Raw genomic sequence first — 230,686 nt, forward strand, 5'->3', positions numbered from 1 at the left:
ACTGTAGCGGAGTGCAACACCACTGGCACTTGGTTTAAGGTGGCCGTGATTCCTCACACCTACGCTGAAACCAATCTGCATTATTTACAGCCAGACAGTTGGGTAAACCTGGAGGGCGATGTTCTGGGCAAGTATGTAGAAAAGTTTCTCCGTTTCGGCTCTGGGCAGGCGCTAGAACACACCCTCAACTCAGCCAGCTATAACGAGCTATCCAATGATTCTGAGCCAGTCCACTCAAACTCTGAGGTGATTACTCCCACCTTCTTGACCGAACACGGCTATTTATAAGTGCCTAAAACTGTTAAGGGAGAGTTGTGATTACTCTCCCTTACCTTAGCGATCGCTGTGTAGCTGTGTGGTTCCTAACCTTGAGGTTGAGGAACTGACTTAGTGGCTGTCTGGGCAGTTTGTAGGGACTTAATGAGGTCAGCGGCGGCTAGTTCTAGCTGTGCACCAGGATCTAGCGTCACCCAACCATTCGCCGTTTGCTGGCGCAACTCAAAGTGCAAGTGGGGGCCAGTGGAGTTACCTGTGCTGCCAACCCGACCAATTACAGCGCCTTGCTTCACCACCTCGCCTGGTTTGACGAAGATTTCCGAAAGGTGAGCATATAAGGTTTCTTGCTTGCCTTTGTTGTGATCGATTGTCACGGTTAGGCCATAGCCACCCAGGAAGTCTGCGATCGCGACTTTACCTGCATAAGCTGCCACAACTGGCGTTCCCATTGGGGCACCCAGGTCGGTACCAGAATGAAAACGGCTATCTCCGCTAATCGGGTGAATGCGCCAACCAAAAATGGAAGTAATGGGAGCAGGAAGTGACAGAGGAAAGATCAATCTGAGGTTGCCATTCCCCAAGCGGCCTGTGGGTCGAGCGGTCTGGTAGTAAAACGAGCGTCCAGAAGCCGTCGTTTGACCAATGCCAATCCCTCTAGCACTGATGTTGATCGGGCCTAACTGCACTGCTGGTGAGTTTGAGGCGGCAACCCATTGACTGTCGCCTTGACTGCCACCTGATGTGCTCGCCCAAGTATTCTCTACAGAGCCAGGACGCCAAGGTGCAGATTGAGCCGAAGCAGGCTCTGAGGCAGTGCCACAAATGCCACCGGATAAGCCTTGGCCTCCCGATAGAACCGCTTGACACCCTGTTGAGCGTTCCGATAAGACTACCGAGCTAGGCTGCTCGTAAGGGTCGGTGGCTCCAAGGTTGTAACGGGTTGGGTCAATATAGGCGTTATTGTAGTTCGGCGGTTCAGACCCTGCTGCTACCGCGTCTGGTGAGTTGGCTGCTGGCGGGGCCGCAATCGGCTCCTCTTGAGTTGGGACAGCCAAACTAGGAACAGGCTCTTCCTGCGCTGCGATCGCGGGCTCTGGAGCGAGTTCTGGCGCAAATTCTGCTGATGCTTCTGGCGCAAATTGTTCTGGCTCAGCGACTACAGCAGGAGCATCAACGGGAGCGGCTTCTATAGGAGTGGCTTCCAGCGCTGATTGAGGCTCAGAAATTGCAGGTACTACAACAGAATCCACCGGAGCGGTTTGGGCTCCTAGCGTCCCTGCACTCAAAAGTCCAATTCCACCCAGACAGGCAAGGCTTTGCATCCAAAGCGGACGCTGACGGGAGGTTTTGAGCGTAGGTTGGGCAGAACGAGTCTGCTGGTTCATTTCAGTCCCCTTATTACGCATTTAAGTCGCTCAAGCTAGCAGTATCAGTCGTTTTATTTACTTAATTTGTTCCTCGGCTGTCATCCCACGGGGGGATGAGCTTCAGATTAAGGGCGCTTTTTTGATTGTTTTTGGAACTAGACGTCATAACCCAGACTGATTGTACCGGGCTTTAGCAGAATTTCCCTAGAAGACGGGTCATTGGATGCTGAACGGATCTGTAATTCACCATTTGCCGAGACTCCTACAATAGTCCCCTCGACACCGTCAAGCACAATCGAGCGGCCTAAACTCGTCAACAAGCTTAGGTAAGCAGGCAAGAGGTTTTCTATCCCTTCTTGTCGCCAAGCTGCATATCCGGACGCAATTCCTTGTAGGGCGATCGCAGCCAACATTTCTAAGGAATCAATCGCAGGTTGCGTCTGTTCTGCTAAGGCCGTTGCCAAGTTAATCCCTGTAGTCGGAGCTGGATTCGTCCAGTTAATACCGACACCCACTACGGCTTTGGTCACTTGACCTTGACGAATCCGAGTTTCAGTCAAAATGCCTCCCAACTTGCGCCCGTTGAGCACTAAATCGTTTGGCCACTTCAACTGCACAGGTAAGTTATAGCTGCGTAGCGCTGTCGCGATTCCCCAAGCACTACACAAAGTCAGTTGAGCACTATTGGCAACTGGTAAAGCGGGACTGAGCGCGACCGAAAGGTACAAGCCCCCTAAAGGAGACTGCCACTGGCGGCCCCACTGCCCGCGCCCTGACTCTTGCTGCAAAGCTAAAACAGCAGTACCCGCGATCGCGCCCTGACTGACCAACTCCCACAGGGTTTGATTCGTAGAAGCTAAAGCCTCGAATACCTGCAACGACAGGGGCAAGACATTGGAGACATGGGGTGGTTGAAAGATGGTAGATAGATGTTGTCGTACTTGCTGTAGCGCTAGCTCAAACCGTTGATGCTCAAATCCCACGGGCAAAAGTCTGGAGAGATCGTCGCTTAGGCTAGCATGGACTCATTGCCTTTTGACTGATTTCGTTTTGTAAAGCTCTGAACCTTCTTCATGCACACTTGGCATTGGCAAACTTGGGACGGACGGCCTTATCTTACCTGTAGCCTTTTAGAGAGATGGTCTCATGGCTTCTTTACGCAACACTTTTGGCCCCAAACGCCAAGTCATCTAGTTAGCGCCTTACAGTCAGAGGCTCAGGTTTATAGAGTCAGGCAGGTACACGGCAACGTCGTTTTGGCTCCCTCAGAAATTGAACTCAGCTTAACTTCTGGCAATGACACAAGTGCTTCTGAACCAGATTTGCCACCTGCTGATGGTTTACTAACCGAACAAGCGGAGCAAGCAGTTTGGGTCTGTAGTGCTGACTGCACACCCGTACTAATTGCGGATGCGACAACAGGTCAGGTTGCGGCTGTGCATGCGGGATGGCGTGGAACTGCTGCTAAAATTGTGCCGCAAGCGATCGCTCGTCTACAAGCTCAAGGCAGCCAACTGCACAATCTCCGAGTGGCGATGGGACCCGCGATCGCCGGAGATGTATATCAAGTCTCGCTGGATGTAGCGGCAGTTCTGGGCGTAACCATCACTCCAGCGGCTGATACTGACACCAAGGCTGTCATTGAGCAACTTCACGCACTGCCTGAGCCACCTGTGCTTGCTGATGCAGAACCCGATCGCATCCGAGTTGATGTGCGGCGAGTCAATGCTTTGCAGTTAGAACAGCTTGGCCTTAGTCCGGAACAAGTCGCGATCGCCCCCCACTGCACCTATCAACAGCCAGAACACTTTTTCTCCTACCGTCGTGATGGCTTAAAACGAGTGCAATGGTCTGGTATTGTCAGCCAAGCAGTTGCTTGATTGATGCAAGCGATCGCCGTTGGGTCACACCTTAGAAACTTTGTAGATGAATCTTGAATAAAAATCGCCCCAGGAATTAACCTAGGGCGATTGCCTCACAACTTTTTAGAACTTTCCTAGTCTGTCCTTAGTTACACGGCTAACCAAGGTCATAAACTGGGGAGTTGCCAACTATGGGTTGGTGCTGGGAGCAGGAGTGAACTGAACCGTTCCAGTACCCGCTGGGCTAGAGAAGTTGATGGTTGTGGAGTCATCACTCGTGCCAGTGGTAGGGCTGGTCGTTGGAGTGGTAGAGCCAGACTCAGTCGGGGTAGCCTCGGTTGTGGTATCAGTCGTACTTGGGCTGGATTCAGTCGTGGTAGCCTCCGTTACACCGGATTCAGTCGTGGTAGCCTCAGTTGCACCAGACTCAGTCGTAGTGGTGGATTCAGTTACACCGGACTCAGTTGTGGTGGTGGATTCAGTTGCACCGGACTCAGTCGTGGTGGTCGACTCTTCGGTAGTACCAGTGGTGGACTCAGTTGTTGGAGTAGTCGAGTCAGTGGTACCAGTGGTGGACTCAGTGGTAGTCGATTCTTCAGTGGTACTGGTAGAGGTGCTGGATGCGGGTGGTAGTTGTCTCAAACCAACCAAACCGGGGAAGACACGGCTGGAAGGACCAACGAGGACATAAGTTGTCTGTCCTTGGCGACCACGCGCTACCCGACGACCACGACCACGGCCTTCATTACGTTCACTACGGCGTACCTCAAGCTCGTTATCATCATCGTCATCATCACCGTCGTCATCACTGTTAGACGGAGAGACAACGTATGCAACTTGGCTAGTTGAGAGCGAGTCAACGGTGAAGAGTTGAATGTAAGTGGTTTGGGCTGTGAAGCTGCCGCTAGCTGTACCGCTGGATGCACCACCCGTTGTTGTAGTTGTGCTGCCAGTCGTACTGCCTGTGGTTGTACCACCTGTAGCACCACCCGTTGTACCGCCTGTGGTTGTACCACCCGTTGTGCCACCAGTGGTTGTGGTGCTACCAGTAGAACTGATGCCAATACCACCTACATTGATTTCTGCTTCACCAACACTGCTGCCTTCTAACTTGTTGGCACCTACTTCAATCTTGAACTTGGTGTTGCTGTTGGTGCTCTTGTAACCAACTTCACCTGTTGCAGTATCAAGCTGAGTATTACCAATCCCCTGACCTTCAATCTTGAACTGGGTATCACCCTTGAAAGCAATGTTGCCAGTTACGCCGGTGCTAGTGATACCACCAAGTTTGAAATCTGTGGGACCATCACTCCGACCATCGATCTTGAAGTTTGTGCCCTCAATTTTGAAGTCTGTCTTGCTGCTAGCACTATCGAAGTCAACAGTGCTGTTGGTGCCAGTAGTGCTTACAAAAGTAGTTGTACCGTTGCCTTTACCTTCAAATTTAAATTTGGTGTCGCCACTGCCAATGGGATTGCTAGGAGGCAAATTTGGCTGAGTACTAGCGGTAGTGAAGCGATAGTCAGAGGGTAGAGCGATCGCGCCACCAGGGAGATTGGCCTCAAACTGACCCACGTAGAGCTGACCATCTTGCGCTTGGAACGAACTAGCGGACTCTTGAGACAGAGTTACCCCAGTGATAGGCAAGAAGATTGGGGGTGCAGAACTGTCTGTTGAGCTATTGCTGGAGGTGTTGGTCGAAGTATTGGTCGAAGTATTAGTTGAGGTATTGGTCGAAGTATTGGTTGAAGTGTTGTTAGAGGTATTACTGGAGGTATTACTAGAGGTATTGCTAGAGCCACCCGCACTTGTTAGTGGGGTAATCAATGTACCGCCGATCAAACTGTCAGGTGCAAAAGAGTTGAGTTTGAAATCCAGAGTTGTTTTTACATTCTGGAAGAATACTGGGTTGCCTGTGGCTGTAAAAGCACGACCAGAGAGCAAACCTTGAAGTTGTCCAGTTTCACCGCCCTTGGGCACACCCGTAGTGGCATCTAGACGACCAGCAGTGGGGGTAAAGCGAGAGTTAACCGTTACACCCGCTGACGTTTCTAATCTCAGTTGACGAGTTCTAGCATCGAATAGAACCGTGTCGCCACCAGGAGCGGGAGTAGAGGTAGCGGAAGTAGTGCTGGTCTGGTCACAACCACAGCCGCTTGTTGTGGTTGTAGTTGTGGTTGTAGTTGCAGCATCAGGCACAAAGAACGCTGCATCGCCACTTGTCCGACCGCCAGTTACTGAAATTTCAGCCCGAGCGGTCGTTGAGATCGCCAAGCTTCCAGCTAAAAGACCCAAACAAACAACATACCGGGTTGATTGATTAATCACAGAAGAATCCTCACTGAACGGTGAACAAACAATGGACAGAAAACGCGACTCCAGCAGCAGGGAATTCAACCAAGTCCAAAAATTTTTAGTCCAGTCATCCTGAGCTGAGTCTTGCTAGGGAGTAAGTAATAGAATCAGTAGATGTCTAAAAAGAAACAAGGTTTAGAGGGTATTAGCAACCGTGGTTTTCTAAAAACGCTTCGCTCAAGCTGATTACAAAAGTTAAGCGCCTTTAGCTTTACTGGTCTAACTGGATACCCGTATACATTTAGAACGCTACTTGAGAGTAGAAGTTCCCGACTGGGCTGTTTTATTTTTGAGTAACAAAATTGTATTAGATGAAGAGAGTACAGACCTAGCTCCGCAATCATCAACAGCCCTGTCAATGTTTGCCATTAACTCCACAGTCGTGGTAGATGCCTGACCTTAAAAGCGCGATCGCTTGTACCTTTGCTACCTCGAACTAAGAGTAACGCTAGAGAATTGGTTCTACCACTCATCTTTGCGACATACAAGGCTTAACTTCCAGTTCTAGACTACTCATAGACTAGACGGGTGCAATCATAGTTTTTAGATCTTTACTAAAACTTTGCACCTAGCAAGAGTTTTTAAGTTGACCATTTACCCATCTGAGCTGACTTAGAAAAATTGCTCTAATCGTTAGCTGGTGTACTGTCAGTATTAACTGCTGGATAAATTCAAATATTGCTGCATTGCTGATTGAGCAACATTTTGAAACAAAATACTGCAATCAGATTATGCAGGCTACTAACCAATTTTCTATCGATTCAGGTTGCTAGAAGTGGCTTGAAGATCATCTATCTTGATGCAGCAAAAGCAAGAAATTTAATAGTAAATACGGTACTGACTTATGCTCTCAGTAGTGGTGTAACCCATGAGTACCAGTGTTAAGAAAATACGTAAGTAGCGATCGCTCAAATTTATGTTTTTAATCAATGCAATCAACTAATTTATTGAGCGTTTCAGTACAGGTACTTAATTTTTAAGGATTCTAGCTACCAAAATCCTCCGAGAAATCCGCGCTCGCTAGTGAGCTTTAGAAAGCACACCCATGCGTAGGTAAATCGGTCGAACTAATTTTCGTAACGCGGGTAGCTGTCTGGTAAACAACAAAGACCCCAAAATACAGAACAACCCACCAATTACTAATGTATTGGCAGCTCCAATCTGACTGGCCAAGCTACCTGCTGCTAAGTTGCCAAACGTCACCATACTAATGAAGGCAACGGTATAGAAACTCATCACACGACCTCGCTTATCTTCATCCACAATCGTTTGCAGAATCGTATTGCTAGAGGTCGCTTGTAAAATTAAGCTTGCGCCTACAAACAGCAGCGCCAGTAAGGACAACCACAGGACGTGAGACAGAGCAAAAACAATCAGCGCTAAGCCAAACACAGCAGGGGCAGTAGCAATGATTTTGCCCAGACCAATGATGGTTCGCCGCGAACTTAGATAAATAGCCCCCATCAACGCCCCCAATCCAGAAGCGGCCATGAGAAATCCCAACGTTTGAGGGCCACCCTGTAGAATTTCAGTTGCAAAAATAGGGGCTAGAACAGTGTAGGGCATACCCATGAAGCTGACTAAGGCAATAAGCAACAACAGGGAGCGGATAGGTGGAAATCCAAAGGCGTAGGTGAAGCCCTCGGTTAGCTTTTGCCAGATAGGTTCTTTGCTTGCATTCAGCTTGACTGACCTAGCTGGTAATCGCATCGCCAACAATCCCGTGATTACAGCGATATAGCTAATGCCATCAATTAGAAAGCAAGCCCCAGTGCCTACGGCGGCAATCACAAAGCCAGCGATCGCAGGGCCAATCAACCGCGCCCCACTAAACACAGAAGAATTCAAGGCGATCGCATTACCCAGGTTTCCTTTTTTCTCGACAATCTCTACTACAAACGCTTGGCGAGTTGGCATATCAAAGGCATTGATAAACCCTTGAAATACACTCAAGGCAATAATCTGCCAAATTTGAATGGTGCCAGTCAGGGCTAAAGTTGCTAACGCCAGCGACTGGATCATTGCCAAAACTTGAGTAATCAACAGCGTGCGATGCCGATTCCAGCGATCGACAAATACACCAGCAAAAGGAGTCAGCAGAAAGTTAGGAATTTGTTGAGCAAAACCCACGACCCCCAACAGCAGAGCAGAATTAGTTAGGTCATACACCAGCCAAATTGTAGCGGTCTGGGTCATCCAGGTGCCGATTAATGACAAACCCTGCCCTGCAAAAAATAGACGGTAGTTTCTTGACTCTAAAGCTCGAAAGATCGAGTTGAGTCTTCTGGTGTCCAGCCTCATGCTTGATTGTCCTAGTCTCTAACGCTGACTGCTTTACTCAAGCTACTAACTGGTTGTTCGCCAGAACTCTACCTACAGCACAGTTCACAGCAAACTCTAGTGGAAATCAACCGTCGCTTCAGCAGACTCCCAAACGCAATACAAAACTCATATCCTAAAATGCTGCGTGGATTGAATCTAACTTTGGCCAGAATCTGTTGGACCCATTTGGTAGAGGTCCTGGTACTCAGTCAATTGTTTCTATCTAAAAAATATTTTTTACCTAGGAAATATTAGTAATCATCTGGTCTAGTAAGTTTGAGAACTGCTGCCGCTCTGATGACGAAATTCCAACTAAGGCACTGTCGCGAATTTCCACTGCGATCGGAGGCAACACTTCATGCAACTGTTTGCCTGCATCTGTCAACCAAATTCGCCAGATTCGCCGATCCTGAGAGTCTCGTTCTCGCCGGATTAGCCCTCGCTCTTCCATGCGGTCTAGAACGCCAGTTAAAGTTCCACCCACTTGTTGCAGTTTCTCGCTGATGCTGGAAGTTGCCAAGCCATCTTCTTCCCAAAGACAACACAGCACCACCCAGTGAAAGGGAGTCAGTCCCAGAGGTTCTAGGCGTTCTTGAAACTTACGGCTCAAGAGCTGAGAGAGTAGCTTGATGCGATAGCCCAAGCCGTGGGGAGCCAATACTTCCTGCCATTCCTTAGGTAACTTTTGCTTGGCAGGGGAAGAGGTCATTGCAGCTCCAAGTGGCATTACTTAGCACGCTTACTATTTTAATGGAGTGAGTTCTATTTTGAGTATTCAGCAGCACATATCTCTAAAAAAATAGCCCCCAGAGGTCGTTGGGGGCCAGCTCCTAAAGGAGTGATGAGGTAACACTTAGTACAAATGTATTGATAATCTAGTATTTTGTCAACTGCCTCATCGAATTCCTGGATTTATAGTTTTGGCCTAAGTGAAACAAGCAGGCGGAATCAGCGCGATCGCCTGTTAGAGAGCTTAACTGCAAAATTAACCACCCCAAAAGGTGAACCAAATACGAAATTGTTACATCGGATACAGAACGAACTGCCCTGAAATTGGTGCAATCATTTTTACTTCCTAACCAAGATCTTTAAGTTTTTCTAGTTAGGCGTCCGGCTCTTGGAGCGGCGCAATTGTCGATTCTTTCTCGCAGTCTGCTCGTAGCAAAGTTGAGGGTGGCTTTGCTCGCAGTCAGGCTGTACTTTCCTGTGCGAGTTCACTGCCTTAGTTCACAAAGGAATCATTCACTGGCAATGTCAAAACTAATGCTCACCAAGAAGTCGCGGGGCAGACATAGACAGCTGTCCTTACCGAAAGCGGCCAAGTGGTTTTCTCCTAACTGGTACGCCAAAATGCTCTCGCCGAGCTGGCAAGCCTGCATTCCTTTAGCCCTCGTCATTGTGCTGGCTTGGGGCTACGCGGGTGTCGCTCAAACCGCTCCTAACTTGACAGATGTAGCTAAGGCGACGTCTGACCTAAAAGTGGGCTTAGACACAATGTGGGTAATGGTAGCTGCAATGCTGGTTTTCTTTATGAATGCTGGCTTCTGCATGCTAGAAACTGGCTTCTGTCGCCAGAAAAATGCGGTTAACGTTTTGGCTAAAAACTTAATCGTCTTTGCCATGTCTACCATTGCTTTTTGGGTCGCGGGCTTCGGCTTGATGTTTGGCGGTGGTAGCGAGTTTATTGGTACCGATGGCGTCTTTTTCCTCTCTGGTGTTGACAATAGCCCAGCCACCCTGGATGCCTACCAAGGAGCCTATGGTTCGCTGAACTGGGCAGGTGTCCCGCTGTTGGCAAAATTCTTCTTCCAACTTGCCTTTGCTGGCACTGCTGCTACCATCGTTTCCGGTGCGGTGGCAGAACGAATTAAGTTCATTGACTTTTTAATCTTTAGCTTGTTGCTAGTTGGAGTTGCGTATCCCCTAACAGGACACTGGATTTGGGGTGGTGGCTGGCTCGCCGACCTGGGTTTCTGGGACTTCGCAGGCTCAACCGTAGTTCATGCTGTGGGTGGTTGGGCTGCACTGCTGGGTGCGGCAATCTTGGGACCCCGCATTGGCAAGTACAACGAAGATGGCAGTTCCAATGCCATGCCAGGACATAACATTGCGATCGCCACTCTGGGTTGTTTAATTCTCTGGCTAGGTTGGTTTGGCTTTAACCCAGGCTCCACCATGAGCATCACCTGGCAAATCGGCCACATTGCCATGACCACCAATCTTGCTGCTGCTTTTGGTGGTTTGGCTGCGACCATCACCGCCTGGTTCGTCTTAGGCAAGCCTGATCTCTCAATGGTGATCAACGGCATCCTGGCAGGATTAGTGGCAGTCACAGCTTCTTGCGCCTTTATTCCAGTTTGGGCATCTGCCATCATCGGCACGATCGGTGGAGTGATGGTTGTATTTGCCGTTCTCTGGATCGACCGTCTAAAAATTGATGACCCTGTAGGCGCGATCTCGGTTCACTTAGTCAACGGTGTTTGGGGCACGATCGCCGTGGGTCTGTTTGCCGTGGGTCCCAATGTCAAAGTGGGTCAAGATATCCTCTATACCGCTGGTCCTAGCACAGGCTTCCTACTAGGCGGCGGGCTGAATCAACTAGGCCTGCAACTCTTAGGCACCGCTGCTATTGCCTTGACCATCGGAATTCTCTCCGCTATCTTCTGGTTCGCTCTCAAGGCAACCTTGGGCATCCGCGTCTCGCCAGAAGAAGAACTCAAGGGTCTGGATATTGGTGAGCACGGTATGGAAGCGTACAGTGGGTTCCTCAAAGATGCGGGCGGCATGACTGGTAGCACCATTCGCTGAGATTGAGCTTTCTAAATTTAGCTAACTTAATTGATTGCTAAATCAGCTTAGTTATACCTTCTGTCAAGAGCTTAGAGCTGCTAAAGGTGAGCCTTAGCAGCTCTTTTCTATGGAGTTCTCTTGACGAAAAATACCGCGATCGCGATCTTCAAGAAACAGAGGTAGGCAGCTTTTAGCTGTCAGGAGTAAATCGTCACCACGATATAAATTTCTACTGAATCTTCACTAATTATTTGCTACAGAAGATTTTTGTATACCTTGATACAGAACTGACTCATCAAAAATTGGTGCAATCAAATTCATTTCTCTTGACGTGGAAGGGCTAACACAAGTGTTGAAGAAAGGTTTGATGATTGGAGCGATCGCTCTGTGGCTTCTGAGTGGTCCCTTAATGGGAACGGCTCTAGCCCAGGAAGCGGACGCAAATCCTATTGATACAGGCGACACAGCCTTCGTGCTTGTTTCGTCAGCATTAGTATTATTGATGACTCCAGGCTTAGCCTTCTTCTACGGAGGATTGGTGCGATCGCGCAACGTGCTCAATACCATGATGATGAGCTTGATCCTCATGGGCGTTGTCGGCGTCACCTGGGTCCTTTGGGGCTACAGCCTTGCCTTTGCTCCTACCTCCATTACCCCTGGAGCTGAGCCTGCATTTACAGCAAATCCCATCATTGGTAGCCTGAATTGGCTATTTTTGAATGGCGTCGGCACAGACCCCGACCCTGTGGGCTATGCCACCACCATTCCGCACCAACTCTTCATGGCCTATCAGATGATGTTTGCCATCATCACGCCCGCTTTAATTTCTGGTGCGATCGTGGAGCGGATGAGCTTCAAAGCTTACTTCTGGTTCGTGGCGCTGTGGTCTACCCTGATCTACTCGCCCCTCGCTCACTGGGTTTGGGGTAAGGGTTGGATTGGTGCGATGGGAGCACTTGACTTCGCTGGTGGCACGGTCGTTCACATCAGCTCTGGTGTCTCTGCGCTTGTTGCGGTTTGGGTGCTCGGTCCTCGGAAAACTTACCCTGTGCAGCCTGCCGCTCCTCACAACGTGCCCTACGTGCTACTCGGCATTGGTTTGCTTTGGTTTGGTTGGTTTGGTTTCAACGCGGGTAGCGCCCTAGGTGCTGGTGCTTTAGCAACGGTTGCTTTTGTGGCAACGATGGTGTCTAGCGCCGCTGGTGGACTGACTTGGGTGATTGTAGAATGGCTACTCCGTGGCAAACCGACTGCCATTGGTATCGCTAGTGGTTTCTTGGCAGGTTTAGTCGGTGTAACTCCAGCAGCAGGGTTCGTTACACCCATTGGTGCACTTCTGATTGGTTCCATTACTGCTGTTTGCTGCTTCTTCGCGGTTAGCCTCCGCGCCAAACTTCAGTTTGACGATTCTTTAGACACTTTCCCCATCCACGGTTTAGGTGGCACCATTGGAGCAATTCTGACAGGCTTCTTTGCCACTAAAGCCGTTAACGAACTGGGTGACAATGGCTTGTTCTTCGGCAATCCTGTTCAGTTATGGGAGCAGATTGTGGGAGTGGTCGTCACCTACATCTTTGCGGGGGTTGGTACCTTTGTGATCTTGAAACTCCTCAGCTTGGTCATGGATCTACGGGTTAAGCCTGTAGTGGAAGACCAAGGTTTGGACGTCAACGAACATGGGGAAGAAGGCTACGGCCAAGAATTTGCCTCTGGACTCAGCTACAACAGGGAGTAGTCCCAATTTTTTGGACGAATACCAGATTGCGACTACAATCTGATTCAAAACGACGTTGAGTTTGCTTCAGTGCCTACTCGCTCTCGAAAAATCGTTCCTGCTTGGGCCTTGCTGTCACTCGCAGCGAATAGCCTTCTGCTATTGACTGTGCTGCTGCTGCTTCGAGGCCACCGCTTGCCGTCACTGGCGAAAGCTAGTGCTGCTGCAACCCAAAGCCAGCCACCGCGTCCCACGGCTTCTGCACCACCAGAGTTAGGAGCGCGTCATCAACTCACCTATGAGCAATGGCTGGCTCTCTTGCAACAAGAAGCTAATGCGGCAGCAGCAGACCATCCCAAGCACCTGAATATTCTGGCTGGAGATTCTTTGAGCCTCTGGTTTCCACCCGATTTGCTACCAACTCAGCAAAACTGGCTCAATCAAGGTATTTCTGGAGAGACTTCCGCCGGGCTACTCCGCCGTCTAGAGTTATTTGATGAAGCCCAGCCAGAAACTATTTTTGTTCTCATTGGTATTAATGACCTGATTCGAGGGGTTGGCGATGCCGAATTACTCGAAAATCAGCGGCAGATTATTTACGACTTACAACAGGTGCATCCCCAAGCCCAAGTTGTCTTGCAGTCTATATTGCCGCACGCAGGCGATCACGCGACTTGGCAAGGCAAAGAACGACTCAAAGCCATTTCCAACGATCGCATTCGGGAGCTAAATCAGGAGCTAAAGGCGATCGCTGAGGAGTCAGGGGTGCATTTTCTCGACTTACATCCGCTGTTTACAGATGCCCAAGGCAATTTACGGTCTGAATTCACGACCGATGGTTTGCACTTAAGTTCTCAAGGTTACTTAGTCTGGCGATCGGCGCTACAACTCTTCCGCCAAATGGAACTAGAACCCCTAGCCGCCCAACCCTAACTCTATATTCTGACTCCCGGCTCTCCTTTTCATCCTTCCTCCCTCCTCCTTCCGAAGAACTTCCCCTCAACACCCCTGCATCCTTCCCACCGCGTTCTATGATCAAGGGGAATTAAAAACGGTGTAGCGCCATCACTTCAGGGATAAAGCTGAATGGATACTAAAGCCTTCAAACGATCACTCAACAGTTCTGAAAACTACCATCGCAAGGGGTTCGGGCATGAAGCCGAAGTTGCCAGCCTTTTGGAGTCGGAATATCAGAGCAGTTTGATTCAGCAAATCCGAGACAACAACTATACGCTACAGCGGGGTGACGTAAAGATTCGGCTGGCAGAGGCATTTGGCTTTTGTTGGGGAGTAGAGAGAGCGGTGGCAATGGCTTACGAAACCCGCCAGCACTTCCCCACCGAGCGGATTTGGATTACGAATGAAATTATTCATAACCCTTCAGTAAACCAACGTCTGCGGGAAATGCAGGTCGAGTTTATTGAAGTCAACCAGGGGCAAAAAGATTTTTCTGGGGTAGCGCAAGGCGATGTGGTAATTCTGCCTGCGTTTGGGGCCAGTGTGCAGGAAATGCAATTGCTGAATGAGCGAAGCTGCACCATTGTTGACACGACTTGTCCTTGGGTGTCGAAGGTGTGGAACACGGTAGAGAAGCACAAGAAAGGCACCTACACCTCGATTATTCATGGCAAATACAACCATGAGGAAACGATCGCGACGAGTTCGTTTGCAGGAATTTACTTGGTCGTGCTGAATTTGGCTGAGGCTGAGTATGTCTGCAATTACATCTTGCAGGGTGGCGATCGCGAGGAGTTCTTAACCAAGTTCCGCAAGGCTTGCTCGCAGGGCTTTGACCCCGACAAAGATTTGGAGCGAATTGGGATTGCTAACCAAACCACGATGCTGAAGGGCGAAACTGAGCAGATCGGCAAGATGTTTGAGCATACGATGCTGAAGAAGTATGGCCCTGCGGAGTTAAATCAGCATTTCCTCAGCTTCAATACCATCTGTGACGCAACTCAGGAGCGTCAAGATGCCATGTTTAAGCTGGTGGATGAGCAGGTAAACCTGATGATGGTTATCGGTGGCTACAACTCATCGAATACTACTCACTTACAAGAAATTGCGGTGGAGCGGGGCATTCCTTCTTATCACATTGATTGTGTGGAGCGGATTTTGTCGCGCGATCGCATTGAGCACAAGCCTTTACACCGGGAGATTGAGGTGGCGGAGAGTTGGCTACCCGAGGGGCCGTTGGTGATTGGGGTTACTTCGGGAGCTTCTACGCCGGATAAGGTGGTGGAGGATGTGATTGAGCGGATTTTCTCGCTAAAGGCATCTGTTGCGGTTGGTTAGTTATTGCAAAACCAAGACTTGAGGGCACCTGCCCTCAAACTCCCGCTGAGGGACGGCTGCGTCCCCCAGACCCCCTCCAGAGGTAACTCTGGGGTCTCTGGTGGCTCACTTTTGTCTTCTGTTTTCTAATTTCTGGCTTCTGTCTCCTGCTTCCTCATTTTTCATCCTTCCTCTTTTCACTCTCCTCGTCCCATTCGGCTCAAGAAGGCTCTCAGGCGATCGCTCTGTGGTTGAGTTAGCACCTCTCGGGCAGCGCCGGTTTCTTCGATTTGGCCTTGGTGGAGGAAGAGGACGCGGTGAGCAACTTCGCGGGCGAATTGCATTTCGTGGGTGACAACGATCATGGTCATGCCGTCTTCGGCGAGTTGTTGCATGACTTGGAGGACTTCGCCGACGAGTTCGGGGTCGAGGGCGCTAGTGGGTTCGTCGAAGAGGATGATTCTGGGGTTCATGCAGAGGCTACGGGCGATCGCGACTCGCTGTTTTTGGCCGCCGGAGAGTTGGTCTGGGTAGGCGGTGGCTTTGTGGGCTAAACCAACTTTGGCTAAGTAGGTCTGGGCGAGTTCTATGCTTTCTGAGCGAGGTTTGCCGAGGGCTTTTTGGGGAGCAAGGGTGAGGTTTTCGAGGACGCTGAGGTGAGGGAACAGGTTGAACTGTTGGAAGACCATGCCGACTTGCGATCGCAGGTGGCGTAACTGGTTCATCTTCAGTCGAGGTGCTGATAGATCCATGCCGTTGACGAGTAAGCGCCCACTATTGATGGTTTCGAGGCGGTTGAAACAGCGGAGTAGGGTGCTTTTGCCACATCCAGAGGGGCCAATCACGGCAACGACTTCTCCTGGCTGGACGGCACCGCTGACTCCCTGTAAAACTTTTAAGTCACCAAAGCTTTTTTCTACCTGCTCAAACAAGATAGCTGGGGTTGTGCTGTCCATAGGGCCAGAAGAAGGAACGGATCATTTAATAATGCTGATTCTAGCGACACTCTGCGGTTCAGCTTGTAAGATTGACGCAATCTCTTGATTGGCGCAGCTTAGCGATCGCCATCATCCTGCTTTTTAACTGCGGCGGAGGGGAGTGGAAGCTCTAAACATATGCCGAATTTTTTAAGGTCACGTTGGCTGCAACGGTGGGTTTTGGGTTGCAGTTGTTTGCTGCTGATTCTGCTGGGTCACTCAGCTTCTATTGCTCAGAGTCAGAACGTTCTGAGAGTTGGCACCGAACCTGCTTTTCCACCGTTTGAGTTTCAAGCGCCTGGGGGTGGGCTGCAAGGGTTTGATATTGATTTGATGCAGGCGATCGCGCAGGCGGAAGGGTTGCGGGTGGAGTTCCAGAGTTTGCCGTTTGATGGCTTGATTCCTGCCTTGCAAGCCAGAACCGTCGATGCGGCGATTAGTTCGATGACGATCACGGCAGAGCGGCAGCAAACGGTAGATTTCTCGCAGCCTTATTTCAAGGCAGGTTTGGCGATTGCGGTTCGGGCCAACAACACCAACACGACTGACCTGGCTAGTTTGCAGAACCAGACCATCGGTGTCCAGATTGGCACTACAGGCGCAGAAACCGCCCGCAAAATTCCAGGTGCAACCATTCGCACGTTTGATTCGGCTCCCTTAGCGTTGCAAGCATTACTCAACGGCAACGTGAGTGCGGTGATTAATGATGCGCCTGTGACGTTGTATGCGATCAAAGCCAACAACCTCACCGGGATTAAGGTCACGAGCCAATTGCTAACGGAGGAGTTCTACGGCATTGCCACGCCCAAAAATTCGCCAAACTTAGACAGAATCAACGCTGGCCTGACTCGCATCCTTAGCAAGGGCACCTATGACCAGATCTACCGCAAATGGTTTAACGCGCAGGCTCCTTCTCTTGCCACAGCTACGGTTCCTGGTTCAACCTCTCAATCTGAAACCGCTCCCCTCGCTACTTCCGGTGCGGTTATTACGCGAGCCCTACCCATCCTGCTACAAGGCGCTTTAATTACGCTGCAATTGACTGCGCTTTCAGTTTTGTTAGGGTTAATCGGTGGCACGTTGATGGGGTTAGCGCGTCTTTCTGCTTCTCGGCCTTTACGTTGGTTCGCGAGAGCCTACATTGACTTTTTTCGCGGTACGCCGTTGTTGGTGCAGATCTTGATGATCTACTTTGGCATTCCAGCTTTGGTTCAGGGGCTAGGTTTTACCTTTACATTTAACCGTTTGGGTGCAGCGGTGTTGGCTCTTAGCCTGAATAGCACAGCGTATCTAGCTGAAATCGTGCGGGCGGGGATTCAATCCATTGAGGTAGGGCAAGTAGAAGCGGCGCAATCCCTCGGTTTAGGGCCAGGACAAACACTGCGTTATGTGGTTTTTCCGCAGGCGTTTCGGCGCATGTTGCCACCTTTAGGCAACGAGTTCATCACTCTGCTAAAAGATACGAGTTTGGTTTCTGTGATTGGGTTTGAGGAACTCCTCCGCCGCGGGCAATTGATTGTGGCCGACAACTACCGCGCCTTTGAAATTTATGCCGCTGTAGCCCTGGTCTACTTAGTGCTAAATCTACTTTCCTCTCAAGCCTTTAGCTTCCTAGAAGCCCAGATGAACCCAAACAAGCGATCGCGACAATCCAGCAGTGCCGACTAAATTTCTATCTAGTTAGCTGCGCCGAGCATCGCTGCGTTTAGCCTCTATCGCTGAGTTGGGTAAGCCATCGACTGACGCTGCTTTAGACTGCTGCTGATTGTAAAAGTAAACGGTACGAATTGGATAAGGAATGGAGATACCGTCGCGATCGCAAGCTGCTTTCAATGCGATCATCACATTGGTTTGAATCCGACGAACTGTGGCTTTCGGTGGCAGCGTCCAATAACGCACCATTAAGTCAATGGAACTTTCACCAAAGCCCACAATATCTACTTCTGCCGCTGGCTTGACTAATACTCCGTCTATTTGATTCACCGTCTGTAGCAAAGTTTGAATCGTTTGGGGCAGAGGTGTATTGTAATCAACCCCAATGGCCAAATCGGTGCGGCGGTGGGGCATTGCAGTCAGAACTTGGATCGGGCTGGTAAAGACAATTGAGTTGGGAATTACGACCCGCTCGCCTTGATAGGTGCGAATTTGAGTGGAGCGAATGGTGATTTCCTCCACCGTGCCTTCAAAGTCGTTCACGATAATCTGGTCATTAAGGCGGAAGGGTTCATTTAGCAACAGCAAGACGCCCGCCAGAAAATTCTTAAAGATATCTTGAAAGGCAAAACCGATCGCAACTGAGCTTAACCCCAACAAGCCAATAATGTCGCCCACGCCTAAATCGGGGAACGCCATCACACTGGCGACCACTACTCCCACCACCCAAGTGGCGACGTAGCTCATTTGCATCAGCAGCGATCGCAGAGATGGACTTCGGACCATGCGCCCCATTGTGGCAGCTGTGAGGTTTTGCAACACGTTGGCAGCATAGCGAGTTAACAACAGCACGATCAGAGCCAGAACCAGCCCTGGAAATGCCTCCACTGCCTGACCAATGAGATTCAATAAACTGGAGCGAACTTCTTGAACTAGCGCACTCATAAACAAGGCTGACTTACATTTCTCCGCTAGCACCCTCCCACACTCAGCGATCGCTCAACAACTACGAAAAGATAGAAAGTATGGGCCTCAACTAACACGATTGAGTTAGTGCAACCGCTCATCTATGTGACAAACTTGTTCTAACTTCTTCTCCCACCTTCCTATGATTGGACTGGAAAAGATCGCCCTTCAAGCAGCCAGTATGGGTTTGGCTAGCATTTTCAGCCGTGTGGTTTGGGAGGGAGGCGGCAAGCTGCTCGGTTGGATGGGCAAGAAAAGCCTAGACGAAAAAACCAAACAGGCGATCGCGGAAGCTTCCGTTCAGTACATCCAAAACTATGGCGAGCGTCACGGCATCCTCAAGGTTTTGGGCATGCGTGAACCTGCGCCTTTAGAGTCGGTCTATACGACGGTGCAATTGCTAGACAAGTGGGATTTGCGGCGGTTTGAATCGATTGAAACGCTAGAAAAAGCCTATCGCCAAACGCGATCGCGCAGCTTTCAACCCCGCGAATCTAGCCGTCAAGATGGCCTGAGAGTCGCCAATGAAAAACAATATTTGATGGTACTGGGTGGTCCGGGGGCAGGTAAATCCACATTTCTCCGCAAGTTGGGGTTGGAAGCACTCAAGGGAACCCAAGGTGGCTATGAGCATGAATGTATCCCGGTTCTGATTGAGCTCAAGAGCTTTACTAGCAGCAAAATCAACATCGAGAAAGCGATCGCCCAAGAATTCAAAATTTGTGGCTTTCCCCACTCCGAAGAAGCCACGACTCAACTGTTAGAGCAAGGCAAACTCTTAATTTTATTAGATGGTTTGGATGAAGTTCCTGGCAAAAACCTGAATGAAGCGATTTGCCAAATTCAAAACTTTGTCGATCAGTACGACCAAAACCGTTTTATCGCCTCTTGCCGTCTCGCCGCCTATCGCCATAACTTCCGGCGCTTTACGGATGTGGCAATGGCTGACTTTGATGCTTCTCAGATTAAGCAGTTCATTCACAACTGGTTTCGCTCCGACGCAGACCAACAGGCAGGCACTGGGCAGAAGTGTTGGGAGTTGCTGTTAAAACCAGAAAATGCTGCTGCCAAGGAACTAGCTCACTCGCCACTACTGCTAACGTTGCTTTGCTTGGTCTACGATCGCTCTCAAAATTTCCCCAACAATCGCAGCGTACTTTATCGCAAAGCGCTTCGAGTTCTGCTAGAAGAATGGGCTTCAGAAAAGCGCATTTTACGCGATGAAATCTATCAAGGTTTAAGCACCGAATTAGAAGAAATTTTGTTGTCAGAAATTGCTTATAGCGCGTTCAAATCAGACCGACTTTTCTTCTCTCAAGCTGAAATTGTCAGCCAAATTAAGACTTTTTTAACCGACAACTTAAACGCGCCTAAACATTTGAATGGAGAGGCCGTGTTGGATGCGATCGCGATTCAGCAAGGAATTTTAGTCGAACGAGCCGAAGATGTATTTTCCTTCTCCCATTTGACACTGCAAGAATATCTCGCTGCCCAGTACATTGCCGATAATCATCAAGTTGCTCGCTTGGTTGCCGATCACCTCACCGACCCGCGCTGGCAAGAAGTGTTTTTGCTGGTAGCTGGCTTGATGCGGCATGGTGCTGATGAGTTGCTCATTCGCATGGCCCGCAAAACTCGCCGCTACATCACCACTCCTAAGCTCCAAGCCTTATTGCAATGGGCGCACCAGATTACGGAGGGGCCAGGGACTACTGTAAAACCAGTGGTGAAACGGGCTTCAGCGTTGTTTCTCGCTTTAGCTCGCGATCGCGCCTTGGAGCTCGTCCGGGTACTCCATCCCAACACCGCTCGCGTTTTGGATCTGGTGCGAACTCTGGATCTGGTTTGTGCCCCCACTCCGGTGCAGGCGATCGATTTAGCTCGTGCGATGGAATTAGCCCGCAACTTGGATCTAGATTGTGTCCCCGCTCGTGCCCGTGCTCGTACTCGCAGCCTCAACCGAATTCCTGCCCGAACTTTAGCTCGCGCTGTTACCAACTCTTTGGCTCAAGAGTTCAGCAAGAGCCAATTGTTTAACAGCGTCAACTTTCACCCATTAATTGCCCGTCTGGATGCCCTCAAAACCAAAGCCCCTGATACCAGCCAACCCTACGAAGTGCAGCAAGCATTCCGCGATCGCCTTTCCCAAGTGTGGCTCCACGCCCTGAAACTGGATGCTGCTTTGGTGGATTTGTCTGCCGCTGAGTTACAGGCACTAGAACACTATCTCTACGCCAACTGTCTACTCGTCCGTTGCAAGCAAGCAGCCGTGAGGGTTTCGGCCAAAACTTGGGAAGAAATTGAAACGCAAATGCTATTTGTGACAGGTTGCTGAGCCTCCCTAACTAGCCTTCGCTTGTTTCACTATCAACGCGCTACAAGCTCCCTTCGTATCAATCGTACGCAGTTGGTATTGCGCCACCAGTTGGGTTTTGATCGCCGGAATACAAGTCACAACCACTTGATTGTTCGGTACAGGTTGCTCAGGAGTCACCAATGCGATCGCATATTTAGGATCTAAATCAGCCGCTTTCACATAAAAAAGCGTATGGGCTCTGCGTCCTCCCACCGTTCCTTTAGCCACATCCACCACCTGAAATGTAGTTAATTCTGGCTGAGTTTTTTGTAGGCGACGCAAGTAATATCCCAACTGTACTTCTGGTGGGTCGTGAGGGCGAGAATGAACATAGGTGCCACTCACTTTACGAGCCATTCTCAGAGAAGGTAAAAACAGCAAAGCGCATACAAACAAACCTGCAATTAGCTGTTGTTTAGAACGTGGGTTTACCCGTAAATATTTGATTAACCAGTGACAAGCTTCAGCAACTCCTAGCCCAATTAGCAATGCCGCGATCGGATATTGTGGGGCGTTGTACCAAGCCAATTTAGTTTGAGAACTAGAAACAACTAGAAAGTGACAAATCAAGTAAAAACCACAGAAGGCTCCCAAAGCTTTAATCAATCGCTTTTGACTGATTTGAGCGACGACCAAACTAGGCAAAAGCAGATACAGCCAAGGGATAAATGTACGCTGCATCTGTTGCAGATAAAACCAAAAGTTACCTGTATGTCCCTCTACCGACTCTGAGTATCGTCCCACCTCATTACTTAACATTGCTTCTAGGTAGCCTGGGTTGTAATACTCCCGCAGCAAGTAGTAGCTTAAGCCAGCTCCAATCACGAAAATTGCCGAGCCATAGAATGATGGCGATCGCAGTAATTTACCCAACCGTTTTTGATAGATTGTGTAAACAAAAAGACCCAGTAAAGGAATCAAGGCAGCAATTCCTTTTGTCCACATTGCCAATACAATCGCGATCGCTGTCAACCAAAGACACCAAGGCTTTCTGGAGCTACTAGCATGGATATAGGCAAAATAAGCGAGGGAATAAACTGTAATCCATAAAGTTAATAAAGCATCGTAATCTCCTGTTCGTGCCACATGCTCTGCCACATACCCATAGCTAGTCATTAAGACAAAGGCACTAGTAATTCCGACCACCAAGCTTTGCAAGTAAAAGGTAGAAAATAGAAACAAAATTAGGACAGTTGTGGTGGCGGCGATCGCAGAAGGCAGACGCACCGCAAATTCGTTGTAGCCAAACACTTTCATGCAGGCAACAATCAACCAAAGCAACAACGGTGGTTTGGTTCCCCACAAATCGGGTTGCCCATCAAAATAGCTGACAATGAAATTGCCATTGAGTGACATCTCTAAAGCATTCACTGCCCGCCTAGCCTCGTCATAGGTGCGCAGAGAGAGAGCATCAAGATGCCAAAAAAATACGAAGTAGCAAGCACAAAAAAGCACAAAAAAACTACCAGCAACCCGGTAGTTCAACAACAGCTCAAACGTGGTTGATAAACTTTGCCAAGATCGAACTTGACTCTTTCCTTTTTTTAGAGAGGTAGCAGTATGGCTTGAAGCAGCTTCCCGGATAGGCATGGGGGCAACCTATTCCTCTAAAGAGATAATTCTGAAGCAACTTCTAGCAGATTAATTAGTAAACCTATAGATCACAGTATCTACAATTACTTAAATACCTTTAAATGCGAGGATTTCATCACAGAGTCTCCAACCAAAATTACATCTCAAGCATTTTCAGCTGTGTCATTTTTTACAATTAATCAGACACAAAATCCTTGACTTCTTCAAGCTTAAAGTTGTTTTTCTGCAAACCATGATTACAAAGATGCACTGCTCCGATTCTCCTCAAACAGCCAAAACTCAGGAACTATCAGCAAGGTTATGGTCTCGAACCCAGGGCCATTTCCTTGAATCACTAGTGGGTAAGTTTAGATGAGTAGAAATGCTGAGAGTTACCTAGCGATCGCACCGAATTAATTTCTATCTCCAGGCAGAGTGCCGACAAAAATTTATAATGAAGGTTTGACACTTGTTCTACTTGGCCTGTAGCTCACCATGACCACTTCTTCTCGCCGCTATCACATCACCACTTTTGGCTGTCAGATGAACAAAGCTGACTCCGAACGCATGGCTGGCATTCTAGAAGACATGGGTTTTCAATGGTCAGAAGACCCGAATGAGGCCAACGTCATTCTCTACAACACCTGCACCATTCGGGATAATGCAGAGCAAAAAGTTTATTCCTACCTTGGTCGGCAAGCCAAGCGGAAGCACGAAGAACCGGACCTAACTTTGGTAGTGGCAGGCTGTGTAGCTCAGCAAGAAGGCGAAGCTCTGTTACGGCGAGTGCCAGAACTGGATCTGGTGATGGGACCGCAGCATGCCAATCGCCTTCAGGATCTCCTAGAGCAAGTCTTCAGCGGCAACCAAGTGGTGGCGACTGAAGCAGTCCACATTTTTGAAGACATCACCAAGCCGCGTCGGGATAGCAAAGTCACCGCTTGGGTCAACGTCATCTACGGCTGCAACGAGCGCTGCACTTACTGCGTGGTTCCCGGAGTCCGTGGAGTGGAGCAGTCGCGCACCCCAGAGGCGATTCGGGCTGAAATTGAGGAACTGGGACGGCAAGGCTACAAAGAAATTACGTTGTTGGGCCAAAACATTGACGCTTACGGGCGCGATCTCCCAGGCGCGACTCCCGAAGGTCGGCACCAGCACACCCTCACCGATCTCCTCTACTATGTGCATGATGTCCCTGGCATTGAGCGAATTCGCTTTGCCACGAGCCACCCCCGCTACTTCACCGAGCGCTTAATTAAAGCTTGTGCTGAGTTGCCAAGGGTTTGTGAGCACTTCCATATTCCCTTCCAATCTGGCGATAACGAAGTTCTCAAGGCCATGTCTCGCGGTTACACCCAAGAAAAATACCGCCGCATCATCGACACGATTCGCAGCTATATGCCCGACGCCTCGATCAGTGCGGATGCGATCGTTGGCTTTCCTGGTGAAACCGAAGCTCAATTTGAGAGCACCCTGAAGCTTGTCGATGAAATTGGTTTTGACTTACTTAATACAGCCGCTTACTCCCCACGTCCTGGCACTCCTGCTGCCCTATGGGACAACCAACTCAGTGAGGAAGTGAAGAGCGATCGCCTGCAACGCCTCAATCATCTGGTTAATACCAAAGCCGCCGAGCGGTCGCAGCGTTATTTAGGCCGCATCGAGGAAGTCTTGGTGGAAGACCAAAACAGCAAAGACCCCACCCAAGTCATGGGTCGCACTCGTGGCAACCGCCTTACCTTCTTTCCCGGCGACATCAACGAACTTAAAGGCCAAGTGGTTCAGGTCAAGATTACGGAAGTGCGAGCCTTTAGCTTGACAGGTCAACCCGTCGTTCCAGCGATTTGCGTTTAGGGATTTCCCTACCAGTGCCTTAGCACAGTTGGTTATCTAGCTAGCGATCGCTGATCTAAACAATTCCAGAAATTACAATCCCAGAAATTGTTCTAGATTGGCTCTGGCAAGATCAGGTGGGTGTGATACGCTAGCTGCGATAGATTGTGCCAGAAGGATCAGTCATGACGAAGCTGCGGGTGGGGTTGCTGTTCGGCGGTTGCTCGGGGGAGCATGAAGTTTCGATTCGTTCGGCCAGGGCGATCGCCAACGCCTTAAACACAGACCCAAATCCTAGCAAGTACGAAGTGCTGCCTTTCTACATCCAAAAAGATGGCCGTTGGCAAGCTCCAGAAGTTGCTCAGTCAGTTCTAGAGTCTGGCGTGCCGCTGCCCTCTGAAGAAACATCCTCAACAGCTAGTAGCCGCACTCATCTTTGGCAGTTTCCACCCCTAACCGCCGAAATCGATGTTTGGTTTCCTATTCTGCATGGACCTAATGGAGAAGATGGCACCATTCAAGGTTTGTTGCAGTTGATGCAAGTGCCTTATGTCGGGTCAGGCGTACTGGCTTCCTCAGTAGGCATGGACAAGATCGCCATGAAGAGCGCTTTTGCTCAGGCAGGTTTGGCACAAGTCAAATATATGACGGTCAACCGCTCCCAAGTTTGGTCTAACCCCTGCGTGTATCCCAAACTCTGTGACGAAATCGAAGCGACCTTGGGCTATCCCTGCTTTGTTAAGCCTGCTAACTTAGGTTCTTCAGTCGGTATTGCCAAGGTGCGATCGCGCGCTCAACTAGAAGCAGCATTAGACAGTGCCGCGAGTTACGATCGCCGCTTAATTGTCGAAGCTGGAGTCGTGGCTAGAGAAGTGGAATGCGCAATTTTAGGGAATGACCAAGCGCAAGCCTCTATCGTAGGAGAGATCACTTATAACAGTGATTTCTACGACTATGAAACAAAGTACACGGAAGGGCGAGCCGATTTACATATTCCTGCTCCTCTACCAGAAGCGATCGCCGCTCAAGTGCAAACACTGGCCTTGCAGGCATTTGCTGCGGTCGATGCAGCGGGATTAGCGCGAATTGACTTCTTTTATGTGGAGTCTACGGGGGAAGTGTTGATTAACGAAATCAATACATTACCTGGCTTTACCGCGACTAGCATGTATCCTCAACTGTGGGCCGCTAGTGGGGTTGCCTTCCCAACCTTGGTTGATCAACTCATTCAGTTTGCTCTGGAGCGACATTCCTAAAACCAAATCACAATTTTTGGCGAGAAGGCGATCGCTTCAGTACAATCTAGAGACAACAGGGAATTCTAGCTAAAATCCCCATTTCTAAACCCTTTGGACTCCCTAGCCAAGATGAAAGTAGCTATGGTTAACCAGACTCATCCCCATCGGCAGCCACAGCTTTTGGGTACGACTTCACAACTGATACAAAAGCATCCTTTTATCCTTTGGGGAGCGTCTTTAGTCTTGGTCCTACTGCTGGGAGGATTTGCCCTCAAAGGGTTAATTTATCCTGGTCCTGTTGAGCCAGAAGTAGCTACAGCGCCCGCTAAAGTTCCTTCTCCAGCGCCCGCTAAAGTTCCTTCTCCTGAGCTTCAGGAGCAAAACCTCAATTTATGGTTATTTAGTGCTGTTGCCTTAGGATGTGCAGCCGGTTCTATTTTCATTTCTCGACGAATTGAACGAATGGAGCCGAAGCCCCAGCAAGCACAGCCAAAGTCAAAGCAACGAGCCATGCCCTTCCAAATGAAAGCGGCTCAAAAACGTCAGCCTGCAACAGCGACTCGCCGGCCCAGCTCACCTATGCGCCGCAAAAAAGCAGCAGCGGTTTCAGTCAAACGAGCCAATGCTCCAGCGACCACTGTTCTCCACGCTGAGCCTGTGCGCATGAGTCAAAGGGGCTACCCACCAAATTCTGTGATCATAGAACCAGTCGTCACTGTGGTTCCAGAGAACGAAAGCCATCCTTTAGACTGGGGCGAGGCGAGCCTAGCAGAGATGATGGACCTGCGCAAACAGAAACCCCTTTCCTCTTTGCTTTAGCTCTACGGCCAGAAACTTGCCATTGAGCTGAGTGCAGTCCAAGAAAAATTGCATCTTAGGTTTGCGGCTGGAGTTTAGCGATCCCTCCCCAGTCCTTGATCGTAGATTCAGTCCACATCCAGTTTTTGCTTAAGGCATCGGGCTGGAAGGCCACTGGATTCTCAGTCATCACTTTTTGATAAAGCTTGAGCGCTTCATTTTGCAGGTTAGCGCGCTGTTCGGCAGGTTGATTTTGGGCGGACTTGGCTAGCACTAGGGCTAGGCCAGCATAAGCCATCAGATTCTCTTGGTTTCCTGGCCTTGCAGTTGCGGCTGGCGCGGTTGCTGCCGTTGGAGTGGTAGCAATGACACCTGGCTCAGATGGCGTAGTCGTTTGCGCTTCTTCTTGCAAGTAGAGTGCTTGGAACCAAGCCCGATTAGCTCGGTCCCAATTCTGTTCAGCGTAGTAAGCGAAGCCTAAGGCATTTTGATACAGAGCTAGCGATGCTGCATCAGTCTGTTCAGCTTCAGCTTGTTGGCGAACCGCAGTTTCCCAGTAACGACGGGCATCATCAACGCTATAGTCTTGGTTGCCTGTTTGCATCGACTGCCAAGCCAAGCGACCGCGTAGAAAACTCACGGCTGGATCATCAATCACAGTATTAGGAACGGCAGCCAAGGCGGCACTGGCTTGAGGCAAGGCTCCACGATCCAGCAGTTCTGCGATCGCTTGTTGCCCTGCGACCAGTTGTTTCCGACTCAGGTAGTCAATGGCCGCAGCTGTGACTGTAGCCGTATTAGTTGCTTTCAGGTCTAATGTAGTTTGGTTGGTTTGCGGATCAATGGCAAAAGAATTGTTGGAGTTGTTAGAGATAGATTCGGGCAAGGCTGGAATCGAAACTTGAGGACTTCGGTTTCGCTGGAACCACCAGAAACCGAACAAGGCGATCGCCGTGACTCCTGCTGCCGCCAAGATCAGCCACAACTTAGAGCGTCTGCGAGGCTGCTGCAACCAAGCACCCCAGCCATTAGAACTTCGACGAGGATATTCAGGCTGTAACGCTGAGTTTCTACCTGCGGTTGAGTTCGTGCCGCCAGGCAGTGCCGCTAGGCTCACCGCTTGTTGATACGCTGTTTTAGCTTCTGCAACCTTGCCTTGCTTGTATAGCGCTAAAGCCAAGTTACTATACACCTCAGCCAAGCTGGGGTTAATTTTTAGGGCTGCTTGGTAAGCAGCGATCGCATCCGCAAAGTTACCTTGTTGATAGAGGGCTAATCCTAGCTGGTTGTAGGCATCAACATCATTGGGATTTGCTTGAATTGCTCTTCGAGCCGTGGCGATCGCGGTACTAGCATTGGTAGGGGCAGCTAAGCCTTGCTCCAAATCCGAGAAGACTTGACTTAAGCGCGGATCGATCGCTGAGTTGGTAGACGGCTGCGTTTGAGGTGGCGGGTTGCGAGGAGGCGTGGACTTAGGCGAGGTAGGTTGGGGTTTGGGTGAGCCTGGCAAATCCAGATAAGGGGGGCGCTGAGACTCTGATCGGAGATTTTCAGCCGCAGGAGCAGACAAAAACGGTTCTTCTGCGGTCAGTTGGGGATCGGTAGGATTTTTTGACAACTGCTCAATCAACTCAGCCACTAAAGCCGAGTCGGCTTCGGACCCGAACTCATCATCAAACTCCAGATCATCTAACTCACCTAGGTCTTCGTCACCGTAGTCGTAGGGATCGTCCTCTAAATCTGCTGCTATGCCATTTAAAGACTGAGCGGAGGCTAGGAAGGCTTCCTCGTCAGTCAAACCAGAATGATGAACCTCTCCTAAGGGAGTTAAGTGATTGGTAGGGCGATCGCTAGGACTCCGCCAACGTGCAGTCGCCATTTCTTGAGCCGCACTGTAAAGGTCTGGTACGTTCCCAGTGATCAACTGCCCATCAAATTCGGGATGCAGATAGAGAATGGGCAAAGCCCAGTACAACTGGTGAGAGCCATAGGCCGAGATCAACCCCTGACGTGCCCGACTCAAGCTGAGATCCACTGGATACCCTTGCTTCAGATTGCGATAAAACAAGCGGGTTAAGGTCAGTGCCACATCATCTGGAATCCGCTCAGCCATTGCCAATACGCCAGGAATGCCCCGCTGCACCAAAGCTTCAGCGAGATTCTGTTCGCCAATCTCATGCTCCAAATCTGAAGTGGCGGTATAGGCACTACGGCAGGAGTTAAACACTACCATGCGGATGCCATTGTTGACCAAAAGCCCAGCCAAGTCATCTCCACTCAGCACCTCAGTTAGCCCAGTTTTGCCGTTCACCAAGTAGAGGTTGCCTCCTGCGGCCCCTAAGTTGCTGTGGCCCGCATAGTGCAAAACTTGAAACTGGCCTTGCTCTAGAGCTTGAGTCAACTGCTCGCGATCGGGTTGGTCTAAGATCGTCAACTGAATTTCTGCTGTGCTGCCCCCTGCTTCTGAGGCAGTTCCATGACGGCTACGCAATTCTTCTTGCAGGTGTAGTGCTTCACGTTTCAGCTCCAGTTGCTCTTGATCCGTTGGAGCTGCGATCGCCATCAAAATCTTGAGCGGTTGTTGCGACTCACGCATCAACTCTCTCAGAGCGGTTGTTGCCCCGACTAAACCTGGGCTGGGTTGATAGCGAGAAAATAAAACATCTGTGCCCGTCGCTAAGGGCCGAGAAGCACCACCTACGCGATGCCGCTCTCCGGTGTGCAATACCTCCCACGGTAAGCGAACTAAGCGGGCTCCCTTCAAACCTAAACGTAAACGCAAAACTTCTCGCCGATGCTGGGCAATCCCTTGTGCGGTCATCCAGCTATCGCGGATCGTACCCTGGAACAAAGCATTATAGAGCTGCTGTCCTAACGCTACCAAATGCCGTGGCGGTAGATTTTGGTTCGGCTCGCTGCCTCCGAGCACCAATTCCAGTTCGCGATTGCCTGGGTTATGCAGTTTATCTATCCCAGGATCAAAAACATCTTCCTGCAACAATCCCAGCAGCGGGTCGTTCATCAACTGACGCGCCTGATTTAGCCACTCTTCAACGGGCCAAACCACTTGTTCTTCGGCTAGAGGTACCCCTGGGGCAACTCGCTCCGTCCGTATTAAATACTCATCTTCCCCAACTGGGGTAACAGAAAGATGAAATTCCTGCGTCACAGCTACACTCCGCAAGACCATTAACCTACAAATGCACTCCTGCTCTCAAGCTCTTTTTTGAGAGCTTCCATCCACCACTGATGCCAAATCGGCTCTCACTCTACTCTAATGACAATCCTGCCCAAAAAGCTTGAAATGAGCTAGATCGAGCGGAGTAGTTACAGAGAGCACAACATCCTTCGCTCTTCAGGGAATGACGGTAAAGTTAGGCAAAAAGTTACCAGTCATTTGCCACTTAATCAGAGAAATTGTCCATTTGTACAGACAAACTTCCGGATCTCAAGGCAGGGCGCTAGAAAAGTAGTTTGGTAGATGCACCCTGATTTTAATCCCCTGGCTCCTTCGGGCAGTCGGGGGGTTTTCTTTTGTGGGCTGGCTCAAGGCCTGGATCTTCACTAGAGCTTGATGCGATCGCTCAACTGCCTTGATTGCGGCTTCATAAGCTCGATGCTATGGTCGGAAAGCAGCTAGCCCCCGGGTTCGCAGATGGCATCCGCTTTATCCACGATTACGAAGAATATTCGTCAACAGCTTTTGGGCAATCGTTCTGTGCTGTGGATCAATGGCTTAACCTTGGTACTTTTCCTGGTTTTGCTCACGCATGCCAAAGTTTGGGGCAGTCCCCAGGAAATTGAGTTCTTATTTCATAAAGCAGACCCCACCAAACAGCCTCACCTAGGCTTTCTCACCCTGATCTCCAATGTGCTGTGGGGCTTACCAGTGGCCTATTGTGCCTTTAGCTTAGGGTTGATGAAGCAGATTCACCCTCAGGGTAGGTTGGACCGTTTTCTCCTGCTCTCTGCCACTGGAATTTCGGTCATTTTGATTGATGAGGTCTACCGGATTACGATTAGTTTGGTAACTTGGTTTGGCGTTTCTAAAGTGTTAATTGCCAGCCTTTATGGCGTAGCTGCCTTGGGCTATATCTTCAGCTTTCGGAAACGGATTCACTCCACACCCTACGCCTTGCTCTTAGCAGCGATTAGTCTAGTTGTCATTTCCAGGGTGGTCGATTTGCTCAGAATTGCGGCTCCAGGGGCACCTGCCAGAATGCTGCTAGAAGATGGCACAAAGCTTTTGGGACTGGTGAATTTGACTTTGTACTGGTGGCTGGTCTGTCAGCAGGAAGTTTTGCGATCGCTTCAGCGATATCGTCAACCCACCTCTGTAAACGCGCATCAGCACCTATGATCGAAATTAAACCCTAGCGTCAGCTTGTGAGCCGCGATCGCAGGGTTGCTGAATGTTTCGCTAACCAGTTTCGCTGGCCAAAGGCAAGGAAATTTTATGGATCGAGCTGTTATCAAGTTTTCTTCAGAAGACTGTGGGACTTGCCACAAAATGTCTTTCTACGACCAAAAGGTGGCTGAAGAACTCGGTCTCCGCTTCATCAATTGCATGATGCAAGATACGGCCACTTACCGTCAGTATCGCAAGATTTTGTTGGCCCAATATCCTGACAAAGAAGGGATGGGGTGGCCCACCTATATTGTTTGTGACTCTCCTGATGCAGAATTTAAGATTCTTGGAGAAGTCAAAGGCGGCCACCCCAAAGGTGAGTTTAGAAGTCGGTTACAGGCGGTTCTAGAAACAGTTCCGGCTGGCGAAGGTTAATCTTTCACTTCAAATTTAGTGACTTCTAAAACGGGGCCAATCATAGCGAATGTCATCACATCCTCCCGGACTTGGCCTTCCACTGTGACTTGGATGCCAGACCTTTTCAAGTCATCGGGAGCTTTGTGCAGTTCGTAAGATTGGCCGTCTTCGCCAACTAACGCCCAGGTACCAGGTCCGATGCCTTTGCGCTCGATTTTGCCCGTGACTTTCACACTCATGCGGCTTCTCCTTCTCCTCTCGTTACCAGATAGGCTAACCCGAAACACAACAGGGCGTTTACGGCTAAGTAAGCTTGGGCGATCGCGCCTGTACCGAGCCAAAGCAGGTGTGGAGACATAAACGCACTAATGGCTAAGCAAGAGGCGACTCCCAAAGTTGTGCCAACGGCAAACCACTTCCATTCCGCATGGCCGAGAAACAAGGCCAGCAAGAGGAAGGGAATCAAAACGCTGGCAAAGACAGGATTCAGTGCATTTGTCCCTTGAAGGGCCGTGCCTAATTCGGGAATTGAACTACCCATCACCCGGAAGGGCCACTGGGGCAAATCCATAATATAAAAGCCGCGAAAGACAAATAGCCCCGCGCTTCCAGCAACTAACCCACTAGTGAGCGGCCAACTCCAGAAAGGTAAGTAGTTGCGGAGGAACCAAGCCAGCAAGTAAGACCCCAGCACCATTGCGACCTTAGGTAGTATGGCCACGGCACCGCCATCAATCCAAAAACGGGGGTTGAGATAGCCATTATCCCGCAGCCAGCGGAAGAAATCGCGGAAGGTGATTTGCCCTCGCATTGCCAGTTTCACAGCATTGGCGGCATCTAAGTGACCTGCCCCATAGTAGTTGAGACCGTCATCTGTGACGGCGCGGGCCGACTCCAAAAGTACATTCCGAATCGCATCGGGTTCTTGTACCCCAGACGCTTTGATCAGCGCTGCTACACCAGCCACATGAGGAGCAGCCATGCTAGTGCCTTGGAAAGCCGCAAAGATCGGTTCGCCCGTTTCTGCATCAATGGTATTTTGCAGAATGCCGCCTGTGCTGTCTTCACCTTGGGTTTGGCCACCGGGGGCTGCGATATCTACACCTGCCCCATAGTTGGAGTAGATGGCTTTTTCACCTGTCGGGCCTAAAGCGGAAACTCCAATCACATGTGGGTAGCGAGCGGGGTAAGAAGCTGAGTTTTGATTGGCGTTGCCTGCGGCAGCGATGATCACCACGCCTTTGTCATGCGCATAGGCGATCGCTTCTTGCATGACTTCACTTTCACCGCCGCCCCCCAAGCTCATGTTGATCACGTCAGCATCATGGTCTGCAGCGAACTTAATCGCTTCGGCAATATCGGCCACTGTGCCGCCACCCGCCGCACTCAAAACCTTCAAAGGCATCAGGTTTGCTTCATAAGCAACTCCTGCCACGCCATAACCGTTGTTGGTAGATTGAGCGATCGTGCCTGCGACGTGAGTACCATGACCGTTGTCATCACTAGCATCACTGCGATCGCTGACAAAGTCGTAGCCTTCCACAAACTGAGTGTTTTTGAGGTCAGGTACCCGGCTAACTCCCGTATCGATTACGGCGACGGTAACCCCACTGCCCTTAGTTTCATCCCAAGCAGCTTCCGCATTAATGCTTCTGAGGTTCCATTGCTTGCTGTATTCGGGGTCGTCAGGGGTGAAAAAGGCTCGATAAATATAGTTCGGCTCGATCGCTTCGGTAGACTTAGCCAGTTTAGATTTTTGTAGCGCTTGTAGAAGTCGAGAATTTCCTTCCACAATGTAAAGATGATCGCCCTCGGAGAACTCGCTATTTAACCGAGGCTTCACTTGGTACTGCTGCGCGATCGCATCCAACTGTTGTTGAATTTGCACTGCTGGAATATCCTCGCGAAAATCCAGCACAATCGATTCGTAGGTTCCGTTTGCTGCCAATCCTTTAAAGCTGGCGATCGCTAACATTAGCCCCGCCAGAAACAAGCCCACCAGCCCCAGCCTTCTCATAGAAACTCATCACTACAGCTCGTTGCCTTCAACCATAGCTCACGCACTAGGGGGTAGCGGTAATATTGCAGGATAGTTACGGACTGATAATTTTTCTAGATTATCTCTAAATTCGATTATGGAAAGAGGTCTTTTGTGGCTACCCTTGCTAGGCGTTTTTATTTGGCTCGCTTGGGCAGGTTGGAACGAGTATCAAAAAGTAGAAGCTTACCGCCGCTGGGCAGAGCAATTTGAGCGAGCCAAATACGATATTTACGCCGTTCTGGGGCAGCAGGGCAGTGACCTTACTTGGGGGCAACCCACCCGTCGCGGCCCGATTAATTTAGCTGCTTTTTCACTCAAGGAAGTTCAAGCCATTCGCCTACTAGTGGACGACCAAGCAGTAGACTTAAACGCATTGCCACAAAAAGGTCGTAGTATTTTTCTAGAATTTTCTTTACCTAACCCAGCCCAGCCCATTCGCATCCCTTTCACGGATGTCACATTAGCAGCGAATTGGGGTAGACATCTGCAACAAGAACTTGCTAGCTACTCCTAGCTGTTTAGCGCCTCGCGACTCCGGCGATCGCCCCAACGTATTTTATAAAAGCTAGTAAAATTCTTGGAATTTGCCACGTTGCATGCTAAATCTGGCAACCTAGGGCAACGAGCGGCCAATTCCTCCTCTACTAGGAGCGATCCCCTCTTAGATTTGGCTCTAGCGATCGCAAATTAAGCCAGTAGCGATTAAACTTCTACAGGGTTGGTTGCAACCACAGTCAATTCCTCGTCAATTCAGTTGATGGTTTGGTAACCAGTCCGCTCTTCACCCAATTGCCCAATTGCCCATTCCTCGCTGCACTCGCAAACTTATGCATCTTCCCCCGTCCCTCCATACTCTTCCTTTTTCGAATTGAGAGGTGCCGATGACTAGTATTTCATCAGTCTCTCAAAACGAACTCGCGCAAAGACGCCAGAAGCTCCGCCAAGAACGACGCTTGAAAGCCTTACAGACCAGTTGGCGCACCATAGCAGTCAGCGGTCTAGCGGGAGGGCTCGCTTGGGTGATCACCTTGCCAGGTTGGGTGATTCGCCAACCGGACCAAGTGGCGATCGCAGGTAATCGGTTTCTCTCCGCCCAAGCCATTCAGTCTTTATTGCCAATGGCTTATCCTCAATCGTTGCTGCAACTCGAACCTCAAGCGATCGCAGCCCAGCTAGAATCAAAAGCGCCGATCGAGGACGCCACTGTAGCACGTCAGCTATTCCCCCCCAGACTGATTGTGCAGGTCAAAGAACGCTATCCCGTCGCCATGATCTCCGATCTCCCTAACGCTGAAGCTGTTAAAGACAAAGAGACAAAACCAGCAACAGGTCTCTCAAATGTGGGATTTCTGGATGCGAATGGTGTCTGGATTCCCATTGAGAGCTATACTTCCTTTGATCAATCGTTCCAGTTGCCAACTCTCAAAATTGTTGGCTATCAAGAACAGAAGCGATCGCAGTGGGCTGAGCTGTATCAAGCAGTTAGCCAAAGCCCTGTTAAAGTCACAGAAATTGACTGGCGTGACCCAAGCAATATAGTCCTTAAAACTGAGTTAGGAATCTTTCATTTCGGCTCTTATAGTTCTAGATTTGCTCAGCAAATCCAAGCGATGGATCAGCTACGAAAACTCTCAGACAAGCTGAATCCCAAGCAAGTTGCTTATGTCGATCTACAAAATCCAGATGCTCCCTCAATTCAAATGCAGAAGGCCAATAACTCGGTAAAATCTAATACGGATAGCACTGATTGAGCTTGCCACCTGTAGGTAATAAGTCAGCGATAACTATCTTTAGGAATGCTGCTGATCAGTCAGATCAAATCAGATTAAAGATGGGTGGGAGCCTAATGCTATCATTGGTTTTTCAATCGACTTACCCTATAGTTAACTAGAGTTGCCCAGCGCTGCCCAGAATTAAAAAGTTGTTTATAAGCCATCCCCGATCCAATGACATCTAATAGTACATCTAATAGTAAATTGGGCTCTATCACCGAAGGCTCCCACGCAGAAGAGCAATCCTCTTTCTCAGTGGCAGATACTGCCAAAAACCCGTTTAGCAACTCTACAGTTCGGTTTAATCAATCTCGCGACGCAAAAGTTGTGCTAGAAGAATCTCGGATGGATGGGATTGTCCCCAGTAGTGTTGCCAAAATCAAAGTAATTGGCGTTGGTGGAGGGGGTGGCAACGCAGTCAATCGCATGATTGCCAGCGACGTATCAGGAGTTGAGTTTTGGTCCGTTAATACGGATGCTCAAGCCTTAGCTCAAGCGATGGCCCCTAAGCATTTACAAGTTGGCCAAAAATTGACTCGTGGTTTAGGTGCAGGTGGTAATCCGGCGATCGGGCAGAAAGCAGCGGAAGAGTCGCGCGATGAAATTGCGGCGGCCCTAGAAAACTCTGACTTAGTGTTCATCACCGCTGGCATGGGCGGTGGCACTGGGACTGGTGCAGCTCCGATTGTGGCCGAGATTGCTAAGGAAGTTGGCGCTTTAACGGTGGGAGTCGTGACTCGCCCATTTACCTTTGAAGGCCGACGACGCACCAGCCAAGCCGATGAGGGCATTGCAGCCCTACAGAGCCGAGTAGACACCCTGATCGTTATTCCCAATGACAAATTATTGTCAGTGATCTCCGAGCAGACTCCGGTTCAAGAGGCCTTTAGAGTCGCCGATGATATTTTGCGTCAAGGGGTGCAGGGAATTTCGGACATCATTACCATCCCTGGTTTGGTTAACGTGGACTTTGCAGACGTACGAGCCGTGATGGCTGATGCAGGCTCTGCATTGATGGGAATCGGCATTGGTTCTGGCAAGTCACGGGCGAGAGAAGCTGCGATGGCAGCTATTTCATCACCGCTTCTGGAATCCTCCATTGATGGTGCTAAAGGGGTGGTCTTCAATATCACGGGCGGCACTGATTTAACGCTGCATGAGGTTAATGCGGCTGCCGAAATCATATATGAAGTCGTTGATCCCAATGCCAATATCATCTTTGGGGCAGTCATCGACGAGCGTATGCAGGGAGAAATTCGGATCACGGTCATTGCCACAGGCTTTACGGGTGAGGCTCAACCCGCAGCTCAACCCGCTAGAGTCGCGCCACTGCGCCGAGGTGTCACCCCTCCGATTACGCCTCAGGCTCCTCAAACCCCAGTCAACGAGCCGAGAAATAGACCTGGTGAACCAGACATTCCTGAGTTTCTTCAAAGAAGAAGAGAGAGACCCCCAACCCGTTAAAGACTCGCTCAAGAGTTGAGTGCCCTTAGGCAGTGATATTTCAGTTCGTCACTTTGGATTGATTTAATATGACCCTGACAGGGAATGCTCGGATTCCTGTAGCACTGACGATCGCGGGTTCTGATAGCGGTGGTGGGGCAGGAATTCAGGCTGACTTACGCACTTTTGCCTTTCATCAAGTGCATGGCACTAGTGCGCTCACTTGTATCACGGCCCAAAATACTTTAGGAGTCAATCGCGTTGATGCGTTGTCTGCTGCGGCTGTCGTGGCTCAGATAGAAGCGGTGGTGCAAGACATTGGGGTGCAAGCGGCTAAGACGGGGATGCTGCTGAACCAAGAAATTATCGCAGCGGTGGCACAGCAGGTACAGCTTTTGCGATTGCAGAATTTGGTGGTCGATCCAGTCATGGTGTCTCGGACTGGAGCACAGTTGATCGATGACTCGGCGATCGCCACCTTAAGAGATGCCTTAATTCCCCAAGCTGCGATCGTCACCCCCAATCGTTACGAGGCTCAACTTTTAAGCGGTCTGACAATCGACACACTCGATGACATGCAAGCAGCGGCTCAACGGATTTATCAGCTAGGAGCTAAAGCAGTATTGGTCAAAGGCGGGGGCATGGCTGGCGAACTGCGAGGGGTTGATGTCTGGTTTGATGGCCAGCATCTAGAAACTTTGACCACTTCTAATGTTGACACAAAAAACACCCACGGCACTGGCTGCACTCTCTCAGCCGCGATCGCCGCCAATCTAGCAGACGGCAAAGATTTACTGTCTGCTACCAAGATGGCTAAAGATTACGTGACTACAGCCTTAACTCATTCCCTAAATATTGGGCAAGGGCAAGGCCCTGTAGGGCACTTTTTCCCTTTACTATCCCGCTAAGAGTTTAGCTGTAGGTATAGTGAACCCCTAGAACGATTCCCAGTCAGAGCACTTCTCTGTCTCTACTCCGTAGGGGTGCATGCCACAGACTAGGGGATTACCACCATAGATTTGCCCATGATAGTGGCTACATCCCATGCAAGCAGGATGTTTAGTGACAATTGGCTCTACGTTGTAGAACAAAGGTTCCATCGATTCTATGTCGGAACTCTCCAACCCAAAATATAGCTCGAGGAACGAGCTGGTCAGCTCATCAAGTCGCTGGTCAACCTCAGTAAAAATCGTGCCTTGTACTTGTTCTACGATTTCCTCTGAGAGCTTGGCAAAGATATCGATCGCATCATCAATATCTCGCTTTACCTCTAAAAAGAACAGCTCTACTTCATCAGCTACTAATTCGAAACCAGTAAAGAAATCTTTTGACCAATCTTCCATAGGTTTGTTGCTTGTCTGCAAGCGAGATCTGGGACTGCGCCGAGTTTGTCTCTAGTCAGCGCCAACACACTGGATGAAACCCCCATCTACCAACTTCAGCTTTAGCAATTGGTGAGGGAGACTGATCAAAAATCATAACTTAGATAGATGACTCCGTAGCATTCTGTTTACACACAGCAACTACTCTCGCTCTAGCCGCCGTAGTTCCTCTTGCAAATCCATCACTTGCTGGCGCAAATTGTCTACATTTTGCGTTTCAGCCTTAGTTGGCTCTTCATCATCTGAGAGAATTTCGATCCGTCGCGGTTCGGAGCTTGTTGGCTCTGGAGCGGGAGTTGCCCCAGGTTGCTGGGCTCGATTCACCATATCGTCAACAAATCGACGGGCTTCTTCTGTGCTCATCTCGCCCTTAGCCACGAGTTCATCTGCTAGTTTTTGGGCTTGTACCCGTAGTTCCCCTAGCTTGCCGCCTGCTTTCTCGCCTGCATAGGAGGCCAGTCCGACTCCTAGGTAAAACGCTTTTTGGACAAGATCTCCAAATCCAGCCATATCAACCACAGCTCCTTAGCAGCTTAAAAGTTTAATTGTAGTGAGCCATGCTGGAAGTTTTGCCATATTTGCACTTCTAGCATCCAGACTCTTGAAGCAGATGCTTCTAGGATAAGCAGAAATCGAAATCACTGCCCATAGCTATAATGCTTGGCTTGCTAGCTTAGCTTGTTAAATGAAAAACTCTATAAGCTCAGGTAAGCGTAATATGTAGCGATCGCCCCTGGCAGTCTGTAAGTACCCTTTAAAACAAAGGAGACCCGGAGACCACGCCTGCTATAAGCATCCCGTATTGCTGCTACCTTCCGGTCCTGACAAGATTTGGGCGTTATGGCCGCGTGGGTCCGAGTCGATCCTTATTATAGCTCGAGTTACGTCAATTTTTCTATCTAGCAACTCAAATTATTAACTCGATTTGCCATTTGGGCGTTGAACTACCGTTTCCATCATGCGGCGCTTGGCTTTGGGATCAATGCCCACCACCCGAACGTAGTCATTACTATGCTCTGCTAAGCAGGCCTCTAACGCTGCGATCGCTTCTGACTCATGGCCTTGAATCGCAGCGTAGGATTGCCAGGAGTTAGTACGGAAGCGACGCTCATCCACAAATTCAATGCCCAAGCGGTAGCCTTGAGCCAAAATTTGCTGGACTTGGTCCGCCGCCTCAACATTTAACTTGGTGCTAGTAGAGTGGGTCTGCTGAGCTGTAGGCTGGGGACGCTGGTTAGATTCCTGGTTCACGCTTTTGGAACGGTTGCCATTGACAGGCTGAGGAGGAGCGATTGGCTGTTCAGGTCGAGGTTGGGGAGCCGGGCGAGATTCCTCTTCATTGGTCCGATGGAATCCTAGCCGCAAGTTGCGATTGTATTCTTCTGACAAGCGCATTTGCTGCACCCGTTGCTGTTCTTGCACCATAAATTCACCGACTTCAATTAGATGCGGCAAGCTAAAGTCAGGTCTGTGGAATTCGGGGGGGCGATCGCCACTATTAACCACCCTGAGGGAGACGCGATCGTACCCGACATCTTTAATGAAGTTCAGCACCTGTTCATCGTAGAGCCGAGCCCGGAGCGCTCCAAAGAAATCGACAGACTGATTGATAAAGTGATCGACAAGCTGTTCAATGTTTTGCTGCTGAATCGCATCCGCTTCAAAAATGCCACCAACAATGCCAATTTTGTCGTCCCGATTCGGCTCCCAATAGAACTTATCCATCCGCCCGTCCCGGATCAGGGGGGCGTATAAAGTTGACAAGTCATTTCCTGTGATAATGATCGGCACGCGGTGCAATGGGGTCGAGTCGTAACTGCCAGGGAGTTGGACGTTGGTAGGGTTGTCGGCAATATTCATTAAGGTGCCGTTCACCAACTGGGTGTTTACGGTGTACTGCGTCCCTTGATCAAGTCGCCCAGCTCCAGCGTCTAAGTCGTTGATCATCAGCACGGTCATTTTGCCTCGCGTCCGCACCAACTCGGCAGCTTCTCGGTATCTCAGGCGGATTAGGCGAGCCGGATCTCCCGCATCTGGACTCTCTAACTCGCCCGCCGACATATGGACAACTTCGACCCCCAGGCGCTCGAAAACTAACTCGCACTGAAAAGATTTCCCCTCACCTTTACGACCGTGGATGCCTAAAAGCAAAGGAACTCGGACGTTGGGTAAATCGAGAAAGTTTTTTGTGATATGAACAGCTAGCTTATCCAGGAAGCGAGGCGAGATGTAGTAGCTCATGACGTTGGGGGAAGTAAACTGCTGGGCCTAAAACTAATGTTAAGTTTTTCTGACAAACACGATCGCTAAATGGCGCAAAGAGTCTTAAATAATCCAAAAAATAAGGAGAGGTAGAGTCTTCTACCCCTCCAGACTTTCACCTAGGAGAGTGATTGCACTAGGTTGATATTAAGCACAGGTCGGCAAATGTCCTGGCTTACTTGGTAGATACAAGCTTAGTAGCGGTTGGTGTTGGGCTTGTGAACGATAAAGCTCAACACTTGGCACTGCTTGATGTTGTCGAAACCCACAACACGGATGTAGGAACCAGAGTACTCAGAGCGGCAAGCGCGTACTTCACTGAGAACTTCTTGAGTGCTAGATGCACCAAACAGAGGCAACTTCCACAAAGTCCAGTAGTGCTGCTCAGGATCAGAATCTTCGCTGAACTCTACAGCAGGAATGTAGCCTTGGTCGAGGATGTACTGGAGTTGTCTGGTGATTTGAGCGTCAGACAGAGGGGGAAGATAGGATAAGGTTTCGTAACGACGCTCTTTGGGTAGAGTTCTCATGGGTCCTGTTGCTATTTCTTACGTTTACGTGGACTAAATCTCACTGCTAACCCGGTAGGTTATCCAGATTAGATTCAGAATCTTGGACAGGTTCAGGCTGGGGGGGAGCATCAGTCGTGGTGAGCTGGCTCATTCGCTCCAGCTGTTGACGCCGGTGCTCAACGTTGGCCTGCTTAATGTCAGCACGCGCCATTTCGGGTAGAAATTCGGTTACTGACTCCGCTAGATGCTCTCTTACGGTCATGATGCGAAATGCCAGTTCCTGATTTTCTTTCAGGAGCGCTTTGAGGTATAGTTCTCCGTCTTGGATGGTGCCTTGACCAGAGAAGCGATGCAACCAAAGGGCTAATGGCGGATTCGTTTCACTTAATTGAGCTAGGACTGTTCGCATTGCCTGGTAAGTCAGGTAGCTAACTAGCACCTTCGTTGTATCTTTGGCAATTCTTTTGATATCCATGCAACGACCCCAGCCAATGGAAACAGATGAAGGATGAGGGATGAAGGATGAAGTTTGCCTTCATCCTTTGTATTTCCTTCAGCCTTAGAGAGTGTCCATTGCCTCGAATTCGAACTTGATTTCTTTCCAGAGTTCGCAGGCGGTCGCCAATTCAGGGCTCCACTTGCAAGCTTCACGGATGACGTCGCCGCCTTCACGCATCAAGTTGCGACCTTCGTTACGAGCTTGGATACAAGCTTCCAAGGCGACGCGGTTAGCGGTTGCACCAGGTGCGTTACCCCAGGGGTGACCGAGGGTACCACCACCGAACTGCAAGCAGGAGTCATCACCAAAGATTTCTACCAGCGCTGGCATGTGCCAAATATGGATACCACCAGAAGCCACAGGCATTACACCAGGCATGGAAGCCCAGTCTTGGGTGAAGAAAATACCACGAGAGCGGTCTTGCTCCACGTAGTTCTCACGCATCAGGTCAACGAAGCCCATGGTGATCGCTTTTTCACCTTCGAGCTTACCTACAACGGTACCGGAATGCAGGTGGTCACCACCGGACATCCGTAAGCACTTCGCCAAAACGCGGAAGTGAATACCGTGGTTCTTCTGACGGTCGATAACCGCGTGCATAGCCCGGTGAATATGGAGCAGGACTCCATTATCACGGCACCAACGAGCCAGGGTGGTGTTTGCAGTGAAACCACCGGTGAGGTAGTCGTGCATGATGATGGGGGTGCCGATTTCTTTGGCGAATTCAGCCCGCTGCATCATTTGCTCACAGGTAGGAGCAGTCACGTTGAGGTAGTGACCCTTGATCTCGCCAGTTTCAGCTTGAGCTTTTTCAATTGCTTCTTGAACGAACAGGAAGCGATCGCGCCAGCGCATGAAAGGCTGAGAGTTGATGTTTTCGTCGTCTTTGGTGAAGTCGAGACCACCCCGTAGACATTCGTAAACGGCACGACCATAGTTCTTAGCAGACAAACCAAGCTTAGGCTTGATGGTGCAACCCAACAGAGGACGACCGTACTTGTTCAGTTTGTCGCGCTCAACTTGAATCCCGTGGGGAGGACCTTGGAAGGTCTTCAAGTAAGCAACAGGAATCCGCATGTCTTCAAGACGCAGAGCCCGGAGTGCTTTGAAACCAAACACGTTACCTACAATCGAGGTCAACATGTTGGTCACAGAACCTTCTTCGAACAGGTCGAGAGGGTAAGCGACGTAGCAGAAGTACTGGTTGTCTTCACCAGGAACGGGCTCGATATCGTAGCAACGACCCTTGTAGCGATCGAGGTCGGTCAGCAAGTCGGTCCATACAGTGGTCCAAGTACCTGTGGAAGACTCAGCAGCTACAGCAGCGCCAGCTTCTTCGGGAGGAACGCCAGGCTGAGGAGTTACCCGGAAAGCAGCCAACACGTCTGTATCTTTGGGTGTGTAGTCTGGGGTGTAATAGGTCAGGCGATAATCTTTAACACCAGCCTGATACCCAGTTTTTGTCTGAGTCTTACTTTGCGAATATGACATACTTTCCCTTCCTAGGAATCACTCAACTTACATCGATTAACTGAGTGCATCCAGACCAAATTGAGACTATAAAGATACTTCTCTAACCGAGTCTGAATACTGTGCGTAGGTACCTTTGCCTATGAACTTGACATTGCCAAAGCTTCACTAAGCTGGTGCGACCCCACCTTTTACCTGGTTCACTCTGTGCCCATCGGTAAGCTCAAACAAAATATATCAGGAATTCAATAAGCTAAACCTTAAACATTCTTTACTCACTTATATTTTTTACTTATAGAAAGATCTTAAAAGTAAAAGTTACATATTTTTCTTGATGGATCTCAATTCAAACAGGAGTAGAACCGCATTAATTCGTCGTTTTCTTAAATTAAGTTCATTTGAAAACTTGCCATTTTATGCATGTAGAGTTCAATTGAAAATAAATTGGGGATCAAGAATCTCAGGGAAATATTATATAAATTCATCAAGTCGTATTCAAAGTAGGGGGCCTTACGATCGCCCACTGATCAAGCCTATGTTTTTTTCACGGCCAAGCAATTTTTAACGCTTAATTTATTTGCATCTATTTGCATCTAGTAGCTGGCGATCGCTCTAAATTCGGAACATTTTTTGCCGAATTCCTGACTGATTCAGGAACTAGCAGGGTATGCTGATGCACAAGATGCTATTCAGCCCCGACTGTTCTAGCTCTAGGGACTCAACTCGGCTGTCCCTAAGGCTTATAGTAGGGTGGGTCGAAATTCTCTATTCCTAGATAATTAAGGGCGATCGCGCTCTGAAATTCATACACTTACTGGGTTGAGAGCCTCTCATTTGACGTCTATTATTTCACTGCTTACTTCCCACGGTAGGAGCTTTGTCATGGCAGCTTTGCGAACTCATCTTGGTGTGATTTTTGGTGCCACATTGCTATGGCTAGGTTTGCCGGGGGTAATTAGTCAATTTAACGGGCTAGCTAGCCGTACCTTGGCTCAATCAGCAGTTGGAGGTAGCGCGCCCGTTTACCCTAGAGAAGCGCCACCCCTACGCGTGAGGCCGCTACCTAGCGATCGTCAATCACAAGAAACTGAAACCCTGGGAGCAGATTTCCGGGTGACTGCCTTACAGCCAGGGTCTACAGGCAGTTTGTGGGTGGGGTCTTGGCAGGGTTTAGCCCGGATTAACCCCAATACAGGCAACATTTTGGCGCGAATTAAACTGCCAAACTACACCATTGGAGCCTTGGCGCAAGACAAAGTGGGGCGGATTTGGGTAGGAACTTATACAGGTCTGTTGCGCGTTGACCCCCGGAGCAATGAAACGACCGCCCAAAATTTCTCCCTACCTTCTAACCGGGTCTTGTCGCTGCTAACCGATCGTCGGGGTTATCTGTGGGTAGGCACCGATCGCGGTTTGGCACTGATTAGCCCCGACCAAGGGCTGCTAATGACCACCGTGAAAGATTTGCCAGGGGTGAGTGCCAATGCTTTAAGCCTCGACCCGCAAGGGCAACTGTGGGTGGGCACTTTAGAGGGATTGGTGCAGATCAATACTGCCAATGGCTTTATCCTAAGACAACAGCCGGATGTGCCCGGAACTACAGTTCAAGCTTTGACGCTGGGTCCTAGAGGGACTTTGTGGGCTGGCACTCCCAATGCACTGCTCGAAGTTGACCCTAGGACTGGCCAAGTACTGCGATCGGTGACTCAGCTCCGGGGTCGCAATGTCATATCGGTACAGTTCGACAAAGTGGGGAGTCTTTGGGTTGGCACCACTAAGGGCTTGGTGCGGGTCAATCCTTACAACGGAGCGATCGCGGGTCAAATCCCTAACTTGCCTTCTGATGAAATTTTGGCCCTCTCTCCTGACACGGGAAATAAAGTGTGGGTAGGCACCAGTGAAGGATTGGGTTGGGTCAGCTTGACAACTGGCGAATCTAAATCGCACTTAGCTTTTACTCGTCAAGATGCTGAATCTCAAAATCAAGCTCAACAGCCCTAACCGGAATTGAGAACTGTGAAGGATTAGTTATTTTCAGGCGTTAAGTCAAGTCCGAAGTTTAGAATTTGCCAATTCACTCGGATTTATTGACCTCCGACCTGTTTACTGATCCTCAGTTTGAAGTTGCTTATGGTTACTCGGCGCTTTTTCGACAGTCTACCGTTCTCGTGGGAAGGAAAATCTGCTGAAACCATTCAGAATGATTGTCGTTGGCTAGAATCCATTACGCGCAATGCGGCCCCATTTTCTGACTGGTGGACTAAAGCGCGGATTGTTCAGCTGGCTTATCCCACGCCTCCCCATCCGCTAGTCACGACAGCAGAGCCCTTACCAACTTATGCGGGGTTAGGCTCGGAAGCAGCGATCGCCGAAGTTTTGCAGAGTTTGTGCAGCCCAGAGAAGTATCCTGACTTTCATCGCAAAGTGAATGTTGAGTTTGTGACGGAAACGCTCAACTGTTGGAAGTTGCGCCAGTTTTCTCAAGCAATTAGCCGCAACTTTGAGGTTTACGCCGATCTTGAGCATCCCAATACTTTTTTGGTGACGAGTACCGCTCCAGTTTCGCTAGAGGTCGATCGCCAACTGCCTCCTTCACACCGATTTCGGCCTCTATTCAACGTCGATGAATTCGCTCGGATCGTTCAGGAGCGTGACGCTAAGCGGCTTAGCCTTAGAACTCATGGCTATTCCAGCCCTGCTTCAGGTTTTTACGAATCGTTTACCAATGAAGCCGACGAGCTAAACCGTCCTGACCCCGCGACCCACGCCCGAACGCTACAGGACGACCACTTTTACATCGGCTACCAATGGCCGAGCGAACAGCCTGTGACTAGTCCTGGTTTGTGGGCTGACTACCGCAGCCATCTCGGCATTGTTTTCAAGTTTTTATTCGTGGTGAGCGGGATAGCGGGAATTTTCGGTACGTTGCTCTACATTTTTCTGAAGCTGTTTGGCATTCCAGTACTGAAGTTGTTGGGGCTACTTCCTGGCGTTGCTCAAGTCTGGGAGTGGAGCGATTTTGTGGACACCGTCGATTTGGCGGTGCAGTGGTACTGGATTGTGCCCACCATATTTCTGCTGTGGACAATTGTGTTTTTGCTGCTGCGGGTTGTGGTCTATCTGCGCGATCGCTACCGAGCGATTCACTATGGCGCTCCAGATTTAGCCGAGTTTTTCTGGCGGTTGGATCGAGCCTTGAGCAATCTTGCCAAGAGTGCATCTAATTCGTCTCAGGCAATAGAGACAAATGCACCAACCACAAGCGATCGCCAGCTCAGCCTCAATCTCATCGGCCACAGCATGGGTGGGCTTTTGGTGGTCACTGTGCTGCGAATTTTGTCCGATCGCTTTGGTAAGGATGACCAAGGTAGCTTACTGCCTGACCCCAGCAGCCCAGTGGGAGAAGAAGCTGACAGCATTGGCGAGCATCTGCGCTTAGACACATTGATTTTGGCCTCACCAGATATTCCCTTGGAATTTATGCGGGAGGGACGCAACAACTATGTGCGATCGGCGATGCGGCGCTGTCGGCGAATTTATTTGATGTCGAGCGATCGCGATATTGTGCTGCGTTATCTGTCTACGGTGAGCAACTGGTTTAGTGAGCCAAGTATTCAAATGGCGGGGATGCGGCTGGGTAATCTTTATCTCAAGCCGATTCGGGTCAGTGGTAGTATCCAGTACCGTCCTTACATCCGCATCATGGTGCATTCGGAGCGAGCGGTGCAGGCAACTTCGTCTTATGAGCTGTTCCGCAAGTTCAACTATTTAGATTGCTCGGAGATGCGGGGTGATCAAGAAACAGGTGGCGTGAATGCGGTAGCTTTTCCGCTCAATCGTTTTAATGGTTTGCTGATTGACCTGATCAACACAACGCTATTTTTGTTTGGCATCAAAAAGCTGGATGTGCATGGCGGTTATTTTCAAACCAACACGCGATCGTTTCAAATTCTCAAGTTCTTACTCACGGCCAACTTTTTGGCGGATGAGGTGATTAAGGGTGAAATCGAGGCGATGATTGCGGGGACTCCGATTAAGTTTTTGCCGAGTGAGTCTTGGGTGATGCCAACGTCAACTGCTGACTCAACCGCAACTGGAACTTGAGTTGGGCGATCGTTAAATTCGGCCTGTGGTGATTAATTTAGAACCCCCACCTAAACAGAGCAAGCATAAAAATAGTGTCCACAGGCTGGTAGGCCGCAACACTACTCCGCCGCTCATAAATACTAGGAGAATTCCTAGACCCACGAACAACCATCCTGTCTGGCGAATACTGCGACTTCCCAAAACTAATATGCCGATACCGCTGGCTATGGAAATTACTGAACCTGCGGCTGGAATATCTCGCCACCAGTAAGGTGATATCCGGGTGGTGAAAATGATGTTTTGACCGAGGAAGTAGACTCCAACTAAAACTAGAGCCAGACCAATCAGTTTATTCAGGAGGCGCATGAGTCAATTGCACAGCTAGGTCGTCCAGTCAGTTCTAGCATGTCTGTTGGCGATCGCTTGGATTTTGAGTAAAGCTCAATTTGGAAAATCCGATCCCTTGATGGCACCTGCCCTCAAACTCCCGCTGAGGGACGGTTGCGTCCCCCAGACCCCCTCCAAACGAAGCTGACGGTAAGTGTTTCGAGTCTTTTTCTCTGACTCCTCACTCCTCACCTTTCATCCTTAAATTCACAACCGCACTAAGCCACCATCGATCGCTAGGGTTTGTCCGGTGATCAAGGCGGCATCCTGGCAGGCGAGAAATGAGACAGCACCAACGATCTCGTCGGGGACAGCAGTTCGTTTGATGGCTTGCATCTGGGCGATCGGGTCAAACATATGCAGTTGTGGTCCTGCTTCTGTGGTGCCTGTGCGGACTAAGCCTGGAGCAACTGCGTTGACGGTAATGCCAAATTCTCCCATTTCGGTGGCTAAGGCTCTGGTTAAGCCGATCACACCCATTTTGGCGGCGTTGTAGTGAGCCAGGTTGGGAATCACTAGCCAATTAGCGGTGGAAGTGAGGTTAATAATGCGGCCAAACTGACGCTCTTTCATGCCTGGAATAAAGGCTTTGCACATGAGGAATGTGCCATCCAAGCTTACAGCTAGGACTTTGCGCCAATCTTCAAAGCTCATCTCATCAAAAGCATGAAAGGGATAAATGCCTGCGTTGTTGACCAGAATGTCACATTTTCCCAGTTGCGCTTGCACTACCGCTGCAAACTCAGCGACAGATTCAGGATCAGTAACGTCACAAATTTGCGCGATCGCCCGTTGTCCTGTTGCTTTAACTATTTCTTCGGTCTCGGTGGCTAGTGAGGTGGCGGCGATCGCGACATCAGCTCCATCTTCCGCCAGTCGCTTGGCAAAGGCTTGCCCCAAACCTTTGGATCCACCTGTCACTACAGCCACTTTACCTGCCAATCTTTTACTCATAACAGCGTCCCTATTCCTTAAGCTGGCGTTATTTTAGGGACTTGGCTTTCTGGAAGTAAAGCAGCAGTAAATTTTAAGTCGGAGTTGAGGAGCTTAAGCGTTGGCGCAGAATGAACTCTGCGATCGCCAAATCTACCGGAGTTGTCACCTTCAAATTGGTTTCTTCTCCAGGCACGATCCGCACAGGCAGGTTGCACTTCTCAAACAAGGCGGCATCATCCGTGACTTCCCAACCTTGCGATCGCCCTGTTTCGTGACATTGCTTCAGTTGCGCTACGTCAAAGCCTTGGGGCGTTTGAGCAGCCCACAAAAATTGACGATCGGGGGTGCTGTTGATCCAAGGGGTTTCTGGCTCTACAACTTTGATTGTGTCTTTGACGGGGATGGCGGCAATCAGCCCGGAACACTCGAACAAGGCTTCAGCACAGCGATCGAGTAGTTCTGGAGTTGCTAAACAGCGGGCACCATCATGAATCAGCACGCGATCGGCTTCTGGTGGGAGTGCATGCAGACCGTTGTAAACCGATTCCTGACGAGTCGATCCACCTTGAATCAGCTCTACAGGCTTGGTGAGGGAGACGCTAGCAATAATTTCTTTGAAGTCAGGCCAATCTTCTGGCTGGCCCATAATGCCAATCCATTGGATGTGATGAGACGCTTCCGCCGCCCGCAAGGTCCAAGCGAGCAAAGGTTTTTCTAAGAGGGTCAGAAGCAATTTATTGCGATCGCTACCCATGCGACGACCCATTCCGGCGGCTGGAATTAATAAGTACACAAGACTGACTAGTTAGGAATGATTGTTTTGCTAGGTATATCTTCACCTAAAATAGGGAGCGTCAGTCAACTTAAACTCTTCTAATAATGCGAGTACTGGCCCTTGTCCCTGGCGGGATCGGCGATCAACTTCTGTTCTTCCCGACCCTTGATGACCTAAAACGGGCATACCCCGATGCCCAGATTGATATTGTCGTGGAACCCCGCGCCAAAGATGCTTACAGAGTCTGTAAGTCTGTTCACGACATCATTCCTTTCGACTTCAAACAAAACAATAGTTTGGCAGACTGGGGCAATCTGCTCGGTATTATTCGCGATCGCGAGTACGATATTGCCTTGTCACTCGGTCAGCGTTGGGCGATCGGGCTGTTACTTTGGCTTACTGGCATTCCCACGCGGGTTGGTTACGCAGCGGTTGGGGCTCGTTTCTTAACGAATCCAGTGCCGCTGAAGCAAGAGCAGTATGCCGCTCAGATGTACCATGACCTCTTGCAAGGTCTTAACATCTCTGGGGCATCTTCCGAAATCACCATTAATGTTCCTAAAAAAGATATTGAGTGGGCCGAAGCGGAGCAAAAGCGCTTAGGTATTCAAGAAAGTGGTTATGTCCTGATTCACGGTGGATCGAGCAAACTGTCTAAAGCTAAAGGTATTGATAAAATTTACCCGGTGCAAAACTGGCAAAAAATTATTCAAGATTTCCGCAAGCGGCAACCAAATCTCCCTGTTGTGGTGGTGCAAGGGCCAGATGATGCGGAGTTTGTCACTGAACTACAGGCAGCAACCTCAGATGTAAAAGTGACCAAACCGAGCGATATTGGCAAACTGGCAGCCATGATTGCGGCGGCTAACTTGATGCTCTGCACCGACAGCGCCCCGATGCATCTCGCGGTTGCGGTCAAAACCTTTACGCTAGCGTTGTTTGGGCCTACCAATCCTGACAAACTCCTCCCTCAAACTAACGGGTCGGGAGAAACTCGCTTCGTGAGCATCAAATCTCCTACTGGCAAGATGGCAGACATCACCCCGGAAACGGTCCTCAAAAAAGTTTGGGGCAGTTAAAGGCAGGATGTACGCCTTTGGCGTTCCCGCAGGGTGGGATGAAGGGGCAGGAGGTAGAGTTGCGGTTTTTTTGGACCGTGACGGGGTTCTGAATATTGAGGCTGGCTACATTCACAACGTTGAAGATTTGCATTTGGTCCCAGGTGCAGCTGAAGCAGTGCGGCGGTTAAATGACCAAGGCTTGTTTTGCTGCTTGGTATCCAATCAATCGGGGCCAGCCCGCAACTACTACCCAATCAGCCATGTCGAGGCTTTACATCAGCGACTTTGCGCTCTCTTGCACCAAGAGTCAGGGGCTCGTTTAGATGCGCTGTATTTTTGCCCCAGCTTAAGCCCTCCAGAAGGTGGGACACATCCCGATTTGGCGAGCTGGAGTACCTGGCGAAAACCCAACACAGGCATGCTGATTGCAGCGGCATGGGAGCATGACTTGGACATCAGCCGCAGCTTTATGGTCGGGGATAAGGCGACAGACATTGATATGGCTCACAATGCAGGCTGTACGGGCATTCTAGTCCAGACTGGTTTTGGCGATCGCGTCTTAATTGGCGAGTACCAACATCACACCCGCCCCGATTACATTGCCGCCGATCTTCCTGCTGCTGCTGAATGGATTCTCAAACAGCTAGCTACACAGCCACTAAATTAAAAAATTCGTCATCCAGCTCATAACCAAACATCTGAGCCATTGACTTGACGCGGGCTTTGCTGGGGATGCCATACTGCTTCAGCCAATCCGCCAAGGTAAATACCTTTTTCATCACAAACAACTCCAAAGCCTCTGGGTTGTACTGGATGCCCTCGACGCGATGAAACTGGTGGGGCACTAGCATGGCAGTGTAACGAGCCAGTTCTCCCGCCTTCCAATCGAGCAAAAAAGGTAACCAAGGATAAGCGGCATCAAGCCGCACAAACCACAGCCGAATCTCAGGGATTTCGGGCAATTCTCTAGGGTCTTCAGGCTCACGCGGATATTCAATTTCAAAGGTGATTTGCTGTTCTGTAGCCGCGATCGCCCCCTCTCGAATGAGCTTCTCAATCACAGTTTGCACGGGCGATACATCTAGGCTATTGAAATGTTCAAGCTTGAGCGAAATTGTGATTGTCATTGACCTTCCAAGCTGAAAAAATTGTTGCGGCAGCGAGTCTACCAGGAATGATTCAATTTTCGCTGAATTCAACCGCAATATTGCATTCTTGCCAACTTCTTGGCGCAATTAAGAGGCGATAAGGAAGTCAGAAAAGCAGTATGATCAGTTCCCGTGATTTTTAGAGATGGGCGGACATGCAGAGATTCCAGGTTGAAGTCCTGAGGGCAACCTCAAATCCTCAACAGGCGATTTATTTAGCCATGCACCAGGACTACAGCGAAGCCTGGGTCTACGGAGAGCGCGATCGCTGGCCTGATGAAGCCAAATGTGGCGAGTTAATCACCAAAAACTTACTAGCCGGAAATCGGGGCCACTACGGCCCGCTAGAACATCCCCAGATTATTCTCAACTGCGGCTGGTTCCCCCACTCCACCATGCAGCAAATTCGTACTCATCGCGTGGGCGTCTCTTTTGATGTTCAATCCTTCCGTTATACAGGCCAGCGCATTATTGATGTCGTGGAGGGAAAGCGAGATGTTGAAGATGTTTTCTATCTACGTCCCCTAGGCTTTTACACCGATCGCCAAGGTAAGCGCTACGAATACACCGAAGAACTCAGAAAGCAAGACTTGGAGTGGTGCTTTGCAGGTTGCGAACGCTACAAACTCCGCATTGACCAAGGTTTCTCTGAGGAACATGCCCGCAGCCTAATTCCCTTTGATGTGCGGCAGCATTGGGTGATGTCGGCCAACGTGCGATCGCTGATGCATTTGATCGACCTCCGTTGGAAAGCAGATGCTCAACTGGAAGCTCAAAAGCTCTGTGAGCTCATTTGGCCACATTTCCAGGCTTGGGTTCCGGCGATCGCGGAGTGGTACGAAACCAACCGATTGAAGAAAGCTCGCTTAGCGCCATAGCTCTTTGTGAGTGCCAGAGTCAAGCGGTAAAAGAATTTTTTACCGTTAAAACATATTTCTCGAGTTTAGGAACCTCCGAATTTGCTCAGCAGTCAAGTGGGTGGAAATACGAGCGACTTTTAAGAGTCAAGCGTAAAACTTTACGAGTCCGTGCTCTTTCACCTACTTTCATCGACCTATGAAGAATACTGTGCATGGTACTTCCAAGCCGAGTCGTCCACTCTGGCAGCGAGCTTCAGTTGTAGCGATCGCTTCAACGATGATTTTGGGCAACTATAGCGCTCAACAAGCCACCGCTTTTACCCAAACCAGCACTGACAACACAGAAACGGCTGTAGCATCTGATATGCAGCTTAGCCAAACCGTGCAGATTGCCAAGAAGTTGGATGCTCACCGGGGTCACTTTGGTTTAACGATTTTGCAACCGCAAGGTACGCTTTCCTACGTCACTGCTCGCGTCTCGCTCAAGGCCAAGCGTTCTAATACCTACTTAGCAGAGCGCTTGATCGGAGATTTTCGCTACAAGTTGAAAGGCAAGATTAAGGAAAAAGACGGCAAGTACAAGCTGAAGTCGAAGGCGAAGTTTATTAGAGGCTTGAACGAAGGCGATCGCGTCGTGATCCGCCTGTTCAACCAACAAAATCAGCTTATCGGTTACACCGAGTGCGATCTGCTGTCGGATAACGCTGCCATCACCCTGATTCTGCCCGACCAACCCAGCCAATATGGTGTAGTGCGGACTATTTACGGAATTGATGCCAACCAGGATGGTCTGATTGACGCTAGAACCAACACCTACGATTATTTTACGCAAGTCACAGGCTCTAGCTATAGTGCGCAGCGAGTGACTTTCCTCAGCAGTTCTCAGACGATCAACACCAGCAGTTTCCAGATTGCGGGTCTACCCACCCCACCCCAAAACTGCGCTTACACCAACTCTTTTACGAATGGCAGCTTTGCGGTCGTCAACCGTACTGTACAGGTCTTCAGTTCCAACTTAGCTTCTGCAATTACTGCACCTCCGGGTCAAGTCGTACAAGTAATCGATGTGAGCGATACTAATGTCTCAACATATGAAGCTAGCAATCTGATCCTGAACTACAAGGCGGTAGGGGTCAGCGAAGGCAGCGTTACCAGCACCAGCGATTATGAATACAAGTCAAGCACCAAAGTGAAGGAGAAAAAAGGCAAAAAGGACAAAAAATAGCCTATATTCACTATTCACTTAGCCTCTGAATTGCAATCTAGTAGGGAGTTGACTTCAGCTCGCTACTTTTTTTGTCGCTACTGAAGTTTGTCGCTACCGAGGTTCTGCCTTGGTAACCGATCGCTCATCTACCCCCAAAGTCAGCTCTAGAGGTGTGTTGTTTGGTAATGCCTTGACGACGGTTCGGTACACGTCATAGTTAGTTAAGGCGGTGGTTGCGCGATCGCCACTCTGATAAGTAATTTCATACTCCACAGTTTTGAGGATCTGGGGAGTACTAATTTTTTCATAGGTGCGTTGCCGCTGCTCCATTGCATCTACAGTTGGCCGAGGCGGTAAAGCAGGCCACCATAGTCCCCGATCGTCTGGTCCTGTAACCGCACCTTCAGGCCGATTGCCGTTGCGATTCAGTAGAGAAGTCGTCGCAAAGGCTTCGGTACGAGTGGCTTGATCACGGCCTGGATTAGTGGAGTATTCTACCCGCCACGTATAGGTGGTGCGGGCAGTCGCTTCATATTGACTGGTGGTTAGAGTTTCACACCCTGCCAGCACGATCGCCAAACTAGCTCCCATGCAAAGCCTCAAAAGCCTCACAAAAGCACCCACCCTGTAAGTCATAAAACCTCCCCATCAAATTCTAATTTTTTGCCTATTCCTTAACAAAAAGCTAGTTTCTTAGAGAACAAATATAGAAATAATTAATTTTTAAGCCGATCGCTAATTTAGCTTTGCTCTTAAGCAGAGTAACAAAAGACGAATCGACATTTCTCAACAAAATCTTTACTTTTTAGCCAAGATTTTTCTTACACCAAAGTTAAAAGCTTATAAATCCATATCTACATTTCCATATTAAAACTATTTCTTAATGATTTAACAACAACAGAAACAACTAACACTTCGTCGCAACAACCGTTCAAAACAACTCTTACCTTCTCCCAAAGTCTTGAACCTTATTACTTTCGCCTGGGATACCCCTTCTTTAACTTGAACCTTAATTTGAAGCCAGCATCTGTAAAGGGTTTCACCAATCATAAAGACAAGCCTGAAGAAGCTTTGAGGTACAGCAGACATATTAAGAATTGGGTCGAAGTGAACCTTAATATCCTTTACTTAAACTGATTTTCATCAATGATCATGCTGCAAAAAACATATTTATTTAAGCAGACCTTAATCTTTAGCAATATGAATAGCTCCAGTTTGACACTTCAAAGCTAAAGAAAGTAAAAAGCCAGATTTAGCTTCTACACAACCAGGAGATAATTAAGGCAAGAGATTTCAGCAGTTTAAAGACCATACAAGGAACAGTTTTTTATAGACATATTGTTTTGTAGCGTGCTGGGTTATTTATGCAATCAATTTCGAGTTATGTGTTGGTTCTGAGCCAACAATCAGATGATTTAGATGTCTTAAAGTCGCTACTAGACCGACTGTGTTGTGCTGTCAGTGTGGCTAGCTCAGAAGCACAGGCCGTAGCTCAAGCCAATCGAGAACCACCTTATCTAGTAATTTTGTCAGGCGATCGCCACAGATGGTCACGAGGCTTAGTTCATCATTTGCGTAGCATGACTCGGACTTGTAACACGACAATTGTGGCCCTTACCGATTGTCATGCTCCTAGCTGGCTACCACAGGAAGAAAATCCAGGATTTGATGGCTTCTTAGTCAAACCGATCAGTGGCGATATCCTTTCCTCGTTAGTGCAATCGGCTAAAGTTCGACGCAGTTGTTTGGTAAAGAGTTGAACTTCGTTAGGATCGAGGCAATTTGCTTCTAACTTAAGCCACATTACTCATGCAGCTTGCTCCTCTCTATCCAGTCTTATATCAGCTCCTCAAGCCTGCTTTTCCGGGTTGTCTCTGGAGTGGTCATTGTAGCTCACCCGCGATCGCCCTTACGTTTGATGATGGACCTCACCCGGAGTACACCCCTCAGCTTTTAGAAGTCCTCAATACCTACAATATTCCAGCGAGTTTTTTTTGGCTCGGTGCTTGTGTCGATCAAGCGCCCGCTGTAGCTCAAACTGTTTATGAACAAGGCTACTGGATTGGCTTACACGGTTACAATCATCGAGCTTTTCCCAAACTGACACCAGCAGCCTTAAAGCAAAGCTTGGAGCAAACTCAAAACGCGATCGCCCAAGCTTGTCATTTGGATCTAGCTTATGTACAGCAGCATGTGACCGATGTGCGGCCACCTAATGGCTTTTTTACCCCTCAAACCTTAAACCTGCTAAAAAATTGGGGTTATCGCCCTGTGATGTGGAGTGTAGTTCCAGAAGATTGGGAACGACCTGGCATTTCCATCGTGACGCAGCGAGTACTTAAACAAGTGCAACAGGGTTCGCTGATTGTTCTGCACGATGGCTATTTTGGGGGAGTTGACGTGGCAGCCACAGTAGCTGAGCTGATTCCTCTACTTCTACAACTCGGTTATCACTTTGTTACGGTCGATCAACTTTGGCAGATGCAAAGCCAACACTACAATAAATAATCATCAGGGTTGCATGATTTGACTGGTTGTAAACCTTTTGGGTTTAATTTTCATTCCTAGGCTAGGTTCTAGGGTGCAATAGTAAGCTGCACAATTTCAATTCAGCTCAAAATCAAATAACTTAACAATCTACTGATTTTTCACCCTCTCCGTTGAGAGGCTGGGGAGCAAGACTCTTATGCAGTCCTAGCAATTCCCTCATTTATAACGGAAGGCTACTGAATCTAAAATCAAGCAACTCTCTGGCAGGTACATCAAGTGTTACCTTTTGTTGTAGATGAGAGAAAAATTCTTATTTTTAAGTTTTGGTTTGGTGATAGCGTTCAAGACGGCTTGTCCTATCAAGGAGAATTATTTTGCCGACTGCAAACTTTAGAGCTACAGTACCGTCCTCAGCTCTATCACTTCGGTTGCAAGCTTGCCCAACAAGGCACCTCAGTCGTCATTAGTTCCAGCCTCAACACTTGCAGTCTCTGGATTAGCTTGCGCGATCCTGCGCTTAAAACGATGTTGGCGGATTCAGGAACTTTAGACTTACCTAAGGTGCCGCCGTTCTCCTTAGTAGAAGCTTCTGACCCGCCTCAAGCTGAAGAAACCAGCTATTAGCTGCCTAGGCTTTAATGGAAAAACTTAATTATCCGAGTGGAGCAATTTAGATCTCTTAATCTCTTCTCCAAAATAATCATGCTTTAACTGTAAGTTCACGGAGCTAGGGTGGGTAAGTTGAATCAACCGCTGGCGACTTGTGAGCTAACCTACGGCAAGGGCGATCGCCTTTTCAACTAAACTCAATGATGCCGTTGGCGGTCCTAAAGCCGCACGCTTTAAGGCTCTCCGAAAATTGCCCAGTTTTGTGACTTCCCTTGATGAAAACCTCATCGTTCTAGTTTAGAAAGCTAAATTAACCTGTCAAAATTACTGACTTTTACAGCTTTACTGGACTGGAAATCACATTCTTAGCTTGCTACGGTTATTGGCAACCCGTTATTGCATGAAATGTTTGCCTGAGTTCCACTTCTTCGTGATGTTTACGCTATCATCAGAAGCTCACGGATTTCTCACGAGTGTAGTTGATGAAAATCAAACTCCCTCTTGGCTGCATCATGCTGAGTGTGCATATCCTGTCAACTTTCCTTTGGAAGTTACTGCAGGCAAAAGGATGCAACTTTTGTGAGAAAAGCTACAATCGGAGAGACATTCAAAATTTCAGTATTCACCTATACCTTGGCAAAGCCTCAACCAAGCGTTGTATGTTTGGGAATGTGGTCGATTTTTGCGTTGCTAACAATTAGCGGTTGGAGTATTTCGCAAAGTTTATGACCAAATTCTCTAACTTCAGGGGGTTATCTTCTGAAAAAGCATGCTACCAATGATGGATAGGGATCTTTAAATCTCTGTTAGCTTGTTGAGGTGAATGCTGTTGTAGGGATAGCGATACTAAAGCTAGATGAGCGTCGCGTGCTCGACGGCATGATCACCTAAACAACTTGTTTGAGATTTCGCCAAACAAGTTTTTCAATTTAGATCTTTATGGTCTTAACTTTTTTGACTCTCTACATATAAGGAGCATGAGGAACGCGGCATGACCCAGGCCCATAACGTACTCGAAACCATCGAATCGCTTCGCGACGCTTCTGACGAACAGCCGGATGGTGAGCTGGATGACTTCTTAGTTGAAGAAGAAGATGATGACTCTCTAGATGTGCAGCCGGATGAAGAAGATGGTAAGCCTGGCAAGGGTCGCACTACCCGACGACGGGCTCAAGCTAAAAAGAAGCATTACACCGAAGACTCAATTCGGCTTTATCTTCAAGAAATTGGCCGAATTCGTCTCCTCCGGGCAGATGAAGAAATTGAGCTAGCGCGAAAGATTGCTGACCTGTTGGAGCTAGAGCGAATTCGCGAAAGGCTCTCCGATAAGCTAGAGCGTGAACCCCATGACGGTGAGTGGGCAAGCGAAGTTAATATGGGGCTGCAAGCTTTCCGCTCTCGCCTCCACCTCGGTCGGCGGGCTAAAGAGAAAATGGTGCAGTCTAACCTGCGTCTAGTTGTCTCCATCGCCAAAAAATACATGAATCGGGGTCTATCGTTCCAAGACTTGATTCAGGAAGGTAGCCTTGGTTTGATTCGGGCTGCTGAAAAGTTTGACCACGAAAAGGGTTACAAGTTCTCTACCTACGCAACTTGGTGGATTCGTCAGGCCATTACGCGAGCGATCGCAGATCAATCTCGGACGATTCGTCTGCCAGTCCACTTGTACGAAACCATTTCTCGGATCAAGAAAACTACAAAGCTGCTCTCTCAAGAAATGGGCCGCAAACCCACAGAAGAGGAGATTGCGACTCGCATGGAAATGACCATCGAGAAGCTGCGGTTTATTGCCAAGTCTGCTCAATTACCAATTTCTCTGGAAACTCCCATTGGTAAGGAAGAAGACTCCCGCTTGGGCGACTTTATAGAATCCGATGGCGAAACACCTGAAGATCAAGTCTCTAAGAACTTGCTGCGGGAAGATTTGGAAAGTGTTTTGGGTACCCTCAGCCCCCGTGAGCGCGATGTGCTCCGGTTGCGCTACGGCCTAGACGATGGACGGATGAAGACTCTGGAAGAAATTGGCCAAATCTTCAACGTCACCCGCGAACGGATTCGTCAGATTGAAGCGAAAGCGTTGCGTAAACTGCGTCACCCCAACCGCAACAGCGTACTTAAAGAGTATATTCGCTAAGCGATTTTTGATTTAGTACAGTTTTCAGAAGAGGCTCGTAGCATACTGCTATTGAGCCTTTTTTGTTATTTAGAAAAGCAGAAATGAAAAACTGGAAGCTTATTATGAAACTTCCAGTGTCTTAGTAATTTGAGGTTGACAAGACGTTTTAACTAGAGCGATTACACTAAGCCCCAAAAGTGCAAAAACCCTTCATTGGAAAAGAGCTCAATTAAAGTAGCGGCTAGGAAGCCTAACATTGCCAGGCGACCATTCCAGATCTCGGCTTGGGGAGTAAAACCAAAACGCCAAGCGTTGCGATCGTCCATGACAGGAGTGTTGGTCTTGTTGATGTCTTGCATCATTTTCTCTCCGAAGGTGTGAGATAAATAGAGAGCACTCAGCGAACAACTTAGGTTTGGCTAAGCAAGAAGGTTGGTACGAAGTTTTTATTAAACTTATATGAACTAATGTAACCAATAATCTTGCTACATGCAATGTGAGTTTTCGCGATCGCTCTACCTATTGTCAGGGGAATTTATGATAGCCTCGTTCAGGCTACATCAAGCCCCAGAAATGTAGAAATCCTTGCCCTGAGGCCAATTCAATTAAAGCGGCTGCCACAAATCCCAACATGGCAAGACGACCATTCCAAATCTCAGCTTGAGGCGTAAAACCGACCCGCCAAGCATTGCGATCGTCCATTGTGGGAGGAGTTACTTTCGTAGAGTTTTGCATCAGTTGCTCTTCCTGGGGTCGTTAGTTTTTTAGGCAGCCTGTTAAGCTTTGCAAATAAACGTAAATTTAACTGAGATTAGAGCGCCTCTCTCATAAGGATGAAATAGTAGAGTTTCACAAAAGGCAGAGAGTATATAACTCTCCTAACTTCGGACCCTTGGCTCCAACTTACTCTGTATACATTTCTAACTAGAAAAAACAGCGTGACCCGTTTCAGGTTCAAACAGGTGAATTTTGTCAGTGGCGATCGCGAGCCACATCTCCTCACACAACTGCACCGCTTGGTCAGGGCTGATCCGGGCTTGTAGGGTTAACTCTGAGGTTTCAGCGCCCACTAGACGCACAAGCACTTGGGTTTCGTTGCCCAGTGCTTCGACTCGCTCTACCCGAACGGGTAAATTCTTGGGTGCTGGTACGCTGACGCTTACATGTTCTGGCCGAATTCCGAGCAGGAGCGATCGTCCATCATATTTTTGCAAGGTTGCAGCCCAGACTTCAGGTAAGGTAAGCCGAAATTGGGGATGGGTAATTAGTAGGGGGGCTTTGACCTGAACTGGCAAGAAGTTCATGGTAGGGGATCCGATGAACTCTGCCACAAAGCGGTTTACGGGTCGGTTATACAGCTCTAACGGTGAGGCAATCTGTTGAATCTGGCCCGCATTCATTACGGCAATGCGATCGCCCATCGTCATCGCTTCCACTTGGTCGTGGGTGACATAGATGGTAGTGGTGCCCAGTTGTTGTTGTAATTTCACAATTTGGGCACGAGTTTCGGTGCGGAGCTTGGCATCCAGGTTGGACAAGGGCTCATCCATCAAGAAAACTTGAGGATTGCGAGCCATCGCCCGTCCCAATGCGACTCGCTGCTTTTGCCCACCGGAAAGTTGTTTGGGTAAGCGGTGCAAGAGTGGCTCAATCTGGAGCATTTGGGCCACGGTTCGCACTCGTTCATCCACGGCGCGTTCTCGATCCGACCAGTAACGCAGCCCTTTGGGTAGCGATCGCGTGGAACTAACCAACAAATTCTCAGCCCAAACGGGTAATCCTTGCTGTCTGCTATTTCTCCGGGTCCTGGTTGATTCTGGATTGCCTAATTCTGGGTTGCCTAGTTTAGTGCGCCTGAGGCCAAAGGCAAGATTATCGTAGACGCTCATGTGCGGGTAGAGCGCATAGCTCTGAAACACCATCGCGATATCTCGCGCTTTGGGAGGTAACTCGTTGACTAAGCGATCGCCCACCCAAATATTGCCTCCAGTTAACTCCTCTAGCCCAGCAATCAACCGAAGTAAGGTGCTTTTTCCGCAACCCGATGGCCCCACCAGTACCATAAACTCGCCGTCATTCACGGTCAGGTTGATGCGCCGCAACACGCTCACATTAGGCGTTGGCGATGGTGTAGGCTCGGTTGGCGTCGCTTCCACCTCACCCACAGGCGCAATGCCCTTAGCGAGTAAAGGCTCCGCTGGAGCAGGAACACTCGTCCCTTCCCCGCGCCGACTGGCAAAGCTTTTATAGATATTTTCTAGAACAACCTGCGCCACGATAATTGCGATCCAAAGCGTTGAAATTTAGCTTACTGGACTTTATCGCCAGATTGCACTGTCGCTAGCCCTCGTAGCTGGATGAATCTGTCGTCAATCCGTCTCCAAGGAACTAGTTGAAGTTTCTAGCACTGTAATCGTGGCAATTTTCTCCCCGGAATTGAGCGGGAAGAGGCGGTCGCCTGGACTATCTTTACCCCGAATCGCCACTGTCTCAACTCCCAAGCGAGCTAAACGGTTTTGATTGGTCCACAACAGCACTTCAGTCTTAGGCAGAGCGGCGCTCATAGCTGCCAAGTTATCGGTTTTGGCAGTAAATTGAATCGCTTGGATACCAATTTCACCCCGGTTAGTCAGCCGCAAAGCTGTGACAGGCATCCGTTTCGCATAGCCTCGTTCTGATACCAGCAATAGATGGTTGTCTGCTTCCAAGACGGCACAACCCACCAGTCGTTCTTGCTTGCGGAGACGTAAAGCTTGGTTGCCTTGGGCGGCGCGTCCCATCAACGGGAGTTGGTCTTCGTCTACCTCAAAGCGTAGCAATCGCCCGCCTGAAGTTGCTAGGACAATTTGCTGACCAATAAAGGCTGGGCAAGCATACACTAGTTCATCATCATCTTTCAGCTTGAGAGCGGTCAACCCGCGACTCGTGAGGTTGGTAAATTCTGAGAGTGGTACGCGCTTGGCTCGGCCTTGTTGGGTCAGCATGACCAAACTCAACTCTTCAACATGTTCTGGAATTAAAAGTTGAGCACTAATCGTTTCTGGATCACCTTGAGCCGCGTTGGGCAATAGCGTGACGAGAGGAGTTCCCTTGGCATTGCGCCCTGCACTAATCGGAATATCTCCGACCTTAATCGTGTACGCTTTGCCGCTCCGAGTAACAACAAGCAGTTCTTGGGCGGTGTTGGTCCAGAGGGTCTGGTTAACGGCATCGCTGCTTTCCTCCGGTTTCGTAGATACCGATGAATCAGGTTTGCCGCGATTCTGCCGCTGAAAAGCTTTCACTGATAGTCGCCGGACATAACCGCGTTGCGTCAGCTCTAGCACTGTTTCCTCTTCGGCGCTGGGTGCCTCAGCTAGCAGTTCTTCTTCCGGGGCGGTTGCCACTGAGCTATTGCCAGCAATGCGGGTCCGGCGAACATCTCCATGCTTTTTCTTCAAAGCCCGAAAATCTTTTTTCAAAGCTTTCAGGAGTTCATGGCGATCGCCCAACAACCGTTGCAAGTTTTGCATCCGGCTGGTCAGTTCGTCATACTCTGTCTGCAAGTTTTGTCGCTCTAGCCCCGTTAAACGCCGCATCGGCATGGACAAAATAGCATCGGCTTGGCGATCGCTCAGGTTCAACTCGTTTTGCAGGCTGATTTTGGCAGTAGTGCCATCTGGAGCGTGACGCAAAATCTCGATTACAGGGTCTAGGTGAGATAAGGCGGTTAATAGCCCTTCTACCAAGTGGGCGCGACTCTGGGCTTGACTCAGCTCATTGGTATATTGCCGCGTCAAAGTGACTTCGCGGAAGTCGAGAAAATGTTGTAGCAGTTGCTTGAGGGTGAGCTGACGAGGTTGACCATCAACTAAGGCCAGTAAAATGGCTCCAAAGTTGGTCTGCAATGGAGTTTGCTTGTAAAGGTGGTGCAACACCAGTTGCGGATTGACATCTCGTTTCAGCTCGATCACGATCCGCATGCCATCGCGATCGCTCTCGTCCCGGATGTCAGCGATTCCTTCAATGCGGCCTTGGTTGACCAAGTCAGCCATCTTCTCAATCAAGCCCGCTTTGTTGACCTGATAGGGCAACTCCGTAATCACAATTGCCGTGCGGCGCTGCCGTCCCTTGCCCACAGGCACTTCTTCTACTTGGGCAATTCCTCGCATGGGAATGCTGCCTCGCCCTGTGGTGTAGGCATCCCGAATTCCCTCTTTGCCCACGATCTCTCCTCCGGTCGGGAAATCGGGGCCAGGAATAATTTCTAGCAGTTGCTCATCAGATAGTTGCGGGCGATCGATTAAAGCGATCAAGCCATCGACAACTTCGCCTAAATTGTGCGGAGGAATATTAGTCGCCATCCCCACAGCAATGCCAGAACTGCCGTTGAGGATCAAGAATGGCAATTGAGCAGGTAGAACGGTAGGTTCTTGCTGCGAGTTGTCAAAGTTACCAATAAAGTTAACTGTGGCTTCGCCAATCTCGCTCAGCAAGCCTTCATTGCCAATCTGCGCTAGCCGAGTTTCGGTGTAACGCATGGCGGCGGGAGGGTCGTCATCCACCGAGCCAAAGTTGCCATGCCCTGCCAAGAGCGGATAGCGACTGGAAAAGTCTTGCACCAGCCTGACTAAAGCGTCGTAAACCGCTTGGTCGCCGTGGGGATGATATTTACCCAACACATCTCCCACCACACGGGCACATTTCCGGTAGGGACGATCGGGGGTGAGACCGAGTTCATGCATGGCATACACAATGCGCCGATGCACTGGCTTGAGGCCATCCCGGACATCTGGCAACGCCCGCCCCACAATCACACTCATGGCGTATTCCAGGTAGGACTGTTGCATCTCTGTGTGCAGGGCAGTGGGGATGACCTGTCCGTTTTGGATCAGGTTCAACTGTTTCGCCATGAGCTTTATTCCTTAATTCCTGACTTCAAACCAATCTCTTGATAACTTGCAAACAGTGAGGCACAGCATACCTCAAATGACCCTGTTTACAGCATTCCTCACAGTAGGATCAAACGGGAGGGATGTGGCATAGGCATACCGAAGGGTAAACTACTGCATTGTGGGGCCATGAGTAAGGAAATCAAGATGAAAACCGTTTTAATTGTGGAGGATGATTTGGTAAACGCTCGCGTTTTTGGCAAAATTCTGACAAAACGTGGGGGTCTAGCCGTGAAGCACACAGAAAATGTCGAAGAGGTGATACAGATTGCCCGCTCTGGTGAAGCCGATATTATTCTGATGGATGTTTCTTTGGCTCGAAGTGTTTATCAAGGCAAGTCGGTTGATGGCATCAAAATTACGCAAATGCTGAAAGCAGATCCGCAGACAGCTCAACTTCCCATCATCCTAGTTACAGCCCATGCCATGCAGGGCGATCGCGAGACTTTTCTGAAGCAGAGTGGAGCCGACGGCTATATTTCCAAGCCTGTCGTTGATCATCAGCAGTTTGTTGATCAAATTACCGCTCTATTGCCTCAAGACTAGATCCAATTCAAGTATCCTTCCAGATTTCTGAATTGATGGAAGCTGTTTAGCTTGGACCATACAGCAGGTTTTTCTAGTCTTATACAAATGTACTACTAGAGAAATTGTAGCAAGTCTTACTGACAATAGGTTTAGGCTGGCTGGGAGTCTCTACTTGGCTGATCGATTCCTGATTTATGTGTTTATAGCAAGGTAAGCCTAACTTAGGTAAGCAACGAATGAGACCAAGGAGCTATCTGAAGCTGAGTTCTCCTAGCTCCTATTGATAGCGGCACCCTAGGCTTTGCTCCTGCTTGTAGCTACTGGGGAGGTTGCTGAGGGGTTGGTTGCGGCTGGCTCCGAGCTAGGGTCGCTTGGATTCTCGGTGTATTTAGCAGCTTCTTGGCATCTGTGAGTAAGCGATCGCCCCAGAGATTCTCCTTGAGGAACTTCAGATCGCCATATCGACTATCTAACTCAACCGCTTTTTCGCCCAAGACTAATCCTTGGTTGCGATCACCTTTGTTATAAAGTGCCACCGCCAGCGCTAATTGAGGCTCAGCTGCTTTGGCATCCATTGAGACCGCAGTCCGCCATTGCTTAATCGCTGCATCTACCGAGCCTTGCTCATATCGAATCAAGCCAATGTTGTTGACCGCAGGCCAAAACTTGGGGTCTTGTTTTACCGCAGTTTCGTACTGGGCGATCGCTTCTTGATAGCGCTCCAGCATGTAGTAGGCATTGCCCAGATCAAATAAAGCTCCAGCTGTATCTGGCTTGAGCTTCAAGCCTGCTTGCAGATAATCAGCCGCTTTGGCGTACTGGGCTTTTTGAAAATGCGCTGAACCCAAGGCAAATAGAATGGCAGTATTTTTGGAGTCTAGCGATCGCGCCCGCTCCAAAGCCCTAATGCCCTTATCTAGCTCAGTCTCTTGCAAATATAAGCTGCCCAGCAATGACCAAACTTGGGAATTATTAGGAGCCAACTGAGACGCTAATTGCGCTCTGGACAGTGCTAATTCGTACTGCTGGAACTGGGCCAGCTGAGCTGCTTCCTGTGCTAAACTGAGGCCCTGCTGCTCTAATTGATTCGAGTTCAATTGCAAAGTGTGGGGAATCATTGCTTGCGCCGAGGCGGGTTGAGCCACACTCCACAAACCAAGGGCGATTAGGAGAGGAAGCAGAGGAGAGCGGTTAGGCACAGTACAGTCCTAAAGATAAAGAACACGAGTTTTCAGTTAGCTTAGACCATCTCACCCCAATCATGGCAACACCCTGAAGCAAAAGTCAGCCGAGATAAAGATAGCTGATTTATGAGGGAGATTGGCATCTGTAGCCCTTCCAGTGTAATTCATCGTCTATGCTGTAAAGTTTCTCGCCTTTGTCTGTTATTAGCCTCTACCTTGCTTGCCAGAGAGCAGTTGTTCACTTTCTAGGTTGAATTTGTCTTGAGCGCTCAGTTTACTTTTCAATGTCAGGCACAGTGTTGTCGTACTCAAGCTAGAGCAGGTCTGTTTACAACACCGCATGGTGTGGTCGAAACGCCTCGATTCATGCCAGTGGGCACTTTGGCGAATGTTAAGACCGTTACACCAGACCAACTTCAAGCCACTGGTGCCCAAATGGTACTCGCCAATACCTATCATCTACACCTCCAACCAGGCGAGGAGATTGTGGCCCAGGCAGGCGGCCTGCATCAATTTATGGGTTGGTCTGGCCCAATGCTGACTGATTCAGGCGGCTTTCAAGTGTTTAGCCTGAGTGAAATGCGCCAAATCGACGAGACAGGCGTGAAGTTTCGCTCTCCCAAAGACGGTCAAATCATTCACCTGACCCCCGAGCGATCGATTCAGATTCAAAATCAACTGGGTGCAGACGTGATTATGGCGTTTGACGAATGTCCTCCCTACCCCGCTACCAGGGAAGCGATCGCCGAAGCCACAGCCCGGACCTATCGCTGGCTAGAGCGCTGCATTACGGCCCACCAGCGACCTGATCAAGCTTTGTTTGGCATTGTGCAAGGTGGAGTGCATCTGGATTTACGGGCCGAAGCCGCTCGCTCTCTAGCAGCCCTAGATCTCCCTGGATACGCGATCGGCGGTGTGAGTGTGGGCGAGCCACCCGAGCTGATCGAACAAATTGTTAAAGCTACTACGCCTTTGCTGCCTGTAGACAAACCCCGCTATCTCATGGGTGTGGGCACTTACCGCGAAATGGCTCAAGCGATCGCGGCTGGCATGGATTTGTTTGATTGTGTCATTCCCACTCGGCTGGCACGGCATGGCAACGCTTTAGTTCGAGGCGATCGCTGGAACCTTAAGAATGCGCGGTTTCGGGAAGACTTTACGCCACTGGATGCCACTTGCCCTTGCTATACCTGCCAAAAGTTTACTCGCGCCTATCTCAGCCATTTATTGCGATCGCGGGAAATTCTGGCTTACACCCTGCTATCCATTCACAACATCACTGAGTTAGTTCGCTTTACTCAAGAGATTCGAGCCTCGATCTTACAAGGCTCCTTTGCAGAGGATTTTGCTCACTGGTTAACACCTACTTCACCCCCTGCCTCCGTCCCCTAGAAGCGCCAGTCAAAATCGTTGTAACCTCAGCGCCGCCCAGCAAAGCGTGTTAAGATACGTACCAATTCTGAAATCTGTGTTGGAGAGGTAGAGTCATTCATGGAAGCAGCACTGCTGTTGGCAAAACTGCCTGAAGCTTACGCAATCTTCGATCCCCTAGTGGACGTTTTACCCATCATTCCAGTCTTTTTCTTGCTGCTCGCCTTTGTTTGGCAAGCTGCTGTGGGCTTTAGATAAGCTGATAAACCTGTCTAAATCACCGATAAGATACCTGATTAAAAAAGGATAGCTATTCTGTTTATGAGTAGCTATCCTTTTTTAATTTGTTTTTGGATCTTAATGAGAACAGCTTGGGTCGCAAGTAGTCTCAGCAGAGATTAGGTTGCACGGGCAGACATTACCTTTTGATAGGCTGGCCGTTCTGTGACTCGCTGCAAGTAAGCTACGATGCCAGGATAAGCACTAAAATCTAATTTCAGCATCAAGGGCATATAGGCTAGCATTGACCCCACTGCCACATCTGCAACACTAAATTCAGGGCCAAGCAAATAAGGTTGTTGCTCAAAAATTTGGTTCAGCGCAGGAAATAGGCGGGCGGATTCCCGTTCTCGACTCGCCTCAACAAAAATTCCTGGCCCCAGCGTTGCATTAGCAAACAAAACCCACTGAGCAATCTCACCTCGCTGCTCAGGTGAAGTAGGGGTCTGGCTGTATTTCTCAGCCAAGTACAGCAAGATCGCGCCCGATTCCCAAAGATGATAGTTTCCATCCGCGATCGCAGGCACTTTCCCCATTGGGTTGATTGCCAAAAACTCAGGCTGTAAGTGCGCCCCCACCTGCATATCTAGCAAGACAAACTCGTAGGGAAGGCCAATTTCTTCTAGATACCACTGCACAATAGATGCTCGACTACGGGCTCCACCATAGAGCTTGAGCATGAATGGACTCCTCGGCTAAATAACTTACCAAAGTCCTTTTTTACCACCCGGACGCACCGTTGCCCAGTTGGTGCGAGCCGCAGACAACTGCTCGTCGGTTACTTTAGCACCTGTCAAATTAGCGCCACAGAGATTCGCACCCCGCAAGTTGGCATTCGCGAGGTAAGCATGGCTCAGATCCGCGCCGCGTAAGTCAGCCCCTTCCAAGTCCGCATGGCTTAAATAAGCTCTAGACAAGTTGGCATCTCGAAGATTAATGCCGTTTAAGCTGGCTCGCCCAAAATCAGCATTGAAGAGATTCGCACCTTGGAGGTTGGCATTGTTCAGTTTGGATTGGTGAAAAATTGCTCCGGACAGACTAGCGCGTTGCAAACTCAAGAGACTCAAGTCATAGGCTGCAAAATCACGTCGGCCTTTAGAGTAAGCCAGTTGTAAAGCTTGGGCATCAATTTTTGGTGGTACTTTTGGCTGCCCAGTAGTAGACCCTTTACTGCGTAGGGCAGTCAGTGAGGAGGGTTTCGCAGCTAACACTCGATTACGAGACATGCCTGACTGCAAACTCGTGGAGTCTGATTTTGCCTGTCGAGCTCGAATTGCCATTGCTACCCGTGCGGCGGGAGAAGCGGTGACAGGGCTACCGGTCTCATCTGTGCGATCGCCTGACTGACGACGAGTCGGGTTCTGAGGATTACCCTGGTTCTGAGTTGACATACTCTTAGCCAGACTGTCTAGATAAGGCTCTAGATCTAAGGCTCGGAGAATTTCAGCCGCAGACTGAAAGCGGTGACGTACCGAAACTTCTAGCATTTTCCGCAGCACAGTCGCAAAGTGCTCCGTAACATGCACATGCTTCTCCCACATGAGTTCCCCTGTGGCTGGGTCGTAGTCTAAATCTTTAGGAGATTTTCCGGTTAGGAGATAAATGCAAGTCACACCGACGGCATAAATATCACTGGCATATACAGGACGCATCGCCATCTGCTCTGGTGGCGCATAGCCAGGTGTCCCAATCGCGTAGGCAGTTAATGCCGTTTGCTCCGACACGCTCATGGAGGTTTGGCTGACCTGATCTTTCACGGCACCGAAGTCAATCAGTACCAGCTTGGCATCTTGAGTCCGGCGAATAATGTTGGCAGGCTTAATGTCGCGGTGAATGACTTGTTGGCTGTGGACGTATTGCAAAACAGGCAGAATTTCGCTGAGAAATTGCTTAATTCCTGCTTCGCTTAAGGGGCCACCTCGCTTGATCTCTTGCTGTAGAGTGGCACCGCCAACGTATTCCTGAACTAGATAGAATTCTTGGTTCGCTTCAAAATAATCAAGCAAGCGCGGCACTTGGGGATGGCTACCAATTTTGCCCAAAGTTTTTGCTTCTCGACGAAACAAATCCCGTGCCATTTGCAGGACGTGGGGCGCGGTTGAGGTAGGCCGCAACTGCTTGAGGACACAGTTGGGTTCTCCTGGCAACGATTCATCAATTGCCAGAAAGGTGGCTCCAAATCCACCTTGTCCTAGCGCTTGGCTAATTCGATAGCGATCGCGAAGCAATAGCTTAGAGCCACAGGCCTGACATAATTCAGTGTGGGTTATGTTCTCAGGATTAGGACAGGCTGGATTTATGCAGTAGCTCATTCAGCATCACCCACTACAACTTCGCTCACTTGGGAATATTCCTATTCCACCTTAATTATCTGGCTAGAAACGACGAAGCGTAGTGTAGGTCATGCGGGAAAACCCTTGAAGACTTGCTAAAGTTACGTGGAGATTCCTTAAAGCATCTGTAAATCCCCAAGTATCTACGGTCATCGTCGTTACTTCAACCATACATTCTGTAGAAAGAATGCCCTGAATTCGTCTGCAAACCACTAATAACTCACGCAATTAGCTGATTTTGCAGTGGTTTAACCTTTTGGTGTTAGTTATCTGGCGCAGCTCTGCCTAGAAAGTGCGATCGCTTCTAGCCGTATCAGCCAATGAATAACTTAATTTTGACCGAACTCTTCAGGCTTGAGTCAGTTCTAACAGATTTTGTCACGATTTCTTCTAAACTGACAATCGCAACTCCAGGCATTGGGATCCTTGAGCGCTACAATAATTTGGCTGACATCGGTTGACATAAGTATTTAAGCAGGGCAATGCGTATTTCTCTGAACTGGCTGCGGGAACTGGTGGACATTACAATGACCCCAGAGGAACTGGCTGAAGCCCTGACGATGGCTGGGTTTGAGGTTGAAGATATTGAAGACCGCCGGACTTGGGCGAATGGGGTGGTGGTCGGAAAAGTTTTAGAGTGCCAACCTCACCCCAACGCTGACAAGTTGCGGGTTTGCCAAGTCGATATTGGTGCAGAAGAACCTGCCAATATTGTCTGCGGGGCGGCGAATGTCCGAGCCGACGCTTATGTACCCGTAGCAACCTTAGGCACCTATCTACCAAACATTGACCTAAAAATTCGTCCAGCCAAATTGCGAGGCGTGCCCTCAGCAGGCATGATTTGTTCGCTGACGGAATTAGGTTTAGCCAAAGAATCGGAAGGCATTCACATCTTTACCCAAGCAGACTTAAAGCCTGGTAGTGATGTGCGGCCCCTCCTAGGTTTAGAAGATGTGATTTTGGATGTCACTTCCACGGCCAATCGAGCCGATGCCCTCAGCCTGGTTGGAATTGCGCGGGAAGTTGCCGCTTTTACGGGAGCCACACTGCGCTTACCTGAGCCTGCCGATGTTGCAGTTCAGACGAGTTCCGCTAGCTTGACCTTAAAAATCTCTGAACCACAAGCTTGTCCGACCTACATTGGTACGGTGATTGAGCAGGTCAAGATTGCTCCATCTCCAGTTTGGTTGCAGCAGCGACTCCAATCGTCTGGTGTGCGACCGATTAACAATGTGGTCGATATCACAAACTACGTCTTGTTGGAATGGGGCCAACCTCTGCATGCCTTCGATCGCGATCGCCTACAAGCTGTAGCTGAAGGTTCTAACCTCACCCTTGGGGTTCGATTCGCGCAAACAGGAGAATCGCTTAAGACCCTAGATGGTCAGCCCCGCACGCTTCAGGAACAAACACTGTTAATTACAGCCAACGATCGCCCCGTTGCTTTAGCAGGGGTAATGGGCGGAGAAGAAACTGAAGTCCATGAAGGCACCCAAAACTTAGTGCTAGAAGCAGCGCTATTTGATCCAGGGGCTATCCGGCGATCGGCTCGTAGCCAGGGTTTACGTACCGAAGCTTCGGCTCGTTATGAGCGAGGAGTCAACCAAGCCGAGCTAACGGTTGCTTGCCGTCGCGCCTTGCAATTACTCACAGAGTTAGCCCAAGGTACAGTCGTTGCTCAAGAGACAGAAACCCGCGCAGATCAATCTTGGACCCGTTCGATTGAATTGCGTTTGGATCGCGTCAACCAAATCTTAGGTCCGATTGAGGTCGGGGATGATGTGGGTGACTTGCCTGCTGCTGAGGTAGAGCGGACTTTAACGAGCTTGGGATGCAGCTTGGCCCCCACTTCTCAGCCAGGGGTTTGGACGGTTACGGTGCCACCCTATCGCTACCGCGACTTAGAGCGAGAAATTGACCTGATTGAAGAAATTGCGCGGCTCTACGGCTACAACAAGTTCTGCGATACGCTACCTAACAAAACGGAACCTGGATATCTCTCGGTTGACCAAGTTTTGACTCGCAGAATCCGCGAATGTTTACGGGCTGCTGGTTTAACTGAACTTATTCAATATTCTCTGGTAAAGCCTGGCGAGGAACGGCAGGTTGCGATCGCCAACCCTTTGTTTGTGGAGTATTCAGCTCTCCGCACCGATCTGATCGCTGGTTTAATTGATGCGTTCCAGTACAATTTGGAGCAAGGTAACGGTCCCCTGAATGGTTTTGAAATTGGCCGCATCTTCTGGAAAGAGGAGGATGGGTTAGCAGAGGCCGATGCGCTGGGCGGTATCCTGGGCGGCGATTCTAAAGAAGGCAAGTGGCTCCAAAGTGGTCGGGATGTTCCGCTGTCCTGGTTTGAAGCCAAAGGAATTCTGGACAGCGTTTTTCAGCGCCTAGATATTGCGGTGGAATATCAGCCAGATCGTCGGGACTCTCGTCTCCACCCTGGCCGTACTGCCTCCCTGTGGATCAAGGGCAACCGTTTAGGAACATTTGGTCAACTGCATCCCCAGCTGCGGCAAGAACGAGGCTTGCCTGAGTCTGTGTATGTGTTTGAGTTGGTGCTGGATGTACTCTTAAATGAGTTAGACCAAGACGAAAATATTACACCTACCTTCCGTCCTTTCTCAACTTATCCACCGTCTGATCGCGATATTGCTTTCTTTGCTTCCGTACAAGTCTCTGTGGCTGAATTGCAACGCACGATTATTAAGGCGGCGGGAGATCTCCTGGATCGGGTTGAGTTATTCGATGAGTACCGGGGTGAGAGTGTACCGACTGGACAACGCAGCTTGGCTTTTCGTTTGGTGTATCGAGCTAGCGATCGCACTTTGACGGATGCAGATATTGAGCCTGTACACCAGAAGGTGCGCGAGGCTTTAGTAGAAAAGTTCCGTGTTGAGCTGAGAAGTTAATCGTTTATGCCTAAATATGTGATGCAGGGACGTTACTGTGAGAATGTCCTAGAGAAACGCGCTCCTTTTCGCCAAGCTCATTTAGATGGTCTTACGGCTCAAAAGGCGGCTGGAACTTTGATGACAATTGGGCCAACGAAGGATTTGACTCAGTGCTTCGGCATTTATGAGGCGGAGGATGAGCAAACGGTTCGGGAGTTGGTTGAGGCTGATCCTTACTGGCAAAATGGGGTTTGGACGGAGTACAACGTTTATGAGTGGATTCAGGCGGTTTAACGCTTGTCGCCGACTACTTGGAGTAGTGGTCACGGTGTTGCTCTTGGAATCCGAGCCTTGGGGGATGTCCCCCAAACCCTCTTGTTGGAGGACGGTTGCGTCCTCCAAGCCTCCTCCAAAAGGGCGCTGGGGTCTAAAATTCGCTCTTTTCAAAGATTTAAGAGCTACAACTAAGGTACTGATGACAGAATTTCAGGGCTGCGGTTAGGTCGCTTGTTTGTTGCGGGTAGGTGATGGGGGGACGGGCGATCGCGACTAAGGGTATCCCTAATTCAGCAGCAACTTGTCGCTTTACGTCTTCTCCACCAGCAATGCCAGAGGATTTGGTCACGACTAAGGAGATTTGCCAATGTTGCCACAACGCTTTCTCTAGGTCGGGGGAGATGGGAGGACGCATGGCGAACAGGCGATCGGGAGTAAAGCCTGCGGCGATCGCGGCTTCAATAGCAGTAACGGAGGGTAAGAGCCGAGCAAATAAGGTGGCACGATCTTGCCAAGGGTGAAAGAGGACCAGAGGTCGATACCCCACAATCAACAACACCCGCTGCCCCTGAAGAATATCCGTCGCCACAAGTTCAGCAAAACTCTGAAAAACTAATCCCTTCTCCTGTCCCTTTTCATCCTTCATCCCTCCTCCTTCATCCTTCCAATCTGGTCGCTCAAACCGGAGATAGGGAATGCCAAGTTGGGTTGTGATGGCGATCGCGAGTTGTGAAATTTCTACCGCATAGGGATGGGAGGCATCCAACACTGCCACAATTTGTTGCTGTTGCAGGAAAGATGCGGCTGTCTCTACGGTTAATCGTTCGACCCTAAGAGTTTGGGTCGAACGATTAACCGCCTTCTCGACAGAAGAAACATAGAGCTGTTTGGCGGTTTCTGTTGTGACTGAGACGATACAAGATAATTGAGCTTCAGCGATCGCAGCAGCTAACTGAGCACTTTCTTGGGTGCCGCCAATTAACCAAATGCGTCCTTTTGTTTTCACTCAACTTGCTTATCTTTTTGAATTAAATTGAGGGTTCAAAACTGCACTTTATAGAGTTGAAATAACTCGCCAGTTTGGGTTTTGATAATTTTCCCGCCTGCCGCTTGAATTGTTTTTTTCCAATCCTCTAACGATTCTAAAAACACTTCTGCACCCAAGTAAGTTTCTAGAATGGCCCAGTTTTCTGCCAGGGGTGTGTCTGGATTCAATACGTCAAAGACAAAGGATGCTCCTGGTTTGAGGACTCGCTTCACTGCGGTCATTACTGCTTGCCAGTACTCCAATGGGTAGTAGCAACTAAAACCAGTGGCGATCGCCAGGTCAAAGAAAGCAGGCTCGTATTTGAGTTGATGAGCAGGAGCCAGTTCTACCCCTTTGAACAGCTTGGAGTTTAGTTGGGGGCCACGGGCAATCAACGTATCACGGGCAAAGGTGCTCATCTCTTGCCCATAAAATAAAGCGCCCCAGTCACGCCAGGGATAAATCAAAAAGCTCACACCACAGCCCAAATCTAAGCAGCGCTGATTTTTTTGGGGTTGAGCCATCTTCCAAAACGGAGAGGCAGTTTTCGTTTGCAGGGTTCCTGCGGTCCATTCTTGAAAAATAGGCATCGCTTCTACAGCTTCTGGCAGCTCAAAGGCTTCTCGGCGATATTCGCGATCGAAACGCTGGGCAACTCCAGCAATCTGGGCTTGCCAGTTGCCGCTAGAGGGACTTAACACATTAGAGAGCAGATCGCCTGATGAAAACGCTTTCGAGGAACGGCTACTACGTTTCTCAGACATCGCCTAATTCCTCTAACGAAGCTAAATTTCTGTAAAACACTACGCTTGTTTTTAACCCTTTAGGGCTTTGGTAAAGTTTTGGCGATAGGACTTATTGACGATCAGCACTGGCCAAAGCAGCCCTAAGTAGATTCGTCCTTGGCTAAAGTTCGTCCGCCGAAAACCGCTCCAGAACTTCCAGGCTCCACCTGCATAAGCACCTAGTAACAACAGGCTAAGCAGTGTAGTCATGTATCTATCTCTCCCATTCACACATCAACTTTAGCTGAGCGCCTACTCTACACTCAATGTAGCTTCGATTTGCTGGAAACGTATGCTTGGTCCTGACCTGACTTGGCGATCGCCAGAAAACTTAATGAATTAAGAACTTTATGCAGCAAATCGGAGATTTCAGTATTCTGTAAGAGCATGGATACGGTCTAAAAATTTCACTTCAATCGTAAGCAGAATCTAGATTACTTTTCTCTCTGCTATTCGTTAGTTTCTAGCGCTTGAGATAGTCACCCATTGCAATCTACAAGATGGTTGACCAGAGGGAGTGACTCCGCGATCCGGTTGGTTTGCTTTGTCAAGGAAGATGGCGCTAACCCCCATGAAGCTTACCTTCTGGAGGATACCCACAGTCTTACTGCCATAGGAGACTAGAGAAAACGAGTCATTTGACGACTGAGTACAGCACGCAAATAAAAACTAGGAAGGAGGATTTATGCGAGCAGTGCTGATGGCCGGAGGCTCAGGGACGCGGCTCAGACCGCTAACCTGTGATCTTCCTAAACCCATGGTCCCGATTCTAAATCGACCGATCGCTGAGCACATTGTTAATTTATTAAAGCGGCATCGTATTACTGAGATTATTGCGACGCTGCATTATTTACCTGATGTAATGCGGGATTACTTCCAGGATGGGAGTGATTTTGGCGTACAAATGACCTATGCCGTAGAGGAAGATCAGCCTCTAGGAACGGCAGGTTGTGTTAAAAATATTTCTGAATTACTTGATCAAACATTTTTAGTAATTAGTGGTGATAGTATCACCGACTTTGATTTAACTGCTGCCATTGAATTTCATAAACAAAAGCGATCAAAAGCAACTTTAGTATTGACCCGTGTGCCCAACCCAATTGAGTTTGGAGTTGTCATTACCGATGAAAAAGATCGCATTCGACGCTTTTTAGAAAAACCTTCAACTAGCGAAATTTTCTCGGACACTGTTAATACTGGCATCTACATTTTGGAGCCAGAAGTTTTAGGCTACCTACCCAACAATCAGGAGTCTGACTTCTCTAAAGATCTCTTTCCTTTGCTCCTCGAAAAAGACGAGCCAATGTATGGCTATATCGCTGAGGGATATTGGTGCGATGTAGGCCATTTGGAAGCTTATCGAGACGCTCAATACGATGGGTTGCAACAACGGGTCAAGCTGGATTACGCCTATGAAGAGCGATCGCCCGGTATCTGGATTGGTCAAAATACCCACGTTGACTCCACTGCCAAAATTGAAGCGCCTGTTCTAATTGGGCATAACTGCCGAATTGGGTCGAGAGTTCAGATCAGTGCTGGCTCTGTCATTGGTGACAATGTCACGGTAGGGGCCGACGCTGACTTGAAGCGACCCATTATCTGGAACGGGGCGATCGTCGGAGAAGAAGCTCATTTGCGGGCTTGCTGTATCGGCCGTGGCACCAGAGTAGATCGTCGCGCCCATGTGCTGGAAGGAGCTGTGATTGGGTCACTTTCCATCATTGGGGAAGAGGCTCAAGTTAGCCCCAACGTCCGCATTTGGCCGAGTAAGAAGGTTGAGTCTGGGGCGACGCTCAACATCAACTTGATTTGGGGCCATGCCGCTCAGCGCAATTTGTTTGGGCAGCGGGGAGTTTCCGGATTAGCCAACGTCGATATTACGCCAGAGTTTGCAGTGAAGCTGGGTGCAGCTTATGGTTCGACCTTGAAACCAGGCGCACAAGTCACGGTTTCTCGCGACCAGCGCAGCATTTCTCGGATGGTGTCGCGATCGCTCATTGCTGGCTTGATGTCAGTCGGGGTCAATGTCCAGAACTTAGAAGCCACGGCGATTCCCGTAGCTCGGACGGCAGTACCCACGTTATCGGTGCGGGGTGGCATTCATGTACGAGTGCATCCAGAGCGGGCCGACCACATCTTGATTGAGTTCTTTGATCAAAAAGGCATCAACATTTCTAAGGCACAAGAGAAAAAAATCGAAGGTGCTTATTTCAAAGAAGATTTTCGGCGTGCCTTAATTCACGAAATTGGCAATGTCGTCTACCCCAGCCAAATTATTGACATTTACAGCACTGCCTTTGAGAAGCACATTAACATTGAGGCCGTGCGGCACAGCAGCTCCAAAGTCGTGATCGACTACGTATACGCGGTTTCTGGCGCAGTCCTACCACAGTTGTTGGGCAAGTTTGGTTGCGATGCCGTCGTGTTAAATGCCAGCCTCAGCCAGAACTCACCAACCACAGCCGATCGCGAGGGCTTATTAAACCAGTTAGGCCACGTAGTGGAAGCGTTACGGGCCACCTTTGGCGTCCAAGTTTCTGCCAATGGCGAGCAGATGATTTTGGTGGATGAAGCAGGCATTCCGATTCGCGGAGAAATGCTGACTGCCTTGATGGTAGACATGATGCTGACCAGCCATCCACGCAGCACCGTGGTAGTGCCAGTCCATGCCTCTAGCGCTGTTGAGCAAATTGCGCGTCGTCATGATGGCAAGGTCATTCGCACAAAAGCTAACCCGACCGCTCTCATGGAAGCCTGCCATACCAACTCTCATGTCATCCTGGGTGGCAGTGGCGAGATGGGCTTTATTTTCCCGCAACTGCATCCTGGTTTCGATGCCATGTTCTGCATTGCCAAGATGATTGAGCTGCTAACCTTACAGGAGCGCTCCATTAGTCAAATTCGGGCCGACTTACCACGGGTTTGCCATCGCACTTATACCGTTCGTTGCCCCTGGACGGCAAAGGGGGCGCTGATGCGGCATTTGGTAGAAATTCATTCAGCCGAAAACTTAGAACTGGTCGATGGCGTGAAAATCTTTAACAATCAGCACGAAAGCTGGGTTCTGATTTTACCGGATGCAGGAGAACCGTTAGTCCATATTTTTGCCAACAGCGATGACCGTGGTTGGGTAGACGAAATTCTGCGCGAATATCGTGGACGAGTCCAAGACTTTGTCGATCGCGAGGAAGGGAGGGAAGATTCCAAAACTGAATCTTACAGCCTTTTGCAGATGTAGCGGGTAAACGTTATCAGATGGCAAAGACTTTGTCTAGCCTGAGTTTGCTGCCTGTTGGGACGCTAACTTACCTCAAGACCTGCGATCGCCGTCCTAACGGGTCCTGCAATTTCCTAATTCAACATCCAATCCAAGTACGAATGTACTAAAATTAAGATCAGAGAACTGATAGCTGAGATTGAGGAAAAGCTGTTTTCAAGCCCCAAAAAATCACTTAACTCTTAGGATGTGATCTATTAGGGTAAAGCATGAGTCACGATTGATATAACAGTTCCTGTCGCCCTAAACTGAACTCCCTGGGATTAGGAGAATTTTGATCTATGAATAGCTGTATCTTGATGGCAGAGATTATCCAAGACCCGCAGCTGCGCTACACATCTGATACTCAAACTCCGATCACGGAAATGATAGTGCAGTTTTCCGGGTTGCGGGCAGATGACCCCCCAGCCACCCTTAAAGTCGTGGGATGGGGCAACCTGGCTCAGGAAATTCAAGAGCGTTATCACCAAGGCGATCGCGTGGTGATTGAGGGTCGGTTGAACATGAATACAATCGAGCGGCCCGAGGGCTTCAAGGAAAAACGTGCTGAGTTAACGGTGCAACGCATCCACAGCTTAGATGGCACTTCCAGTAGTGCTGCTGTTCCTGCCACAACAACAACCGCTAGAGTCGCACCTGCACCCGCCGCTGCTCGCACCCCCGCTGCCACTACGGCTAACCGAGCTGCGTCCGCCGTGAGTACTCCTGACGCTGCCCCTAGAGCGGCAACAAAATCTAAGCCTCCAGCTCCTCCAGTTGCGGAACCAGACTACGACGACATCCCTTTCTAGCTCCAAGCGCTAGCACCATCTAGGTCATCTCTGTCAGAGCATCAGTTGTACTTCTGGTGCTTATTTTGCTTTGCCTATTTTGTTTGCTCAGAGAAAGTCTTGTAGAAACTCAAACGGATCATCATCCCAGCAGGGTTCTGGCCAACGGGTGAGCAGATTGCGGATGATATCTGTCTCAACATCGTGAATATCTTCTCGCTCAAATAGACCACCTAGAGCCGTTAAATCTCGTTCTCGCATGGGGGCTAGAGGAGCAGCGTAGCTATCGAGCAGGCTAGAAAACCCCTCGTATTCTGCTTCAGGCTGAGGCGGTCGCCAACTCCCTGCGTCAGAGGTTTGGGTAGGGACAATTCCTAGCGGCCCCATTCGCTCTGGGGTCAAAGATGGAGCTGACAGGTTGGCTCCGTATCTTGATTTAACTGCGTTTAGTCGTCGAGCGGGGGTAGAACGGGCCGCTTGAGTGCGTAAGAGATTCAACTCTGCCGGAAACGAGGTGGCATCGTCCGTGGAGGAAGGATTAAACATGGAGTGCACCAAATAACCGCCTCAATGCAGTCGCGCAGTCGAGCGGAGGAAAATTCACTGAAGCATGGCTTACAAGGTCTAGGCACCAGACTTAGAAGTAGGTGCAGCCATGTTGCGTTTTTTCAGTAGATGCAAAGCCTGATTAGCTCTTACAGCGGCTTGATGAATCTCACACCCAAAATTTGCTCAAGCAGTTCAAGCAGTTATACAGGTTTAGCGCTGTGATGACCTGATTGATTTTGTACTTTCCCTGTCCTCAACCTTACATCCCCCCACCAGGGAATGAGCAACCAAAAGTTACGTTTTTTCACGTATTCTCATTGCTCATATTGTTACTAAACGTGTAGTAATCCTACTGGATGAATTTGCTGAGGCTACGGCAAAAGCATCAAGACTAAAGCTTAATAGAGAACCGAGGGCTGCGAACTCTGTCTAAGGTAGAGCTACCGCTGGGGCGATCGCTTAGCTGCTGCCACTTCTGCCACCAATCGGTCTAGCTCAGCCTGCATTTGAGCGCAGACTTGCTGATAGCAGACTTCTACGTAAGCGCGATCGCTAGCAGCCGCTCGACCAGAGCGCTCGAAGACAATCGGAGTACAAACACGAGTATGAATTTGTACCGGAAGCGGAATATTTGGTACAGGCCCAATGCCGAGTCCCCAAGGCAATCCCAAGTACAGGGGAAACACCACCGGGTCGATCCCTAGTAACCAAGGCATGCCCCACTCGTGTAATTGCCGCGCTTGCTCATAAAAATCTCCTAGGACGAAGAAGGTATCGTGGGCTCCCTCCGAGATCACGGGGACAATCGGCACACCTTCCCGCAACGCTAACTTGATAAAGCCTCGTCGTCCTGCAAATTCTATTTTGTGCCGCTGATTGTGAGGCCGAAACACATCTTCTGGACCTCCGGGATAAACCAATACTGCTGCGTTGCGACGGAAGGCAGCGATCGCCATTTGTGGATGGGCAATCACGGCCCCAATCTGAGCCGCAGCGGGCGCGACTAAAGGAACAGGTGCCTGCCAAACACTCGGATGCATCAAGCCATAAGCTAAACGCTCTGGGCCAAAGCGCTGCACCCAGTCATACAAAAACATAAACATGTCAGGAGCAGCCAACCCGCCGTTGTGGGAGCCGACAATCAGCATCGGGCCTTGCTGGGACAGGTGGTGCCAACCATCTGTCTGCACTCGAAAATAATGGTGATACAGCCAACCCCAAATTGGCATCCAGGCTTGGATGGCTTGAGGATCGCGGTCTTCTAAAGACCAACCATCAAAGCGATGAGTAGCATCAGGGCGATCGCTAGCGGAACGGTAAAGAAAGGGGTTTAGATCGGGAAACAATGGCTTCTAACTGCTTTATTCAATCAAATTGCGTTCTTTAGCCTAGTCTAGAGCTTCACCTGTTGCCAAATCCCAAGGGGTGAGGTCATGGGTCACAGATTGCACTAGCTTGACCCCAAACACCTGAGCAAAGGCGATCGCCACTTGTTGTTGCACCTGCTCCAGATTTACGTCAGGCACAAACTCAGCCAAGCTGCCCACAGGCTTACCCGCAATGCCACAAGGCACGATATTTTGAAACCCTGTTAGATCTGGGCAAACGTTGAGCGCGAAGCCATGCATCGTAATCCAACGGCTGACTTTAATCCCGATCGCTGCTACCTTGCATCCTTCTACCCAAACCCCTGTTAAACCTGGGTAGCGCTCTCCCGGCAATCCATATGCTGCCAACACTTGAATCAATACTTCTTCTAGCTGCCGTAAATACCAATGCAGGTCTTTGCGATAGCGGTTCAGGTTCAAAATGGGATAACCCACGACCTGTCCTGGACAGTGATAAGTGACTTCTCCCCCCCGCTCCACTCGGCACAACTGCAAGTCAGTTTGAGCGGGATCGAACTTAAGAAAATCTAAGCTGGCACCTTGGCCAAGGGTATAAACGGGGGGATGTTGTAACAGGAGCAACACATCGCTGAGTTCTGGATCTTCACGCCGTTGGGCGACTAGCGATCGCTGCCAAGCCCAAGCCACCTCATAGGGCACCAAACCGGGTGTGTAAAGCCAGCAATCTTGGTAACGCAAGCTTGGTACGGAGACGCTGGATGGGGATGTACTTAATTCCATTAGCAAAAGCAAGCGAAATTTAACGCAATTTTAGAGTTTGTGTAAAGCGGCGAAATCAAGAATTATCAACAGATGCAAAAGATTTTAAAGGCCCCTGTTCTCCAGAATACAAAGTGCTAGGGTGAGACTAACACCCAAATTCCAAGGGGAGGAAGCTCTATGAAGCTTGTTATCCAGGGCAAAAATATCGAAATCACCGATGCGATTCATGAGTATGTGCATCAGAAGATTGAAAAGGCGGTTAACCACTTTCAGAATCTAATGACCGAAGTTGACGTGCATCTGTCTGTGGCCCGCAACCCCCGGATAAACCCCACTAAGCAAACCGCAGAAGTTACGATTTACGCCAACGGTACAGTCATTCGCGCCGAAGAGAGCAGTGAGAACCTCTATGCGAGCATTGACTTAGTTGCCGACAAAATTGCTCGCCAACTCCGCAAGTTCAAAGAGAAGCGGCAAGACAAAAACCACACGCAAATTCGTACAGGTGTAGTGGTCGATCAACTGCCAGTGGAGACTTTGATTGGCGATCGCACCCCAGAGCTACCTGAAGATGTAGTTCGGACCAAGTATTTCGCCATGCCGCCGATGACCATCCATGAAGCTTTGGAGCAGCTAGAGCTGGTCGATCACGACTTCTATATGTTCCGGAATGCTGAGACGGGTGAAATCAACGTGGTTTACGAACGAAATCACGGGGGCTACGGTGTGCTTCAGCCTCGCAATACGAACGGCCAGATCTCCACGAATGGCAAAAATGGCAAGACCGCCCATAGTAATCAGGCTGTGACAGAAAAACTCGATTCTGCGAAGCTATAACCAGCTTCTAGCCAACCAGTTCCAGACCAGAACCTAGGAGGAAGGATGAAACTACTATCTTTCCTCCTTTCTCGTTTTTATACTTTTTGGGTTGCCGGTGATTGAAGCCAAGACGCACAAGATGCACAAGGGGCGATCGCAATCACTTTAGTAAGATAACTTAACAATTTATAAAACATTTTGTTAGGCGATCGCGACTTAGTCACAGATAGCTAACCCGAGCCGCGCAATAGCCCCTTCAACTCCCGCCATAACAATGGTTCGCCTCGTTGAGCTGCGGGATATGTAAAAACTCCTTGCGTCGGGCTAAACAAAAGCGCTAACAAAAATAGCCCCGACACCACCAAAACAATGGCAGGGCCAGAAGGCACGTTGTAGAAATAACTGAGATACATGCCGCTGACACTCGCCACAACGCCAATGCCTGCCCCTAACCACATGACGTTGTGTAGCCGCTGCACCAGCAAGTAAGCCGTAGCGCCTGGGGTAATTAAGAGCGCCAGCACTAAAATGACGCCGACGGTTTTCATACTGGCTACGATCGTCAGGGCAATCAGCACCATCAAGCCGAAGTTCAACAGGTTCACGGGTAAGCCTGCGGCTTGTGCCCCTAAAGGGTCGAATGTGTAAAAGAGTAATTCTTTATAAAGCAGGACAACTACCAGCAAGACAAAAGCCGAGATCAAGGCTGTATCTAAGACTTCCTGCTGCGTCACACCCAAAATATTGCCAAACAGAAAGTGATTCAGGTCAATCTTGTTGTCTTTTTGAATCAGCGTAATCAGCGTCACGCCAAGGGCAAAAAAAGCTGAGAACACAATCCCCATCGCGGCATCTTCCTTAATGGGCGATCGCGCCCGAATCCAGGCGATCGCCATTGTGCTGAGCACGCCCGCAATGAATGCCCCGACAAAAATATTGGCTCCTACCATGAACGCGATCGCTAAACCGGGCAGTACTGAATGGCTAATCGCGTCTCCTAGTAAAGCTAAGCGCTGCACCATCAAGTAACTGCCCACGACCGCACAAATCAGCCCCACCAAGACCGCAATCACCAGCGATCGCTGCATAAACTCGTACTGCAACGGCTCTAGCAGTGCCTGCAACATTAGGCCGCTTCTCCCGCATGAAATACCACTTTGCCACCGTAGGCGCGATAGAGGTTTTCAGTGCTGAGCACTTGTTCGCGCGGACCACTCGCAATTAATTCTGTGTTGAGCAAAATCAAGTCATCAAAGTGCGTAATCGACTCGCCCAAATCGTGATTAATCACCACCACCACTTTGCCTGCGGCGGCCAGCTCATGAAAAATCTGGAAAATCACATCCTGGGTTTTTTGATCAATACCAACGAAGGGTTCATCGAAGCAATAAATATCCGCTTCCTGGGCGAGCGATCGCGCCAGAAATACCCGCTGCTGCTGTCCTCCCGACAATTGCCCAATGGGACGATGCCGATAAGCACTCATGCCTACACGATCCAAAGCGGCTGCGGCTAAATGCCGACTGGTGGTAGAAAAGCGACGAAACCACCCTGTCTTACGCACTCGCCCCAGCATTACTACATCCCAAACGGTGGCAGGGTAAGTCCAGTCAATCTGCGATCGCTGCGGCACATAAGCTACTCGCGCTAGTTGCTCGGCTAGCGGCTGCTCACCGAGTAAAACCGTACCGTGATTGGCTGGCACCAAGCCCAACATGGCTTGTAGCAGCGTACTTTTACCCGCACCATTCGGGCCAATAATCCCAACTACCCGCCCAGGGTGAATTACGAAATTAATATCTCTGAGAGCCTGTACCGCTCGGTACTGCACCGCCAACTGGCGCACCGAAATCTTGTGACTGCCATTCATATAGACTATTTGTGCATCTGGACACTGGGTTGAACCTGTATCAAAAGGCGGGGGTTGAGTCTTCATGGCAGCGTCTCCACTCAGCCTAAGCAAAAAATGAAAGGAATATGAAAATAGGGTAACTTAAAAAATGAAAGGAATATGAAAATAAATATTGACTTCTCATATGATTACTGCTCCACATCGCCCCCAAAGCGGTTACCCCCAAAGCGGCTATAGGATTCATAGTTACGGACAGGCGATCGCGGGCCTCTTGCTCAGTGTCTGGTTGAGTAGCTGCAATATCGGTTCCCAGCCTGCCCCTAATCAATCGGCTGCCAACGGGGCGGCTAAGCCCAGCGTAGTTTCTACCAGCACTATCCTGGCCGACTTAACCGCTCAGATTGCCGCAGATGAAGTGCAACTAATCGGCATCCTCGAACCTGGAACCGATCCACATGTTTATGAACCAGTGCCCGCAGACAGCCGAGACTTAGAAAAAGCAGATTTAATTTTTTACAACGGCTACAACCTGGAGCCAGGTTTGATTAAGCTGATGAATGCCGCTGGGGGGCAGGCCCAAAAAGTTGCCGTAGGCGAAGTTGTGCCACCGTTGCAGCTTCAGAAAGGCCAGAGAGAAACTGTCCCCGATCCCCACGTTTGGGGCAATGTCAAAAATGTCATGCAGATGGTCACGGCCATTCGCGATGCCTTAATTGAACTTTCACCCGACGATCGCGATCGCTTTACCCAGAATGCCGCTCAGCTCACCGCGCAGCTAGAAGAGCTGGACCAATGGATTACTCAACAAATCCAAACCATTCCCCCAGAAAAACGGCGCTTAGTCACCACTCATGACGCCTTTCAGTACTATGCTCGCGCCTACAATCTCGACATTATTGGCACCCTAATTGGCATTAGCACCGAAGAACAACCTAGCGCCCAAACTGTGCAACGCCTAGTTGAATCAGTGAAGTCGGCTCAAGTACCAGCCATTTTTGCCGAAACCACGATTAATCCAGCTTTGATCAAAACCGTAGCTCAAGAGGCAGGCGTACAACTCGCCCCGCGATCGCTTTACTCAGACTCTATTGGTGCTGCGGGGAGTGATGGCGACTCCTACATCAAAATGATGGTGGTTAATACTCAGACTATTGTTGAAGCGTTAGGTGGCAAGGTCACCCCCTTTCAACCAAGCCGCAGGCCACAAAGTACTAATCAAAAGCCGTAACCTGCAATTGTACTTATGGGCGATCGCCAAACTTTTTACAATTAGGCGTTAAACCTGAGCGAATGTCTTAACTTTCTGATACAAGTGGAAGATAAGCTTCTAGTGAAGAACCAGTAATGGCTGCATCTGAGATAGATATTGACCTTGCGCCGTTTATTGACCATACCCTGCTCAGTCCAATCGCTACACCAGAACAGGTCGAGCAGTGGTGTGATGAGGCAATACGCTTTAATTTTGCAGCAGTTTGCGTTTACCCCATCTTTGTGCGCCAAGCCACCCATCTCTTGCACAACAAGCGACCAAGAGTTTGCACAGTGATTGGTTTTCCTACAGGTGCTACCACCTCTGCCGTCAAGCTTTACGAAGCTCAAGAGGCTGTAGATAACGGAGCCACTGAATTAGATGTGGTGCTGAATTTAGGTTGGCTCAAAACTGGCAAAACCAACGAACTGTTTCAAGAAATTGCCGCCATCCGTGAAGCGACCGACCAAACAATTAAAGCCATCTTAGAAACCACCCTCCTCACGCCTCCCGAAAAGCAGACGGCAACTGAGATTTGTATGGATGCTGGAGTAGCCTTTCTCAAGACCAGTACGGGATGGCATGGGGGAGCAACTGTTGAGGATGTCCGCCAATTAAAGGAACTAACTCGCGACCGAGTGGGAATTAAGGCATCGGGTGGTATCCGCACCGCCCAGCAAGCTTTGGATTTAATTGTGGCAGGGGCAACTCGCTTAGGTACGTCTCGCAGCATCGATCTCCTGCGTCAGCGCGATACCCTAGAGGGAGTAGGAGGTAAGGGGCAGGAAGCTGATGGTTAGCGACCCTGACTTTTTGTTGCCGCTCTCTTGCTTGTAACCCTTGCCTTGACTTCTGTATGAGTCGAACTTATAAAGCCACTGGAATTAATCTCAAGGGTGCTCCTCTCGGCGAGTCCGATCGCTTGCTCACTGTCTTGACGCGGGAACATGGGTTGATTCGGGTTGTGGCACCTGGGGCACGCAAGCACCACTCCAAACTGGGGGGGCGTAGCGGCTTGTTTGTCGTGAATGAATTACTGATTTCAAAGGGGCGATCGCTCGATAAAATTACACAAGCAGAAACCTTGGAATCCTATCCAGGTTTAAGCCAAGACCTAGCTAAGTTAACTGCCAGCCAGTACTTAGCAGAACTGGTCCTCTGTCAGGCGTTGAGCGATCAACCTCAAGAAGAGTTATTTTGCCTATTCAACGAACACCTTTGTCGCTTAGAAAGTTTATCCAGTAGCAGTGCAGGCAACGGTTTAGCATCGTTTGGTGTATTGGCCCATCTAGCTCAAGCGGTCTTTCACTTACTCGCTTTGGCAGGGGTCGCACCCCAGGTACAAACCTGCTGCGTGACTCAACGTCCTCTCACTCCAGACCTAAATGACGATAACTGGCGGATTGGCTTCAACATGGCTGCGGGTGGCGCAATTGATTTGGCAGAACTAGAGCATTTAGGCGAAGGTGCTAGAGTACCGTCTCGCACTAAAAACGCTGGATTTCAGACTGCCAAAGGCACTCAGGGCAACACCTCAAAACCAATCCTGCGCGATCGCCACTCGTCTACTGTGACTGCGATGGCTCCATCTACAGGTCAGGCGATCGCTGCTGCCCCTGCCAACTACCACGTTGTCAATCATCAGCAAAAATCTTCCGTTCCCAGTCTCCAACTCAACGCAGTTGAACTATCTCTCCTGCAACACCTGGCTCAACCTGAACTCCTTCAGTTAGATGCATTCTCTCTAGAGTTAGAGCAAAATGCCTTTAACACCTCGGCTTATCAAGCTGCCTGGCTGAAGGTTGAGCGGATTTTACGCCAGTGCGCTCAGTATCATTTCGATCGCCCGATTCGTTCCGCTGCCTTGATTGATACCTGTTTCCTGTCTGTGCCAACTGCTCCCTAACTGCCTCAATTATGATGCGATTGTCGGATTCTGATTTGCAACTGCTGGCTTTGCCATCCCTCAGCCATGCCAATTCTGGGATGGCCCATTCTGAAATGGAAGCTAGTAACCGCTATCATTCTCAGCAAAATGGCGATCGCGATGCCGATCCGGAAATGGGTCCCGCGAAATACCATTCAGCTCACAATCGCCTCTCTCAAGAGGAGCTGGCAGAAATCACCAAGACAGAGCAGTGCAAAGATGTTGAACTTGACCAAGGCGTTGAACCAAACACATCTGCTGGCGGTCTTGAGGGGCCTAGTACGCTCGCAGGATTAGCGCCTCTTCCAGGGGTCAGCTCCTTGCCCACTAGTAATGGCTCAACTGGCAATGGCACTTGTCCCAGCGTTGAATCTTCTACCGAGCTATCAGAGGATTTTGAGCAGGGATTTTTACCAGTGCTCAAAAATCGTAGTTTTCTAGCGTTGTGGAGTGGCCAGGTTTTTTCGCAATTAGCTGACAAAGTCTACTTAGTCCTGATGATTGCGCTGATTGCTAGCCGCTTTCAAGCTGAAGATCAAACCATCAGTGGTTGGGTGTCTTCGATCATGATTGCCTTTACCATCCCAGCCGTCTTGTTTGGGTCTGTTGCCGGAGCCTTAGTCGATCGCTGGCCTAAGAAGCCTGTGCTGGTAATCACCAATTTGCTTCGGGGAGGATTGGTCTTAACGTTGCCCCCGCTCCTATGGATTTCTCAAGGTTGGGCACCCCTTGGAGGCTTTCCTATCGGTTTTGGCATTTTATTAGGGGTCACCTTTCTCGTTTCCACCTTGACCCAGTTTTTTGCTCCGGCTGAGCAGTCAGTGATTCCCTTGATGGTGGAGCGGCGACATTTGTTATCCGCCAATTCCCTCTATACCACCACCATGATGGCCTCTGTGATTATTGGCTTTGCTGTGGGAGAGCCGCTGTTGGCGATCGCGGATCATCTTACGGCTCAAATTAGCGGGGGCCTAAATATTGGCAAAGAACTTGTCGTCGGTGGCGGCTATGCGATCGCCGGGATCATTTTGCTGATGCTGCGAACAGGTGAAAAAATTACTGTCCCAGAGCAAGCACCCCCCCACATTTGGCAAGACGTGCGTGAGGGACTGGATTACTTAAGGCAGCAAACCCGTGTCCGCAGCGCTCTCATTCAACTGGTCATTCTATTCTCAATCTTTGCAGCTCTAGCCGTGTTGGCCGTCCGTTTAGCAGAAGTGATTCCAGGGATTAAATCTTCTCAGTTTGGTTTCCTACTCGCTGCTGGCGGTGTCGGCATGGCGGGTGGAGCCACAATTTTAGGGCAATTTGGGCAACGCTTCTCTCACAATCAGTTGAGTTTGATTGGCTCGATTGGCATGGCAGCTTCCCTGCTCGGCTTAGCTCTATTTACCCATCAGCTTTGGCCAGTCTTGGTACTACTTACCTCACTAGGTGGTTTTGCGGCCATTGTAGGGGTGCCGATGCAAACCACGATTCAAGAAGAAACGCCTGAAGAAATGCGTGGCAAGATTTTTGGCTTGCAAAATAATGCTATTAATATTGCCTTGACTTTACCGCTTGCCTTAGCGGGGGTGGCAGAGACATTCTTGGGTCTGCGGGCTGTATTTGTCAGCTTGGCACTGTTGGCGATCGCAGGAGGGCTCCTGACCTGGTATATTTCCCGTACAGGATCAAATCCGTTAGCCAACACTGACAAATCATAGGTTGACACTCATCTGAATGCACATTGCTTGGCTTGGAAAAAAATCGCCCTTCTGCGGCAACGTTACTTATAGTCGGGAAGTTACCAATAATCTGCTAGATCGGGGATACCAGGTTAGCTTTCTGCACTTTGCACAGGAAGAAGACACTCCAGCAGCTTGGTCAGACTATCAGGAAGTCTCTATTCCCTTTCTTTATAAGTCTCAGGTTTACACCATTCCCACCCTCAAATCCAGCAAAGTTCTGGCGCAGGCGCTCCGGGAACTCAAGCCTGACCTAGTCCATGCTTCCTTAACGCTATCGCCTCTCGATTTTTTGCTGCCAGAGATTTGTGCTGAGCTAGATTTGCCGTTGGTGGCTACCTTTCATCCTGCGTTCGATCGCAGGCGTAGACTAACTTCCAGTACTCAGCACTTGACCTACCAGCTCTACGCGCCTTTCCTAGCTAACTACGATAGCGTCATTGTCTTCTCTGATATTCAACGAGATTTGTTGGTGCGCTTGGGCGTTTCTCCCGACAGAGTGGCAGTGATTCCGAATGGAGTTGACGTTCAAAAATACTCCCCCGGTCCTTCCCGTCTGAAAGCAGAGCTAAAGGCCCAGCAAATTTACGTTTATCAAGGCCGCATTGCTCTAGAGAAGAACGTCGAGTCTTTATTGCGCGGCTGGAAGCAGGCGAATATGGGGCCTGAGTGCAAGCTAGTCATTGTGGGAGACGGACCTCTGAGACCCTCACTAGAACCATTCTACGGTCCAGATGCAGGCATCATATGGTTGGGGTTTGAAGCCGATGAGCAACGCCGCATCGAGATTTTGCGCGGTTCAGATGTATTTATTTTGCCTTCTTTTGTAGAAGGGTTGTCGCTGTCCCTGCTAGAGGCAATGGCCTGTGGCGTTGCTTGTATCGCTACTGATGCTGGGGCAGACGGGGAGGTTTTAGCGGGAAATGGAGTGAGTGGGGATGCGGGTGTCATTTTGAAGCCTCAAGGCGTGCATGGACAATTACGCCACATTTTGCCCATGTTCCGTAACTTACCGGAACTGGCGGCTTTGCTAGGCCAAAAAGCTCGCCAACGCGTGCTAGAACGCTACACCCTCAATGGCAATATCACGCAAATAGAAGAGCTTTACGCCCAGGTATTACAACGAGGGCGGGTCCAAGTTGGTAGCCGAGTTTAGTCAGCATATTAGAGGGATTGGCGCTCAGCTAAGGGGTGCTGCGGCAGCAGGTAGACGCCAACCTAGCCGGGTGGGCTGCTGGTAAACTCGCTTCAAGGTGCTGATATCTCTAGGAGAAATAGCTGCTGGCTGACGCACCTGCGAAAAATAAAGGGCATCGGTTTGCAACGGGCTATGTCCCCACAACCCCAAAGCATGGCCTAGTTCGTGACGGGCTGCTGCCTGAATATATTGGGCTGTTTGGCTCGGACGCAACCAAATCTTGCAACGATGAGACAGCACAGGTGAAGTGGTACCAGTTTGCTGGGCATAAAGTTCGTAGCGGGTTTCGGCGGAGCGGACTCGGTAATTGCGATCGCTCGGTTTCGGCCCCCCTTTGGTTAAAGGAGGTGGCGATCGCCAAATAGTAATATCAGCTTGCTCTGGGCGATCGATTAGCTGCAACGGTAGATAGGTCTGCCATTCCGTGACTGCTTGGGTCACTGCCCGCGTCCAGGATTGAGCTGGAGATTCTGGTTTTGCGGTTGCCCCAGTTGATGTGGTAGTTACTGGCGACTCAACGTAAACCTTGATCGGAAACTGAGACCAAATTAAAGCGCCGATGGGTAGCCGCTGAATTTGGTCAAAATAGTCACCCTGGTTGGAGCGATCGCGCCAACTCGCCAATGTGCTTGGTAAGGAATGCACCTGTAGCGGCGGCAGCGGCTGAGGAGACGGAGTTGTTGATTGAGCTAGCAGAGGCCCAGACGGAATTATCTGCACTAGTGGTGGCTGAGCTGACTCAAAGGCGGCAATGGGACCAAGCCAGGAAGCACTAAGTACGATAAGCACAACGGTTCCTAAGGCCAACCAGAAGCCTTGGCTAAATTGCTTTAGTTGGCGATCGCCCGAATGCGCAGAGCTCCTCTGCAAAAAAAGCGATCGGCCTCTGCGTAACAGTAGAACCAATCGCTTTTGCAACCCATACATAACGCTCAATGTACTCTCAAATTATGCTACCGATTAAACCATCCTGCACTGAGACCGACCGTTAAAGCCATAAAGACCACGACTAAGGTCCAGGTAACCCGGTTCAAGGTAGTTTCAGCACTTTTAGTACTGGTAAAAAGTTGGGCTTGTCCACCAATACCTCCCAACCCATCCCCTTTAGGGCTATGGAGGAGAACCAAAATAATAAGACCAAGCGCCGACAAGGCCCAGATTGCCTGAATGATGTAAGTTAGTGTCATCGCAGCCAGCTCAATTGCAATAAGTTTAACGAAACAGAAATTCTATAAGGACACTCGCACAGGAGTTCGGTTCGCTCGCACATCAATCGTGGCTGGCTGAATCATTGAACGACCTGTCATTTCGGGTGGCTGTGGCAGCTTCAAAATATCCAAAATGGTTGGGGCAATGTCCGCTAAGCGACCATCCGATCGCAGGGAAACTTCTGTCCCATGACCTGGAATTTTCAGTCCTTCCCCTTCTACCACAATAAAGGGAACTGGATTTGTTGTGTGAGCGGTCCAAGCGCTGCCCTGCTCATCTCGCATATACTCAGCGTTGCCGTGGTCAGCCGTAATCAGCGCGGTGCCTCCCGCTTGGCCGATACTCTCTAGCAAACGGCCCAAACATCGGTCCACCGTTTGCAACGCCTGGACTGTCGCTTCAATCTGGCCTGTGTGACCCACCATGTCAGGGTTAGCATAATTGATCACTACTAGCGAATAAATCCGCTTTTCAATCGCGGCGATCGCTACATTAGTGACTTCTTCAGCAGACATGGCGGGGGCGCGATCATAAGTTGGCACCATTGGGCTGGGCACCAATTCTCGGTCTTCGCCAGTAAATGGCTCCTCAATGCCCCCATTGAAGAAGTAGGTGACGTGAGCATACTTTTCAGTTTCAGCAGTGCGGAACTGATGCAAGCCATGACTAGCAATCACTTCGCCCAAGATATTGCTAAGGTTCTGCGGCTCAAACGCTACGAGCACTTGCAGACTTGAGTCGTATTGAGTAAAGGTAGCAAAGGTGAGCGGTTGAATTTGCTCCCGCTCGAATCCTTTGAAGTTGGGATCAACAAAAGCTTGGGTGAGTTGACGTGCCCGATCAGGACGGAAGTTGAAGAAGATCACTCCATCTCCCGGCGCGATCGCCCCTGGCGCAATCCGAGTGGGCAATAAAAACTCGTCCGTTGTGCCTTCTGCGTAAGCAGCTAGTAGCACTTCTAGTGCCGAACGCCCGTCTCCAGGACCATCATTCGTCATCACGTCATAAACGCGCTGGACTCGATCCCAACGATGATCGCGATCCATGCTGTAGTAGCGACCGCTGATCGTAACAATGCGACCCGTACCCGTACGCTGGATGTAGGCCTGGAGACTTTGAATTGCCCCTTTCCCATCCATCGGCTGTGTATCGCGACCATCAGTAATAGCATGGATACAGACATCAGCGATGCCTTGCTCCTTGGCTAGGTCTAACAAGCCAAACAGATGGTTGAGATGAGAGTGCACTCCCCCTTCGGAGCACAGCCCTACCAGATGCAGCTTGCTGCCCCGTTGCTTCACGGCTTGGCAAGCCTTCAATAAAGCTGGGTTGCTGAGTAGAGTGCCATCTTCAACCGCATCTGAGATCCGCACCAACTCCTGAGGGACAATTCGACCCGCACCAATATTGAGATGACCAACCTCGGAGTTGCCCATTTGGCCTTCCGGCAGGCCGACATCTTTCCCAGACGTACGAATCAAAGTTCTGGGGTAAGCAGCCCACAAGCTGTTCATCACGGGTGTTTTGGCAGCGGCAATGGCATTGCCATCAGTTTCTTCCCGGTATCCCCAACCGTCTAAGATGACTAGCACCACCGGAGAAACAGGTGCTTGCGCCATACTAAGTTGCCCTTTCATTCAGTGATTTCTCCGCAATCATACCATCGAGTTTTGAATCTAAAATTGCTGATGCCACAAGAATCTGATGTAGTTCTGGATTAAGCTTGAGCCTGCGTTTTTTTAGCCTTCTCTTTCTCTTTTTGCTTTTCCCGTTTTGCTGCTACTTTGGCCGCTTTTTCAGCTTCAATGGCAGCGAGCTGATCCTTTTCTTTCTCTTCAGCAACCTTATCTAAATAGTAGTGATAATCTCCTAAATAAACTCGAAATTCTCCGTCTCGAATTTCCACAATTTTGTTAGCGACTTGGGAGATGAAATAGCGATCGTGCGAAACAATAATTGCGGTCCCATCATAGTTTTGCAGCGCCTCTTCTAGCATTTCTTTAGCTGGAATATCGAGGTGATTGGTAGGCTCATCTAAGATCAGCAGATTAGCAGGACGCAAAAGCATCTTAGCCAGAGCTAGACGGGCTTTCTCGCCTCCGCTCAATGCTTCCACTCGTTTATAAACGGTGTCTCCACTAAATAGAAATCGCCCTAATAATGTCCGAACTTCCTCATTTTTCCAGTCAGGAACCTCGTCATGAATGGTTTCCATGACAGTCTTATTAAGGTCCAGTGCTTCAGCTTGATTTTGCTCAAAGTAGCTGGGAATAACGTTATGATCCCCTAACTTAACGCTACCCTCAGTCGCCTGCTCCATGCCCATAATTATGCGGAGAACTGTCGATTTGCCAGCTCCATTTGGCCCCAGGAAAGCTACGCGATCGCCCCGTTCGATCAGCAGTTCTGCCCCTAGAAAGAGGATCTTCTCGTCATAGGTATGGACTAAATCTTCAATCATCACTACTTCTCGACCACTGCGGGGAGCAGGGGGGAACCGGAAATGGAGGGTTCGCACATCCCCAGTGGGAGCTTCGATCCGCTCTATTTTTTCTAATTGCTTTTCACGGCTCTTAGCCTGAGTGCTACGAGTTGCACTGGCACGGAAACGATCCACAAAAGTTTGCTGCTTATCAAGCTCTTTTTGCTGACGCTCGTAAGCACTGAGTTGAGCATCGCGCAGCTCAGATTTCTGCTGTAAATAAGCGGAATAGTTCCCCAAGTAGGTGGTAGAAACTCCGCGCTCCGTTTCTACAATTTGAGTGCAGAGGCGATCTAAGAACTCTCGGTCATGCGAAACAATCACCAGCGGCGTGCTCAGTCCCTTAAGGTAAGTTTCCAACCACTCAATCGTTTCTAGATCGAGGTGGTTCGTCGGCTCGTCTAGTAGCAAGAGATCAGGAGATTGGAGCAAAATTTTGCCCAAACTCATCCGCATCTGCCACCCCCCACTAAAGGCGCTGACTAAACGATCGCCATCTTCGGGTTCAAAACCGATCTCTGGTAAAATTTTCTCGATTTGCGCTTCCAAACCGTAACCATCCAAAGCCTCAAACTGCCGTTGGAACCGATCCATCTTGCGGATCAGCACGTCTAGTTCTTCTGGAGTGGCAGTTTCCATTTGCCGATGGATTTCTGACAATGCCGTATGAGCTTGGTTCGCCTCTTCAAAAGCTTGCCACATCTCTTCTCGGACAGTCCGAGATGGATTCACATCAAACTCTTGGGTGAGATGAGCAATCCGCAAGCTAGAAGGTCGGATAATCTCACCCGTCGTCGGCTCCATCTCCCCTGCAATAATCTTTAACTGGGTCGATTTTCCTGCCCCGTTTACCCCGACTAAACCAATGCGATCGCCCGGTTTGACCTCCCAGCTGACATCCTTGAGAACTTCGCCAGTGGGGTAAATTTTGCTAATACGCTCTAACCGTAGCATTCAGAGCCTCCAAGGCAGGTAGGGTGGGGAGATTGGGTATGAGGCAGGAGTGCAGTTTTTCCCAGCGATCGCTCAGGCTAAATCTGCAACAAAATTTAATTATAGTTGGCGGTCAACGATCCTTTACATCCGTAAGTCCGATCCCTATAAAACTAAATCATCAGAATTTAACAGTCACGCTCTATTCAATTTCTCTAACAACTAAAAAAACTAAACGCCTGTACCGTTTCATTACTAACAGTACAGGCGTGACTGAGCCACTCGTGCTTTTCTCAACTCTAACCAACTTAGGCAGATGTAGAAGTTGAAGCTGCCAACTCTTCTAAACGTTCCTGCTGATCCTGACCAATACAGGTCTGAATTAACAACTCTAAATCCCCTTCTAGGAGCGGCGATAAGGTAAAGTTTTGACCAAGACGATGGTCTGTAACTCGGTTGTCTTTGTAGTTGTAAGTGCGAATTTTTTCAGACCGAGAGCCAGTTCCTACTTGAGAGCGTCGCATAGAGGTTACTGCCTCTTGCTGTTCTCGCAACTTCATCTCATACAACTTCGCTCGCAGAATTTGCATGGCTCGTTCACGGTTTTGTAGCTGCGATCGCTCCTCAGTACAAAAAATGCGAATTCCCGTCGGTTTGTGAAACAAGTCAACCGCTGTCTCTACCTTGTTGACGTTCTGTCCACCTGCTCCACCCGATCGCGCTGTCGTCAGCTCAATCTCTTTGGGATCAATGTGAACTTCCACTTCATCAACTTCTGGCATAATTGCCACCGTTGCAGTTGAGGTATGCACACGGCCCGAAGCTTCTGTCAAAGGCACCCGCTGAACTCGGTGCACTCCTGCTTCAAACTTTAGCTTGCTGTAAACTTGTTCACCTTGGATCTCCAGAACAGCTTCCTTGAAGCCTCCCATATCTGCCGTAGACTCACTCACTAGCTTGACTCGCCAGTTTTGGCCTTCAGCATAGCGTGAGTACATCCGCACCAAATCGCCTGCCCAGATGCTGGCCTCGTCTCCACCAGTTCCGGCTCGGATCTCCAGCATAATGTTCTTGTCATCATTGGGATCGCGAGGTAGCAACAAAATCTTGAGGCGGCGCTCTAGCTGTTCGGTTTTTGCTTCTAGTTCTTCCACCTCCAAAGCCGCCATTTCTTGCAGCTCTGGATCACTCGCCGTTTCCTTCCAAACCTGACGAGCTCCTACCAGTTCTTCTTGAGTTGCCTTCCAATCATCATAGGTGTTGACCACTTCTTCCATGGATGAACGTGCTTTTGCTACCCGTTGAAACTCATTCGGGTCAGTTGCAACATCCGGGTCAGCCAGCCGACGAGTTAACTCATTGAAGGTTTGCTCAACGGATCTTAATTTATCTAACAGGTAGGTTTCGGCCATAGAACAGCTTCCGCTTCACACAAAAGAGAGGTGTTTAGAAAAAAGTTAAACGCCCTAGCAGCTCATCCAGGGCGATACCAACTAAGCACCTATCTACTTTTTCTTCGTTTGAGCTGTGTCTTGCTCTGCTTGGCCATCCATCATGCCGTACTTACGTAGGAAGCGCTCTACACGACCCTCAGTATCAATAATCTTTTGAGTACCGGTGTAGAACGGGTGGTTACCAGACCAAACATCAACATGTAACTCTGGCTTAGTAGATCCCACGGTCATCACTACTTCCCCATTGCAGTACACTTTAGCCTCTGGGTACCACTCAGGATGAATCTCTGACTTAGGCATGACTCTTTCTCTCTAACTTGGCTATGCTCTATACAAATTTTAGCTTTTAGCTTCTCGCTGGTAGAGGCTGAAGCTAGGGATGAAAAACATTCCCGGACCAGGAATGCTGAGAAAATGGTTAACGCTTGGAGAACTGAGGTGCTTTCCGAGCTTTGCGCAGACCGTATTTCTTCCGCTCTTTAGCCCGGGGATCACGGGTGAGGTACCCTTCAATCTTCAGAGGTTTCCGATTCTCTGGATCGAGCTGGCACAAAGCACGCGCTACGCCTAAGCGAATAGAGTCGGCTTGACCTGTCAAACCACCACCTTCAGCGTTGACAAGAATGTCATATTCGTTTTCCAAACCCAATGTCTCCAAGGGAGCCTTGGCAACAGACAAGTAGGCTGGATTGAATTGCAGGTACAAGTCTCCAGGCTTACCGTTGATCACTAGCTGGCCATTACCTGGAACCAAACGGACTCGCGCCACGGCAGACTTACGACGGCCTGTGCCCCAGTAAACAACGCGATCGCTCTGTTCAATTGCTTGCATTACTTCTCTCCTCCAGGAATGGTTTGAATATTTAATACTTCAGGCTGCTGAGCTGCATGGGGGTGCTCCGGTCCTGCATAGACTTTGAGCTTTGTAAATAGCTGACGACCCAAAGTATTCTTTGGCAACATGCCCCGCACAGCCTGCTCAACAATTCTCTCTGGTACACGAGCTTGCAACTTAGCAAAAGTTTCAGTCTTCATGCCCCCCGGACGGCCAGAATGGCGGCGATATAGCTTTTGGCTTCGCTTTTTACCAGTCACAGCAACTTTGTCTGCATTCACCACAATTACAAAGTCGCCCGTGTCCATGGATGGGGTGTAAGTTGGTTTGTTCTTACCCCGTAACACCATCGCAATTTCGCTAGCAAGGCGGCCTAGACGCTTATCAGCAGCATCTACAACGTACCATTTGCGGTCTAAAGTATCCTGAGGAGGAAGATAGGTTTTGTTCATAAAGGTCTTTGTATCCTTGACAAAGGGATGAGTCTACAGAAAGCCTTCAACGGTGCTCAGATTAAGCAGTGTTCTGAAACAGCGGTTGTTGGCAGAACCAACTTTGGTTGAGTATCAAACCAAATATCGGGTGAAAAAGGAGATTGGGGATATCCCACTCTCAAAAGGCAAAGCCCTTGAGGAGGGGCAGCATACTTGACCTGGTCTCGACGCTCAGCCTGCCAAAGCTCTGTAAATTCCTCTGGCGATCGCGTCCCCCTACCGACTTCTACTAACAAGCCCATCAATAAGCGCACCATGCCATACAAGAAACCACTTGCTTGAATCTCCATATGAACCATTGGTCCTTGGCGCTGACAAGTCACATCTTGAACTTCAACCCAAGAGTGAGCCCGCTTAGATCCAGCACGGTGAAAAGCAGCTAAGTGATGTCGGCCTAGCAGAGGATTGAGGGCTTCCTGCATCAGCAAGTCATCCAGGGGAGCATAGTAATAATGCCAGGCAAATGACTGCACAAACAGGTTAGGCACCGAATCGGTATACAGGGTGTAACGATAGCGTCGCCAGGAAGCTGAAAATCGAGCGTGCCAGTCTGCATCCACTGCTACCGAGGCCCGAATCAAGATGTCTTTTGGCAGACGCGAGTTGAGAATAGAAGCCCAACGGCAGGCTGGGATCGCTGAATCATGGACGTCGAAATGAGCCACTTGAGCAGCAGCATGAACTCCAGAATCAGTCCTACCTGCTCCAAAGAGGACAACTGGGCGCTCTAACACCGACTCCAGAGCCATTTCAATCTCTTCTTGCACCGTCCGATGCTGAGCCTGACGCTGCCATCCATGAAAATGAGTGCCCAGGTATTGAATTACCAGGGCAACTCGCTGGAATCTGTTTGGCTTTCGCTCAGCGACCGAATCCAGAGCGTTGGGTGACAGAGGCAGTGCAGAGGACATGAGATCTCAAAGAGTCTTGATCAAGTCAGCTCGATAATAGCCATATCAGCATTATCTCCTCGGCGCGAAACGGTACGCAAAATCCGGGTATAGCCACCCTGGCGATTGCCATACCGAGTACTCGCTTGCTCAAACAGGGCATGAACCAACTGCTTGTCATAGAGATAACCTAGAGCTCGGCGACGAGCTGCTAGGGAACCATCTTTAGCCAAAGTAATCATATGCTCCACTTCAGATCGAACTGCTTTAGCTCGAGTTTTAGTGGTTGTGATCCGACCATTGCGGATAACTTCAGTTGCAAGCGCTCTTAATAGCGCTCGACGTTGATCGGCAGGCTTGCCAAGTTGATGAACACGACAACGGTGACGCATGACATTCTGTAGGAAGTAAACAGCCTAATTAATTTCAGACTTCAGTTTTGTGAGCACCAAAGTCTGAATTGCGAGGATAGGTCAAATTGACCGCGAAAGACCAGACTAGCCTCTTAACTAGTCTTCGCAGACTTTTCTTGCGGCAGGGTAATACCCATCCGTTGTTGCAGCGCTTCAATCACTTCTTCAGCAGATTTTTGGCCAAAGTTCTTGATTTCCAGCAAATCTTCCTGGCTGTAATCCAGCAGGTCTGCAACAGTGTTAATCTGAGCCCGCTTCAGACAGTTGTAAGCCCGTACTGAAAGCTGTAATTCTTCAATGGCAACCTGACCAATCGGATCCTCATCCGGGAACTCATCTTTGTCCATTGGTTCAAAGGTGATGTCCTTGAGAGGATTGAACAGGTCAACCAAAATATTTGCAGCTTGGCTCAGCGCTTCCTGCGGCGTTAAGCTTCCGTCTGTCCAGACCTCCATAATCAGTCGGTCTTTTTCGAGTGAACCACCTACGCGAGCGTCTTCAACGCTATAGTTCACCTTCCGAACAGGCATGAAAACTGCATCAATGTGGAGGAAATCTAGCGCAGCCGCCTCATCACGTCCACGATCAACAGCTCGGTACCCTTTGCCACGGTCAGCTCTAAACTCCATTTCCAGGGTTGCCCCTGTAGAAAGCGTAGCAACATACTGATCGGGGTTTACCAACTCTACTTCAGACGGTAGATCAAACTGAGCAGCTGTAACGGTTGCAGGACCATGCACCAACAATCTACCCAGTTGAGGCTGAGAAGAATAGCTTTTAAGAACAATCTGCTTCATATTGAGCAGAATATCCAAGACATCTTCCCGAACACCTGGAATAGTTGCGAATTCGTGATTTACGCCTGCAATCCGAACAGATGTAACTGCTGATCCTTCTAAGTTAGATAGCAAAACTCGTCTAAGAGCATTCCCAACCGTAGTTCCTTGACCACGCTCAAGGGGTTCCAGAACGAACCTACTGTACTGACTCTGATCGTTTTCAGTATTAGACTCTACACATTCAACCTGAAACTGCGCCACGGAGCGACCTCCCTTCTCCATATCCCCAGAAGGCATAGCCTTCCTAATCCAAAACCCTGCACAAATGCTCAGTCATCAGTACGGAGCCAAAACGTTTCAGCTTAACTGAGAGCTGAAGTTCCTTAGCGACTCAAATCAAAATTAAACACGGCGACGTTTAGGCGGACGGCAACCGTTATGAGGAATTGGAGTTACATCTCGAATTAGAGTAATTTCCAATCCAACAGCTTGAAGGGCTCGGATGGCGGTTTCGCGGCCAGCTCCAGGACCACTAACCATGACCTCAATTTGGCGCATGCCTTGATCGGCAGCTCGTCGAGCTGCACTTTCTGCCGCAGTCTGGGCTGCGAAGGGTGTTCCTTTCTTAGCTCCTTTGAAGCCACTTGAGCCTGAAGATGCCCAAGAAATTACCTCACCGATTGTGTCAGTGATGGTAACAATGGTGTTGTTGAACGTTGATTGGATATGAGCCACACCACTGGGTACATTCCGCTTTTGTTTACGGGGTCCAGATTTTTTGGTCGGTTGTCGCGCCATATGAGTTTCTTAGATTGAAGTGTTGACTTGCTTAATGAATTACGACAATGCCAGAAGTGCGTAGCTACGCACTTCATGGGGTAATTATTTCTTGCTAGGAGCCTTCTTTTTACCGGCAACGGTGCGACGACCACCACGACGAGTACGAGCATTCGTACGAGTTCTTTGGCCACGCACTGGTAGGCCCATGCGGTGGCGACGCCCTCTGTAAGTACCGATGTCCATCAACCGCTTGATGTTCATCGCCTCCAGGCGTCTTAGGTCACCCTCAATCTCGTAGTTGGTTTCTACGGTCTCTCTGAGGGCAGCAACATCAGCGTCGCTTAAATCCTTGACTCGCGTATCAGGGTTCACACCTGTTGCAGCCAAGACTTCCTTGGATCGCGTTAGTCCAATCCCATAAATGTAAGTCAGACCAATCTCAACGCGTTTATCGCGAGGAAGGTCTACCCCGGCAATCCGTGCCACGTCTTCTACTCCCTAGTTTTGCTTTCCTGCTGTGGTCTTCAACAACGATGCTGGTTAGCATCTACATAAGATGGGTGAGTTAACCTTGGCGCTGCTTGTGTTTTGGATTGGAGCAGATCACCATCACCCGACCGCGACGGCGAATCACGCGGCATTTCTCACAAATTTTCCGGACAGATGCTCGAACTTTCATGCCTTGTCTCGGCAGCACTACAAAAGTGATATTATATCAAATTCTTATAATTTGCGTCAAACAATTTTCTTGACAATAACTTTTGCTAAAGTTATGCCCCTTATTTCTTATTGCGCAAACGGTAAGTGATGCGACCTTTGGTGAGGTCATAGGGAGTCAATTCTACTTTGACGCGATCGCCGGGCAATATCTTAATGTAATTGCGACGAATCTTCCCAGAGATATGGGCGAGAACGTTAAATCCATTGTCTAAGTCAACGCGAAACATAGCATTAGGCAAAGACTCTGTAACGGTCCCTTCCATTTCGATCAGATCTTGTTTAGACAATTCACTTCTCCTCAAAATTGGGTTGTTTAGGTTCAAAGACACAAAGACAGGTTAATTGTCTATCTCAGAATCAAGACATTCTGAGTATAGATAATTAACCCTTCATTAACAGGCTATCAAATCTAGAACGCGGCTGTTGGTACTTACGAAGCTCACTCATTCTAGTTACAGCGATTGATATCTATTGCAATCACTATAGTTATTCGGCAGTTATTGAGTGAACCGAAAACGTAAAAATCACACTTTTACGGCTGCTTGTAAGGCATCAGTAACTGCTTCCATAGGTTGATTACCGTTGACGGACACGATTTGCTGGCGATCGCGGTAGAAGCTAATTAGTGGAGCTGTTTGCGCGTGGTAAACGGCTAAGCGATGCCGAATCACTTCTTCCGTATCATCTTTGCGTAACCGCTTCAGCAAGCGCTCCACTAGAACTTCATCTGGAACTTCTAGGCTAATTACACGATCGTAGGAAGAATTAATCTTCGTAAGCAGCTCATCTAGAAATCCAGCCTGTGCAACATTACGAGGAAAGCCATCAAGAATCCAGCCAGTCGCTGTATCTTCTTGGCTCAATCTTGCCTGGATCATATCCAGAATTAACTGGTCGGGAACCAGCTCCCCTTGGTCCATATAGGACTGGGCTTTAAGCCCTAGATCACTCTGGCGAGCGACATTAGCTCGTAGGATATCACCCGTGGAAATATGGGGAATATTTAAGAGATTTGCCAAGACTTCTGCTTGAGTTCCCTTACCCGCTCCCGGTGGCCCCAGGAAGATCAATCGCGTCACTATTGCTTCACCATTCCTTCGTATCGCTGAGAGATCACATAAGTTTGAATCTGTTTCGCTGTGTCAATCGCTACTCCTACTAAAATCAGGAGAGAAGTTGCTCCTAATCCACGGAATGTAGGAACTCGAGTCGCACTTTCGACAGCAGTTGGAATCGTGGCTACTAAGCCCAAGAAGATAGCGCCCAGAAAAGTCAATCTGTTGATGACTCGCTCCACATATTCGCTAGTAGCTCTACCAGGACGAATACCGGGAATACTAGCTCCCATCTTCTTCAGGTTTTGAGCCATATCTACAGGATTCACAATTAAGGAAGAATAGAAATAGCTGAAGAATACGATCAGTACGAGATACAACACCACATGCAGCCAAGAAGTAGGACTGAGATAGGTGCTGATAAACTGACTAAACGCTTGATTCTTAATAACCTGTGTCAAGAAAGCTGGCAAAGTTAGCACAGCAGACGCAAAAATGATCGGCATAACGCCGCCTTGATTGAGCCGCAAAGGCAGATAGCTGCTCTTCTCTAAGTACATGCGCCGTCCCACTTGACGACGAGCTGAAATGATGGGAATGCGGCGTGTGCCTTCTTGGACAAACACAATTCCCACAATCATTGCCAGGAAAACTAGGAGCAGAATAATGACACCGCCCACAATGTTGCGATCGCCACCTTGAGCCAGCTCGATCGTCTGCCCTAGAGATCTAGGCAAGCCAGAAACAATGTTTAGAAAAATCAGGAGAGAAGCACCATTACCAATGCCCCGTTCGGTGATTACTTCGCCCGCCCACATGACAAACATTGAGCCTGCGGTCAAAGCCAGAACTGTCTGAACCACAAAGAAGGGACCCCAGTTTTCGGCAAACGGTTTAATCAGACCGACTGTAATTCCAACACTTTGAATAATGGCCCAACCCAAAGCAACGTAACGGGTAACCTGGGAGATTTTGCGTCGCCCAGCCTCTCCTTCATTTTTCTGTAAATCTTCTAGCGCAGGAATTGCTGCGGTCAGCAATTGCAGAATAATAGAAGCATTAATGAAAGGTAGAATACCTAACGCAAAGATACCAAGCGCCATTAGCCCGCCTCCGGCAAATAAATCCAGGAAGCCTAACGCTTGGTTATTCTGAATATTTTGAGCAAATGCGACTCGGTCAATTCCTGGTACAGGAATAAAAATGCCCAAGCGAACTAAGATTAACAAGCCAATAGTTAAAAGCAACCGGCTTCTAAGACCAGCAGCTTGAGCCATTTGGGCGAAAGTTTCTTGGGCGCTTGGAGTTTTGTCCCGGCTAACAACCATGAAGGGCTCCCTTTACAAAGCTAAATGCAGTGTTGCAGAAGCAATCCTAATCAAGATCACTCCTGCATTCATGCTAAACCTTATTCAGCCTCTGATGCTTCGCAGCTACCGCCTGCAGCCTCAATCTTTGCTCTAGCAGATTTAGTAAAGGCTGCCGCCTGAACTTTCAGAGAAACATTCAGTTCACCATCCCCTAGTACTTTTAGGGGACCATCATCAGACGTCAGTAAACCTAGTTCTAATAAGGAAGCCAAAGTAACTTCAGTATTTGCTGGTAAAGAGGCTAGTTTACTGACATTAATCGTGGTGTATTGTTCACGATTGATTACAGTAAAGTGCTTTAACTTGGGCAAGCGACGGTAGAGAGGAATTTGTCCCCCTTCAAAGCCAGGACGTGTGCCACTTCCTGATCTTGATTTTTGACCACGCATACCAAAGCCGCAGCTAGCGCCTTGTCCAGCAGCAATTCCTCTCCCAACACGACGACCGCGCTTCTTAGAGCCCGGCTGGGGATGAGCATCTTCTAGTCTCATGATTCTAAATCCGTTAACAACTTGTACAGACGCGATCGCGCCGTGTGCTTTACAGCAGCCAAACCGTCAGTTGAAAACGGTTTAAGCGTAGAGATTTTCGATAGGAATGCCGCGTTCTTCAGCTACTTCTGAGAAGGTTCGTAAAGTTCCCAAAGCTTCAACCGCAGCTCTAGCATTGCTTAGCGGATTACCGGAGCCGAGTTGTTTGGCTAAGATGTTACGAACGCCTGCCAATTCTAGAACTGTACGTACAGCACCCCCGGCAATTACCCCTGTACCAGGTGCAGCAGGGCGCATCATCACTTTAGCTCCACCACCACCACCCGTTGCAGGGTGAGGGATAGAATTGGCTTTGGTTAGCGGCACATCAACAATATGCTTCTTACCATCAGCGACACCCTTCTTTACTGCGCCGATCACGTCACTGGCTTTACCGACACCAACACCAACTTGGCCTCGTTCGTTACCAACAACAACGATCGCACGAAAACTGAGCTTTTTACCGCCTTTGACCACCTTGGTCACGCGGCGAATTTGCACAACTCGCTCTTGCCAGTCGGCCTCTTTTTCACGAGTGCGGTTGCTTTTACGACGATTCGCCATGTTTCTATCCTGAGTTTTGATAACCTGAAGCGATATCTAATTCTGAGCTTTTTGCTCGTAACTCAGCAAACTCTTGCTGAACTCTAAAGAGCAGTGACAATGACAGGATGCCTAGAAATCTAGCCCACCTTCGCGAGCTGCATCTGCCAGAGCTTTAACCCGACCGTGGTAGAGATTGCCACCTCGATCAAAGACAACCTGCTTAATGCCCTGCTCCAGCGATCGCTGAGCAATTAACCTACCGACTTCAACCGAGGCATCACAGGTAGAGCCAGACGCTGACTTTGACTTTAAGTCTGATTCCAAGGTTGAAGCAGATGCTAAGGTACGTTGCTTAGTATCATCAATAACCTGAGCATAGATATGTTGATGTGAGCGAAAAACGGATAGCCGAGGACGTTCTGCTGTACCCACTACATCCCGTCGAATCCGACGATGCCGACGACGGGTTGATTCTTTACGACTAAGTTTCATATCTATTTCTTCCCTGCTTTGCCAGCCTTGCGTCTGACGAACTCACCTGCGTAGCGAATACCTTTGCCCTTGTAGGGTTCTGGTGGACGAACAGCTCGAATGCGGGCTGCGATGTTGCCAACGATTTCTTTGTCAATGCCACTAACAAGGACGTTGGTGTTATTTTCGACAGCCATCTGCACACCTTCAGGGGGCTCAATTTGTACTGGGTGGCTATAACCGACACTGAGTACTAAATTACGTCCTTGAACTTGAGCCCGGTAACCAACTCCTTGGATTTCTAGGCGACGCTGGAATCCTTGAGAAACACCTTCTACCATGTTGGAAACTAAGGTGCGGCACAAACCATGCCGTTGGCGAGCCGCACGAGACTCGTCCCGGCGCTTCACCAGCAGCGTTTCACCTTCCTGCTCTACAATTACTTCATTCGGTAGAATCCTAGAAAGTTCACCTTTAGGTCCTTTAACCGCGACCTGCTGCCCCTCAATTGTGACAGTCACTTTCTGAGGAATACTAATGGGACGCTTACCAATGCGAGACATGACTGAATACTCCTGGTTGATGTAGATGAACAGGATCTAGGATTTCCTGTGCATCTCGACAAGATTCTGCTTGGTAAATTGGCTTACCAAACATAGCAAAGCACTTCACCGCCAACACCAGTACGACGTGCCTCACGATCCGTCATAATGCCGCTTGAAGTAGAAATGATCGCAATGCCAATGCCGCCTAATACGCGCGGTAGTTCTCTGCGATTGGAGTAAACACGCAAACCTGGCTTACTAACCCGTCTTAAGTTTGTAATAATAGGTCGACGATTTTTTCCTTTATATTTCAGGGCAATGACCAAATGTCGCTTCACCCCGTCACCAACCTCCTCAAAGTCAGAGATAAAACCTTCGTCTTTGAGGACTTTGGCAATACTTTGAGTCATTCTAGTTGCTGGTACTTCTGTAGTCTGATGCCGCGCTAGATTTGCATTACGAATACGCGTCAGCATGTCTGCAATTGTGTCGTTAGCCGCCATAGTTCCCTCTTTATGAAACCGTCTGCCTTAATTACTCCCGAAAGGGCATACCCATCTCTTTCAGTAAGGCGCGGCCCTCCTCGTCATTGTTTGCAGTTGTAATGATTGAGATGTCCATCCCACGGATTTGGTCGATGCTGTCGTAACTAATTTCTGGGAAAATGAGTTGCTCTCGCACACCCAAAGTGTAGTTACCACGGCCATCAAAGCTTTTGGGACTAATACCACGAAAGTCACGAATTCGGGGCAGCGACAAGTTGATTAGTCGCTCTAGGAAGGAATACATGCGATCGCCCCGCAGGGTGACCATGACACCGACAGGCATTCCTTGACGGATCTTGAAGCCAGCGATCGCCTTCTTTGCTCTAGTCACAACCGGCTTTTGACCTGTGATGACTGCGACTTCATTCACAGAAGCCTCAAGAGCTTTTGCATTCTGAGAAGCTTCTCCCAGACCACGGTTGATGGTGACTTTGACCAGTTTTGGCACTTGATGGATGTTGGTGTAGCCAAACTGATCCATCAGCTTCGGTACGATTTGTTCTTGATAAGTTGTTTTCAGCTTTCCCGCCATAATTTCGTCCTTTTACCCTGGGCTTTGTCAGGGAAATGAAGCCTAGTGATTTACCTGGAGTTAGATTTGACTTTGTCTAGTCAATAATCTCGCCAGTTTTCTTGAGCATCCGCACCTTGCGACCACTGTCATCAAAGGTGTAGCAAATGCGGCTAGCCACTTTTTGCTTGGTCGAATACAGCATGACGTTGGAGCTGTGAACTGGCGCTTCAGTCGTCACAATGCGGCCTGATTCGCCTTCTTGTTGGGGTTTAACGTGTTTGGTCTTAACGTTAACCCCTTGAACCACTACTTTGCTGAGCTTAGGATAGGTCTTCAAGACCTCACCGATCGTCCCTTTGTCTTTGCCAGCAATGATTTGAACTGTGTCGCCTTTCTTCACATGCATTCTGTGACGAACTGGCGTCGTTGCTTGATTTTTGCCTGCCATTACAGCACCTCCGGAGCCAGAGAAACAATTTTGGTGAAGTTTTTGTCGCGTAGTTCACGGGCTACAGGGCCAAATACGCGGGTTCCCCTGGGGTTGCCATCGGCGTTGATGATGACAGCAGCATTATCATCAAAGCGAATGCTCATGCCGCTATCACGTCTCAAGCCTTTTTTGGTACGAACGATCACAGCGCGGACCACATCAGACTTTTTGACTGCCATGTTAGGAATTGCATCCTTAACGACAGCAATAATGACATCGCCAACACCACCGTAACGGCGGTTTCCCCCTAAAACGCGGATACACATCAGTTTGCGCGCACCGCTATTGTCAGCCACATTGAGGTAAGACTCTTGTTGAATCACGTCTGGTCTCCCTGGTTCTAGACTTGTGAAGCACTGTTAAGGATGTCACTGACAATCCAGCGCTTGGTGCGGCTGAGAGGTCGAGTTTCACGAATGCGGACGCGATCGCCCACATGACACTTATTTTCTTCATCATGGGCTTTGTAACGCTTGGTGCGTACCATGATTTTGCCGTACTTGGGGTGAGGCGCTCTGTTCTCTACCGCCACAACTACTGTCTTGTCCATTTTGTCGCTGACAACCAAGCCAACTCTTTCTTTAACTGCCATGATCGCCTACTCCTGTTCTGTAGCTGACTGCGTGGTTGAGGATGCAGCTATCTGGCGCGCTCTTTCCACTGTCATGAGTTGAGCCAGCTGGTGCCGAGCATGCTTAAACTGATGTGACTTTTCTAGCTGTCGAGTTGCTTTCTGCATTCGCAATTCAAACAACTGACGCTTTACAGCCAAAATTCTTTCGTTAAGTTCTTCATCACTGAGGTTTTTTACCTCATCAATCTTGGGAAGAGACATGTTCTACGACTCCTCAGCAGACGCTTCTGCTTCTACTGCCGCTTCTACTTGACGGACAACTACTTTAGTTTTGATGGGTAGTTTGAAGGCAGCTAAACGCATTGCCTCACGAGCCGTCTCTTCAGTTACCCCACCAATCTCAAACATGATGCGACCGGGCTTGACGACTGCCACCCAAAACTCAGGATTTCCTTTACCAGAACCCATCCGGGTTTCAGCAGGACGCATCGTTACAGGCTTATCTGGGAAAATTCGAATCCAGATTTTGCCGCCCCGACGAATGTAGCGAGTCATAGCTCGACGGCTAGCCTCAATTTGGCGGGAAGTAATCCAGGCTGGCTCTAATGCCTGCAACCCAAAATCACCGAAATTCAGCGCACTCCCTTTAGTCGCCAAACCGCGCATCCGACCGCGCTGTTGCTTTCTAAACTTAGTTCTTCTTGGACTTAACATGGTTCGATTCCAATCTGTAGGCGATCACTCAAAGCTGATGTTTAGTCATCCTATGTCTATGTCAGACTTAGCAAATCAGCCTTCGTTAGAGCGGTCTTCAAATTGCTGACGGCGGCGTTGCTGGCGACGACGAGGCTGAGTATTGCCTGCGGGTGCTGGTTCTTCCTGACCAGGAATAATCTCACCCTTGAACACCCAAACTTTGATTCCTAAAACACCATAAATGGTCTGAGCAGTGCGATAGGAGTAATCAATATCAGCACGCAAAGTATGGAGAGGGACTCTACCTTCACGAGTCCATTCTGGTCGAGCGATTTCTGCTCCGTTCAAGCGACCACTCACTTGAATTCTGATGCCCTCGATCCCAGCTCGTTGGGCTCTTTGAATCGCTTGACGCACCACTCGACGGAAGGAAACTCGGCGCTCTAGTTGCTGACCAATGTATTCAGCAATCAAGGCTGCATCTGCATCCACCCGAGCAACTTCTACGACGTTGATGCGGATTTGGCGATCGCTGCTACCCAATTCAGCTTGCAGTCCAGCGCGTAGAGATTCGATTCCTGTACCACCGCGTCCCACGACTACGCCAGGGCGAGCGGTACGAATTTCTAGATCGATTTGATCAGCTTTGCGTTCAACTCTAATTTCAGAGATACCAGCATTGCTCAGGTTTTTCTGAACAAACTGACGGATTTTGTAGTCTTCCTGCAAAAGCTCTGGATAGCGGCTAGGTTCAGCGAACCAGCGGGAGCGGTGTTCTTGGGTTGTACCCAAACGAAAACCAACTGGATGAATTTTCTGTCCCACGAATACGTCCTCGATAAAAGCAGTAAAGGGCTAGCTAAGTTAAGGGGATAGAGATACCAAGAAGCGTCCTATCTATGCATCCCCTTGAGGCGCAACCGCTACAGTAATGTGGCAGGTAGGTTTACGAATTTGATAGGCGCGACCTTGAGCCCGAGGTCTAAAGCGCTTTAAGGTAGCACCTTGGTCAGCAAAGGCTTGGCTAACCACCAAGGTGGCTGGATCAAGTCCAGCGTTGTGCTCAGCATTAGCAACAGCAGAGCGTAAAACTTTAAGTACAGGCTCACAAGCCCGATAGGGCATAAATTCCAGAATAATCAGCGCTTCTCGATAAGACCGACCCCGGATTTGGTCTAGAACCCGCCGAACCTTGTGGGGGGACATGCGGATGTAGCGTGCGATCGCTTTTACTTCAGTAGTATCAACAGCCATAAATTTACCCTTCTATCCCTCTGGCTAGCAGCCTGCAAAATGGGTTTACAATCTCCAACTCACAGGCTGAAGCAAACGGCTAAACCCTCACATCTTCTTACCGACGAGCCTTCTTGTCACTCTTAGAGTGACCACGAAATGTGCGAGTCGGAGCAAATTCTCCTAGTTTGTGACCCACCATTTGCTCGGTCAAATATACAGGAACATGTTGACGACCATTATGAACTGCCACCGTATGACCAATCATCTGCGGCAGAATGGTGGAAGCTCTAGACCAAGTCTTAATGACTTGCTTTTCGCCTCTAGCATTCAACGCTTCAATCTTGCTCATTAAGTGGTCAGCGACAAAAGGGCCTTTTTTTAAGGAACGAGACATAGCTCAGTCAACCTATCGGTGATTACAAATCGTTCTAATCAAGAGTCAATGCAGACCCTATTTAAGGGCCTACATCAGAAGCCAAGAGATTTAGGACTCCCGACCGCCACGACCCCGCTTGGAAGACTTACGACGGCGACGGACGATCAAGGCATCGCTCAGTTTCCGCTTCTTACGAGTCTTGTAGCCTAGAGCTGGCTTACCCCAAGGAGTGACAGGCCCGCTTCTACCGATAGGAGCGCGACCCTCACCACCACCGTGGGGGTGGTCCACTGGGTTCATAACGCTGCCCCGAACCTCGGGTCTACGGCCCAAGTGGCGCTTGCGGCCTGCTTTACCCAAGCTGATATTTCTAGCTTCGGTATTACCGACCTGACCAATCGTGGCATAGCACTCGCGGCGAATCAGGCGAACTTCACCAGAGGGTAGCTTCAGCGTGACATAAGCTCCTTCTTTAGCAACCACCTGAGCGATAGCTCCAGCAGCCCGGACAATTTGCCCACCTTTTCCTGGCACCAATTCAACGTTATGTACGCCGGTACCTAGAGGAATATTGCTCAGGGGTAGAGCATTACCAATCTCAATGGGTGAGTCAGGACCAGCGACCACTAGGGTGCCGACCTTAAGACCTAAAGGATGGAGAATATAACGCTTCTCACCATCACGGTAATGCAGCAGGGCGATGCGAGCATTACGGTTGGGATCGTACTCAATCGATACAACCCGCGCTGGAATACTGCGCTTGTCACGACGAAAGTCGATGATACGGTAGAGGCGTTTGTGACCACCACCCCGATGGCGAGTGGTAATTACACCCCGGTTATTCCGACCTTTGGCGCGGTGAACTGAAATCGTTAAAGACTTTTCTGGCTCGCTACGTGTAATCTCATCGAAGTCTGAGACGGTACGCTGACGAGTTCCAGGGGTATATGGCCGATAAGAACGGATGCCCATAACTCAAACTCTTGGTTGCACTAGTAGACCATTCAACAATGTTGCTAGTACGGGCATATCAAAATACGCCCCTACCGACAGTACAAGGGAAAACCCTAAACTTCAGGGAACAGAGTAATAGAATCTCCTGCTGCCAAAGTTACGACCGCCCGCTTGTACTGGGGGCGATGACCCATAAACTTACCAACTCGACGCTGCTTGAGGGGAGGTCTTTGAGTGTTGACACCCACGACTTTAACTTCAAATAGTTCCTCGATCGCCGCCTTGATTTGTGGCTTAGTTGCTTGAGGAGCAACTTCAAAGGTGTATTTGTTGTCTTCTAGCAATCGAGTTGCTTTCTCAGTCACCAGAGGGCGGCGAATCAAATCTGCTAAAGAGCGAGGATTAGCCTTAGTCACCGTAGACCTCCTGGATTTTTGTAAGAGCAGATGCTGTGGTCAAAATCTGATCCGCAGCAAGGATGTCGAAGACATTCAAGTTGGACGCAGAGATGAGTCTCAGGTTAGGGATGTTGCGAGCTGAGAGGTAAACAGTTTCGGCACGCTCAGGCATGATCAACAGGATTTTAGCTGTTGGCTCAATTCCCCAACGAGCGATCGCGGATACCAATTCTTTGGTTTTCGGCCGAGGCAGTTGATCAGCAAAATCCTGCACAACCACCAAATCTGCAAACCGACTTTGCAGAGCAGTTCTCAAAGCTAAACGACGCTCTTTCCGGTTCATCTTGATCGTGTAATCTCTTGGCTTCGGGCCAAAGATGACACCACCACCCCGCCACAGGGGAGAACGATTGGAACCAGCACGGGCACGTCCTGTACCCTTCTGCCGCCAGGGCTTACGACCCCCTCCACTCACTTCTGCACGGGTCTTGGTACTCGCAGTTCCTTGACGAGCATTCGCCAACTGACGAACCAATGCTCGGTGAACAACGTGAGAAGCCGTCCCTTCTTTTGCAACGCGGAGGTCTAGGGGAGCCTCTCCGACTTCCTTTCCTTCCCAGTCTCGAACTACACAGTTAACCATATCTCTCTTTAATCCCTGTCCTGTAGCCTCTTGTCTGCGATGGCCTGCGAGCCAAGATCAGCCAGCATAACGCCTACAGAGCTTTTACTTTGAACGACCTACTTGTTTAGCAGGAACGATGCTCAGCAACGCACCCGGCTTACCAGGAACCGCCCCTTTGATCAGCAATAGATTGCGCTCAGCATCTACGCGAACCACTGTCAATTTACGAATCGTGACTTGCGAGCCACCCAAACGACCAGCCATCCGCTTTCCTGGATAAACGCGTCCTGGCGTAGTACCAGCTCCCGTCGAACCCGGGGCACGGTGGTTTTTAGAACCGTGGGCCATAGGACCACGAGCGAAATTATGACGCTTTTGATAGCCAGCGAAGCCGCGACCGATACTAGTACCGATGACATCGATGATTTGACCAGCAGAAAAGATGTCTGCTTTGATTTGCTGACCTAGCTCAAACTCGCTGGTATTATCTAGCCGATATTCCTGTAGATGGCGTAGCGGCGTAGCATTCGATTTGGCCAGGTGGCCTAGTTCAGGTTTATTCAGCGCCTTTTGGCTTGTTTCGCCAAAGCCAACCTGAATGGCAGAGTAGCCATCGGTTGATGCTGTTTTAATCTGCGTAATAGCGCATGGACCCGCTTGAACGACAGTTACAGGAATTGCTTTCCCTGTTTCGTCGAAGATCTGAGTCATGCCAAGTTTGGTGCCGAGAATACCCACAGACACAGCAACTGGTCTCCCTTTTGTACACACTACAAAGGAGCTGAACCAAAAAATGATTCATAACTCCGATGAACCTTGTCAGAGACCAGCCAAGAGTAAGACCTGAATCAACAGAATCTTTCTCTTGGAAGTCCTGCAATACTTGAGGCTAGCTTTTTCGATGAATGCCAAACCAATATGGTTTGACGCTGCCTACTTTCGCCGGGACTTAAGCAAAACCGCTCAGTATCCTTAGGGCACAAGCCAAGCTATTGATTGGAAGCCAATGCTAACACGCTTTGGTTCACTCAATCTCAGCCTGACCTTAACTCTCAATTAACGGACCCAGAAGCATTTCTCTTTGTCTGAGTTATCAACTCTGAGACAAAGGCAGCAAAGCTTTTACTTTGCTGAAATTCTGGGGAGAATTTGTTAGCCCGGTTTTTTGGCGACAATAAAACATCTTAGACAATTTGTTTGAACTTGTCTAGTCAATTTGCAAAATTAGTTCATCTAACGATTCAGTTTATTAAGCTTGGCCTGCAAAGCCGCATCAGGACGAAGACTCTTTAATCCCTCTTCTGTCACTCCTGTTAGAGAATAGCTAAAAGCCCCAAACTTCGTTGAGTGCTGCTTGGGTGTACGGGTGGAAACAATGCTTCAACAGCACTGCTATTTATTATTTTCCGAGAGTGACAGGAGAGGGTTAATAGTCAAAATCAAGCTATCGCAGGGCTTTGCGAAGAGTCGCGCTAATGAGATCCACTACGAATGTTAAACCAATAAAGCAACTCAACGTGACTAGTAATCCTGGATAGTCAAAGCTGCTGAGTTGTTCTGTCAGTAATCGACCGAGACCGCCCGCACCGACTAACCCCACAATCACGGTTTCTCGAATACACACTTCCCAACGGTAAAGGATGTAAGCGATAAAGCGAGGAAATGTGGGAGGCAAGACGCCATATAGAAAGACTTGGGCTCCTGCTGCACCTTGAGATTTGAGGGCTTTTAAGGGTCGCCTATCTAAATTTTCATTCACCTCAGCCATCAAGCGGCCCAAGATACCTAAGTTATGCAAGCCAAGGGCGATCGCACCAGGTAAGATTCCGGGAAATAAGACAAACAGCCACATCAAAGCCCAAATGGGGGCTGGAATGGCTCGGCTAACAAGCAACCAGAAGCGAGTCAGTAATAAACCCGTTGGACTCCAGAATTTGGCGGCTTGATTAGTTTTCGTTGGGTTCAGTAGGCCACCTGGCAAAAAAAAGTTGTGGGCGGCAGGAAAGGAAAGTAGGACACCACCGACTCCAGCGATCGCCATTGCCAAGATTGACATCGCCAGTGTTTGCGTTGCTAATTCCCAAAGTTGACTGCTGGAAATGCCAGTTAAATGAGGCGACCAAGCAGTTTGAAATACTTCGCTCAAGAGCTGTAGAGTCCGAGGTTGCCAAAGCTTGCTGACATCTGCTTGGACATACCAAAATGAAAACGGGAGCAATAGCACCACCCCCAGCCAAGAACCAATCACCACCGGATCGCGCTGATAAAACAGAGAGGGGCGCTGAGTCAAATTGAGAGTATTGAGATCCAGGCGATTCGGTAAACCCAGGCGATGGCGCAGGAGAGCGCTCCAAAAGTCAACGGAGCCGTTGAGAAGAAATAGCGCCAAGAACAGCGTCCACATCTGCTCGTAGCGTAGAGATTGCAGACTCAGTAAGATTTGATAGCCTAAGCCACCAGCTCCAATGATTCCTAGGACAGCCGCCGAACGAATTGAGCATTCAAATCGGTAGAACGTGTAAGAGAGTAGATTGGGAAAAGCTTGAGGAATTAAGCCATAAGTCAATGCTTGCAGTGGTGACACACCGCTATTTAGCAGTGCTAGCAAAGGCTGGCGAGGAGTTTCATCCAGAATTTCGGAGAAGACTTTAGCTGTAATTGCGCCGAAGGGAAGGGCGATCGCCAATACGGCTGTGAGTGGGTCTAACCCGAAAACGTTGACGAAAAACAATCCCCAGATAATTTCATGAATCGCACGTGGCACCGACAACACTGCTCTAATACTGAGCCAAGGCCAGCGATCGCGATTGGCCAATGACCAACGTTGGGGCTTTTTCCCCCAGGACTGGAAGCGAACCGCCTCACGTTTGCCTAGAAAAACTGATTGCCACCAAACCTCCGAGGCTAGAACACCACCGATTACACCGATTGCAACACTAAGGCTAGTTCCGCATACAGCGTAGGCGAGTGTTGTGAGCGTGGAGTGCCAAGTGAGCCAAAGAAAATCCGGGCTGAGATTAGGGTGCAGACTAGCTTCGAGAAAGCGCCCGACTAAGCTCCAACCCCCTAGATTGAAAGGGCTACGGCTAAAAATGCCAGTTTGTTGTACAGACCAAGCGATCGCAGCCAAACAGACGGCTCCCCACAGCGTTCGTGGATTGAACAGCGAAGGGCGAGGAGGTAGTTTGGTAGAGAGTTTAGCGAAGGAGCGATTGCGAGTCGGCCACACAGCAAATCTAATTTTCGTGATCAATTCGGTAGAGCGCTGCAATCATTTCAGGTGAGATCGCAGTCGAAGGCACATCAAAGAGGATTTGTCCTTGCCTTAAGCCAATGATGCGATCGCAGTGGCTTTGTGCCAGTTCAATGGAGTGCAAGCTCATCACTAAGGTCTTGCCTGTGCTCTGGCTGAGATGGCGTAACAGATCCATAATTTCTCGGCTGCGCTCTGGGTCGAGGCTAGCGATCGGTTCATCCGCCAAAATCACCGTCGGGTTTTGCACTAGTACTCGCGCTAAAGCGACCCGTTGCTGTTGTCCCCCCGAAAGTTGGTCGGTGCGATCGTAGAGCTTTTCAGGAATGCCCACTTGAACCAGAGCTTTGGCGGCAACTTCCACTTCCAGAGGCCAAAGCAGAGAAAGGGCTGATTTCAACCAAGACCAGTGCCCCAAGTGACCTGCGTTGACGTTATGCACCACTCGTAGATTATCGACCAGGTGGAACTGCTGGTAGATAGTACCAATCTGTTGCTGTACTCGTCGCAACGTCCGAGGGGAAAGCATCGACAAATTGCGACCAATGGCCCAAACCTCTCCTTGGGTAGGAAACAAGGTGCCATTGAGCAAGCTGATTAATGTACTTTTTCCCGCCCCACTAGGGCCAACCAAAGCTACCCGCTCTCCCGCTTGAATTTGCAAGTTAATCTCGGCCAAGGCGGGAAACGAGCCAAACCATTGACCAACCTGTTTCAACTCCAAAATCGGGCTAGCCGCACTCATTTAATCTTGCCAATCTCGCGACCTACGGCTTCAATTTTGGCGTAGTTACCGTTCTGAGTGGGGATAAACTTCTGCGCCCCGAACAAATCCAGAATTTCCTTTTGCTCTGGCACCTTGGGGTCCAGCTTTAGTAAAGCTGCTTGTACCTTCTGCGGAAAGTCCTCACCATAGCGCTGTTTGACCTGGGGATTGACTACCCAGTGATAGTCATAGTAAGCGGGCGTTTGCCACAACACCACAACCTTGTCTAGATTGACTTCCCCAGCCTTAACGCGATCGCGCCAAACTTGCTGATTCAGCACTCCAGCGTCGTAGGTTCCTGCTTCTACTAATTTGATCGTGGCATCATGTGAGCTAGAAAATCCTGGTTGACCTTTGAAGTCGTTCAGACCTATACCCGCTTGCTGGAGGAAATACTGCGGCATCAAACGGCCCGATGTTGAGGACTCACTGCCAAAGGTAAATGTACGACCCTTCAATGCGGTTAATTCTTTTAGCTCTTGAATGGGAGTGAGACCGCTGGATTTATTGGCGATAAAAACGCTGTGAAACTTCTCGTCAATATCCCGTTGGGCGATCGCTTCTGCCCCCGGCACCTGTAAGCGCGCTTGCACCCCTGTCAAACCACCAAACCAAACCAAATCTAAATCACCCACCTTAAAGGCAGTCACAGCGGCGGTGTAGTCATTCACAGGTTTGTACTGAACTGTCACCCCTAATTCTTTGGTTAAGTAGTCTGTCAGCTTGCTATATAAACGCTGTAACTTCTCTGGGTCTTGGTCTGGAATGGCTCCTGCCACCAAGGACTGTACCTGACCACTTGCATTCGGTGCTGATGCTGTTGAGTTTGGTTGAGGTGAGCAAGCCACCAGGGGAAGCAACAGCAGTAATACACCAACCAAACCAGCTTTTTTCATATGGATTTCATCTCTTCTAAATCGCACCAGACCAGAAAAGATAATAATCTGAATCTACAATCAAGCCGACCGTTACTGAGACGTTTCCAGTAGAAAGGCTTTAGGTAGACGGCATTGTTTGCACAAAATCAAACAAACGATGTGCCATTTCTAGCTTGCTGCACTGGGGAACAGGAACTCGACGACCGTAGACATCGAGCAGAACTGCTTGATTAGTATCTGTGCCGAAACCGCTATCAGGTTGATCTACCGGATTGGCTGCGATCGCATCTAGTTTCTTGCGCCGCAGTTTATCTAAGGCAGGGGTGACAATATCTCCAGTTTGGGCTGCAAAACCAACTAAGCGCTGGTGGGGTTGCTTGAGGCTACCAATTTCGGCAGCAATATCAGGCACCAAAGCCAGCGGTAGGGTAGCAGGGAGCGATCGCTTTGGGAGTTTTTCGGCGTGATATTCGGCAGGTTTAACATCGGCTACTGCTGCTGACATCACAATCCAATCGGCATTAGGTAAGCACTCTAGCAAAGCTCGGCGCATCTCCTCGGCACTGACCACGGGGAGCGATCGCGCTCCTTGTAAGGGCGAACGGCCGTTCGCCCTTACTCCAATTAAGGGGGCATGAACCAGGGTGACTTGAGCACCACGATGTAGAGCTGCTTGCGCTAGAGCTAGACCCATTTTGCCCGTGGAAGGATTGCCAATAAAGCGAACGGGGTCGAGATGCTCACGAGTCCCCCCGGCACTAATTAAAATTTGCCTGCCAGCTAAATCTCGTTGGCCTCGCGTGTGCAACAGGGAAAGCAAGTGCGGTAAGATTTCTTCTGGTTCTGCCATCCGACCTGCCCCAACGCGATCGCAAGCTAATAAACCTGCTCCTGGCCCAACGGTGTGATAGCGGGAGTCAGCTTGAATTTGCTGCCAGTTCCGTTGTACTGCCTGTTGCTCCCACATATCTGTGTTCATCGCTGGAGCGAGCAGAACCGGGCAAGTAGAAGCCAGAACCGTGTTCGTGAGTAAGTTATCTGCTAAACCGTAGACCAACTTGGCTAGAGTGTTGGCGGTGAGGGGAGCCAACAACAATACTTCAGCCCATTCCCCTAACTCTATGTGGAGGGGACGACCCTGGACTGGCTGCCAAAAGTCTTGATCGGTATAAGCAGTATGACGCGACAGCGTAGCAAACGTTAGGGGGGTGACAAATGCCTGGGCCGACTGCGTCAAAATCACTCTGACTTCTGCACCTGCTTTGGCGAGGTTGGAAACGACCTCACAAATTTTGTAAGCAGCAATGCCCCCACTGATGCCGATTAAAACTCGTTTACCTTGAAGCATGAATTGATTGACTGGAATTGACCTCTCCCATCCCCTCTCCTACTAGGAGAGGGGATGGGGAGGCAGGGTGAGGTTTGATTTTGGCTAAATCACAACTCTAGGCTTCGTCGTAGGCCTCTAAATCCAGCAGGTGCATGTAAGGTTCAATCAATTCGGGACGTTGGAAGGCGATCGCCCGGAGGAGATGCCAATCATTCAATCCATCAAACGGATTGGTATAGCTATCCTGCTCTAGACGTGTGGCTAAATCCGCAACATCAGACTCAGTCAACGCTTCAATCTGTCGGCTCGAAATACTCAACGTAGTCATCGCCCGCACCTCCCGTCAGCAGCACCAGCATGTAGTGGATAGCTTGATCCAAGTACCCCTCTATACTACTGAGTTCAGTCAGTATACCCGTCAAACTTTATAAGAAGTTTTTGCACGATTCTGTGACAGTACTTGAAGCACAAACGTCCGCATGAGCTGCAACACTTCTGGACGAACATCGTGCCCCATCTGAAATTCTTGATACTGCACTGACACCCCTAATGCTAGGAGCCGATCCCTCGCATCTCGCGCTGCACTGAGAGGCACGACGTTATCTTGCAGACCATGCGCCATAAACACAGGTGGAAAGGCATCGCTTTTGGGTTGGGATGATTGATGCCAATAACCGCTTAAAGAAACCAAACCTGCCAACGGTAAGCTAAGCCCCACATCCAACGTCATTGCGCCGCCTTGGGAGAAACCAGCCAGAACCGTTCTCGATAGTGGCACTCCTGTCTGCCCTTCTAGAGATTGGAGCCAATCGGTGAGCAGTTGGCGGCTTGCTGCTAGACCTGTTCCGTCGGCAACGGGGAAGGTCGGCGTTTGACCAAAGCTGTACCACATGCGCCCAGAAGGTGGGTTGTAAGGATGAGGCAACGGCCCGTCTGGGCAGAGAAATTGACAACTCGACAAACTCAGCAGGGGCAGTAACGACGCTACATCTTGAGCATTTGCACCCCAACCATGTAGGACCACGATCAGTCCTTCAGGAGCCTGACCTGTTGCGGGTGGAATTGAGATAGCCTGTAGACTCAAAGTGACTCCTTTCAGAATTGCGACAAATAGCGATCGCTGCCTGGATAATCATAATTTCGCATCGGTGCAAATTCCATTTATCCTGAGTAAGGCAAGTTTTCTGACTGTTTGTGCACTAGGGGAGATTTCGGCGTCATGGCGCGTCTAGCACTGCTGAGTACATCGGATAAAACAGGTCTCATTGACCTCGCTCGCAGCTTAGTAGAAGAATTTGAGTTTGACCTGATCAGCAGTGGGGGCACCGCCCAAGCCCTAAAAGACGCTGGGCTACCTGTAACTAAAGTGTCCGATTACACGGGGTTTCCCGAAATCCTGGGGGGTCGCGTCAAGACCTTGCAGCCTCGGATTCATGGCGGCATTTTGGCCCGGCGAGATGTGCCCCAAGATTTAGCGGATTTGGAAGCGCACCAGATTCGCCCCATCGATCTAGTTGTAGTGAATCTCTACCCCTTCGAGCAAACGATCGCGAAACCAGGGGTAACTTTAGGCGAAGCGATCGAGCAGATTGATATTGGTGGGCCAGCAATGTTGCGAGCCTCGGCAAAAAACCACGCTCACCTGACCGTACTGTGCGATCCCACTCAATACAATACTTATTTGCAAGAGTTACGGCAAAACAACGGCGCAGCGTCTCTAGAATTCCGTCGGGCTTGCGCCTTACAGACTTTCCAACATACGGCTGCCTATGACCAAGCGATCGCCACTTATCTGAGTCAAGTCGGTTCCGCTCAGGGTGAATCGGCGGATCTGCCCCAGCAATTCTCTCTCTCTGGTCAGCAATTGCAACCGCTACGTTATGGCGAAAATCCGCACCAACCTGCGGCTTGGTACCAAACTGGAGCCACAACAACCGGATGGGCCGCAGCGACTAAGCTCCAAGGCAAAGAGCTGAGCTACAACAACTTGGTGGACCTTGAAGCGGCACGGCGGATTATTGCTGAATTTAGTGATCCCCAAAGTCCTGCTGCCGCCACCATCATTAAACACAACAATCCTTGTGGTACTGCCTTAGGCAATAGCCTAGTGGAAGCGTACCAGAAAGCCTTCAATGCCGATTCCACTTCGGCGTTTGGTGGCATCGTGGCTCTCAACCGCCCGATTGATGCGGCAACGGCGACTGAACTCACCAAAACCTTCTTGGAATGTGTGGTTGCTCCAGGTTGCGATGCTGAGGCTCAAGAAATTCTGGGAGCTAAATCGAAAGTTCGCGTTTTAACCTTACCTGACCTGCGAAGTGGAGCGAAAGATAACGTCAAAGCGATCGCTGGAGGCTTTCTAGTGCAATCGTCCGATGATGCGGTCGAAGATCCTACTCAATGGCAAGTAGTGACAGAGCGCCAACCCACCGATGAGCAGCTAGAAGAACTTCTGTTTGCCTGGAAAGTCTGTAAGCATGTCAAGTCCAATGCAATTGTGGTGACACGCGATCGCACCACGTTAGGAGTGGGGGCAGGCCAAATGAACCGCGTTGGTTCCGTCAAAATTGCCTTAGAGCAAGCAGGCGACAAAGTTCAAGGAGCCACCCTAACCAGTGACGGCTTCTTCCCCTTCGATGACTCCGTGCGAACTGCCGCCGCCGCTGGCATCGTCGCGATCGCTCAACCGGGTGGCAGCATGCGCGATCAAGATTCAATTCAAGCAGCCAACGAGCTAGGCATCATCATGGTGCTGACAGGCGTGCGCCACTTCCTCCACTAACCACCCACCTCTAACACTGCCTCTATTTCCCCTTCCCTACGAGGGAAGGGGCCAGGGGTTAGGTTCTTCACTCTGCCCCCGCTTGTTTCAGCAATCGCGCTACCTGATCAAACCCATTAAATTCAGCCAGCATTAACGCCGTGTAGCCACCTCGATTCTTCAAGTTGACATCAGCTCCCGCCTTAAGTAGCATCTGAACTGCCTCAACTCGCCCTCGGTGCGCTGCCCACATTAATGCTGTGGCTCCCGCCTGGTCTTGCAGATTAGCATCCGCTCCCTGTTGCAGCAGCTCCTGCATAACATCGACGTAATCGCGATCGCAAGCTTTCATTAAAGGCGTTTTGCCATCGTCGCCTTGAGTGTTGGCATCGGCACCATAAGCGAGCAAGGCTTGTACGACAGGCGTACGACCTCGCATCGTAGCAATGCTCAGAGCCGTTTCACCAAAGTTTCTCGCCGCTGCATCTGCTCCCTGACGCAGCAGAGCGATCGCAATCTCACAGTAGCCGTGAATCGCTGCCACCATGAGGGGTGTATCGCCTAAACGGTTGCGGGTTTGACAATCTGCGCCGCGACTCAGCAGCAACTCCACCATTGCGGTGTGCCCCTCCACCACCGCTAGGTTCAATGCCGTTTCGGACTCTTGATCTTTGGCATTAATATCTGCGCCTGCGTTGAGTAAAGCAGTGGCGATCGCTATTTCTCCACTAGCAGCCACAGCCATTAAAGCGGTAGCACCTTCTCGGTTCTTGGCATTCGCATCTGCACCTTGCGCCAGCAAAGTTTGCACTACTGGCAAATGCCCTTGGTCCGCTGCCAAAGTTAGGGCTGTTTCTCCCTCCCCATCTGGAACATTGACATTAGCACCTTTGGCTAACAGCGCTTGCACCGCACCCCCAAAGCCTAGCTCTGCCGCTTGCATCAAAGCAGTTCTACCGTCTGGGGTTTGACCGTCTATCGCTGCTCCGTGCTCAACCAACACTCTGACAACTTCTACCCGATTCTCGCTGGCCGCTAAAGTCAGGGCAGTTTCACCATAACTGGTTTGGTTGGGATTGGCCCCCACTTCTAGCAAAGCGCGGACAACTGCTGTATGCCCTTGAGCCACAGCTAAATTAAGCGCCGTGTCCTCATCTTTGTCCTGCACATCTGGCTTTGCACCCGCTTGTAGCAAAAGTTGCACCGTATGGATATGGCCTTTCAGCGCTGCTGCCATTAGCGCTGTACTACCGTCATCATTGCGAGCATTCACCGCTGCCCCGTGGGCCAACAAAATTTGCACGCTATCAACTCGGTTATTGGCTGCTGCTAGCATGAGGGCCGTGATGCCAAACGTCACTCTGACAGCATCAACCTCGGCTCCCGCCTCCAAGAGCAACCGCACAATTTCGGTGTAGCCGCTGTGAGCTGCAAACATTAAAGCCGTGGTGCCATCTTTATCTTCAGCATCAGGACTCGCACCAGATGCCAGTAAAGCCTGTACTTGACCCACATCACCCCGTCTAACCGCCTGAAGAAATGCAAGATTGTTAGCAGCGGTCATTTTTTGACATCACCCCGTGCGAAATGTAATAGTTCACCCATTTAATTTTGCTGGTTGGGGCTCGCCCGCCCACACTATCCCGTAAATCTAATTTGGTGAAGTAGTGGATTTTCTATCAATAGAGAGTTGACTATTATGCTAACTTTTATGAAGTTCCTTAGCCAATCCTTGATTCCCCTGAGCACCTTATGAGCTTCGAGATCCCCGAATCGACAAAATTCTGGCTCAACTTTCTACATCCTGTAATGATGTGGGTTTTGTTAGCGATCGCCTTTTACGCAACCTATCTAGGCTTCCAATGGCAACGGACTCGTACAGCCGAAGGGGACGAGAAAAAAGAACTACTCAAAGGTCGGTTCAACATTCGCCACCATCAATTTGGTTCGCTGTTGTTGGCTGTCATGGTAATCGGAACGCTAAGTGGTATGGCTGTCACCTACATTAATAACGGCAAACTATTCGTCGGACCTCACCTTTTAGCAGGGCTAGGTATGACTGGAATGATTGCAGTTTCTGCGGCGCTCACCCCTTTTATGCAGAAGGGCAAGGACTGGGCTCGCTACACCCACATTGCCATCAACTTCGTACTCCTAGGACTTTTTAGCTGGCAAGCCGTTACGGGGATGCAAATTGTTCAGCGCATTTTAAATCCTACCTAGGCTTGGCAACTTTGTTGGTAACTTAGACAGAATTTTGGCTCATTGAACCAAAAAGAAGGGGCGCAACTTGCGCCCCTTTTGCATGCTTGAACTAAGTTTTGAATTAAGCCGATTTCCGCTTGAAGTGTTTTGGAAACGGAACTCCAATCTCATTATGAAAATCTTCTTGTACCTTATAAGTGAGGCGACGAGAGATCTGCTTGACCACTTGGTAAAGCAAGCGATCGCCCGTATTTTGAATCATGTTTTTTGGCAGGGTGTGGATAAACTTGGGAAATTGTAGCGACACCACCAAATCCAACTGCCACTCCACTTGCGTCATTACTGGGGGTAGATTGGCGATCGCTGAGCGCTTGATTTTCGCCATCTCAGCGACTTGCTCTGTTGGCACTTCTATCAATTGCAACGCGGCTTGAAAATCTACTTCATAGCCTTGAGGAACATAGTCGGGCACCGGGATTGTTCTGATTCGGTAAACCCCTTGATCTTGAGGAAGCAAATCTAAGCCGACTCTCGGCTCTACCTGATAACCAAAGGAACCATACGGACCAAGAATGAGCGCGTAACCATTCTGACCCAAAGTTTCAACTTTTAGAGGATGAGCACAGCGACGAAACCAACCGTGATGAGAATCCATGTACTCGGCAACGGTGGCACGCTCAGCAAACATTTCCATGCAGTCAATGAACTGGCTCTGAAATTGAGTTGTCTCTGTCTGGCCCTGAGTGGTTTCTTCTGAATTCAAATAAGTCGGCTCGATAAACCCTGTCATTGGATGCAAAATTGCCTCAGCGGAATCAGCAGGTTGATGTTCAATGAAATTTGACTGCATAGCAAGCGTTCCTGCACTAGTTGCTCATCGCTCAACTCTAGGACTCTCAACAGGCTATTGATTTTCCACATTCTATATAGAACTTAATTTAGAGTGATGGAAAACCAACCCTACTTTGTTCCAGGCTCAATCTCGACGGAGGAAGCAATGAGTGAATCTCGGAATGATTGTTTCCTCAGCATAGCTCCTGCTATTCCGGCTCAACATGCTTAATGTTACGGATTGAAATCGGGATTTATGCGCCAAGTTAGGGTGGAATTAAGTATTTTTTCAGTCTAGTAGCTTTACGCTGAGTTAATGAAGCAGGACATCACAGCTAGGGTGAGATCTCGATCAATCAGCCAGCAACCGCTACTCCAGACTAGTCAACCTAAAACAAACTTGACTCTTTTATCAAACAAATTACTCACGAATTACTAACCAAAAGTTCAATTTTACCGTGGGGATCAATTCATTCTATAGAAAGGTAAGCGACTGCAGAAGTTCCACTATAATCGTCTAGGTTCGTTGAGTAGTCTGCCTCAAGCGATCGCGCTATGCAGGTAGTCTATCGCTGGAAAATCTACGTACTAACAGGAAAGTAGAAACAGCAATGAAAGCGTTTGTAGCTGGAGCCACAGGCAAAACAGGTCGCAGGATTGTAGAAGAACTACTCAAGCGCAACATTCCCGTCCGGGCATTGGTGCGCGATCTTGCAACCGTTCGGGATAGCTTCCCGCCTGAAGTGGAATTAGTGGTCGGAGATGTCTTAAAACCTGATACCTTAACCACCGCTTTAGGAGACAGCACGGTCTTGCTCTGTGCTACTGGTGCCAGACCCAGTTTTGATGTCACAGGTCCTTATAAAGTGGACTACGAGGGTACTCGAAATTTGGTGAATGCAGCCAAAGCTCACGGAATTGAGCATTTTGTTTTTGTTTCTTCCCTCTGTGTGTCACGGCTCTTCCACTTCTTGAACTTGTTCGGCCTGATTTTAGTTTGGAAAAAGCAGGCAGAGCAGTATCTGCAACAAAGCGGTCTCACTTATACGATTGTGCGACCCGGCGGTTTGACTGAGGCAGAAGGTACTAATGCAGTGGTGCTGTGCCAGGCTGACACTTTGTTTGACGGCAGTATTCCTCGGGCTCAAGTTGCTCAAGTTTGTGTTGAAGCGCTATTTCAACCGACAGCTCGCAACCAGATCGTGGAAGTGATTGCTGAGGCAAAGGCTCCAGCTAGACCCGTCGAGGAACTGTTTACCAGTGTGGCTTAATTGAACGAAAGTAATACTATTCGGCGATCGCCACGTCGTACTCGTCGTCCCGCTCTAGCCTCTACTCGGCAAAGCAGACGCCAAAACCGTAGAACTAAAGCCTTACAAAGGTTTATTGGTAGCTGCCTTGCGCTGGTGGGTCTCTTACTAGCTCTCTCGCATTGGCCCACGCGATCGCCTTTGCCAGAGCAGTCTCAAATTACTAGCGAATTACCGCCTTTAGTCATGCCGGGAGGCGATCCCTACGTTCGGGCCTTGATGCGAACTATTTCGGCTAGCGAGTCGAACGATGCCTCTCCTTATACGGTGCTCTATGGCGGCCAACACATTTCCGACTTCACTGAGCATCCCGATCTCTGTATTAAGATCGTCAACGGACCGAACAAAGGCAACTGCACAACGGCAGCAGGCCGCTATCAATTTCTTACGACCACCTGGGCAGAAAAAGCGCGCTTGTATCACCCCAATTCCACGCGCTTCCTGTTTTGGGAAACCTATAGCTTTGAGCCTCAGTATCAAGACGAGGTAGTTTATGCTTGGCTCCGAGATCCCCAAGCTTGGGGCGTCGATATTCCGGCCTTATTAAGGGCGGGTGAGATCAACCCAGTTTTAGAACTGTTATCAGGTACTTGGACGAGCTTGGGCTATGGCATCGAGGATAATCAAATGACAGGGGCGCTCCCAGAGATCTATCAAAAGCTACTTCAAGAAGAACTTGAGGCCGAGAGAGCTTCCCGCCATACGGAAGCCCGACCGATTATGCATTGGTCTGATTGGAACCTATTAAGCCAACAGCTAGGGCAAGAAGCGATCCAAGGCAGCTTTTAGCTCTTCAATTTCGACTTCGATATTGCCTTCTAAAGCAGCACGGGCAACACACTGAGTTAAATGCTCATCTAAAATCATCCGCGCCACTCGGTCTACTGCTCCCCGAACTGCGGCCAGTTGTACCAATACATCTGGGCAGGGACGACTCTCTTGCACCATGACTTTGATGCCACGAACATGACCTTCAATGCGAGAAAGGCGGTTGACAATGCGCCGTAGCGATTCTTCACTGTGCACATGAGGATGATCGGCTACGCCATTCACAGCGTGGGAATGATCGCCATGAGCTACATCCTCGAAGGTTAGATGGTTTGTCCTTGGTGAAGACAACATTTCATTTGGATGGGGCTCAGATTTAGTCATTGCGCTCAACCAGGACAGCAGAGGTATGCTTCATTCTAACTTAGGGTGCTCATCTCAAGGGGAAGTTTGAGGACTGACTTCTGCACTTGGGTTGTTGACAGATGGGGCTTTGTAACCTGATAAGGCAGCGAGTTCTAAGAGCGATCGCGTACCCGAATAAAGACGATCGCCAATCTCCCAGGTAGGATAACCTTCAATCTGTTTGGCTTGACACAAGTCTGGCTGGGGTTTTTCACCTTTTGGGTCACATTCTACATAAGGCACGGTAGCTACGGCAGGCCCAAACAAAGCTTTTTGATCAGCACAATGAGGGCACCAGTAAGCGCCATACATTTTGGCTCCTGTCTGCTGGAGGTGCTGAGCTAAGCTTTGTTCAAAGGCAACCGTTTCCGGTGGTGTTGGAAGATTGGCGGCAGTTAGGTCGTCGCAACCCCACAGGAAAACGGCCAAGCTCAGCGCGATCGCCACACTTAAAAATTTTGCTTGTCTGAGTAATGCCGCCAGTGGATTCCGGCTGCTCTGCTCGTTTTGCTGACTAGACAACATCACCTTAATTTTCTCCCGTCATATCTCACAGGATAAAGCCCAAACTAAAGCCCAACGTGGAAGCATCTTACTATTTGCGATCGCTCACCTGTACGACTCTCGTAAGCACGAAAGATCAGTTAGCTCCGGGAGAGGCGCGCTCTCAGGGGGTGCGCCTCTCACAAACCCTTGAGGAGTTTTGGCTAGAGCGTTGCCAGAAGTTGCTTGATTCGACCTTCCTGGCGTTCTTGCAATTGCTCTGGGAAGCGCAGTTCGATCGCGGTACTCGATGCTACATCTCCATTACCAGGATTGGCTAATGGCTCTATTGTTTGTACCACTGCCAACAAACGCTTGGGTAAAGGATGACCATCCTCTAGCAACACGCCGACGACGGGCTGGCTTTGCCGAAGTTGTTCTAAAGCATCAATTGGTTCGTGAAATTCTAGCCGCAGGCTGCGAACTCCCATCTCAGTAGCCATAGCCGTATAAAAATGGCCTTCCCAATATAACTGGGCGGGAGTTTGAATGCGCTTGCGCACCTTTTGGCCCTGAATGGGCTTGGCTTCTTGAAAAGAGCGAGTCAAGCTGGTCGCAATAAAGCGGAGAGAATCCAGGGGGTCATCTACTTCAGTACGATTTTGAGAATACCACTCGCGCACATCCGAGTAGAGCACGATCGCTAAGGCATCCAGTTCTGACTGGGTAGGGTTAATAAAGTCAGCGACTAAAATGGTTTGGGCATCATTCAGCGGCACTCCTCGCACAATCCGCGCCTTGAGAAACGCTCGGGCTCCATAGTCACCCACGAGTTCTAACTCGATCTCGTCTGGTAAGTTTGGCCAAGAATCGAGCACAATTCTAGCCCCGGACTCACTGACATCTTCAGTTTTGCCTCTCCAAGTTTGGTCGGGGCCATAGATGACTGCGGTTAGTTTGCGGTTAAGGCGGTGGGTTCGTCGTAATTGCGGCTGTTCAAATGAAACCAAAATTGCCGCCACAATCAACACTAGGTTGAAGATGCCCCACAGCATGTTCACCAACACAGCTTCGCTATCTTCTGGCCTCAGAATCAACCAGAAGGGCACGGATAGCACCGACAGAGCAACCAGAACCGCCACTACTACCAAGGGACGGGCGGATTCCCAATCAAAGTCTCGTTTGGTGACGGATAACCCTTTGTCGGTAACGTTGAAAGACCCCATTCTAGGATTGATCAACGCCATCAGAGTCACGGCTCCGGCGTAGAACGACATGGCGAATTCGTAAATCTCGTTCCAGAACGAGAACCGCACATTCTTGTAGGTGATGAAGTTGGCGTACATCGACAAGAGAATATGTGGCAGGGCGTAGGCTAAGGTCTCAAGCCCTAAACCCCGAATCGGATTGATGCCAAATAGCAGGAAAAGGGTGGGAGCGATCGCGTACATCAAACGCGGAAAGCCAAAGAAGAAGTGCGAAGTCGCCGAAAAATAGCAAATCCGCTGCGGAATAGTCAGGTTGAGCTTGCGGTTGAGCAGAGGATTTTCTAGGCGCAAAATCTGGGCCATGCCTCTAGCCCAGCGCACTTGCTGACCAATGTAAGAAGAGAACTTCTCTGGGGCTAAACCTGCCACCATGATTTGGTCGTAGTACACCGACTTATAGCCCAAGGAGTGGAGCCGGAAAGCGGTGTGGCAGTCTTCCGTGACTGTTTCTGTGGCAATTCCGCCAATTTGCAGGGCATAGTCTTTGCGAATTACCGCTGCGGAACCGCAGAAAAAGGCTGCATTCCAAAAGTCATTCCCTTTTTGCAGCACTTTATAAAAGAGTTCGTTGCCCACAGGCACTTTGCCGCGAGTCAGCAAGTTGCGCTCAAACGGGTCTGGGTTATAGAACCAGTGCGGCGTCTGGACAAACGCCACCTTGGAATCATAAAAGAAGCCCACCGTTGTTTGGAGAATGGGTCGAGCAGGAATGTGGTCACAATCCAAAATCAAGACCAAGTCGCCATCAGTACGCTTAAAGGCCGTGTTAATGTTGCCTGCCTTGGCGTGGTCGTTGTTGTCGCGAGTCAGCAAGGTGCAGCCAAGTTCCTCACACATCTGGCGGAGGGACTCTCGTCTATCCTTATATTTTTCAGCTCGACCGTCATCTAAGATATAGACCCGCTTTTTGTCAGCGGGATAATCGATCGCTAAAGCTCCCAAGGCTGTTTTGCGGACAATCTCTACATCTTCGTTGTAGGTGGGAATATAAACATCCACCTTAAACAAGCGATCGCTGGGAATAGTAGAGAGGTCAATGGGTTGGCGCTCTCTGATTTTCAGAGTTTGGAAGTAAGCCAAAAACAGCGTGATGATCGCGTATAGCTCTGCCCCGTACAAGAGGATGCAAAAAAAGCCGTTGAGCCAACCGTCAAAATTGAAAGTGTAAGCGGTGCGATAGTACAGGTAGCGAGCCGTCGTCACTGTACTAAGCCACACCAAGAACAAATGCAGATATTCGCTAGTTTGCGGGTTGTTGCGTTGCTGCTCAATGCGCACAATCAACCAACCCATCAGAACCAGTAGCCCTGCAATCACGCCTTGCTGCCAAACCTTCAGCGGTGTAGTCACCAAGGGCAAGGAGAGCAAGAGCACGAGTAAAGCTAATAACCAAAGTTGGCGGCGGTTAAGCGATTGCAAGGCGCGATCGAACCAACTGGGAACCAGGTTCACCAACCAATCGGTTAGTGTGTCTAGAGGCGATCGCCTTGTCGCTCCAGTCGCTAGGGGCGGTGGATCTGGCCGTAACGGGGGAGAGGGATTGGCCATTTATTTATCCTGCTTTTCTACACGCTTGAGATAGAGCTGAGTGATACCGTAGAGACCCAAAGCAAATACAACGATCCCCGTCGGCAGCACGAACCAATGGTCTTGCAAAAAGCGCGAAACTTTACTGAAAGGATTGCTGTTGTCCAGCCGTCGCTGAGAACTTTGCTGGAGAAACTCCAAATTGTAAGCATCTGGATCGTAGCCCGAAGCACTTGCTTGATTGGCACTAATCAGCACCGTATCGCCATTGAGCTGGAAGAACAATGGGTCTTGGTTCAGCAAATTTTGCACTTGCTGTAAGCCTGCCTCTGTTTGTGCGCTCAAAGCCAGCAGGACGCGATCGTCGTTCCAAGGAGAAATCACTTCTTTGATCACCCCTTCCGAATCTGGCAAGGCTTGAATCTGGCTTTGATTCCATTTGCGAGAAAACACATTTTTTAGAGCAAAGCCATTTTCTTGGAATGCTTCGGGGAAGGGGAACTGCGATCGCACACCAATTCCGACTAAGTTTTGTCGTTGCTTCACTTCTGTCGTGAGAGCGTCTTGGGTGTAAGCCTCTATTTTCACCGTGTCGGCTTGGCTGAGGCGACCTAAGCGCTCACTAAACTCTAACAATGTGCTCAAGTCGGTGAGGGATGGCGTTTCCGGAACCACGATTGCTGTCGTGGAGAGGTCTTGAGGCGCAGCAAAGGGATACCCCGTAGACAGCAACTTCAGATCAGGAATTTGGACGACATTTTGGCGCTTGAGTTTAAAGTTGGTATCAGCATGGACTTTCCCCCAAAGTTGCTGGTCATTAATTCGACCACAGTTAGCAGGTTCACGCGGACTGAGGTTGAAGGCTACCTGAATTTTGGAATCCGGTTTAACTAACTCAGCCGGGAGATTGACATTTAACGTATCCCTAGCGGCTCCCTGCTCGGAGGTCAGCCGCTTACCGCCAATCGGGGCACCATCGAGTCGTACTTCCACCGTCGAGAGTCGAGGATTCACCTGCGGGCCGTAGCTATACACCAAGTTCATCGAACTGCCACGAGTGAACTGGTCATCTGGCAAGGCTCGGAAATTTACCTCTACAGGCGGCGCATAAGCACCCCGCACCGTAACATCTTCAAAAGGTTCGTTCTCAGCGTTATTGAGCTCACGCAGTTTGAAGGAGTTTTTCTCGGGCAAATAACCGGGCCATTGCCTCAGAGGCGGCGTGGGCACTGGGGTAACGCTATTCACGACTAGGTAATAACCTGTACCAATCTGGCGGTCTTTCGACTGCACCAAAAACTGCACCGCTTTGTTAACGCCTTCTGGACCATTCCCTGTGGCAATCAAAACCGGAATGCCATTGTTGCGGGTGGTGGCCAGCATCAAAATGCCTGACTCCGCTGGCAATGGGTTGCGGCTAGCGTCTAGCACTTGGTTGTCAGCGATCGCCAGTGGCAACTTGAGGGACTTTAGCGCCGGTTGCTCCTCAGGGGTACCAATCACCACCAAGCGCTCGTCTGCTTTTGCCTGATTGAGGTTTTTCACCAACCGAGTTTCTAGCGGTCGAAACTCTGCCAAGCGTCCTAGCGCGGCCTGGAAGCGAGCCGCCGAGGTCAACCAAGCACTATTGACTTGGTTGGGTAACAGATAAGTGACTCGATTCGGGTCCAGGCTGAGGTCGTCGAAGAAAGGATAGGGGTATCGGGTAAAGTCGAGTTTGACGGGTTTGGGCTGATAGTTAAAGATCAGCTTGGAATCAGGTAAGACTTCCGTCCATAAGGTGGGATCGGCAGGATCAGTACAGGTGGCTGAGTTGTTCTGTTGCGCCACCAGCGTCACTTCATTGAAGTCTTGAATTAAGTTGGGCGGCACATTCAGCAAAACCTGACCGATTTCGGACTGCTTCCGGTTCAGTGGTACACTGCCAACGCTCGTTCCATTTACTCGAACGGTTAAGTTAGAACGGTTGGCTAAAAGGGCGGGCGAGTGTTGGAACCGCACCAGTACCTTGGCAGAACGCAAATTCCAAGTGCGGGGACGGGTAAATCCTAAGCGAGCATCGGCAAACACCCCTTGTAACCGCAAGCGATTACCTACGACTGGGCTGCGGTTGAATTCTAGGACGTAAGGAACGGTTGGGCCTCGGGCAGCAACAGCATCCGGGGTAGAGCTAGGACTTGGATTGGCTCCTGGTGAGGGAGTAGAGCTGGCAGGTTCTGGTGCAGTGACGGCTGGGGGAGCAGCAGGCTCAGGGTCAGGCTCAATCGCCGCTGGTTCTCTGGGAGCTGGAGCTTCCGCAGGTGCGGGTTCTGGTGCAGGTTCGTAAGGTGCAGGCTCAGGTGCAGGTTGGTACACCGGAGCTTGCGGTGGCGGTTCTGGCAGCGTCAGCTCCTCGATCACCTGGTTTTCGTCTTGGGTAATATCGCGATCGTTCTGTTGGGCTACGGCTAAGCTTGCCGTCACCCCAGTCGCTGTGCCCGCAAAGGTGAGTAACAAGAGCCAGATCACGGGGCGCTGTTGGCGGCTCCCTGGGCGGGACTGGCGGCGGGAAGATGAAAGTAAGTGCCGGAAGATGCGTTGCATGGATGGGTAAGTTTAGCGGGTGGGGCTTTAACGAGGTTGCAACAGTTGGGGAGAAATGGTGTCGGGCGGTAGCAAGCCTAACCAAGCGAGGTTTTGCACATAATAAGCGGAGTTGTTATCCCAAAAACCATTGCGGTACTGGGGCTGCAACTTTCGCTGCCAAAGCTCGGTGGCGATCGCCGAGTCGAGCAGTCGCCAAGCAGGATACAACATGGCATATTGAGCAGTGGCTTCGTAACTCACGGTCGGTGCACCTGAAAGATCAAAAGTGGCGGGGATTTTTTGTTGCGATCGCCATTGTTTTTGCAGAAATCCTGAATGCTTTTGCAGATATGCTTTGGCAGGTGCGGAGTCAAACAACTCCGCGTCCCAAGCCACCCGCCACCAGACGCGGTAAGCGTCAAAACTGTATTGGCTTTTCAGCGGCCCAGAGAGCGGTAACGGTTGAAATTCTCCTGTGGTTGTGTCCACCGCTACCCAATCGCTCGGCAAACCAACAGCCGATAGCGTGGCTGAGTTTTCCAGAGCTTGATAACTACTATCCACCAAGCTCAGCCAATCGTGCTTGGGATCGACTTGAGCAAAAAGCCGAAATGCATAAGGCGCAAAGTAGGACGGATTCAGTTGAATCACGGTCTGCTGCTGAAAAGCTGCGGCTGGCCCTGGCAGCAAATAGCGCTGCCCACCAGCGGTCACAGTGGAGAATCGCCACAAGTCCTGCAATTTGGCTTGGGCCAACTTCAAATACTCTGGTTTCTGCCAACGCCGGGATGCCAAAATCAGAGCGGTAATGGCATCGACATCGGCATCACTGGCAAAATTCGGGTCGATCGCTCCCCATCTTGCGGGTTCATTTGGGCCTTGTTCATTACGGCCCCACTTCCAAACCCAGAGCTGGTCGGTACGTTTGCCATTAGCTTGGCGTTGCAAATTGTTTTCTGACCACTGCAAGGTTTTGGCAAAGGTGCTGGGGTCATCACTCAACACCGCTCGCAGCATGGCATAGGCTTGCCCTTCGGACGTAGAGCGATCGCCTGCCTCCCGGTCAATCACGCGCCCATCCGCTTGAATAAAACGTTGCCGATAGGCGGTCCAACTTTGCTGCAACAGTTGTTGAGTTGGCGCTGCTGTTGCTGAGCTGATTACAGTCGGGTCTGGACTGGGAGTTGGCGCTGTAGTGGTTGGCGGGGTAGCGGGTGGAGATTGTCTGGCGTCGCTAGAAAATCTAGAACATCCGAGTAGTCCCATCATGCCACTCAGACTAACCGCCACTGCTGCCCTACGCCACCATGACCACGAGCCTGTTTGTCGCTTAGTTTTGGGGTACCGTAACATCTCAACTGGCCCTGCACAAGGTAGTAAAGCTAAAGGCACAAAATTGAACCGCATGGTGACAACACCATCCATTTAGCAGTTAGTAACGCTCCCACGGTGGTTGAAACCCTCGCTGTCTCAACAAGTCTTCTTTGATCTGCTGCACCCTCCGAGACAAGCTACTATCCGGGGTTCCAGTCGTCGCTTGCTGTACCTGAAGTTGTTCCAGTTGCTGCAAAGCGGTGAGGGGCATGCCTTGAGCCGCCATCAGTTCAGCCAGCGATCGCTGTGCCCCCACATCTGTCGGATTGAACGCCAGCACTTGCGAATACAACTGCTCTGCCGCCCCAAACCGACGCTGCTGGAATCGCACCCCGCCTAAAGCAGATAATGCTTCAACATTGTTCGGTTGGATTTGCAAAAGCCGCTGGTAGGCATCACTGGCTTGGTCCAAATCTCCTAATGCCTGGGCTACCTGCCCTTGCAGTTGGTAAGCACTCGGATTATTGGGATTGCGGGCTACCAGTTGGGCCGCGATCGCTCTGGCTTGGGCAGGACTCCGAGCGGCAATCACCTGAATCGAGCGTAACTGCAAAGCAGAATTATTCGGGTCCAGTTGCAGCAGCGCATTGTAAAGCGGTTCGCGACGAGGGTCCGGGGGTAGCACTCCCACCAAAGTCACTAATTCCGGCGGTGTGTCGGTGGGGGGGCGGGTTTGCAGCCAAGTATTCAACACTGCTTCCGCCTCAGCTAAAGAAATCCGTTGAGCCTGATAAGCCAAAGCCGCTCGGCCCAGTTGAATTTCCAAATTTTGCGGATTCAGGGCTACTAATTGGTTATAAATTGCCAGTGATTCATCCGTGCGTCCCTGCGTTTGGCGCACACTTGCCAAGCCTTGCAAAGCATTATTGATAATGTCGCGATCGCTGGGATTACTGGCCAGAATTGCTTGATAACGTTGGGCGCTGGCTTCCAAGTTGCCTTCCCGCCGCTCGATCTCAGCCAAAAGTAGTTCCGAAGCTCGGTCCTGTGCTCCTGCCGATGTATTAGCATAGGCAGCCAAGGCACTTCTCGCCGCTGGCAGATTGTTCTGCTGAATCAAGAGTTGGGCGATGCGGAAGTTCAGAAAAGGAGCGTTCACGCCCGCTTGCAGCAACGTTTGGTACACCGGGAACAGTTCTGGTTCTGGTTCCACTGCTGAGAGCGCTTGAGCTAACTGTTGTAGCTCTACTGGATTGCTCGGTAAAGGCTGCAAAACCGTTTGTAGTCGTTGCCGTAGCTCAGCTCTAGAAATCACGCCCAACTGGCTCTCCAAGGCCAATTGCTTCAGCGCCAAAATTTGATTATTGGGCTGTTGCTGCGTCAGTTGGCGATACAGTTGCAGCGCATAAGGTTGCTCGGCAGGTATACCGCTGAGCACATCGGCCACTTCTTGCACCAACGTCGGCGTAGGATTGGTTTGGCGCTGGAGTTCCTGACGGTAGAGGGCTGCTGCCTCTTGGGTCAGGGTCGGAGCATTGGCTTTGCTCCCTAACTCATTGAGTGCCCTCGCCAAAGGCAAGGCTGCTTCAGGACGACCACGGAGTGGATCTAAAACTGCTAGCGCTTCAGCAGGTTGCTGGTTAGCCAAATAAGCTTGAGATAGTTCCGAGCGAGCTTGAATCGCCGTGTCGTCTAACTCGCGGGATGCCTGTAGTTGCGCTTGCAAAATGGCGATCGCTTGAGCAGGATTGCCTGTTTCCCTCAAGGCGCGAGCATAGGCCACTGCGGCATTCCCGGTGATCGTTTTGCCGGAAGCCCGGTAGCGGTTGAATAGCTCTAACCCTTGCTGGGCATTTCCCGTGTAAGTGTAAATTTGCGCCGCCCCTAGAATCACATCCGGGGTGGGATTATTTTGTAAAACAATCTGGTAATCAGCCAAAGACTCTGCAAAGCGACCCCGATAGCCCAGTAAGAGCGCCCGCTGTCCCCGCGCTTCTAGGTCGTTGGGTTCTAAGTTCAGCAAGGTGGTTAAGGCGATAATGCCTTGGTCTTGCCATTCCGCTCGGTAGCCTCCTAGGAAACCCAACGTTTTGAGCGCCAAACGGTTGTTGGGGTCTTGTTCCAACACGCGCCCATAAGCTTGGAAGGCATTGGCATCTTGTCCCGCCCGCCGATAGGCGATCGCCAATCCCAACTTGGCTTCTATCGATTGTGGGTAGCTGCGAATAGCCCGCTGAAAAGCCGCGATCGCATCATTGACCAAGCCGCGATTTAGCAAGGTGTAAGCTTGTCGAACCGAAGCAGGCACCGTCTGCGCTTGCACCGCCGGAATTTCCCAGGGCCACAGGTCTACCATCAAGCCACCGCTCAATCCTACGGCGAGCAAGCAAGACCAGGCCAAGCGCCTAAACTTCACTGTTTTGCGGGTGTTTTTCCAGGTGTCATGCCGTTGGTTCATTGCAGCCTGCCCTTCGGTGTGACATCAAATTCGGTCTTGAGCCGGAATCCTGCGATCGTCTCCGAGAAACCATTTAGTTCCTGTAAGGTAAAGCCTAGCCGCAAGTTAGGCAAAAAGCGAAAATCGTAATAGAGTTCCAGCACATCTGGGTTGCGATCGCCCAGCTGTCTTCGTAAAGCCGCATTAGACAGTTGGCGACCATAGGCTAGGCCTAAGCGATCGTCAGGGGCAAATACATCTAAAACGGTGAGTCCAACGTTGTAGGTGTTGCCTTGTTCGTCAAGCCCCCGGTTGTTGTACTGGCCGTAGCGACCGAACAAACCCATGTTGAGGCTGGGAATAAAGACTTCCGCGTTGATGCCAAAGCCTTCCTCGCGATCGCCTCGCTGGGGTCCACTCAACCCATCCCCTCGATTCACTTGAAAGATTTCTCGGAAGCCGTCGCCTGCCCCAGTTTCTCGCCCTGTGCTGTAAGTACCGCGAATGATAGCGTTGCCGTAACGGAATCCCAGTTCGCCCGCAAAGCCATCTAAGCTGAAATCCCCAATGCTCCGCGCCGAGGAAAACGCCGCAAATCTAGCCTCGATGTTGTCAGTTAAAGCCCAGTTCACTAAAGCACCAGGCCGAGAACCAATCCCAGTTGCGGTCAGCGCGGAGTTAGTCTGAAACACTGGGTTAAAGAAATGGCTCGCGCCATCCTTAGCAAAACTGTTGCGATCGAAATAAGAGGTCAAGTCTAGTTGCCCCACCACAAACCGCAAGTTTGGCAAATCTCGCGGAGAAGTAGCGACAAACAACTCATTCAGACTCAGCCCCTCTTGCTGCGAATCGACCAACCCCTGCCCTGTCGTCAAATCCAGCGCCCCACCAAACAGAATATTGGGCGTTAAAGGATAAGCCGCTGACAAGCGGGCTCTAGCGGATGATTCATCAGCCTGATAGAGATATACACCTTGCAGTTGCACAGAAGGTTCGCTCAAAGCTGTACTCCGCAAAAGTGGCTTAGAGGAAGTTTCTGGTCGAGTTTCTAAAGCAGCGGCAGGAGCTACATTACTTGGTGAATTGCTTGGAGGGGCCGTCGTGCTCTGAGGGGCTGTTGGTGTAGGCGTATTTTGGAACTGCGGAAAAGCGGTTGGCTGTCCCGTCGGATACCCAGCACCGTAGGGGCTAGGAGCACCATAGGGCGCAGCAGGGGCACCGGGGTAGGGACTTCCAGGATAGTTGGGTGCAGCGTTATAAACGCTACCGGGATACATGGGCGTAGGATTAGCAGCATTGCCGGGATAATTCGGCGCAGGACTAGATGGATTGCTCGGATAATTCGGGGCAGTTGGAAATGCAGTTGGATAAGAATTAGGTGGGTAAGAATTAGGCGGATAAGAATTACCGGGATACCCTAAAGCAGGGTTGGGATAATTACTGGGATAGTTGGGTACAGGACTATAAGAACTACTGGGATAACCAGGTGCAGTTGGAAATGCAGTTGGATAAGAATTAGGTGGGTAAGAACTAGGCGGATAAGAATTACCGGGATACCCTAAAGCAGGGTTGGGATAATTACTGGGATAACCAGGAACATTGTTATAAATATTACTGGGATAATTGTTGGGATAACTAGGAGCTTGAGGACTATAAGTGTTAGTGGGGTAAACCGGATTTGGACTATAGAAATTACCGGGATAATTCGGCGCACCATTATAGAAATTGTTTGGGGAATTGGGTGCACCATTATAGAAATTTGGATATGTTGATGGCGCAGTCAAATTAGGAACGGAGGCAGGCGCTACAGGTGCGGCAGTAGGCTGTGGCGAAGGAGCGTACCGATTGTAGAAATAGACATTATTGGAGCTATCAGGTCCAGTAGGACCACCTGCCCCTGGAACCATCAAGGTTGGCATGGGAGCAGGCATAGGCTGACCCATCGGGTAGAGATTACCATTGGGATTCCAACCATAAGGATGCCACCCAGGAGGCGCCATTGGTGCTAGCTGAGCCGGAGGTAGTTGCCCGACCGGATAGGGATAAGGGTAAGCATTACCATTGACGCCGCCCCAACCCGGAGCAGCTACAGGCCCTCCAGACATCCAAGGCAGTTGCTGAGGCGAAAAACTAGCACTTGGCGTCTCGGGGCGAACCGTAGGCAAGGGGGTTGGTACTAGCAGGGGTTGTCCGTTGGGATCGCTACGCTGCCCTACAGGCTGCGGCCAACCATTGCAATTTCCCGCGCAGACTCCAGGACTATATTGTCCCGGGACACCCAAGCCCGCACCATTCATCTGCCAGTAATTGTCAGCCGTCTTGATGGGGGCTGTCTGGGACGGTTTAACCCCAGAGGTTTTGGTCGTGCTTTTAGTCGTAATAGATGGAGATTGGTCCGATCGCGATCGCTTCGAGTTAACCGACTTAGATGGAGTCGTAGCGTCAGATTCTAAAGACGGCGATCGCTCTGAAGCGATGAAACTGGGCAAGGCCGTTTCTACCTGCTTAGCCAGCACTTCCGGCCTAGAACCAGCGATTTGATGGACTAGATCCGCTTCAGTATTAGACAGGTTTTGGGGAGTATTAAGAGGGGCGATCGCTGCCGCAGCCAACGTAGAGCGAGCCTGAGGTGTAGCCTTTTTATTTCTGAGCTTTGCTGCGGAACTTGGACTCTGAGTGGCTGGGGCCTGACTCTGAGAACTGGGTTGAGGCGTTGATTCCGACAGACGGGGAGAATTTGCCCAGCTAGGTCTCACCTGAGTTAGCCCGATGAAAAGAAGCAATGAGATTGAGCCAGATGCTAGGACTCTAAGCGAGAGTAAATAGCTACGGAAGATAGACCAACGAGAATCAAGCATGATATGGCTCACACCTATTGTGCTGTCTGATGCGGTCTAGTGAATATGGAAGCTAAGACTACCGAAAAACATTTAGACTGCTGAAAACTTTAGCAGAAGCGGCGGTCATTGGAACAATAAAGTTTTACTTGTATGCAAATACATCGCTAGTGTTTGAATGCGTTCAATCTAAATATTATTAAAATCGAACTCTTTACTAAGCACCCTAACTTGAATTAGCGTCAGACAATCTACCTTAAGGAAATACAATATCTCCAAGTTATTGTGTCAAAAAAGCCAGTGAATTCACTAAGTTTTTACACAAGAACTAGAAGATTAAAATATTGTCCTGATCAAGAAAATCTTCATGAATCACTATTTGATTCTGTTCTAATTCAGTTCACACTAACTAATAGGATTTGTTATTCCGTTTATAGCCCCATTTTTACTCGCGATCGCCATGCAACGTCAATTCCTACATTCCATCTTGCCCGCCAAACAAATTTGGCATGGAGCGGCACCCTATTGTTTAAGCGGCTTACTTCTGGCTAGCACTGGTTGCTCGCAAGCTAAACCTCCTGAGGTTAATTTGAACCTCCAAGTAGAACCTGCTGGGCGATCGGGAGTTTATTCCGTCTCAGGCAACACAAACTTACCAGACCAGAGCCGCATCACTGTCTCTGCTATCCGCTACCTTTCTCCCAGTCAAACAGCACCCTTAGCAACTGGGGGTTTATCACCACAACTTCAATCTCAGTTGACTTACACCGTCTTAAGTCGGCAAGACGTAGTGGTTAACCAAGGCAAGTGGCAGACCTCCCTCAATCTTTGGCAAGTTGCACCCAATGGCCAATTTCGCGAGGGATGGCAGATTAACCAGTCCGAACTCAAAATTCCAACGACTCCCGCCCCTGATGTTGTCTTTCTAGCAACGTTTGAGCCAGAGGGACAACCGCCTACGATTCAGCAGAAAATACAAGAGCAGGGAATTCAACTAGAAGGTAATTTAGCGCGATTCACTACTGATGGTCAGCGTTATCTACAGATTAGTCAAGCTTTACCCGTACCCTTACCGACTGGGAAAACCACTCCTCCCACCCTGACGACAGCAGACATCAACGGAGGATGGGGCGATCGCTCGCAGATTACTACCCCTGAAAAATCAGCCCCAGCGAACTCTAAGCCAACCGCTAGTGCCAATACAAGCCAAACTACTGCTCCTCTCTCACCTGATCAGTTACTCCGCTAACGACGCTTGCTTCAAGTTATATCTAGCGGCATCAAGGGTTGAGGAAACAGTAGTTTGGCTTTGGCAATCAAGTAGCCTTGAGCTAACTGTGTGAGTCAGGAAGCCACTTTCTGTTGAACACGGATTGGCTCTACCTTTTGGGAGCGCTGAGCATAGCTCATAGTGGGATGGAATCTGGTGAAGCTGCTAGCACGAGCAGCATCCAGTTGAGGCACATCGTGCAAAGCTCCTTGCAACACTTCCAGTTGAGCCATGATTTGCTTGAGTTGAGTTTGCAACTCATCAACTTGGGCATGGGCAACGGGTGCTTGTACCTCTGTTTCCTCGGTAGTTGCCCCAGCTTGAGCAAAACTAAGGAAAGCTTGAGCTGGATGCAGAGCGGAGACAGCGGCTTGCACTGAGACAGGACGGGACAGATCAGTTTTGACAGCAGCCTGCGAGGTCGTAACTGTTTCAGCAGTTGCAGTGGGGATGGCTGATGGAGCAATCATGACAGGCTGAGCCAAATCTACCGTAGTTCCCGTGACCACTTGGACTGGCTTGTCATGCAGAAATTCAGAGAGGCCTGTAGCAGCTAGGCGAACTTCGGATAACTTTAGTTCTTCTAACTGGCTCTCTTTAACTTGCAAATTCTCTTGGAGGCTGGATAGCTGTTCTTCAACTTGAGCCGATTTGCGTGAAGACCGCCGCCATCCAGTTACAGCTACGCTAGCGATGCCCGCACCCAAACTCAGCGCCGTTGCAAAACCAAGGTAAGGAGCTGCTACATCTTTCAATTGGCCAGTGAAAACAGGTTCTTGCTGAACCCGAATATCAATTGGCTGTGAACCCAACATAACTAATGGTAGCGTCAAGCTGGAAAACACCGTGCTAGACAGAAGGACAGCAGGCAATAAAAAGCTTTTAAGCGACGATACAGGCATTTTGGGGACTCCAAGCAAATATGGGTTTCAAAAGTCGTTGGTTTTGTAGCGGAAAGTATATCTACTGTTTCAATATCCCTAGTTCTTAGGTCAGGCAGGATCGAAAACAGTGACTGAGTGGGTAACTAGGAAATTCACTCTAGAAGGCAGCACATAGAGTAATTTCTCTTCTCTATAAACACTAATAGGTATCTAGGTAATCTTTCGTATAGAGCTGATAAAGACACCCAGAGAAGGTGATGAAGAAGATGTGAACTTTTTACTTAAGCGCTTTGGTTGATAGAAGTTGCGTAAGTTATATCCCTTAGCTTAGATTCTTAATTTTGCCCATACAAATAATCCCTAAAAGGTAAGTACCTCTTAGGATAGAGCTATATTTATCAAGGGCTGAGGGCTACAAGAAGCTTAGATGAAGCTGGATTGTTGAATGGTAAATCTTTCAATAAATAGACACCTTTGACTTGAATTAACGTCGAAACCTGTAATCTTCCGAGTTGCATGTTATTGCGGAGTCAATCGAGTTAGACCGATGAAACCTATTAGTTAACTCAATAGAAGTTAAGAAGCGATTAAGAGGTTATTTTGGCTATCTCATTGAGTGCTCATAGCTAAACCATTTATTGACTAAACATATGAGCAAATTGTTCCAGCTAGCTTTGAAATCTTTTGGGCGCTATTGCCAAAGAGCAATTCCTGCCTGGAAACAGGCACGATCACTCAACCCCAATCGTCCCCATTTAGGCGCTCAAACCCCAATTTGGCGATCGCGGTCTTTACTCCAGTGGTTGTCCTTAGCTTTAGCGGGTTTATGTCTCAGTTTGGGATTACAGTTCAACCCAGGTTTAGAAGCCGCGAGTGCCGCGATCGCGCTCCCTCTTTCCACCAGAGGAGCCCAAATTGTCGATGGGGTAGGTCGTCCAGTTTTATTGCGGGGAGTGAACTGGTTTGGCATCGAAACTGAATTGCATGCCCCTCACGGTCTCTGGGCGCGGGACTACCGTGAGATGCTGGCACAAATCAAAGGATTAGGATACAACATCATTCGGCTGCCCTTCTCCCTAGAAGCTTTGCGCTCTGCCGCAGCAAGTGGCATTGACTTCAATATTGGTGCCAATCAAACCTTGCAAGGTAAATCGCCTCTAGAAATTATGGACGCCGTAATTCAAGAGGCAGGACAACAAGGGCTACTGATTTTACTGGACTGTCATCAACTGAATGATCAACGCATCCCAGAACTTTGGTATGGCGATGGCTTTACCGCAGCTGATTGGATTGACACCTGGCAAATGTTAGCAAATCGTTACAAGAATCAGCCTCATGTCATTGGAGCTGACCTAAAAAATGAGCCGCATGGTCGAGCGAGTTGGGGCACCAATGACTCAGCAACAGACTGGCGACTAGCAGCTGAGCGAGCGGGTAATGCCATTTTGAAGACGAATCCTCATTGGCTGATTGTCGTTGAGGGAGTAGAGAATAATGTGCCTGGACAAAAATTATCCAGGCACTGGCAAGGGGGCAACTTAGAAGGCGTGAAACATTATCCAGTTCGCTTAGCAGTCAAGCATCAACTCGTTTACTCCCCTCATGAGTATGGCCCTGGAGTTTACGACCAACCCTGGTTTTCAGAAAGAACTTTCCCTAAAAACCTTTACAACCGCTGGGAAACTGGATTTCACTACATTGCAACTCAGAAGCTAGCTCCAGTTTTAATTGGAGAATTTGGGGGACGGCAGGTAGACAGCACTTCCAAAGAAGGCATTTGGCAACAACAGTTGGTTGAGTTTATTAAGCAGAAACAACTGAGTTTTACTTACTGGAGCTGGAATCCTAACAGCAAGGATACCGGGGGCGTTTTACAAGATGATTGGCGCAGCATCGAGGACGCTAAGCAAAAACTCTTGAGCCAACTCTTACCTACAGCGCGTTCTCCACTCACAACTTTCCGGCCAACGGGTACGGTTGTCCCAGCAAAGCAGCAACGAGCGGGGGCAAGTCAGCGGCCAATTCCACGGCCAACTCCGCGATCGCCTGCCACCTCACCCACCTCCTTATCACCTAATAAAACTCAAACGACCAAAAATCAACTCACAACTAAGATGACAATCGAGTCGGATTGGGCGAGTGGCTTTTGCGTCAGGTTCCTAGTCCAGAATCCAACTCAGAAAGCTGTGCAGAATTGGCAGTTAGCTTTTCGGATGAATCAAGCCAACATTAACAATAGCTGGAACGGAAATTTCAACCGCCAAGGGTCGCAATACCAAGTCACACCGCCTAGTTGGGCAAGAGTCCTACAACCCAATCAAACCGTTGATCTAGGTTTTTGTGCCAACAAATCAGGCCCCGACTACCGACCACAGCAAGTCTCTGTGTTCTAGTCGTTAGATTTACCGTGGCAAAGAAAAACCGGAGGTTCAGATATTCCTGAGCCTCCGGTTTCACTTAAGCCTAAATGTGTTAGATAGCGCGATTAAAGAAGATTACTCTTCGTCGTCATCATCCACCACATCGGTAAACTCATCATCAATCAGTTCATCATCGTCCAAGATGGCAGATGTTGGTTTTTCATCTCCGGGAACGGGAGCCGTGAAACTCTCGAAGCTGAAGTTGGGGCGATCGTCGAATGCACCATCTAACCCGTAGCTACGAGCAGTGCGATCGTCTAAGACCACATCTCGGAGGTCCGCATCTTCATCAAAGACACTGGTGCCATCGAAGGTAAGGTCAATATCGGGACTGCCCACTTCTTCATAAGCATTGAAACCAGTACCCGCTGGAATCAAGCGTCCAATGATCACGTTCTCCTTCAGACCTCTCAACCAGTCAGACTTCCCTTCGATCGCCGCTTCTGTGAGCACCCGTGTGGTTTCTTGGAAACTAGCCGCCGAAATAAAGCTGTCCGTGTTGAGCGATGCCTTGGTGATACCCAACAACACAGGAGTGTACTCAGCAGGTGCCCCCCCGGTAATGGCCATTGCCTCGTTTACTTGCTGAACTTGGTAGAGTTCCACCAATTCACCAGGCAACATGGTGGTGTCTCCACCATCATCGACGCGAGCCTTAGAAGTCATCTGCCGCACAATCACCTCGATGTGTTTGTCCGAAATATCAATCCCTTGGGATTGGTACACAGACTGCACTTCGTTCACTAAAAAGGTTTGTACCTTCTGCAAACTAATCAGGGATGCGTCATGAACTCCCAACGTTTCGCGGTTGACCTTGAAGACGATCTCCAAAATCTCGTGGGGGTTAGAAGGACCATCCGTGAGAGGTTCTGATGCACCAACTTCCTGCCCATCGGAGACAATCACGTTCTGACCAGGACCAAGGGGATAGTCTGTCATCACGCCATCAGCTTCGATGACCTTGACTTCTGCCACATCATCATCGCTGTAGACGACTTGCGCGGTACCGGGACGCTCTGAGAGGACACAAGCTTCCTTAGGTTTGCGAGCTTCCAATAATTCTTCAATTCTGGGCAAACCTTGGATGATGTCTCCAGTTTTCGTCCGCTCAAACACCAGCAGCACTAAGTTGTCACCCCGCTGAACTAGATCCCCATCATCAATGTGGAGTACAGCTCCAGGAGACACCCGATAAGGACGAGCAATACGTAAGGTGACTTCACCCTCGCCTATCCCAACGACTTGGCCAGATTCCTCTAGCTTGGTACCAGAGGCGATTTCTGTGCCAGCTACTAGTAAGTCACCTTCTTTCACTTTGGGAGCCTTGCCTTGAGTGCTAATGACCACTCGGTCAGCATCCCTTACCACGAGGATTCGGCGAATCGCTTCGGCTCCTTCGCGAATCCCTCGGACTTCACCAGACTCTTTACACTGAATTTCTGTCCGCGCTACGACAGCACCAGGAGCAATCTGCTCGCCATCTTTGACCAAGAGACGAGTGTGAGTACTACCTTGAGTGGTGTCTGCAGCAATGTCGCGACGAATCACTAGAGATTCCAGAATCACGAGTTGGAGCCGCATAATCTCTGGATCAGTCTCGTCCGGAATTAGCTCAATGTCAGCGGCTAATTGAGGTGCGTCTTGATCGATCTCCAGTACGAGCTGAGTGCGGAGTAGTTCTAGACCTTCCACGGACTTAACTCGCTCTCCATCCTTGTAAGGCAAGCGTTGTACCGCACGTAGCTGAATGGTACGGCCAGACTCTTCACTAGTTGAGGCTTGACTCGGTACAGAAGGTTCGTTTGGCACCACAAATTCGGTAACCGGGCGCAGGAGCACGGCTGGACCTTCGGGCGTTTCTACATACTCTAGGAAGCGGAGTTCGCTAAGGGTTAAACCAGGTAACACTTCTTGCCCAGGATTAGCCAAGGTGGGTTCTTTGCCCATAAATTCTTCGGGATTGTCAATCATGTGCAAGTCCCCTGGCTTGACCACGATTTCCCGCAGAATGTCATTCTTCTGAATGACTTCGACCACACCATTGCTTTGACAGAAGATGTCTTTAACGACTTCTGTTCCTGCTTCGACGTACTGGCCGTCCTCAACGAGGAGCAAAGAAATATCTTTATTCACTTCGTGCGCTTCTTCCGGAATCCAAAGCAGCGTTCCGCCTTGAACCACTTCGTAGCCTTGCTTAGCCTTACCTCGCTTCGCCACTTCAACGCCAGAGTAGCGAATGATCCCGCCGGTTTGAGTCCGGTAGCGATCGTCGATCAGTTCTGCGACAACTTGATTGTTTGTCACCTTCGTTCCAGGCGTTGCTTTGAGAGAGAACGACTGGTTGTGGTTGGTTTCAACTAAGTAGTGATCGCGGCCTTGATAGCTCTCAACACGCACTCGCGCTTCATCTAGCAATACGGAAGCTGTAATAATTTCAACTTCGCGACCGCCCTTACCTTCCGCTTCCTGCTGAGGTAGGCGTACGGTTCCACCATGCTCTGTGATCAGCTTGGTTTCAGCGAGGACGCTACTAGAATCCACGCGATCGCCGTTCTTCACGGTCGGTTCGGCACCAGGGGGCAAGTTGTAAACTTCACCCGATAGAATCCAGATCAAGCCACCTCTTTGAGCAATTCGGGTGGTGTTGCCTTGACGGTCTTTCTTTTCTTCAGGAACGATGTCGGCAAACTTGACTTCCCCAGCCAAGTCTGAAGCCACGTCTTTACTAGCCTTCTCAGTGGTACGCTGAGTTCGACCCGCCAGCGGGACTTCTGCCAAGAATTGATCCTTCTTGACATGCTCGCCATCTTTAACGAGCAAAGTTGAACCTTGAGGAATCGCAAAAGATTCTTTCTTAGAACCCGACTCCAGCATCAAATCAGTATTGCTTTCCGCAATTAAAGCTTCATCTCCATGACGGGTCCGGTAGGGACGAGTCCGGAAACGCTTAGCGTAGCGGATGGTGCCTTCAAAGGTAGCCCGCACTTGACGCGCCATTTCTCCAGTGAATACCCCTCCAGTGTGGAAAGTCCGCATGGTTAGCTGCGTTCCAGGCTCACCAATAGATTGGGCAGCAATAATTCCAACCGCTTCACCCAAATCCACCATGTGAGCGTGAGCCAAGCTCCACCCGTAGCAATGCTGACAGACAGAACGAGTCGCTTCACAAGTTAGAGGCGATCGCACCATCACTGTTTCTACGCCTGATTGACCAATGATGTTGCATAGGTCATCCGAAAGGTCTTGGTTCCGAGCAGCGACCACTTCTCCGGTTTGCGGATGCACCACATCCTCTGCGATCACTCGACCAAACAAGCGGTCTTTCAGGGGAATCAAGACGCGATCGCCGTCGGTCATGCTACGCACTGGGATACCCCGTTGGGTGCCACAGTCGAGTTCGCGGATGATCACATCCTGAGCCACATCCACCAGACGACGGGTGAGGTATCCAGAGTCTGCGGTTCTGAGCGCAGTGTCTACTAGTCCCTTCCGTGCTCCGTAGGAGGAAATGATGTATTCAGTAACGGTCAAACCTTCCCGGAAGTTAGTTTTAATCGGCAAGTCAATAATTTCACCTTGCGGATCAGCCATCAGTCCGCGCATACCGACTAGCTGGCGCACCTGAGAGATGTTGCCTCTCGCTCCAGAGAAGGCCATCATGTAAACCGAGTTCAACGGATTGGTGGTTTTGAAGTGGCGTACCACCTCATCCTTGAGTTCTTCGCTCGTCCCGTTCCAAGTGTCGATCACCTTTTGGAAGCGCTCTACTTCGGTAATTTCGCCACGGGTATAACGGGTTTCCGTTTCTCGAATTTCTTCTTCCGCTGCGTCCAATAGCGCTCGCTTGGTTGGAGGTATTTGTAGGTCATCTACACTAATTGAAACCCCTGCCTTCGTAGCGTAGCGAAAGCCTAAATCCTTCAATAGGTCAGCCACCTGGGCAGTTCGAGCTGTGCCGTAGTTGGTAAAAGACCAAGAAATTAGTTTCTTAAGCTGTCCTTTATCAACCACTCGATTCCGAAAAATCACTGGTGCTTCAGGCTTTTGATTTGAATTTTGCTCTGCCATTGTTGCTCTCTGTCCCTCTTTTGATGCAGGAAGAGACGCGTATAGACGCGACTGGGAAGTCGCGTCTACTCATCACGTCTGTAAAGGCTTACGCCACGAAATTGAAGCTTCTACTTTCATGAAGCTTAGTCAGTCAAGGCGTCTTGAATCGTCTTGTTGTAAATAATTCGTCCTGGAGTCGTCCGAATATACTGCGAGATTAAATTCCCCTCCCCGTCTTCACGAGTTCTGCGGAACTTATAAACCTTAGTGACCGTACCATCGGTAGACTCTTGGACTTCTAATGGGTCTGTATCCGGTTCATTGGATTCCATAGCACCATCAAAGCGCACCCAAACGTAAGCATGAAGGTCAACCTGTTGCTGCTCATAGGCCGTGATCGCATCATCTAAGCCAGAAAAATAACGGCCTGAACCCTTCTGATGAGTAGGATTTTCCGCAGTCAAGTAATAGCAACCCAACACCATATCTTGGCTCGGAGTGACAATTGGGCGACCTGTCGCTGGCGACAAGATATTATTAGAAGCCAGCATCAACAGCCGAGCCTCTGCTTGCGATTCTAACGAGAGTGGCACGTGAACGGCCATTTGGTCACCATCAAAGTCAGCGTTAAACGCGGGACAAACTAATGGGTGCAATTGAATCGCGCGGCCTTCCACTAGAATCGGTTCAAACGCCTGAATCCCCAAGCGGTGGAGGGTTGGCGCTCGGTTTAGTAGCACTGGGTGACCATCAATCACTTCTTGCAGTACATCCCAAACGCTCGGATCGCCCCGCTGGATTAGCTTCTTCGCAGCCTTGATGTTGTTGACCAAACCTTGGCGAATCAACCGATGAATTACGAAAGGTTGAAATAACTCGATCGCCATTTCCCGTGGCAGCCCGCATTGGTGGATCTTGAGTTTCGGACCCACCACAATTACAGAACGGCCAGAGTAATCTACCCGCTTACCCAATAGGTTTTGGCGGAAGCGACCTTGCTTACCTTCAATAATGTCTGACAGCGACTTCAATGGACGGTTGTTGGCACCTACTACGGTTCGTCCGCGACGACCATTGTCAATCAAGGCATCCACGGCTTCCTGAAGCATCCGTTTCTCGTTACGGACAATGATTTCAGGAGCCAGAATTTCTTGTAGACGGGCTAGACGGTTGTTACGGTTAATTACCCGCCGATATAAGTCATTCAAGTCAGAGGTCGCAAAACGGCCCCCATCCAACTGCACCATTGGCCGCAAATCCGGCGGAATCACCGGAATTACCGACAACACCATCCATTCCGCTTGAGCACCGGTTGCAATGAAGTTGTCAATCACACGCAATCGCTTAATCAGCTTAGCTCGCTTCTGGCCCTTAGAGGTCGCAATTTCCTCGCGCAGCTGCTCAGCTTCTGTTTCTAAGTTGATGTCTTGCAGCAACCGTTGCAGCGCTTCGGCTCCAATGCCAACCTCAACCCCTTCTAGAGGGGAGTCTTCGCTGTAGATTTGGTCTTCAATCTCAATCCACTGGTCTTCTGTCAGCAGCTGCTTATAAGTTAGATTTTCTGCATTACCTGGATTGAGCACCACATAGGCGTTAAAGTAAACAATCTGCTCCACATCCCGTAAAGGCATATCGAGTAGAATCGCCATGTAGCTCGGAATCCCCTTGAGGTACCAAACGTGAGCTACAGGGGCAGCCAGCTTGATATAGCCCATGCGATGCCGACGTACTCGAGATTCTGTGACTTCGACGCCACAACGCTCACAGACGATTCCACGATGCCGAACTCGCTTGTACTTACCACAATGGCATTCCCAATCTTTAGCTGGGCCAAAGATCCGCTCACAGAATAAACCATCCATCTCTGGCTTCAGGGTCCGGTAGTTGATGGTTTCTGGTTTTGTGACTTCACCAACCACCTGCCCATTAGGTAGAGTCCGCTCCCCCCATTGGCGAATTCGATCCGGAGATGCCAGACCAATTTTGACGTAGTCAAATCGCTGTTCTAGCTTTGGCATCGCTTGCAGCTTCCTTAGTATCTATTGTTGAGATCTGTTGTTGGGCTTAGTCTCTGGGTGACAGGTTGCTAGCTGCCAGCTCTATGAACTGACTATTAGCTCTAGCAACCCATCTCACATTGACTTAAACGTCTTCTTCTTCCAGTTCTTCTCTGGAAATGGATTCGTAGGTGGGGCGAGAGGGGGCTCGACGGCTGTTGACGTCCGCCATTAGGTCTACCTCTACATCGCGGCTGGTACCATCCTCCTTCGTCTCTACCTTGTGGACTGCAATATCCAAACAGAGAGACTGGAGTTCTCGCATCAACACCTTAAAAGATTCTGGGGTTCCCGGACGAGGAATGGCTTTCCCTTTGACGATCGCATTGAGGGCTTCATTCCGACCCTGCATGTCATCCGACTTCACAGTCAACAACTCTTGCAAGGTGTAGGCGGCACCAAATGCCTCCAGTGCCCACACTTCCATTTCCCCAAAGCGCTGACCGCCTTGTTGAGCTTTACCACCCAACGGCTGCTGCGTGACGAGCGAGTAAGGTCCAGTAGAACGAGCGTGAATCTTGTCATCCACCAAGTGCACCAGCTTCAGCATGTAAGCTTTACCAATGGTCACAGGTTGATCGAAAGGTTCGCCAGTCCGACCGTCAAAAACTTGAGTTTTGCCAGCATTGTCAGGGTCAAACAACCAAGGTTGTCCCTTTCGTTTGCTCGCTTCCTGAAGTTTGCCGTGCACGGTTTCACGAGACTTCTCTGCCCCGTGCATTTCGTCGAAAGGCACGACCTTGAAGCGGGCATCCAAGTTCTCTCCCGCCCAAGCCAAGAGGCATTCAAAGACTTGGCCCACGTTCATCCGAGAAGGTACGCCCAAGGGATTGAGCACGATATCGACAGGACGACCATCCGGTAAGTAAGGCATGTCTTCGAGCGGCAAAATCCGGGAAATAATTCCCTTGTTGCCGTGACGACCTGCCATTTTATCCCCAACTTGGATCTTGCGCTTCTGGGCTACATAAACCCGCACGACCATGTTGGCACCCGGCGGCAATTCATCTCCTTGCTCACGGGTAAAGACTCGCACATCCACCACTCGGCCTTTTTCGCCGTTAGGAACGCGCAGGGAGTTATCACGAACATCTCTAGCTTTTTCACCAAAGATGGCTCGGAGTAGCTTTTCTTCGGGTGGTTGGTCCGATTCTCCTTTGGGAGTCACTTTACCAACCAAAATGTCGCCTGCTTCTACCCAAGCGCCAATCCGAATGATGCCGCTTTCGTCGAGTTGTCGGAGGGAGTCTTCACCGACGTTGGGAATTTCACGGGTGATTTCTTCGGGGCCAAGCTTGGTTTGACGCGCTTCAATCTCGTATTTCTCAACGTGAATTGAAGTGTAGACGTCGTCAGAAACGAGACGCTCGCTGATCAGGATCGCGTCCTCGTAGTTGTAGCCTTCCCAAGGCATGTAAGCCACTAGAACGTTTTGTCCTAGAGCCAATTCTCCACCTTCGGTCGCTGAACCATCAGCTAGGACTTGACCTGCCACGACGCGATCGCCCACAAACACGATGGGGCGTTGATTCAAGCAGGTATCTTGGTTAGACCGCTGATACTTCTGCATGGGATACTCAATTTCGCGACCTTGAGGATCTCTCACTCGCAGCTTATCAGCCGCTACATAAGTGACTTCACCGTCGGTTCGGCTGACCACAACCATCCCGGAGTCACGCGCTGCCTGAGCTTCCAAACCTGTCCCCACCAAAGGCCGCTCTGGCCGCAACAGAGGAACTGCTTGCCGTTGCATGTTAGAACCCATCAGAGCGCGGTTCGCGTCATCATGCTCTAAGAAAGGAATCAACGAAGCTGCCACCGAAATGATTTGTACGGGCGAGACAGCCACGTAGTCCACCTGATCCGGCGTAGTGGTCGTAAAGTCTTGGCGGTAACGAACAGGAACAGTCACGCCTTGAATGTAGCCTGCCTCATCCATCGGGATATCACCCGGAGCGACCCGCAGATCATCTTCCTCATCTGCAGTCATGTAGATGGGTGGCTGATCCTTCAGAACGCATCCCGTCTCCACAGGATAAAACGGTGTCTCAATGAACCCGTAGGCGTTGACGCGAGCATGAGTTGCCAAGGAACCGATCAAACCAGCGTTTGGACCTTCTGGAGTCTCAATCGGACAAATCCGCCCGTAGTGGCTAGGGTGAATATCCCGTACCGCAAAGCCCGCCCTCTCTCTCGTTAAACCACCAGGGCCTAGGGCACTGAGGCGACGCTTGTGAGTCAACTCGGCCAAAGGATTGGTTTGGTCCATGAACTGAGACAGTTGACTGGAACCAAAGAACTCTTTAATCGCAGCCACGAGAGGTTTGGGGTTCACCAAAGAGGCAGGCGTCAGAGAATCTGCATCCGAGACAGTCATCCGTTCTCGAATAATCCGCTCTAAACGGTTGAGTCCGACTCTAACTTGGTTTTGCAACAACTCACCCACGGAGCGCACCCGACGGTTGCCCAAGTGATCGATGTCATCAATGTTGCCGATATCAAATTCCAAGTTAATCAGGTAATCAATGGCCGCCAAGATATCCTGAGCCGTCAAGACTCGAACGGTATCCGCCACATTGAGTCTGAGTTTCTTGTTGAGCTTATAGCGACCCACCCGACCCAAGTCGTAACGCTTAGGATCAAAGAAGCGGGAGTCCAGCAGTTGTTGTCCCCCGGAAACGGTTGGAGGTTCACCAGGACGCAGTTTGCGGTAAAGCTCCATCAAAGCTTCTTCTTCGCTAAACTGGCCTTCCTTCTCAATCGTTTTCTGGAAGTACTCTGGGTGACGCAGAGCATCAAAAATTTCGTTGTCGGTGAGACCTAAGGCCTTCAACAACACCTGAGCAGATAGTTTGCGGGTTTTGTCAATTCGTACCCACACCAAGTCGTTCTTGTCAGTCTCAAACTTGAGCCAAGCGCCTCGGTTGGGAATCAAGCTGGCATTGTAGGTACGACGACCATTTTTGTCAGTTTCAGACTTATAGTAGACACCAGGGCTGCGAACAATCTGATTGACGATAACCCGCTCAGCACCGTTAATAATGAAGGTACCGCGATCGGTCATTAAAGGCAGGTCACCGATGAAAACTTCCTGCTCTTTAATCTCACCCGTCTCTTTGTTGATCAAGCGGGTAGGAACGTACATCTGGACAGCATAAGTGCCATCCCGTCGCTTCGCTTCATCAACGTCGTATTTGGGTCGCTTCAGTTTGTAATTCTTACCTAGGAAATGTAACTCCAGTTTGCCCGTGTAATCGGTAATAGGCGAGAAGCTCTCTAGCTCCTCAATGAGTCCCTCTTCTAAGAACCAGCGAAAACTGGATCGCTGAATCTCAACTAAATCTGGAAGGGTGAAGGCCAGTGCAGTTTGAGTCTGATTAGTCATGCGTCTCCTCAGGAGGGTCACGCCCAGCGCGAGTCCCAGATGTTATGCGATCTGCACAAAAATGTCAATAGAAAAGTTTGGACCCTGACGAGAAGGACCCAAAAGTGTAGTCTAGCGAATTAAGTGGGCAGTTGAGAGATTTAAGGTAGTCTCCAAGGGGCTTGTTTAGCTAGCAAGCTTGACTTTTTAAATTAAGAGTGGGGAATTGTATGGACTTGCTGAGATTTCAGGGAACTGAAACTTCAGGGGCAGCAGAGGTAGTTTGCAAACAGCAGCCGTCTAATTGGATTGGCTAAAGCTACGAAGCGACCTAAGTAATTCACACTTCTACCATTATGGCGCAAGCAGAGCCTAACTGTGGTCTGTAGTTTTCCAAACCCAGTTGAGATTTTTGCTTGATCAGGAGATGGCGAGTCCTTCAGTTGCTTCCAGTTGTAGCTGAGACAAACCAAAAAGTTTGCAGGCATTCTGTGTGGTCTGCGCTGCCAGCACTTCTAGAGAAACCGATCGCAAATGAGCAACTTGCTCGGCTACATAACGTACATAGGCAGGTTCGTTCCGGCGCTCACCCCGCTTGGGGACAGGAGCTAAGAAGGGGCAGTCTGTTTCTACTAAAAGGCGATCGCTAGGCACCATGCGGGCAGAAGCTTGAATCTGAGCCGCATTTTTGAAAGTCACCGTACCGCTAAAACTGATGTAGAACCCCAGTTCTAGAAACCACTCAGTTTCGCCTGGTGTCCCTCCCCAGCAATGCATTACGCCGCGAACCGGACCTTGGCTTTGCCAAAAATCCTTGAGTAGCTGCGCCATTTCGGGTGCAGCATCTCGGCAATGAATGATCACTGGCAAGTTCAGCGCTTGAGCGATCGCAAGTTGAGCTTGAAACACAGCTGTTTGCTGCTGCCGATTTTCCGCCTTGTAAAAGTCCAAACCCGTTTCCCCAATCGCCACGACTCGAGGGTCAGAGGTAGCCAACTCCAAGATCTGACAATGAGAATCAGGGGTCCATTTGTCCACATCCAGGGGGTGCAGACCTACGGCAAAAGACAGCTCTGGAAACCGATCAGCCAGCACTTGCATACTGCTAAACTCCGCTGGCTCTACACAAGAATGGATCAGATGAACCAAACCTGCTTCTCGCCAGCGCTGAGATATAGCCTCTAAGTCAGGCTGAAAAGCATCAAAGTTGATATGGACGTGCGTATCAATCAACTGCATAAGCGAGTTGCTTGCGGCTTCTAAGATGAACAAGCTGTTTACTGCCAGCAGACTGGCTTGATCCAGTCACTAAACTTTCGCCAGCGCCTTCTCAGCAAAACAGCCTGGCGTTTTAAACACCAGACTACGACAATGCCAGAGTTGAATTATTCGCAGCTAGCTCTACTTTTGCTGACAATCTATTTACAGACTGCCTAGGAAGCAGCAGAAACAGAAGCATCTTGCCGCTTTAGAGCTTTAGCAAGGTTCGATTTCTTGCGAGCCCCAGTGTTAGGATGCAATACGCCTCGCTTCACAGCTTTATCAATTTTGCTGTAAGCATTGGCCATGTGCTGCTGTACTTCTTGCTCTAGCTCAGGGCTAGGATTGGCTGTATAGGTGTCTACAGCTGCTAAGTACTTCTTCATCAGGGTTTTCACCGCTGACTTGTAGGTTTTGTTGCGCAAACGGTTGCGTTCTGCGATCTTGACGCGTTTAATAGCAGACTTAATATTCGCCACAGCCAGTCCTAAGGAAACTCTCTACAACTACTTTCAATGAAATAAAATACCAGAAAAACCAATATAGCATCTCCTCACCCTATTCCGATCCTTCAAAAATCCAGGTTAAGCTAGAGAGGCGAGTACGGGTTTGTCAAACCCGCTCTCCGACGGGTAATTCCTAAGAGACTGCATTCTGACTCCATGCTGCGAATTATTACTCAGCGAACTGAGGCACGGACCGAGCTACGGCGTATTTGCGATCGCACTCACGACGACCAAGTGTTTCACAAAGAAGCCACGGTTCGGGAAGTGTTACAAGCTGTGAAGCGCCAAGGCGATCGAGCCCTGCTACACTACACAGCCGAATTTGATCAACAAGAACTGAAACCTGAAGAATTACGTGTGAGTGGCTCAGAGTTGGATGCTGCCTACCAGCAGGTATCAAAGGAGTTGCTAGATGCGATTCGTCTGGCTCATAAACAGATTGAAGCGTTTCATCGGCAACGAGTCCCTAAAAGCTGGGTGCAGTTTGGTGAAGATGATGTAGTTCTAGGGAAGCGTTATACACCCGTTGATCGAGCAGGGCTCTATGTACCTGGGGGCCGAGGAGCTTATCCTAGTACGGTTTTGATGAACGCAGTTCCAGCGATGGTCGCTCAGGTACCCAGAATTGCGATCGTGACCCCACCAGGACCAGAAAAAACTGTAAACCCAGCCGTACTAGTGGCCGCGCAAGAAGCAGGCGTTCAAGAGATTTATCGAGTGGGTGGGGCGCAAGCGATCGCAGCTTTGGCATTTGGCACCGAAACCATTCCCAAAGTAGATGTGATTACGGGACCGGGAAACATCTATGTCACTTTAGCCAAGAAACTGGTTTACGGCACCGTTGGCATTGACTCCTTAGCTGGCCCTTCAGAAGTATTAGTAATCGCCGACGAAACTGCCAACCCAGTATTTATCGCGGCTGATCTGCTAGCTCAAGCAGAGCACGACCCAATGGCAGCAGCGATCTTAATTACCACAGACTCTTCTCTGGCTCTCAAAGTAGTGGCGGAAGTAGAGCAACAACTAATCGACCATCCCAGACGCACGCTCACTGAGAAGGCGATCGCTCACTACGGCCTAATCATTGTTGTGGATTCGCTCGAAACTGCGGCTGAGCTTTCTAATGAATTTGCCCCAGAGCATTTAGAGCTAGAAGTTGAAGACCCGTGGGCCTTAATTGACCACATTCGTCATGCTGGAGCTATCTTCCTGGGGTCCTCGACACCAGAGGCTGTAGGAGACTACTTAGCAGGTCCCAACCACACCTTGCCTACTTCTGGTTCGGCTCGCTATGCCTCGCCTCTAGGAGTAGAAACCTTTATGAAGCACTCTAGCTTGATTCAATACAGTCCTACAGCGCTACAAAAAGTCTCAGAAGCCGTGGATGTTTTAGCCACAGCGGAAGGGCTCAGTTCTCATGCGGACTCAGTACGACTAAGAACTAAGCCCAAGCAAATAGACCCACAATCCTAAAAAAAGCAAAGTTTACTTACTAACCCTGGAAAGTGCTTCTTGGATTGAACTTTCTCAGCAGTGATTGACAACGAATACAATGCCAATATCGTAGCTCGCATATTTTGGGGTTAGCGATAGTAGACTCTGCTGTATTCTATGAATGCAATGCTAGGAAGACTGTTAGGGGCGCGCTACAAAGTTATTCAAGCTCTAGGCTCAGGCGGGTTTGGTCAGACTTTCATTGCAGAGGACATGCAGCGACCTGGCAATCCCCCCTGCGTGCTCAAGCATCTCAACTTTGCGACGCAGCACCCCCACGTGTTGCAACAGGTGAGGCGCTTATTTTATGCGGAAGCAGAGACTTTAGAAAAATTAGGTAGACATCACGACCAAATTCCTCAACTTTTAGCTTATTTCGAGGAAGCCGAAGAGTTTTATTTGGTGCAAGAGTTTGTACCTGGCAACCCTTTAAGCGTGGAATTGCCTTGGGGGACTAAGTTATCAGAAGCTCAAGTCATTGGCATCTTAGAAGATGTTTTGGGAGTCTTAGCTTACATTCACTCCCAAGGAGTTATTCATCGAGATATTAAACCAGACAATTTGATTCGGCGGCAGCATGACGGCAAATTAGTTTTAATTGATTTTGGTGCAGTCAAAACCATTACTAATCAGGTTGCCGAAACCATAGGCCAAACCCAATTAAGCGTTCCCATTTACACCTCAGGCTATGGAGCGAGTGAGCAATGTTTAGGCAAGCCTCAATTTAGCAGCGACATTTATGCGTTGGGGGTCATCGCTGTTCAAGCCTTAACTGGAATGCGGCCTTCTCAGTTTCCCGTTGATCCAGAGAGCGGAGAGATTGTTTGGCGCGACCAAGCCCGGGTCAGTGTCCAGTTAGCGACTATCATCGACAAGATGGTGCGCTATCACTTCAATCAGCGTTACCAATCAGCGACGACAGTTTTACAAGCGCTGCAACACATTACTGATTTGCCTCGGGCTGATCCTGTCGAGCCTATTATTCCTGCGATCGCAACGCTTGAGAATCCCCCAGATCGCCGACTTCGTCACCTGCGGTCAGTTCTATTAGGGCTGGGCGTTGCCACAATTGCTAGCTTTGGGATGGCGATTTTGCTTAGAAAACCCCTACCTCAACTTTTCAGCGATGTAACTGTAGAAACATCAACTCCAACCCCTAGCCCTGCTACAGCGATCGCGACTGATTACATTAGTTGGGGCGAGAAAATTCTGACACCAGGAACCAGCCAACCTGCCAAACAAAAGGGGGTAGATGCATTGGCAATTAAAGCTTACCCGCAGGCAGAAAAAGCCCTAGAAGTAGCTCGCCAGGCGGAGCGCAGTGACCCAGAAACTTTGATTTACCTCAACAACGCCCGGATTGGAGCCACGCCTGCCCATGCAATCGCCGTCGTTGTCCCGCTGGGTGACACGCTGAATTCTTCCCTAGAAATTTTACGAGGGGTAGCACAAGCTCAAACTCAAGTGAATCAAGGCGGCGGCATCAATGGAGTACCACTGAAAGTAGCGATCGCCAATGATAATAATCAAATCGAAACGGCTCAAGCCATTGCTACAGACTTAATCAATCATCCTCATGTCTTAGGCGTAGTGGGGCATGGTACAAGTGATACCACCTTAGCCGCTGGAAAGGTTTATCAAACAGGGCAATTGGCAATAGTGGCTCCAATTAGTTCTGCCGTGCAACTCTCAACGCTAGGCAGCTACATTTTTCGGGTCATGCCCAGCGATCGCTTCACCGCCCGTGCCCTTTGCAACTACATGCTGACCCGCTTGCAAAAGAAACGAGTCGCTATTTTTTTCAGCTCCAACAGTAGTTACAGTGAATCCCTGAGCAGCGAGTTTAAGAACGCTCTGTTTTATGGTGCTCCGGGCAAGGTTGTAGCTGAGTTCGATCTAGCGGGTCCTGACTTTAATGCCTACGAGAGTGTAGAGAAAGCGATTCAGCAAAAAGCAGAAGTTATTATGCTGGCCGCTCCCAGTCAGGTGAGCGATCGCGCTTTGCAAGTTGTACAGATTAACCGCAGACGGCTTCCCGTTCTCGCCGGAGACAGCATCTATACCAAGAAGACTTTACAAGTGGGAGGGGAGGCAGCAGTCGGCATGGTCGTGGCTGTCCCTTCTAACGTTTTGGGTAATACTCGCCTACCTTTTCAACAGCAAGCCCAGAAGCTATGGGGGCATGAAATTGACTGGCGCACGGCTCTCGCCTATGACTCAACCCAAACTTTAGTCGCAGGAATCCGACGTGATCCTTCCCGTCGTGGAGTCAGACAGACATTGGAAACACCTAACTTCACTGCGACGGGTGCTCTAGGGGCTGTATCTTTTTCTTCAACAGGCGATCGCGAAGGAGTCGTGCAGTTAGTTCAGGTCACACCTGTGGCTAAAAAGCAGTCCCAAGCTTACCAGTTCAAGCCAATCAACTAAAGCTGGCTTGAACGGCGACTTCCTTAAGCTAGTCTGGAGCTTCTATTTAACTGAAGTGCCAGTAGCAGGAGCAATTTCTAGGGTCGTTGCAGGAGCCGAGGGCCGACTAGCAGGGCCCTTTTGCTGTTTCAGGCGTTGTAGTTGGATTGCCCGAAATTGAGCTGCGGCATCGTTTAAATTTTGTTGCTGCTCAGTCCCGTAGTCATCCGCGCTCCGCATACCACCAAAAGCAGCGCGATGCATCAAGTCAAACAAACTAGAGGCACCATTGCCAGAACGGTCAGAAAAGAGATCAGTGCCCCCATCCTTATTTTGAAAATCCTCTAGCGGCTGCACAGCCCCAGCAGTTTGGGCCAAGGTAGCTTGAGGCAGTAGACAAGGAGCAAGCGCAACACCAAGCAACAGACTGAGGGCAAGTCGAGCCTGGAAGCGAGGAGAAGCTAATTTAGTCTGAGGCTGCATCTTCATAAGCCCTTTCGGATCCAATATTTACTAAACTTTGACTGAGATTTTAAGACGCTAGGAAACCAGAAAAGCTCCCATGCTTGAGTATGAGGCTGCGTTGTTTTCTAGTTTGACAGGTTCACTTAACCTAAAGACAGTCTAACTCTGCCGCTCTGGCCTCGCAACGGCCCCAAGACGAGTTAAGCAAAGGTGCGCCGGAGCAGAGGCTGAATACTCAACAAAGCGACGAGGTCAAAAGCAAAGAGCACCAATAAAGCCCCAGCTAGGCTGACTGATCCCCAAGGTGCTTGCATCACGACGCTACTTAAAGCCCAGTCATTGTGTAGATAGAGATAGCGAATCGGCTCGATCGCGTAACTCAGGGGATTGAGCGTCGCTACCACTTGCAACCAGTGGGGCATAAACGACAGAGGGGCAAGGGCTGTACTGGCAAACAACAACGGCAAATTCGTGACAAAAATCACGGCAATCAGTTCGACGTGCCCAGGTAAGGCGAAGGCCAACCCTAAGCTCAACCCAGTTACACCTAGAACCAAGGCAAACACAATTAAGGTGACGACACCCAAGCCTAAAAGATTAGGCAAGCCAGCACCCAAGAAGGCGATCGCGCTGACAATCACTGCTGTCTGAATCAGGCTCAGAGTGGTGATGAAAATCGCCGAGGCTACCACAATCGAGAAGCGAGAAGCGAGAGGTGCTACTAATAGACGATTTAGGAAGCCAAACTCGCGATCGAACATCACGGGGAGACCTGCATTCAAGGCTCCACCAAAGGCCGTGAAGACAATAATGCCTGCCCCTAAAAACTGCCCGTAACTTTGGCTATCCCCAAACAAGCCTTGCGGCACGTTTTGAAACAGAGCGCCAAACAGCACTAGCCACATCAGCGGCTGAATGATGCCCGCAATCAGCGTGGAGGGACGACGCTGCAACTGAATAAACAGGCGACGAGTCAGCGCTAACGTTTCTTGGATAAAGTCGCTCAAAGCGCTGGTCTGAGGCAATGTTGGTTTTGCAGCTAGTCCAACAGCATGACTAGGTAAGGCTGTATTCTCGGAAGTCAAGCTGGGTTTCGGGGGAGTTACACTACGGCTCATTCAACTGTCCTCAGTTAGCTTAGGAATTAGGGCTCAGGGATTAGCGCATATTTTGTTTACGTTCAGCTTTGGGATCACGACTCCCTGCCGCCGCCAGTTCCGCATCTACCAGGGTACGACCTGTAGCAGCGAGGTAAACATCATCTAAACTGGGGCGGGCTTGAGCAATGCCAAACGTAGGTAACCCAGCTTCTTTCAAGGCTTGCTGCACAGTGCTGAGTGCTTCGGTTTGGGGCGCGACTACTAAGTTGAGTGAGTTACCTTGAGCGCTGTTGATAATCACTTCTTGCACAGTTGGCAAAGCTGACAACATGGCTCTGGCTGTCTCTGCTTCTTCAAGGGGCGTAAACTCTCGAATTCTCAGGGTAATGCGATCGCCACCAACTTGATCTTTCAAGGCAGAAGGAGTACCTGTAGCAATCACCAAACCGCGATCGATAATGGCGACGCGATCGGCTAGAGCATCGATTTCTTCTAAATAGTGGCTAGTGATCAGTACAGCAGTGCCTTCTGCTCGTAACTGACGCAGGAAGTTCCAGACGGCCACTCTGCTCTCAATATCTAATCCCACCGTTGGCTCGTCCAGAACCAAGACATCCGGTTGGTGCAACAAACCTGCTGCCAAATCTAGGCGTTTCCGTAACCCCCCAGAATAGGTGCCTGTCTTTTTATCGGCCCACTCTGCCAAGCCCAGTAATTCGATCGCCGTAGCAATTCGTTCTTTAGCGATCGCCCGGGGCAAATGATACAGCGCCGCTTGCAGTTGCAGCAGTTCCCGTCCAGTCAGAACCTTATCCAGCGCCACCTCTTGAGCGACATAGCCCAGCAACTGTCGAGCCGCTCTGGGATTTTCAGTGACTGAGACACCGGACACTTCGACTTGGCCAGCGTCCGGTTGCGCCAGGGTGCAAAGGCAGCGAATCGTAGTAGTTTTACCCGCACCATTCGGTCCTAGGAGACCAAAAATCTCTCCTGGCTCCACCTGAAAAGAAACGTCTTTAACCGCTTCAACCTGACCGTAGCGCTTCTGGAGGTGTTGAATCAGAACAGCGGGAGGCATAGCGATCAATATTCCTTGGCAATTTATAACTAAAGTTTAAGCAGCATCTCCTTTTATTCTAAACAGTTAGACCTTGCAGCATCGGAATGGCGCTGATGAGAGCTTGCAAATGCTCAGTGCAGAAGCTCAAGAGTTGATGGGTGACAGGTAGGCTATCAACTACCATGCCCGCACAAAGCAGCATCATGTAGAGAATGGAATACTTAAACAGCGCTCGCGCCTGATCTAGATCCGCAGGAGCTTGCATCAGTTGCCATGCCTTCTGAACCAAGACTCCACCCAGCAGTAATGCCACGACTGCGTACACAGCACCCATTACATGCAGCGGATAAACCAGCAGTAGCGTGACGGGGATCAAGAGCAAGCTGTACCACAAAATCTGCCGAGCCGTTGCTGCTTCTCCTTCAACCACGGGCAACATCGGCACGCCAACACTCGCGTAGTCTTTACGGATCATCAGCGCCAAGGCCCAGAAATGCGGTGGTGTCCAGAAAAAGACAATTGCAAACAGCACCCAAGCAGCCCAGCTCAGATCACCTGTCACAGCCGCCCAACCCACTAAGGGTGGGATCGCACCCGCAGCTCCGCCAATCACAATGTTTTGGGTGCTGTGCCGTTTAAGCCAATGGGTATAGACCAAGACATAGACCAAAATGCCCGACATCGCTAGCAGGGCGCTGAGCAGATTGGCAAAGACTACCAGCAAAGAAAAGGAAATTGAAGCTAGGGCGATCGCAAAAATTAGCGCATCCCGAGGCTGTATTCGTCCAGAAGGTAAAGGACGGTGCCTAGTACGCTCCATCACATAGTCAATATCGCGATCATATAAACAGTTGATCGTGTTCGCTGAAGCGGCTGCTAAAGTGCCACCCGTCAGCGTCACGAGCAGCAGCAGCGGATTAACTTGACCCTCGGCTGCAATCCACATGCCACCCGCAGTCGTAATTAGCAGCAGCAAGATAATGCGGGGTTTGGTGAGTTGGTAGTAGCTCTGAATAACCTGAACCAAGTTTTGGTTGCGGCGGGGGGCTTGAGTCCAAAGCGTTTCTTGCATTATTTAGTTCCTATAAAACTTGCAGGCTACAACAGCAGGGCCATAAACCTACTGATTTGTAAGCCATCAATGGCCTAACCCTGTTCTTTCAGGTCTTGCCAGAAAAGAAGCTAGGCAGGTTCAGACTGAGCACTCGGCAAGGATGGTCCCGATGAGGTGGTTGGCTCAGCAGCTTTAGCACTGGCGCGATCGCGAAGAGCCAGCACCGTAAACGCTACCAGCGTTCCGAGTAAGCCAGCACCGATTGCTTGGTGAGCCACAGTCAGCGGTTCAACTTGTAGGTGTAAGCGAAATGTAGCGATCCCCAAGGCAACTTGCAACACCAACAAACCTGCAATCCAGTTGGCAAATTGGCGCAGCAGGGGGCTGAGCGCAGGGGTTCGCCAAGCGAGCCACACCGTTGCAAGGGTGGCTAAACTAGCGGGCACCACTCCAGCGATATGGCTGTTCATGACTTGGCAAAGCTGGGCGGCACCAAAGCATTGGTGTAATGCCCACTGAGAGCCAACTAACGCGCCTAAAATGCTTTGAGCATAGACGAAAACAGCGGCGCTCAAGCTGACCCAGGGAAGTTGGCCAACGGTGCCTGTGCCCTGGTAAGGCACCAATGCCATGCGAATCACGAGCAACGTCGTGAAATATAACAGCGCCGTTCCCAAATGAGCCGTAACGATGTCGAAGCGAAGGAGTTCAGTAACCGTCAGCCCTCCCAACACTCCTTGAAACACAATCAAGCCCACCACCAGCGTGGCAGACCAAGGCAACCAAGCTGGCAATTGGCGGCGATTCCACCAAGTAACTCCAAATAAAGCCAGCGAAGACAAACCTAGAAGGGCGGCATCTAAGCGGTGAAACCACTCTAGGAACACTTGCAGATTCATCTGCTGGCGGGGCACCAACTCGCCATAGCACAAAGGCCAGTCGGGGCAGGCTAATCCAGCATTCATGACTCGGGTAGCACTGCCAATCGCCATCAACAGCAACGTCGCGATCGCCATCCGCATGACAAAGCGTGAGATCCATTGAATGAGCTGGGATGACTCTGTCGCTGATTCAGGGTGGCGAGGTAAGACAGAATCTGTCATAAGCGGTACCCTAACAAAAATCAAAATTTACAAGGATTTGAGCCATCTCTTATCCTCACCCTAACACTTGATTTTCAGGATGAAGGGCTCTAGTTATTACTTTAAGGACGCTATCCTGAGATAGAGGTAGGTTTAGGAATTTCTTCGGATTGTGAAGCAAGCCGTGAGTGGTTACATCTGACTTTGAAAAGTTAAACCCGTGTAAAATTCAGACCTAGGATAAACACTTCTAGCGCTTGATTCATCTCTCTTCGGTGCGATCCCGAAGAAATTCCTAAAGATATACAATGACGACCGATCTTCCTAACTCCCTGCTTTACCTTGGTAGGTAGATCGCACTGATAAAGCTTGATGATTCTATTGGCATTTAGCAAATTAATTCAGTTTTGTGGGAAGTCTCTGAGTTGAATTTCCTCATTCAATGAGATCCGAACTCATGAATAAGAATTAGTTGCTACTTAATCTCAAACTTAGTTTTGATAGGACTCTCTAACTAGCCGTGAAAATCCCAAGCGCTATTTCAGCCATGATTGCTGGCATTCTACTGACACTCGTGAGTGTTTGGTACGGCCAAAATCATGATTTGTTGCCAATTGCAGCTTCTGAAGAAGCTCCTCTCGTAGACGGGCTCTTCAATGTAATGATGACTATCGGAACTGGCATTTTCTTGCTGGTTCAGGGAGTCCTCATTGTTTCCATCATTCGATTCCGACGGCGTGAGGGGGACGACACAGACGGGCCTCCCATCCACGGCAACATTCCCCTAGAAATTCTTTGGACCGCGATCCCTGCCATCATTGTTTTGGGTATTTCGGTCTATAGCTTCGAGGTTTATCTGCGGGAAGGGGGCGTTGATCCCATGAATCACGCGGCTGCCCATGCTCCTAAGCCAGAGCGGATCGCTCAAATGCCTGGAGCGGCGATCGCGGCCACCCTTGCGGATGCACCCGCCACAGAAAATCGCAATCAATTGGAGCAAGAGAAGGCTCTGCAAGATCCGGCGACAGCTGCGGTCAGAAATGAAACGATTCCCCAGCGCAAGGATGCTCCGGGTGAAGGAGTTACCGCAGGCAAGGTAGGGGCAACGCCTGATAAGCAAGGCAAAGCCCCCGAAATGGTGGTGAACGTCACAGGCTTGCAATTCGCCTGGATCTTTACTTACCCAGACAGCGGTATTGTTGCGGCTGAGTTGCATGTCCCGGCAGGGCGCGAAGTTAAGCTCAACATCTCTGCCAACGATGTGATTCATGCCTTCTGGGTACCAGAATTTCGCTTGAAGCAAGATGCAGTGCCTGGCTTGCAGAGTGAACTACGCTTTACGCCTAATAGAGTTGGCGAATATCCCCTGATTTGTGCCGAGCTTTGCGGTGCCTACCACGGTGCGATGAAAACTAAAGTCTTGGTTCAGGCCCCTGGAGACTTTGACAATTGGGTTCAAAGTCAGAAGGCGACTGCATCAGCAGATTTGACCCAGGCGATCGCGGCTAACCCACCCGAGCTATCTACCGATGAATTTTTAGCGCCTTACACCCAAGATTTAGGCATCAGCGCAGCAGCCCTCCAGGAACTTCCCCATAGCATGCACCAAATGCATCATGCGGATACTGTTGGTAGTACTGCTAGCTAAATCACGCTCAAATTTAAGGTCTGTTGAGTTTTGCTTTCAGAGAAATTTAGAGACTGTCACTTGGCATCTCTCTGTTGTGAGAATTGGCTATGACACAAGCACAGCTTCAAGAAACTGCCAACATCCCCGCCCACGGCTCCGAGCCTAAAGTGACCCATTGGCGCGAATATTTTGGCTTTAGTACTGACCACAAGGTAATTGGGATTCAGTACCTGGTCACTACGTTTATCTTCTATTTAATTGGTGGTGTCCTGGCAACTGCCGTCCGCACCGAACTGGCAACGCCAGAAGTTGATTTTGTCAGCCGCGAGGTTTACAACAGCTTATTTACGGTCCACGCCACGATCATGATCTTTTTGTGGATCGTGCCAGCAGGAACGGGTGGCTTTGGCAACTTCTTGGTGCCCCTACTGATCGGGGCCAGAGACATGGCCTTCCCCCGGCTGAACGCGATCGCCTTCTGGATCATTCCGCCCGCAGGCTTGTTACTCCTGAGTAGCTTCTTAGTCGGAGCACCGGGTTCAGGTTGGACTTCTTATCCGCCTCTCAGCACTATGGCTGCTGGCAAGGCTGGAGAAGCAATCTGGATCATGAGCGTGCTGTTGCTTGGAACCTCTTCGATCCTGGCGGCGGTCAACTTCATCGTCACGATTGTGAAGATGCGCGCCCCCGGCATGGGCTATAACCAAATGCCTTTGTTCTGCTGGGCCATGCTCTCCACTTCAGCCTTAGCGCTGATTGCTACCCCCGTTCTAGCAGGTGCACTGATTCTCTTGGCCTTTGACCTACTGGCAGGAACGGCATTTTTTAACCCGACGGGTGGCGGTGACCCGATTGTTTACCAGCACTTGTTCTGGTTTTACTCGCACCCCGCCGTTTACATTATGATCTTGCCCTTCTTCGGCATGATCTCGGAAATTTTGCCTGTCCATGCCCGCAAGCCCATCTTTGGCTATAAGGCGATCGCTTACTCCAGCTTGGCGATTAGCTTCTTGGGCCTGATTGTGTGGGCACACCACATGTTCACCAGCGGCACTCCTGCTTGGCTGCGCATGTTTTTCATGATCACGACAATGGTGATCGCCGTCCCCACGGGGATCAAGGTGTTCAGTTGGCTGGCTACCATCTGGGGCGGCAAGCTACGGCTTAACAGCGCCATGTTGTTTGCGATGGGCTTTGTCTCCATGTTTGTCATCGGTGGCATCAGCGGCGTGATGGTGGCGGCTGTCCCCTTTGATATTCACGTCCACGACACTTACTTTGTCGTCGCCCACCTACACTACGTGCTCTTTGGTGGTAGCGTCTTCGGCATCTACGCTGGCTTCTATCACTGGTTCCCCAAAATGACGGGGCGGATGCTGAATGAAACCTGGGGCAAAATTCACTTTGCCATGATGCTGGTTGGCTTCAATATCACTTTCATGCCCATGCACAAGCTTGGCATGGAAGGGATGAACCGACGCATTGCTGAGTACGATCCTAAGTTCGCTACCCTAAACCTAATTTGTTCGATCGGTGCCTATTTGCTGGCGCTCTCTACCATTCCCTTCATTGTGAATGCTTGCTGGAGTTGGATAGCGGGTCCTAAAGCTCCTGACAACCCTTGGCAAGGTCTGACCTTAGAGTGGATGACGACTTCTCCACCCCCTGTGGAAAACTTTGAGAGTGATCCCGTTTTGGCTACAGGTCCCTACGACTATGGGATGGGCAATCGCGCCACTCAAGTCGATGTACCGTTCTCAGATGCCCGCGATCCAGCTTTATCTGCGGGTCCTAGCTCTGCTCTCAGGGCCGAGCCTGATCCAGCGGTTGCAGCTCATCCTGACGATCGCCAAGGCGAAAGTCACAACCGCTGATCAACCCAGATAAATGCACTTGTCGTTGCGCTAAAGGCATTGGAGATTCATGCAAGGTTCCACTATTGACCCGTCGAAAGCCGAGCTAAATTACCATCACCAAGCCGAAGTGTCAGAAGTTTCGGCACACGGAGTTGAGCATCATGACTATCGCTTACTAGGCGTGATTGTGTTCCTGATTGCTGAGGGCATGATCTTCCTGGGCTTATTCACGGCTTATTTAACCTTCCGGGCCGTAGCTCCGAGTTGGCCCCCCGCAGGTACGCCCAAGCTGGAATTACTCCTGCCCAGCATCAACACCGTCATTTTGATTGCTAGCAGCTTTGTGATCCACCAAGCCGATACAGCAGTCAAAAAAGATGATGTGAAAGGGTTACGGACTTGGTTCGCTGTTACGGCTCTGATGGGAGCCGTCTTCTTGTGCGGTCAGATCTATGAGTACAAGCATCTCGAATTTGGCCTCACCTCAAACTTGTTTGGCAGCACCTTCTATGTCCTGACTGGCTTCCACGGTTTACATGTCTGCTTCGGTTTAGTGCTGATGTTGGGTGTGCTGTGGCGATCGCTCAAGCCCAACCACTACTCGAAGGAAAATCACTTTGGCGTAGAAGCCGCTGAATTGTATTGGCACTTTGTAGACGTAATCTGGGTGCTACTCTTTCTGCTGCTCTATCTACTCTAGAAACTGCTGCACCTTAAACTTAATCAGTCTCACCCCCTCCCCAGGGGGTTTTTAATTACTAGTGAATTTAGCAAATATAGATAATGCTTTGTGTATGCGTCGAGGATGGGCAGTGAAACAGGATCAATCTTTTTCCTCAGCAGTTCTACGAGCGATCACCCCATCGTTTAGGGCTTACCGTCGAGCCGTGAGCGCCCTGATTTTGATCATCCCCCTTTTACTCACTGCTTGCGGTGTACCGAGGATTTCCGCCGAGTCCAGACTGTTTTTAGACCGCTCCCTAGAGTTTTTGGGCGAGTATCAACTACCCCAGTCCACTTACGACAACACCCCAGTCGGAGCTTTGTCAGCTCTTACTTATGATCGCCAGCACGATCGCTTTTATGCCGTTTCTAGTGATTCGAGTCAGCAAGCGCCAGCCAGGTTTTACACCTTCAAGCTCAGCCTGGATACCAGCGACACGCAGGCTCCCAAAATTCAGCAGCTCGAAGTGGAGCAGGTAACGCTGCTAAGGCAAGAGAATGGTCAACCCTATGATCCTAATGCGATCGCTCCCGCTGGCATTGCTCTGTCTCCGCAACAGTCTGTCTTTATTTCGAGTGACAGCTTAGATGCCGCAGGGAGCACTCCTTTAGTCGGCGAGTTTGATCTAGCAACAGGCAAGCTACGGCATCGCTTGCCCATCCCCAATCGGTATTTGCCTAGCACTGGCACGCCAGAAGCACCCATAGGGGTTCAAGAACACGGAGCATTTTCGGCCCTCACCATCAGCGCTCCTAGTGTCAGCCCTGCCAATTTAGAACCTTTTCGCATCTTCACCGCCACTCAAACAGCTTTGGTGCAAGATCGCGAGACCGAGAACCAAACCGCTAATAATCGCTTACTTCACTATCTGATCGGAGACGGTCTTCCAGTGCTGATTGCCGAGCATGTGTATCCCATCAAGGCTCCTCCCGTAGGTGCGATCGCGCCTCAACTCACAGAATTGATGGTGCTCGACCAAGGCGGGCATTTCTTGAGCTTGGAAGAAACCCTAGATGACTCCGCCCCCTCTGCCGAAATTTTCCAATTGGCGATGGGTAGCGCTACAGACACTTCTAGTCTGGCCAGTCTACAAGGCGCAGAAGGCATTCAACCGATTCGGAAGCGATCGCTATTAGACTTGAACAAGCTTGGGATTCCGTTGGGTGACTTAGCCGGGATGACTTTGGGGCCACAGTTGCCAGATGGCTCCCAAAGCCTACTGCTGGTCAGCAATAACCACTTACAAGCCGAACAACCAACTCAGGTGCTCTTGTTTCGGCTCAAAAATTCTACCTAAGCTGGCTCAAACCTTTGCTTCGACTGCATTACTGATTAATTTGACTTTAATGACATCTTGAAGCCTCTTTAATCCCTCACTGGTAGGTTATTTCTAGCTGGGCAGTCACTTTCAGCTCTATGGGTCGTGATGATTCGGACCAATGCTGAACAAGTCCTGCTTTTAACTAGGGTGAGGAGAGAAATGGATTCCTTGCAATTTGACCGTTTACTATCCGCTCGCATGAAGCGGCGCAGTCTAATCATTGGGGCGGGGGCTTTAGCAGGGTTGGCGATCGCGAGCCAGAAACCCAGCCGAGTCATTGCAACTCCTCGCTTTACGGACTATCCCTTCAGTCTGGGTGTCGCCTCCGGTGATCCGTTGCCCACCAGTGTAGTGCTGTGGACCAGACTCGCTCCTGATCCCCTCAACGGTGGTGGGATGATTCCCAACCCAGTGCCGATCCAATGGCAAGTAGCGACAGATGCCACCATGCGGCAAGTGGTGCAGCGAGGCACAGCAATGGCTACCCCGGAGCTAGCCCACTCAGTGCGTGTGGTTGTGGAAGGTTTGCAACCCGATCGCTGGTATTGGTATCAATTTCAGGTTGGCAAAGAAATTAGTCCCATTGGTCGCACTCGGACTGCCCCTGCTTTAGGCGATCGCTTCGCTCGTTTGCGCTTTGCCTTTGCCTCTTGCCAAGATTGGCAAAACGGGTATTACACAGCCTATAAACATTTGGCAGAAGAAGAGTTGGATCTCGTCCTACATTTAGGCGACTACATCTACGAATACGGCCCCGAAGCAGGCAAACCCAGACAACACAACGGTCCTGAAATTGTCAGCCTAGAAGATTACCGCAACCGCCACGCCCTTTACAAAACTGATCCCAACCTTCAAGCGGCTCATGCCAACTTTCCTTGGATCGTCACCTGGGATGACCATGAAGTTGACAACAACTACGCCGATGCCATTCCTGAAGATGACCAGAGCCAACAAGCGTTTCTCAGCCGTCGGGCCAACGCCTACCGCGCGTACTACGAGCACATGCCCTTACGCCCCACTGCGTTTCCCAAGGGCCCAGACTTACAGCTCTATCGTCGCTTCGCCTTTGGGGACTTGCTGGAATTTAATGTGCTAGACACTCGGCAATATCGCACCGATCAGCCTTGTGGAGATGAACTCAAACCTCGCTGCCCAGAAGCTTTTGCGACTCAAGCAACCCTCACAGGCCTTAAGCAGGAGCAGTGGCTCTACCGGAATTTAACCCGTTCGCGATCGCGCTGGAATGTCTTGGCTCAGCAGGTGATGCTGGCTCAGTTCGACTTTGACCCCCGACCTACCTCAGAACTGTTCAATATGGATCAGTGGGATGGGTATGTGGCAGCTCGGCAACGCCTGTTCCAGTTTCTCCAAAATCGCCAACCTAGCAATCCGGTTGTGCTGACGGGTGACATTCACTCTAGCTGGGTCCACGATTTGAAGGCTGACTTCAACAATCCCAATTCAGCCACCCTCGGCACTGAATTTGTCGGTACCTCCATTACGTCTGATTTTCCCCAAGCCTTTATTGCTCCTGTCACTGCAGCGCTGCCTGCTAACCCTCACACCAAGTTTTTTGATGGTGCTTTCCGGGGCTACGTCCGCTGCGAGGTCACACCCCAGCAATGGCAGACTGATTTCCGAGTTGTGTCTACCATTCTGGCTCTCGAGGCGACCGTCAGTACTTTGGCGAGTTTTGTCGTACAAGATGGGCAACTTGGAGCCCAACGGATTTAACCAGAATCCTCGACAGTAGCAAAATCAATCCAGCGATCGCCCCACTCTGCCTTAAACATTGGCACTCAAAAGCTGGCCCTTAAAAACTAGCTAGATCCTAGACCCTAGATCCTAGACAATAGTGGGGATCACTTTTAGATGTGCAATTTTAATTTCTTCCATGACTCACTCGACCGATGTTGGCACCTTAGCCCGCTGGATGGCGGCAGACTTTAGCAACCAAGAACAAGCCTTTGAGAACCCGCCTTTCTTTGCCCACATCCGGGTTTGTATGCGTCCCATTCCCCAAAAAATTCTGTCTGGCATCAGCCTGCTCGTTGAGCAAGCCTATGATTATCAGCTAAATGATCCCTATCGGGTGCGAGTGCTCAATTTAGTAGTGCAGGGCGATCGCATTGAAATTGAGAACTACACCGTCCGGGAAGAAGCGCGGTTTTATGGAGCCTCACGAGACCTAGAGCGCCTTAAAAGCCTCAAGGTTGAAGATCTAGAAAAATTGCCCGGATGCAACATGATTGCCGAGTGGACGGGCGACAGCTTTAAGGGCTACGTAGAACCTGGGAAAGGATGCATCGTGGTTCGCAAAGGTCAAACCACCTATCTCGACAGCACGTTTGAGATAGACGGCGAAAAATTTATTAGCCACGATCGTGGTCGAGATCCTGAAACAGACGAGCATGTCTGGGGTGCAGTTGCGGGCCCCTTCTATTTCGTCCGTTGGGCCAACTTTGGTAACGAAGTGAGAGTTTAAAATTTCTGTTCCGGGGGGAGGTCTCAATGAGCCCCATTCCTGGTACGGTGTGTAAAAGGTTCTCAAAGTTCATTCCAGTCTTGGGCTGATAGTGAACTCAGAACTTAGTCTAGTCTGTCCCCAGGCGGAAAAACTCTAGACCTGACGGATTCAGCGAACACTACTCGTGCAAGATTCAGCAAGATGAAAGTCCTGGTTATTGGCGGCGATGGTTACTGCGGTTGGGCAACTGCGCTCTACCTCTCCAATCGAGGTTATGAAGTCGGCATTCTGGACAGTATGGTGCGCCGACACTGGGATACGGAACTTTGCATCGAAACCCTGACCCCCATTGCACCGATCCAACAACGGCTCCAGCGTTGGAAAGATTTAACCGGAAAGTCCATAGACCTCTTTATTGGTGACATTACCAATTACGAGTTCTTGAACAAAGCGCTTCATACCTTCGAGCCAGAAGCAATTGTGCACTTTGGGGAACAGCGTTCTGCCCCCTTCTCCATGATTGACCGCGAGCACGCCGTCCTCACCCAGGTCAACAACGTGGTTGGAACGCTGAACCTGCTCTACGTGATGCGTGAAAGCTTCCCTGACTGCCATCTCGTCAAACTGGGCACGATGGGTGAATATGGCACACCCAATATTGATATTGAAGAAGGCTACATCACGATCGAGCACAACGGTCGTAAGGATACCCTGCCCTATCCCAAGCAACCTGGCTCGTTCTACCACCTCAGCAAAGTCCACGACAGCCACAATATTCACTTTGCTTGTCGGGTTTGGGGCCTGCGTGCTACCGACTTGAACCAAGGCGTGGTTTATGGCGTCCTCACCGAAGAAACCGGAATGGACGAGCTGTTAATCAACCGCTTAGACTACGACGGCGTTTTTGGTACTGCGTTGAACCGCTTCTGTATCCAAGCAGCGACTGGGCATCCAATCACGGTTTATGGGAAGGGCGGTCAGACCCGTGGCTTCCTAGATATCCGCGATACCGTACGTTGTGTAGAGTTGGCGATCGCGAACCCCGCTGATGCGGGTCAGTTCCGAGTCTTCAACCAATTCACCGAGCTCTTCAGCATTGGCGACTTAGCCACGATGGTGAAGCAAGCGGGTGCTTCCTTGGGCCTAGATGTGAAAGTTGATCACATCGACAACCCCCGGGTCGAGCTAGAAGAGCATTACTTCAATGCCAAAAATACCAATCTGCTCAGCCTCGGACTGCAACCTCACTTCCTTTCCGATTCCTTGCTCGATTCCTTGCTTAACTTTGCTGTGAAGTACCAGGATCGCGTTGACCAGAATCAAATCCTTCCCAAAGTTTCTTGGCGTAGATAACCATTTCAGGCAGAGCTTCTTCTAGGGGCTCTGCTTTTTTTCAACCCTAAAAAAGTTGTCAGCAATTAAGTATTTCTAGACTTTATGCGAATTGCTCTATTCACTGAAACCTTTTTGCCCAAGGTTGATGGAATTGTCACGCGCCTACGCCATACCGTTGAGCACTTACAGCGTACTGGCGATCAAGTGCTTGTTTTTTCCCCCGACGGAGGATTAACTGAGTACAAAGGTGCCAAAATTTATGGGGTACCGGGAATTCCTCTGCCCTTGTACCCAGAGCTAAAGCTGGCTTTTCCTCGCCCTTCAATTGGGGAAGCCTTGGAGCGATTTCGCCCAGACTTAGTTCATATCGTCAATCCTGCCGTCTTAGGATTGGCAGGTCTGTACTACAGTAAAACTCTAAAAATTCCTTTAGTTGCTTCTTACCACACGCACCTACCCAAGTACTTGGAACACTATGGCTTGGGGATGCTAGAAGGTTTGCTCTGGGAACTGCTGAAAGCGGGGCATAACCAAGCGCAACTGAATTTATGCACCTCCACGGCCATGGTGGAGGAACTGACGGCTCACGGTATTGAGCGAGTAGACCTTTGGCAACGGGGCGTAGATACAGAAACATTTCAACCGAGCTTAGCCAGTCAGGAGATGCGATCGCGCCTCAGTCAAGGCCACCCAGAAGCACCGTTATTGCTCTATGTGGGTCGTCTCTCCGCCGAAAAAGAAATCGATCGGATCAAGCCTGTTTTGGAAGCAATTCCCAACGCTCGCTTGGCTTTAGTGGGAGATGGTCCCTTCCGCCAGGAACTCGAGAAGCATTTTGCGGGCACCCCCACCCACTTCGTTGGGTATCTCGGAGGCAAAGAGCTATCGAGTGCCTTTGCTTCTGCCGATGCCTTTGTCTTTCCTTCCCGGACCGAAACTTTAGGGCTGGTACTCCTAGAAGCGATGGCGGCAGGTTGCCCAGTGGTGGCAGCTCGCTCTGGGGGAATTCCTGACATTGTGACCGATGGGGTGAACGGCTACCTGTTCGACCCCACCGATGAGCAAGGGGCGATCGCGGCGACTCAAGCTTTGCTAAATCAAGTTGAGAAGCGCGAAACTCTGCGCCAAAATGCTCGCCTAGAAGCAGAACGTTGGGGTTGGTCCGCCGCCACTCGTCAGCTTCAGAGTTATTACCGCGCTGTGGTTAACTCTCAAGTTTTACCTTCAGCAGCTTAGGAGTACCGATTCAGACAATTCAAACCTCACCCCGCCTACGGCACCCCTCTCCCAGGGAAGAGAGGATGGGGGAGAGGGTATGCTCAGCAGAACTACAGTTCTGTATAAGTTGTTGCTTGTTGGACTGTAGACAACCAGTTACATTCGTAGTGGTTCTGTTATTGCTCAGTCTTGTGAGGGGATACTAACCTTGACTGAACTAATAACCTGTTTTAGTTGCAACGATCTCTTGATTAATCGAGAATACCTCACGACACTATAGATAAGAACCAATCTGAACTTGAACGAGTTGGGCATCCCCAGACCTGAATCAAGTTTTCTGACTGGCTCTGGGTGGTATCAGCTTGACTAGGCAAGCTACGCTAATCAACAGGAAATGAGCTTTAGTGTAGTGTCTATAAAAACATCTAATTCTCCTGCGATCGCCTCGCTCAGAATCCATCTACCAAGCATGGGCTGCCTCGCCCCATTTATCGGTCATGACTATGACACTCCATAATTCTGGCGCTGTGCCTCAAGCGGGTGGCATGCTGGCTACCCTGACTCAAGCCAATAACCGTAAAGGCAACCTAACTCATCGCGTCAAGGATTTACCTATTCCGCAATTCATTGATTTGCTGGAGCAGATTACCCGTGAGTTTGAGCACTTTTTACGGGCGATCGATTTAATTAATAATGAAACCTTAGAGACTCTGCTAGAGCAGATTCTAGAGGCATTTACCTTAAAAATTGGCCAAATTCTTCAGGCCGATCGCACCACTATTTTTTTGGTAGATGAAGAAAAAGCGCAGCTTTGGGCCAAAATTGCTCAGAGCGATGACGGCAAGTCTCCAGAGATTCGTATTCCGATTGATAAAGGCATTGCAGGTCATGTCGCTACAACAGGAGAATGCCTAAATATTCCTGATGCCTACAGTCATCCTCTCTTTAATAAAGAAGTTGATAAGCAAACGGGCTACCATACCAAAAATATCTTGTGCATGCCTATTTTTAATAAGCATGAGCGGGTGGTTGCAGTCGTCCAGTTGCTGAACAAGATGGGAGGGATGCCATTTGACGCCACAGATGAGCAACACTTCCGTGAATTTGCTTCTTCGATTGGCATCATCCTAGAAAGTTGTAATACGTTCTACATTGCAGCCCGGAACCAGCGCGGGGTGGCAGCGCTGCTAGAAGCGACCAAGATGTTGGGGCGCAGCTTAGATCTAGAAACCACCCTACGGGCAGTGATGAATCAAGCGCGTGACTTGATGCAGGCCGATCGCAGCACTTTGTTCCTATTGAGCCGGGAAACCAATGAGCTGTGGACCAAAGTTGCGGCAGCCGACGAAAAAACAATTTTGGAAATCCGCATTCCTGCCAATAAAGGCATTGCTGGGTACGTCGCTTCGACGGGTGAAACCCTAAACATCCCGAATGCTTACGAAGACCCACGCTTTGATCCTAGCACTGATAAGAGAACGGGTTATTACACTCGCAATATTCTCTGTATGCCTGTGTTTAACTCCAGCAGCGAGTTGATTGGAGTCACCCAATTAATTAATAAGCATCAAGGCAGCTTTACTAACTCTGACGAAGAGTTCATGCGGGCCTTTAATATTCAGGCGGGGATTGCCTTAGAAAATGCCCAACTGTTTGAGAACGTGCTGCTGGAGAAACAGTATCAGAAAGACATGCTGCAAAGTCTGTCGGATGCGGTGATCTCCACCGACATGCAAGGTAGAATCGTCACTATTAATGATGCGGCCATTGAGTTGCTAGGCTGCCCGGTCCGCAAAGCCAGTGGCAAGGTGAATAAATTGCACTGGCAAGACAAGCTGGTGGGCCGCTACGTCTGGGACATTATTCCTATCGAGAACTTGCAAATGCGATTGCAAGATAGCTTGAAAACTGCGGCCAAACACTACGTACCAGAGCAGAGCTTAACGGTGGGGCTCCATATTGCCACGAGTGCTGTAGGCGAAGGAACTGTAGAAGATGACGGCAACACCGTATACACCTTAACTATCAGCGATCGCACCGACACCAGTCGTTACGTTGCTTGGAACGAACTGCCGACGGAACAAACGGCTGAAACTAGCAATGGCAACTATGTAGTCGAGCCGACTTACTTCACCAAAGCGCAAATCCGGGAAATTGAGCGTAGTATTAACCTCACGGTGAATCCCCTCACCAACCCAGAAGGTAGCGTGCGCGGCGGCTTGGTGGTTCTAGAAGACATCAGCCAAGAGAAGCGGATGAAGACGACCATGTATCGCTACATGACCCCAGGCGTGGCAGAGCGAGTCATGGCTTTGGGCGAAGATGGCCTCATGGTGGGTGAGCGTAAAGAAGTCACAATTCTGTTCTCAGATATTCGTGGCTACACCACCTTGACGGAAAACTTGGAAGCGACCAAAGTCGTCGAGCTGCTGAATCAGTACTTTGAGACGATGGTGGAAGCGATCTTCAACTATGAAGGCACCCTGGACAAGTTCATCGGGGATGCGATCATGGCAGTCTTTGGTGCACCTCTCCCTCTCAACGAAAACCATGCCTGGATGGCAGTGCAATCGGCGCTGGATATGCGGCGACGGCTCAAGGAGTTTAACGAGGCGCGGATGGTGGAAGCCCAGCCCCAAATTCACATCGGGATTGGGATTAGTTCTGGAGAAGTGGTTTCTGGTAACATCGGCTCCCAGAAGCGCATGGACTACACCGTGATCGGAGATGGTGTTAACCTCAGCTCTCGCTTAGAGAGTGTGACGAAGGAATATGGCTGCGATATTGTGCTAAGCGAGTTCACTTATGAACTCTGCCGCGATCGCATTTGGGTGCGAGAACTCGACAAAATCCGCGTCAAAGGCAAGAACAGACCTGTCAGCATTTTTGAGCTGATTGGCGATCGCCGGGAGGCTTTGCCAGCCGAAAGCGAAGATTTTTTAGGGCTCTATATTGCTGGACGCACAGCCTACACTCAAATGGAATTTCAAGCCGCGCTCAAGCACTTCAGCGCTGCTCAAAAATTGCGGGAAACTGATCAAGCGGTGGAAGCCCATCTCCGGCGAATTCAAGACTACCTCACAAATCCGCCCCCCGAAGACTGGGACGGCGTGCACACGATGACGAGCAAATAGCCAAGTCAACAGCATCCATAGAAGTAGACTATTCACTTCTATGGACGCTGCTTAGATCGCTCAATTGCCAACAGACTTGGCTCAAAACCTTGGTTAAAAGCCCTCGTCTTGCTGATGAAAAGGCTTCTGCCCAATTCCTAGCTGCTTCTTGGTCCGCTTCAGCTGTTTCCACAGCGCCTTCACTTGCTTGTAGGACTCCTCAGGCGTGAGCTTGCCACCTGTCTCTAAGCAACAGATGTAACTAACTCGTTGAGCGAACTCTTGCAAGTTGGCGTTGAAAACTAAGTTTTCTGGCTTCACTTCGCCATGATAACGACTACGCGGATAGAGAAAGTTAGAGCGTTCTGTCACAGTTTCCTCCCTGAGTTTTTAAATTGTTATCTTGTCTGAGTTGTTAACCCTGTAGCCCCTGATACAAGTTCCTGCGGCGATCGCTGGCTCGAAGATCTGAACAGATTTCAGAAGCCAGGGTTTTATCAAAAAAAGCTAATGGATCTTTAATTACTTATTAACCAGATCTTAACCAAAAAGTGCTCCCACTCCAGTAATAGTCAATACATATATATTTCTTAGCTTTAAAGCAGCCGTGAGGCGGTGATTCGCAGCAGGACTCATTAGAATAACAAGTTTTACTTCAGTTAAGAATAGATTAAGGAAATCCAGTTAAGTAGAGTTGCTTATTCGCTCGTCACAGCATTTTTGCAGGTTTTAATACTGACTCTCTGAAGCGAAGATTGAGCCATCTACCTGCGCCGAGATTTGTTTTTCCAACCCTGAGAGATCACGCAAATTTATTACTATAGGCTTAGCCACGTCTTAACTAAACCATGTCAAACGCCACTATTGACCCAACGGATTACGTTCACGCTGCGGCCAGCTTGATCGATTTGCCCCTTGACCCAGAAGGTGTCCCTAGTGTCGTCACCAACTTTGCTCGCATTCAGGCGATCGCGGAGCTAGTGCTGGAGTTTCCGCTCCCCGATCAAATTGAAGCTGCTCCGATTTTTGTCCCATGAGGCCAGCAGATGCTACGAGCATAGCGGCGGCAATCCGCGATCGCGAAGTCACAGCTAAAGCGGTTACGGCGGCGGCTTTGGCAAAGATTGCGGAACTAAATCAGCACCTCAACTGCTTTACCGCAGTGATAGCAGATACGGCTTTGGCAACCGCTGAGCAGATTGACCATGCGATCGCCCAAGGGCGAGATCCTGGGCCTTTAGCTGGCGTGCCCTTTGCGGTCAAAAATCTGTTTGATGTTCAAGGTTTGACCACCTTAGCAGGCTCCAAGATCAACGCGGAACAAGCACCTGCCACCACCGATGCAACAGCAGTAGCCAAGTTGCGCCAAGCGGGAGCAGTTTTGCTGGGTACGCTCAACATGGACGAGTATGCCTATGGCTTTGTCACCGAGAACAGCCATTATGGACCGACTCACAACCCTCACGATCTAAATCGGGTGGCAGGTGGCTCTTCTGGAGGTTCAGCAGCGGCAGTGGCAGCGGGTTGCGTTCCCTTGACCTTAGGGTCTGATACGAACGGCTCTATCCGGGTGCCCGCGGCGTTATGTGGCGTGCTTGGCCTCAAACCTACTTATGGGCGTTTATCCCGCGCTGGCACCGTTTTGTTTTCCAGTAGCTTTGATCATATTGGACCTTTTGCTCATTCACTACGAGATTTAGCCGCTGTTTTTGATGTGTTGCAAGGCCCCGACCCCCGCGATCCCGTCTGTACCGATCGCGCGCCTGAACGATGTCTGCCCCAACTCCAGCAAGGCTTTGACGGAGTGAGAATCGCGATCGCAACTGACTATTTTGCCCAAGGCGCGATCCCAGAAGCGTTAGAAGTGGTGGACCAAGTCGCAGCCGCTTTAGGCGCAACTCAGCGCATCACCATACCAGAGGCGCACCGAGCTAGAGCCGCAGCTTTTGTCATTACCGCAGCGGAAGGCGCTAATTTTCATGCGGCTAACTTACGATCGCGACCCCAAGACTTCGACCCTGCGACTCGCGATCGCTTTCTAGCTGGATCTTTAATTCCAACTCATTGGTATCTCCAGGCCCAACGCTTTCGCCGCTGGTTTCGGCATCAGGTGCAAGAGATCTTTCAAACCGTGGACTTGATCTTGGCTCCCACAACCCCTTATCCTGCTCCCTTGATCGGCCAAGAAACCATCGTGATTGATGGAGTCGAGATGCTCATTCGACCCAATTTAGGCTTATTTACTCAGCCTTTGTCTTTTATTGGGCTACCAGTCTTATCAGTGCCGATTCAGCGGCCAGGCCAGTTGCCTCTAGGCGTGCAACTGATAGCCGCACCTTATAATGAAGCCTTAATTCTCCGTGTAGCCGCATTCTTAGAAGCGGCTGGCATCGTATCTGCGCCTATTGTTCAACCGCGAATCGAGGTATGAGTACATACGACTGGATTGTGATCGGGGGTGGAGTCACAGGAGCAGCCCTGAGTTATGAACTTGCTCAGAAACAGTTTTCTGTGCTCCTCATCGAGCAACATGGCACCTTACAAGGGGCAACTCGGTTAAGCTATGGCGGCATTGCCTATTGGTCTGGTACAACCGATTTAACTCGACAACTTTGTCAAGCAGGTTGGCAGCGCTATCCCAACTTAGCAGCGGAGCTAGGAGCAGAAATTCACTTTCGGGAATTAGATTTGTTGCTCACGGTGGCTGCCGATCGCGACCCCACTGCTATTGCTCCTAGTTACGCTGATTACGCGATTCCCCCCCGTTTGCTCAGCGTGGCTGAAGCCTGCGAGTTAGAGCCTTTGGTAAATCCTGAGGCGATCGCCGGAGCCTTTACGGTGCGCCACGGTCAGGTTGACCCAGAAGCCATGACCCAAGCCTATCAGCAAGCCTTTGTGCGATCGGGCGGCAAAATTGTCATCGACTCAGTGATGGGATTGCAGCGACAAAACCAGCGCATTACAGGGGCGATCGCGACACAGCAGATTTATACAGCCGCCAATGTCGTGATTTGTGCGGGTGGCTGGAGCCGAGCTTTGTTGGCCGAAGCAGGATTGACAGTGCCCCTCTACTTTACCCATGCTGAACTAATCGAGACACCCCCAGTTGATGTCCAGCTACGAACGCTAGTAATGACAGCAGAGATGCAGCGTTTTCAGTTAGAGGCGCAAGCCAGCACAACTGATAAAGAGCAGCAGTGGCAGCAACCGGATACAGAGTTATCGCCTTTCGTTCTGGATGCAGGTGCCGTGCAACTGGCAAATGGCAGTCTCCGCTTGGGGCAAATTAGCCGGGTCCTTAGTAATCCACAAGCTCAAGTGGATGCTGTGGCCAGCGAAGCCGCCATCCGGACAGCAGTTGGCCAGGTGTTACCAAGTTTGCAAAATCTCCCTGGTCAATGGCAGCAATGCTTGGTTGCCTTTAGCCGCGATCGCCTCCCCTTAATTGGGGCGGTTCCCGAAACCACTGGGTTACACGTTTTCTCTGGCTTCAGCAACCCCTTCGCGATCGTGCCTCCTTTAGCAGAACGGTTTGCTGAAGCTGCCTCAGGCGAAACAGACTCAATTTTGGCGCAACTTTCGCCAGCTCGCTTCGCTACGCCTGTAACTTAACCAACTAACCCGATAAACTAGGTCCATCAAACGCTCAATGGCGGCTTTTTAAGACAGGGTAGAGTTCTAAAACGCTCAAGTGCCTGAGTTTAAGCCAAGAATAGCTCACACAGTAGACCCAGCTTAAATAGAGTTCATTTAGAATGGGTGATTATACTAGGTACGTACTTATCCAGGCTAGATTGTGTCATTTCTGCTCAGTCAGTCTTGACGGCACAATTCATTTTGTAGCGCAAGCGTCAACTCCCATCTGCGTCTATCCTGCAAAGCACCTTCATCGCTGGGTCTTGCACCTTAGGTTAAAGACTTCCTATGGCTAAGCTAGGTCAATCTTCTTTCCGTCGTGTTTTGTTATCCTGCATTCTGCTGCTCAGCGTCCCAGTGCTGCTGCTAGGGGAAGTTGTGACCTACAAGAAGGCGCGCTCCAGTTTATTAGAAACAGCTCGCCGCAATCTAACCGAAAGTGCAGTGCGAAAAGGCAATGATATCAAAGATTCGATCACAGCCTTACAAGCCAACTTAATTACCGCTAGTGAAACCTCAGCCCTACAGTCAGGCTCGCTAGCCCAAGCTCGGCAATCCTTAAGTCAGTTGCAGCAAACGATCCCCACGCAAGTTCAGTGCATTCAGCTGACCGAGATTCAAACGAGAAAGCTGGCCCTAAGTACCTGTGGCACTCAACTACAACTGCTTTCTGCCACAGCCCCCTCTACTTCACAGCCCGATACTTTTGCGACTACTCCCAGTTCTGGCAGTGTCAATCAGTTGTGGCCACCAGATCAGAAGCAGTTAAGGCCAGGTCGCTCCATTGCCTATGTCACCCCAGCAAGCCAAATTAATCAGGCTAACCATCCCCAAGGTCAGCTCAGTTTGGTTCTCAGCGTGCCAATTTACAGTGACAAGGGGCAGCTCAAGTATGCTCTTAGCGTTCAGACCGCGCTGCATCAGAAAGAGGGCGATAAACCGGGTTCGCTCTCTGGCTACACAGTGGTCATCGATCAAGATGGCACAATCTTGGCGCATCCCGATCCAGTCCGAATTGGCAAAAATATTCGGCAGGAGGCGGATTCTAACCGTTTAGAGGGAATTTTGCACAACGCGGTTGTTGACGGCAACTCAGATGTGCGGCATCTATTTGGGTTTGAAGACAACGGTGCCGAATGGCTGGCTGGATACAGTCCGATTCGGGTGCCCATTAACCAATCCGAAAACCATACTTGGGTCGTGCTGGCTGTGACTCGGATTGACAATGCCCTTTATGGTCTCGACGAAATCAAGCAGATTCTAGTGGTGCTGACGTTAGGGCTGATAGCGGCGAACTTACTGGCCACCCTATACGTAGCACGGGAACTATCGCGACCGTTAGAGCAATTAGGCAACTATGCTCTACATATCCAGCAGCGTCATACTGCAACCTCATCCCAAACTAGTTCCACGGCGATCGCGGCTGATAGTCCTGCTTCACTTGATTCCCATCCAACCAACTCGGCTCAGACAAATCAGCACGCAACGCTTCACTCGGCGCTTCCAGAAGGAAGTTCTTCATTGAGCATCACAGAGCCTCTAGGCATTAGCGATCGCGCTCCCACCAACTTTAGAATTCGGGAGCTCAATCAACTGGCTAAAGCGCTCAATAGTATGGTGGAGCGGCTGGAAGAACGGGCTGAAGAACTAGAAGCAACTTGGCGGGAGGCAGAAGCGGCTAACCGACTCAAAAGCGAATTTTTGGCTAACACGTCTCACGAATTACGCACCCCCTTAAACGCCATTATTGGTTGCATTCGTCTGGTGCGAGATGGCTGCTGTGACGATCGCGAAGAAGAAAACGAATTTTTGCAGCGCGCAGATGACGCAGCCATCCACTTACTCGATGTGATCAACGATTTGCTGGACATTGCCAAAATCGAGGCGGGGACCCTCTCAGTCGATCTGCAAGCGATCGATTTGCGTACCATTCTCCAAGATGTGATTGCTTTACAAAGCGTGCCGATTCAGCAGAAAGGCCTAGAATTAGATTTTCCTCACTTGAAAGAACCGATTGCAGTTTATGCAGACCCAGCCAAATTGAAACAGGTTTTGCTCAATGTGGTTTGTAATGCAACTAAGTTTACCGAGCAAGGAAAAATCGAGATTTTACTCCGGATTGAGCCGACCACAGGCACTCAAAATGGGCATCGAGGTGCACGAGTAGTCATTGCCGTCCAAGACACAGGGGTTGGTATTGAGCCGACTCAGGTTCCTAAGCTCTTCCGTCCTTTCGTGATGGCCGACGGCACTACCACCCGGCGGTTTGAGGGCACAGGCTTAGGCTTGGCGATCTCACGCAATTTTATGGAACTAATGGGTGGCAACATCACCTTAGATAGTGCTGGGCTAGACCAAGGGACAACTGTGGAAATCACCCTACCTGTGATAGATGGGGCACAGTTATCCAAGTCAGAACTGAAGGAGCCCAGCCACAGGCGCAGTATTCCTAAAGCAGCACTAGTTGTCCCGATTGATTAAGTGACTCAGTTAGGCCATTTAGCACCCGCACCAACTCAGCCCCCACCAGCCCAGAAGAGATTGGCGAAGCAATATTATGACGCACGCAATCTAAAAAATGAGTGCAGACTTGCTGTAACGGTTCACCAGGTTCTAGGCTCAGAATTTCGCGACGCTGCTCTATAGGGGTGTAGTAAGTTGGCGCAAGCTCTGCTTGGCTGAGTTGATTACTGGCAAGGGGTTGTAGCTGACCATGTTGAATGGTAAGTGGAGCTTCAATTGCTAGTTCATCAAATACCAGAGTGCCTTGACTGCCCACTACTCCTAACCGTCGCTGCTTATCTGGATTCAGCCAACACAAGTGCAGTGAAGCTTGAAAACCGCTTGGGTAAACCAGTGTCACCCAAACTAAATCTGCTAAACCTTGGGGGAAGTAATCTTGGTTGGGCGATCGCGTCTGTAACCAGACCTGACCTTGAGCTTGCACTTGAGTTGGGGTTTCTCCCAGCCAAGTATTGAAAATGGCAATGTCGTGGATGGCTAAATCCCAAAGCGCATCTACGTCGGGACGCACGGGACCTAGATGAGTACGGGCTGCATACCCATACCTGAGCTCCCCTAATACACCTGAGCGCACCACCGCTCGCCCCCGCTCTACCGCCGGATGAAATAGATAGGTATGGTCCACCACGAGTTGTCGTTGTTGCATTGCCGCTAAACGGCAGAGTTGTTGCGATTCGGATAGCGCTAGAGTGAGAGGTTTCTCCGCTAAAACGTGGTACCCCTGCTTCAAGGCAGTGGTGATTAAAGCATAGTGAGTGGTGGCAGGTGTGGCGATCGCGACTGCTGCTAGTTCAGGCGGCGGCGGCAACGCTGACCAATCAGTTGCCAAAATCACTTGCTCGTCGAAATTAAAGCGTTGGCGTAGGGCGGCTAAACGCTCTGGATCAGGATCAATCACTGCGACTAAACGAGCTTGAGGGTGCTCTAAGAAATTCCGCACCAAATGCACTCCCCAACGCCCCGCACCGATAACCGCAATTCCAATTCGATTCGTCATTTGATTGGTCCTTCCATCCCAGGGCTTGTGTGCGTCTCAATTATCTTCTGAGTGAGATGCAGGCTGTGTCAGTTGAAGGAAGGCTGCTTGCGCGGCTGCCTGTTCCGCAGCTTTAATCGAGCGTCCAGTGCCTCGCCCCAAAAACTGTTCTTGTAGCCAAACCTCAGCCGCAAAGCGATTTGGATCACCATGCATTAAGCCAATTTCTTGGGTGCGATAAGTGGGCAAGCTTTTATGTTGAGCTTGAGTCCATTCTTGTAGAGCCGCTTTGTAGTTTTGCCGCGCCGGATCGGTACGAATCTCGATCGCGAATGCCTTAAAGTGAAAGTCTAGCCAAGAGCGAATCAACGTCAAGGTGTGGGTACTCAAGTACAGTGCGCCGACGAGGGCTTCTAACGCCTCAGCTAAGCGGGACTCTTCCCCAGCCTTGTCACCCAAAGCGCTGCCGGAAACCAACAGATACCGTTCTAAGCCGTAGTGTTGGGCAATGCGAGCCAGGGAGCGATCGCTGACCAACATCGACCGAATTGCGGCAAACTCCCCCACAGGACAATCCGGATAGGTTTCAAACAGCAGTTCAGAAGCAGCCAGCCGAACCACTGCATCCCCCACAAACTCTAGTTGTTCGTAATTCGACTCGGCTGAGATCGTGGGATGCGTTAGCGCTAAATCCAAAAGTGACCACTGAACAGGGGCTGTTTCGGGTAGAGCCAATTTTCGCAGTAGGCTCTGGAGTTGCTGCTGACGATGCGGGTAGCCCAAGGTTGTCATTTCAAACTCAATCAGTGACTTGAGCCCACTTGCTACTGCCAACCGTAGGGTTCTGTCTCAGGGAGAGTGAGCCCCTCAGACGAGTTTAGGCAGAGCAAGGTAGCTGATGAATACTCTGATTGAAATTGTAGACGCTCAAATAGGAGCTTGTAGCGTCAAAAAAACAATAATCGGTTGTAGATCCGGCAGGTTCACGCTGCGATCGCGGCACCAGCACAGGCTGAGATAACTGCTGCCAGCTCGAAGCTTGCTTTTTTTGATGGGTATACCAGAAGCCGTATTGTTGCGATCGAACAGCATTGACAGTCTGCGGTAGCACTCCGACTAAAAGTGCCAACACCTCATCAGGCAGTTCAAGGACAACTTGACGGCTAAAAAACGCTTCAAACCCAGCCAATAACTTTTCGACTCTCAGAGCTGGATCAGAATAGTTAGTAATTCTTTCTAGCCACCGCATCCACTGAATCCGTCGCCCATAAGCTTTCTGCCGTTCCTCAAAGGTTTCGACCGGAACCAATTCAGGCGAACCAATGGCAATTACAACGTTATAGCCTTGCTCAACCGGGCTCCCTACCGCTGCCCCAGGCCCAGCAAAATCAGCATGATAGGCTTTGCAGAGGATCAGTCCACATTTTTTCTGTTCACTCACAGCGAGGATAGGGTTGCAGTGTGGCACAGGCTTTGATCCACCTCATTAAAAATTAGGGTTCGCCATCCACAAGCCTGGTTCAGTTGAACCAGATATGTATCTAAGCAAACCTTTCTAAGTCAGAATGCCTTCATCTTAGAGCAGGGATAATACCTTGCCTAGCGATGAACCCCAGACTTCTAATAATCTACACAATGGCTTCTTGAATCTAAAAAATCCGTAAACTCCCAAGCCAACAGCTCTAAGCCCAGAACTGGCTGGCTGGCGTTGAGGCGAGCAACTTCAATACAAGTACGTAAACTTTATGAGAAATAGATAAAACTTCAGCCAGAACCCAAGTTAAAAGCTTGATTTTAAGGAGTCGGAAGAGTTGGACATAAGCCGGGTTCTGTTTTCCTCAGTGCTAGGCACCTTGGAAGGCGGTTATCTATCTGGGACGTTTGTTACCAAACGCCTCTAGCGGTATTTGCATTAGGAACAGGAAAAAGACCAACCCTTGTTCCCGCGACCTTGCTCCCGACCGGGGTTTACCGAGCCAGCACCTCTCGATGCTGCTGGTGCGCTCTTACCGCACCCTTGCACCCTTACCCGTGATTTCTTTTATTTTTAATGAACTTGTTCATTAAAAATAAAAAGATCTCCGTTGGCGGTATGTTTCTGTGGCACTCTCCTCACGGTCACCCGCACTGGGCGTTACCCAGCAAGTCTGGTCTTTGGGGAGCCCGGACTTTCCTCAGACTGGCTTAAAGCGCGATGCCTTAGCGCGCTGGAATGAGTTTCTCACTCCTACCAAGTCCGCAACCACCTACACCAACTCTTCCTAACCATCCAGTTTAACAAGCCGTGGAACAGCCAAAGTATCATGGCAAAACTGTCGGGTTATGTTTTCAGGTGTTTCCAAGGGAGGGCATCCGTCCAAGGCAAGCGTCTCGCCGTAAATTTACAAGACAGCACATGGAAGCGATCGCCCCCACCGCCCCCGACCGGATCAAAGACTCGTAAAACCAGCCTTAAGGAAAATTCTTTTTTGTCCATAGCAGTCTTTAGACTCGCTAAGTTCACTAAAGGAGCACCCATCTTGACCGCACCCGCATCAGATTCGCGCTTTAGCGTATCTTCTGCGGTTACAGCCTCCTTGAGAGTTTTGCCTGGAGCAATCACACTAAAGACCTGCGGTTGAAATAAATCTGTGGTTAATCCTGGCATCAACCGGATCACCCGTCGCGATCGCCCATCAAAATCGGCAAAGGAGCTGTGGTCCCAATCCACATAGATAGAGTAGCGACTAGAACGGTTGCTAATGATGATAGGCAGCTTTTGCAGCTCATCTGGCTTGGTGTAGCGTGCAGCCAAGCCAAAACCAACCCCCAGGGTGTCTTGTAAATTTTGTTCTTGCAATTGCTGCTTCAAGTCATCCGGCTCAAACCGCACGGTGAATCGTGCATCCAGCGATTTGATCGCCTCGTTGATCACATAGGTGACGCAAATAATGTAAATGGCTAAAATCAGCAGATCAAACTGATTCATTGCTCAATCATCTTTGGCCGTAGACTTGACCGTAGAAATATTTTCAAACCAACCCCTCCGCCAGAAAAAAGCACAGAGGCTCACTGTAATCAGCAACATCAAGGCTAAGCAGGTTGGATACCCCAAGTACCAGTTCAACTCAGGCATATTCCAAGGAGAGATTTCTGTGTTGAAATTCATGCCATAAATACCAGCCACAAAAGTCAGGGGAATAAAAATGGCTGAAATCACTGTGAGAGTTTTCATAATCTCGTTCATGCGGTTGCTGACCGAGGATAGGTAGACATCCATCAAGCTAGAAGCTAACTCTCGATAGGTTTCCACCATGTCAAGCACCTGAACTGTATGGTCATAGCAGTCCCGCAAGTAAATCTGCACGTCATGGCTAATCAGGTCACTGCCGTCACGAATTAGCATGTTAATGGCATCGCGTTGAGGCCAAATAGAGCGGCGTAGGGTCAGCAGTTCTCGCTTGATTCCATGAATTTTTTCGAGGGTTTGTCTGGTAGGGTTTGAGACAACCTCGTCTTCTAACTCCTCAATCCGTTCTCCATAGGCTTCTAAAACCGGAAAAAACCCGTCAATAATCGAGTCTAAGAGGGCATAGGTGAGGTAATCAGACTTTTGTTTCCGAATCGTTCCTTTATTACAGCGAATTCGCTCTCGGACTGGCCCGAAAGAGTCATGGTCTGGTTCTTCTTGTACAGTCAACAGATAATGCTGCCCCAAGATAAAGCTCACTTGCTCACTAATGAAGCTTTGCCCGTTGGCTTGCAGCGTTACCATCCGCGCTACGATTAACAGTTGGTCTTCGTACTCTTCAACCTTGGGTCGCTGCGGCACGTTGACGATATCTTCCAGGACGAGCGGATGCAAATTGAATACATGGCCTAACCGCTTCAAGATGTCCTCACTGCCTAGCCCTTTCACATCCACCCAAGACACTGATTCAGTATCCAGGTAAGGCTCACAGTCTTCTGGTGCTTCAATCTCTACTTTTGTCGCTTTGGTGTCACTGTAGTCAATCAGAACTATGACTGGGGGGGGCGCATCGACCTCAATCTTGAGCGTTCCGGGCATGCTCCCGGGCTGGTCATAGAAATAGTCAATATAGGACGGTTCGTCTCCTAAAAGACTTGCTTCAGACAAGTCGAAAGCGTTCTTAGGAGTTTGGGAATTGAAACCACGCAATGGTTGACTCGGTCGGTTAGACATAGAGAGTTTTGGACAAGACGCGCACCGCCATCTTAAGCAATTCAATCAGGATTGAGTACTATTCCAGGACGTTAATTTTGCTGGTTGGGCAAAGTTCACTCCACCCAAGTCCAGAAATCTCATGGGATGAAGTTTTACGCCTAAAGCTAAAAAAGCAGCAGCTTGTAATAGCTACTGCTCCAATGAGTTTAGATGTTCAAACTAGCGTTGTAGCAGCAGGCCTACATCATGCCCATGCCGCCCATACCACCCATGCCACCCATGCCGCCCATGCCACCCATACCGCCCATGCCGCCCATATCTGGAGCACCAGCAGGAGGGTTCTTCTCAGGTCGCTCGACGATCACAGCTTCTGTGGTCAAGACCATGCTAGCGACAGAAGCCGCATCTAGCAGCGCCGATCGCACAACTTTAGCAGGGTCAATCACCCCAGCGGCGATCATGTCCTCGAACTTCTCAGAAATGACGTTGTAGCCCATGTTGAAGTCCATGTCACGCACTTTTTCCACGATGACAGAGCCTTCAACCCCTGCGTTGTCAGCAATCTGACGCAAAGGTGCTTCCAAAGCTTTAATCACGATATCAGCCCCAATCTTCTCTTCATCGTTTAGCTGGGCTTTGATTTCTTCCACCTTTTTAGTTAAGTGGATCAAGGTAGCCCCACCACCGGGTACTGTGCCTTCTTCTACGGCTGCTTTGGTAGCGTTCAAAGCATCTTCGATCCGCAGTTTCCGGTCTTTCAGTTCGGTTTCAGTCGCTGCCCCGACTTTGATCACAGCCACGCCACCTGCTAACTTAGCGAGGCGTTCTTGCAGCTTTTCTTTGTCGTAGTCTGAGTCGGTTCTTTCTAGCTCTTGGCGAATTTGGCTGACTCGCTTTTCAATGTCAGATTTTGTGCGATCGCTAACCTCAGCCACAATCGTGGTGTTGTCTTTAGTGATCGTTACTTTCCGAGCGGTTCCCAACATCTCTAGAGAGACGGCATCCAAGGTCAGGCCGACATCTTCAGAAACCATCTGGCCGCCAGTCACCACGGCAATATCTTGCAACATGGCTTTGCGGCGTTCACCAAAGCTGGGAGCTTTTACGGCAGCAGCATTCAAGACACCCCGCATTTTGTTGACTACCAAGGTAGCAAGGGCTTCACCCTCAATGTCCTCAGCAATAATCAATAGCGGCTGACCAGAGCGAGCAACTTTCTCCAGAACAGGCACTAGCTCTTGGATGGAACCAATTTTCTTGTCTGTGAGCAAAATGCGGGCGTTTTCGTAGTCCACCAGCATCCGTTCGCCATCGGTGACGAAGTAGGGAGAAATGTAACCCCGGTCGAACTGCATCCCTTCTACGACTTCAAGTTCGGTAGATAGAGACTTCGATTCTTCTACGGTGATTACGCCATCTTTGCCCACCCGATTCATGGCTTCGGCAATCATGGCTCCTACTTCTTCATCACCACCGGAAGAAACAGTGGCAACTTGAGCGATCGCGTCTCCTTCAACGGGTCTCGCGACCGCTCTGATTTCTTCTGCTAAGAGAGCTACTACCTTTTCGATCCCCCGGCGGAGGCTCACCGGATTAGTACCCGCAGCCACATTCTTTAAGCCTTCTCGAATCAGAGCTTGGGCTAGCACTGTGGCAGTCGTGGTACCATCCCCAGCAATATCCTTGGTTTTAGAAGCCACTTCCCGAATTAGCTGGGCTCCCGTCTGCTCTAAAGGATCTTCGAGTTCAATTTCTTTCGCGATCGTGACACCGTCATTAACGATCTGAGGTGCCCCGTACTTTTTCTCTAGCACCACGTTGCGGCCTTTGGGCCCTAGAGTAATCCGAACGGCATCTGCTAACGCATTCACACCTCGTTCCAACGCTCGCCGAGATTCTTCGCTGAATGCAACAATTTTTGCCATATTTCGTTCCCTACGCTTCCAACTAGAATTTAGCACTCTATCGGAATGAGTGCTAAACCGATCGCCTTCTTTGTAGAAATAAGCAGGGTTAAACCAGCGATCGCCTTACACTTGCAATTCAGGATGGATGAATCGGTATCCCGCAGTTTTGAGCTTTTGGTTAGATACCTTCGCATTGTAGGGGCGAGCACTAAGTTGCGATTCGTCCCAATTCACAGGGGCTAGATTGTAGCGCTGACACACCTGCTCAATCAGTTCTCGACTGGTTAGCGTCACTTCTTGCACCAGATTATATATTCCCTGGAGTTGGTGCTCTTGGGCAAAGGCGATCGCGCCCACGATGTCATCTAGGTGAATCCAATTACTCGGCTCTGCTCCTGTTCCTGGTCGAGTCGTGCCCGCCGCTCGCCCAAAAATTCGCTGGAGTTCTCGTCCTGGCCCATAAATACCGCCTAGCCGCAGTACACAAACCTTGAGTTGAGAATTCGCAGTGTTGAGCAATACCTGTTCAGTTTCCGCCAGAATTTCACCGTTGCGGTTGGCAGGTTGAACGGGTGAGGTTTCATCTACCCAATTGCCCTGCTGGTCACCATAAACGGCATAGCTCCCTGTGTAAATGAGTTGCTGCACACTCGGCGTTTGAGCGAGAACCTTAACTAAAGTTTTGGCGGTGTGCAGATAAGTTTCTTCATAGCTGTTAGGGGTACGCGCCCCCACACTCAGCAGCACGACTTGTTGATCCGCCAAAGCCTCAGCTAGTGAGGTTTCATCATTGCCTTGGGCTAAAACGGCATGGTCTGCGATCGCCTCCAGTTCTGACAAACGCGGCACGCTGGTTGTGGTAGCCGTGACAGTCCAGCCCGCTTGCTGCCAATGTCGAGCGGTTGCCATCCCGACATACCCACAGCCAATAATTGCAACTTTCACAGATCCTCCTTTCTTCTTCAGCAAACACAAAAAAACGGTAGAGGATTTAACGCTCTACCGCTTAACTATTAGTTATTTCTCAGAACTAAAGGCTATTCGGCCGCTTGAGGCAGTAGCTCGCGCTTCTCACCTTTCAGCACCTTCACCTGACCCTCATCTACATCCATAACGGCGGTGTCGCCATCCTGGATTCGGCCAGAGAGGATTTCTTCAGCGAGGCTATCTTCTAACAACCGCATGATGGCTCGACGTAACGGTCTAGCACCATAGCTGGGGTTGTAGCCTTCTTCCACCAACCGATCCTTGAACCGCTCAGTGACTTCCAGCGTGATGCCTTGCTCGCCGAGACGACGGAAGACCTCGTTTAGCATGATGTCGGCGATTTCCTTGACCTCGTCCTTCGTAAGTTGACGGAAGACAATAATCTCGTCAAGACGGTTAAGGAATTCTGGGCGGAAGTACTGTTTCAGTTCTTCGTTGACCAGCGAGCGGATGCGGTTGTACTGAGAATCAGCTTGGCTCTCTGCTGAGAACTCAAAGCCGAGACCACCGCCACCCTTCTCAATTACCTTAGAACCGATGTTGGAGGTCATGATCAGCAGCGTGTTCTTGAAGTCTACTGTGCGGCCCTTGGCATCGGTCAAACGACCATCTTCCAAGATCTGCAACAGCATGTTGAACACATCCGGGTGGGCTTTCTCGATTTCATCGAACAGCACCACTGTGTAAGGCCGACGACGGACTGCTTCAGTCAACTGACCGCCTTCGTTGTAGCCAACGTAGCCCGGAGGCGAACCGATTAGCTTGGAAACGGTATGACGCTCCATGTATTCCGACATGTCAAGACGGATCATGGCATCTTCGGAACCAAAGAAGTAAGCTGCCAATGCCTTGGTCAACTCAGTCTTACCAACCCCGGTAGGACCGGAGAAGATAAAGCTCGCGATCGGGCGGTTGGGGTTCTTCAAGCCAACTCGTGCTCGACGAATGGCACGAGACACAGCCTTAACCGCTTCGTCCTGTCCAATTAAACGCCCATGCAAGGTGTCTTCCATGTGGAGCAGCTTTTCAGACTCAGACTCGGTGAGCTTGTTCACAGGGACACCTGTCCAAGAAGCCACGATATGAGCAATGTCTTCTTCATCCACCATTGGAGAAGCATCTTCATTGCCAGGTTCAGCCTTCTTGGTTTGAGCGATCGACCGGATTTCAGTTTTGATTTCCATTTCGCGATCGCGCAACTCACCCGCCCGATCAAAGTCCTGTGCCCGCACTGCATCATCTTTCTCTTTCAGAACTTGACGAAGTTCCTTATCGAGTTCTTTAGCAGCAGGAGGTAATTGCGAGTTTAGTAAACGGACTCTAGAGCCCGCTTCGTCAATCAAGTCAATCGCCTTGTCAGGCAAGAAGCGATCGGAAATGTAGCGATCCGACAGCTTAGCCGCAGCGTCTAAGGCAGCATCAGAAATTTTTAGCTTATGGTGCTGTTCGTAGCGCTCACGCAAACCGCGTAGGATTTCGATGGTTTCATCCACGCTGGGTTCACCCACCATCACAGGCTGGAAGCGACGCTCTAGCGCAGCATCCCGCTCAATGTGCTTGCGGTATTCATCCAAGGTGGTAGCACCAATACATTGCAGCTCACCTCTGGCTAAGGCAGGCTTGAGGATGTTGGCTGCGTCGATCGCGCCTTCAGCCGCCCCTGCACCAATCAAGGTGTGAACTTCATCGATTACCAGGATGACATTTCCGGCAGAACGGATTTCATCCATGATTTTCTTCAAGCGTTCTTCAAACTCACCTCGATACTTGGTGCCTGCTACCAGCAAACCAATATCGAGTGTGACCACGCGCTTGTCTTCCAGAATGTCTGGAATATCGTTGTTAGCGATGCGCTGGGCCAAACCTTCGGCGATCGCCGTCTTACCGACCCCTGGCTCCCCAATCAAGACTGGGTTGTTTTTGGTCCGACGGCCCAAGATTTGGATGACGCGCTCAATCTCTTTCTGACGACCCACGACGGGATCGAGCTTTCCTTCCGCCGCCATTTGGGTCAGGTTAGAGCCAAATTCATCCAGGGTAGGAGTCTTCGTCCGACCGCCCCCTGGCGTTGTTGAAACTTCTGCGGTTTCACCCAACATGCGGATGACTTGTGTCCGTACCTTGGAGAGGTCAACTCCAAGATTTTCCAGCACTCTAGCTGCAACGCCTTCGCCCTCCCGAATCAGACCTAAGAGCAGGTGTTCGGTGCCAATGTAGTTGTGTCCCAACTGCCGAGCTTCTTCCAAGGACAGTTCCAAGACACGTTTGGCGCGAGGAGTGAACGGAATTTCTACAGCAACGAAGCCAGAACCTCGACCAATGATTTTTTCTACTTCAATCCGAGCGTCTTTGAGATTGACACCCATAGACTTCAGTACTTTGGCGGCGACGCCGGTCCCTTCTCCAATTAGACCCAGGAGGATCTGTTCTGTACCTACAAAGTTGTGCCCAAGGCGGCGAGCCTCTTCTTGGGCCAACATAATTACCTTAATGGCTTTCTCTGTAAAGCGTTCAAACATGGCGTGTATCCATCACCTGCTGCGTTGCCGGTACGCTGATTTTAGCATAGGGAAATTTTGCTGCTATCATCCGCAAGATAGCAGCAATACAGACCGAGCGATCCCAATTCAAGGTGGCGATCGCTGAAGTTTTTGAATATTTACTTCCGAAGGGAGATTTTCGACAAAGATTTGTTACAAAGTCAAGGGGTCAGCCCCAAGTTCTCCAAGCTCAAGGATTGCCCAGTTCCGGCAAGTGCCACCCTGCTTGGTGTAGCCGAGCCTGAACCTGATCTTGCCAATCTATAAGTGCTTGACCAAACTCAGGTGATTGTAGCCCACCACGCCACAAAATCAAGGCATCTTCCCCGGTTTCTTCGTAATAACGCCGTCGCCGCCCTGCTTCTTGGAAGCCAAACTTCTCATAAAGTAACAATGCAGGTTGATTAGAGGCGCGAACTTCTAGAGTGGCTCGCTCTAAACCTCGCTGTCGCGCTTTCTTAAGGAGCGCATACAAGAGAGTTTGGCCCAATCCTTGAGCTTGGTAGTTAGGATGCACCGCTACGATGGTGATGTGAGCTTCATCGACGATCGCCCAAAAGCAGCCCAAACCAACGAGTGGAGCAGCCGGATCATCCTTAGATTCCAGTTCTATAGGCTGTTTCTCTAAAGTTTGGTGAGCTTGGCTGGTTTGCAGGACTAATAATTCACTGTTTGGGCTCTCTAGTTCTCTTCGATAACCCTCCAAAGTCCATAGGCCCCCGAAACACAACTGATCGAGGACTAGAGTGGCGGGCAACAATTCTGGAGTTAATGATTGGAGATCCAGGAAATTCACGAGAAGTCTGGGTCGAAAGCTCTGGATGCACAGCCCTCAATTGTACACTGAGAAACAAGACGCACTCACGCCTGTCAACTAACAAGGACAACTATTACGCAATGGTATCGACTTACTCTGTGGAGGTTCAGAACTCTGGCCGTCAGTATTTACCTGCCCCTGGAGATGCTGCGGCAACCCGATCCCCAAACCAATTCCTTTTGCCCCTGACCGCTCAAGTCAATGGGCAGGATCACTTGGAAGTTGGGGGTTGTGACGTTACGGAATTGGTGCAGCAGTTTGGTTCGCCACTGTACGTTGTGGATGAAGAAACGCTACGCACAACCTGCCGCCAATACCGTGATGCTTTTAATCAATATTACCCCGGCGAATCTCAGGTTCTTTATGCCTCCAAAGCTTGGAGTTGTCTAGCCATCTGCGCGATCGCAGCTAGTGAAGGATTAGGTATTGATGTCGTTTCTGGCGGCGAGCTTTACACAGCACTGCAAGCAAGAGTTAGCCCCGACAAGCTCTATTTTCACGGCAATAACAAATCAGTTGCAGAACTTGAGTTTGCGGTGGAATCGGGTTGCAACATTGTGGTGGATAACTGGCTGGAGTTGAAAACCCTAGCTGGGATGCCTGCTAGAGAAACACCCATCCGCATTCTGTTGCGCTTAACACCTGGAATCGAGTGCCACACCCATGAATACATCCGCACTGGGCACTTAGATAGCAAGTTCGGCTTTGATCCCAACCAACTGGATGAAGTCTTTACCTTCGTTAGTCAGCAGCCCACATTAAATTGTGCTGGCTTGCATGCTCACATTGGCTCCCAAATTTTTGAACTACAACCTCACCAAGATTTAGCAGGGGTAATGGTGCAGTGGCTAAGTAAAGCCGCAGGTTATGGTCTCTCCATTCAAGAGCTCAATATTGGCGGTGGTTTAGGGATTCGCTACACCGAATCCGATGACCCTCCCAGCATTGACGCTTGGGTAAAGGTGATCAGTGAGGCGATCGCGGCAGCTTGCCAAGCCCAAAATATTGCCCTACCAAAACTCCTTTCCGAACCAGGGCGATCGCTCGTCGGTCCTACTTGCATTACGGCTTACACAATGGGTAGCCAGAAGACGGTGCCTGACATTCGCACCTATGTCACGGTCGATGGTGGCATGTCTGATAACCCCAGACCGATCACCTACCAATCAGTTTATCGGGCTGTGGTTGCGAACAAAATGTCAGCGGCCATGTCTGAGACGGTGGCGATCGCGGGCAAGCATTGTGAATCCGGCGATATCTTGATCAAAGAAGCCAGCCTGCCCCAAACGGAACCCGGCGATACTCTCGTCGTAATGGGCACAGGAGCCTACAATTACAGCATGGCTTCTAACTACAATCGGTTGCCTCGCCCGGCAGCAGTTTTAGTTAGAGCTGGAGAAGCCAACCTGATCCTGCAGCGGGAAACTTACCAAGATCTAATTCGACAGGATCGCCTACCAGAGCGCCTGAGCGGATTAACGGCCTAACCCGCCAACCTGATTTGGAGCTAGCTTGCTAGTTTCTTCACGATCAGGTAGCCATGCAGTAACTTGCACAAGGCTTAACCGAAATATTCTTGACTGGCAACTGGGAGGCTAGAAGGCTGCACAGCCTCTCAGTTGTCCCCGTTGAGGCGCAAGCGTAATTCAGGTTCTGATGGGACAATTGTGGAAGCGATGGCTGGCTGATCCAGGTTGGACTCAGTCTTTGCTGCTTCAAATTATTGATATTGGACTGGTGCTACTCCTGACGTATATGGTGCTCATCATTATTGGTGAGCGCCGGACACTCTGGATGGTGCGGGGATTCATTATCCTAATGCTAGCCGCAGCCGTCAGCACCAACTTGAAGCTCAAACTTTTGAGTTTTGTCTTGAACAGCTTGGTGATTGGCTCTGCTGTCTCAATGGCCTTTATCTTGCAAGCAGAGTTTCGCCGCTTTCTAGAGCAGTTGGGGCGGGGTGAAATTCTGCAATTGTTTCAACCTTCACGCCGCGCTATTCCCAAACCTGACAATGTCATTGATGAGATTGTCGATGCAGTCAAAGAACTTTCGCAAAACCGCATCGGAGCGCTATTGATTTTAGAAACCAGTGCTCCGATTGATGAGCGCGATTTTTCAGTGCCAGGCGTGAGGTTGAACGCTGAAGTTTCCAAAGAACTAATCCAGACCTTATTCCAACCCACTACCCTACTTCATGATGGTGCGGTTTTAATCCGAGCTTCCCGCATCATGGCTGCTGGCGTCATTTTACCCATCTCAGAGCGTACTGCTTCCCGGCAATTAGGGACACGTCACCGAGCTGCGATGGGAATCACTGAGCGAATCGAAAATTGTATGTGTATTGTTGTATCTGAAGAAACAGGGTCGATTTCCCTAGCAGAAAGGGGAACACTCAATCGGCCCCTGACCAGCAGTAAACTGAAAGAACTCTTAGAAGCAAGCTTCTCTCCATCCGTTGACCGCGAAGCAGTTGCCTCAGATTTACGCAACTTTGGTCGTCAAATTGGGTCTCAAGGATTGGCACTCATTTCACGTTTACTTCGTTTGCCCTCTTCGGCCTCTCGGGAAAAAAAATGACTGCAAAGCCAACCATCTTACAAGATCTGCCTGCTGATCTAGATCGAGAGCGGCTGCCTAAGCATGTAGCTGTAATCATGGATGGCAATGGTCGCTGGGCTAAGCGCCAAGGTCTACCTCGGATCATGGGCCACCGCCGAGGAGTAGACGCGCTTAAGGATCTGTTGCGCTGCTGTCGCGATTGGGGAGTTCAAGCTCTAACGGCCTATGCCTTTTCTACAGAAAATTGGGGGCGACCGTTTGAAGAAGTTGACTTTTTGATGACACTATTCGAGCGGGTGTTGCGGCAAGAACTCCGCGAAATGATGCGAGAAAATGTCCGCATTACTTTTGTGGGTAATTTGGACGCGCTACCTCAATCTCTGCGAGCCGAGATTGAGCGCTCTATGGCTGAAACTCGGAATAATTCTGGCATTCACTTTACGGTTGCCACGAACTATGGAGGGCGGCAAGAAATTTTGCAAGCTTGTCGAGCGATCGCCACTCAAGTCCAGCAGGGACACTTGCAGCCAGAAGATATTGATGAGGCAGTGTTTGAGCAGCATCTCTATACCGCAGGCGTGGGCGATCCAGACTTGCTGATTCGGACCAGTGGCGAAATGCGACTGAGCAATTTTTTGCTTTGGCAGATGGCTTATTCCGAGCTTTATGTGACAGATACGCTCTGGCCTGACTTCGATCGCGCTGAGTTCCACCAAGCTTTATGCGCTTATCAACAACGGCATCGTCGCTTTGGCAAGCTCTAAGCCGTGAGGTGAATCAAATAAACCTATGGGCTAACTAAGGCCCAGAGAATATGGCATCTTCCACATCCTGGCGGCTGAGCAAATACTTAAAGGAGCGCTGAATCGCCTCCCCCCCCACTTCCAGATAACGTACTGTCAGTTGGTCTACATCTAGATACAACTCGGCTTTCCATGCGGGTTTTGCTATACGCCAGCAGTGAAGTTCTGCTGGGTCTTGTTCGCAACCTTGTTCAGTTAACCAAGTTTCAAGGTCTGGTAGGGAGTGATTATAGAGGGGAGTGTCACTAGAAGGTAGCGTCATAAATCTCAAAGATTGCGTAGACCAAAATTGTGCACAGAATGAGCCTCAAGAAGCAACTCAGGAATACTACCAATTCTCTAAATTGGATTTGTAGACCCTCGTAGGGGCGAATAACCATTCACTCCTACAACTGAGAATTTTTTTGATTGGCATCAGAATCTAAAACCTTAGCAGATGGAGCTGCCAGTTCTGATCTCGCTGTCTCAATTTGCTCACTAGGAGCACTCTGACTCTGCAATTGCAAAGGATGAAAGGCAATATCGCCTCTCGTTAGACCAATCGCGATCGCTAGCACCAAGCAAGCTACAAACGTGACACCCAAGATAAATAAAGCAAAGATTTCTCCAGGTGACAGGGGCCGATCGGTAGGGTCTAAATAGGCAGAGGAAGAATAGCGCCGAGATTGTGAGGCAGAACGGTTAAGGTCTGCTGGAGCTTGCATCACATGCAGGCGGGAATAACCAATTTTGAGGTCGTAAGCAACACGACGCTCCGGGTTACTGACGGTAGCATAGGCTTCATTGAGTTGCTGAAACTTTGCTGTGGCGATCGCTGGAGGCAACGTAGTGGTATCAGGATGCAATTGTTTGCTCAGATCGCGATAAGCTCGCCGGATTTGTTGCGGTGATGCCGAAGGATGCAATCCTAGCAGGGCGTAGTAATTAGGAGCCGCAGTTTTTGGCAGTGGCGACCCTTGATTCACCTGATTTGGCGTTGCTCCATCTTGAGTCACGCGAGTTCCCACCCTACCTAGCTTTTGATTATTCTAACCAGGTTTCTGAGTAAAATTCCTAGCTCCAGCTTGCTGTCGCTCTACTAAGCCACAAATGGCGGCTAACAGCAACCAGCCTAAAACATTGATGCGGATATCAAACAAAGTTACATCAAATAAGTTGAACAAGGTGCAAGCCAAAAATGCCACTAAATAGGTAAACAAAATCAGGCGATCGCTTTGCTGCAAAGGATCTGAGGCAGGATTCCAAGATAGGAACAACTGCACGCCACGATACACCATCCAACCCACCAATCCTACTAAGAGCAAGGTCGCGAACACGCCTGTCTCTGCCATCAACATCAATGGCAAACTGTGAGGATGGCCCATAAAGATTTGCCACTTGGCTTGATACAGCGGAGTAAAGTTGCGTAAGCCCCAACCTGTGAAAGGCCGCTGCTCGGCTAGAGACCAAGCAAACTGCCATTGGGTTGCCCGGAGAGTGGCGACAGGGCGATTGGGATATAACTCATCCGACAGTCTTGCCCAGAGAAACGCTGGAACAATCAGTCTGAGTGGAGCCTTGATGACCGCAGGGCCAAAAGCCGCTCCGCCAATGCCAGCAACAGCTATACCAACCGCAATCACTAGCCAGCGCCAACCGAGATACAAAGCATAAGTTAGGCAAGCCAAGCCTGCTAAGACCCAAGCATTGCGGGAGTTCGTGAGGAGAAGCGCGATCGCATTTCCTAGCACGACAGCAGCTAAAAAGCACCAACGCCACCAAGCGATACTCGATGAAGTGGAAGCGTTTAGGGCAGGATATGGCTCCTCGGATAGTGCCGCGATCGCGGGTTCCGCAATTGATTGCAACTGGCTCCTACGGCCTGGAAACGCATCGATCCACAGTCCAATTGCCAAAATAAACGCAATCACCAAGTAATTGGCCAAGACATTGGCATAGGCAAAAATCGAAGACATGCGACCCAAAGGATTGCCGCCTCGTTCCACACCCAGCTCGACAATAATTCCCAGCAAACGTAAATGTCCTGCCCAGCCCCAAAACTGCTGACCCAAACCAATAATGACCACGGGCACAGAAGTTAAAATCAAGACCCAAGCAAGCTGTCGTAACTGAGCAGGTGTTTGAATCAGCGTACTGAAGGCTGTAAACAAAAAGAATAGCGGTAAGAAGTTAGCCAAGCCCAAGAGTGCCGCAGTGCGATCGTAAGCAAAAATTGCTGCCACCACAAACCACAAGCTTAGAACCGCCAAACCCCGATTGAAAGGACGCTGTTTCATCCAGGCAGCTTGCTTAATCCAAGTAGCGATCGCGGCTCCCAACAAGCTCAAGCCACCCAACAAAGGGCTAAAGGGAAACAGGAGCAAACCAATTTGAACCCAGTGCCAAGGCATTTGCAGATGCCGTTGCGAATGGGTCTGTAAGTGGAATAACTTGTTCAAGGTTGCTTCCTACACTGGTTCCCAAGCCGCTTCAAGGCAATCGGCGCGAGTCAAGCGAATTTGCGCCAAAGCAAACACTGTGGGAATCACCCGACCATAGTTAGTTGCGATCGCCCGCCAGCCTAAATCGGCAAAAAACAAAGCCCACATCGCTGGCCCCACAAAAGCCAAAACGCTGCGAGTCACGCCATAGCGAGCCGCACTGAGAGCCATCCCTTGTTTCGCGGTTTGTAGCGCCACGTAACTTTCAAACTGAGCGGCTGCCACAGCGCCACCTTTCGCGATCGCTTGCTGGGCTACTTGGTAAGTTGCAAAGTGGTAGGCAAACTGTTTTGCGATCAATTGCATCAACATGGGACGCACAATTGAGCTAATCGCCAAAGCGCTACCCCCCTTGACCAGCAATCCCATTGGATCTTGCTGCACTGCCAGAGGTAGCTGATCTCGAATTTCAGAGCGAGCTAGCGATTGTTGTACCCGCAGCGTCAAAGCTCCTTTTTCTTTGGTCGATAGTTGTTTCCAGGCACGACTCAGCAGATTGAGAAACACTTCCGCTTCTAAGTCAGTGGTGGACAATTCTTCGGAGTAAGGAATTCTGAGGTAGCGGCAAACTTGAATTAAACATTGGCGATAAGTGATGCGATCGGCATGACCTTGCAGCACTGTCATGCCATCTGCCGCTAAGAACCGAAAGCGTTGCTCTAAGGCATCTAGCCAAGCTTGTCGCCCTTGGCTTTGCACATCCATCGGGTCCGGGGTATACAGGTAGTCAATTGGGTTAAACTTACGGCGAAACAAAATCTCAGTTAGCTCACCTAATTCTTCTTCAGTCGCTAACTCCAAGGCTGCTCTTAGCTCGTCCGCCATAAATTCCTCCACAACTGCACTGTTAACCCCGCTGTCCCATATTCTACTCTTAGCGATTGGCTGTTCGCTGTTGGCTTGTTCCCTATTGGCCCGATGCAAATTCTCTAGGAGACTCAACATTCGTGTTTGATGTTGCTGTGGTTGGAGCTGGCATTGCAGGCATTAGTTGCGCTCAGCAGTTGCGGCAATGGGGCTATCGCGTTGTCGTAGTAGAAAAGTCGCGGGGGTTAGGTGGCCGCATTGCCACTCGTCGAGTGCAGGACACTTGCGCGGATCATGGAGCCCGCTATCTCAGTGTCCAAGGAGAGCATTTGGCCCGACTCATTCCAGTTTTGTGCGCAAACCAAATTCTAAGAACTTGGATAGATAGCGTTTATGAACTAGGGAGCGATCGCTACTTACATGCACCGCAACCTCAAGACATTTATCCTCGTTATACAGCCCTCGCAGGAATGAGCGCGATCGCTAAATTCTTAGCAACTGGATTAGACATTCAGCGGAGCCAGCGAGTAGAAGCGATCGCCTTGACCCCAGAAAATACTTGGCAACTGACTTTGGGAAACCCCAGTGATCCTGCTGCAACCCCTACAACATTGGCTGCTCAAGCAGCGGTTGTAGCGATTCCTGCCCCGCAAGCCCTGACCTTGCTCAAGCCTTTGGAAGAAACAATACCTGCTGATGACTTCTTTGAAACTTTACGCGCGGTTAAATATCATCCTTGCATCACTGCGGTCGCAGGTTATGCTCGCGATCGCCAAGCTGATTTAGCCAGCCACGATCCACCCTGGCAAGCTGTCACCTGTCCTGACGATTCAATGATTGATTGGATTAGCCTGGAGAACAGTAAGCGCCCCAGTCAAGTTTCAGAACCACAGCCGCCCACTTTTGTCATCCAAAGTAGTGCTGCCTTTGCTCAGAAAAACTTAGAAACTTCTGATTTACCAGCAGTGGGGCGTCAACTCTTAGACTATGCCGCCCAGGTTTTCTTTGCTTGGCTCGACGCCCCCGACTGGTTACAAGTTCACCGCTGGCGCTATGCCTTTCCTGATCAGGGTTGGCTAGCACCTTGTTTAGTTGCCCCAACCGCTTTACCACTCGTTTGTAGTGGCGATTGGTGCGGGGGGATTCAGATCGAAAGCGCTTTGAAATCTGGACTGGCAGCAGCAGCCGAAATTAATCGTCAGCTTCGGAATCTACCCCTGCCAGAAACCAGCTTTTGGCATACCATTTCCAGTCACTCTGTCGATTCCACGGGCTGAAGCAAATTCAAGCAATGACCCGGAATTTCTTGCTATTGCCTTTCATACTTAGGCCCTTAGCAAGCTTGACTGCATCTCAATGGGAAACCCTGGGAGACTAGTCTGTCGCTTCAGCGCCGTCTCTTGCGCCCTCTTGATCTGTTTCAGTTTCTTCAGCCCGGTTGTCATTACCGAAGCGTCTCTTGCCAAAGCGGCCTTTGTTGGTGCGCTTACGGAACTTGCGAGCGTAAGCTTCATTACGGAGAGCTTTTTCTTTCTTTAAGTTGCGGCGTTTAGCCATGTTTACCTCTTTGAATCTATCTGCCACGCGAAAAGCGATCGCTTTTTCAAACTTCTGCGAGAAGCGATCTCAAGCCAGCGATCTAAAAACCAGAACGCCTAAAAAAATCGGTCAGATGTTTACTCTAACCTAATCTGTGACTCTCACCCAAACAGCTCAGCCTTTAATTTTAGCTGAATTGCGGTTGACAGAGCAGTTGGCAAAGCTGTTAACCGAAAAAGGCCAAGCTTTCAAAGCCAATTAGAGTTACAGTTTAGCCATTTTGGCAGCCAACTCTAGGGCATCGGCTGGAGTAGTGATTAGTCCCTCAGCTCGTGCCAACTGAATCTCAGCTAAAAGTTGCCCAATTTGCGGGCCAGCGGCCAGCTTTAAATGCGTCATCAGGTCTTGACCACTGACAAGAGGCATAGGATGCGCGACTGGATCGTCGGGAGTTAGAAAACGCTCAATCAGCCCCAACAGCACTGATATTGGTACACCTACAGCTAAAGCCCGCACCATCAGCGCTGGGAATACAGGGCCGACCGATTGAAACAGAAAATACTGCTCTCGACAAGACAAACCAGCTGTGACGCTAACTGCTTGTAACTGAGGCAAAAACTTAATAATAGTTAGGGCCGCTTGAATCTCGGCTCGGCTGTATTTCAAGTTCAATAACTCTACCTCAGCCTGCACTAGGTCTGGAGACAGCAAACTAGCTAGCTTGGCCACCGTAATCCAAGTGCGATGATCGCCTGCAAGCTTGGCTTTAGCGGCTCCCGCCTCAACACCAGAGTTGCTATTAGCAGATTTGTTGCTCGTGGCGCTGGATGAATTTTTAGTGCCTTTACGACTAGCTTTGGTAGTGTGGCGTAGGGAGGCATAAAGTTCAGCTTTGAAGCTAGGACAAGCGGCCACCAAACTGATCGCTGAGCGATCGATCGCCGCAATTTGAGCCAGACTCTGAGCAGTGGCTTGAGGAAACCAAGCTTGGAGCAAGCCATCTTGCCAGGCGGCGGTCAACCACGGAGTGCCCTGAGCGCTGCCAAACAAATAGTTGAGTTCTGACTGGATGCGCTCGGCGGCAACCTGGCTTAAGTAAGGAGAAAACTGACGAATCACAGCCCGCGTTTCCGCATCTAGGCTAAAGCCCAACTGAGCTGCTTGGCGATAAGCCCGCAACAGACGTAGAGGATCTTCGCGCAAGTTTTCCGAAGCCACCATGCGGATCGAGCTTTGCTTCAAATCCACAAAGCCTTGCAGCGGGTCAATCAACTCTTCGGTATGCGGATTGTAGGCGATCGCATTCACCGTAAAGTCCCGCCGCTGGAGGTCAATTTCGAGGCTAGACCCCATTTGTTGCGCAAAATCTGCGGTAGCTTGCTCAAACACCACGCGGGCAATTTGCCGCTCTGCGTCTAATAAAACAAAGCCAGCCTTGTGATGATGCGCGATCGCTTGAGCCGTTTCCACTGCCTTTTCTGGCATGACAAAGTCGAGGTCTAGGTAATCGGCATGACGACCGAGCAACGCATCACGCACCACACCTCCCACCAAATAGGCAGGCTGAGGCAACCATTGCAAACCAAAAGGCCAAGTTTGAGGCGATAAAACAGATAAAGAAATTGAAGAAGTAGCGTACATGGAAACAAAAATCAATCGAGCGGCTAGCCAAGAATTGACTCGCCTAAGCTAGAGTAACAGAAAGACATGCGGGGTCTGGTAAACCCATCTTGTCAACCTACGGAGAGGTTCTGATCATGTGCATTTGTGTGAACTGCCACTACGTAGATCGCTGCACCACGTATCATGCAGTCGAAGGGCAGCATCAACAGCCTCACCTCACAAATACACCAGATTTTGAAGCGGTTGAACCTACTATTAATGTCAATATCCGTTCCTCAGAGGATGAAATCCAGATGGAATGGGATGTAGTTGGCTGTCAGAGCTTCAAGCAAGAAACAGGTAAGTGGGCTAACTTACGCCCAGGCGAGTTAGTTCCAACTTAACTTGGTTGCGATGTTTCCAACCAATTTCTTGGAGTTTCTCAGGATTGCAGCTGCGATCGCCAGATAAAGCACATTTAGCTACCTGGAAATCTGGAGGAACGGCGTAGGATAAACTCAGTGAACTTGGGTTCCTAGGGTATGCGCTACTGCCTCAATCCGGTTTGTCGAAATCCGCACCACGCAGAGCCAGCCAAGTTCTGTGAAACTTGTGGCTTTAAGCTTGTTTTGGGCGATCGCTACTGCGCCATCGAACCCATTGGGCAGGGGGGTTTTGGCAGAACTTTTTTGGCTTTAGATGACTACAAGCCTTCCAAGCCGCGCTGTGTGATTAAGCAGTGCTTTCCCCTGCCCCAAAGCATTCGTAACCCGATTAAAGCAGCCGAGCTATTTCGGCTAGAAGCCGTTCGGCTAGAAGAATTAGGCCACCACCCTCAGATTCCAGAGCTACTGGCGTACTTTCAGCAAGACCAGTTTCAGTATCTGATTCAAGAATTTATTGACGGAGCCACGCTAGAGCAAGAAGTGGCTCAAAATGGTGTTTTTAACGAAACCCAAATTCGCCAGTTGCTGAGCGATCTGCTGCCAGTGCTGCAATTTGTCCACGAACACCACGTCATTCATCGCGACATTAAACCCACAAATATTATTCGCCGCCGCACTGACCAGCAATTGGTTCTAGTGGATTTTGGGGCGGCAAAGTCGGCTAGCAGCGCCGATCTCTCTCGTACGGGCACTAGCATTGGCAGCCCTGCATTTGTATCTCCCGAGCAAGCGATGGGTAAGGCTATCTTTGCCAGCGATCTCTACAGTCTAGGGGTCACTTGTATTTACTTGTTGACTCACACCCATCCCTCAGATTTATTCGATACCGAAGAAGGCACTTGGCTGTGGCAACCTCACCTCAAACAACCCATTAGTGGTGATTTGGGTCAGATTCTCGATCGCCTGTTGCAAAGTGCAACCAAGAAACGCTATCAATCCGCGATCGCAGCATTACAAGATTTACAGGCTCCCGCATTATCACTCACAACAGCTTCAAACAGAGCAACCGCAGCTGATCAGGCAGGCTCAGCATTACCTTTAATCTCAGAAGCTACGCCCAGTGATTTAACATCCCCAACTTGGCGTTGCGTGCGAACTTTGACTGGGCATTCTCGCTGGGTGCGATCGCTTGCCATTAGCCCAGACAGTCGAGTACTGGTGAGTGGCAGCGGCGATCGGACTGTAAAAATTTGGGATCTCACAACTGGGCAGTTGTTACAAACTCTATTAGGTCATGAGCACTGGGTGCGATCGGTAGCAATTAGCCCAGATGGCCAGTTAGTCGCCAGCGCCAGCAATGACAAAACAGTAAAAATCTGGCAACTCAGTACCGGAAAGCTATTACAAACGCTGAGCGGCCACAGTGACTGGGTGCGAGCCGTAACTTTCAGCCCCGATAGTCAGTACCTAGCCAGCGGTAGTCAAGATAAAAGCATCAAGCTGTGGCAAGTGGCAACAGGTCAACTGCTCCAGACAATGGTGGGACATGAGCATTGGGTGTTAGCGATCGCCCTAGCCACAGGAACAGTAAATGCGTCAACTACTAAGCAACCCCTACTGGTGAGTGGTAGCCGCGACACCAGCATCAAAATTTGGCAACTAAATACCCAACGACTGCTCCACACCCTGACAGGGCATGATGAACCCGTCACTTCCCTGGTGCTTAGTTTCAATGGACAACTACTGGTGAGCGGTAGCCAAGACAAAACCATTAAAGTTTGGCAACTCGAAAACCAAATCCTGCTCCGGACTCTAACAGGTCATGCAGACGCAGTGAATGCTGTCACTCTCAGCCCCGATGGACAACTATTGGTGAGCGGTAGCCAAGACAAAACCATTAAAGTTTGGCAATTCGATACCGGAACCCTGCTGGAAACATTAGTAGGGCATGTTGCTTGGATTTGGTCAGTTGCGATTAGTGCCGATGGCCAAACCATCGCTAGTGCTGGTGATGATGGCACCATCAAGGTCTGGCAACGTGATTAAATGACTATTGATATTTGTGATTTCTGAATTAACTTTGACTTCTGATCCTTCCTCTTCTGCCGCCCAATACGGCTTAGCGCTACATACCAGCACTCCCGAACTTGGCTTAGCTTTGGGTAACTTTGCAGGCGATCGCCGCCATCAAGTTTGGAGCTTGGATCGGGGGTTGTCTACCCATCTGCACCACTATTTGGGTGAGTTCATGGCACCTCAAACTTGGTTAGACCTCGCCTTTATCGCAGTAGCGCGAGGACCCGGCGGCTTTACGGGCACACGTATCGGCATGGTCACGGCTCGCACCTTAGCACAACAGCTAGAAATTCCTCTCTTTGCAATTTCTTCGCTAGCTGCCTACGCTTGGGTTTCTGTCCACCAGCAATCTCAACCTGTCCTTCCACAGGTGATTGGGGTGCAAATGCCAGCCCAACGAGGGGAAGTGTATGGCGCTATTTACCAAGTAGACTTGGAGACTGGTTTAACGCCTCTCTTGGCAGATACCATCCAGCCTCTAGCCAATTGGGAAGCAACTTTAGCTAGTTGGCCCACTGCCTATGAGTTAGTGAAAGCGGAGGGCGGATTGGGTAGCTCAGTTTTGGGAGTTTTAGCTTTGGCTGAACAGCATTGGCATCGAGGGGAGCGATCGCATTGGTCAGAAGCGTTGCCCTTCTATGGTCAACATCCAGTCACCCAGTAGGAATCCTAAGTGTTTGTGAGAAGTGTATCTAAGTACACCTCTCACAAATCATAAAGAAAGCACAAAAAAAGACAGGAAGTGCCTGCTTCCTGTCTTAGTTGTTCACCCAGTATTTGCCCTATCAGTCAGCTCACGAGCGTTGCAGCAATTCGTAAGGGTAGAGAGCACCAATGCTTACACAGCAGTTGTTTTTCCCACGTTACTTTTCTGCTGAAGCGCTGAATCTAGAGTCCTGAGGTTTTGCAACCAAATCAGTGTTATCTCCAGGAGCGTTTTGCATGACCGAATACAGTCACATAGAGAATATACTGAGCTAATTTTAGGGGAACCGAGAAAGGAAATGATAGAAATGTGACAAAAATCAAGAATATGACGGGTCTCACCAGAGCTTCTTTTAGTCTTGATGGCTGGAAGCACTGCAAACTCCGGTATGCAGTGCTTCCAGCCATTGCCAATGCCACATTTAGTCTTTCCGTAGTTCTGCTAAACTTCGCTCAGGGAAATTACTTATCCCCGTTTCTCACTAACTATCGTTGTAGGCTCCGGGGGTCCAGTGCATCTCGCAGGCCATCACCCAGCACGTTAAAAGACAGCACCGTGAGAATAATCAACAAAGCTGGAGGCCATACTAGCCAAGGTTGTAGCACCAGAATGGAGGCGTTGGTCGCCAGAGATAGCATATTGCCCCATGAGGGATCAGGCTGCTGAATACCCAAGCCAATCAAGCTCAACACCGACTCCGCCACAATAAAGCTTGGAATGGATAGGGTAGCCGAAATAATCACATAGGTTGCGGTCTGGGGCAAGATGTGGCGCACAATGATGTAGAACGGCTGACCGCCCATCGCTGTCGCAGCCTGAACAAATTCCCGCTGTTTGATCGACAAGACTTGCCCGCGAATCACCCGCGCTAAGCCTGCCCAGCTAATAAACGACGTAATCAACACAATTAGAAGAAATCGTTGGGCACTCGTTAGCCCCGGTGGTAACACTGCCGCCAGTGCCACCAACAAATAAATGCTGGGGATCGTCATCAAAACTTCTACCAGACGCATTAAAAAGCTATCGGTGAAGCCACCAAAAAATCCCGAAATACCACCGACCAGCATGCCTAAGGGAAAGGAAATGGCGACCCCCACCAAGCCAATGCTAAGGCTGATGCGTCCGCCATATAGCAACCGACTAAACTGATCGCGAGCCTGCTCATCGGTACCTAGCAAGTTAAATCTGGCTGGCCCAGCGGCACCGAAGAGATGTCGTTTAAACTCCAGCCCCAAGATTTTGTAAGAATGCCCTGCTACAAAGAGACGCAGTGGTGACGGTTGGCTGCGATCAATGATTAGTTTGCGATCGCCTGTATTGATGTCAACCGGACCTTGAATGGTGGGATAGACATGAGGCCCAATAAATTGACCCGCCTGATTGCGCCAGTAGATTTGCGTCGGGGGTAGCAGCCCGCCATCTGGCTGTGAAGCGTAGGGGTCATAGGGGGCGACAAAATCAGCGGCGAGCACTGCCAGGTAGAAAATTATCAGCACCAAAGCCCCAAATCGGGCCAAAGGATTCTTTTTAAGTTTCTGCCACCAATCCATAACACTGCTACCTAATGCGAACTGACGAAAACTCTCGTACTTAGCGATCGTGCTGTGTGCCTGTACTTAGCGATCGCGCTGTGTGCCTGTGGAACTCACCATAACAGGAGGCACTTCCTCAGATCCATCTTTCAAGCCATCTCTAGAATCTGAGTTGACCAGTTCTAGCGTTGTCGTATCCAACGCCTCTGGGTTGAGCGGATTGTAGAAGAAGGAACCTGTTTGCGGGGGCAAAGTTGGGTCTAGCACAACTTCGGCAATACTTTTCACGACTCCAGTTAGAGGAATTGCCAAAATCACGCCGAGTAGGCCTGCCACTTTAGCACCAAGCAGCAACGACGTAAAAATAATCACTGGGCTAAGACCCGTTAGGTTACCCATGAGCCGGGGAGCCAACAAGTTGTCTTTGATCTGTTGGGTCGCGATCGCCACTCCTAAAACTTGCAACGCCAACCACCAGTCGATAAATGCCACCACGACACTCACTGTGGCAATTCCCAATGTCGCCCCAATAAATGGAATCACTTCCATCACACCGATAAACACGGCAAACAGTAAGAAAAATGGCACTCGCAACCATAAAAACGCCAAAGACAGCACCACGGCCATAAATAGCCCTAACAATAATTGGCCCGCAAAGAACTGTCGGAGATTGCGCCGTAAAGAATCCGTTAAACAAGTCCGAATTTGGGGCGAAAAAATATTGACTAGTCCCCGCCAGACGCGCTCCCCATCCAGGAGCATATAAAACGAAATCACCAAAATCAAAACCAGATCCAGTGTCCAGTTGACCGTTCCCAGGACCAAGCCAAATCCTTGAGCCGCGATCGCCTGTGCCCGTTCCCGCACCTCCGCCGATAACTGCTGCTCCAAAAGCTGCACATCAAAGGGTAGGTTGTGCGCCTCGCTCCAAAGCTGAAAATCTGCTAACTGATTCCGCCCAGACTCCATCAAACTAGGGAAATTCGTAGCTAACTGACGAGCTTGCTCTGAAACTGGAGGTGCGATCGTCAAACCAATCACTACCCCTCCCAGCCCTGCGGCCAAGTACACCAGTGCTGCTGCGACCCCACGAGGTAAAAAAGTCTGTAGCTTAGCCACTGCATAATTTAGCAGAAAGGCAATCAAACCTGCCGTCACCAAGATGCTAATGAGATCGCCAAAGTAGTTGAGGGCGTTTAGAGTCAACCAGCCCGCAACCAGCACCAGTAACCAGGTGATTAAAAGTTGTTGAACAGGAGAAAAAACACGGTTCATGAGTGTTAGCGCTATGCCGTTTTGCTAAGCAACGGGAATTGGATCTTCGTGTTCTACCACAAAAACATTAGAGTACAAGTTGGCAATAATCTGCTTACCCTGCTGAGTTAAGGACAAATAATGCAAGGCATCTTTGACGTAGGGATGAACGCCATGCCAATAAAACTTGGGATAGTTCTTCCGCAGGTCGGCAGGGTTACGGTAACCCAAGGCTTTGTTCACGCCCGTTTCTTCAAATTCATAGTACAGAGCACAGATTTTCTTTAAGTAGCGGGGGTCACTCAGTTGACCGATTAAGTCAGAGGCTCGGATCAGCCCCGGATAGTCAACCGTATCTTGATGGTCTTCTACCGAAGGCACCGGAAAACGAGTTAGCTCAATGTTGTACTTAATTACATCGGCATCGATCAGCTTATGCCCACCAAAGCGCTCATCAATAAAGAGCTTGGCGCGATCGACGTGGTAGGGAGTCAGGCTCGCATCAGAAGAACCAGCCGCTAAAGGCACCATTGCTCCATCTTTACCTGTGGCATAGTAACCGTCTTTGTCTTGGCGGCAAACACCTTTTACGTAGCCGATATCGTGGCAGACCAGGGAGATAATGAAGTGCAGCCAATCTTCACAGGAAACGCCACCTTCCCGAATATGCCTGCCTCGCAAGATTTCTTGTCCTACCAAGGTGACGAGGATGGTGTGTTCAACGTTGTGGTAGAGCGCATCACTGTTTGCAATGTTCTCTAGCGCCATGCTGCCTGCCCAACCAATAATGTCTTCGTAGTCTGGCTTCCACCCGCCATAGGTACGCCGATAACCTTCTTTGAGTCTCTGAACAAAGTTATCAATCAGAATTTCCGTGGCATTAAACATGCTAAATACTCGCTTTTATGGGCTTGCAGGATAGGAATGGTGAAGGCGGGCGATCGCAGCATTACGAATGCTTATTTGTTCTAGAGAAACACAGTCAAACCAGTCATGTACTGGGCGAAATTTTTTGTTTGATTATCGCTTGAGCGGAGAAATCTAGAGAGAGGTGGGGTCAAATCACAAGATCTTGAGCGAGCGTCTAGCTGCATAAATATCTATATCTGCTAGGCATCAACCTTTAGTTTTCCCGGTTATGGTGGTGGCAGGTTAGTCTTGCTACAGACTTTCTCAATTAATTTCCCTTCAGGAGTAGGTAATCCCCATGAGGCACGCCCCAGTTCGTTACGCTAGGCAACTGCTCACCCTGGGGATGATGGGTCTAATCGGGGCTACAGTTGTAGAGCCAACTTTGGCTGCCCAAAAAAGCTCTACACCCAATCCAAACCAACAGAAGGTCCAACTGGATTCTAACAATGCTGCATCGTACTATCAGCAGGGTAATGAACTTTATCACCAAGGTAAGTTAACTGAAGCGATCGCGGCTTACCGCAAAGCGATTGAGCTTGATGGGAAGTATGTGGAAGCTTACGTCGGTTTGGGCAATGCCCTGGATGACAATGGGAACACGGATAAAGCGATCGCCGCCTATCAACAAGCAATTCGTCTCCGCCCTAATGATGCGATCGCCTACTACAACTTGGGGGTGACACATTATCGCCTCAATAAGTACGCCGAGGCTGTAGCCGCCTTCGAGCAAACTACTAAGCTTGATCCCAAGTTTGTCTCAGGCTTCATCAGCTTAGGCAATGCCTTGGATGATATGGGGAAATTTCAGCCCGCCCTTCAAGCTTATCAACAAGCCATTCAATTAGAGCCTGACAATGCCAGTGCCTACCTGAATATGGGCATTGCTTACGCTCGCCAGAAACAAACCAAATCCGCGATCGCTGCGCTGCAAAAAGCTAAAACTCTCCTGCAAACTGAAGGCAGCTCGGACGCAATTCAGCAAATTGAGCAAATGTTGCAGCAACTCACGACTTCCTAGCCTCTAGCGTCTCCTCTCGCGATCGGTCTATAATAAGCGTTCAGCTATTGACTAGCTGAGCCTGCTGCGGGTGTAGTTCAGTGGTAGAACGTTAGCTTCCCAAGCTAAATGTCGTGGGTTCGAGTCCCATCACCCGCTTAAAACATAAATCCCCTAAAGTCGATATTCATAGGGGGTTTTGGGTTTCTAAGAGGTTTAAATAAAAAGCTAAATTCAGTACACAAGAACTAAAATTGGGTATTTTTGGGGTAGCTTTGGTAAATAACTGGGGTAAAACTGAGGTAGATACTTAGCTCTTACCCCAGAAAAATCATGTACTCAAAAACCACTAATCGCAGGGCTTCTAAAGGTTCTGTTCAGATCAAAAGCTCTAATGGTCGCTTACAGCTAGTCTTTAGTTTTGGGGGTAGACGGTACTATCTTTCATTAGGATTCGACGATAGTCCCCAAAATCGCAAATTAGCTGAAAACAAGGCCAGAGAGATTTCACTAGATATACTCTCTGGTCACTTTGAAGGCGTGGAGAAGTACAAACCTAAATCAGTGCTCAGTGCCGTTGAAGCTGTTACCCCAATTTCTACCCCACAGCCGAGCCTAGCGGAGATGTGGGACAAGTTTGTTGAGTACAAACGCCCTCAATGTTCTCCAAACACAATGAAGTACGTGTACGGAGTTTATACGCGCTATCTTCAAAAGATCCCGACTCAAGAGTTAAGCCAAGCCAATGAAATGAGAGATTACGTCCTCAAAAGTTTTCCTATCGACTCAGGAAAACGTTTCATCACTCGCTTATCTGCTTGCTGCCAATGGGCTGTACAGTCTGGCATGATTTCTGAAAATCCATTCAATGGTATGGCAGCAGAAATCCAACTTCCTAAATCAAATAAAGGTGAAGGAATCCCTGAGATTAACCCGTTCACGCTAGAAGAACGAGATGCAATCATTGCAGCAATTGAAACTGATCAATTTTGTCCACTTAAATCGGGTTTCAAGCATAGCCGCTATGCCCCTCTAATTAAATTCCTGTTTATGACAGGATGTAGACCTTCAGAAGCGATCGCCTTGGAGTGGCAGCATATCTCTCCCGACTTTAGACAAATTACTTTTGAACAGGTTGTGATCAACACTGACTCAGGTAGACAGGTGAGAACAGGGCTGAAAACTCAGGAGCGGAGAAGATTTCCATGCAATAACTCACTCCAAGAAATCTTGCAATCAATTAAGCCTGAATACGCTACTCCAAATTCATTGGTATTTCCTTCACCGGAGGGCAAACCAGTTGACTTGAATAATTTTCGCAATCGGATCTGGAAAACTGTTCTTAAAGGGTTAGGAATTGAATATCGCAAGCTCTATCAAACTCGACACACCTTTATTACCCATGCCCTAGAGACAGGCAAGCTGGATGCTAAAGATGTAGGCCGTTTAGTAGGCAATTCTCCGGAAGTCATCTACAGGCACTACGCAGGCAATAAGCTCGAGTTGTTCGTCCCTGAGTTTTAGATAAGTTGCCATTTACTGTAGGAAACCTTTCCCAGTCAAAATTCCCTATCTACCCTATTAAACTCCATTCCTATCGAGCGATCGCCCCTTAACCACTTAGGGAGGGCGTGAGGTGCGTTCGCAAAGTTACCGCTATACGAAATGAGGCGATGAGGTGTGTAGTTCTTATTAGCGACTAATAGCTCTGGCTAATTCCCTGCAAGTCAATGAGGGTAAGCCATGAGCTGATGTTTTGTCGCTCAATCTTACACTTCAGCATTGCCATCAAGGACTCATTATGCAAAAAAAGCTTGCAACCATTACACTTTCCCTGACCTGCGCTTTCCTCGGACTGGGTGCCAACCTTGCCTTAGCCATCCCTACACCTAACCAGCAAGGAGATTACCCATCCCCGGTCCAAAAACAACGAGGTGCTAGGCATGTTAATTGGCAAGTTGTCGATTCAGATCCCAAGGGACTCAACTGCCGAATGTCTAGACAATTTCAAGGCGTCTCGGTAGATGGCAGCGATGTTCCAGCAGAATTTTATATACGCAACAAATACAATATCTCGCAATGGTCTGTGGTATTTGCCTTTAAGCGAGGTCAGCGCCTGCAAGCAGTGACTGGCAATATGGATAATCACATCACGTTAACCGATCAACAAGGCAAACCTTGGATAGCTGTCTACACTAGCAAGGGCCATTGCTTCGTCCGTGCCAACAGCAATTTTATTAAGCCAATCTGAGAAGATGCCGTTACTTTGAAGCCGTTGGAGTAATCCCACGTGCTGGGTTCCAATCGCTTCACAAGCTAACAAACATAAGACTTCAAGCCCTACAGATTTTTGAAATCCATAGGGCTAATTAGCAATTCTGGGCTTTTTAGATTCATTCAATTTCGTCTGGGTTCACTCCTCGCTTTCGTAATGAGGCTAGCATTTGCTGCCTGACCTGGGCAGCCCAGGATTCAAAGCCGATCTTCTCTACATTTCTATCTACCACTGCCTCATCGGGAGGAGTTTGTGGTTTCTTAGTTTTGGTTTCCATAACCGTCGGTACCTGGAGAACTGAGGAAGAGCGTGCAGCGAACTACTCACCCTGCTCATATCTTAAAAGGGTTAGCTAGGAAGCTCCACTCGGAAATGCGCTAAGTACATTGAATGCTTGCAGTTTCCGAATCACAATCCTGAAGCTGTTACATAGACGACAATTAAGCCACTTGAGCGTAACGATGGCCGTTCCATTTAGCGATCGCCCGTGTCGCTTCTGAGGCGATCGCGCTTACAGTGCCAGAAAAAATCAATATTTGCCAACTTGCCTGTTTTGTCTACCAGCTCCGTTATAGAAGACATAGTTGTAGACATATGTGGACATAATTTAAACAGGCGCTTCAGGGTGTAGCCGCTTTAACCAAAGGGAACTTTATAGTAATTAAGTTACAGAGCTTCCCACACTTCTTCGTAGAGAACGAAAAAGTTATTACACAAACTTGCTTGAAGCACCATGAATCATGGCATGACTGGCAGCTATAGCCTCAGCCTAGTTGCGCTTTCGTTTGCGATCGCCGTCTTTGCTTCCTACACAGCCCTGGATTTATCTGGACGGGTGCGGCCAACCGAAAGATCAACGCGCTACCTTTGGCTGTTGGGTGGAGCTGTGGCAATGGGGACTGGCATTTGGTCGATGCACTTCGTGGCCATGTTGGCTTTTCACCTCTCCGTGCCCGTTGAATACGACCTGTTGACCACTCTGCTTTCGCTGCTCTATGCCATTATTGCCTCTGGCATTGCCCTGTGGATCTGGAGCCGTCCTAATTCAAGATTTCTGCCACTACTTTCTGGCGGTGTCTGCATGGGTGTTGCCATTGCCTGGATGCACTACACGGGGATGGCTGCCATGCGCCTTCCCGCGAGGATTGAGTATCGCTTTGGCTTAGTGGCCCTGTCGGTGGCGATCGCCATTGCCGCCTCACTCACAGCTCTTTGGCTAGCCTTTCGATTGCAAGATAAGTCACTCAGAGCACCCTTTTGGCAGAAGCTAGGCAGTGCTTTTGTGATGGGAGTTGGCATTAGTGGCATGCACTACATGGGCATGGCAGCCAGCCGATTTGTGTCCGAACCCGTACTTGCCAACTCTTCGCCTACAGTTCACGCTCCCTTCATGGCGATCGCGGTCGCTGCTGGCGCTCTACTGCTTCTCAGCTTGATCTTGATTGCGTCTTTGATTGATCAACAATTTACGATGCAACTGAGTCGACAACAAACGTTGCTAGAAAGCGAAAAGCGGTTTCGGACCTTGATTCGTGAGATGCAGGTTGGGGTGCTGTTTCTAAATGCTGACGCAGAAATCGTCATTAGTAATCAAGCCGCGATCGCATTATTACAGTTGGAGCAAACCGAGGGTATCCGGTCTATATTTGGGACCAACCAACGTTGGCTCCGCGAAGACGGCACTTACTTTGCCACAGCAGACTTACCTGTGCAACGGGCGATCGCCCAACGCCAACCAATCCGAAATGTGGTGATGGGCATTGAGCAGACCAACAGCTCTGAGCGCACCTGGATGCTGGTCAATGCTGATCCGCAGTTTACAGAAAATGGAGTTTTAGAGCGGATTGTTTGTACCTTTAGCGATATCACTCAGCAGAAGCAAACAGAAGAAGACTTTCAACAAAGCCAAGACCAATTTGCCAAAGCTTTTCATTCCAATCCAGTCGCGAGTTGCATCACTACTGTTGCCGAAGGCCGCTTTGTCGATGCCAATAACAGTTTCCTCAAGTTGTTTGGCTACCCACGCGAACATTTGATTGGCTGTACTTCGAGGGAGCTACAAATCTGGGCCGATCTCAAAGATCGCGATCGCGTGATTCGAATGCTGCAACGCGATCGCTCAGCTCAAATGGTAGATGCCCCTTTTCGCACCAGCTCCGGTGAAATTCGAGAAGGACTCTGTTCTTTTGAAATGATTGAGGTCAGGGGGGAACCTTGTCTCCTCAGCATTGTGAATGACATTACCGAGCGCAAGCGGGCAGAGCAAGCTTTACAACAAGCAAAAGAAACAGCAGATGCCGCAAATCGGGCCAAGAGTGAATTTCTGGCCAACATGAGCCATGAGCTGCGTACGCCTCTAAATGCCATTCTTGGCTTCACGCAACTCATGAGTGGCGACAATTCTCTCTCAGCTCAAAATAAGGAGTATCTCAGCATTATTAATCGCAGCGGTGAGCATCTGTTGCGGCTGATCAACGACATTCTGGAGATGTCTAAAATTGAGGCGGGGCGATCGACACTCAATGCCAATGATTTCGATCTCCATCGTCTGCTGCAAAACCTCGAAGAGATGTTGCAACTTGCCGCGACTGCTAAAAACTTAAAACTGATCTACGACTGTGATCCTCAAGTCCCACAATGCATCAGAGCAGACGAAAGCAAACTACGTCAGGTCTTGATTAATCTCTTGGGCAATGCCATCAAGTTTACTCAGCAAGGCAGTGTGACATTGCGGGTCAAGCGAGCAGAGATCGGGCAGGAGTTAGCAGGGAGGAGACAGGAATCAGCGGCTAGCGGTCAGAAGGTTGAGGTTGCTTCCAACCTAAAATTGCCCTGCGGAAATGTTGGTAGCGAGCAACTCCTAGCGCTCTCTTTTGAAATTGCAGATACAGGCCCTGGGATTGAAGCCAATGAACTGAATAATTTGTTTACAGCTTTTGCCCAAACAACTAGTGGCTTAAAATCGCAGCAAGGAACGGGCTTAGGCTTAGCCATTAGCCAGAAGTTTGTGCAACTCATGGGTGGAGAAATTGCTGTTAGTAGCACGATGGGGCAGGGTTCTCGGTTCCGCTTTACCTTACCCGTTTACCCAGTGCAAACCGCTCAGGTAGCCATCTCTCTACCAATCCGCCATAAAGTCATTGGCATAGCACCCAATCAGCCTACTTATCGCATTTTGGTTGCCGAAGACCAACGCACCAATCGCCTTCTGCTCACCAGGCTCCTCAGTTCTGTAGGGTTTGAGGTTAGAGAAGCCACCAATGGCCAAGAAGCGATCGTTCTCTGGGAAAGCTGGGCTCCACATCTGATCTGGATGGATATGCGGATGCCCGTGATGAATGGTTATGAAGCAACTCAATGTATCCGGGCTTCGCTGAAAGGAGAAGCCACGGTGATTATTGCTTTAACTGCTAGTGCCTTTGAGGAACAACGTCAGTCCATCTTACTGGCTGGATGCGATGACTTTATGGGCAAACCTTTCAACCGAGAGGAATTATTAGGGAAAATCAGCCAGTATTTAGGCGTGCAGTACATCTACAGCGAACTAGAGGATAGCCACTCTGCAAAAATCTTTCCTCGCACTACGCAGGCCGATGGATCGCTCCTTCACCGAACTTCTCCCGAACCACTGAGTCCCAATAGCCTCAAGGTGATGCCGCCCGATTGGATAGAACAGTTGCATTTAGCGGCTTTACAAGGAAGTGATCTCCTACTCCTCAAGCTCATTCAACAAATTCCTGGAGAGCATGCTGCCCTTAGCTGTGCTTTAGTTGAACTGGTGGCAAATTTTCGCTTCGACCAGATTGTTATTTTGGCGCGATCGTTACAAAGCGAAATTAGCTAGGGGTAACAGGGATAACAATTACTCTCCTGACTGATGCATCACCTTACCCCCAGCAGTAAGTTGATCAGTAATCATTTCAGCAGGCTTCTCCATGTCGGTGCCATTACTTGTCGTTGATGTACAGCAAGGCTTTATCAACGAGTTTACCCATCATATTCCTCGGCGCGTGGTTCGCTTAATTCAGCAAGGAGATTACGGACCAATTTTGTTCACTCGGTTTGTGAATCAAGATGATGGGCCTTATTGTCAGCTACTAAATTGGCACAATTGCGATCGCGAACCCGAAACCAGCCTGGTCCCAGAACTGGAACCTTATGCCAAGCCAGAATGTGTCTATACAAAACCAGGGCTTTGTGGCTTACCCAATACTTTGATTCAATCCTTAGGTGAGCACCAAATCAAACGGATCAATGTGGTGGGTATCGACACCGATATGTGTGTGCTGAAGATTGCGATGGATTTGTTCGATCGCGGTATTGAACCAATCGTCCTTACCGACTGTTGCGCCAGTACCGCTGGACTGCAAGCTCATCTAGCAGGCTTAGCTGTGCTGAGCCGTAATATTGGAGCGCAGCGGCTCTGTGATGCGGGTCTGAGCGAGGGCATGTTAGCCGCCCCCTCAGTTTAGAGTGTGGGGTGCTCAGCCACAAACGTCTTACAGAGTTGACGAAAATGATCGCCGCGTTGCTCAAAATTGGCGTATTGATCAAAGCTGGCACAGGCAGGCGAGAGCAGCACTACTTTTGCTTGGTGCTTTTGAGCTAGTTCTGCCCCACTTATCACGGCTCGCTCCATTGTTTCCACAATCTCAAACTGGGTGTAGCCGACTTGCTTGAGGCGCTGAGCAAATGTAGGCGCAGCATTGCCAATTAGCAACACTGCCGCCGCTTTCGCGTGGATTACTTGCAACCAACCTTTGTCGTCACCTTCTTTAGCTTCGCCACCCGCAATCAAAATCGCCGGACTCTCTACCGAAGCCAATCCGACCTCTGCCGCATCATAGTTCGTGGCTTTACTGTCATTAATGAACTCAATGCCTTGCCAATCGCAGATATGTTCTAAGCGGTGAGGAACTCCAGGGAAATTCGCGATCGCCTGAGTAATGGCCTCTTTGCTAATCCCTGCTAGCCGAGCCGCTGCCACCGCCAGCAAGAGATTTTGTTGATTGTGACTTCCAGGCATCCGTAGGGTATTCGCCGGGAGGATCGCTTCTCCTTGAGCAATCACCCAACCATCCTCGATATACGTGCCTAACGCTGGATCGCCAATTAACCCAGCTTTTCCAGTCACACTTGTCCACCCTGCATTGGGCCACTGGCTAGGCCCAATCTGCCTCAGAAAAGGATCATCCCCATTAAACACTTGATGCTGAGACTGACGTAGCAAATGAGCTTTGATGTTGTAGTAGTTCTCTAGGGTTTTGTGACGCGCTAAATGATCGGGAGTGAAAGTTGTCCAAACACCGATTCGAGGAGTCACAGCGGGAGAAGACTCGATTTGGTAACTACTCAGCTCAGCGATGGCCCAATCAGGCTGAGGCTCAGCGATCGCCACCTCACAGGCCGCATAACCAATATTGCCAAACGCAGGCGCATTAAACCCAGCCGCTTGAAAAATAGCCGCAATCAGAGCCGTAGTCGTCGTTTTGCCATTAGTGCCTGTGACACAGACCCAAGGCTGCTTTTGCAAATATCGCCAAGCCAGCTCAATCTCGCCAATGGTGTCAATTCCTAGCTCTCGCGATCGCACCAAGCCAGGCACATCCCAAGGCACCCCAGGACTAACCACCACTAATTCAGGAGCCGTCACCTCCGGATTAAAGCTGTCTCCCAACTCAACCGCAATCCCTGCATCCAGAAGCGATTGGCGTTGTTGTTGCAACTCCTCAGAATTGCCGCGATCGCTTACCGTTACTTGCCAACCTTCACGCTGTAGAAGTTTTGCTGAAGCAATTCCTGATTTTCCCAAACCAATCACATAAGCGTTAGGCATATTGGCAGTCGGTAGGCATTCCTAAAAGAGCAACCCTTATGTTACTGCGGAACGGAGTCGCACAGACAGATTTAGCCGTCAAGGAGACTAGGATATACCGCTCAATCCTCTGGTTCTCTTCCAGGAAAAACTTCCGGAGATGAAGAGTAATATCGGCGCACCTGATACAGGCATAAGCCAAACAGCGCTCCTACCAAAACCGCTTTAGAATCCGTCAACGCGATCGCTGTAGGCACCAACACCCCGCTACTCACGATCAACACCCACAACCGCCACCGCGATCGCCTTTTACCATCCAAGCCAGAACCATCCATAAACCCACCCCACAACTCACCCCATCATTCACCTCCAACCCTCACCTCCCCTTTGGAGGAGGTCTGGAGGACGTAACCGTCCTTCAGCGGGGGTTTGGGGGCGAGTGCCCCCAAGGCTCGGTTTCCACAGAACTCAGCCAGAGAAAACAAACCAACCTACCCCTTCACAATCGCCCCAAAATCCGCCAACACCCGCGCATGATTCCGCAGCAAACCCAACAGATTCAGCCGATTCCGCTTAATCTCCGGGTCAGAATCCATCACCAAAACGCTCTCCGGACCATCAAAGAAGCTGCTAACCGTCGGCGCAATCTGACTCAACCCAGCCACTAACTTTTGGTAATCTCGCTCCGCCTGAGCCGCTTGAGTTTGAGGCACCAACTGCACCAACGCATCATAAAACGCCTGCTCAGATGGTTGCTTGAACAAACTAGAATTAACCAAAGCTGCTGGGTCTAACGACTTCGTATCCAGATCTCCCTGAGCCGCCAACCGCGAAGCTCGATTCACCGTCTCATAGATTTTCGCTAGCGTGCCATCGTTGCGGAGAGATTGCAGGAAAAGGGCGCGATCGCGAACATCCAGTAAATCTTTCAAGGCGCGCTCTGTATACTCTGGGTCATTTTCTCCCAACACCGCATTCACCAAGTCGTAATCGATGTGGCGGTCTTCTTGTAGCAGCGTCCGAATTCGCTGTAAGAAAAAGTCCTTTAACTGTTGCAACAGTTCTGACGCGCCCATTTTCAAGACTGCTGGATGACTGGCCGCAAAGTCACCCGTCACTTGTTCCAGTAGTTGCAACAAGTTCAGAGGTAAGCTACCCGCCCAAGTGACGTTCACCGCCGCATTCGCAGCCCGACGTAGAGCAAAGGGGTCAGAGGAACCGCTGGGCACCATGCCCAAGCTAAAAATGCCAACCAGGGTATCTAAGCGATCCGCTAAGCCCACCACCTGGCCCGCCAAAGTTTGCGGCAAGCGATCGCCTGCTCCCTTCGGTAAGTAATGCTCCACAATTGCCGTCGCTACGGCTTCAGGTTCACCACTAGCCAGAGCGTACTTTTGGCCCATCACTCCTTGCAGTTCCGGAAACTCACCCACCATCTGCGTCACCAAATCCGCCTTACACAACAGCCCTGCCCGTTGGATTTGGCTGCGATCGCTCTCCGACACCTGCAACTGGTCAGCAATGCGATCGGCAATTTGACCAATTCGTGTGACTTTATCTCGCACTGACCCTAAGGCTTCTTGAAAGGTGACGGTTTCCAGACGTGGCAGATAACTTTCTAAAGGATTGGCGTGATCGGCATCAAAGAAGAACTTGCCATCGGAGAGTCGCGCTCGAATCACCCGCTGGTTTCCCGCAGCAATGATGTCAGCCTTGACAGGATCGCCATTGGAAGCAGTAATGAAATAGGGCAGGAGTTCCCTAGAGCCTTCACTTTGGAAAACTGGGAAGTAGCGTTGATGGCTTTCCATTTCGGTGATGCTAACTTCCGAGGGTAGCTCCAAAAACTCCGCATCAAACTGACCGACGACAGCGGAAGGCCATTCCACTAAATTCGTCACTTCTGTCAACAAGCTGGGCGAGATTAGCGCGTAACCGCCAACCTTTTGAGCCGCCGCCTGCACTTGTAATTGAATCGTGGCTCGGCGCTGCTCTGGGTCAGGCTCTACCGAGGCTGCCCGCATGGTTGTTAAATAATCTTCAGGCTGCTGAATGGTGACAGGTTGGGGCTGTAACACCCGATGACCACGCGAAATGCGATCGCTCGTCACCACTTCCGAACCACTCACGATTTTGAGAGGTAAAACAGTCTCGTCTAGCAAGGTCACCAGCCAACGAATTGGGCGAGGAAACTTCAGGTCGCCATCTCCCCAGCGCATAAATCGCTTCCCTTCCAAGCTGTTGATCCACTGTGGCACCAGCTCTGTGAGCAGCTCAGCCGTGGGGCGGCCAGCAATCACCTTCTGAACAAAAACAAACTCTCCTTTCTCCGTCGCCCGGATTTCTAGCGCCTCCAAAGCCACACCCTGCTTCTGAGCAAATCCTTCTGCGGCTTTGGTAGGCTTCCCATCCTTAAAAGCTGCCTGTACCGGAGGGCCTTTCACTTCTTCTGCTTGGTCCGGTTGTTGAGTGGGCAAACCTTTAATCAGTACAGCTAAGCGCCGGGGGGTACCATACACCTCAACCGCTTCATTCGCTCGATTTTCAGGCAATAAGTAGCGCTCAGTCAGGCTTTGAGGAATCCGCGATCGCCATTGCTCCAAAGCTGAATCCACAAAACTTGCAGGCAGTTCTTCCGTGCCTACTTCTAACAAAAACGTCGCCATAGCGCCCCATCTCAAACATCAAGCGGCCAAGTACCAGCCAATTTCACCAGTTTACCCTGGGAAGAATCCTGGCGGACGTGTCCCGAACGGATTTGAGGAAATCCCAAATTTGCCGCTATAGCGATCGCTGCCCCTGTCCACATCCTCAACTACATAAAGAAATCTCTTTAAAGTGCATTTAAACATCAACTTTTCATCTATAACAGTGCGGATTAGCTCTTACCATTGCGGAATCTAAAGATAGAGATTTTGTTTCGATTCCTTTGGAGCGATTCATGAAATAGAGCCCCCACGACATGACTACAGCCAGCTCATTTGGCGCAGTTCAACAGCATTACCCACTACCGATATTTCAGTACTGTCGCGTTCTTTACCTCGTGAAAATACGGAGCCTGAAAAAATAGCCTCTAAGATTCCGCAATCCTCACTAGGAAATTTAGTAGTGACTTCTGGCATGTTAATAACAACACCAAACAGCGCGGCAGAATAAAACGTTGGTATCTTTTGACACCTGCTTCATTGCCTCCGCCCTACACCTCAAGAGCACAACCCCATGAACATGAGCTTCCCCTTCTGGCAATTCCTCAATCAACCTGTTTTCTCCTCCAGCCATAAAGTGATTTTAAATCCCCAGCGCTTCTGGCACGTGCACAAAGTTGAAGTGTTAGAGCGTTGCTGGTCGAGAGCCTATGAACCTGAAGGACGCCGCTAGAAGGATTTGCTCTGAGGAATTATTCCTTATTTCTGAGCAGCCATAAATTTTTACCTATGATTAAAATCACCGCATCTGCCAGATTTTGATTGTCATCATCCATACACTCCCTAGAAGATGGATGCGGTTATAGATAACAACAATGCGAGCCCTGAGTCTTTAATGATCTCAAGGCTCGCATTTTGCTAGGTCGCGATCGCCAAATCTTATAGCCAAATCTCGCAGCCAAATCTCACGATAGATAATAATCTCAAGGCTTGTCCGGAATTAGTACCAGCTGAGCGAAGAAATGATTGGATAGAGGGTCGATGTACTGACACCTGTGACTGATTGAATAAACCTTTTTCAATATCACTTGTTGCCCTACAAATACCTTTTGAAAAAAGTTTAATCAACAGGACCAAGACACGGGGGCTGAGTCCCTTGCTGCATCCTGATCGCTTAGTCAGTTCAGCCCTATCTCTAGTTAAGCAAGGAGATTCGAGACATCGTGGTACTAAAACCTGTGTATTGCTCAGACGCTACTGGAAACATCGCAATTGAGATTTCCCAAGAAGAATTGCGAACCATCCTAGGCCAAATAGAGTCCGAACTCTATCACAGTGAAGTCTATCGCCGAGTGTTGGCTGGCCTACAAACCATGCTGGGCGAAACTGCTGGGGGAGCCCAGACCCTCGTCAAAGCAGTGAGCAGAGAAGCCATTCGACTCGCGTTTCGGCAATTTTTTAAGCAATATCGAGCTATTTCTGCTTCGCTCAAGCAAGGGGCTAGTCAAGATGAAGTTGTAGAGGCAGCAGAAGAGCTACCAGCCGCAGTTAGCTCCGCTACCCTTGAAAGCCCCATCGAAACTTCAACCCCAACAACTTCTGCCTTCACCGACGAAAACACCACTAACGAGAATATGGTTGTGGTCGTAGAGGATGCTCCCTTGGAAGCAACGGCGGTTGAAGGTGTCAAATCAACTCCTGTAGAAGAGCAGCCCTTCCTTTTAGGCATGATGGGCAAGCCAACTAAGAAACTCACAAAGGCAGAGCTAGCCGCGCAGAAGTTTGCCCAAGAAAGAGAGGAAAGCCTGCGTCAAGTTGGTCAGGATATTCGGGCAGCTCGACAGGCGCGATCGCTCTCGTTGCACCAACTCCACAGCCTAACGCTGGTGCCGATTCATCAGCTCCAAGCCCTCGAAGCAGGCCGCATTGAGCAATTGCCAGAAGATGTCTATGTCCGGGGCTTTATCCGGCGCATTGGCAACGCTTTGGGCTTAGATGGTAATAATCTCGTGGCGGGAATCCCAGCGCCCGATCCAGTCAAATCAGTTTTACCATCCTGGTATCATCCAGAAGCCGAGTCCGGTGGATTATGCCTGCGACCCGTACATTTATATGTTGGTTATGCAGCTCTCATGGCGGGTGCCGTAGGTGGTTTAACCTGGCTATCCCATCAACATGCACCCGAAGCTGCTACTGACACCACTCAGGTCTTTCCAGAGCAAGCCTCCATTACTCCTTCATCACGTCAGCAAACTCCTAAGACAACCCCAGGGCTGAAAGCCAGCAAGATTGGAGCTGTAGCTGGGCCAGATATTGCCCCACCAGAGGCCTTTTCTAACTAACAGCTCAATCAACATTCACGCAAGGCTATGCAGGGGCGAATTACCGTTCGCCCTGATCCAAATCTCGACTGGGTGTGCCAATGGCTAAAGGGGAATATCCGGTTCTTCGACCATCACCCTGAGCGAAGGGGAGTTGGGGCTGGGTTGCCCACTCAGCACTAAGTTATCTCGATGCACCACAGTCTCTGGCGCGGCATAACCCAAAATGCTAGGAATTGCTTCAGAACGGCAGCCCCGAATCCGCTGTAGTTGTGCACTGTTGTAGTTGACCAGTCCTCTGGCAATTTCGCGACCATTGCGATCGCAGAGTTGCACCGCGTCCTGGCTCTGGAATTCTCCTTCCACTTCCACAATCCCAGCTGCGAGTAAAGATTTGCCTGACTGACAAATCACTTTAACAGCACCGTCATCTAGATACAGTTTGCCAGCGGGCAGTAAACCGTGAGCAATCCAACGCTTACGAGCACTGGCTGCTTGGGGCTGAGGCTCAAAGTGAGTCCCAATTGGTTCGCCTTGCACAATTTTGAGTAGATTCTGAGGCGATCGCCCTTCCGTAATCACTGTTCGCACCCCTGCGCCTGTGGCAATGCGGGCCGCGGTAATTTTAGTGACCATGCCACCTGTGCCCCAACGAGAGCCGCGATCGCCAACTTGTACTTGTAGCGATTCCAACTGTTCGATCGATTGCACTAAACTAATCGGTTGGGCGTCTGGATTACTGCGGGGATCAGCCGAGTACAGGCGATCGACATCGGTCAACAAAAACAGCCAATCTGCTTCTACCAAGCTGGCGACCAAAGCAGATAAGGTGTCGTTATCGCCAAACTTCAACTCGTCCACAGCGACAGTGTCATTTTCGTTGACAATCGGGATCACGCCCAACCGCAGCAATTCCTGGAAGGTACCGTAAGCATTCAGGTAGCGACTGCGCTGCACTAAGTCAGTCCGGGTCAGCAGCACTTGCGCGATCGGCTGTTGTAGTGACGTAAAAAAGTCATCATAAACCCGCATTAATCGGCCCTGACCCACAGCCGCTACAGCTTGCTTTAGGGCGATCGTGCGGGGTCGCTCGGTCATGCCTAAGCGGGCACAGCCAACCCCAACGGCTCCCGAAGACACCAAGATTACGGAATGGCCCAGTTGCCTTAATTGGCTTAACGTTTCGACCAAAGCCGCGATCGTGGATAGAGCCAAATACCCAGTACTGGGATTCGTCAAGCTCGAAGTTCCAATCTTGATAACTAGGGTTTGAGGCATGAAAACAGACTGAATTTCGCGAGTGTCACTAGAGAAAGTGTAAAGCGCCAGACCCTCTATTGATGAGGCTGGCGCTTTACATAAGTATTCACAGCGATTTATGCGTTAGGGTCTTTATCTTCGCTGACCCCAATTGAACTTTATATAGAATGCCAGAAATTTTTAGCAGAGCTCGGATCTCATAATGTTTTCTTTATATTTTTGATTTGTTAGATTTATCACGCTCTGCGAAGACTTGTTAAGCCTATTGCTTGGAGGTTAAAGAAGCACCCAAAGCTTGGGATAGCCAAACTTCAAACGTACGGACAGGATGGCGACGGGCGACTTGAGTGGGGTCTACCATTGGTTCCACCAAAATGGTAAACATGCCAAATCGGTTCCCTGCCAGAACATCTGTAAAGAGGCGATCGCCCACCATTGCCACTTTTTCCACGGGCAGATCCATCGCAGTCACAGCTTGTCTTAATTTGCGGCGAGAGGGTTTGCCTGCTCCAAATAGGTAGGGTAAATTCAAAGACTGAGCAATGCCACGAATGCGACTCTCACTCAAGTTATTACTCACCAACCAGAGCGTCGCAACTTGTTTAATGTCTTCTACCCAATACAGCAATTCCGTTGAGGCTTGCGTCGTTCTAAAAGGTACTAGGGTTTCATCCACATCTAAAATCAACCCCTTCAAGTCATACTGCTGCACAATCTCTGGTGTCAGCGTTAGGATCGAGCCTTCCAAATTCAAATCAGGCTGTAATAGGGAACCCCAAGACATAAATCAAAACAGGATAGCGCTAACAAAGAGAGAAATTAACAAGGGAAAGTAGGCTGATAAAACCAGACCAGCAACTCACTCGGTCAAACCTTTATCAACCACAGGTCAGAGGTTACTCACGTTTCTGAGGAGTTTTTGAGGCATTCTCTGTTTCAGCATTACGTACAGCCGCCCGCCCGTCCTGAATTTGAGCTTGGGCAGCTTCATGCTCTGCTAAGGTACGGCTGAACACATGCGTGCCATCATAGCGAGCGACAAAATAGAGGTACTCCGTTTTTTCAGGCTTCAGAGCTGCCTCTAGACTCGCTAAGCCAGGACTGCCGATGGGTGTAGGGGGTAGACCTGCATTGAGATAGGTATTGTAAGGCGAGGCTGTATTGACTTGAGCCAGAGTCAAAGGTTGGTCAGGCGTTTGTTGAATTCCTAAGCCGTATTCCACAGTTGGATCTGCACCCAAGGGAATGCCTTGTTGCAGACGCTGAGTAAACACCCCAGAAATTCGGGGTCGTTCAGCAGGAATCACTGCTTCCCGCTCCACAATACTGGCTAAGGTCACCCACTCCAGCAAACTCAGTTTGGTTTGTTGCTGATTCTGTTGATAGAGAGATAAAGCAACTTGCTCGAAGCGGTTGAGCATTTGCTCTAACACCGCTTGAGGCGTAATTTGGCCGTCTGACAACTGATAAGTATCGGGGTACAAAAAGCCTTCCAAGTGGGGTAGCCCTGGCGGCAACCAAGCATATTGATTTTGGGGAATTTGGCTGGCAGCGGTGAGAAATTCTTGAGCTTTGAAAAAGCCCTGCGACTCAAAATAAGCCGCCATTTGTTGCAGGGACCAGCCCTCCGGAATGGTAAAGCTAGCCTGTACTACCTCTCCAGCCCAAATTTTGTCGGCGATCGCAGGCAAAGGTTGTGCGGGTGACAACTCATAAGTTCCAGCTTGAAAGCCACCCTGCCGATTCTGCAAAGATAGCCAGCGGGTCCAGAGATCCCAAGCCGTGGCCGAACGAATTAATCCCGCCCCCTCCAAATCGCGACCAATTTGCTGGGCAGGCGTGCCAGGAGGAATTTGAATCCGTACTGCTTTACTCGTAGCCGCCGCCGGTGCTGAGTTTGAGGTTGACGAAGTTACCGTCAGGGGAGGGGCACTTGCCCAACTCCACCAAGCCCAACCTTGCCAAGCCGATAGGCCCAGAACTGCGGGTAAGAGTAATAAGTAGAACGACCACTTGGAAATACGTTGAACAGCTTTCATGGTTTAGTTGAGTGAATCACGTTTCCCGGCAGGTGCGTGCAAGGCTCAACTCAGCCTTATTCCATTTCATCAAAGAGTTGATCTTCAATCATCGGCAGCATCGGTTCAATCTTGCTCAGTTCTTCGGGTGAGAGCAATTTAGGCTGTCCATCGGCATCTAGCCTAGCCAAAATGAAGAATGGATCTAGGGGCGCATAAATGGCGTATTCTTGCTCTTCGTCGTAGAAGCTGGCGAGCAATTGCAACTCTTCATGCTCTTCCGAATCCCCATCGTTGGCGACTTCTAAGTCTTCCTCGCTAACTTCTGGCAGATCACCCTCCACTGTAAGAGTGACCGCAGTCCGCTTAAGTTCCAAATTCTGCTCTTGCAGAACGGCACGGGCGATCGGAAAAATCCGTTCAATTTCTGCTTCGTCCTCGACGGGAATGGCTTCTTCCTCATCTCCTTCTTCTTGCCAAGCAAAAATTTCGACGGGAGAGTCAACCGGGAGCAGGAATACGTAGTCTTGGCCCTCGATATCAATGGAATGCTCGATATAGCAGCTCAGCGATCGCCCTGTCTCATCGGTTAGTACTACCGTTGGGGCATCAAAATCTTCTTCGTGCATGCCTGCGCCTTCTCGATCCATATTTGACTCAGTCATCGGATTTCTCCTGCATTATTCAAGCGCTTTCCTCTGAAAAGTATCTCCTACATAGACACTTTGCAGCCTAGTTGACTGCATCTGACTCAGGCAATCTTTCGAATTCAACCTGACCAGTGAATGGGTCAATCGGTTGAATTGGCAAAATATCGCAACGTAGAAGCGGCGAAGCCAGCATACTACATCAGTGCAGAGTTTGGGGTTGTCATGGCAGAATCCTGCATTTTTTGAGAGCGGCGCTGATCTAACCATTGTTGCAGAATTAGGGCCGCAGCTTTGCGATCGATTAACGCCTTATTCCGTGATGGGGAAATATTTTCAGCTTGAAGTAACTGCTCAGCTTGGAACGAAGTAAGTCGTTCATCCATATATTCCACGGGCAGTTGCAGGGCTGCTGTTAGCCGTTTGCCGAATTTTTGTACCTGCTTAGCTTGAAAACCCAAGCTCCCATCCATGGAATAAGGCAAACCGACTACCAAAACTTGCACCTGACGCTGCTGAATCAAGTCTCTAAGTTGGTCTACTACCTGGACAAAGGATTTGTACTCAATCGTCGTTAGCCCAGTCGCAATCAGCCCAGTGCCATCACAACCTGCCACGCCAATGCGCTTTCTGCCGACATCTAAACCTAGAGCTGAAATCCTCGCCATGCTGGGTTAATTCCTATGGCAGCCGTAGCAGTGAGGCTGAGTGAACTGCATCAACTCAGCCAGCTTAGCACCAGGAATCATTTTGATGTCCCTGGGGAAAATGAATTTCTGGCACAGGGTTGAGCTTTAGCTCTTTCTTGCTGGTGAAGATGCGGCGTTTACCCCAAAAGTTACGACCGATCGAAAAGCCTAACTTGCGGGCAGGTGCTTCCGAAACAGTTGGAGATGGAGGTGTGACGGCAGATGACTCTGGTGTGGAAAGCGCTCCCGCTGCTGTTTCAGCGTCGGAAGCCTCGCTATAAGCTAAAGGAGCTTCGGTTGAATCAGGAGTTTTGTCGCCTTGCCATAGGTTGGGGAGAGACATCCGACCAGGCACAGGCTTACGCGCAGGTTGGAAGCCTTGCAAAACATCGGATAGCTGCAAGCCTTCTAGGGAGACGGGCTTGGCTTCTCGCAATTTGTGCCAGACCGATCTCGACATCATTAGCGTATGCTCGGTGCGGGTTGCACCAATGCGCTCTAAATATTCTTCTCGCTCTGGTTGATAGTCTGCCGAAGACAAAAGCAGCGCCTGCGCCGGAAAATCTTGGGCAATCCGGGCCATCTGAGATAGTAGTTCTGGGTACAGCCAGGTGTAGGCAGGATGAACCGTCAACTGAGCGACATGGTTTTGGGAACTATCGCGACAGAGTTGAATCTGAAAGTAACCAATGGCAGCTTTGCGTTGGGGTTCAAACACGTAGCCACTAACCACTTCAGTCTGATTAACCCACTGCTTCACACCTTCTAGTAGTGCCCCAAACAAGCTGGTTTTGAAGTCATGCAGGTGGCGATCGAACACTTGTCGTACCAAAGGTGGCATCGCTGCCGTATCGAGCTGATACAACAACTGCGCATCGGCATTACTCACAGGCAGCAAGTTAGGCAAATCCGGTTCGCGCTCGGCTAGTTCTTGCAGCAACTCTGGCGCGATCGCCCAGTGAGTTAGTTGAGCTAGCGGCTGAAACCCATTTTGGCGATAGAGAGCTAAAGCCGTTTTGTTATTGACGTTGACTTCTAAGAGCCAAGTACGCGCTTCCCAGATCGCCTCAAAGCAAGACCGCAGCAGTTGGGAGCCCGTCCCTTGAGTCTGAGATTCTGTCTCCACCACCCCCACTCGCTCTACCCGCCAAGTGCTGCGAGTGCGATTAAACGGCGACACTTGAATGACACCCCGCACTTGATGATCTTGCTCTGCGACATAGGCGCAAAAGCGGTACTGGAACGGATTAGGAAACAAGCTGAGAAACTTGAACAGCCCATACCAGCGCCGTACCTGCTGTAAGCGTCGCTGCACGGCATCTAAGTTGCTGTGATTGTCTGCGATCGCAGCCTCCACAAACAACGGCTCAACAATGTCCAGGTCTTGGTGCTGGACTGGACGAATCACAGAGTTGGAGTTTTGGGAGACTGAAGTCATGACAGGTAAGGCTACAGTTAAGCCTAGGGTAACAGTTAAGGCCCGAAGTCTTCATCTACCCCTGTAGAGCTTTTTTATCAACCCAAACTCACGGCTCCAAGTCGCCGAGGCAACCA

Annotated in this window: 201 protein-coding genes, 1 tRNA gene and 2 other RNA genes (1 of these 204 only partly in view); 75 read left to right on the forward strand and 129 right to left on the reverse strand. The window is 49.9% G+C overall.

The genetic code is table 11. The annotated features are described in order from the left end of the window. Positions 1-288: the 3' portion of a riboflavin synthase gene (gene ribE, locus NDA01_RS04085; protein ID WP_431193313.1), read on the forward strand. It extends 459 nt beyond the left edge of the window; 288 of the gene's 747 nt are visible here — the last part of the coding sequence; its start codon lies beyond the left edge, outside the window; its stop codon occupies positions 286-288. Between the two features lie 74 nt (positions 289-362). On the opposite strand, the gene NDA01_RS04090 is transcribed toward ribE, so the two are convergent. Further along, entirely contained in the window at positions 363-1,661 is a 1,299-nt protein-coding gene (locus NDA01_RS04090) for a peptidoglycan DD-metalloendopeptidase family protein (protein ID WP_348226983.1), read from the reverse strand. Positions 1,662-1,798: 137 nt separating this feature from the next. After that, positions 1,799-2,626 carry a biotin--[acetyl-CoA-carboxylase] ligase gene (locus NDA01_RS04095; RefSeq protein WP_348226984.1) on the reverse strand — a complete coding sequence of 276 codons (828 nt, stop codon included), beginning with the start codon at positions 2,624-2,626 and terminating at the stop codon, positions 1,799-1,801. A gap of 90 nt (positions 2,627-2,716) precedes the next feature. Here NDA01_RS04095 and pgeF point away from each other — a divergent pair, with 90 nt between their 5' ends. Next, positions 2,717-3,523 (forward strand): peptidoglycan editing factor PgeF, encoded by an 807-nt coding sequence (pgeF, locus tag NDA01_RS04100; RefSeq protein ID WP_348226985.1) that lies wholly within the window; start codon positions 2,717-2,719, stop codon positions 3,521-3,523. Between the two features lie 171 nt (positions 3,524-3,694). On the opposite strand, the gene NDA01_RS04105 is transcribed toward pgeF, so the two are convergent. The 3 genes from NDA01_RS04105 to NDA01_RS04115 form a co-directional block, all read right to left on the reverse strand. Continuing rightward, positions 3,695-5,833 carry a hypothetical protein gene (locus tag NDA01_RS04105; protein WP_348226986.1) on the reverse strand — a complete coding sequence of 713 codons (2,139 nt, stop codon included), beginning with the start codon at positions 5,831-5,833 and terminating at the stop codon, positions 3,695-3,697. A 1,047-nt stretch (positions 5,834-6,880) separates the two neighbouring features. Beyond that, on the reverse strand, positions 6,881-8,161 hold the full coding sequence (locus NDA01_RS04110) for an MFS transporter (protein WP_348226987.1): 1,281 nt from the start codon (positions 8,159-8,161) through the stop codon (positions 6,881-6,883). A 262-nt stretch (positions 8,162-8,423) separates the two neighbouring features. Beyond that, positions 8,424-8,891 (reverse strand): MarR family winged helix-turn-helix transcriptional regulator, encoded by a 468-nt coding sequence (locus tag NDA01_RS04115; protein ID WP_190556058.1) that lies wholly within the window; start codon positions 8,889-8,891, stop codon positions 8,424-8,426. Between the two features lie 542 nt (positions 8,892-9,433). Between NDA01_RS04115 and NDA01_RS04120 the strand changes: the two genes are divergently transcribed. The 4 genes from NDA01_RS04120 (at position 9,434) to NDA01_RS04135 (ending at position 14,981) form a co-directional block, all read left to right on the forward strand. Further along, a complete protein-coding gene (locus NDA01_RS04120; protein ID WP_348226988.1) occupies positions 9,434-10,990 on the forward strand; it encodes an ammonium transporter in 1,557 nt (518 codons plus the stop codon). Positions 10,991-11,321: 331 nt separating this feature from the next. Beyond that, complete coding sequence (locus NDA01_RS04125; protein WP_431193314.1) at positions 11,322-12,707, forward strand: ammonium transporter; 1,386 nt, start codon at positions 11,322-11,324, stop codon at positions 12,705-12,707. A gap of 69 nt (positions 12,708-12,776) precedes the next feature. Then, positions 12,777-13,619: an SGNH/GDSL hydrolase family protein gene (locus NDA01_RS04130; protein WP_348226989.1), complete on the forward strand. Its 843-nt coding sequence runs from the start codon at positions 12,777-12,779 to the stop codon at positions 13,617-13,619. Between the two features lie 153 nt (positions 13,620-13,772). Further along, positions 13,773-14,981 carry a 4-hydroxy-3-methylbut-2-enyl diphosphate reductase gene (locus tag NDA01_RS04135; protein ID WP_348226990.1) on the forward strand — a complete coding sequence of 403 codons (1,209 nt, stop codon included), beginning with the start codon at positions 13,773-13,775 and terminating at the stop codon, positions 14,979-14,981. 176 nt (positions 14,982-15,157) lie between these two features. Here NDA01_RS04135 and NDA01_RS04140 read toward each other — a convergent pair whose 3' ends face one another. Beyond that, positions 15,158-15,916, reverse strand: a complete 759-nt coding sequence (locus NDA01_RS04140; RefSeq protein ID WP_348226991.1) for an amino acid ABC transporter ATP-binding protein — start codon at positions 15,914-15,916, stop codon at positions 15,158-15,160. A 159-nt stretch (positions 15,917-16,075) separates the two neighbouring features. On the opposite strand from NDA01_RS04140, the gene NDA01_RS04145 reads away from it, so the two are divergent. Next, positions 16,076-17,605, forward strand: coding sequence for an ABC transporter permease subunit (locus NDA01_RS04145; RefSeq protein WP_348226992.1), 1,530 nt, complete (start codon positions 16,076-16,078; stop codon positions 17,603-17,605). A gap of 12 nt (positions 17,606-17,617) precedes the next feature. On the opposite strand, the gene NDA01_RS04150 is transcribed toward NDA01_RS04145, so the two are convergent. Continuing rightward, complete coding sequence (locus NDA01_RS04150) at positions 17,618-18,535, reverse strand: mechanosensitive ion channel family protein (protein ID WP_348226993.1); 918 nt, start codon at positions 18,533-18,535, stop codon at positions 17,618-17,620. Positions 18,536-18,698: 163 nt separating this feature from the next. Here NDA01_RS04150 and NDA01_RS04155 point away from each other — a divergent pair, with 163 nt between their 5' ends. Continuing rightward, on the forward strand, positions 18,699-20,891 hold the full coding sequence (locus tag NDA01_RS04155; protein ID WP_348226994.1) for an NACHT domain-containing protein: 2,193 nt from the start codon (positions 18,699-18,701) through the stop codon (positions 20,889-20,891). A 6-nt stretch (positions 20,892-20,897) separates the two neighbouring features. On the opposite strand, the gene NDA01_RS04160 is transcribed toward NDA01_RS04155, so the two are convergent. Next, complete coding sequence (locus NDA01_RS04160; RefSeq protein WP_348226995.1) at positions 20,898-22,367, reverse strand: ArnT family glycosyltransferase; 1,470 nt, start codon at positions 22,365-22,367, stop codon at positions 20,898-20,900. Positions 22,368-22,979: 612 nt separating this feature from the next. On the opposite strand from NDA01_RS04160, the gene miaB reads away from it, so the two are divergent. The 3 genes from miaB to NDA01_RS04175 all read left to right on the forward strand — a co-directional run bounded on the left by miaB (position 22,980) and on the right by NDA01_RS04175 (position 26,374). Next, positions 22,980-24,338 carry a tRNA (N6-isopentenyl adenosine(37)-C2)-methylthiotransferase MiaB gene (gene miaB / locus NDA01_RS04165; RefSeq protein ID WP_348226996.1) on the forward strand — a complete coding sequence of 453 codons (1,359 nt, stop codon included), beginning with the start codon at positions 22,980-22,982 and terminating at the stop codon, positions 24,336-24,338. 164 nt (positions 24,339-24,502) lie between these two features. Beyond that, positions 24,503-25,573, forward strand: a complete 1,071-nt coding sequence (locus NDA01_RS04170) for a D-alanine--D-alanine ligase family protein (RefSeq protein ID WP_348226997.1) — start codon at positions 24,503-24,505, stop codon at positions 25,571-25,573. Positions 25,574-25,696: 123 nt separating this feature from the next. Continuing rightward, positions 25,697-26,374, forward strand: a complete 678-nt coding sequence (locus NDA01_RS04175; RefSeq protein ID WP_348226998.1) for a hypothetical protein — start codon at positions 25,697-25,699, stop codon at positions 26,372-26,374. Between the two features lie 55 nt (positions 26,375-26,429). Here NDA01_RS04175 and NDA01_RS04180 read toward each other — a convergent pair whose 3' ends face one another. Then, the gene (locus NDA01_RS04180; protein WP_348226999.1) at positions 26,430-29,522 is read right to left on the reverse strand and encodes a CHAT domain-containing protein; all 3,093 of its coding nucleotides are present in this window, start codon (positions 29,520-29,522) and stop codon (positions 26,430-26,432) included. 486 nt (positions 29,523-30,008) lie between these two features. Here NDA01_RS04180 and NDA01_RS04185 point away from each other — a divergent pair, with 486 nt between their 5' ends. Together NDA01_RS04185 and NDA01_RS04190 are read left to right on the forward strand one after the other, a co-directional pair. Further along, positions 30,009-30,713: a DUF8692 domain-containing protein gene (locus NDA01_RS04185; protein ID WP_348227000.1), complete on the forward strand. Its 705-nt coding sequence runs from the start codon at positions 30,009-30,011 to the stop codon at positions 30,711-30,713. A 96-nt stretch (positions 30,714-30,809) separates the two neighbouring features. Then, positions 30,810-31,136: a thioredoxin family protein gene (locus tag NDA01_RS04190; protein WP_190556086.1), complete on the forward strand. Its 327-nt coding sequence runs from the start codon at positions 30,810-30,812 to the stop codon at positions 31,134-31,136. Here the strand turns inward: NDA01_RS04190 and NDA01_RS04195 are convergent. Both NDA01_RS04195 and NDA01_RS04200 read right to left on the reverse strand, forming a co-directional pair. Then, a complete protein-coding gene (locus NDA01_RS04195) occupies positions 31,133-31,357 on the reverse strand; it encodes a hypothetical protein (RefSeq protein WP_348227001.1) in 225 nt (74 codons plus the stop codon). The two genes, NDA01_RS04190 and NDA01_RS04195, sit on opposite strands and share 4 nt — an antisense overlap. After that, positions 31,354-33,135 (reverse strand): S8 family peptidase, encoded by a 1,782-nt coding sequence (locus NDA01_RS04200; RefSeq protein WP_348227002.1) that lies wholly within the window; start codon positions 33,133-33,135, stop codon positions 31,354-31,356. Before NDA01_RS04200 ends, NDA01_RS04195 begins: the two co-directional genes overlap by 4 nt. Positions 33,136-33,253: 118 nt before the next feature. Between NDA01_RS04200 and NDA01_RS04205 the strand changes: the two genes are divergently transcribed. The 4 genes from NDA01_RS04205 (at position 33,254) to thiD (ending at position 37,282) form a co-directional block, all read left to right on the forward strand. After that, positions 33,254-33,673, forward strand: coding sequence for a hypothetical protein (locus NDA01_RS04205; RefSeq protein ID WP_190431605.1), 420 nt, complete (start codon positions 33,254-33,256; stop codon positions 33,671-33,673). Positions 33,674-34,040: 367 nt separating this feature from the next. Then, positions 34,041-34,910: a cell division protein FtsQ/DivIB gene (locus tag NDA01_RS04210; protein ID WP_348227003.1), complete on the forward strand. Its 870-nt coding sequence runs from the start codon at positions 34,041-34,043 to the stop codon at positions 34,908-34,910. Positions 34,911-35,105: 195 nt separating this feature from the next. Next, a complete protein-coding gene (gene ftsZ / locus NDA01_RS04215) occupies positions 35,106-36,395 on the forward strand; it encodes a cell division protein FtsZ (protein ID WP_190431602.1) in 1,290 nt (429 codons plus the stop codon). Between the two features lie 68 nt (positions 36,396-36,463). After that, positions 36,464-37,282, forward strand: coding sequence for a bifunctional hydroxymethylpyrimidine kinase/phosphomethylpyrimidine kinase (gene thiD / locus NDA01_RS04220; protein ID WP_348227004.1), 819 nt, complete (start codon positions 36,464-36,466; stop codon positions 37,280-37,282). Positions 37,283-37,309: 27 nt separating this feature from the next. Here thiD and NDA01_RS04225 read toward each other — a convergent pair whose 3' ends face one another. The 7 genes from NDA01_RS04225 to NDA01_RS04255 all read right to left on the reverse strand — a co-directional run bounded on the left by NDA01_RS04225 (position 37,310) and on the right by NDA01_RS04255 (position 42,520). Beyond that, the gene (locus tag NDA01_RS04225) at positions 37,310-37,717 is read right to left on the reverse strand and encodes a hypothetical protein (RefSeq protein WP_348227005.1); all 408 of its coding nucleotides are present in this window, start codon (positions 37,715-37,717) and stop codon (positions 37,310-37,312) included. Between the two features lie 180 nt (positions 37,718-37,897). Then, positions 37,898-38,266 (reverse strand): phasin family protein, encoded by a 369-nt coding sequence (locus NDA01_RS04230; protein WP_190431595.1) that lies wholly within the window; start codon positions 38,264-38,266, stop codon positions 37,898-37,900. 254 nt (positions 38,267-38,520) lie between these two features. Further along, positions 38,521-38,617, reverse strand: an RNA gene (ffs, locus tag NDA01_RS04235) — signal recognition particle sRNA small type. A gap of 54 nt (positions 38,618-38,671) precedes the next feature. Then, entirely contained in the window at positions 38,672-39,997 is a 1,326-nt protein-coding gene (locus NDA01_RS04240; protein ID WP_348227006.1) for a RuBisCO small subunit-like domain-containing protein, read from the reverse strand. Between the two features lie 215 nt (positions 39,998-40,212). Beyond that, the gene (locus NDA01_RS04245) at positions 40,213-40,548 is read right to left on the reverse strand and encodes a ribulose bisphosphate carboxylase small subunit (RefSeq protein WP_190554203.1); all 336 of its coding nucleotides are present in this window, start codon (positions 40,546-40,548) and stop codon (positions 40,213-40,215) included. 46 nt (positions 40,549-40,594) lie between these two features. Beyond that, positions 40,595-41,005, reverse strand: coding sequence for a RuBisCO chaperone RbcX (gene rcbX / locus NDA01_RS04250; protein ID WP_190431590.1), 411 nt, complete (start codon positions 41,003-41,005; stop codon positions 40,595-40,597). Between the two features lie 84 nt (positions 41,006-41,089). Further along, positions 41,090-42,520, reverse strand: a complete 1,431-nt coding sequence (locus NDA01_RS04255) for a form I ribulose bisphosphate carboxylase large subunit (RefSeq protein ID WP_190431588.1) — start codon at positions 42,518-42,520, stop codon at positions 41,090-41,092. Positions 42,521-43,381: 861 nt separating this feature from the next. Here NDA01_RS04255 and NDA01_RS04260 point away from each other — a divergent pair. Both NDA01_RS04260 and NDA01_RS04265 read left to right on the forward strand, forming a co-directional pair. Continuing rightward, positions 43,382-44,500: a ligand-binding sensor domain-containing protein gene (locus NDA01_RS04260; RefSeq protein ID WP_348227007.1), complete on the forward strand. Its 1,119-nt coding sequence runs from the start codon at positions 43,382-43,384 to the stop codon at positions 44,498-44,500. 129 nt (positions 44,501-44,629) lie between these two features. Further along, the gene (locus tag NDA01_RS04265) at positions 44,630-46,603 is read left to right on the forward strand and encodes an alpha/beta hydrolase (RefSeq protein WP_348227008.1); all 1,974 of its coding nucleotides are present in this window, start codon (positions 44,630-44,632) and stop codon (positions 46,601-46,603) included. Between the two features lie 12 nt (positions 46,604-46,615). On the opposite strand, the gene NDA01_RS04270 is transcribed toward NDA01_RS04265, so the two are convergent. From NDA01_RS04270 to ispD, 3 genes are all read right to left on the reverse strand, one after another. Further along, entirely contained in the window at positions 46,616-46,951 is a 336-nt protein-coding gene (locus NDA01_RS04270) for a hypothetical protein (RefSeq protein ID WP_190431583.1), read from the reverse strand. A 228-nt stretch (positions 46,952-47,179) separates the two neighbouring features. Next, a complete protein-coding gene (locus NDA01_RS04275) occupies positions 47,180-47,926 on the reverse strand; it encodes an SDR family NAD(P)-dependent oxidoreductase (RefSeq protein ID WP_190431581.1) in 747 nt (248 codons plus the stop codon). Between the two features lie 73 nt (positions 47,927-47,999). After that, the gene (ispD, locus tag NDA01_RS04280; RefSeq protein WP_348227009.1) at positions 48,000-48,701 is read right to left on the reverse strand and encodes a 2-C-methyl-D-erythritol 4-phosphate cytidylyltransferase; all 702 of its coding nucleotides are present in this window, start codon (positions 48,699-48,701) and stop codon (positions 48,000-48,002) included. 86 nt (positions 48,702-48,787) lie between these two features. Between ispD and NDA01_RS04285 the strand changes: the two genes are divergently transcribed. Next, entirely contained in the window at positions 48,788-49,762 is a 975-nt protein-coding gene (locus NDA01_RS04285; protein WP_348227010.1) for a glycosyltransferase family 9 protein, read from the forward strand. Positions 49,763-49,769: 7 nt separating this feature from the next. After that, the gene (locus tag NDA01_RS04290) at positions 49,770-50,411 is read left to right on the forward strand and encodes a D-glycero-alpha-D-manno-heptose-1,7-bisphosphate 7-phosphatase (RefSeq protein WP_348227012.1); all 642 of its coding nucleotides are present in this window, start codon (positions 49,770-49,772) and stop codon (positions 50,409-50,411) included. On the opposite strand, the gene NDA01_RS04295 is transcribed toward NDA01_RS04290, so the two are convergent. After that, positions 50,392-50,871, reverse strand: coding sequence for a CRR6 family NdhI maturation factor (locus tag NDA01_RS04295; protein ID WP_348227013.1), 480 nt, complete (start codon positions 50,869-50,871; stop codon positions 50,392-50,394). The two genes, NDA01_RS04290 and NDA01_RS04295, sit on opposite strands and share 20 nt — an antisense overlap. A gap of 176 nt (positions 50,872-51,047) precedes the next feature. On the opposite strand from NDA01_RS04295, the gene thyX reads away from it, so the two are divergent. Beyond that, complete coding sequence (thyX, locus tag NDA01_RS04300) at positions 51,048-51,770, forward strand: FAD-dependent thymidylate synthase (protein WP_190431571.1); 723 nt, start codon at positions 51,048-51,050, stop codon at positions 51,768-51,770. Positions 51,771-51,948: 178 nt separating this feature from the next. After that, positions 51,949-52,977, forward strand: coding sequence for a hypothetical protein (locus tag NDA01_RS04305; RefSeq protein ID WP_348227014.1), 1,029 nt, complete (start codon positions 51,949-51,951; stop codon positions 52,975-52,977). 93 nt (positions 52,978-53,070) lie between these two features. On the opposite strand, the gene NDA01_RS04310 is transcribed toward NDA01_RS04305, so the two are convergent. Further along, positions 53,071-53,595: a hypothetical protein gene (locus NDA01_RS04310; protein ID WP_348227015.1), complete on the reverse strand. Its 525-nt coding sequence runs from the start codon at positions 53,593-53,595 to the stop codon at positions 53,071-53,073. A gap of 728 nt (positions 53,596-54,323) precedes the next feature. Between NDA01_RS04310 and NDA01_RS04315 the strand changes: the two genes are divergently transcribed. The 4 genes from NDA01_RS04315 to rpoD all read left to right on the forward strand — a co-directional run bounded on the left by NDA01_RS04315 (position 54,324) and on the right by rpoD (position 58,192). Next, complete coding sequence (locus NDA01_RS04315; protein ID WP_190431567.1) at positions 54,324-54,719, forward strand: response regulator; 396 nt, start codon at positions 54,324-54,326, stop codon at positions 54,717-54,719. Positions 54,720-54,768: 49 nt separating this feature from the next. Then, positions 54,769-55,467 carry a polysaccharide deacetylase family protein gene (locus tag NDA01_RS04320; protein ID WP_190554191.1) on the forward strand — a complete coding sequence of 233 codons (699 nt, stop codon included), beginning with the start codon at positions 54,769-54,771 and terminating at the stop codon, positions 55,465-55,467. 258 nt (positions 55,468-55,725) lie between these two features. After that, positions 55,726-56,073: a hypothetical protein gene (locus NDA01_RS04325; protein WP_190431564.1), complete on the forward strand. Its 348-nt coding sequence runs from the start codon at positions 55,726-55,728 to the stop codon at positions 56,071-56,073. A 976-nt stretch (positions 56,074-57,049) separates the two neighbouring features. Next, positions 57,050-58,192, forward strand: coding sequence for an RNA polymerase sigma factor RpoD (gene rpoD, locus NDA01_RS04330; RefSeq protein ID WP_190431563.1), 1,143 nt, complete (start codon positions 57,050-57,052; stop codon positions 58,190-58,192). Positions 58,193-58,353: 161 nt separating this feature from the next. Here the strand turns inward: rpoD and NDA01_RS04335 are convergent, their stop codons facing one another. The 4 genes from NDA01_RS04335 to gyrA form a co-directional block, all read right to left on the reverse strand. Continuing rightward, on the reverse strand, positions 58,354-58,536 hold the full coding sequence (locus NDA01_RS04335; protein ID WP_370527427.1) for a chlorophyll a/b-binding protein: 183 nt from the start codon (positions 58,534-58,536) through the stop codon (positions 58,354-58,356). Positions 58,537-58,729: 193 nt separating this feature from the next. Then, positions 58,730-58,909 carry a chlorophyll a/b-binding protein gene (locus NDA01_RS04340; protein ID WP_190431562.1) on the reverse strand — a complete coding sequence of 60 codons (180 nt, stop codon included), beginning with the start codon at positions 58,907-58,909 and terminating at the stop codon, positions 58,730-58,732. A 185-nt stretch (positions 58,910-59,094) separates the two neighbouring features. Beyond that, positions 59,095-60,450, reverse strand: a complete 1,356-nt coding sequence (locus NDA01_RS04345; protein ID WP_348227016.1) for an ABC transporter ATP-binding protein — start codon at positions 60,448-60,450, stop codon at positions 59,095-59,097. A 93-nt stretch (positions 60,451-60,543) separates the two neighbouring features. After that, a complete protein-coding gene (gene gyrA, locus NDA01_RS04350) occupies positions 60,544-63,066 on the reverse strand; it encodes a DNA gyrase subunit A (RefSeq protein WP_348227017.1) in 2,523 nt (840 codons plus the stop codon). A 186-nt stretch (positions 63,067-63,252) separates the two neighbouring features. On the opposite strand from gyrA, the gene NDA01_RS04355 reads away from it, so the two are divergent. Continuing rightward, positions 63,253-63,651, forward strand: coding sequence for a response regulator (locus NDA01_RS04355; protein WP_190431559.1), 399 nt, complete (start codon positions 63,253-63,255; stop codon positions 63,649-63,651). A gap of 299 nt (positions 63,652-63,950) precedes the next feature. On the opposite strand, the gene NDA01_RS04360 is transcribed toward NDA01_RS04355, so the two are convergent. Next, a complete protein-coding gene (locus NDA01_RS04360) occupies positions 63,951-64,832 on the reverse strand; it encodes a tetratricopeptide repeat protein (RefSeq protein ID WP_190431558.1) in 882 nt (293 codons plus the stop codon). 246 nt (positions 64,833-65,078) lie between these two features. On the opposite strand from NDA01_RS04360, the gene tgt reads away from it, so the two are divergent. Next, a complete protein-coding gene (gene tgt / locus NDA01_RS04365) occupies positions 65,079-66,209 on the forward strand; it encodes a tRNA guanosine(34) transglycosylase Tgt (protein ID WP_348227018.1) in 1,131 nt (376 codons plus the stop codon). 99 nt (positions 66,210-66,308) lie between these two features. After that, positions 66,309-66,446 carry a photosystem II reaction center protein K gene (locus NDA01_RS04370; protein WP_015172773.1) on the forward strand — a complete coding sequence of 46 codons (138 nt, stop codon included), beginning with the start codon at positions 66,309-66,311 and terminating at the stop codon, positions 66,444-66,446. Positions 66,447-66,586: 140 nt separating this feature from the next. Here NDA01_RS04370 and NDA01_RS04375 read toward each other — a convergent pair whose 3' ends face one another. Continuing rightward, positions 66,587-67,147: a glutathione S-transferase family protein gene (locus tag NDA01_RS04375; RefSeq protein ID WP_348227019.1), complete on the reverse strand. Its 561-nt coding sequence runs from the start codon at positions 67,145-67,147 to the stop codon at positions 66,587-66,589. Positions 67,148-67,171: 24 nt separating this feature from the next. After that, complete coding sequence (locus NDA01_RS04380) at positions 67,172-68,779, reverse strand: serine/threonine-protein kinase (RefSeq protein WP_190554184.1); 1,608 nt, start codon at positions 68,777-68,779, stop codon at positions 67,172-67,174. Between the two features lie 503 nt (positions 68,780-69,282). Between NDA01_RS04380 and pheT the strand changes: the two genes are divergently transcribed. Together pheT and NDA01_RS04390 are read left to right on the forward strand one after the other, a co-directional pair. Then, entirely contained in the window at positions 69,283-71,715 is a 2,433-nt protein-coding gene (gene pheT, locus NDA01_RS04385) for a phenylalanine--tRNA ligase subunit beta (RefSeq protein ID WP_348227020.1), read from the forward strand. A gap of 6 nt (positions 71,716-71,721) precedes the next feature. Further along, positions 71,722-71,991: a YciI family protein gene (locus tag NDA01_RS04390; RefSeq protein ID WP_348227021.1), complete on the forward strand. Its 270-nt coding sequence runs from the start codon at positions 71,722-71,724 to the stop codon at positions 71,989-71,991. 157 nt (positions 71,992-72,148) lie between these two features. Here NDA01_RS04390 and NDA01_RS04395 read toward each other — a convergent pair whose 3' ends face one another. From NDA01_RS04395 to NDA01_RS04405, 3 genes are read right to left on the reverse strand one after another with little or no spacing between them, the layout of a single operon-like run. Further along, positions 72,149-72,979: a cobalt-precorrin-6A reductase gene (locus tag NDA01_RS04395; protein WP_348227022.1), complete on the reverse strand. Its 831-nt coding sequence runs from the start codon at positions 72,977-72,979 to the stop codon at positions 72,149-72,151. Positions 72,980-73,014: 35 nt separating this feature from the next. Further along, complete coding sequence (locus tag NDA01_RS04400; protein ID WP_348227023.1) at positions 73,015-73,764, reverse strand: class I SAM-dependent methyltransferase; 750 nt, start codon at positions 73,762-73,764, stop codon at positions 73,015-73,017. 51 nt (positions 73,765-73,815) lie between these two features. Then, the gene (locus NDA01_RS04405) at positions 73,816-73,995 is read right to left on the reverse strand and encodes a hypothetical protein (RefSeq protein WP_190431540.1); all 180 of its coding nucleotides are present in this window, start codon (positions 73,993-73,995) and stop codon (positions 73,816-73,818) included. A 490-nt stretch (positions 73,996-74,485) separates the two neighbouring features. On the opposite strand from NDA01_RS04405, the gene NDA01_RS04410 reads away from it, so the two are divergent. Then, positions 74,486-77,023, forward strand: coding sequence for a sugar phosphate nucleotidyltransferase (locus NDA01_RS04410; protein WP_399312822.1), 2,538 nt, complete (start codon positions 74,486-74,488; stop codon positions 77,021-77,023). Between the two features lie 320 nt (positions 77,024-77,343). After that, positions 77,344-77,853, forward strand: coding sequence for a single-stranded DNA-binding protein (locus NDA01_RS04415; RefSeq protein ID WP_348227024.1), 510 nt, complete (start codon positions 77,344-77,346; stop codon positions 77,851-77,853). Positions 77,854-77,940: 87 nt separating this feature from the next. Here the strand turns inward: NDA01_RS04415 and NDA01_RS04420 are convergent, their stop codons facing one another. From NDA01_RS04420 to lipB, 3 genes are all read right to left on the reverse strand, one after another. Further along, entirely contained in the window at positions 77,941-78,378 is a 438-nt protein-coding gene (locus NDA01_RS04420; RefSeq protein WP_348227025.1) for a hypothetical protein, read from the reverse strand. Between the two features lie 443 nt (positions 78,379-78,821). Continuing rightward, positions 78,822-79,727: a lysophospholipid acyltransferase family protein gene (locus NDA01_RS04425; RefSeq protein ID WP_348227026.1), complete on the reverse strand. Its 906-nt coding sequence runs from the start codon at positions 79,725-79,727 to the stop codon at positions 78,822-78,824. A 42-nt stretch (positions 79,728-79,769) separates the two neighbouring features. Beyond that, positions 79,770-80,510: a lipoyl(octanoyl) transferase LipB gene (gene lipB, locus NDA01_RS04430; protein ID WP_348227027.1), complete on the reverse strand. Its 741-nt coding sequence runs from the start codon at positions 80,508-80,510 to the stop codon at positions 79,770-79,772. A 159-nt stretch (positions 80,511-80,669) separates the two neighbouring features. On the opposite strand from lipB, the gene hpf reads away from it, so the two are divergent. After that, positions 80,670-81,329, forward strand: a complete 660-nt coding sequence (hpf, locus tag NDA01_RS04435) for a ribosome hibernation-promoting factor, HPF/YfiA family (RefSeq protein WP_348227028.1) — start codon at positions 80,670-80,672, stop codon at positions 81,327-81,329. A gap of 212 nt (positions 81,330-81,541) precedes the next feature. On the opposite strand, the gene NDA01_RS04440 is transcribed toward hpf, so the two are convergent. Both NDA01_RS04440 and NDA01_RS04445 read right to left on the reverse strand, forming a co-directional pair. Then, entirely contained in the window at positions 81,542-82,438 is an 897-nt protein-coding gene (locus NDA01_RS04440) for a metal ABC transporter permease (protein WP_348227029.1), read from the reverse strand. Continuing rightward, a complete protein-coding gene (locus NDA01_RS04445; RefSeq protein WP_431193315.1) occupies positions 82,438-83,247 on the reverse strand; it encodes a metal ABC transporter ATP-binding protein in 810 nt (269 codons plus the stop codon). The genes NDA01_RS04440 and NDA01_RS04445 overlap by 1 nt, the downstream gene beginning before the upstream one ends. A gap of 100 nt (positions 83,248-83,347) precedes the next feature. Between NDA01_RS04445 and NDA01_RS04450 the strand changes: the two genes are divergently transcribed. The 5 genes from NDA01_RS04450 (at position 83,348) to NDA01_RS04470 (ending at position 89,222) form a co-directional block, all read left to right on the forward strand. Beyond that, the gene (locus NDA01_RS04450; RefSeq protein WP_348227030.1) at positions 83,348-84,391 is read left to right on the forward strand and encodes a metal ABC transporter substrate-binding protein; all 1,044 of its coding nucleotides are present in this window, start codon (positions 83,348-83,350) and stop codon (positions 84,389-84,391) included. A 116-nt stretch (positions 84,392-84,507) separates the two neighbouring features. Further along, on the forward strand, positions 84,508-85,212 hold the full coding sequence (gene deoC, locus NDA01_RS04455) for a deoxyribose-phosphate aldolase (RefSeq protein WP_348227031.1): 705 nt from the start codon (positions 84,508-84,510) through the stop codon (positions 85,210-85,212). Between the two features lie 56 nt (positions 85,213-85,268). Next, entirely contained in the window at positions 85,269-86,318 is a 1,050-nt protein-coding gene (gene recO / locus NDA01_RS04460) for a DNA repair protein RecO (RefSeq protein ID WP_348227032.1), read from the forward strand. An 11-nt stretch (positions 86,319-86,329) separates the two neighbouring features. Then, the gene (locus tag NDA01_RS04465; protein ID WP_348227033.1) at positions 86,330-88,045 is read left to right on the forward strand and encodes an MFS transporter; all 1,716 of its coding nucleotides are present in this window, start codon (positions 86,330-86,332) and stop codon (positions 88,043-88,045) included. A gap of 16 nt (positions 88,046-88,061) precedes the next feature. Then, a complete protein-coding gene (locus NDA01_RS04470) occupies positions 88,062-89,222 on the forward strand; it encodes a glycosyltransferase family 4 protein (protein WP_190431518.1) in 1,161 nt (386 codons plus the stop codon). A gap of 24 nt (positions 89,223-89,246) precedes the next feature. Here the strand turns inward: NDA01_RS04470 and NDA01_RS04475 are convergent, their stop codons facing one another. The 41 genes from NDA01_RS04475 to NDA01_RS04675 all read right to left on the reverse strand — a co-directional run bounded on the left by NDA01_RS04475 (position 89,247) and on the right by NDA01_RS04675 (position 118,489). Next, positions 89,247-90,134 carry a peptidase gene (locus NDA01_RS04475; RefSeq protein ID WP_348227034.1) on the reverse strand — a complete coding sequence of 296 codons (888 nt, stop codon included), beginning with the start codon at positions 90,132-90,134 and terminating at the stop codon, positions 89,247-89,249. Positions 90,135-90,217: 83 nt separating this feature from the next. Then, positions 90,218-90,451 (reverse strand): preprotein translocase subunit SecG, encoded by a 234-nt coding sequence (gene secG, locus NDA01_RS04480; protein WP_190431516.1) that lies wholly within the window; start codon positions 90,449-90,451, stop codon positions 90,218-90,220. Positions 90,452-90,493: 42 nt separating this feature from the next. Then, a complete protein-coding gene (gene gpmI, locus NDA01_RS04485) occupies positions 90,494-92,110 on the reverse strand; it encodes a 2,3-bisphosphoglycerate-independent phosphoglycerate mutase (RefSeq protein ID WP_431193316.1) in 1,617 nt (538 codons plus the stop codon). An 80-nt stretch (positions 92,111-92,190) separates the two neighbouring features. Continuing rightward, the gene (locus tag NDA01_RS04490) at positions 92,191-93,909 is read right to left on the reverse strand and encodes an ABC-F family ATP-binding cassette domain-containing protein (RefSeq protein ID WP_190554170.1); all 1,719 of its coding nucleotides are present in this window, start codon (positions 93,907-93,909) and stop codon (positions 92,191-92,193) included. Positions 93,910-94,196: 287 nt separating this feature from the next. Further along, complete coding sequence (gene prfA, locus NDA01_RS04495; protein ID WP_190431511.1) at positions 94,197-95,300, reverse strand: peptide chain release factor 1; 1,104 nt, start codon at positions 95,298-95,300, stop codon at positions 94,197-94,199. A gap of 93 nt (positions 95,301-95,393) precedes the next feature. Then, positions 95,394-95,642 carry a 50S ribosomal protein L31 gene (gene rpmE / locus NDA01_RS04500; RefSeq protein ID WP_348227035.1) on the reverse strand — a complete coding sequence of 83 codons (249 nt, stop codon included), beginning with the start codon at positions 95,640-95,642 and terminating at the stop codon, positions 95,394-95,396. Positions 95,643-95,760: 118 nt separating this feature from the next. Continuing rightward, positions 95,761-96,174 carry a 30S ribosomal protein S9 gene (rpsI, locus tag NDA01_RS04505; protein WP_190431507.1) on the reverse strand — a complete coding sequence of 138 codons (414 nt, stop codon included), beginning with the start codon at positions 96,172-96,174 and terminating at the stop codon, positions 95,761-95,763. Then, a complete protein-coding gene (rplM, locus tag NDA01_RS04510; RefSeq protein ID WP_190431505.1) occupies positions 96,174-96,629 on the reverse strand; it encodes a 50S ribosomal protein L13 in 456 nt (151 codons plus the stop codon). The genes rpsI and rplM overlap by 1 nt, the downstream gene beginning before the upstream one ends. Before the next feature lie 56 nt (positions 96,630-96,685). Beyond that, complete coding sequence (gene truA / locus NDA01_RS04515) at positions 96,686-97,582, reverse strand: tRNA pseudouridine(38-40) synthase TruA (RefSeq protein WP_348227036.1); 897 nt, start codon at positions 97,580-97,582, stop codon at positions 96,686-96,688. A gap of 20 nt (positions 97,583-97,602) precedes the next feature. Next, complete coding sequence (gene rplQ / locus NDA01_RS04520; RefSeq protein WP_190431501.1) at positions 97,603-97,953, reverse strand: 50S ribosomal protein L17; 351 nt, start codon at positions 97,951-97,953, stop codon at positions 97,603-97,605. Between the two features lie 113 nt (positions 97,954-98,066). Then, positions 98,067-99,050: a DNA-directed RNA polymerase subunit alpha gene (locus NDA01_RS04525; RefSeq protein ID WP_431193317.1), complete on the reverse strand. Its 984-nt coding sequence runs from the start codon at positions 99,048-99,050 to the stop codon at positions 98,067-98,069. 105 nt (positions 99,051-99,155) lie between these two features. Further along, entirely contained in the window at positions 99,156-99,551 is a 396-nt protein-coding gene (gene rpsK / locus NDA01_RS04530; RefSeq protein ID WP_348227037.1) for a 30S ribosomal protein S11, read from the reverse strand. 84 nt (positions 99,552-99,635) lie between these two features. Then, entirely contained in the window at positions 99,636-100,019 is a 384-nt protein-coding gene (rpsM, locus tag NDA01_RS04535) for a 30S ribosomal protein S13 (RefSeq protein WP_190431496.1), read from the reverse strand. A gap of 79 nt (positions 100,020-100,098) precedes the next feature. Then, positions 100,099-100,212 carry a 50S ribosomal protein L36 gene (rpmJ, locus tag NDA01_RS04540; RefSeq protein WP_071782548.1) on the reverse strand — a complete coding sequence of 38 codons (114 nt, stop codon included), beginning with the start codon at positions 100,210-100,212 and terminating at the stop codon, positions 100,099-100,101. Between the two features lie 100 nt (positions 100,213-100,312). Further along, positions 100,313-100,540, reverse strand: a complete 228-nt coding sequence (infA, locus tag NDA01_RS04545; protein WP_009767978.1) for a translation initiation factor IF-1 — start codon at positions 100,538-100,540, stop codon at positions 100,313-100,315. Positions 100,541-100,777: 237 nt separating this feature from the next. Further along, positions 100,778-101,332 (reverse strand): adenylate kinase, encoded by a 555-nt coding sequence (locus NDA01_RS04550; RefSeq protein ID WP_348227038.1) that lies wholly within the window; start codon positions 101,330-101,332, stop codon positions 100,778-100,780. Further along, positions 101,332-102,636 (reverse strand): preprotein translocase subunit SecY, encoded by a 1,305-nt coding sequence (gene secY, locus NDA01_RS04555; RefSeq protein WP_190431493.1) that lies wholly within the window; start codon positions 102,634-102,636, stop codon positions 101,332-101,334. The genes NDA01_RS04550 and secY overlap by 1 nt, the downstream gene beginning before the upstream one ends. A gap of 80 nt (positions 102,637-102,716) precedes the next feature. Further along, the gene (gene rplO / locus NDA01_RS04560; RefSeq protein ID WP_190554166.1) at positions 102,717-103,169 is read right to left on the reverse strand and encodes a 50S ribosomal protein L15; all 453 of its coding nucleotides are present in this window, start codon (positions 103,167-103,169) and stop codon (positions 102,717-102,719) included. Positions 103,170-103,250: 81 nt separating this feature from the next. After that, on the reverse strand, positions 103,251-103,772 hold the full coding sequence (rpsE, locus tag NDA01_RS04565; RefSeq protein WP_190431489.1) for a 30S ribosomal protein S5: 522 nt from the start codon (positions 103,770-103,772) through the stop codon (positions 103,251-103,253). Positions 103,773-103,883: 111 nt separating this feature from the next. Continuing rightward, entirely contained in the window at positions 103,884-104,246 is a 363-nt protein-coding gene (gene rplR / locus NDA01_RS04570) for a 50S ribosomal protein L18 (RefSeq protein ID WP_190431487.1), read from the reverse strand. Positions 104,247-104,248: 2 nt separating this feature from the next. Then, complete coding sequence (rplF, locus tag NDA01_RS04575) at positions 104,249-104,788, reverse strand: 50S ribosomal protein L6 (protein ID WP_190431485.1); 540 nt, start codon at positions 104,786-104,788, stop codon at positions 104,249-104,251. Between the two features lie 83 nt (positions 104,789-104,871). Then, positions 104,872-105,273, reverse strand: coding sequence for a 30S ribosomal protein S8 (gene rpsH, locus NDA01_RS04580; RefSeq protein ID WP_348227039.1), 402 nt, complete (start codon positions 105,271-105,273; stop codon positions 104,872-104,874). 31 nt (positions 105,274-105,304) lie between these two features. Beyond that, positions 105,305-105,847: a 50S ribosomal protein L5 gene (gene rplE / locus NDA01_RS04585; RefSeq protein WP_190431481.1), complete on the reverse strand. Its 543-nt coding sequence runs from the start codon at positions 105,845-105,847 to the stop codon at positions 105,305-105,307. Between the two features lie 76 nt (positions 105,848-105,923). Then, on the reverse strand, positions 105,924-106,277 hold the full coding sequence (gene rplX, locus NDA01_RS04590; RefSeq protein ID WP_199296068.1) for a 50S ribosomal protein L24: 354 nt from the start codon (positions 106,275-106,277) through the stop codon (positions 105,924-105,926). Continuing rightward, the gene (rplN, locus tag NDA01_RS04595) at positions 106,277-106,642 is read right to left on the reverse strand and encodes a 50S ribosomal protein L14 (RefSeq protein ID WP_190431479.1); all 366 of its coding nucleotides are present in this window, start codon (positions 106,640-106,642) and stop codon (positions 106,277-106,279) included. The genes rplX and rplN overlap by 1 nt, the downstream gene beginning before the upstream one ends. Before the next feature lie 17 nt (positions 106,643-106,659). Further along, entirely contained in the window at positions 106,660-106,911 is a 252-nt protein-coding gene (rpsQ, locus tag NDA01_RS04600) for a 30S ribosomal protein S17 (protein ID WP_190431477.1), read from the reverse strand. Positions 106,912-106,917: 6 nt separating this feature from the next. Further along, on the reverse strand, positions 106,918-107,154 hold the full coding sequence (rpmC, locus tag NDA01_RS04605; RefSeq protein ID WP_190431474.1) for a 50S ribosomal protein L29: 237 nt from the start codon (positions 107,152-107,154) through the stop codon (positions 106,918-106,920). A gap of 3 nt (positions 107,155-107,157) precedes the next feature. Beyond that, positions 107,158-107,607 (reverse strand): 50S ribosomal protein L16, encoded by a 450-nt coding sequence (rplP, locus tag NDA01_RS04610; protein WP_348227040.1) that lies wholly within the window; start codon positions 107,605-107,607, stop codon positions 107,158-107,160. A 75-nt stretch (positions 107,608-107,682) separates the two neighbouring features. Next, positions 107,683-108,414 carry a 30S ribosomal protein S3 gene (gene rpsC, locus NDA01_RS04615; RefSeq protein ID WP_190431470.1) on the reverse strand — a complete coding sequence of 244 codons (732 nt, stop codon included), beginning with the start codon at positions 108,412-108,414 and terminating at the stop codon, positions 107,683-107,685. 72 nt (positions 108,415-108,486) lie between these two features. Next, entirely contained in the window at positions 108,487-108,843 is a 357-nt protein-coding gene (rplV, locus tag NDA01_RS04620; protein ID WP_190431468.1) for a 50S ribosomal protein L22, read from the reverse strand. A gap of 97 nt (positions 108,844-108,940) precedes the next feature. Continuing rightward, positions 108,941-109,219: a 30S ribosomal protein S19 gene (gene rpsS / locus NDA01_RS04625; protein ID WP_190431466.1), complete on the reverse strand. Its 279-nt coding sequence runs from the start codon at positions 109,217-109,219 to the stop codon at positions 108,941-108,943. Between the two features lie 90 nt (positions 109,220-109,309). Continuing rightward, positions 109,310-110,173: a 50S ribosomal protein L2 gene (gene rplB / locus NDA01_RS04630; RefSeq protein ID WP_190556164.1), complete on the reverse strand. Its 864-nt coding sequence runs from the start codon at positions 110,171-110,173 to the stop codon at positions 109,310-109,312. A 95-nt stretch (positions 110,174-110,268) separates the two neighbouring features. Continuing rightward, on the reverse strand, positions 110,269-110,571 hold the full coding sequence (locus NDA01_RS04635; RefSeq protein WP_190431462.1) for a 50S ribosomal protein L23: 303 nt from the start codon (positions 110,569-110,571) through the stop codon (positions 110,269-110,271). Further along, a complete protein-coding gene (gene rplD, locus NDA01_RS04640; RefSeq protein WP_348227041.1) occupies positions 110,564-111,196 on the reverse strand; it encodes a 50S ribosomal protein L4 in 633 nt (210 codons plus the stop codon). Before rplD ends, NDA01_RS04635 begins: the two co-directional genes overlap by 8 nt. A gap of 84 nt (positions 111,197-111,280) precedes the next feature. Continuing rightward, positions 111,281-111,922: a 50S ribosomal protein L3 gene (gene rplC, locus NDA01_RS04645; RefSeq protein ID WP_190431458.1), complete on the reverse strand. Its 642-nt coding sequence runs from the start codon at positions 111,920-111,922 to the stop codon at positions 111,281-111,283. A gap of 700 nt (positions 111,923-112,622) precedes the next feature. Beyond that, positions 112,623-114,407 (reverse strand): PhnE/PtxC family ABC transporter permease, encoded by a 1,785-nt coding sequence (locus tag NDA01_RS04650; RefSeq protein ID WP_431193318.1) that lies wholly within the window; start codon positions 114,405-114,407, stop codon positions 112,623-112,625. A gap of 7 nt (positions 114,408-114,414) precedes the next feature. Further along, positions 114,415-115,176, reverse strand: a complete 762-nt coding sequence (locus NDA01_RS04655; protein ID WP_348227042.1) for a phosphonate ABC transporter ATP-binding protein — start codon at positions 115,174-115,176, stop codon at positions 114,415-114,417. After that, complete coding sequence (locus NDA01_RS04660) at positions 115,173-116,093, reverse strand: putative selenate ABC transporter substrate-binding protein (RefSeq protein WP_348227043.1); 921 nt, start codon at positions 116,091-116,093, stop codon at positions 115,173-115,175. Before NDA01_RS04660 ends, NDA01_RS04655 begins: the two co-directional genes overlap by 4 nt. Positions 116,094-116,193: 100 nt before the next feature. Further along, entirely contained in the window at positions 116,194-117,423 is a 1,230-nt protein-coding gene (gene coaBC / locus NDA01_RS04665) for a bifunctional phosphopantothenoylcysteine decarboxylase/phosphopantothenate--cysteine ligase CoaBC (RefSeq protein WP_348227044.1), read from the reverse strand. Between the two features lie 97 nt (positions 117,424-117,520). Then, positions 117,521-117,733: a protein IsiD gene (gene isiD, locus NDA01_RS04670; RefSeq protein ID WP_190431449.1), complete on the reverse strand. Its 213-nt coding sequence runs from the start codon at positions 117,731-117,733 to the stop codon at positions 117,521-117,523. Positions 117,734-117,823: 90 nt separating this feature from the next. Next, entirely contained in the window at positions 117,824-118,489 is a 666-nt protein-coding gene (locus NDA01_RS04675; RefSeq protein WP_348227045.1) for an alpha/beta hydrolase, read from the reverse strand. Between the two features lie 135 nt (positions 118,490-118,624). Here NDA01_RS04675 and purH point away from each other — a divergent pair, with 135 nt between their 5' ends. Then, the gene (purH, locus tag NDA01_RS04680) at positions 118,625-120,187 is read left to right on the forward strand and encodes a bifunctional phosphoribosylaminoimidazolecarboxamide formyltransferase/IMP cyclohydrolase (RefSeq protein WP_348227046.1); all 1,563 of its coding nucleotides are present in this window, start codon (positions 118,625-118,627) and stop codon (positions 120,185-120,187) included. 67 nt (positions 120,188-120,254) lie between these two features. Here the strand turns inward: purH and NDA01_RS04685 are convergent, their stop codons facing one another. Then, positions 120,255-121,730, reverse strand: coding sequence for an ankyrin repeat domain-containing protein (locus tag NDA01_RS04685; protein ID WP_348227047.1), 1,476 nt, complete (start codon positions 121,728-121,730; stop codon positions 120,255-120,257). A 188-nt stretch (positions 121,731-121,918) separates the two neighbouring features. Between NDA01_RS04685 and NDA01_RS04690 the strand changes: the two genes are divergently transcribed. Beyond that, positions 121,919-122,389 (forward strand): DUF4079 domain-containing protein, encoded by a 471-nt coding sequence (locus NDA01_RS04690; RefSeq protein ID WP_190431441.1) that lies wholly within the window; start codon positions 121,919-121,921, stop codon positions 122,387-122,389. Between the two features lie 103 nt (positions 122,390-122,492). Here the strand turns inward: NDA01_RS04690 and NDA01_RS04695 are convergent, their stop codons facing one another. Beyond that, positions 122,493-123,221 carry a DUF1997 domain-containing protein gene (locus tag NDA01_RS04695; protein ID WP_190431440.1) on the reverse strand — a complete coding sequence of 243 codons (729 nt, stop codon included), beginning with the start codon at positions 123,219-123,221 and terminating at the stop codon, positions 122,493-122,495. 592 nt (positions 123,222-123,813) lie between these two features. On the opposite strand from NDA01_RS04695, the gene NDA01_RS04700 reads away from it, so the two are divergent. After that, positions 123,814-124,473, forward strand: coding sequence for an SDR family oxidoreductase (locus tag NDA01_RS04700; protein WP_348227048.1), 660 nt, complete (start codon positions 123,814-123,816; stop codon positions 124,471-124,473). After that, a complete protein-coding gene (locus tag NDA01_RS04705; RefSeq protein WP_431193319.1) occupies positions 124,474-125,301 on the forward strand; it encodes a glycoside hydrolase family 24 protein in 828 nt (275 codons plus the stop codon). It begins immediately after the preceding gene. Here the strand turns inward: NDA01_RS04705 and NDA01_RS04710 are convergent. The 7 genes from NDA01_RS04710 to NDA01_RS04740 form a co-directional block, all read right to left on the reverse strand. Then, positions 125,269-125,664 (reverse strand): metal-sensing transcriptional repressor, encoded by a 396-nt coding sequence (locus NDA01_RS04710; protein WP_348227049.1) that lies wholly within the window; start codon positions 125,662-125,664, stop codon positions 125,269-125,271. The two genes, NDA01_RS04705 and NDA01_RS04710, sit on opposite strands and share 33 nt — an antisense overlap. Positions 125,665-125,718: 54 nt before the next feature. Then, the gene (locus NDA01_RS04715) at positions 125,719-126,210 is read right to left on the reverse strand and encodes a hypothetical protein (RefSeq protein WP_348227050.1); all 492 of its coding nucleotides are present in this window, start codon (positions 126,208-126,210) and stop codon (positions 125,719-125,721) included. A gap of 182 nt (positions 126,211-126,392) precedes the next feature. After that, positions 126,393-128,984 (reverse strand): UDP-forming cellulose synthase catalytic subunit, encoded by a 2,592-nt coding sequence (gene bcsA, locus NDA01_RS04720; protein ID WP_348227051.1) that lies wholly within the window; start codon positions 128,982-128,984, stop codon positions 126,393-126,395. Continuing rightward, entirely contained in the window at positions 128,985-131,546 is a 2,562-nt protein-coding gene (locus tag NDA01_RS04725; RefSeq protein WP_348227052.1) for a cellulose biosynthesis cyclic di-GMP-binding regulatory protein BcsB, read from the reverse strand. A 27-nt stretch (positions 131,547-131,573) separates the two neighbouring features. Further along, a complete protein-coding gene (locus NDA01_RS04730) occupies positions 131,574-132,935 on the reverse strand; it encodes a family 8 glycosyl hydrolase (RefSeq protein WP_348227053.1) in 1,362 nt (453 codons plus the stop codon). Between the two features lie 25 nt (positions 132,936-132,960). Further along, positions 132,961-135,300 (reverse strand): tetratricopeptide repeat protein, encoded by a 2,340-nt coding sequence (locus tag NDA01_RS04735; RefSeq protein ID WP_348227054.1) that lies wholly within the window; start codon positions 135,298-135,300, stop codon positions 132,961-132,963. Continuing rightward, positions 135,297-138,035, reverse strand: coding sequence for a carbohydrate porin (locus tag NDA01_RS04740; protein ID WP_348227055.1), 2,739 nt, complete (start codon positions 138,033-138,035; stop codon positions 135,297-135,299). The genes NDA01_RS04735 and NDA01_RS04740 overlap by 4 nt, the downstream gene beginning before the upstream one ends. Positions 138,036-138,576: 541 nt before the next feature. Between NDA01_RS04740 and NDA01_RS04745 the strand changes: the two genes are divergently transcribed. Next, positions 138,577-139,365, forward strand: a complete 789-nt coding sequence (locus NDA01_RS04745; protein WP_348227056.1) for a hypothetical protein — start codon at positions 138,577-138,579, stop codon at positions 139,363-139,365. 95 nt (positions 139,366-139,460) lie between these two features. Here NDA01_RS04745 and NDA01_RS04750 read toward each other — a convergent pair whose 3' ends face one another. After that, positions 139,461-140,288: a hypothetical protein gene (locus tag NDA01_RS04750; protein ID WP_190554149.1), complete on the reverse strand. Its 828-nt coding sequence runs from the start codon at positions 140,286-140,288 to the stop codon at positions 139,461-139,463. 632 nt (positions 140,289-140,920) lie between these two features. Between NDA01_RS04750 and NDA01_RS04755 the strand changes: the two genes are divergently transcribed. After that, entirely contained in the window at positions 140,921-142,663 is a 1,743-nt protein-coding gene (locus NDA01_RS04755) for a cellulase family glycosylhydrolase (RefSeq protein WP_348227057.1), read from the forward strand. Between the two features lie 102 nt (positions 142,664-142,765). Here the strand turns inward: NDA01_RS04755 and NDA01_RS04760 are convergent, their stop codons facing one another. From NDA01_RS04760 to rpsT, 5 genes are all read right to left on the reverse strand, one after another. Next, positions 142,766-146,758: a DNA-directed RNA polymerase subunit beta' gene (locus tag NDA01_RS04760; RefSeq protein ID WP_348227058.1), complete on the reverse strand. Its 3,993-nt coding sequence runs from the start codon at positions 146,756-146,758 to the stop codon at positions 142,766-142,768. Between the two features lie 125 nt (positions 146,759-146,883). Beyond that, entirely contained in the window at positions 146,884-148,758 is a 1,875-nt protein-coding gene (locus NDA01_RS04765) for a DNA-directed RNA polymerase subunit gamma (protein ID WP_190431416.1), read from the reverse strand. A 124-nt stretch (positions 148,759-148,882) separates the two neighbouring features. Next, complete coding sequence (rpoB, locus tag NDA01_RS04770) at positions 148,883-152,182, reverse strand: DNA-directed RNA polymerase subunit beta (RefSeq protein ID WP_348227059.1); 3,300 nt, start codon at positions 152,180-152,182, stop codon at positions 148,883-148,885. 399 nt (positions 152,183-152,581) lie between these two features. Further along, positions 152,582-153,400 (reverse strand): TatD family hydrolase, encoded by an 819-nt coding sequence (locus NDA01_RS04775; RefSeq protein WP_348227060.1) that lies wholly within the window; start codon positions 153,398-153,400, stop codon positions 152,582-152,584. Positions 153,401-153,594: 194 nt separating this feature from the next. Continuing rightward, a complete protein-coding gene (gene rpsT, locus NDA01_RS04780; RefSeq protein ID WP_190431411.1) occupies positions 153,595-153,900 on the reverse strand; it encodes a 30S ribosomal protein S20 in 306 nt (101 codons plus the stop codon). A gap of 183 nt (positions 153,901-154,083) precedes the next feature. On the opposite strand from rpsT, the gene hisD reads away from it, so the two are divergent. Together hisD and NDA01_RS04790 are read left to right on the forward strand one after the other, a co-directional pair. Then, entirely contained in the window at positions 154,084-155,400 is a 1,317-nt protein-coding gene (gene hisD, locus NDA01_RS04785) for a histidinol dehydrogenase (RefSeq protein ID WP_190554146.1), read from the forward strand. A gap of 138 nt (positions 155,401-155,538) precedes the next feature. Next, a complete protein-coding gene (locus NDA01_RS04790; protein ID WP_348227061.1) occupies positions 155,539-157,851 on the forward strand; it encodes a bifunctional serine/threonine-protein kinase/ABC transporter substrate-binding protein in 2,313 nt (770 codons plus the stop codon). A gap of 42 nt (positions 157,852-157,893) precedes the next feature. Here NDA01_RS04790 and NDA01_RS04795 read toward each other — a convergent pair whose 3' ends face one another. The 5 genes from NDA01_RS04795 to NDA01_RS04815 form a co-directional block, all read right to left on the reverse strand. Further along, positions 157,894-158,319, reverse strand: a complete 426-nt coding sequence (locus NDA01_RS04795) for a hypothetical protein (protein ID WP_348227062.1) — start codon at positions 158,317-158,319, stop codon at positions 157,894-157,896. 176 nt (positions 158,320-158,495) lie between these two features. Continuing rightward, a complete protein-coding gene (locus tag NDA01_RS04800; protein WP_348227063.1) occupies positions 158,496-159,413 on the reverse strand; it encodes an ABC transporter permease in 918 nt (305 codons plus the stop codon). Between the two features lie 40 nt (positions 159,414-159,453). Next, the gene (locus NDA01_RS04805; protein ID WP_348227064.1) at positions 159,454-160,473 is read right to left on the reverse strand and encodes an ABC transporter ATP-binding protein; all 1,020 of its coding nucleotides are present in this window, start codon (positions 160,471-160,473) and stop codon (positions 159,454-159,456) included. 58 nt (positions 160,474-160,531) lie between these two features. Beyond that, entirely contained in the window at positions 160,532-161,527 is a 996-nt protein-coding gene (locus NDA01_RS04810) for a heme o synthase (RefSeq protein WP_348227065.1), read from the reverse strand. Between the two features lie 110 nt (positions 161,528-161,637). Continuing rightward, the gene (locus NDA01_RS04815) at positions 161,638-162,612 is read right to left on the reverse strand and encodes a COX15/CtaA family protein (RefSeq protein ID WP_348227066.1); all 975 of its coding nucleotides are present in this window, start codon (positions 162,610-162,612) and stop codon (positions 161,638-161,640) included. 499 nt (positions 162,613-163,111) lie between these two features. Here NDA01_RS04815 and NDA01_RS04820 point away from each other — a divergent pair, with 499 nt between their 5' ends. From NDA01_RS04820 to NDA01_RS04860, 9 genes are all read left to right on the forward strand, one after another. After that, positions 163,112-164,239: a cytochrome c oxidase subunit II gene (locus NDA01_RS04820; RefSeq protein WP_348227067.1), complete on the forward strand. Its 1,128-nt coding sequence runs from the start codon at positions 163,112-163,114 to the stop codon at positions 164,237-164,239. A gap of 89 nt (positions 164,240-164,328) precedes the next feature. Beyond that, the gene (ctaD, locus tag NDA01_RS04825) at positions 164,329-166,095 is read left to right on the forward strand and encodes a cytochrome c oxidase subunit I (RefSeq protein WP_190431392.1); all 1,767 of its coding nucleotides are present in this window, start codon (positions 164,329-164,331) and stop codon (positions 166,093-166,095) included. A 49-nt stretch (positions 166,096-166,144) separates the two neighbouring features. Beyond that, positions 166,145-166,777 carry a cytochrome c oxidase subunit 3 gene (locus NDA01_RS04830; protein WP_190431390.1) on the forward strand — a complete coding sequence of 211 codons (633 nt, stop codon included), beginning with the start codon at positions 166,145-166,147 and terminating at the stop codon, positions 166,775-166,777. 112 nt (positions 166,778-166,889) lie between these two features. Next, a complete protein-coding gene (locus NDA01_RS04835; RefSeq protein ID WP_348227068.1) occupies positions 166,890-168,098 on the forward strand; it encodes an esterase-like activity of phytase family protein in 1,209 nt (402 codons plus the stop codon). Positions 168,099-168,281: 183 nt separating this feature from the next. After that, the gene (locus tag NDA01_RS04840; protein WP_348227069.1) at positions 168,282-169,856 is read left to right on the forward strand and encodes an alkaline phosphatase D family protein; all 1,575 of its coding nucleotides are present in this window, start codon (positions 168,282-168,284) and stop codon (positions 169,854-169,856) included. 160 nt (positions 169,857-170,016) lie between these two features. Beyond that, the gene (locus NDA01_RS04845) at positions 170,017-170,607 is read left to right on the forward strand and encodes a chromophore lyase CpcT/CpeT (RefSeq protein ID WP_348227070.1); all 591 of its coding nucleotides are present in this window, start codon (positions 170,017-170,019) and stop codon (positions 170,605-170,607) included. Positions 170,608-170,790: 183 nt separating this feature from the next. Beyond that, entirely contained in the window at positions 170,791-171,942 is a 1,152-nt protein-coding gene (locus NDA01_RS04850) for an NAD-dependent epimerase/dehydratase family protein (protein ID WP_190431381.1), read from the forward strand. A gap of 84 nt (positions 171,943-172,026) precedes the next feature. After that, on the forward strand, positions 172,027-173,160 hold the full coding sequence (locus tag NDA01_RS04855) for a glycosyltransferase family 4 protein (RefSeq protein ID WP_348227071.1): 1,134 nt from the start codon (positions 172,027-172,029) through the stop codon (positions 173,158-173,160). Positions 173,161-173,645: 485 nt separating this feature from the next. Beyond that, a complete protein-coding gene (locus NDA01_RS04860) occupies positions 173,646-176,276 on the forward strand; it encodes a GAF domain-containing protein (protein ID WP_348227072.1) in 2,631 nt (876 codons plus the stop codon). Between the two features lie 93 nt (positions 176,277-176,369). Here NDA01_RS04860 and NDA01_RS04865 read toward each other — a convergent pair whose 3' ends face one another. Next, entirely contained in the window at positions 176,370-176,627 is a 258-nt protein-coding gene (locus NDA01_RS04865; RefSeq protein WP_190431375.1) for a DUF7219 family protein, read from the reverse strand. 476 nt (positions 176,628-177,103) lie between these two features. Between NDA01_RS04865 and NDA01_RS04870 the strand changes: the two genes are divergently transcribed. The 4 genes from NDA01_RS04870 to NDA01_RS04885 all read left to right on the forward strand — a co-directional run bounded on the left by NDA01_RS04870 (position 177,104) and on the right by NDA01_RS04885 (position 182,372). Beyond that, a complete protein-coding gene (locus tag NDA01_RS04870) occupies positions 177,104-177,292 on the forward strand; it encodes a DUF4089 domain-containing protein (RefSeq protein ID WP_190431374.1) in 189 nt (62 codons plus the stop codon). Then, complete coding sequence (locus NDA01_RS04875; RefSeq protein ID WP_348227073.1) at positions 177,289-178,686, forward strand: AtzE family amidohydrolase; 1,398 nt, start codon at positions 177,289-177,291, stop codon at positions 178,684-178,686. The genes NDA01_RS04870 and NDA01_RS04875 overlap by 4 nt, the downstream gene beginning before the upstream one ends. Continuing rightward, the gene (locus NDA01_RS04880; RefSeq protein ID WP_348227074.1) at positions 178,683-179,867 is read left to right on the forward strand and encodes an NAD(P)/FAD-dependent oxidoreductase; all 1,185 of its coding nucleotides are present in this window, start codon (positions 178,683-178,685) and stop codon (positions 179,865-179,867) included. The genes NDA01_RS04875 and NDA01_RS04880 overlap by 4 nt, the downstream gene beginning before the upstream one ends. Positions 179,868-180,179: 312 nt before the next feature. Continuing rightward, a complete protein-coding gene (locus NDA01_RS04885) occupies positions 180,180-182,372 on the forward strand; it encodes an ATP-binding protein (protein WP_348227075.1) in 2,193 nt (730 codons plus the stop codon). On the opposite strand, the gene NDA01_RS04890 is transcribed toward NDA01_RS04885, so the two are convergent. The 10 genes from NDA01_RS04890 to rimI form a co-directional block, all read right to left on the reverse strand. Next, positions 182,341-183,411 carry a Gfo/Idh/MocA family protein gene (locus NDA01_RS04890; protein ID WP_348227076.1) on the reverse strand — a complete coding sequence of 357 codons (1,071 nt, stop codon included), beginning with the start codon at positions 183,409-183,411 and terminating at the stop codon, positions 182,341-182,343. The two genes, NDA01_RS04885 and NDA01_RS04890, sit on opposite strands and share 32 nt — an antisense overlap. Before the next feature lie 36 nt (positions 183,412-183,447). Beyond that, entirely contained in the window at positions 183,448-184,182 is a 735-nt protein-coding gene (rnc, locus tag NDA01_RS04895) for a ribonuclease III (RefSeq protein ID WP_190431974.1), read from the reverse strand. A gap of 85 nt (positions 184,183-184,267) precedes the next feature. Continuing rightward, a complete protein-coding gene (locus tag NDA01_RS04900; RefSeq protein WP_190431369.1) occupies positions 184,268-184,858 on the reverse strand; it encodes a hypothetical protein in 591 nt (196 codons plus the stop codon). A gap of 335 nt (positions 184,859-185,193) precedes the next feature. Further along, positions 185,194-185,649, reverse strand: an RNA gene (gene rnpB, locus NDA01_RS04905) — RNase P RNA component class A. Positions 185,650-185,710: 61 nt separating this feature from the next. Further along, the gene (locus tag NDA01_RS04910) at positions 185,711-186,358 is read right to left on the reverse strand and encodes a hypothetical protein (protein ID WP_348227077.1); all 648 of its coding nucleotides are present in this window, start codon (positions 186,356-186,358) and stop codon (positions 185,711-185,713) included. Positions 186,359-186,361: 3 nt separating this feature from the next. After that, the gene (gene corA / locus NDA01_RS04915) at positions 186,362-187,573 is read right to left on the reverse strand and encodes a magnesium/cobalt transporter CorA (RefSeq protein ID WP_348227078.1); all 1,212 of its coding nucleotides are present in this window, start codon (positions 187,571-187,573) and stop codon (positions 186,362-186,364) included. 221 nt (positions 187,574-187,794) lie between these two features. Next, positions 187,795-189,480 carry a chaperonin GroEL gene (gene groL, locus NDA01_RS04920; protein ID WP_348227079.1) on the reverse strand — a complete coding sequence of 562 codons (1,686 nt, stop codon included), beginning with the start codon at positions 189,478-189,480 and terminating at the stop codon, positions 187,795-187,797. Between the two features lie 105 nt (positions 189,481-189,585). Then, positions 189,586-190,407, reverse strand: a complete 822-nt coding sequence (locus NDA01_RS04925; RefSeq protein ID WP_348227080.1) for an SDR family oxidoreductase — start codon at positions 190,405-190,407, stop codon at positions 189,586-189,588. A gap of 92 nt (positions 190,408-190,499) precedes the next feature. Continuing rightward, complete coding sequence (locus tag NDA01_RS04930; protein WP_290227205.1) at positions 190,500-192,968, reverse strand: ATP-dependent Clp protease ATP-binding subunit; 2,469 nt, start codon at positions 192,966-192,968, stop codon at positions 190,500-190,502. Positions 192,969-193,179: 211 nt separating this feature from the next. Further along, positions 193,180-193,785 carry a ribosomal protein S18-alanine N-acetyltransferase gene (gene rimI, locus NDA01_RS04935; protein WP_348227081.1) on the reverse strand — a complete coding sequence of 202 codons (606 nt, stop codon included), beginning with the start codon at positions 193,783-193,785 and terminating at the stop codon, positions 193,180-193,182. A gap of 101 nt (positions 193,786-193,886) precedes the next feature. Here rimI and lysA point away from each other — a divergent pair, with 101 nt between their 5' ends. The 3 genes from lysA (at position 193,887) to uppS (ending at position 197,132) form a co-directional block, all read left to right on the forward strand. Then, positions 193,887-195,293, forward strand: a complete 1,407-nt coding sequence (gene lysA, locus NDA01_RS04940; RefSeq protein ID WP_348227082.1) for a diaminopimelate decarboxylase — start codon at positions 193,887-193,889, stop codon at positions 195,291-195,293. 169 nt (positions 195,294-195,462) lie between these two features. Further along, complete coding sequence (gene cdaA / locus NDA01_RS04945; RefSeq protein ID WP_190431361.1) at positions 195,463-196,386, forward strand: diadenylate cyclase CdaA; 924 nt, start codon at positions 195,463-195,465, stop codon at positions 196,384-196,386. Further along, the gene (uppS, locus tag NDA01_RS04950; protein WP_348227083.1) at positions 196,383-197,132 is read left to right on the forward strand and encodes an undecaprenyl pyrophosphate synthase; all 750 of its coding nucleotides are present in this window, start codon (positions 196,383-196,385) and stop codon (positions 197,130-197,132) included. Before cdaA ends, uppS begins: the two co-directional genes overlap by 4 nt. A gap of 34 nt (positions 197,133-197,166) precedes the next feature. On the opposite strand, the gene NDA01_RS04955 is transcribed toward uppS, so the two are convergent. The 4 genes from NDA01_RS04955 to NDA01_RS04970 form a co-directional block, all read right to left on the reverse strand. Then, a complete protein-coding gene (locus tag NDA01_RS04955; RefSeq protein ID WP_190431359.1) occupies positions 197,167-197,433 on the reverse strand; it encodes a DUF3143 domain-containing protein in 267 nt (88 codons plus the stop codon). A gap of 124 nt (positions 197,434-197,557) precedes the next feature. Further along, entirely contained in the window at positions 197,558-198,166 is a 609-nt protein-coding gene (locus NDA01_RS04960) for a J domain-containing protein (protein WP_431193320.1), read from the reverse strand. A 33-nt stretch (positions 198,167-198,199) separates the two neighbouring features. Beyond that, entirely contained in the window at positions 198,200-199,609 is a 1,410-nt protein-coding gene (locus tag NDA01_RS04965; protein WP_348227084.1) for an O-antigen ligase family protein, read from the reverse strand. A 9-nt stretch (positions 199,610-199,618) separates the two neighbouring features. After that, complete coding sequence (locus NDA01_RS04970; protein ID WP_190556783.1) at positions 199,619-200,476, reverse strand: YaaW family protein; 858 nt, start codon at positions 200,474-200,476, stop codon at positions 199,619-199,621. 122 nt (positions 200,477-200,598) lie between these two features. On the opposite strand from NDA01_RS04970, the gene NDA01_RS04975 reads away from it, so the two are divergent. Next, positions 200,599-201,735 carry an NAD(P)/FAD-dependent oxidoreductase gene (locus tag NDA01_RS04975; protein ID WP_348227085.1) on the forward strand — a complete coding sequence of 379 codons (1,137 nt, stop codon included), beginning with the start codon at positions 200,599-200,601 and terminating at the stop codon, positions 201,733-201,735. 97 nt (positions 201,736-201,832) lie between these two features. Here the strand turns inward: NDA01_RS04975 and NDA01_RS04980 are convergent, their stop codons facing one another. Both NDA01_RS04980 and NDA01_RS04985 read right to left on the reverse strand, forming a co-directional pair. Next, on the reverse strand, positions 201,833-202,015 hold the full coding sequence (locus NDA01_RS04980; protein ID WP_190431357.1) for a hypothetical protein: 183 nt from the start codon (positions 202,013-202,015) through the stop codon (positions 201,833-201,835). 246 nt (positions 202,016-202,261) lie between these two features. Beyond that, complete coding sequence (locus NDA01_RS04985) at positions 202,262-203,638, reverse strand: tRNA nucleotidyltransferase/poly(A) polymerase-related protein (RefSeq protein WP_348227086.1); 1,377 nt, start codon at positions 203,636-203,638, stop codon at positions 202,262-202,264. A gap of 116 nt (positions 203,639-203,754) precedes the next feature. Here NDA01_RS04985 and NDA01_RS04990 point away from each other — a divergent pair, with 116 nt between their 5' ends. The 3 genes from NDA01_RS04990 (at position 203,755) to tsaB (ending at position 206,725) form a co-directional block, all read left to right on the forward strand. After that, on the forward strand, positions 203,755-204,003 hold the full coding sequence (locus NDA01_RS04990) for a Ycf34 family protein (RefSeq protein ID WP_190431355.1): 249 nt from the start codon (positions 203,755-203,757) through the stop codon (positions 204,001-204,003). Positions 204,004-204,141: 138 nt separating this feature from the next. Continuing rightward, positions 204,142-206,031 (forward strand): protein kinase domain-containing protein, encoded by a 1,890-nt coding sequence (locus tag NDA01_RS04995; RefSeq protein WP_348227087.1) that lies wholly within the window; start codon positions 204,142-204,144, stop codon positions 206,029-206,031. Between the two features lie 34 nt (positions 206,032-206,065). Next, on the forward strand, positions 206,066-206,725 hold the full coding sequence (tsaB, locus tag NDA01_RS05000) for a tRNA (adenosine(37)-N6)-threonylcarbamoyltransferase complex dimerization subunit type 1 TsaB (RefSeq protein WP_348227088.1): 660 nt from the start codon (positions 206,066-206,068) through the stop codon (positions 206,723-206,725). A gap of 527 nt (positions 206,726-207,252) precedes the next feature. On the opposite strand, the gene NDA01_RS05005 is transcribed toward tsaB, so the two are convergent. The 3 genes from NDA01_RS05005 to NDA01_RS05015 form a co-directional block, all read right to left on the reverse strand. Further along, positions 207,253-208,317, reverse strand: a complete 1,065-nt coding sequence (locus NDA01_RS05005; protein ID WP_348227089.1) for an ABC transporter permease — start codon at positions 208,315-208,317, stop codon at positions 207,253-207,255. A gap of 66 nt (positions 208,318-208,383) precedes the next feature. Further along, a complete protein-coding gene (locus NDA01_RS05010) occupies positions 208,384-209,574 on the reverse strand; it encodes an AI-2E family transporter (RefSeq protein ID WP_190554117.1) in 1,191 nt (396 codons plus the stop codon). A 24-nt stretch (positions 209,575-209,598) separates the two neighbouring features. Then, a complete protein-coding gene (locus tag NDA01_RS05015; protein WP_190431350.1) occupies positions 209,599-210,441 on the reverse strand; it encodes an Npun_R2479 family HD domain-containing metalloprotein in 843 nt (280 codons plus the stop codon). Positions 210,442-210,760: 319 nt separating this feature from the next. Between NDA01_RS05015 and NDA01_RS05020 the strand changes: the two genes are divergently transcribed. The 4 genes from NDA01_RS05020 (at position 210,761) to NDA01_RS05035 (ending at position 213,713) form a co-directional block, all read left to right on the forward strand. Next, on the forward strand, positions 210,761-211,483 hold the full coding sequence (locus tag NDA01_RS05020; RefSeq protein ID WP_348227090.1) for a tetratricopeptide repeat protein: 723 nt from the start codon (positions 210,761-210,763) through the stop codon (positions 211,481-211,483). Between the two features lie 66 nt (positions 211,484-211,549). Beyond that, positions 211,550-211,621 (forward strand) — tRNA-Gly (locus NDA01_RS05025). Between the two features lie 174 nt (positions 211,622-211,795). Beyond that, positions 211,796-212,986: an Arm DNA-binding domain-containing protein gene (locus NDA01_RS05030; protein WP_348227091.1), complete on the forward strand. Its 1,191-nt coding sequence runs from the start codon at positions 211,796-211,798 to the stop codon at positions 212,984-212,986. 277 nt (positions 212,987-213,263) lie between these two features. After that, the gene (locus NDA01_RS05035; RefSeq protein WP_348227092.1) at positions 213,264-213,713 is read left to right on the forward strand and encodes a hypothetical protein; all 450 of its coding nucleotides are present in this window, start codon (positions 213,264-213,266) and stop codon (positions 213,711-213,713) included. A 142-nt stretch (positions 213,714-213,855) separates the two neighbouring features. Here NDA01_RS05035 and NDA01_RS05040 read toward each other — a convergent pair whose 3' ends face one another. After that, a complete protein-coding gene (locus tag NDA01_RS05040; protein ID WP_190556263.1) occupies positions 213,856-214,014 on the reverse strand; it encodes a hypothetical protein in 159 nt (52 codons plus the stop codon). A 456-nt stretch (positions 214,015-214,470) separates the two neighbouring features. Between NDA01_RS05040 and NDA01_RS05045 the strand changes: the two genes are divergently transcribed. Beyond that, positions 214,471-217,581, forward strand: a complete 3,111-nt coding sequence (locus NDA01_RS05045) for an MHYT domain-containing protein (RefSeq protein ID WP_348227093.1) — start codon at positions 214,471-214,473, stop codon at positions 217,579-217,581. A gap of 91 nt (positions 217,582-217,672) precedes the next feature. Continuing rightward, positions 217,673-218,209: a cysteine hydrolase family protein gene (locus NDA01_RS05050; protein ID WP_190554111.1), complete on the forward strand. Its 537-nt coding sequence runs from the start codon at positions 217,673-217,675 to the stop codon at positions 218,207-218,209. Here the strand turns inward: NDA01_RS05050 and murD are convergent. The 3 genes from murD to glyS form a co-directional block, all read right to left on the reverse strand. After that, positions 218,206-219,573: a UDP-N-acetylmuramoyl-L-alanine--D-glutamate ligase gene (murD, locus tag NDA01_RS05055; RefSeq protein ID WP_348227094.1), complete on the reverse strand. Its 1,368-nt coding sequence runs from the start codon at positions 219,571-219,573 to the stop codon at positions 218,206-218,208. The two genes, NDA01_RS05050 and murD, sit on opposite strands and share 4 nt — an antisense overlap. A 101-nt stretch (positions 219,574-219,674) precedes the next feature. Beyond that, positions 219,675-219,887, reverse strand: a complete 213-nt coding sequence (locus NDA01_RS05060) for a hypothetical protein (protein ID WP_348227095.1) — start codon at positions 219,885-219,887, stop codon at positions 219,675-219,677. A gap of 156 nt (positions 219,888-220,043) precedes the next feature. After that, complete coding sequence (gene glyS, locus NDA01_RS05065) at positions 220,044-222,218, reverse strand: glycine--tRNA ligase subunit beta (RefSeq protein ID WP_348227096.1); 2,175 nt, start codon at positions 222,216-222,218, stop codon at positions 220,044-220,046. Positions 222,219-223,420: 1,202 nt separating this feature from the next. Here glyS and NDA01_RS05070 point away from each other — a divergent pair. Continuing rightward, positions 223,421-224,539: a helix-turn-helix domain-containing protein gene (locus NDA01_RS05070; RefSeq protein ID WP_348227097.1), complete on the forward strand. Its 1,119-nt coding sequence runs from the start codon at positions 223,421-223,423 to the stop codon at positions 224,537-224,539. Between the two features lie 84 nt (positions 224,540-224,623). On the opposite strand, the gene proB is transcribed toward NDA01_RS05070, so the two are convergent. The 6 genes from proB to NDA01_RS05100 all read right to left on the reverse strand — a co-directional run bounded on the left by proB (position 224,624) and on the right by NDA01_RS05100 (position 230,570). Continuing rightward, positions 224,624-225,796 (reverse strand): glutamate 5-kinase, encoded by a 1,173-nt coding sequence (gene proB, locus NDA01_RS05075; RefSeq protein WP_348227098.1) that lies wholly within the window; start codon positions 225,794-225,796, stop codon positions 224,624-224,626. A 244-nt stretch (positions 225,797-226,040) separates the two neighbouring features. Beyond that, positions 226,041-226,562 (reverse strand): YqeG family HAD IIIA-type phosphatase, encoded by a 522-nt coding sequence (locus tag NDA01_RS05080; protein WP_190554105.1) that lies wholly within the window; start codon positions 226,560-226,562, stop codon positions 226,041-226,043. Between the two features lie 112 nt (positions 226,563-226,674). Further along, the gene (gene mltG / locus NDA01_RS05085) at positions 226,675-227,817 is read right to left on the reverse strand and encodes an endolytic transglycosylase MltG (RefSeq protein ID WP_348227099.1); all 1,143 of its coding nucleotides are present in this window, start codon (positions 227,815-227,817) and stop codon (positions 226,675-226,677) included. A gap of 56 nt (positions 227,818-227,873) precedes the next feature. Beyond that, entirely contained in the window at positions 227,874-228,461 is a 588-nt protein-coding gene (locus tag NDA01_RS05090) for a DUF3727 domain-containing protein (RefSeq protein WP_242024560.1), read from the reverse strand. A 179-nt stretch (positions 228,462-228,640) separates the two neighbouring features. Then, positions 228,641-229,111 carry a Holliday junction resolvase RuvX gene (gene ruvX, locus NDA01_RS05095; protein WP_348227100.1) on the reverse strand — a complete coding sequence of 157 codons (471 nt, stop codon included), beginning with the start codon at positions 229,109-229,111 and terminating at the stop codon, positions 228,641-228,643. Positions 229,112-229,175: 64 nt separating this feature from the next. Next, positions 229,176-230,570 carry a GNAT family N-acetyltransferase gene (locus tag NDA01_RS05100; RefSeq protein ID WP_348227101.1) on the reverse strand — a complete coding sequence of 465 codons (1,395 nt, stop codon included), beginning with the start codon at positions 230,568-230,570 and terminating at the stop codon, positions 229,176-229,178. Positions 230,571-230,686: the final 116 nt, after the last annotated feature.

This window comes from Trichocoleus desertorum AS-A10 (assembly GCF_039962155.1).
Classification (GTDB): Bacteria; Cyanobacteriota; Cyanobacteriia; order FACHB-46; family FACHB-46; genus Trichocoleus.

What these genes read in the sequence shown, in the direction of transcription:
- NDA01_RS04755 (WP_348227057.1), top strand. Translation starts at nt 140,921, where the DNA reads ATGAGCAAATTGTTCCAGCTAGCTTTGAAATCTTTTGGGCGCTATTGC.
- rpsQ (WP_190431477.1), bottom strand. Translation starts at nt 106,911, where the DNA reads ATGGCAGTTAAAGAAAGAGTTGGCTTGGTTGTCAGCGACAAAATGGAC.
- NDA01_RS04885 (WP_348227075.1), top strand. Translation starts at nt 180,180, where the DNA reads ATGGCTAAGCTAGGTCAATCTTCTTTCCGTCGTGTTTTGTTATCCTGC.
- NDA01_RS04660 (WP_348227043.1), bottom strand. Translation starts at nt 116,093, where the DNA reads ATGAAAAAAGCTGGTTTGGTTGGTGTATTACTGCTGTTGCTTCCCCTG.
- NDA01_RS04855 (WP_348227071.1), top strand. Translation starts at nt 172,027, where the DNA reads ATGCGAATTGCTCTATTCACTGAAACCTTTTTGCCCAAGGTTGATGGA.
- NDA01_RS04420 (WP_348227025.1), bottom strand. Translation starts at nt 78,378, where the DNA reads ATGTTTAATCCTTCCTCCACGGACGATGCCACCTCGTTTCCGGCAGAG.
- NDA01_RS04295 (WP_348227013.1), bottom strand. Translation starts at nt 50,871, where the DNA reads ATGACAATCACAATTTCGCTCAAGCTTGAACATTTCAATAGCCTAGAT.
- secY (WP_190431493.1), bottom strand. Translation starts at nt 102,636, where the DNA reads ATGGTTGTTAGCCGGGACAAAACTCCAAGCGCCCAAGAAACTTTCGCC.
- NDA01_RS04440 (WP_348227029.1), bottom strand. Translation starts at nt 82,438, where the DNA reads ATGTTGCAGGCACTGCTAGAGCCGTTGCAGTACGAGTTTATGCAGCGA.
- recO (WP_348227032.1), top strand. Translation starts at nt 85,269, where the DNA reads ATGAGTCGAACTTATAAAGCCACTGGAATTAATCTCAAGGGTGCTCCT.
- lipB (WP_348227027.1), bottom strand. Translation starts at nt 80,510, where the DNA reads ATGGAATTAAGTACATCCCCATCCAGCGTCTCCGTACCAAGCTTGCGT.
- NDA01_RS04695 (WP_190431440.1), bottom strand. Translation starts at nt 123,221, where the DNA reads ATGCAGTCAAATTTCATTGAACATCAACCTGCTGATTCCGCTGAGGCA.
- NDA01_RS04875 (WP_348227073.1), top strand. Translation starts at nt 177,289, where the DNA reads ATGAGGCCAGCAGATGCTACGAGCATAGCGGCGGCAATCCGCGATCGC.
- glyS (WP_348227096.1), bottom strand. Translation starts at nt 222,218, where the DNA reads ATGGCGACGTTTTTGTTAGAAGTAGGCACGGAAGAACTGCCTGCAAGT.
- ruvX (WP_348227100.1), bottom strand. Translation starts at nt 229,111, where the DNA reads ATGGCGAGGATTTCAGCTCTAGGTTTAGATGTCGGCAGAAAGCGCATT.
- bcsA (WP_348227051.1), bottom strand. Translation starts at nt 128,984, where the DNA reads ATGGCCAATCCCTCTCCCCCGTTACGGCCAGATCCACCGCCCCTAGCG.
- NDA01_RS04225 (WP_348227005.1), bottom strand. Translation starts at nt 37,717, where the DNA reads ATGGAAGATTGGTCAAAAGATTTCTTTACTGGTTTCGAATTAGTAGCT.
- rplE (WP_190431481.1), bottom strand. Translation starts at nt 105,847, where the DNA reads ATGGCGGGAAAGCTGAAAACAACTTATCAAGAACAAATCGTACCGAAG.
- rplD (WP_348227041.1), bottom strand. Translation starts at nt 111,196, where the DNA reads ATGGTTAACTGTGTAGTTCGAGACTGGGAAGGAAAGGAAGTCGGAGAG.
- NDA01_RS04970 (WP_190556783.1), bottom strand. Translation starts at nt 200,476, where the DNA reads ATGGCGGACGAGCTAAGAGCAGCCTTGGAGTTAGCGACTGAAGAAGAA.
- NDA01_RS04980 (WP_190431357.1), bottom strand. Translation starts at nt 202,015, where the DNA reads ATGGCTAAACGCCGCAACTTAAAGAAAGAAAAAGCTCTCCGTAATGAA.
- NDA01_RS04990 (WP_190431355.1), top strand. Translation starts at nt 203,755, where the DNA reads ATGTGCATTTGTGTGAACTGCCACTACGTAGATCGCTGCACCACGTAT.
- isiD (WP_190431449.1), bottom strand. Translation starts at nt 117,733, where the DNA reads ATGACTACGTTGAGTATTTCGAGCCGACAGATTGAAGCGTTGACTGAG.
- NDA01_RS04415 (WP_348227024.1), top strand. Translation starts at nt 77,344, where the DNA reads ATGAATAGCTGTATCTTGATGGCAGAGATTATCCAAGACCCGCAGCTG.
- NDA01_RS04380 (WP_190554184.1), bottom strand. Translation starts at nt 68,779, where the DNA reads ATGAGCTACTGCATAAATCCAGCCTGTCCTAATCCTGAGAACATAACC.
- NDA01_RS04465 (WP_348227033.1), top strand. Translation starts at nt 86,330, where the DNA reads ATGATGCGATTGTCGGATTCTGATTTGCAACTGCTGGCTTTGCCATCC.
- NDA01_RS04205 (WP_190431605.1), top strand. Translation starts at nt 33,254, where the DNA reads ATGGAAAGAGGTCTTTTGTGGCTACCCTTGCTAGGCGTTTTTATTTGG.
- ctaD (WP_190431392.1), top strand. Translation starts at nt 164,329, where the DNA reads ATGACACAAGCACAGCTTCAAGAAACTGCCAACATCCCCGCCCACGGC.
- NDA01_RS05035 (WP_348227092.1), top strand. Translation starts at nt 213,264, where the DNA reads ATGCAAAAAAAGCTTGCAACCATTACACTTTCCCTGACCTGCGCTTTC.
- NDA01_RS04310 (WP_348227015.1), bottom strand. Translation starts at nt 53,595, where the DNA reads ATGACTTACAGGGTGGGTGCTTTTGTGAGGCTTTTGAGGCTTTGCATG.
- NDA01_RS04760 (WP_348227058.1), bottom strand. Translation starts at nt 146,758, where the DNA reads ATGGCAGAGCAAAATTCAAATCAAAAGCCTGAAGCACCAGTGATTTTT.
- NDA01_RS04155 (WP_348226994.1), top strand. Translation starts at nt 18,699, where the DNA reads ATGATTGGACTGGAAAAGATCGCCCTTCAAGCAGCCAGTATGGGTTTG.
- rplM (WP_190431505.1), bottom strand. Translation starts at nt 96,629, where the DNA reads ATGAACAAAACCTATCTTCCTCCTCAGGATACTTTAGACCGCAAATGG.
- NDA01_RS04850 (WP_190431381.1), top strand. Translation starts at nt 170,791, where the DNA reads ATGAAAGTCCTGGTTATTGGCGGCGATGGTTACTGCGGTTGGGCAACT.
- secG (WP_190431516.1), bottom strand. Translation starts at nt 90,451, where the DNA reads ATGACACTAACTTACATCATTCAGGCAATCTGGGCCTTGTCGGCGCTT.
- NDA01_RS04390 (WP_348227021.1), top strand. Translation starts at nt 71,722, where the DNA reads ATGCCTAAATATGTGATGCAGGGACGTTACTGTGAGAATGTCCTAGAG.
- NDA01_RS04400 (WP_348227023.1), bottom strand. Translation starts at nt 73,764, where the DNA reads ATGTCTGAGAAACGTAGTAGCCGTTCCTCGAAAGCGTTTTCATCAGGC.
- NDA01_RS04870 (WP_190431374.1), top strand. Translation starts at nt 177,104, where the DNA reads ATGTCAAACGCCACTATTGACCCAACGGATTACGTTCACGCTGCGGCC.
- NDA01_RS04140 (WP_348226991.1), bottom strand. Translation starts at nt 15,916, where the DNA reads ATGGACAGCACAACCCCAGCTATCTTGTTTGAGCAGGTAGAAAAAAGC.
- NDA01_RS04340 (WP_190431562.1), bottom strand. Translation starts at nt 58,909, where the DNA reads ATGCAAAACTCTACGAAAGTAACTCCTCCCACAATGGACGATCGCAAT.
- NDA01_RS04715 (WP_348227050.1), bottom strand. Translation starts at nt 126,210, where the DNA reads ATGTTGTCTAGTCAGCAAAACGAGCAGAGCAGCCGGAATCCACTGGCG.
- NDA01_RS04690 (WP_190431441.1), top strand. Translation starts at nt 121,919, where the DNA reads ATGAGCTTCGAGATCCCCGAATCGACAAAATTCTGGCTCAACTTTCTA.
- ftsZ (WP_190431602.1), top strand. Translation starts at nt 35,106, where the DNA reads ATGACATCTAATAGTACATCTAATAGTAAATTGGGCTCTATCACCGAA.
- NDA01_RS04260 (WP_348227007.1), top strand. Translation starts at nt 43,382, where the DNA reads ATGGCAGCTTTGCGAACTCATCTTGGTGTGATTTTTGGTGCCACATTG.
- NDA01_RS05060 (WP_348227095.1), bottom strand. Translation starts at nt 219,887, where the DNA reads ATGGATGGTTCTGGCTTGGATGGTAAAAGGCGATCGCGGTGGCGGTTG.
- rpmJ (WP_071782548.1), bottom strand. Translation starts at nt 100,212, where the DNA reads ATGAAAGTTCGAGCATCTGTCCGGAAAATTTGTGAGAAATGCCGCGTG.
- NDA01_RS04930 (WP_290227205.1), bottom strand. Translation starts at nt 192,968, where the DNA reads ATGTTTGAACGCTTTACAGAGAAAGCCATTAAGGTAATTATGTTGGCC.
- NDA01_RS04320 (WP_190554191.1), top strand. Translation starts at nt 54,769, where the DNA reads ATGCAGCTTGCTCCTCTCTATCCAGTCTTATATCAGCTCCTCAAGCCT.
- rplP (WP_348227040.1), bottom strand. Translation starts at nt 107,607, where the DNA reads ATGTTAAGTCCAAGAAGAACTAAGTTTAGAAAGCAACAGCGCGGTCGG.
- NDA01_RS04255 (WP_190431588.1), bottom strand. Translation starts at nt 42,520, where the DNA reads ATGTCATATTCGCAAAGTAAGACTCAGACAAAAACTGGGTATCAGGCT.
- miaB (WP_348226996.1), top strand. Translation starts at nt 22,980, where the DNA reads ATGACCACTTCTTCTCGCCGCTATCACATCACCACTTTTGGCTGTCAG.
- NDA01_RS04355 (WP_190431559.1), top strand. Translation starts at nt 63,253, where the DNA reads ATGAAAACCGTTTTAATTGTGGAGGATGATTTGGTAAACGCTCGCGTT.
- NDA01_RS04815 (WP_348227066.1), bottom strand. Translation starts at nt 162,612, where the DNA reads ATGACAGATTCTGTCTTACCTCGCCACCCTGAATCAGCGACAGAGTCA.
- NDA01_RS04090 (WP_348226983.1), bottom strand. Translation starts at nt 1,661, where the DNA reads ATGAACCAGCAGACTCGTTCTGCCCAACCTACGCTCAAAACCTCCCGT.
- NDA01_RS05045 (WP_348227093.1), top strand. Translation starts at nt 214,471, where the DNA reads ATGAATCATGGCATGACTGGCAGCTATAGCCTCAGCCTAGTTGCGCTT.
- NDA01_RS04845 (WP_348227070.1), top strand. Translation starts at nt 170,017, where the DNA reads ATGACTCACTCGACCGATGTTGGCACCTTAGCCCGCTGGATGGCGGCA.
- NDA01_RS04115 (WP_190556058.1), bottom strand. Translation starts at nt 8,891, where the DNA reads ATGACCTCTTCCCCTGCCAAGCAAAAGTTACCTAAGGAATGGCAGGAA.
- NDA01_RS04110 (WP_348226987.1), bottom strand. Translation starts at nt 8,161, where the DNA reads ATGAGGCTGGACACCAGAAGACTCAACTCGATCTTTCGAGCTTTAGAG.
- rpoB (WP_348227059.1), bottom strand. Translation starts at nt 152,182, where the DNA reads ATGACTAATCAGACTCAAACTGCACTGGCCTTCACCCTTCCAGATTTA.
- NDA01_RS04735 (WP_348227054.1), bottom strand. Translation starts at nt 135,300, where the DNA reads ATGAACCAACGGCATGACACCTGGAAAAACACCCGCAAAACAGTGAAG.
- NDA01_RS04240 (WP_348227006.1), bottom strand. Translation starts at nt 39,997, where the DNA reads ATGAGCTACTACATCTCGCCTCGCTTCCTGGATAAGCTAGCTGTTCAT.
- NDA01_RS05010 (WP_190554117.1), bottom strand. Translation starts at nt 209,574, where the DNA reads ATGAACCGTGTTTTTTCTCCTGTTCAACAACTTTTAATCACCTGGTTA.
- NDA01_RS04210 (WP_348227003.1), top strand. Translation starts at nt 34,041, where the DNA reads ATGACTAGTATTTCATCAGTCTCTCAAAACGAACTCGCGCAAAGACGC.
- NDA01_RS04120 (WP_348226988.1), top strand. Translation starts at nt 9,434, where the DNA reads ATGTCAAAACTAATGCTCACCAAGAAGTCGCGGGGCAGACATAGACAG.
- thiD (WP_348227004.1), top strand. Translation starts at nt 36,464, where the DNA reads ATGACCCTGACAGGGAATGCTCGGATTCCTGTAGCACTGACGATCGCG.
- coaBC (WP_348227044.1), bottom strand. Translation starts at nt 117,423, where the DNA reads ATGCTTCAAGGTAAACGAGTTTTAATCGGCATCAGTGGGGGCATTGCT.
- NDA01_RS04450 (WP_348227030.1), top strand. Translation starts at nt 83,348, where the DNA reads ATGATTACTGCTCCACATCGCCCCCAAAGCGGTTACCCCCAAAGCGGC.
- NDA01_RS04275 (WP_190431581.1), bottom strand. Translation starts at nt 47,926, where the DNA reads ATGAGTAAAAGATTGGCAGGTAAAGTGGCTGTAGTGACAGGTGGATCC.
- rpsI (WP_190431507.1), bottom strand. Translation starts at nt 96,174, where the DNA reads ATGCAAGCAATTGAACAGAGCGATCGCGTTGTTTACTGGGGCACAGGC.
- NDA01_RS04490 (WP_190554170.1), bottom strand. Translation starts at nt 93,909, where the DNA reads ATGCTACGGTTAGAGCGTATTAGCAAAATTTACCCCACTGGCGAAGTT.
- NDA01_RS04270 (WP_190431583.1), bottom strand. Translation starts at nt 46,951, where the DNA reads ATGCGCCTCCTGAATAAACTGATTGGTCTGGCTCTAGTTTTAGTTGGA.
- NDA01_RS04175 (WP_348226998.1), top strand. Translation starts at nt 25,697, where the DNA reads ATGGTTAACCAGACTCATCCCCATCGGCAGCCACAGCTTTTGGGTACG.
- NDA01_RS05005 (WP_348227089.1), bottom strand. Translation starts at nt 208,317, where the DNA reads ATGGATTGGTGGCAGAAACTTAAAAAGAATCCTTTGGCCCGATTTGGG.
- NDA01_RS04995 (WP_348227087.1), top strand. Translation starts at nt 204,142, where the DNA reads ATGCGCTACTGCCTCAATCCGGTTTGTCGAAATCCGCACCACGCAGAG.
- NDA01_RS04725 (WP_348227052.1), bottom strand. Translation starts at nt 131,546, where the DNA reads ATGCAACGCATCTTCCGGCACTTACTTTCATCTTCCCGCCGCCAGTCC.
- rpsH (WP_348227039.1), bottom strand. Translation starts at nt 105,273, where the DNA reads ATGGCGGCTAACGACACAATTGCAGACATGCTGACGCGTATTCGTAAT.
- NDA01_RS05050 (WP_190554111.1), top strand. Translation starts at nt 217,673, where the DNA reads ATGTCGGTGCCATTACTTGTCGTTGATGTACAGCAAGGCTTTATCAAC.
- purH (WP_348227046.1), top strand. Translation starts at nt 118,625, where the DNA reads ATGGCGCGTCTAGCACTGCTGAGTACATCGGATAAAACAGGTCTCATT.
- rplO (WP_190554166.1), bottom strand. Translation starts at nt 103,169, where the DNA reads ATGAGACTAGAAGATGCTCATCCCCAGCCGGGCTCTAAGAAGCGCGGT.
- NDA01_RS04230 (WP_190431595.1), bottom strand. Translation starts at nt 38,266, where the DNA reads ATGGCTGGATTTGGAGATCTTGTCCAAAAAGCGTTTTACCTAGGAGTC.
- NDA01_RS04305 (WP_348227014.1), top strand. Translation starts at nt 51,949, where the DNA reads ATGAAGAATACTGTGCATGGTACTTCCAAGCCGAGTCGTCCACTCTGG.
- NDA01_RS04145 (WP_348226992.1), top strand. Translation starts at nt 16,076, where the DNA reads ATGCCGAATTTTTTAAGGTCACGTTGGCTGCAACGGTGGGTTTTGGGT.
- NDA01_RS05020 (WP_348227090.1), top strand. Translation starts at nt 210,761, where the DNA reads ATGAGGCACGCCCCAGTTCGTTACGCTAGGCAACTGCTCACCCTGGGG.
- proB (WP_348227098.1), bottom strand. Translation starts at nt 225,796, where the DNA reads ATGCCTCAAACCCTAGTTATCAAGATTGGAACTTCGAGCTTGACGAAT.
- NDA01_RS04655 (WP_348227042.1), bottom strand. Translation starts at nt 115,176, where the DNA reads ATGAGTGCGGCTAGCCCGATTTTGGAGTTGAAACAGGTTGGTCAATGG.
- gpmI (WP_431193316.1), bottom strand. Translation starts at nt 92,110, where the DNA reads ATGAAAGGGCAACTTAGTATGGCGCAAGCACCTGTTTCTCCGGTGGTG.
- cdaA (WP_190431361.1), top strand. Translation starts at nt 195,463, where the DNA reads ATGGGACAATTGTGGAAGCGATGGCTGGCTGATCCAGGTTGGACTCAG.
- rnc (WP_190431974.1), bottom strand. Translation starts at nt 184,182, where the DNA reads ATGACAACCTTGGGCTACCCGCATCGTCAGCAGCAACTCCAGAGCCTA.
- NDA01_RS04985 (WP_348227086.1), bottom strand. Translation starts at nt 203,638, where the DNA reads ATGTACGCTACTTCTTCAATTTCTTTATCTGTTTTATCGCCTCAAACT.
- rplF (WP_190431485.1), bottom strand. Translation starts at nt 104,788, where the DNA reads ATGTCTCGCATTGGTAAGCGTCCCATTAGTATTCCTCAGAAAGTGACT.
- NDA01_RS04170 (WP_348226997.1), top strand. Translation starts at nt 24,503, where the DNA reads ATGACGAAGCTGCGGGTGGGGTTGCTGTTCGGCGGTTGCTCGGGGGAG.
- NDA01_RS04810 (WP_348227065.1), bottom strand. Translation starts at nt 161,527, where the DNA reads ATGCAAGAAACGCTTTGGACTCAAGCCCCCCGCCGCAACCAAAACTTG.
- NDA01_RS04315 (WP_190431567.1), top strand. Translation starts at nt 54,324, where the DNA reads ATGCAATCAATTTCGAGTTATGTGTTGGTTCTGAGCCAACAATCAGAT.
- uppS (WP_348227083.1), top strand. Translation starts at nt 196,383, where the DNA reads ATGACTGCAAAGCCAACCATCTTACAAGATCTGCCTGCTGATCTAGAT.
- thyX (WP_190431571.1), top strand. Translation starts at nt 51,048, where the DNA reads ATGCAGAGATTCCAGGTTGAAGTCCTGAGGGCAACCTCAAATCCTCAA.
- NDA01_RS04805 (WP_348227064.1), bottom strand. Translation starts at nt 160,473, where the DNA reads ATGCCTCCCGCTGTTCTGATTCAACACCTCCAGAAGCGCTACGGTCAG.
- NDA01_RS04730 (WP_348227053.1), bottom strand. Translation starts at nt 132,935, where the DNA reads ATGCGGTTCAATTTTGTGCCTTTAGCTTTACTACCTTGTGCAGGGCCA.
- NDA01_RS04370 (WP_015172773.1), top strand. Translation starts at nt 66,309, where the DNA reads ATGGAAGCAGCACTGCTGTTGGCAAAACTGCCTGAAGCTTACGCAATC.
- hpf (WP_348227028.1), top strand. Translation starts at nt 80,670, where the DNA reads ATGAAGCTTGTTATCCAGGGCAAAAATATCGAAATCACCGATGCGATT.
- prfA (WP_190431511.1), bottom strand. Translation starts at nt 95,300, where the DNA reads ATGGCCGAAACCTACCTGTTAGATAAATTAAGATCCGTTGAGCAAACC.
- NDA01_RS04410 (WP_399312822.1), top strand. Translation starts at nt 74,486, where the DNA reads ATGGCCGGAGGCTCAGGGACGCGGCTCAGACCGCTAACCTGTGATCTT.
- rcbX (WP_190431590.1), bottom strand. Translation starts at nt 41,005, where the DNA reads ATGGATATCAAAAGAATTGCCAAAGATACAACGAAGGTGCTAGTTAGC.
- rplV (WP_190431468.1), bottom strand. Translation starts at nt 108,843, where the DNA reads ATGGCTGTTGATACTACTGAAGTAAAAGCGATCGCACGCTACATCCGC.
- NDA01_RS04880 (WP_348227074.1), top strand. Translation starts at nt 178,683, where the DNA reads ATGAGTACATACGACTGGATTGTGATCGGGGGTGGAGTCACAGGAGCA.
- NDA01_RS04185 (WP_348227000.1), top strand. Translation starts at nt 30,009, where the DNA reads ATGGCATCCGCTTTATCCACGATTACGAAGAATATTCGTCAACAGCTT.
- NDA01_RS04710 (WP_348227049.1), bottom strand. Translation starts at nt 125,664, where the DNA reads ATGACTAAATCTGAGCCCCATCCAAATGAAATGTTGTCTTCACCAAGG.
- rplX (WP_199296068.1), bottom strand. Translation starts at nt 106,277, where the DNA reads ATGGCAGGCAAAAATCAAGCAACGACGCCAGTTCGTCACAGAATGCAT.
- rpmE (WP_348227035.1), bottom strand. Translation starts at nt 95,642, where the DNA reads ATGCCTAAGTCAGAGATTCATCCTGAGTGGTACCCAGAGGCTAAAGTG.
- rplQ (WP_190431501.1), bottom strand. Translation starts at nt 97,953, where the DNA reads ATGCGTCACCGTTGTCGTGTTCATCAACTTGGCAAGCCTGCCGATCAA.
- gyrA (WP_348227017.1), bottom strand. Translation starts at nt 63,066, where the DNA reads ATGGCGAAACAGTTGAACCTGATCCAAAACGGACAGGTCATCCCCACT.
- pheT (WP_348227020.1), top strand. Translation starts at nt 69,283, where the DNA reads ATGCGTATTTCTCTGAACTGGCTGCGGGAACTGGTGGACATTACAATG.
- NDA01_RS04285 (WP_348227010.1), top strand. Translation starts at nt 48,788, where the DNA reads ATGCGAGTACTGGCCCTTGTCCCTGGCGGGATCGGCGATCAACTTCTG.
- NDA01_RS04375 (WP_348227019.1), bottom strand. Translation starts at nt 67,147, where the DNA reads ATGCTCAAGCTCTATGGTGGAGCCCGTAGTCGAGCATCTATTGTGCAG.
- NDA01_RS04910 (WP_348227077.1), bottom strand. Translation starts at nt 186,358, where the DNA reads ATGAATCAGTTTGATCTGCTGATTTTAGCCATTTACATTATTTGCGTC.
- pgeF (WP_348226985.1), top strand. Translation starts at nt 2,717, where the DNA reads ATGCACACTTGGCATTGGCAAACTTGGGACGGACGGCCTTATCTTACC.
- NDA01_RS04775 (WP_348227060.1), bottom strand. Translation starts at nt 153,400, where the DNA reads ATGCAGTTGATTGATACGCACGTCCATATCAACTTTGATGCTTTTCAG.
- NDA01_RS04790 (WP_348227061.1), top strand. Translation starts at nt 155,539, where the DNA reads ATGAATGCAATGCTAGGAAGACTGTTAGGGGCGCGCTACAAAGTTATT.
- NDA01_RS04860 (WP_348227072.1), top strand. Translation starts at nt 173,646, where the DNA reads ATGACACTCCATAATTCTGGCGCTGTGCCTCAAGCGGGTGGCATGCTG.
- corA (WP_348227078.1), bottom strand. Translation starts at nt 187,573, where the DNA reads ATGTCTAACCGACCGAGTCAACCATTGCGTGGTTTCAATTCCCAAACT.
- NDA01_RS05080 (WP_190554105.1), bottom strand. Translation starts at nt 226,562, where the DNA reads ATGTCTTGGGGTTCCCTATTACAGCCTGATTTGAATTTGGAAGGCTCG.
- murD (WP_348227094.1), bottom strand. Translation starts at nt 219,573, where the DNA reads ATGCCTAACGCTTATGTGATTGGTTTGGGAAAATCAGGAATTGCTTCA.
- rpsE (WP_190431489.1), bottom strand. Translation starts at nt 103,772, where the DNA reads ATGGCGAATCGTCGTAAAAGCAACCGCACTCGTGAAAAAGAGGCCGAC.
- NDA01_RS04335 (WP_370527427.1), bottom strand. Translation starts at nt 58,536, where the DNA reads ATGATGCAAGACATCAACAAGACCAACACTCCTGTCATGGACGATCGC.
- NDA01_RS04955 (WP_190431359.1), bottom strand. Translation starts at nt 197,433, where the DNA reads ATGACGCTACCTTCTAGTGACACTCCCCTCTATAATCACTCCCTACCA.
- NDA01_RS04700 (WP_348227048.1), top strand. Translation starts at nt 123,814, where the DNA reads ATGAAAGCGTTTGTAGCTGGAGCCACAGGCAAAACAGGTCGCAGGATT.
- NDA01_RS04795 (WP_348227062.1), bottom strand. Translation starts at nt 158,319, where the DNA reads ATGAAGATGCAGCCTCAGACTAAATTAGCTTCTCCTCGCTTCCAGGCT.
- truA (WP_348227036.1), bottom strand. Translation starts at nt 97,582, where the DNA reads ATGTCCTCTGCACTGCCTCTGTCACCCAACGCTCTGGATTCGGTCGCT.
- NDA01_RS05015 (WP_190431350.1), bottom strand. Translation starts at nt 210,441, where the DNA reads ATGTTTAATGCCACGGAAATTCTGATTGATAACTTTGTTCAGAGACTC.
- rplR (WP_190431487.1), bottom strand. Translation starts at nt 104,246, where the DNA reads ATGAAACTTAGTCGTAAAGAATCAACCCGTCGTCGGCATCGTCGGATT.
- NDA01_RS04525 (WP_431193317.1), bottom strand. Translation starts at nt 99,050, where the DNA reads ATGCCTTCTGGGGATATGGAGAAGGGAGGTCGCTCCGTGGCGCAGTTT.
- NDA01_RS04830 (WP_190431390.1), top strand. Translation starts at nt 166,145, where the DNA reads ATGCAAGGTTCCACTATTGACCCGTCGAAAGCCGAGCTAAATTACCAT.
- NDA01_RS04290 (WP_348227012.1), top strand. Translation starts at nt 49,770, where the DNA reads ATGTACGCCTTTGGCGTTCCCGCAGGGTGGGATGAAGGGGCAGGAGGT.
- rplB (WP_190556164.1), bottom strand. Translation starts at nt 110,173, where the DNA reads ATGGGCATCCGTTCTTATCGGCCATATACCCCTGGAACTCGTCAGCGT.
- NDA01_RS04190 (WP_190556086.1), top strand. Translation starts at nt 30,810, where the DNA reads ATGGATCGAGCTGTTATCAAGTTTTCTTCAGAAGACTGTGGGACTTGC.
- NDA01_RS05040 (WP_190556263.1), bottom strand. Translation starts at nt 214,014, where the DNA reads ATGGAAACCAAAACTAAGAAACCACAAACTCCTCCCGATGAGGCAGTG.
- NDA01_RS04840 (WP_348227069.1), top strand. Translation starts at nt 168,282, where the DNA reads ATGGATTCCTTGCAATTTGACCGTTTACTATCCGCTCGCATGAAGCGG.
- NDA01_RS05090 (WP_242024560.1), bottom strand. Translation starts at nt 228,461, where the DNA reads ATGACTGAGTCAAATATGGATCGAGAAGGCGCAGGCATGCACGAAGAA.
- NDA01_RS05100 (WP_348227101.1), bottom strand. Translation starts at nt 230,570, where the DNA reads ATGACTTCAGTCTCCCAAAACTCCAACTCTGTGATTCGTCCAGTCCAG.
- NDA01_RS04800 (WP_348227063.1), bottom strand. Translation starts at nt 159,413, where the DNA reads ATGAGCCGTAGTGTAACTCCCCCGAAACCCAGCTTGACTTCCGAGAAT.
- rpsK (WP_348227037.1), bottom strand. Translation starts at nt 99,551, where the DNA reads ATGGCGCGACAACCGACCAAAAAATCTGGACCCCGTAAACAAAAGCGG.
- rpoD (WP_190431563.1), top strand. Translation starts at nt 57,050, where the DNA reads ATGACCCAGGCCCATAACGTACTCGAAACCATCGAATCGCTTCGCGAC.
- NDA01_RS04685 (WP_348227047.1), bottom strand. Translation starts at nt 121,730, where the DNA reads ATGACCGCTGCTAACAATCTTGCATTTCTTCAGGCGGTTAGACGGGGT.
- NDA01_RS04405 (WP_190431540.1), bottom strand. Translation starts at nt 73,995, where the DNA reads ATGACTACACTGCTTAGCCTGTTGTTACTAGGTGCTTATGCAGGTGGA.
- NDA01_RS04135 (WP_348226990.1), top strand. Translation starts at nt 13,773, where the DNA reads ATGGATACTAAAGCCTTCAAACGATCACTCAACAGTTCTGAAAACTAC.
- hisD (WP_190554146.1), top strand. Translation starts at nt 154,084, where the DNA reads ATGCTGCGAATTATTACTCAGCGAACTGAGGCACGGACCGAGCTACGG.
- mltG (WP_348227099.1), bottom strand. Translation starts at nt 227,817, where the DNA reads ATGAAAGCTGTTCAACGTATTTCCAAGTGGTCGTTCTACTTATTACTC.
- rpsS (WP_190431466.1), bottom strand. Translation starts at nt 109,219, where the DNA reads ATGTCTCGTTCCTTAAAAAAAGGCCCTTTTGTCGCTGACCACTTAATG.
- NDA01_RS04200 (WP_348227002.1), bottom strand. Translation starts at nt 33,135, where the DNA reads ATGAGAAGGCTGGGGCTGGTGGGCTTGTTTCTGGCGGGGCTAATGTTA.
- NDA01_RS04245 (WP_190554203.1), bottom strand. Translation starts at nt 40,548, where the DNA reads ATGAGAACTCTACCCAAAGAGCGTCGTTACGAAACCTTATCCTATCTT.
- rpmC (WP_190431474.1), bottom strand. Translation starts at nt 107,154, where the DNA reads ATGTCTCTTCCCAAGATTGATGAGGTAAAAAACCTCAGTGATGAAGAA.
- NDA01_RS04890 (WP_348227076.1), bottom strand. Translation starts at nt 183,411, where the DNA reads ATGACGAATCGAATTGGAATTGCGGTTATCGGTGCGGGGCGTTGGGGA.
- NDA01_RS04195 (WP_348227001.1), bottom strand. Translation starts at nt 31,357, where the DNA reads ATGAGTGTGAAAGTCACGGGCAAAATCGAGCGCAAAGGCATCGGACCT.
- NDA01_RS04150 (WP_348226993.1), bottom strand. Translation starts at nt 18,535, where the DNA reads ATGAGTGCGCTAGTTCAAGAAGTTCGCTCCAGTTTATTGAATCTCATT.
- groL (WP_348227079.1), bottom strand. Translation starts at nt 189,480, where the DNA reads ATGGCAAAAATTGTTGCATTCAGCGAAGAATCTCGGCGAGCGTTGGAA.
- NDA01_RS05030 (WP_348227091.1), top strand. Translation starts at nt 211,796, where the DNA reads ATGTACTCAAAAACCACTAATCGCAGGGCTTCTAAAGGTTCTGTTCAG.
- NDA01_RS04745 (WP_348227056.1), top strand. Translation starts at nt 138,577, where the DNA reads ATGCAACGTCAATTCCTACATTCCATCTTGCCCGCCAAACAAATTTGG.
- NDA01_RS04750 (WP_190554149.1), bottom strand. Translation starts at nt 140,288, where the DNA reads ATGCCTGTATCGTCGCTTAAAAGCTTTTTATTGCCTGCTGTCCTTCTG.
- lysA (WP_348227082.1), top strand. Translation starts at nt 193,887, where the DNA reads ATGGTATCGACTTACTCTGTGGAGGTTCAGAACTCTGGCCGTCAGTAT.
- NDA01_RS04765 (WP_190431416.1), bottom strand. Translation starts at nt 148,758, where the DNA reads ATGCCAAAGCTAGAACAGCGATTTGACTACGTCAAAATTGGTCTGGCA.
- NDA01_RS04265 (WP_348227008.1), top strand. Translation starts at nt 44,630, where the DNA reads ATGGTTACTCGGCGCTTTTTCGACAGTCTACCGTTCTCGTGGGAAGGA.
- NDA01_RS04470 (WP_190431518.1), top strand. Translation starts at nt 88,062, where the DNA reads ATGCACATTGCTTGGCTTGGAAAAAAATCGCCCTTCTGCGGCAACGTT.
- deoC (WP_348227031.1), top strand. Translation starts at nt 84,508, where the DNA reads ATGGCTGCATCTGAGATAGATATTGACCTTGCGCCGTTTATTGACCAT.
- NDA01_RS04445 (WP_431193315.1), bottom strand. Translation starts at nt 83,247, where the DNA reads ATGAAGACTCAACCCCCGCCTTTTGATACAGGTTCAACCCAGTGTCCA.